158 protein-coding genes, 7 tRNA genes and 2 pseudogenes are annotated in these 178,903 nt (G+C 70.5%); 115 read left to right on the forward strand and 52 right to left on the reverse strand.

Annotated features, from left to right (window positions below; genetic code table 11):
• The 4 genes from ACZ7L6_RS36105 to ACZ7L6_RS36120 form a co-directional block, all read left to right on the forward strand.
• The coding region (locus ACZ7L6_RS36105; protein WP_471931460.1) for a vitamin B12 dependent-methionine synthase activation domain-containing protein at window positions 1-1,425 on the forward strand (1,425 nt) is incomplete at its 5' end.
• 148 nt (window positions 1,426-1,573) lie between these two features.
• On the forward strand, window positions 1,574-2,269 hold the full coding sequence (locus ACZ7L6_RS36110) for an HAD family hydrolase (RefSeq protein ID WP_471931462.1): 696 nt from the start codon (window positions 1,574-1,576) through the stop codon (window positions 2,267-2,269).
• Window positions 2,270-2,693: 424 nt separating this feature from the next.
• The gene (locus ACZ7L6_RS36115; protein ID WP_471931464.1) at window positions 2,694-4,298 is read left to right on the forward strand and encodes an ABC transporter substrate-binding protein; all 1,605 of its coding nucleotides are present in this window, start codon (window positions 2,694-2,696) and stop codon (window positions 4,296-4,298) included.
• A 100-nt stretch (window positions 4,299-4,398) separates the two neighbouring features.
• Window positions 4,399-5,979, forward strand: coding sequence for an ABC transporter substrate-binding protein (locus tag ACZ7L6_RS36120; protein WP_471931466.1), 1,581 nt, complete (start codon window positions 4,399-4,401; stop codon window positions 5,977-5,979).
• Window positions 5,980-6,066: 87 nt separating this feature from the next.
• Here the strand turns inward: ACZ7L6_RS36120 and ACZ7L6_RS36125 are convergent, their stop codons facing one another.
• Both ACZ7L6_RS36125 and ACZ7L6_RS36130 read right to left on the reverse strand, forming a co-directional pair.
• A complete protein-coding gene (locus ACZ7L6_RS36125) occupies window positions 6,067-6,738 on the reverse strand; it encodes a response regulator (protein WP_030179609.1) in 672 nt (223 codons plus the stop codon).
• Between the two features lie 14 nt (window positions 6,739-6,752).
• Window positions 6,753-7,766, reverse strand: coding sequence for a RecB family exonuclease (locus tag ACZ7L6_RS36130; protein ID WP_471931468.1), 1,014 nt, complete (start codon window positions 7,764-7,766; stop codon window positions 6,753-6,755).
• Window positions 7,767-7,941: 175 nt separating this feature from the next.
• Between ACZ7L6_RS36130 and ACZ7L6_RS36135 the strand changes: the two genes are divergently transcribed.
• From ACZ7L6_RS36135 to ACZ7L6_RS36145, 3 genes are all read left to right on the forward strand, one after another.
• Window positions 7,942-9,711, forward strand: coding sequence for a site-2 protease family protein (locus ACZ7L6_RS36135; RefSeq protein WP_471931470.1), 1,770 nt, complete (start codon window positions 7,942-7,944; stop codon window positions 9,709-9,711).
• 59 nt (window positions 9,712-9,770) lie between these two features.
• Window positions 9,771-10,673, forward strand: a complete 903-nt coding sequence (locus ACZ7L6_RS36140; RefSeq protein WP_471931472.1) for a tRNA (adenine-N1)-methyltransferase — start codon at window positions 9,771-9,773, stop codon at window positions 10,671-10,673.
• Window positions 10,674-10,928: 255 nt separating this feature from the next.
• Window positions 10,929-11,507, forward strand: a complete 579-nt coding sequence (locus ACZ7L6_RS36145) for a hypothetical protein (RefSeq protein WP_471931474.1) — start codon at window positions 10,929-10,931, stop codon at window positions 11,505-11,507.
• Window positions 11,508-11,565: 58 nt separating this feature from the next.
• On the opposite strand, the gene ACZ7L6_RS36150 is transcribed toward ACZ7L6_RS36145, so the two are convergent.
• A complete protein-coding gene (locus tag ACZ7L6_RS36150; protein ID WP_471931476.1) occupies window positions 11,566-11,871 on the reverse strand; it encodes a ferredoxin in 306 nt (101 codons plus the stop codon).
• Between the two features lie 245 nt (window positions 11,872-12,116).
• On the opposite strand from ACZ7L6_RS36150, the gene arc reads away from it, so the two are divergent.
• From arc to prcA, 6 genes are all read left to right on the forward strand, one after another.
• Entirely contained in the window at window positions 12,117-13,883 is a 1,767-nt protein-coding gene (arc, locus tag ACZ7L6_RS36155; protein WP_471931478.1) for a proteasome ATPase, read from the forward strand.
• 245 nt (window positions 13,884-14,128) lie between these two features.
• Window positions 14,129-15,640 (forward strand): depupylase/deamidase Dop, encoded by a 1,512-nt coding sequence (gene dop, locus ACZ7L6_RS36160; RefSeq protein ID WP_471931480.1) that lies wholly within the window; start codon window positions 14,129-14,131, stop codon window positions 15,638-15,640.
• Window positions 15,641-15,838: 198 nt separating this feature from the next.
• Window positions 15,839-16,057, forward strand: coding sequence for a ubiquitin-like protein Pup (locus ACZ7L6_RS36165; RefSeq protein WP_355726707.1), 219 nt, complete (start codon window positions 15,839-15,841; stop codon window positions 16,055-16,057).
• A 123-nt stretch (window positions 16,058-16,180) separates the two neighbouring features.
• Window positions 16,181-16,693 carry an endonuclease VII domain-containing protein gene (locus ACZ7L6_RS36170; RefSeq protein WP_471931482.1) on the forward strand — a complete coding sequence of 171 codons (513 nt, stop codon included), beginning with the start codon at window positions 16,181-16,183 and terminating at the stop codon, window positions 16,691-16,693.
• Window positions 16,645-17,490, forward strand: coding sequence for a proteasome subunit beta (prcB, locus tag ACZ7L6_RS36175; RefSeq protein ID WP_398827201.1), 846 nt, complete (start codon window positions 16,645-16,647; stop codon window positions 17,488-17,490). The genes ACZ7L6_RS36170 and prcB overlap by 49 nt, the downstream gene beginning before the upstream one ends.
• Window positions 17,491-17,549: 59 nt before the next feature.
• On the forward strand, window positions 17,550-18,320 hold the full coding sequence (gene prcA / locus ACZ7L6_RS36180; protein ID WP_471931488.1) for a proteasome subunit alpha: 771 nt from the start codon (window positions 17,550-17,552) through the stop codon (window positions 18,318-18,320).
• Between the two features lie 76 nt (window positions 18,321-18,396).
• On the opposite strand, the gene ACZ7L6_RS36185 is transcribed toward prcA, so the two are convergent.
• Complete coding sequence (locus tag ACZ7L6_RS36185) at window positions 18,397-19,413, reverse strand: LacI family DNA-binding transcriptional regulator (protein WP_471931490.1); 1,017 nt, start codon at window positions 19,411-19,413, stop codon at window positions 18,397-18,399.
• 160 nt (window positions 19,414-19,573) lie between these two features.
• Between ACZ7L6_RS36185 and ACZ7L6_RS36190 the strand changes: the two genes are divergently transcribed.
• From ACZ7L6_RS36190 to ACZ7L6_RS36240, 11 genes are all read left to right on the forward strand, one after another.
• A complete protein-coding gene (locus ACZ7L6_RS36190) occupies window positions 19,574-20,833 on the forward strand; it encodes an MFS transporter (protein WP_471931492.1) in 1,260 nt (419 codons plus the stop codon).
• A 9-nt stretch (window positions 20,834-20,842) separates the two neighbouring features.
• Window positions 20,843-22,204 (forward strand): Pup--protein ligase, encoded by a 1,362-nt coding sequence (gene pafA / locus ACZ7L6_RS36195; protein ID WP_009297738.1) that lies wholly within the window; start codon window positions 20,843-20,845, stop codon window positions 22,202-22,204.
• 110 nt (window positions 22,205-22,314) lie between these two features.
• Entirely contained in the window at window positions 22,315-23,259 is a 945-nt protein-coding gene (locus tag ACZ7L6_RS36200; RefSeq protein WP_471931495.1) for an FKBP-type peptidyl-prolyl cis-trans isomerase, read from the forward strand.
• A 61-nt stretch (window positions 23,260-23,320) separates the two neighbouring features.
• Window positions 23,321-23,692, forward strand: coding sequence for an FKBP-type peptidyl-prolyl cis-trans isomerase (locus ACZ7L6_RS36205; RefSeq protein ID WP_031486671.1), 372 nt, complete (start codon window positions 23,321-23,323; stop codon window positions 23,690-23,692).
• Between the two features lie 166 nt (window positions 23,693-23,858).
• Window positions 23,859-24,812, forward strand: a complete 954-nt coding sequence (locus tag ACZ7L6_RS36210; RefSeq protein WP_471931497.1) for a helix-turn-helix transcriptional regulator — start codon at window positions 23,859-23,861, stop codon at window positions 24,810-24,812.
• A 19-nt stretch (window positions 24,813-24,831) separates the two neighbouring features.
• A complete protein-coding gene (locus ACZ7L6_RS36215; RefSeq protein WP_471931499.1) occupies window positions 24,832-25,860 on the forward strand; it encodes a helix-turn-helix transcriptional regulator in 1,029 nt (342 codons plus the stop codon).
• Window positions 25,861-25,942: 82 nt separating this feature from the next.
• On the forward strand, window positions 25,943-26,236 hold the full coding sequence (locus tag ACZ7L6_RS36220; protein WP_471931501.1) for a hypothetical protein: 294 nt from the start codon (window positions 25,943-25,945) through the stop codon (window positions 26,234-26,236).
• Window positions 26,237-26,255: 19 nt separating this feature from the next.
• Window positions 26,256-26,450 carry a hypothetical protein gene (locus ACZ7L6_RS36225; protein ID WP_433037990.1) on the forward strand — a complete coding sequence of 65 codons (195 nt, stop codon included), beginning with the start codon at window positions 26,256-26,258 and terminating at the stop codon, window positions 26,448-26,450.
• Between the two features lie 257 nt (window positions 26,451-26,707).
• Window positions 26,708-26,992, forward strand: coding sequence for a Sec-independent protein translocase subunit TatA (gene tatA / locus ACZ7L6_RS36230; protein WP_471931503.1), 285 nt, complete (start codon window positions 26,708-26,710; stop codon window positions 26,990-26,992).
• A 47-nt stretch (window positions 26,993-27,039) separates the two neighbouring features.
• Entirely contained in the window at window positions 27,040-27,969 is a 930-nt protein-coding gene (gene tatC / locus ACZ7L6_RS36235; protein ID WP_471931505.1) for a twin-arginine translocase subunit TatC, read from the forward strand.
• A gap of 115 nt (window positions 27,970-28,084) precedes the next feature.
• Window positions 28,085-30,937: a DEAD/DEAH box helicase gene (locus ACZ7L6_RS36240; RefSeq protein WP_471931507.1), complete on the forward strand. Its 2,853-nt coding sequence runs from the start codon at window positions 28,085-28,087 to the stop codon at window positions 30,935-30,937.
• Between the two features lie 105 nt (window positions 30,938-31,042).
• On the opposite strand, the gene helR is transcribed toward ACZ7L6_RS36240, so the two are convergent.
• The 6 genes from helR to ACZ7L6_RS36270 all read right to left on the reverse strand — a co-directional run bounded on the left by helR (window position 31,043) and on the right by ACZ7L6_RS36270 (window position 41,513).
• Entirely contained in the window at window positions 31,043-33,241 is a 2,199-nt protein-coding gene (gene helR, locus ACZ7L6_RS36245; RefSeq protein WP_471931738.1) for an RNA polymerase recycling motor ATPase HelR, read from the reverse strand.
• Window positions 33,242-33,425: 184 nt separating this feature from the next.
• Window positions 33,426-34,604, reverse strand: coding sequence for a glycosyltransferase (locus ACZ7L6_RS36250; protein WP_471931740.1), 1,179 nt, complete (start codon window positions 34,602-34,604; stop codon window positions 33,426-33,428).
• Between the two features lie 223 nt (window positions 34,605-34,827).
• Window positions 34,828-36,498: an allophanate hydrolase gene (gene atzF / locus ACZ7L6_RS36255; RefSeq protein ID WP_471931509.1), complete on the reverse strand. Its 1,671-nt coding sequence runs from the start codon at window positions 36,496-36,498 to the stop codon at window positions 34,828-34,830.
• 19 nt (window positions 36,499-36,517) lie between these two features.
• Window positions 36,518-40,042: a 5-oxoprolinase/urea amidolyase family protein gene (locus tag ACZ7L6_RS36260; RefSeq protein WP_471931511.1), complete on the reverse strand. Its 3,525-nt coding sequence runs from the start codon at window positions 40,040-40,042 to the stop codon at window positions 36,518-36,520.
• Window positions 40,039-40,692 (reverse strand): urea amidolyase associated protein UAAP2, encoded by a 654-nt coding sequence (locus tag ACZ7L6_RS36265; RefSeq protein WP_471931513.1) that lies wholly within the window; start codon window positions 40,690-40,692, stop codon window positions 40,039-40,041. Before ACZ7L6_RS36265 ends, ACZ7L6_RS36260 begins: the two co-directional genes overlap by 4 nt.
• The gene (locus ACZ7L6_RS36270) at window positions 40,689-41,513 is read right to left on the reverse strand and encodes an urea amidolyase associated protein UAAP1 (RefSeq protein ID WP_471931515.1); all 825 of its coding nucleotides are present in this window, start codon (window positions 41,511-41,513) and stop codon (window positions 40,689-40,691) included. Before ACZ7L6_RS36270 ends, ACZ7L6_RS36265 begins: the two co-directional genes overlap by 4 nt.
• Window positions 41,514-41,941: 428 nt before the next feature.
• Here ACZ7L6_RS36270 and ACZ7L6_RS36275 point away from each other — a divergent pair, with 428 nt between their 5' ends.
• The 6 genes from ACZ7L6_RS36275 to ACZ7L6_RS36300 all read left to right on the forward strand — a co-directional run bounded on the left by ACZ7L6_RS36275 (window position 41,942) and on the right by ACZ7L6_RS36300 (window position 47,654).
• Entirely contained in the window at window positions 41,942-42,577 is a 636-nt protein-coding gene (locus ACZ7L6_RS36275) for a TetR/AcrR family transcriptional regulator (protein ID WP_471931517.1), read from the forward strand.
• Window positions 42,578-42,924: 347 nt separating this feature from the next.
• Window positions 42,925-44,517, forward strand: a complete 1,593-nt coding sequence (locus ACZ7L6_RS36280; protein ID WP_471931519.1) for a sensor histidine kinase — start codon at window positions 42,925-42,927, stop codon at window positions 44,515-44,517.
• Complete coding sequence (locus tag ACZ7L6_RS36285; RefSeq protein WP_398827159.1) at window positions 44,514-44,921, forward strand: roadblock/LC7 domain-containing protein; 408 nt, start codon at window positions 44,514-44,516, stop codon at window positions 44,919-44,921. Before ACZ7L6_RS36280 ends, ACZ7L6_RS36285 begins: the two co-directional genes overlap by 4 nt.
• Complete coding sequence (locus ACZ7L6_RS36290) at window positions 44,918-45,322, forward strand: DUF742 domain-containing protein (RefSeq protein WP_471931521.1); 405 nt, start codon at window positions 44,918-44,920, stop codon at window positions 45,320-45,322. The genes ACZ7L6_RS36285 and ACZ7L6_RS36290 overlap by 4 nt, the downstream gene beginning before the upstream one ends.
• Window positions 45,303-45,923, forward strand: coding sequence for a GTP-binding protein (locus ACZ7L6_RS36295; protein ID WP_433037964.1), 621 nt, complete (start codon window positions 45,303-45,305; stop codon window positions 45,921-45,923). The genes ACZ7L6_RS36290 and ACZ7L6_RS36295 overlap by 20 nt, the downstream gene beginning before the upstream one ends.
• A gap of 261 nt (window positions 45,924-46,184) precedes the next feature.
• Entirely contained in the window at window positions 46,185-47,654 is a 1,470-nt protein-coding gene (locus ACZ7L6_RS36300) for a cytochrome P450 (RefSeq protein WP_471931524.1), read from the forward strand.
• A gap of 19 nt (window positions 47,655-47,673) precedes the next feature.
• Here the strand turns inward: ACZ7L6_RS36300 and ACZ7L6_RS36305 are convergent, their stop codons facing one another.
• The gene (locus ACZ7L6_RS36305; RefSeq protein WP_471931526.1) at window positions 47,674-48,615 is read right to left on the reverse strand and encodes an RluA family pseudouridine synthase; all 942 of its coding nucleotides are present in this window, start codon (window positions 48,613-48,615) and stop codon (window positions 47,674-47,676) included.
• 348 nt (window positions 48,616-48,963) lie between these two features.
• On the opposite strand from ACZ7L6_RS36305, the pseudogene ACZ7L6_RS36310 reads away from it, so the two are divergent.
• The 3 genes and pseudogenes from ACZ7L6_RS36310 to ACZ7L6_RS36320 form a co-directional block, all read left to right on the forward strand.
• Window positions 48,964-49,185 (forward strand): annotated as a pseudogene (locus ACZ7L6_RS36310) (1-deoxy-D-xylulose-5-phosphate synthase N-terminal domain-containing protein); the annotation flags it as partial.
• A 783-nt stretch (window positions 49,186-49,968) separates the two neighbouring features.
• Entirely contained in the window at window positions 49,969-51,741 is a 1,773-nt protein-coding gene (locus ACZ7L6_RS36315; RefSeq protein WP_471931528.1) for a hypothetical protein, read from the forward strand.
• 57 nt (window positions 51,742-51,798) lie between these two features.
• Entirely contained in the window at window positions 51,799-53,226 is a 1,428-nt protein-coding gene (locus ACZ7L6_RS36320; RefSeq protein ID WP_471931530.1) for a cytochrome P450, read from the forward strand.
• 112 nt (window positions 53,227-53,338) lie between these two features.
• Here the strand turns inward: ACZ7L6_RS36320 and ACZ7L6_RS36325 are convergent, their stop codons facing one another.
• The 3 genes from ACZ7L6_RS36325 to ACZ7L6_RS36335 all read right to left on the reverse strand — a co-directional run bounded on the left by ACZ7L6_RS36325 (window position 53,339) and on the right by ACZ7L6_RS36335 (window position 57,414).
• Window positions 53,339-54,901 carry an amino acid permease gene (locus ACZ7L6_RS36325; protein ID WP_471931532.1) on the reverse strand — a complete coding sequence of 521 codons (1,563 nt, stop codon included), beginning with the start codon at window positions 54,899-54,901 and terminating at the stop codon, window positions 53,339-53,341.
• A 459-nt stretch (window positions 54,902-55,360) separates the two neighbouring features.
• Window positions 55,361-56,206: a siderophore-interacting protein gene (locus ACZ7L6_RS36330; RefSeq protein WP_471931534.1), complete on the reverse strand. Its 846-nt coding sequence runs from the start codon at window positions 56,204-56,206 to the stop codon at window positions 55,361-55,363.
• 278 nt (window positions 56,207-56,484) lie between these two features.
• On the reverse strand, window positions 56,485-57,414 hold the full coding sequence (locus tag ACZ7L6_RS36335; protein ID WP_471931742.1) for a 5'-3' exonuclease: 930 nt from the start codon (window positions 57,412-57,414) through the stop codon (window positions 56,485-56,487).
• 423 nt (window positions 57,415-57,837) lie between these two features.
• Between ACZ7L6_RS36335 and ACZ7L6_RS36340 the strand changes: the two genes are divergently transcribed.
• The 4 genes from ACZ7L6_RS36340 (at window position 57,838) to ACZ7L6_RS36355 (ending at window position 62,538) form a co-directional block, all read left to right on the forward strand.
• A complete protein-coding gene (locus tag ACZ7L6_RS36340) occupies window positions 57,838-58,914 on the forward strand; it encodes a quaternary amine ABC transporter ATP-binding protein (RefSeq protein WP_471931536.1) in 1,077 nt (358 codons plus the stop codon).
• Window positions 58,907-60,733, forward strand: coding sequence for an ABC transporter permease/substrate binding protein (locus ACZ7L6_RS36345; RefSeq protein ID WP_471931538.1), 1,827 nt, complete (start codon window positions 58,907-58,909; stop codon window positions 60,731-60,733). The genes ACZ7L6_RS36340 and ACZ7L6_RS36345 overlap by 8 nt, the downstream gene beginning before the upstream one ends.
• A gap of 516 nt (window positions 60,734-61,249) precedes the next feature.
• Window positions 61,250-61,819, forward strand: coding sequence for a helix-turn-helix domain-containing protein (locus ACZ7L6_RS36350; RefSeq protein ID WP_471931540.1), 570 nt, complete (start codon window positions 61,250-61,252; stop codon window positions 61,817-61,819).
• Window positions 61,819-62,538, forward strand: coding sequence for a helical backbone metal receptor (locus ACZ7L6_RS36355; RefSeq protein WP_471931542.1), 720 nt, complete (start codon window positions 61,819-61,821; stop codon window positions 62,536-62,538). The genes ACZ7L6_RS36350 and ACZ7L6_RS36355 overlap by 1 nt, the downstream gene beginning before the upstream one ends.
• Here ACZ7L6_RS36355 and ACZ7L6_RS36360 read toward each other — a convergent pair.
• A complete protein-coding gene (locus ACZ7L6_RS36360; RefSeq protein ID WP_471931544.1) occupies window positions 62,450-63,604 on the reverse strand; it encodes a TDT family transporter in 1,155 nt (384 codons plus the stop codon). The genes ACZ7L6_RS36355 and ACZ7L6_RS36360 overlap by 89 nt on opposite strands.
• A gap of 70 nt (window positions 63,605-63,674) precedes the next feature.
• On the opposite strand from ACZ7L6_RS36360, the gene ACZ7L6_RS36365 reads away from it, so the two are divergent.
• Window positions 63,675-64,598: a LysR family transcriptional regulator gene (locus ACZ7L6_RS36365; RefSeq protein ID WP_471931546.1), complete on the forward strand. Its 924-nt coding sequence runs from the start codon at window positions 63,675-63,677 to the stop codon at window positions 64,596-64,598.
• A 230-nt stretch (window positions 64,599-64,828) separates the two neighbouring features.
• Here ACZ7L6_RS36365 and ACZ7L6_RS36370 read toward each other — a convergent pair whose 3' ends face one another.
• From ACZ7L6_RS36370 to ACZ7L6_RS36380, 3 genes are all read right to left on the reverse strand, one after another.
• Complete coding sequence (locus tag ACZ7L6_RS36370; RefSeq protein WP_471931548.1) at window positions 64,829-65,515, reverse strand: gamma-glutamyl-gamma-aminobutyrate hydrolase family protein; 687 nt, start codon at window positions 65,513-65,515, stop codon at window positions 64,829-64,831.
• 38 nt (window positions 65,516-65,553) lie between these two features.
• Window positions 65,554-66,999, reverse strand: coding sequence for an ethanolamine permease (gene eat, locus ACZ7L6_RS36375; RefSeq protein ID WP_471931550.1), 1,446 nt, complete (start codon window positions 66,997-66,999; stop codon window positions 65,554-65,556).
• 182 nt (window positions 67,000-67,181) lie between these two features.
• Window positions 67,182-67,928 carry a FadR/GntR family transcriptional regulator gene (locus tag ACZ7L6_RS36380; protein ID WP_471931552.1) on the reverse strand — a complete coding sequence of 249 codons (747 nt, stop codon included), beginning with the start codon at window positions 67,926-67,928 and terminating at the stop codon, window positions 67,182-67,184.
• An 85-nt stretch (window positions 67,929-68,013) separates the two neighbouring features.
• Here ACZ7L6_RS36380 and ACZ7L6_RS36385 point away from each other — a divergent pair, with 85 nt between their 5' ends.
• The 3 genes from ACZ7L6_RS36385 to ACZ7L6_RS36395 are packed head-to-tail and all read left to right on the forward strand — an operon-like array spanning window position 68,014 to window position 71,548.
• Window positions 68,014-69,378 carry a glutamine synthetase family protein gene (locus ACZ7L6_RS36385; RefSeq protein ID WP_471931554.1) on the forward strand — a complete coding sequence of 455 codons (1,365 nt, stop codon included), beginning with the start codon at window positions 68,014-68,016 and terminating at the stop codon, window positions 69,376-69,378.
• Between the two features lie 8 nt (window positions 69,379-69,386).
• A complete protein-coding gene (locus tag ACZ7L6_RS36390) occupies window positions 69,387-70,760 on the forward strand; it encodes an aldehyde dehydrogenase family protein (protein ID WP_471931556.1) in 1,374 nt (457 codons plus the stop codon).
• Entirely contained in the window at window positions 70,757-71,548 is a 792-nt protein-coding gene (locus ACZ7L6_RS36395; protein WP_471931558.1) for a 3-oxoacyl-ACP reductase, read from the forward strand. The genes ACZ7L6_RS36390 and ACZ7L6_RS36395 overlap by 4 nt, the downstream gene beginning before the upstream one ends.
• Window positions 71,549-71,939: 391 nt before the next feature.
• On the opposite strand, the gene ACZ7L6_RS36400 is transcribed toward ACZ7L6_RS36395, so the two are convergent.
• A complete protein-coding gene (locus ACZ7L6_RS36400; protein ID WP_471931560.1) occupies window positions 71,940-73,142 on the reverse strand; it encodes an amino acid deaminase/aldolase in 1,203 nt (400 codons plus the stop codon).
• Between the two features lie 1,679 nt (window positions 73,143-74,821).
• Between ACZ7L6_RS36400 and ACZ7L6_RS36405 the strand changes: the two genes are divergently transcribed.
• Window positions 74,822-75,634, forward strand: coding sequence for a hypothetical protein (locus ACZ7L6_RS36405; protein WP_471931744.1), 813 nt, complete (start codon window positions 74,822-74,824; stop codon window positions 75,632-75,634).
• The gene (mycP, locus tag ACZ7L6_RS36410) at window positions 75,631-76,800 is read left to right on the forward strand and encodes a type VII secretion-associated serine protease mycosin (protein ID WP_471931562.1); all 1,170 of its coding nucleotides are present in this window, start codon (window positions 75,631-75,633) and stop codon (window positions 76,798-76,800) included. The genes ACZ7L6_RS36405 and mycP overlap by 4 nt, the downstream gene beginning before the upstream one ends.
• On the opposite strand, the gene ACZ7L6_RS36415 is transcribed toward mycP, so the two are convergent.
• Together ACZ7L6_RS36415 and ACZ7L6_RS36420 are read right to left on the reverse strand one after the other, a co-directional pair.
• On the reverse strand, window positions 76,797-77,393 hold the full coding sequence (locus ACZ7L6_RS36415) for an HD domain-containing protein (RefSeq protein ID WP_471931564.1): 597 nt from the start codon (window positions 77,391-77,393) through the stop codon (window positions 76,797-76,799). The two genes, mycP and ACZ7L6_RS36415, sit on opposite strands and share 4 nt — an antisense overlap.
• Before the next feature lie 9 nt (window positions 77,394-77,402).
• Window positions 77,403-78,419 carry a serine hydrolase gene (locus tag ACZ7L6_RS36420; RefSeq protein WP_471931566.1) on the reverse strand — a complete coding sequence of 339 codons (1,017 nt, stop codon included), beginning with the start codon at window positions 78,417-78,419 and terminating at the stop codon, window positions 77,403-77,405.
• A gap of 150 nt (window positions 78,420-78,569) precedes the next feature.
• Between ACZ7L6_RS36420 and ACZ7L6_RS36425 the strand changes: the two genes are divergently transcribed.
• Window positions 78,570-79,301: an SseB family protein gene (locus ACZ7L6_RS36425; RefSeq protein WP_471931568.1), complete on the forward strand. Its 732-nt coding sequence runs from the start codon at window positions 78,570-78,572 to the stop codon at window positions 79,299-79,301.
• A 1-nt stretch (window position 79,302) separates the two neighbouring features.
• Here ACZ7L6_RS36425 and ACZ7L6_RS36430 read toward each other — a convergent pair whose 3' ends face one another.
• A complete protein-coding gene (locus ACZ7L6_RS36430) occupies window positions 79,303-79,677 on the reverse strand; it encodes a DUF1844 domain-containing protein (protein WP_471931570.1) in 375 nt (124 codons plus the stop codon).
• Window positions 79,678-80,013: 336 nt separating this feature from the next.
• On the opposite strand from ACZ7L6_RS36430, the pseudogene infC reads away from it, so the two are divergent.
• The 10 genes and pseudogenes from infC to ACZ7L6_RS36480 all read left to right on the forward strand — a co-directional run bounded on the left by infC (window position 80,014) and on the right by ACZ7L6_RS36480 (window position 90,974).
• Window positions 80,014-80,692 (forward strand): annotated as a pseudogene (infC, locus tag ACZ7L6_RS36435) (translation initiation factor IF-3).
• Between the two features lie 111 nt (window positions 80,693-80,803).
• Window positions 80,804-80,998: a 50S ribosomal protein L35 gene (gene rpmI / locus ACZ7L6_RS36440; RefSeq protein WP_004933563.1), complete on the forward strand. Its 195-nt coding sequence runs from the start codon at window positions 80,804-80,806 to the stop codon at window positions 80,996-80,998.
• Between the two features lie 101 nt (window positions 80,999-81,099).
• On the forward strand, window positions 81,100-81,483 hold the full coding sequence (gene rplT / locus ACZ7L6_RS36445) for a 50S ribosomal protein L20 (RefSeq protein ID WP_006141703.1): 384 nt from the start codon (window positions 81,100-81,102) through the stop codon (window positions 81,481-81,483).
• Window positions 81,484-81,585: 102 nt separating this feature from the next.
• Window positions 81,586-82,434 carry a TrmH family RNA methyltransferase gene (locus tag ACZ7L6_RS36450; RefSeq protein ID WP_471931573.1) on the forward strand — a complete coding sequence of 283 codons (849 nt, stop codon included), beginning with the start codon at window positions 81,586-81,588 and terminating at the stop codon, window positions 82,432-82,434.
• Between the two features lie 53 nt (window positions 82,435-82,487).
• Window positions 82,488-83,627, forward strand: a complete 1,140-nt coding sequence (locus ACZ7L6_RS36455) for a sensor histidine kinase (RefSeq protein ID WP_471931575.1) — start codon at window positions 82,488-82,490, stop codon at window positions 83,625-83,627.
• A 146-nt stretch (window positions 83,628-83,773) separates the two neighbouring features.
• Entirely contained in the window at window positions 83,774-84,895 is a 1,122-nt protein-coding gene (pheS, locus tag ACZ7L6_RS36460) for a phenylalanine--tRNA ligase subunit alpha (RefSeq protein WP_471931577.1), read from the forward strand.
• Entirely contained in the window at window positions 84,895-87,408 is a 2,514-nt protein-coding gene (gene pheT / locus ACZ7L6_RS36465) for a phenylalanine--tRNA ligase subunit beta (protein ID WP_471931579.1), read from the forward strand. Before pheS ends, pheT begins: the two co-directional genes overlap by 1 nt.
• Before the next feature lie 247 nt (window positions 87,409-87,655).
• Complete coding sequence (locus ACZ7L6_RS36470; RefSeq protein WP_471931581.1) at window positions 87,656-88,732, forward strand: PP2C family protein-serine/threonine phosphatase; 1,077 nt, start codon at window positions 87,656-87,658, stop codon at window positions 88,730-88,732.
• Window positions 88,733-89,017: 285 nt separating this feature from the next.
• On the forward strand, window positions 89,018-90,358 hold the full coding sequence (locus tag ACZ7L6_RS36475; RefSeq protein ID WP_471931583.1) for a transcriptional regulator: 1,341 nt from the start codon (window positions 89,018-89,020) through the stop codon (window positions 90,356-90,358).
• An 85-nt stretch (window positions 90,359-90,443) separates the two neighbouring features.
• Window positions 90,444-90,974 (forward strand): NUDIX hydrolase, encoded by a 531-nt coding sequence (locus tag ACZ7L6_RS36480; protein ID WP_471931585.1) that lies wholly within the window; start codon window positions 90,444-90,446, stop codon window positions 90,972-90,974.
• On the opposite strand, the gene ACZ7L6_RS36485 is transcribed toward ACZ7L6_RS36480, so the two are convergent.
• Window positions 90,971-91,228, reverse strand: coding sequence for a hypothetical protein (locus ACZ7L6_RS36485; protein WP_471931587.1), 258 nt, complete (start codon window positions 91,226-91,228; stop codon window positions 90,971-90,973). The two genes, ACZ7L6_RS36480 and ACZ7L6_RS36485, sit on opposite strands and share 4 nt — an antisense overlap.
• A gap of 193 nt (window positions 91,229-91,421) precedes the next feature.
• Window positions 91,422-92,294: a 3-hydroxybutyryl-CoA dehydrogenase gene (locus ACZ7L6_RS36490; RefSeq protein ID WP_471931589.1), complete on the reverse strand. Its 873-nt coding sequence runs from the start codon at window positions 92,292-92,294 to the stop codon at window positions 91,422-91,424.
• A 197-nt stretch (window positions 92,295-92,491) separates the two neighbouring features.
• Between ACZ7L6_RS36490 and ACZ7L6_RS36495 the strand changes: the two genes are divergently transcribed.
• Window positions 92,492-93,754: a glycoside hydrolase family 10-like protein gene (locus ACZ7L6_RS36495; protein WP_471931591.1), complete on the forward strand. Its 1,263-nt coding sequence runs from the start codon at window positions 92,492-92,494 to the stop codon at window positions 93,752-93,754.
• 13 nt (window positions 93,755-93,767) lie between these two features.
• Here ACZ7L6_RS36495 and ACZ7L6_RS36500 read toward each other — a convergent pair whose 3' ends face one another.
• A complete protein-coding gene (locus ACZ7L6_RS36500; protein ID WP_471931593.1) occupies window positions 93,768-93,971 on the reverse strand; it encodes a DUF1918 domain-containing protein in 204 nt (67 codons plus the stop codon).
• Between the two features lie 93 nt (window positions 93,972-94,064).
• Window positions 94,065-95,036 carry a DMT family transporter gene (locus tag ACZ7L6_RS36505; protein ID WP_471931595.1) on the reverse strand — a complete coding sequence of 324 codons (972 nt, stop codon included), beginning with the start codon at window positions 95,034-95,036 and terminating at the stop codon, window positions 94,065-94,067.
• Between ACZ7L6_RS36505 and ACZ7L6_RS36510 the strand changes: the two genes are divergently transcribed.
• Window positions 95,035-96,507, forward strand: coding sequence for an aminotransferase-like domain-containing protein (locus ACZ7L6_RS36510; RefSeq protein ID WP_471931597.1), 1,473 nt, complete (start codon window positions 95,035-95,037; stop codon window positions 96,505-96,507). The two genes, ACZ7L6_RS36505 and ACZ7L6_RS36510, sit on opposite strands and share 2 nt — an antisense overlap.
• Here ACZ7L6_RS36510 and ACZ7L6_RS36515 read toward each other — a convergent pair.
• Entirely contained in the window at window positions 96,504-97,121 is a 618-nt protein-coding gene (locus ACZ7L6_RS36515; RefSeq protein ID WP_471931599.1) for a DUF6461 domain-containing protein, read from the reverse strand. The two genes, ACZ7L6_RS36510 and ACZ7L6_RS36515, sit on opposite strands and share 4 nt — an antisense overlap.
• A 91-nt stretch (window positions 97,122-97,212) precedes the next feature.
• Here ACZ7L6_RS36515 and ACZ7L6_RS36520 point away from each other — a divergent pair, with 91 nt between their 5' ends.
• Together ACZ7L6_RS36520 and ACZ7L6_RS36525 are read left to right on the forward strand one after the other, a co-directional pair.
• A complete protein-coding gene (locus ACZ7L6_RS36520; RefSeq protein WP_471931601.1) occupies window positions 97,213-97,647 on the forward strand; it encodes a GNAT family N-acetyltransferase in 435 nt (144 codons plus the stop codon).
• A 106-nt stretch (window positions 97,648-97,753) separates the two neighbouring features.
• Window positions 97,754-98,347 carry a histidine phosphatase family protein gene (locus ACZ7L6_RS36525; RefSeq protein WP_471931603.1) on the forward strand — a complete coding sequence of 198 codons (594 nt, stop codon included), beginning with the start codon at window positions 97,754-97,756 and terminating at the stop codon, window positions 98,345-98,347.
• On the opposite strand, the gene ACZ7L6_RS36530 is transcribed toward ACZ7L6_RS36525, so the two are convergent.
• Window positions 98,329-98,772, reverse strand: coding sequence for a DUF6314 family protein (locus tag ACZ7L6_RS36530; RefSeq protein WP_471931605.1), 444 nt, complete (start codon window positions 98,770-98,772; stop codon window positions 98,329-98,331). The genes ACZ7L6_RS36525 and ACZ7L6_RS36530 overlap by 19 nt on opposite strands.
• A 127-nt stretch (window positions 98,773-98,899) precedes the next feature.
• Between ACZ7L6_RS36530 and ACZ7L6_RS36535 the strand changes: the two genes are divergently transcribed.
• Window positions 98,900-101,383: an alpha-L-arabinofuranosidase C-terminal domain-containing protein gene (locus tag ACZ7L6_RS36535; protein ID WP_471931606.1), complete on the forward strand. Its 2,484-nt coding sequence runs from the start codon at window positions 98,900-98,902 to the stop codon at window positions 101,381-101,383.
• 10 nt (window positions 101,384-101,393) lie between these two features.
• On the opposite strand, the gene ACZ7L6_RS36540 is transcribed toward ACZ7L6_RS36535, so the two are convergent.
• Window positions 101,394-102,077, reverse strand: coding sequence for a DUF6215 domain-containing protein (locus ACZ7L6_RS36540; protein ID WP_471931607.1), 684 nt, complete (start codon window positions 102,075-102,077; stop codon window positions 101,394-101,396).
• Between the two features lie 173 nt (window positions 102,078-102,250).
• Between ACZ7L6_RS36540 and argC the strand changes: the two genes are divergently transcribed.
• The 5 genes from argC to ACZ7L6_RS36565 are packed head-to-tail and all read left to right on the forward strand — an operon-like array spanning window position 102,251 to window position 107,122.
• A complete protein-coding gene (argC, locus tag ACZ7L6_RS36545) occupies window positions 102,251-103,279 on the forward strand; it encodes an N-acetyl-gamma-glutamyl-phosphate reductase (protein WP_471931609.1) in 1,029 nt (342 codons plus the stop codon).
• Window positions 103,276-104,427, forward strand: a complete 1,152-nt coding sequence (argJ, locus tag ACZ7L6_RS36550) for a bifunctional glutamate N-acetyltransferase/amino-acid acetyltransferase ArgJ (RefSeq protein WP_471931611.1) — start codon at window positions 103,276-103,278, stop codon at window positions 104,425-104,427. The genes argC and argJ overlap by 4 nt, the downstream gene beginning before the upstream one ends.
• Window positions 104,424-105,338 carry an acetylglutamate kinase gene (gene argB, locus ACZ7L6_RS36555; RefSeq protein ID WP_471931613.1) on the forward strand — a complete coding sequence of 305 codons (915 nt, stop codon included), beginning with the start codon at window positions 104,424-104,426 and terminating at the stop codon, window positions 105,336-105,338. Before argJ ends, argB begins: the two co-directional genes overlap by 4 nt.
• Window positions 105,335-106,531 carry an acetylornithine transaminase gene (locus ACZ7L6_RS36560; RefSeq protein ID WP_471931615.1) on the forward strand — a complete coding sequence of 399 codons (1,197 nt, stop codon included), beginning with the start codon at window positions 105,335-105,337 and terminating at the stop codon, window positions 106,529-106,531. The genes argB and ACZ7L6_RS36560 overlap by 4 nt, the downstream gene beginning before the upstream one ends.
• A gap of 18 nt (window positions 106,532-106,549) precedes the next feature.
• The gene (locus tag ACZ7L6_RS36565; RefSeq protein WP_471931617.1) at window positions 106,550-107,122 is read left to right on the forward strand and encodes an arginine repressor; all 573 of its coding nucleotides are present in this window, start codon (window positions 106,550-106,552) and stop codon (window positions 107,120-107,122) included.
• A gap of 216 nt (window positions 107,123-107,338) precedes the next feature.
• Here ACZ7L6_RS36565 and ACZ7L6_RS36570 read toward each other — a convergent pair whose 3' ends face one another.
• From ACZ7L6_RS36570 to ACZ7L6_RS36595, 6 genes are all read right to left on the reverse strand, one after another.
• On the reverse strand, window positions 107,339-108,079 hold the full coding sequence (locus tag ACZ7L6_RS36570) for an FAD:protein FMN transferase (protein ID WP_471931619.1): 741 nt from the start codon (window positions 108,077-108,079) through the stop codon (window positions 107,339-107,341).
• Between the two features lie 55 nt (window positions 108,080-108,134).
• Window positions 108,135-108,938 (reverse strand): FMN-binding protein, encoded by an 804-nt coding sequence (locus ACZ7L6_RS36575; protein WP_471931621.1) that lies wholly within the window; start codon window positions 108,936-108,938, stop codon window positions 108,135-108,137.
• Between the two features lie 48 nt (window positions 108,939-108,986).
• Window positions 108,987-110,369 (reverse strand): ferredoxin reductase family protein, encoded by a 1,383-nt coding sequence (locus ACZ7L6_RS36580; protein ID WP_471931623.1) that lies wholly within the window; start codon window positions 110,367-110,369, stop codon window positions 108,987-108,989.
• Between the two features lie 98 nt (window positions 110,370-110,467).
• Window positions 110,468-111,169 carry a L,D-transpeptidase family protein gene (locus tag ACZ7L6_RS36585; RefSeq protein ID WP_471931625.1) on the reverse strand — a complete coding sequence of 234 codons (702 nt, stop codon included), beginning with the start codon at window positions 111,167-111,169 and terminating at the stop codon, window positions 110,468-110,470.
• Window positions 111,170-111,172: 3 nt separating this feature from the next.
• Window positions 111,173-111,760: a pyridoxamine 5'-phosphate oxidase family protein gene (locus ACZ7L6_RS36590; RefSeq protein WP_471931627.1), complete on the reverse strand. Its 588-nt coding sequence runs from the start codon at window positions 111,758-111,760 to the stop codon at window positions 111,173-111,175.
• A gap of 136 nt (window positions 111,761-111,896) precedes the next feature.
• Window positions 111,897-112,748: a hypothetical protein gene (locus ACZ7L6_RS36595; protein WP_471931629.1), complete on the reverse strand. Its 852-nt coding sequence runs from the start codon at window positions 112,746-112,748 to the stop codon at window positions 111,897-111,899.
• Between the two features lie 261 nt (window positions 112,749-113,009).
• Here ACZ7L6_RS36595 and argH point away from each other — a divergent pair, with 261 nt between their 5' ends.
• From argH to ACZ7L6_RS36620, 5 genes are all read left to right on the forward strand, one after another.
• Window positions 113,010-114,440 (forward strand): argininosuccinate lyase, encoded by a 1,431-nt coding sequence (argH, locus tag ACZ7L6_RS36600; protein ID WP_471931631.1) that lies wholly within the window; start codon window positions 113,010-113,012, stop codon window positions 114,438-114,440.
• A gap of 190 nt (window positions 114,441-114,630) precedes the next feature.
• Window positions 114,631-115,482 (forward strand): alpha/beta fold hydrolase, encoded by an 852-nt coding sequence (locus ACZ7L6_RS36605; protein WP_471931633.1) that lies wholly within the window; start codon window positions 114,631-114,633, stop codon window positions 115,480-115,482.
• A gap of 86 nt (window positions 115,483-115,568) precedes the next feature.
• Complete coding sequence (locus tag ACZ7L6_RS36610) at window positions 115,569-116,540, forward strand: aldo/keto reductase (RefSeq protein WP_471931635.1); 972 nt, start codon at window positions 115,569-115,571, stop codon at window positions 116,538-116,540.
• An 88-nt stretch (window positions 116,541-116,628) separates the two neighbouring features.
• Window positions 116,629-117,195 (forward strand): TetR/AcrR family transcriptional regulator, encoded by a 567-nt coding sequence (locus ACZ7L6_RS36615; RefSeq protein WP_471931637.1) that lies wholly within the window; start codon window positions 116,629-116,631, stop codon window positions 117,193-117,195.
• Complete coding sequence (locus ACZ7L6_RS36620) at window positions 117,192-118,715, forward strand: MFS transporter (protein ID WP_471931639.1); 1,524 nt, start codon at window positions 117,192-117,194, stop codon at window positions 118,713-118,715. The genes ACZ7L6_RS36615 and ACZ7L6_RS36620 overlap by 4 nt, the downstream gene beginning before the upstream one ends.
• Window positions 118,716-118,809: 94 nt before the next feature.
• Here the strand turns inward: ACZ7L6_RS36620 and ACZ7L6_RS36625 are convergent, their stop codons facing one another.
• Complete coding sequence (locus ACZ7L6_RS36625; RefSeq protein WP_037890327.1) at window positions 118,810-119,484, reverse strand: lysophospholipid acyltransferase family protein; 675 nt, start codon at window positions 119,482-119,484, stop codon at window positions 118,810-118,812.
• 379 nt (window positions 119,485-119,863) lie between these two features.
• Between ACZ7L6_RS36625 and ACZ7L6_RS36630 the strand changes: the two genes are divergently transcribed.
• The 3 genes from ACZ7L6_RS36630 (at window position 119,864) to ACZ7L6_RS36640 (ending at window position 122,148) form a co-directional block, all read left to right on the forward strand.
• Complete coding sequence (locus ACZ7L6_RS36630; protein WP_471931641.1) at window positions 119,864-121,024, forward strand: glycerophosphodiester phosphodiesterase; 1,161 nt, start codon at window positions 119,864-119,866, stop codon at window positions 121,022-121,024.
• Between the two features lie 74 nt (window positions 121,025-121,098).
• A complete protein-coding gene (locus ACZ7L6_RS36635; protein WP_471931643.1) occupies window positions 121,099-121,605 on the forward strand; it encodes a sigma-70 family RNA polymerase sigma factor in 507 nt (168 codons plus the stop codon).
• Between the two features lie 45 nt (window positions 121,606-121,650).
• Window positions 121,651-122,148 carry a GNAT family N-acetyltransferase gene (locus ACZ7L6_RS36640; protein WP_471931645.1) on the forward strand — a complete coding sequence of 166 codons (498 nt, stop codon included), beginning with the start codon at window positions 121,651-121,653 and terminating at the stop codon, window positions 122,146-122,148.
• On the opposite strand, the gene ACZ7L6_RS36645 is transcribed toward ACZ7L6_RS36640, so the two are convergent.
• Together ACZ7L6_RS36645 and ACZ7L6_RS36650 are read right to left on the reverse strand one after the other, a co-directional pair.
• A complete protein-coding gene (locus ACZ7L6_RS36645) occupies window positions 122,138-122,581 on the reverse strand; it encodes a hypothetical protein (protein ID WP_471931647.1) in 444 nt (147 codons plus the stop codon). The two genes, ACZ7L6_RS36640 and ACZ7L6_RS36645, sit on opposite strands and share 11 nt — an antisense overlap.
• Window positions 122,562-122,921 (reverse strand): hypothetical protein, encoded by a 360-nt coding sequence (locus ACZ7L6_RS36650; RefSeq protein WP_471931649.1) that lies wholly within the window; start codon window positions 122,919-122,921, stop codon window positions 122,562-122,564. Before ACZ7L6_RS36650 ends, ACZ7L6_RS36645 begins: the two co-directional genes overlap by 20 nt.
• Before the next feature lie 69 nt (window positions 122,922-122,990).
• On the opposite strand from ACZ7L6_RS36650, the gene ACZ7L6_RS36655 reads away from it, so the two are divergent.
• The 10 genes from ACZ7L6_RS36655 to ACZ7L6_RS36700 all read left to right on the forward strand — a co-directional run bounded on the left by ACZ7L6_RS36655 (window position 122,991) and on the right by ACZ7L6_RS36700 (window position 136,476).
• Window positions 122,991-123,638, forward strand: coding sequence for an HAD family hydrolase (locus ACZ7L6_RS36655; protein ID WP_471931651.1), 648 nt, complete (start codon window positions 122,991-122,993; stop codon window positions 123,636-123,638).
• Between the two features lie 392 nt (window positions 123,639-124,030).
• Window positions 124,031-125,068, forward strand: a complete 1,038-nt coding sequence (locus ACZ7L6_RS36660; protein WP_471931653.1) for a methionine ABC transporter ATP-binding protein — start codon at window positions 124,031-124,033, stop codon at window positions 125,066-125,068.
• The gene (locus ACZ7L6_RS36665; RefSeq protein ID WP_471931655.1) at window positions 125,065-125,790 is read left to right on the forward strand and encodes a methionine ABC transporter permease; all 726 of its coding nucleotides are present in this window, start codon (window positions 125,065-125,067) and stop codon (window positions 125,788-125,790) included. The genes ACZ7L6_RS36660 and ACZ7L6_RS36665 overlap by 4 nt, the downstream gene beginning before the upstream one ends.
• 76 nt (window positions 125,791-125,866) lie before the next feature.
• On the forward strand, window positions 125,867-126,700 hold the full coding sequence (locus ACZ7L6_RS36670; protein ID WP_471931657.1) for a MetQ/NlpA family ABC transporter substrate-binding protein: 834 nt from the start codon (window positions 125,867-125,869) through the stop codon (window positions 126,698-126,700).
• A 160-nt stretch (window positions 126,701-126,860) separates the two neighbouring features.
• Complete coding sequence (locus ACZ7L6_RS36675) at window positions 126,861-127,496, forward strand: GNAT family N-acetyltransferase (RefSeq protein WP_471931659.1); 636 nt, start codon at window positions 126,861-126,863, stop codon at window positions 127,494-127,496.
• A gap of 115 nt (window positions 127,497-127,611) precedes the next feature.
• Window positions 127,612-128,832, forward strand: a complete 1,221-nt coding sequence (gene cbiE / locus ACZ7L6_RS36680; protein WP_471931661.1) for a precorrin-6y C5,15-methyltransferase (decarboxylating) subunit CbiE — start codon at window positions 127,612-127,614, stop codon at window positions 128,830-128,832.
• Between the two features lie 368 nt (window positions 128,833-129,200).
• A complete protein-coding gene (cobT, locus tag ACZ7L6_RS36685; RefSeq protein ID WP_471931663.1) occupies window positions 129,201-133,706 on the forward strand; it encodes a nicotinate-nucleotide--dimethylbenzimidazole phosphoribosyltransferase in 4,506 nt (1,501 codons plus the stop codon).
• A gap of 251 nt (window positions 133,707-133,957) precedes the next feature.
• Complete coding sequence (gene cobA, locus ACZ7L6_RS36690; protein WP_471931665.1) at window positions 133,958-135,190, forward strand: uroporphyrinogen-III C-methyltransferase; 1,233 nt, start codon at window positions 133,958-133,960, stop codon at window positions 135,188-135,190.
• A gap of 63 nt (window positions 135,191-135,253) precedes the next feature.
• On the forward strand, window positions 135,254-136,072 hold the full coding sequence (locus ACZ7L6_RS36695) for a TrmH family RNA methyltransferase (protein ID WP_471931667.1): 819 nt from the start codon (window positions 135,254-135,256) through the stop codon (window positions 136,070-136,072).
• Between the two features lie 11 nt (window positions 136,073-136,083).
• Window positions 136,084-136,476: an NUDIX domain-containing protein gene (locus ACZ7L6_RS36700; protein WP_471931669.1), complete on the forward strand. Its 393-nt coding sequence runs from the start codon at window positions 136,084-136,086 to the stop codon at window positions 136,474-136,476.
• A gap of 67 nt (window positions 136,477-136,543) precedes the next feature.
• Here the strand turns inward: ACZ7L6_RS36700 and ACZ7L6_RS36705 are convergent, their stop codons facing one another.
• A complete protein-coding gene (locus ACZ7L6_RS36705) occupies window positions 136,544-137,965 on the reverse strand; it encodes a serine/threonine-protein kinase (RefSeq protein WP_471931746.1) in 1,422 nt (473 codons plus the stop codon).
• 196 nt (window positions 137,966-138,161) lie between these two features.
• Here ACZ7L6_RS36705 and ACZ7L6_RS36710 point away from each other — a divergent pair, with 196 nt between their 5' ends.
• The 4 genes from ACZ7L6_RS36710 to ACZ7L6_RS36725 all read left to right on the forward strand — a co-directional run bounded on the left by ACZ7L6_RS36710 (window position 138,162) and on the right by ACZ7L6_RS36725 (window position 140,741).
• Window positions 138,162-138,413, forward strand: a complete 252-nt coding sequence (locus ACZ7L6_RS36710) for a hypothetical protein (protein ID WP_471931671.1) — start codon at window positions 138,162-138,164, stop codon at window positions 138,411-138,413.
• A 235-nt stretch (window positions 138,414-138,648) separates the two neighbouring features.
• Complete coding sequence (locus tag ACZ7L6_RS36715; protein WP_433037802.1) at window positions 138,649-138,846, forward strand: hypothetical protein; 198 nt, start codon at window positions 138,649-138,651, stop codon at window positions 138,844-138,846.
• Window positions 138,847-139,413: 567 nt separating this feature from the next.
• A complete protein-coding gene (locus ACZ7L6_RS36720; RefSeq protein WP_471931673.1) occupies window positions 139,414-140,367 on the forward strand; it encodes a phosphotransferase family protein in 954 nt (317 codons plus the stop codon).
• Between the two features lie 80 nt (window positions 140,368-140,447).
• Window positions 140,448-140,741: a TFIIB-type zinc ribbon-containing protein gene (locus ACZ7L6_RS36725; protein ID WP_471931675.1), complete on the forward strand. Its 294-nt coding sequence runs from the start codon at window positions 140,448-140,450 to the stop codon at window positions 140,739-140,741.
• Window positions 140,742-140,793: 52 nt separating this feature from the next.
• On the opposite strand, the gene ACZ7L6_RS36730 is transcribed toward ACZ7L6_RS36725, so the two are convergent.
• The 5 genes from ACZ7L6_RS36730 to ACZ7L6_RS36750 all read right to left on the reverse strand — a co-directional run bounded on the left by ACZ7L6_RS36730 (window position 140,794) and on the right by ACZ7L6_RS36750 (window position 141,272).
• A tRNA-Val gene (locus ACZ7L6_RS36730) sits at window positions 140,794-140,865 on the reverse strand.
• A gap of 43 nt (window positions 140,866-140,908) precedes the next feature.
• A tRNA-Val gene (locus ACZ7L6_RS36735) sits at window positions 140,909-140,980 on the reverse strand.
• Between the two features lie 34 nt (window positions 140,981-141,014).
• A tRNA-Val gene (locus ACZ7L6_RS36740) sits at window positions 141,015-141,086 on the reverse strand.
• A 1-nt stretch (window position 141,087) separates the two neighbouring features.
• Window positions 141,088-141,161, reverse strand: a tRNA-Cys gene (locus ACZ7L6_RS36745).
• 38 nt (window positions 141,162-141,199) lie between these two features.
• Window positions 141,200-141,272, reverse strand: a tRNA-Gly gene (locus tag ACZ7L6_RS36750).
• A gap of 178 nt (window positions 141,273-141,450) precedes the next feature.
• Between ACZ7L6_RS36750 and ACZ7L6_RS36755 the strand changes: the two genes are divergently transcribed.
• The 3 genes from ACZ7L6_RS36755 to ACZ7L6_RS36765 all read left to right on the forward strand — a co-directional run bounded on the left by ACZ7L6_RS36755 (window position 141,451) and on the right by ACZ7L6_RS36765 (window position 144,268).
• A complete protein-coding gene (locus ACZ7L6_RS36755) occupies window positions 141,451-142,497 on the forward strand; it encodes a chorismate-binding protein (RefSeq protein ID WP_471931677.1) in 1,047 nt (348 codons plus the stop codon).
• A gap of 76 nt (window positions 142,498-142,573) precedes the next feature.
• A complete protein-coding gene (locus ACZ7L6_RS36760; protein WP_471931679.1) occupies window positions 142,574-143,395 on the forward strand; it encodes an aminotransferase class IV in 822 nt (273 codons plus the stop codon).
• A gap of 51 nt (window positions 143,396-143,446) precedes the next feature.
• Window positions 143,447-144,268 carry a GNAT family N-acetyltransferase gene (locus ACZ7L6_RS36765; protein WP_471931681.1) on the forward strand — a complete coding sequence of 274 codons (822 nt, stop codon included), beginning with the start codon at window positions 143,447-143,449 and terminating at the stop codon, window positions 144,266-144,268.
• A gap of 10 nt (window positions 144,269-144,278) precedes the next feature.
• Here ACZ7L6_RS36765 and ACZ7L6_RS36770 read toward each other — a convergent pair whose 3' ends face one another.
• On the reverse strand, window positions 144,279-144,806 hold the full coding sequence (locus ACZ7L6_RS36770; RefSeq protein WP_471931683.1) for a DsbA family protein: 528 nt from the start codon (window positions 144,804-144,806) through the stop codon (window positions 144,279-144,281).
• Window positions 144,807-145,239: 433 nt separating this feature from the next.
• Here ACZ7L6_RS36770 and ACZ7L6_RS36775 point away from each other — a divergent pair, with 433 nt between their 5' ends.
• Together ACZ7L6_RS36775 and ACZ7L6_RS36780 are read left to right on the forward strand one after the other, a co-directional pair.
• A complete protein-coding gene (locus tag ACZ7L6_RS36775) occupies window positions 145,240-145,683 on the forward strand; it encodes a hypothetical protein (RefSeq protein ID WP_471931685.1) in 444 nt (147 codons plus the stop codon).
• Window positions 145,684-145,837: 154 nt separating this feature from the next.
• Complete coding sequence (locus ACZ7L6_RS36780; protein ID WP_004002639.1) at window positions 145,838-145,990, forward strand: hypothetical protein; 153 nt, start codon at window positions 145,838-145,840, stop codon at window positions 145,988-145,990.
• Between the two features lie 80 nt (window positions 145,991-146,070).
• Here ACZ7L6_RS36780 and ACZ7L6_RS36785 read toward each other — a convergent pair whose 3' ends face one another.
• Together ACZ7L6_RS36785 and ACZ7L6_RS36790 are read right to left on the reverse strand one after the other, a co-directional pair.
• Window positions 146,071-146,631: a CGNR zinc finger domain-containing protein gene (locus ACZ7L6_RS36785; RefSeq protein ID WP_471931687.1), complete on the reverse strand. Its 561-nt coding sequence runs from the start codon at window positions 146,629-146,631 to the stop codon at window positions 146,071-146,073.
• 293 nt (window positions 146,632-146,924) lie between these two features.
• On the reverse strand, window positions 146,925-147,338 hold the full coding sequence (locus ACZ7L6_RS36790) for an SsgA family sporulation/cell division regulator (protein WP_004002642.1): 414 nt from the start codon (window positions 147,336-147,338) through the stop codon (window positions 146,925-146,927).
• Between the two features lie 191 nt (window positions 147,339-147,529).
• Here ACZ7L6_RS36790 and ACZ7L6_RS36795 point away from each other — a divergent pair, with 191 nt between their 5' ends.
• The 7 genes from ACZ7L6_RS36795 (at window position 147,530) to ACZ7L6_RS36825 (ending at window position 155,129) form a co-directional block, all read left to right on the forward strand.
• Window positions 147,530-147,988, forward strand: a complete 459-nt coding sequence (locus ACZ7L6_RS36795) for a TIGR02611 family protein (protein ID WP_471931689.1) — start codon at window positions 147,530-147,532, stop codon at window positions 147,986-147,988.
• A gap of 88 nt (window positions 147,989-148,076) precedes the next feature.
• Window positions 148,077-148,148 (forward strand) — tRNA-Val (locus ACZ7L6_RS36800).
• Between the two features lie 412 nt (window positions 148,149-148,560).
• Complete coding sequence (locus tag ACZ7L6_RS36805; RefSeq protein WP_471931691.1) at window positions 148,561-149,850, forward strand: extracellular solute-binding protein; 1,290 nt, start codon at window positions 148,561-148,563, stop codon at window positions 149,848-149,850.
• A 14-nt stretch (window positions 149,851-149,864) separates the two neighbouring features.
• Entirely contained in the window at window positions 149,865-150,821 is a 957-nt protein-coding gene (locus ACZ7L6_RS36810) for a carbohydrate ABC transporter permease (protein ID WP_471931693.1), read from the forward strand.
• Window positions 150,818-151,690 carry a carbohydrate ABC transporter permease gene (locus tag ACZ7L6_RS36815; protein WP_471931695.1) on the forward strand — a complete coding sequence of 291 codons (873 nt, stop codon included), beginning with the start codon at window positions 150,818-150,820 and terminating at the stop codon, window positions 151,688-151,690. Before ACZ7L6_RS36810 ends, ACZ7L6_RS36815 begins: the two co-directional genes overlap by 4 nt.
• Before the next feature lie 10 nt (window positions 151,691-151,700).
• Window positions 151,701-152,294: a hypothetical protein gene (locus tag ACZ7L6_RS36820; RefSeq protein ID WP_471931697.1), complete on the forward strand. Its 594-nt coding sequence runs from the start codon at window positions 151,701-151,703 to the stop codon at window positions 152,292-152,294.
• Window positions 152,295-152,393: 99 nt separating this feature from the next.
• Window positions 152,394-155,129: an exo-rhamnogalacturonan lyase family protein gene (locus ACZ7L6_RS36825; protein ID WP_471931699.1), complete on the forward strand. Its 2,736-nt coding sequence runs from the start codon at window positions 152,394-152,396 to the stop codon at window positions 155,127-155,129.
• A 91-nt stretch (window positions 155,130-155,220) separates the two neighbouring features.
• On the opposite strand, the gene ACZ7L6_RS36830 is transcribed toward ACZ7L6_RS36825, so the two are convergent.
• The gene (locus ACZ7L6_RS36830; protein WP_471931701.1) at window positions 155,221-157,779 is read right to left on the reverse strand and encodes an SCO7613 C-terminal domain-containing membrane protein; all 2,559 of its coding nucleotides are present in this window, start codon (window positions 157,777-157,779) and stop codon (window positions 155,221-155,223) included.
• A 100-nt stretch (window positions 157,780-157,879) separates the two neighbouring features.
• On the opposite strand from ACZ7L6_RS36830, the gene ACZ7L6_RS36835 reads away from it, so the two are divergent.
• Entirely contained in the window at window positions 157,880-158,338 is a 459-nt protein-coding gene (locus ACZ7L6_RS36835; protein ID WP_471931703.1) for an SRPBCC family protein, read from the forward strand.
• 39 nt (window positions 158,339-158,377) lie between these two features.
• Window positions 158,378-158,449, forward strand: a tRNA-Val gene (locus tag ACZ7L6_RS36840).
• 46 nt (window positions 158,450-158,495) lie between these two features.
• On the opposite strand, the gene ACZ7L6_RS36845 is transcribed toward ACZ7L6_RS36840, so the two are convergent.
• The gene (locus ACZ7L6_RS36845) at window positions 158,496-159,221 is read right to left on the reverse strand and encodes an exonuclease domain-containing protein (protein WP_471931705.1); all 726 of its coding nucleotides are present in this window, start codon (window positions 159,219-159,221) and stop codon (window positions 158,496-158,498) included.
• A gap of 167 nt (window positions 159,222-159,388) precedes the next feature.
• On the opposite strand from ACZ7L6_RS36845, the gene ACZ7L6_RS36850 reads away from it, so the two are divergent.
• The 3 genes from ACZ7L6_RS36850 to thrS all read left to right on the forward strand — a co-directional run bounded on the left by ACZ7L6_RS36850 (window position 159,389) and on the right by thrS (window position 163,636).
• Window positions 159,389-159,955 carry a DUF4365 domain-containing protein gene (locus ACZ7L6_RS36850; protein WP_433037766.1) on the forward strand — a complete coding sequence of 189 codons (567 nt, stop codon included), beginning with the start codon at window positions 159,389-159,391 and terminating at the stop codon, window positions 159,953-159,955.
• Window positions 159,952-161,181, forward strand: a complete 1,230-nt coding sequence (locus ACZ7L6_RS36855; protein ID WP_471931707.1) for a hypothetical protein — start codon at window positions 159,952-159,954, stop codon at window positions 161,179-161,181. Before ACZ7L6_RS36850 ends, ACZ7L6_RS36855 begins: the two co-directional genes overlap by 4 nt.
• 478 nt (window positions 161,182-161,659) lie before the next feature.
• Window positions 161,660-163,636 carry a threonine--tRNA ligase gene (gene thrS, locus ACZ7L6_RS36860; RefSeq protein ID WP_471931709.1) on the forward strand — a complete coding sequence of 659 codons (1,977 nt, stop codon included), beginning with the start codon at window positions 161,660-161,662 and terminating at the stop codon, window positions 163,634-163,636.
• A gap of 34 nt (window positions 163,637-163,670) precedes the next feature.
• Here the strand turns inward: thrS and ACZ7L6_RS36865 are convergent, their stop codons facing one another.
• Entirely contained in the window at window positions 163,671-164,342 is a 672-nt protein-coding gene (locus tag ACZ7L6_RS36865; RefSeq protein ID WP_471931711.1) for a potassium channel family protein, read from the reverse strand.
• Window positions 164,343-164,420: 78 nt separating this feature from the next.
• On the opposite strand from ACZ7L6_RS36865, the gene ACZ7L6_RS36870 reads away from it, so the two are divergent.
• Window positions 164,421-164,969, forward strand: coding sequence for an HIT family protein (locus ACZ7L6_RS36870; protein WP_471931713.1), 549 nt, complete (start codon window positions 164,421-164,423; stop codon window positions 164,967-164,969).
• A 163-nt stretch (window positions 164,970-165,132) separates the two neighbouring features.
• On the opposite strand, the gene ACZ7L6_RS36875 is transcribed toward ACZ7L6_RS36870, so the two are convergent.
• Both ACZ7L6_RS36875 and ACZ7L6_RS36880 read right to left on the reverse strand, forming a co-directional pair.
• Window positions 165,133-166,794 (reverse strand): hypothetical protein, encoded by a 1,662-nt coding sequence (locus ACZ7L6_RS36875; RefSeq protein WP_471931715.1) that lies wholly within the window; start codon window positions 166,792-166,794, stop codon window positions 165,133-165,135.
• A 205-nt stretch (window positions 166,795-166,999) separates the two neighbouring features.
• On the reverse strand, window positions 167,000-169,198 hold the full coding sequence (locus ACZ7L6_RS36880; protein ID WP_471931717.1) for an elongation factor G-like protein EF-G2: 2,199 nt from the start codon (window positions 169,196-169,198) through the stop codon (window positions 167,000-167,002).
• Between the two features lie 218 nt (window positions 169,199-169,416).
• Between ACZ7L6_RS36880 and pgsA the strand changes: the two genes are divergently transcribed.
• From pgsA to yajC, 11 genes are all read left to right on the forward strand, one after another.
• Window positions 169,417-170,166 (forward strand): phosphatidylinositol phosphate synthase, encoded by a 750-nt coding sequence (gene pgsA, locus ACZ7L6_RS36885; RefSeq protein ID WP_471931748.1) that lies wholly within the window; start codon window positions 169,417-169,419, stop codon window positions 170,164-170,166.
• Window positions 170,163-171,089 carry a phosphatidylinositol mannoside acyltransferase gene (locus ACZ7L6_RS36890; protein ID WP_471931719.1) on the forward strand — a complete coding sequence of 309 codons (927 nt, stop codon included), beginning with the start codon at window positions 170,163-170,165 and terminating at the stop codon, window positions 171,087-171,089. The genes pgsA and ACZ7L6_RS36890 overlap by 4 nt, the downstream gene beginning before the upstream one ends.
• On the forward strand, window positions 171,086-172,264 hold the full coding sequence (locus ACZ7L6_RS36895) for a glycosyltransferase family 4 protein (protein WP_471931721.1): 1,179 nt from the start codon (window positions 171,086-171,088) through the stop codon (window positions 172,262-172,264). The genes ACZ7L6_RS36890 and ACZ7L6_RS36895 overlap by 4 nt, the downstream gene beginning before the upstream one ends.
• A gap of 320 nt (window positions 172,265-172,584) precedes the next feature.
• Complete coding sequence (locus ACZ7L6_RS36900) at window positions 172,585-173,127, forward strand: LemA family protein (RefSeq protein WP_471931723.1); 543 nt, start codon at window positions 172,585-172,587, stop codon at window positions 173,125-173,127.
• A 126-nt stretch (window positions 173,128-173,253) separates the two neighbouring features.
• Window positions 173,254-174,159, forward strand: coding sequence for a pyridoxal 5'-phosphate synthase lyase subunit PdxS (gene pdxS, locus ACZ7L6_RS36905; RefSeq protein ID WP_062154397.1), 906 nt, complete (start codon window positions 173,254-173,256; stop codon window positions 174,157-174,159).
• 36 nt (window positions 174,160-174,195) lie between these two features.
• Window positions 174,196-174,804 carry a pyridoxal 5'-phosphate synthase glutaminase subunit PdxT gene (gene pdxT / locus ACZ7L6_RS36910; protein WP_471931726.1) on the forward strand — a complete coding sequence of 203 codons (609 nt, stop codon included), beginning with the start codon at window positions 174,196-174,198 and terminating at the stop codon, window positions 174,802-174,804.
• 48 nt (window positions 174,805-174,852) lie between these two features.
• A complete protein-coding gene (locus ACZ7L6_RS36915) occupies window positions 174,853-175,605 on the forward strand; it encodes a YebC/PmpR family DNA-binding transcriptional regulator (protein WP_471931728.1) in 753 nt (250 codons plus the stop codon).
• Between the two features lie 144 nt (window positions 175,606-175,749).
• Window positions 175,750-176,292, forward strand: coding sequence for a crossover junction endodeoxyribonuclease RuvC (ruvC, locus tag ACZ7L6_RS36920; RefSeq protein ID WP_471931730.1), 543 nt, complete (start codon window positions 175,750-175,752; stop codon window positions 176,290-176,292).
• Window positions 176,289-176,894 carry a Holliday junction branch migration protein RuvA gene (ruvA, locus tag ACZ7L6_RS36925; protein WP_471931732.1) on the forward strand — a complete coding sequence of 202 codons (606 nt, stop codon included), beginning with the start codon at window positions 176,289-176,291 and terminating at the stop codon, window positions 176,892-176,894. The genes ruvC and ruvA overlap by 4 nt, the downstream gene beginning before the upstream one ends.
• A gap of 134 nt (window positions 176,895-177,028) precedes the next feature.
• Window positions 177,029-178,099 (forward strand): Holliday junction branch migration DNA helicase RuvB, encoded by a 1,071-nt coding sequence (gene ruvB / locus ACZ7L6_RS36930; protein WP_471931734.1) that lies wholly within the window; start codon window positions 177,029-177,031, stop codon window positions 178,097-178,099.
• Between the two features lie 187 nt (window positions 178,100-178,286).
• On the forward strand, window positions 178,287-178,787 hold the full coding sequence (gene yajC / locus ACZ7L6_RS36935; protein ID WP_471931736.1) for a preprotein translocase subunit YajC: 501 nt from the start codon (window positions 178,287-178,289) through the stop codon (window positions 178,785-178,787).
• Window positions 178,788-178,903 lie beyond the last annotated feature (116 nt).

Consider the following 178,903-nt stretch of genomic DNA (forward strand, 5'->3'; position numbering starts at 1 on the left):
TTCGGCTCCGGGCAGATGCAGCTGCCGTTCGTGCTGCAGTCGGCGGAGGTGATGAAGGCCGCCGTCGCCTACCTCGAGCCGCACATGGAGAAGTCGGACGCCGAGGGCAAGGGCACCATCGTGCTGGCCACCGTGCGTGGTGACGTGCACGACATCGGCAAGAACCTGGTGGACATCATCTTGTCCAACAACGGCTACAACGTGGTCAACCTGGGCATCAAGCAGCCGGTCTCGGCGATCCTGGAGGCCGCCGAGGAACACCGGGCGGACGTCATCGGCATGTCGGGGCTGCTGGTGAAGTCCACGGTGATCATGAAGGAGAACCTGGAGGAGCTCAACCAGCGCGGCCTGGCGGCCGACTTCCCGGTCATCCTGGGCGGCGCCGCCCTCACCCGCGCCTACGTCGAGCAGGACCTGCACGAGATCTACCAGGGCGAAGTCCGCTACGCCCGCGACGCGTTCGAGGGCCTGCGCCTGATGGACGCCCTGATCGGCGTCAAGCGCGGCGTGCCCGGCGCCAAGCTCCCCGAACTCAAGCAGCGCCGGGTCAGGAGCACCACCGCCACGGCCGTACTGGAGGAGCGTCCCGAGGAAGGCCACGTCCGCTCCGACGTCGCCACCGACAACCCGGTGCCCGAGCCGCCGTTCTGGGGCACCCGCGTCGTCAAGGGCATCCAGCTCAAGGAGTACGCCTCCTGGCTCGACGAGGGCGCCCTCTTCAAGGGCCAGTGGGGCCTGAAGGAGGCCCGCACCGGAGACGGCCCGTCGTACCAGGAACTCGTCGAGACCGAGGGCCGCCCGCGCCTGCGCGGTCTGCTCGACAAGCTGCAGACGGAGAACCTCCTCGAAGCGGCCGTGGTCTACGGCTACTTCCCGTGTGTCTCCAAGGACGACGACCTGATCCTGCTGGACGAGCACGGCAACGAACGCACCCGCTTCACCTTCCCGCGTCAGCGCCGCGGCCGCCGCCTGTGCCTCGCGGACTTCTTCCGCCCGCAGGAGTCGGGCGAGACGGACGTCGTGGGCCTCCAAGTGGTCACCGTGGGCTCGCGGATCGGCGAGGAGACGGCCCGGCTGTTCGAGTCGAACTCCTACCGCGACTACCTCGAACTGCACGGCCTGTCGGTGCAGCTGGCCGAGGCGCTCGCCGAGTACTGGCACGCGCGCGTGCGTTCCGAGCTGGGCTTCGCCGGTGAGGACCCGGCCGACATCGAGGACATGTTCGCGCTCAAGTACCGGGGCGCCCGCTTCTCCCTCGGCTACGGCGCCTGCCCGAACCTGGAAGACCGGTCCAAGATCGCCGACCTGCTCCAGCCGGAGCGCATCGGCGTCCACCTGTCCGAGGAGTTCCAGCTGCACCCGGAGCAGTCCACGGACGCGATCGTCATCCACCACCCGGAGGCGAAGTACTTCAACGCACGATGAGGCGACCCCCGGCGTGCAACGGGTGTGCCCCGAGGCACACGCGTTGAACACGGCGATTCCTCGCCGCACGTCGTACACTGGACGGTCCACCGCAGGCCGGTTCCCTCCGTGGGAACCGGCCTGATCGTCCCTTCAAGGAGGTACGTGGATGACCAGCACGGTCCCCGCGCCAGTAACGCGTACGGCCGATGGCTCGGCCCTGCAGGCAGTGCTCCTCGACATGGACGGAACCCTGGTGGACACGGAGGGCTTCTGGTGGGACGTCGAGGTCGAGATCTTCGCCGGCCTCGGTCACACGCTCGACGACACCTGGCGCCATGTCGTGGTCGGCGGCCCCATGAGCCGCAGCGCGGGGTTCCTGATCGAGGCGACCGGCGCCGACATCACGCTCGCCGAGCTCACGGTGCTGCTGAACCAGGGCTTCGAGGACCGCATCGACCGCACCCTGCCGCTGATGCCGGGAGCCGCCCGGCTGCTGGCCGAGCTGGCGGAGTACGAGATCCCGACGGCCCTGGTCTCCGCCTCGCACCGGCGCATCATCGACCGTGTGCTCACCTCGCTCGGCCCGCAGCACTTCGCGTTGACCGTCGCCGGTGACGAGGTGCCGCGCACCAAGCCGTACCCGGACCCGTACCTGTTCGCCGCAGCCGGACTCGGCGCCGACCCCGCCCGCTGCGCGGTCGTCGAGGACACCGCGACCGGTGTCGCCGCGGCCGAGGCCGCCGGCTGCCATGTGGTGGCCGTGCCGTCGGTGGCACCGATCACCCCGGCCGCCCGGCGCACCGTGGTGACCTCGCTGGAAGAGGTCGATCTGGCATTTCTGCGCGGCCTGATGGCGGCGTGACAACGGAAATAAGCCTGCCCTTCACGCAGCGTGCAACATCGTTAAGCACGGAAATTGCACAACGAAATTCGAACGTGGCCACTGGCTGAATTCCAGCGCCCCCGAAGACCGTTCAGTTTGTGACGTTCAACACTCCACGCGAGGTCGACAGTCGCCCCGCGCTGTGCCAGTAGCCCTTCGTAGAGCGCTTTCAGCGTGCCCTTGTGTCCCGATTGATGGAAGGGTGCACGAATCCTTCCGCTGTCAGGTTTTCGTTGTGTCCGCGCCCGGTTCCGCTCCGTGATGGAGCCTCAACTCCAGTGGCCGCCAACCCTCCTGCGCGCGGAGACTAACCTCGTCGCGAGAACATCGCACTTACCCCGTGATCCGCCGCACCACCCCTGCATGCCGGGTACACGGAGTCGACAGCTGGAGAAACCCGAGCATGAACCGCAAGACTTTGGTGCTGCCGGCCGTCATCGGCCTGCTCGCGCCGGTTCTCGCCGCCTGTGGCGGAACCGACAGCGGCAGCGACAACGGCGACGCGATCGTCGTCGGCACCACCGACGTGTTCACTGCCTCGAAGGACGCTCCCGCACCGCTCGACCCGGCCTACGCCTACGACGTCGGCACCTGGAACGTCCTGCGCCAGACCGTGCAGACCCTGATGATCCAGCCGCGCGGCGAGGGCGAGCCGGTGCCCGAGGCGGCCCAGAGCTGCGCCTTCACCGACAGCGGCAACGAACGCTACGCCTGCACCCTGCGCGAGGGCCTGAAGTTCGCGAACGGCGACCCCGTCACCGCGGCCGACGTGAAGTACTCCATCGACCGTGCCCGCGCCCTCAAGGCCGACAGCGGCGTCTTCGCACTGCTGTCCACCATCGACACCGTCGAGACCCAGGGCGACCGCGAGGTCATCTTCCACCTCAAGACCGCCGACGCCACCTTCCCGTTCAAGCTGTCCACCCCGGTCGCCGGCATCGTCGACCCGGACGTCTACGCCAAGGACAAGCTGCGCGACGGCTTCGAGGTCGACGGCTCCGGCCCGTACACCCTCAAGGCCGAGGTGAAGAACGACCAGCTGGTCTCCGCCGTGTTCACCAAGAACCCCGAGTACAAGGGGAGCCTGACGGTGAACAACGACAAGGTCGAACTGCGCAACTTCACGGACGCCGGCGAGATGGGCACCGCCCTCGCCAAGGGCGACATCGACCTGATGACCCGCACCATGTCGCCGCAGCAGATCCAGAAGCTGTCAGCCGACTCCGACGACTCCACCGACCTCGTCGACATGTCCGGCCTGGAAATCCGCTACCTGGCCTTCAACACCGACGCCCCGGCCGTCCGCAGCAAGGCCGTCCGCCAGGCCATGGCCCAGGTCATCGACCGCGGCGAACTCGTCTCCAAGGTCTACGGCTCCCAGGCCGAACCGCTGTACTCGCTGGTCCCCGCCAGCATCACGGGCCATTCCAACGCGTTCTTCAACAAGTACGGCGAACCGAGCACGGCCAAGGCCAAGTCGCTGCTGAACAAGGCGGGCATCACCACCCCGGTGAAGCTGACGCTGCACTACACCACCGACCACTACGGCGCGGCCACCAAGAAGGAGTTCGAGCTGCTGAAGAAGCAGCTCAACGACAGCGGCCTGTTCGACGTCGACATCCAGGGCACCCCCTGGGCCACGTTCCGCCCCGCCGAGCAGAAGGGCGAGTACGAGGTCTACGGCATGGGCTGGTTCCCCGACTTCCCGGACGCCGACAACTACCTCGCGCCGTTCCTCGACAAGGACAACTTCCTCGGCTCGCCGTACGCCAACAGCAGGATCCGCAACACCCTCATCCCGGAGTCCCGCCGCGCCGCCGACCGCCTGTCCGCGGCCGGCAGCCTGACCGACATCCAGGACATCGTCGCCAGTGACGTGCCGGTGCTGCCGCTGTGGCAGGGCAAGCAGTACGTCGCGGCCAACGACGACGTCACGGGTACGGCGTACGCGCTGAACTCCTCCTCGACCCTTCAGCTGTGGGAGCTCGGCCGTGGCGTGAGCGGCTGACGTCTCTCCGTGCCCGGTGCCCACGACCAGGGCGCCGGGCCTGGCCCGGGAACCAGGACGAGGCCCGGGTACCTCACAACCGACGACAAGGCACTCGTAAGTGAATATGCGCAACCAGTGGCCGGTCCTGCCCGTCGTGGCAGGGCTGGCCTCCGGCCTGCTGACCGGCTGTGGAACAGAGACGGGGAACCCCGGGGGGACCGGCACCTCGGTGGTCATGGGGATGTCCGACGACGTCCTGGCCACGGACCCCGCCTCCGGCTACGACCCCGGATCCTGGCTGTTGTTCAACAACGTCTTCCAGTCGCTGCTCAGCTTCCCCAAGGGCGCCACCGAACCCCAGCCCGAGGCCGCCGAGCAGTGCGCCTTCTCCGACACCCAGGCCACGGTCTACAAATGCACCCTCAGAGACGGCCTGAAGTTCAGCAACGGTGACGAGCTGACCTCGTCCGACGTCAAGTTCTCCTTCGACCGCATGCTGAAGATCAACGATCCCGACGGCCCCGCGGTCATGTTCCCCACGCTCGAGAAGGTGGAGACGCCGGACGACAAGACGGTCGTCTTCCGGCTCAACACCCCCGACGCCACCTTCCCGAGCAAGATAGCCTCCGGCGCCGGCTCCATCGTCGACGAGGACCAGTACGACGCGGACGGCCTGCGCAAGGACGGCGAAGCCGTCGGCTCCGGCCCGTACACGCTGGACTCGTTCGGCGACGACGAGGCCGTCTTCTCCGTCAACGACAACTACAAGGGCACCGCGAAGGTGCAGAACGACGGCGTGACGCTGAAGTTCTTCCACGGCGACCAGGACTCCCTGAAGAAGGCCCTGCTCGACAACCAGGTCGACATCGCCTACCGCGGCCTCACCGCGGGCGGCATCGCCGACGTCGAGCAGTCCGGCGACGACTCCGGTGTCGAGGTCGTCGAGGGCAGCAGCGCCGAGGTCCAGCACCTGGTCTTCAACATGGACGACCCGGTCGCAGGAAAGCTCGGCGTCCGCAAGGCCATGGCCTACCTCATCGACCGGGACGCCCTCATCAAGGACGTCTACCAGGGCACGGCGACCCCGCTGTACTCGATCATCCCGGCCGGTATCGGCGGCCACAACACGGCCTTCTTCGACACCTACGGCGCCCGGCCCTCCAAGGCCAAGGCCGCCGCCGCGCTGCGGGCCGAGGGCATCACCGGCAAGGTCAAGCTGACCCTGTGGTCCACCCCCTCGCGCTACGGCCCCGCCACCGACCAGGAGCTCAAGGCGATCGCCGGGCAGCTCAACGACAGCGGCCTGTTCGACGCCGACGTGCAGTCCGTCGCGTTCGACCAGTACGAGAAGGACATCGCCGACGGCAAGTACGGCGTGTACGTGAAGGGCTGGATCCCGGACTACCCGGACGCCGACAACTTCACGGCCCCCTTCTTCGGCAAGGGCAACGTGCTGAGCAACAACTACGACAACAGCGCGATCACCGGCACGCTCATCCCGCGCACCGCCGCCGAGAGCGACCGCTCCGCGACGGACGACGAGTTCGGCCGGCTCCAGGACATCGTGGCCAAGGAGCTCCCCGTCCTCCCGGTCTGGCAGGCCAAGCAGTACGCGGTCGTCCACGAGGACGTCTACGGCCTGGAGTACTGCCTCGACGCCTCCACCGTCTTCCGCTTCTGGGAGCTCAGCAAGGGCTGACGGACGGTCGTAGCCGCCGACGCATACGCGAAGGGCGCCCCTTCTCGGGAAGGGGCGCCCTCTTCGTCGTACCGCAGGCTCCTGCTCCTACTGTGCGCCGGGGCGTACCAGCCCGCTCTCGTACGCGTACACCGCGGCCTGCACCCGGTCCCGCAGCCCCAGCTTGGTCAGCACGTGACCCACGTGCGTCTTCACGGTCGTCTCGCTCACGAACAGATCCGCGGCGATCTCCGCGTTGGACAGACCCCGCGCCACCAGCTTCAGCACCTCCACCTCACGCTCGGTCAGCGTGTGCAGGGTGTCCGGCACCGGCTCGTCACCGGAGGGCAGATGCGTGGCGTACTTGTCGAGCAGCCGGCGCGTGATGCTCGGCGCGAGCATCGCCTCACCGGCGGCCACCACACGGATCGCCTGCACCAGCTCATTGGCCGGGGCGTCCTTCAGCAGGAAGCCGCTGGCGCCCGCCCTCAGCGCCTCCACCACGTACTCGTCGAGATCGAACGTGGTCAGCACCAGCACCTTCGCCGGGCCGTCCCGCCCGGGCCCGGTGATCTGCCGCGTCGCCTCGACCCCGTCCATCCGTGGCATGCGGATGTCCATCAGAACCACGTCGGGCTGCAGGGCCCGCACCTGGTCGAGAGCCTGGAGGCCGTCACCGGCCTCGCCCACGACCGCGATGTCCTGCTCTGCCTCCAGAATCATCCGGAAGCCGGTACGCAGCAGCGGCTGGTCGTCGACCAGTAGGACGCGGATGGCCACGTAAGTCTCCTTCGCTAGTCCGGCCCCATTCTGCCCTGCGCGTCGCCACCGGACTCGGCCACCCTCACCGGCAACGGGTACGGCGGGGGAGTGCCACCGAACTCCGGGCAATGAGCCTGGTGGTCGCACCAGCCGCACAGCTTGGTCGGCCTGGGGCGCCACTCGCCCGTCTCCGTCGCCAGCCGGATCGCGTCCCACAGCGCGTGCAGCTTGCGCTCGACCCGCTGCAGGTCCGCGAGGACGGGGTCGTACGTCAGCACGTCACCGCTGCCGAGGTAGACGAGCTGGAGCCGGCGCGGGATCACCTTCTTCAACCGCCACACGACGAGCGCGTAGAACTTCATCTGGAACAGCGCACCCTCGGCGTACTCGGGCCGGGGCGCCTTGCCGGTCTTGTAGTCGACGATCCGCACCTCACCCGTGGCCGCCACATCGACCCGGTCGATGATCCCGCGCAGCCTGAGCCCCGACTCCAGCTCGGCCTCGACGAACAGCTCGCGCTCGGCAGGCTCCAGCCGGGTCGGATCCTCCAGGCCGAACCACCGCTCGACGAGCTGCTCCGCCTCCGCCAGCCAGGTCGCCAGCCGCTCGCCCTCGGGATCGTCCGCGAACAGCTCCACGACCTCCGGCCTGCTCTCCCGCAGCCGCTCCCACTGGCCGGGGATCAGGGACTTGGCGCGCGGAGGAGTCCGCTCGGCGGCCGGCGAATCGAAGAGCCGCTCCAGCACCGCATGCACCAGCGTGCCCTTCGTCGCCGCCGCACTCGGCTTCTCCGGCAGCCGGTCGATCACCCGGAACCGGTAGAGCAGCGGACACTGCATGAAGTCACTGGCACGCGAGGGCGACAGCGAGGCCGGCGCCATGGCCGCGAGCGCGGCGCCGTCGCCCACCGTGGCCGCACCCGCACCCCCTTCGACCGTCGCCACCGTACTGCCCGCCCCCACCGGGGATTCGTCCGCCGCCGGTCCCGTCACCGGCGCGACTTCACTGCCGCCGTCCGCCGCGGCACCCTCCGTGCTCGTCTCCATGACCACAGACCTTACGGCCCGCCACTGACAGTGACCCAGCCGCGCCCGTCACGGCTGCGACGCCAGGGGAAACAGAGGGGGTGCCGGGGAGAAACGCGTCACCATGGCCGCATACCATCGACCCGAGACCCTTCCGCCCGGCAGGAGCGGAAGACGCTTCGAACGAGGGGACACCGTGGACGAGAGCGGCAGCGGGCAGCCGCGGTCCGGCAACGAGGAATCGGCCGAGCGCCACGCACCACCTGCGACCCCGGCCACGGGCCCCACACGCCCCGGCGCACCCCCGCACACCACGGGCACCGACGATCCCCCGACGCCTCCCATCGACGAACCGACCATGGTCGTACGGCGGTTGGACCTTCCCCACGACGACACCGCCGCCGAGACGCGGCAAGGGCACGGGGGAGAAGGGCACGCGGCGAGCGAGCACCAAGCCAACGGGGGCAAGGCGGAGGGGGACAAAGCGAAGGCGGAGGAAGCGACGGAGGAGCGCACACAGCGGCCCGACGCCGACGGCCCTGACGCCGGCGGCCACGCAACCGGGCACGAGGACGCCCCCCGGCCCGCTGCCGACGGCCGTACGTCGCCGCCCGCCGCACCTGACTCCGACCGCCCCGCCTCGACGGCTCCGCGCCCTTCGCAGCACGCCGACGGACCTGCCGAGCCCCACACGCCGACGCCGGAGGCCGCCCCGCAGCACACCGACGGCCCCGCTCACACCCCCGACCACACCGTCGAGACCCACCGCACCCTCGCGCACGCCGGAGCCAAGGGGCAGCCGCCCCGGCCGCCGGCGCCGCGAGGCGGGCTGCTGATGGGACGCCCCTTCGGCGTCCCCGTCTACGTCGCCCCCAGCTGGTTCCTCGTCGCCGCCCTCATCACGTGGGTGTTCGGCGGGCAGCTCGACCGCGTGCTGCCCGAACTCGGCGCCGCCCGCTACCTCGTCTCCCTCTTCTTCGCCGTCGCCTTCTACGCCTCCGTCCTCGTCCACGAACTCGCCCACACCGTCGCCGCCCTCCGCTTCAAGCTGCCCGTCCGCCGCATCCAGCTGCAGTTCTTCGGCGGCGTCTCCGAAATCGAGAAGGAAGCCGAGACACCCGGCCGCGAGTTCTGGCTCGCCTTCGTGGGCCCGCTGCTCTCCCTCGCCCTCGCCGGCGTCTTCTACGCCGCCATGCAGACCGTCGAACCCGGCACCGTCCCCGGCGTCCTGCTGGCCGGCCTGATGATCTCCAACCTCATCGTCGCCGCCTTCAACCTGCTGCCCGGCCTGCCCCTGGACGGCGGCCGCATGCTCCGCGCCATCGTCTGGAAGGTCACCGGCAAGCCGATGAGCGGCACCATCGCCGCCGCCTGGGTCGGCCGCGCCCTCGCCGTCTCCGTCCTCGTCGGCCTCCCATGGCTCACCCAGTCCGGTGCCCTCGGCTCCGACGCCGTCGACAACGTCGGCATGGACACGGTCATGGACGCCCTGCTCGCCGCCATCCTCGCCGCGATCATCTGGACCGGCGCCGGCAACAGCCTGCGCATGGCCCGCCTGCGCGAACACCTCCCCGAACTGCGCGCCCGCACCCTCACCCGCCGCGCCGTCCCCGTCGAGACCGACACCCCCCTCTCCGAAGCCCTGCGCCGCGCCAACGCCGCCGGCGCCCGCGCCCTGGTCGTCGTCGACGCCGACGGCCACCCCCTCTCCCTCGTCCGCGAAGCCGCCATCGTCGGCGTCCCCGAACACCGCCGCCCCTGGGTGGCCGTCAGCGGCCTCGCCCAGGACCTGACCGACGGTATGCGCGTCTCGGCAGAGCTGGCGGGAGAAGAACTCCTGGACGCCCTGCGGGCCACCCCCGCCACCGAGTACCTCGTCGTCGAGGACACCGGCGAGATCTACGGCGTCCTGTCCGCGGCCGACGTCGAGCGCGCCTTCGTGAAGGCCATGGCACGGCCCAGCTGACCAGCCCCCGCCACGCACGCGTGGTCGGCGGCCCCCCGAAACGCCGGTAGGCTGGTCACATGTCCGAACCGACCGGTGCCGCCCGCAGGCGCGGGCCCTTCAAGGTCGGGGACCAGGTTCAGCTGACCGACCCCAAGGGCCGCCACTACACGTTCACGCTCGAGGCCGGGAAGAACTTCCACACCCACAAGGGTTCCTTCCCGCACGACGAACTGATCGGCGCTCCCGAGGGCAGCGTTGTCCGCACCACCGGGAACGTCGCCTACCTCGCGCTGCGCCCCCTGCTCCCCGACTACGTCCTGTCCATGCCCCGCGGGGCAGCCGTCGTCTACCCGAAGGACGCGGGGCAGATCCTCGCCTTCGCCGACATCTTCCCCGGCGCACGCGTCGTCGAGGCCGGCGTCGGCTCCGGCTCGCTCAGCAGCTTCCTGCTGCGCGCCATCGGCGACCAGGGCATGCTGCACTCCTACGAGCGCCGCGAGGACTTCGCCGACATCGCCAAGCAGAACGTGGAGCGCTACTTCGGCGGCCCCCACCCCGCCTGGCAGCTCACCGTCGGCGACCTCCAGGACAACCTGAGCGACACCGACGTCGACCGCGTCATCCTCGACATGCTCGCCCCCTGGGAATGCCTGGAGGCCGTCTCCAAGGCGCTCGTCCCCGGCGGCATCCTCTGCTGCTACGTCGCCACCACCACCCAGCTCGCCCGGACCGTCGAGTCCATCCGCGAGATCGGCTGCTTCAACGAGCCGACCGCCTGGGAGACGATGATCCGCAACTGGCACATCGAGGGCCTCGCCGTCCGCCCCGACCACCGGATGATCGGCCACACCGGCTTCCTCCTCACCGCCCGCCGACTCGCCGACGGCGTCGAGCCCCCCATGCGCCGCCGCCGCCCCGCCAAGGGCGCCTACGGCGAGGACTACGAAGGCCCCAACGCCGACGGAGGCACCGGCCGCTGACACGGCCCCTGCCGCATCCAACGCACAGGCGCTGTGGTCGAGTTCCCGGAGTCGTTCCGGGAACTCGACCACAGCGCCTTTCTGTTGACGCGAGGCATACAAGCGACACGTCCGAGCCCCCCACGCCCCCCTCCGCACCCCCGACCGCCAGACATCCGGCACCGGAACTCCACACCCCGCCGTTCCCCCGCACTGTGACGTATGGCACGATGCTGGCCACCCCCACCGGCACAGCCCTCGCAGGAGACGCTCCTAGTGCAGCAATCCGCCGTCCCGGAACTGGCACACACCCACACCCGCCCGATCCACTGGCTCGCCACCGCCACAGCGGTCGCCGGAGTCGTGGCCCTCTCCTCGGTCCTGCAGCCCAACTCGGCGACAGCGGCCCAGACAGCCGGACCCGAGGCGAAGAAAGCGCATGCGGCCACCACACCGCCCGACCCCTCGGGCGTCGACTTCCCCCTGGAATGCGGCCCGGTGAAGGCGATCGTGGTCAAGAAGGCCACCGGAGACCTGGACGGCGACGGCAGCCCCGAAACCGTGGCCGTCGTCCACTGCGACTCCCCGATGGGCACCCCGCCCGACGGCGTCTACGTCCTCACCCACGCCACGGAGACCGCCGCGCCCCGCATCGTCGCCACCCTCGTCAACCCCAAGGACAGCATCACCGTCAGTGACATCGCCGTACGTGACGGAGCCGTCGTCGCCGACCTGCTCGGCTACTCGACCGAGGACGTACCGCGCTGCTGCCCCGACGTGAAGAACAGCGCGAAGTGGCAGTGGAAGAACGGCACGTTCGTCCGCTCGACACCCGCCGGTGCCCGCAGCGTCTGACCCACGCCACCGGCACATGTGAGAAATCAGACAGTCGTAACAGCCCGTATCCGCAAGGTCACTCGGCGTCCGGACCGTACATCTCGACCTTGTCCGAAACGCGACGCACATGGATGCACTCGCCCGGACACTCCCTCGCCGAGTCCACCACATCCGTGAGAAGCGGCAACGGCACGGGCGTTGTGGCCCCCTTGGCCTGCAAAAGCTCGTCCTGCGCGCCCTTCACATACGCCAGACCATCGATGTCCAGCTCGAACACCTCAGGCGCGTACTGGGCACAGATCCCGTCACCAGTACAGAGATCCTGGTCGATCCAGACCTCCAGCGCCTCGTCCTCGACCCCGGCCGCCTGCTCCACGCTCATCTCTCCTGCCGTGTACTACGCCGAGCCGTACGGGAATCCGGCCAGCTCTGACGGGTGTTGAACGCTTCGAGCCTACCTGTGGCGGCTTTCCAATCATGTTCGGTGGGTATTCCCCTGGCGTGAGGGAGAGCGCAAGGGTGAAGATCGGACACACCCCGACAGTCTTTGTGATCTAGGGGTTTCAATCGACACCCACCCAGGTAGGGTCTGGAAGCGTCCAGCTCCCCTTGGAGGAGGTGAGGACCGTGGCAGCCCACGACGACGACATGAACCGCGGCATCCGCCCGGGACGGGGGTCCGACGACCCGGCCGGGCAGATCGCCTACCTTGAGCAGGAGATCGCCGTCCTGCGACGCAAGCTCGCCGACTCTCCGCGACACACGAGGATTCTCGAAGAGCGGATCGTCGAGCTGCAGACCAACCTGGCCGGCGTGTCCGCCCAGAACGAGCGACTCGCGAACACGCTCCGTGAGGCCCGAGACCAGATCGTGGCCCTCAAGGAAGAAGTCGACCGGCTCGCACAGCCACCGGCCGGCTTCGGTGTCTTCCTGCAAGCAAACGAGGACGGCACAGCCGACATCTTCACCGGAGGACGAAAACTCCGCGTGAACGTCAGCCCCAGCGTCGAACTCGAAGAGCTCCGGCGCGGCCAGGAACTGATGCTCAACGAAGCGCTCAACGTGGTCGAAGCCATGGAGTTCGAGCGCGTCGGGGACATCGTCACCCTCAAGGAAATCCTCGAGGACGGCGAGCGCGCCCTGGTGCTCGGGCACACCGACGAGGAACGGGTGGTACGGCTCGCCGAGCCGCTGCTGGACGTCACCATCCGCCCCGGCGACGCCCTCCTGCTCGAACCCCGCTCCGGCTACGTCTACGAGGTCGTCCCCAAGAGCGAGGTCGAAGAACTCGTCCTCGAAGAAGTACCGGACATCGGCTACGAACAGATCGGCGGCCTGGGCAACCAGATCGAAATGATCCGCGACGCCGTCGAGCTCCCGTACCTCTACCCCGACCTGTTCAAGGAGCACGAACTGCGGCCGCCCAAGGGCGTCCTGCTCTACGGGCCCCCTGGATGCGGCAAGACCCTCATCGCCAAGGCCGTGGCCAACTCACTGGCCAAGAAGGTCGCCGAAGTGACCGGCCAGGCCGCCGGCAAGAGCTTCTTCCTCAACATCAAGGGCCCCGAGCTCCTCAACAAGTACGTCGGCGAGACCGAGCGGCAGATCCGCCTCGTCTTCCAGCGCGCACGAGAAAAGGCCAGCGAGGGCACACCCGTCATCGTCTTCTTCGACGAGATGGAATCCCTCTTCCGCACCCGCGGCTCCGGCGTCAGCTCGGACGTGGAGAACACCATCGTCCCCCAGCTGCTCGCCGAGATCGACGGCGTGGAAGGCCTGCAGAACGTGGTCGTCATCGGCGCCTCCAACCGCGAGGACATGATCGACCCCGCCATCCTGCGCCCCGGCCGCCTCGACGTGAAGATCAAGATCGAACGCCCGGACGCCGAAGCCGCCAAGGACATCTTCGGCAAGTACCTCACCGAACGCCTCCCGCTCCACCCCGAGGACGTCGGCGAACACAGCGGCGACAAGTCGATGACGGTCCAGAGCATGATCCAGACCGCCGTCGAGCAGATGTACGCCGAATCCGAGGAAAACCGCTTCCTGGAAGTCACCTACGCCAACGGCGACAAGGAAGTCCTCTACTTCAAGGACTTCAACTCCGGCGCCATGATCGAAAACATCGTGGGCCGCGCCAAGAAGATGGCGATCAAGGACTTCCTCGAACACAACCAGAAGGGCCTCCGCGTCTCCCACCTCCTCCAGGCCTGCGTGGACGAGTTCAAGGAGAACGAGGACCTGCCCAACACCACCAACCCGGACGACTGGGCCCGCATCTCCGGAAAGAAGGGCGAACGGATCGTCTACATCCGCACCCTCATCACCGGAAAGCAGGGCGCAGACACCGGACGCTCCATCGACACGGTGGCCAACACCGGTCAGTACCTGTAAAACACAGGGCGGCTGCGGGTGCCCTCAACGGGTACCCGCAGCCCACTGTTTTTCCGGCCACGACCGGACCACAAGGCGTGCAAGGCAATGACGCAAATGATCTCCCCACCAGCGCAAAGGCGTTCTAGGCTCTTCCGTACCGCCGAGTCGCGCAGTGCGGGGACGGGCACCGCACACGCAACCGAGCGCCAGCGGTATCTGTGCGGTACCCATGACCGAGGGTGCCGCCGGGCAAGGAGGGCCGCATGACCGTACGGCGAGTAATGGGCATCGAGACGGAGTACGGGATCTCCGTCCCCGGCCACCCCAATGCCAATGCCATGCTCACCTCATCCCAGATCGTCAACGCCTACGCAGCAGCGATGCACCGGGCCCGCCGGGCCCGCTGGGACTTCGAGGAAGAGAACCCGCTCCGGGACGCGCGAGGCTTCGACCTCGCCCGCGAGGCCGCCGACGCCAGCCAGCTCACCGACGAGGACATCGGCCTGGCCAACGTCATCCTCACCAACGGAGCGCGACTCTACGTCGACCACGCCCACCCCGAATACAGCGCGCCCGAGGTCACCAACCCCCGCGACGCCGTCCTCTGGGACAAGGCCGGCGAACGCATCATGGCCGAAGCCGCCGAACGCGCCGCCCAGCTCCCCGGCGCCCAGCCCATCCACCTCTACAAGAACAACACCGACAACAAGGGCGCCTCCTACGGCACGCACGAGAACTACCTGATGAAGCGGGAAACCCCCTTCTCGGACATCGTGCGCCACCTCACGCCCTTCTTCGTCTCCCGCCAGGTCTTCGCCGGAGCCGGCCGCGTCGGCATCGGCCAGGACGGCCACGAACACGGCTTCCAGCTCAGCCAGCGCGCCGACTACTTCGAGGTCGAGGTCGGCCTGGAGACGACCCTCAAGCGCCCCATCATCAACACCCGAGACGAACCGCACGCGGACGCGGAGAAATACCGCCGCCTGCACGTGATCATCGGCGACGCGAACCTCTCCGAGATCTCGACCTACCTGAAGCTGGGCACCACCGCCCTCGTCCTGTCGATGATCGAGGACAGCTTCATCGCGGTCGACCTCGCCGTCGACCAGCCCGTACGCACCCTCCACCAGGTCTCGCACGACCCGTCACTGAAGCGCCTGATCACACTGCGTAGCGGCCGCACACTGACTGCCGTGCAGCTCCAGATGGAGTACTACGAACTCTCGCGCAAATACGTCGAGGAGCGCTTCGGCGCGGACCCGGACGAGCAGACGAAGGACATCCTGTCCCGCTGGGAAGACACCCTGAACCGCCTCGAACGGGACCCGATGAGCCTCGCCGGCGAACTGGACTGGGTCGCCAAGCGAGAACTCATGGAGGGCTACCGCCGCCGCGACAACCTCGACTGGGACGCCGCGAAACTTCACCTCCTCGACCTCCAGTACGCCGACGTACGCCCCGAGAAGGGGCTCTACAACCGGCTGGCGGCCCGAGGCCGTATGAAGCGCCTACTGGACGAAGAATCGGTGGAACGGGCGAAGGCGAAGCCGCCGGAGGACACGCGCGCGTACTTCCGCGGACGCTGCCTCGAGCAGTACGCCGACGACGTCGCCGCCGCCTCCTGGGACTCGGTCATCTTCGACCTGCCCGGGCGCGACTCGCTCCAGCGCGTTCCAACCCTCGAACCGCTTCGCGGAACGCGAAATCACGTCAAGGAACTCCTGGACCGCTGCCGCACCGCGGAAGACCTGGTCAGGGTCCTGTCAGGCGGCTGAGGGTACCCGGGCGGTGTGGACCGGACGTCGGCTGGGCAGGGTGGAAAACCCGACGTCCGGGAATCATCGAGATGGCCCCCGTACGTTGGAGAAACTGCGGGGCCGATGTCAGACCCGGCTTGTAGGGTCTGATCATCACCGATCGGCAGGAAAGCCGACCTGTCGACCATGTCGGGCGAACTGAGCGGGGTGAGGGATATGGCAACCAAGGACACCGGCGGCGGACAGCAGAAGGCCACGCGTTCCACTGAGGAGGTCGAGGAGCAGGCGGCTGAGTCGCAGGCATCTGAGGACCTCAAGGAGCGGCACGAGAAGCTGAGCGATGACGTGGACTCCGTCCTCGACGAAATCGATGATGTGCTCGAAGAGAATGCTGAGGATTTCGTGAGGTCCTTCGTTCAGAAGGGTGGAGAGTAGGTTTCACCTTAGATTCAAAGGTGTAACCGGGGGAAGCTCGGGGTGAACGAAGAGTCTGAGTCGAGACGCTGTTCGCGGTGCAAGCAGCACTTGCCGCGTACGGCGTTCGCAAGCAACAAGTCCATGCCTGATGGCCTCCAGGCGTACTGCCGGGAGTGCGCCGCCGAGTACTACCGGCAGCGCCAGGAGGCCAAGGGAAAGAAAGTTCGGGTGAGGGTTCCGGTCCCGCCAGGGCACAAGCGGTGTCCGCAGTGCGAAGAGGTAAAGCCGCACTCCGAATGGGAGCGCAACAAGTCCTCGTCGGACGGCTGGGCGAGCTATTGCCGTGCCTGCCGGGCGGAGCGGAACCGGGTCAGCTACTTCAAGCGCAAGTACGGCCTCACTCCACTCGAGTTGGACGCGCTGGTCGCCGCACAACGAGGCATCTGCTGTATATGCCTTGCTGCCCCGGCGGAGCATGTGGATCACTGCCATGAGACGGGTAGGGTCCGTGGCGTACTGTGCTTCAGCTGCAACGCCGCACTGGGGCAATTCAAGGATCGGCCCGACGTCATAAGGCGGGCTGCTGCTTACGTGGAAGGAATCGCGTGGAAGCCAACACTCGTAGCACCGGGCGTCTACCAGCTGCCTTCCTGACGCCTGGGTCGTCCTCCTTCATGGACTTCCTGTCCGAGCACCAGCCGGAGCTGCTGCCCGGCAACCGTCAACTCCCGCCCACGCAGGGTGTGATCGAGGCGCCGCACGGGACCACGATCGTGGCCGTGACGTTCCCCGGTGGCGTCGTGCTCGCCGGTGACCGTCGGGCCACGATGGGTAACGTGATCGCTCAGCGCGACATCGAGAAGGTGTTCCCGGCGGATGAGTACTCGGCCGTCGGTATCGCCGGTACGGCCGGTTTGGCAGTCGAGATGGTCAAGCTCTTCCAGCTGGAGCTGGAGCACTTCGAGAAGGTCGAGGGTGCTCAGCTGTCGCTGGAGGGCAAGGCGAACCGGCTGTCCACCATGATCCGGTCCAACCTGGGCATGGCTATGCAGGGGCTGGCCGTGGTGCCGCTCTTCGCCGGGTACGACGTGGACCGGGAGAAGGGGCGGATCTTCTCCTACGACGTGACCGGTGGCCGGTCGGAGGAGCAGGGGTACGCCGCCACCGGCTCTGGTTCGATCTTCGCGCGTGGCGCCATGAAGAAGCTTTTCCGTAGTGACCTGAGCGAGGCCGAGGCCACGACGCTCGTGGTGCAGGCCCTGTATGACGCGGCTGACGACGACTCGGCGACCGGTGGTCCCGATGTCGCCCGCCGGATCTACCCGATCGTCACCGTGATCACCGAGGACGGTTTCCGCCGGCTCGGCGATGACGAGTCCTCCGAGATCGCGCGTTCCGTGCTGGAGCGGCGGCTGGAGCAGCCCGACGGCCCGCGGGCCGCGCTGCTGTAGCGGCGGTTCGGTCTTATCAAGGTGATCCTGTGACTTCGACAGAAAGGGACGGATAACCGGTGTCGACGCCGTTCTATGTCTCACCTCAGCAGGCCATGGCCGACCGGGCGGAGTACGCACGTAAGGGCATCGCCCGGGGCCGCAGCCTGGTCGTGCTGCAGTATGCCGACGGCATCGTGTTCGTCGGCGAGAACCCGTCCCGTGCGCTGCACAAGTTCAGCGAGATCTATGACCGGATCGGCTTCGCGGCCGCCGGTAAGTACAACGAGTACGAGAACCTGCGGATCGGCGGTGTGCGGTATGCCGATCTTCGTGGTTACACCTATGACCGTGATGATGTGACCGCCCGCGGCCTCGCCAACGTCTATGCCCAGACGCTGGGCACGATCTTCTCTTCCGCGGCCGAGAAGCCGTATGAGGTGGAGCTGGTCGTTGCTGAGGTGGGTGAGACGCCTGAGGGTGACCAGATCTATCGGCTGCCGCATGACGGTTCGATCGTGGACGAGCACGGTTCGGTCGCGGTCGGTGGTAATGCGGAGCTGATCAGTAATTACCTGGACCAGCGTCACCAGGACGGCATGAGTCTGGCCGAGGCTCTCAAGCTGGCGGTGCAGGCTCTGTCCCGTGAGTCGAACGGCACGCAGCGGGATATCCCCGCGGAGCGCCTGGAGGTCGCGGTGCTGGACCGTACGCGTCCGCAGTCGCGCAAGTTCAAGCGCATCGTGGGCCGTCAGCTGGCGCGGCTGCTGGAGGCCGGTGGTGCGGCCACGGAGGCCGAGAGCGCCGACAACGGGGAGGACTCCGAGGAGTCCGGCGGCTCCGAGGAGTAGTTCCGCCGAACCTCACCCGCCCGTACTGTGCCCCGGCCGATTCCCAGGCCGGGGCACAGGGCGTTCCGGGAGCTGGTCACGGGGCGCTGGGCGGCGCTGTGGAGCCTCGTACGACGAGTTCGACGGGGATGTCGCCCTCCTCGGGTTCGCGGCCTTCCAGGACGGCCAGGAGGGCTTGCATGCCGCGTTCTCCGAAGAGCTCGGCGTCGAGGCGGACGGTGGTGAGTTCGGGGTCGATGGCGGTGGCGAGGGCGAGGTCGTCCAGGCCGGTGACGGAGATGTCGTCGGGGATGCGCAGGTCGAGGCGGCGTACGGCTTTGTAGGCGCCGGCGGCGAGTTTGTCGTCGTCGCAGATGATCGCTGTGGGGCGGGGGCCCTTGGCGGAGAGGGCGGTCAGGGTGGCCGCGAGGGCGCCGTCGATGGAGATGGGGGCGCGGACGGTGAGCAGGGAGGTGCCGGGTACCTCGCCGATGCGTGCGTCCAGTTCGCGGGCGCGTACTTCGAAGGTCCAGGACGCCACGTCGGCGGCGAGGTGCAGGAAGCGGCGGTGGCCGAGGCTGAGGAGATGGTCGGCGACTTGCCGGACACCGTCCGTGATGTCCAGGTTGACGGTCGCGGCGCCGAGGCTGCCGTCCGGGTCGCTGTCGAGCATGACGAGGGGGAGCTGGTCGCCGCGGATGGCGGTGAGGGCGTCGGCGGCCATGGAGGAGGCGATGACGCCGTCGAGGGCGGCTTGGGCGGAGGCGAAGGGGTCGCGGGCGGGGCCGATGCCTTCGGGGGAGGGGTAGAGGACGACGCCGAAGCCGTGCTGGGCGGCGATGCGGGCGGCGCCGGTGTAGACGCCGGCGAAGAATTCGGTGGTCAGGGCCGGGACGACGAGGAGGACGGTGCGCGTGCGGCCGAGGCGGAGGTTGCGGGCGGCGAGGTTGGGTCGGTAGCCGAGTTCGCGGGCGGCTTGCCGTACGCGTTCCGCTGTGGCTTCGGAGACGCGGCCGCGCCATTTGTCGCCGAGGACGAGGGAGACCGCGGCCTGGGAGACGCCTGCTGCCTGGGCGACGTCTCGGCTGGTGGGGCGGGTGCTGTGGTGTGCCACTGTCCGCCTGCTCCTCTTCCTCGGGTTGTTCGCCGCCGGGCGCGCTCCGGCCTTCGCGTCTTCCGGGTCACGTCCGCTTGTCTGGACTCGTGAACAGCGCACATGGTACGTATGACGGAGGACGTTATACGTAAAACCTAAGCGGAGGGCGGCGCGGCCGATGACCGGCGCATACGTGGAGATCCTCAGGGCGAGGCATGCCGCCCGGCTGCTCGTCGGCACGCTCGTGGGCCGGCTGCCGAACGCTGTCGCCTCGCTGGCGATCGTGCTGTTCGTGCGCGCGGAGGGCGGCTCCTACAGTCTGGCGGGGGCTCTGGCGGCCGTGTGCGGGGTCGCCAACGCCGTGGGTCAGCCGGTGCTGGGGCGGCTGGTGGACCTGTTCGGTCAGCCGCGGGTGCAGCTGCCCGCCGCGGTCGCGTCGGCTCTCGCGATGGGTGTCTTCGCCTTCGTGGGGACCGGCTCGCTTCCGCTCGCCTATGCGGCCGTGGCGGCTTCCGGCCTGTTCACGCCGCCGCTGGAGGGCGGTCTGCGGGCGCTCTGGTCGTCGGTCCTGCGCAGGGAGGACCAGGTGCACACGGCGTATGCCATGGACGCGGTGGCGCAGGAGGTGATGTTCACCGTCGGACCGCTGCTGCTGACGCTGTGTACGTCGCTGTGGTCGGCGCAGGCGGCGCTGCTGGTCCTGAACGTCGTGGGGGTGCTGGGCGCGCTCTCGGTGGTCGTGTCGCCGCCTTCGCGCGCGTGGCGTTCGGCGCCGCGTGAGGCGCACTGGCTGGGGGCGCTGCGTTCGGCGGGGCTGCTGGCGCTGCTGGGCTCGTTCCTGTTCGTCGGTGTGGCGATGGGGTCCATCGCGGTCGCGGCGGTGTCTTACGCGGACGACAACGGCGGCGACGCGGTGTACGGCTGGCTGATGGCGGGCCTGGGGCTCGGTGCGCTGGTGGGTGGTGCGGTGTACGGGGCGCGGCAGTGGGGCGGGGAGCCGGCGCGGCGACTGCGTGTGCTGGTGGCGCTTCTGGCGGTGTGTTACCTGCCGCTGATGCTGATGCCGGGTGTGGTCGCCATGACGTTGCTGAGTGTGCTCGCGGGTGTGTTCCTCGCGCCGTGCATCGCCTGCGCGTTCGTGTTGGTCGACCGGCATGCGCCGCGCGGGACGGTCACCGAGGCGTTCTCGTGGCTTGTAACGACGTTCACTGTGGGTGCGTCGGTCGGAACGGGTCTGGCGGGGCCGGTCGTCGAGGCGGGTGGGGCCGTGTGGGGGTTCGCCGTGCCGGGGGCCGCGGGAGCCGTGTCGTTGCTGGTCCTGGTGGGCACGGGGCGGGTCCTCGCAGCTCCCGCCAGGGGTGCGGTCGTTGCGGCTTCACCGGAAAATGATCCAAACCGTGCTGTCGAACCCCGTTTCAGCTCAGGGGATCGGGCGTAATGTTCAGTCATGGACCGCCGCATTTTCGGGCTGGAGAACGAGTACGGCGTCACGTGCACGTTCAGGGGACAGCGCCGCCTGTCGCCTGACGAGGTGGCGCGGTACCTCTTCCGCCGTGTCGTGTCATGGGGCCGCAGCAGCAATGTCTTTCTGCGAAACGGGGCCCGCCTCTATCTCGACGTGGGGTCACATCCGGAATACGCGACACCCGAATGTGACAACGTGATCGAACTGGTCACCCACGACAAGGCCGGCGAACGCATTCTGGAAGGACTCCTGGTAGACGCGGAACGACGCCTGCACGAGGAGGGAATCGCGGGCGACGTCTACCTCTTCAAGAACAACACCGACTCGGCGGGCAACTCCTATGGTTGCCACGAGAACTATCTGGTGGCGCGGCACGGGGAGTTCTCCCGGCTCGCGGACATCCTCATCCCGTTCCTTGTCACGCGCCAGCTGCTGTGCGGTGCGGGCAAGGTCCTGCAGACGCCGCGCGGTGCCGTGTACTGCGTCAGTCAGCGGGCGGAGCACATCTGGGAGGGCGTCTCCTCGGCGACGACGCGTTCCCGGCCGATCATCAACACGCGTGACGAGCCGCACGCGGATGCCGAGCGCTACCGGCGTCTGCATGTCATCGTGGGCGACTCGAACATGTCCGAGACGACCATGCTGCTCAAGGTCGGCGCCACCGACCTGGTGCTGCGCATGATCGAGGCGGGCACGGTGATGCGGGACCTGACCCTGGAGAACCCGATCCGGGCGATCCGCGAGGTCAGCCACGACATCACGGGCCGGCGCAAGGTGCGCCTGGCCAGCGGCCGGGAGGCCTCGGCGCTGGAGGTGCAGCGCGAGTACTACGAGAAGGCCGTGGACTTCTGCGAGCGCCGCGGTATTCGCACGGGTACGGTCGAGCAGGTCCTGGAGCTGTGGGGCCGCACGCTGGACGCGATCGAGGCCGAGGATCTCGACCGGATCGGCACCGAGATCGACTGGGTGATGAAGTACAAGCTCATCGAGCGGTACCGGGCCAAGCACAACATGACCATGTCGCATCCGCGGGTCGCGCAGATAGACCTCGCGTATCACGACATTCACCGCCGTCGTGGTCTGTACTACCTGCTGGAGAAGAAGGGTCAAGCCGCGCGTATCTGCAACGACTTGAAGATCTTCGAGGGCAAGTCCGTTCCGCCGCAGACCACTCGGGCCCGGCTGCGCGGCGACTTCATTCGCAGGGCCCAGGAACAGCGCCGGGACTTCACCGTCGACTGGGTCCATCTCAAGCTCAACGACCAGGCTCAGCGCACGGTGTTGTGCAAGGATCCGTTCCGTTCGGTGGACGACCGCGTGGAGAAGCTGATCGCGGGAATGTGACCCCGGCATTGAGGAAAACGGGCCACGGGCCCCGTACGTTCTCGTACGGGGCCCGTCGCACGCCCTAGAGTGGCGGGCGACCACAGTGCCGTCTGAGATCTGAGGAACACGTGCGCCGAATTGCCGGCCTTCTCGTCGTGCCGCTGCTGCTGCTCTCCGCGGCGGCCTGCGGCAGCGACGACGACAATGGCTCCGACTCCAGCTCCACCAAGAACGGAGTGCCCGCGATCACCAAGGGTGCCGAGTTCGGGCAGAAGCCGACTTTGGCCGAGGGGGAGGGTGATCCGCCGAAGGAGCTGAAGGTCGAGGTCATCAAGGAGGGGGACGGCGCGAAGCTCAAGAAGGGCGATGCCGCCGAGGTGAACTACCTCGGTCAGGAGTACGACGAGTCGAAGCCGTTCGACAACAGCTTCGACCGCGGCCAGCCGTTCTCGCTCACCATCGGTGCGGGCGGCGTCATCAAGGGCTGGGATCAGGGCCTCGAGGGCCAGAAGGTCGGCAGCCGGGTGGAGCTGGTGATCCCCCCGGACCTGGGGTACGGGGCGCAGGGTCAGGGTGACATCAAGGCCAACGCCACGCTGGTGTTCGTCGTGGACATTGTGAAGGGCACGACCATTCCTGCGTCGGCGAAGGGCAAGGAGGTCGCGCAGGACGACATCGACCTGCCGAAGGTCGGCACGAACACCGACGGCAAGGCGCCGAAGGTGACGATGCCGAAGGACAGTGACCCGCCGAAGAAGCTCGTCTCCAACTACGTGTTGGAGAGCGACGGCGCCGCCGTCAAGGGCACGGACACGGTGGTCGTGAACTATGTCGCCCTGCTGTGGGAGGGCGGCAAGCAGTTCGACAGCACGTACGACGCGGGGAAGACCGCGACGTTTCCGCTGGACCAGTTGGCGATCAAGGGGCTGAAGAACGGTCTCGTGGGCAAGAAGGCCGGCAGCCGGGTGCTGCTCGTCCTGCCGCCCGACCAGGCCTTCGGTGACCAGGAGCAGCAGGGTGTCCCGAAGAACTCCACGCTGGTCTTCGCCGTCGACATCCTGGCCGTGATGTAAGACTGGGCAGGTTGCCCATCAGTCATCGCGCATGACACACGTACCAATAGGAGTCACTGCAGTGAGCATCGACAAGCCCGAGATCGACTTCCCGGGCGGCGAGCCCCCGGCGGACCTCGAGATCAAGGACATCTGGGAGGGCGACGGCGCGGTGGCGCAGGCGGGCCAGACCGTCACCGTCCACTACGTGGGTGTCGCTTTCAGCACGGGTGAGGAGTTCGACGCCAGCTGGAACCGCGGTACGCCGTTCCGCTTCCCGCTGGGTGCCGGTCGTGTCATCAAGGGCTGGGACCAGGGCGTGCAGGGCATGAAGGTCGGTGGCCGCCGCCAGCTGACCATCCCGGCCCACCTCGCCTACGGCAACCAGAGCCCGACCCCGGCGATCAAGCCCGGCGAGACGCTGATCTTCGTGGTCGACCTGCTCGGCGTCTGACCGTCGCGTCGGATCGGTTCAGGACGTCGCGACTGATCGGCGTACGACCGGACCCGACTACCTGGGGCCCATGCCTGCCCGGGCATGGGCCCTCGGCTTTTGCCACGCCACTTCGGGGCGGTACGGTCATCGTCCGTAAGCACCATAGGGAAGGCGAAGGGCGTCGATGGCCATTGCCAAGGCCGAGCGGCTCATGAACCTGGCGCTGTGTCTGCTCGGGACGCGGCGGCCGCTGAGCAAGCGCGAGCTGCGTGAGTCCATCGAGGCCTACCTGGAAGCGGGCTCGGACGACTCCTTCAACCGGATGTTCGAGCGGGACAAGGACGATCTGCGCGAGCTCGGCCTGGTCATCGAGACCGTCGAGAACCTCGACGGGGAGGTCGGCTATCTCGCCCGCCGCGACAGCAACCGCCTGCCGCCCATCACCCTGGACGCCGAGGAGGCCGCCGCCCTGGGCCTGGCCGCCAAGGTGTGGCAGCAGGCCCGGCTCGCGGGCGCGGCCAGCGGCGCCCTGCAGAAGCTGCGCGCGGCCGGGCTGCCGGAGGATGTCGACCCGTACGAGGCGCACGGCGCCCTGGAGCCGCGTATCCCCGTGCACGAGGCCGCGTTCGAGCCGCTGATGCTGGCCTGCCGCGACCGCCGCCCCGTCGTCTTCGACTACCGCAAGGCCACCGCCGCCCGCCCCGAAACCCGGCATGTCGAGCCGTGGGCGCTGGAGTGCTGGCGCGGCCACTGGTATCTGGCGGGCTGGGACCGGGACCGTGGCGCCGAGCGGGTCTTCCGGCTCTCCCGGATCACCGGGAAGGTGCGCTCGCGCGGCACCCGCTTCACGGCCCCGGTCCCCGATGTGGTCACGGTCCGGGAGACCGTGGCGAGTTGGGCGGGGGAGACGGCCGACCGTTCGGCGCTGATCCGGCTGCGTACGGGCGCCGGGTACCCCCTTCGGGCGAAGGCCACGTCGGTGCGGGAACTCGGGGACGGCTGGGACGAGTTGGAGATTCCGTACGGCCACGGGCTGGACGCCTGGCTGGTGGAGTTCGGGCCGGACGTGGTGGTCCTGGAGCCCGCGGAGCTGCGGGCCGACGTGGTGGACCGGCTGCGTGCCGTGGCCAAGGGCTGAAGGGGAGCGGAGCGAGACAGTGGCAGGCAAACCGGTCAGGCCCGTCAACGCCATCGACCAGACCCGGCGGATGCTCTCCCTGGTGACGTATCTCAGGGAGCGCCCTGGTGCGCGGATCGAGGACGTGGCGCGCGCGTTCGGCATCTCCGAGGACGAGCTGGTCTCCGACCTGGATGTGCTGCCCATGTGCGGCACCAGCTTCCGCGGCGGCGACCTGCTCGACATCGACACCGACGGCGAGCGCATCTGGTGGCACAACCCCGCCGCACTCGGGGCGGAAGCAGCCGAACCGCTACGGCTCGCCGCCGACGAGGCGACCGCGCTGCTGGTGGCCGCCCGGGCCGTGGCCACGCTGCCCGGGCTGCGCGAGGGCGACCGGCAGGCGCTGCTGCGGGCGACCGCCAAGGTGGAGACCGCGGCGGGGGAGGCGGCCGGCGCCAGTTCCCGGCTGTCGGTGACCTTCGAGTCGGAGGGCGGCGTCTTCGCGGACGTCGACCGTGCGATCTCCGAGCGGCGCCGCCTGTGGATCCGCTACTACTCGCCGGCCCGCGACGAGGTCACCGAGCGCGAGATCGACCCCATCCGCCTGGTCAGCGTCGGCCACACCTACGTCGAGGCCTGGTGCCGCCGCTCCGAGGCGCGCCGCACGTTCCGGCTGGACCGGGTCGCCGAGATCAAGATCCTGGACGAGCCGTCGGCGCCGCCCGAGATCGAACTTCGGGACCTGTCGGAGGGGCTGGTGCAGCCCGCCGCTGAGGATCCGGAGGTCGTCGTCGAGGTCGGTCCGGGCGGGCGCTGGGTCGCCGAGTACTACCCGCACGACAGCGCGGATGAGCTTCCGGACGGCGGGCTGCGTATCACTCTTCGCACCCCCGACCCGGCGTCGCTGCGCCGCCTGGCCCTGCGGCTCGGCCCCGACGGCCGCATCGTGTCCCCGCCCGAGCTGGCGGCGAGCGCCCGGCAGGCGGCCCGCGAGGCGCTGGCGGCGTACGACGGGATAGAGGCGCAGGGCGCCCACAGGGCGCATCCGGTTCACGACGGACAGTAGGACAGGCAGTTCGGCAGGCCAGTAGGGCAGACAGTTCGGCAGGCCAGTTGGCCGACCAGGGCGACAGGCGGGAGCAGGGGCTTTGAGCGAGTCGGTGACGTCCGGTGCGGTGGGAATGACGGTGGCGTCCGCGTTCGCCGGGATGAGAAGCGTGGCCCCGGTGATATTCAAGGCCGGCTGCCCGGACTGCCGGGCCCGGTTCGAACTCACCGCGAGCGCCCTGCGCCTCGCCATCGGCGCGACCAGCCGGACCACCTTCTACTCCTTCACCTGCCCCGAGTGCGGCGCCTCCGTGCGCAAGCCGGCAGGGGAGCGGATCGTCGAACTGCTGACGGGCGGCGGAGTCAGCACCCTGCGGCTGCACTCCGCGCTCTAGGACGGTCTAGGCTCACGTCATGTTCTGGCCGATGTTCGCGGTAGCTGTGGGTTTCGTGGGTCTCGCCGTCCTCGGCGTACTCGCCGTGCGGGTCTTCCTGGAGGCACAGCGCCTCGGCCGGCAGGTCTCGGACTCCGCGCGGCGCATCAGCAGAGCGGCCGAGGACCTGGAGCGGGCTACCGTGAGCGCGGCCCGGGCTGTGGACTCGCTTTAGGGCGCTCAAGGATTCGGTGTGAGTCCTGCGTCGCGTACGTTTTGGGCCACTTCGCCCTGTCAACTTGCCGCTCCTGCCAGGTACGCTGCGAACTGCGGCCCCGAGAGCGAGGCGCGGGCCCGCGGACTGGGAGTATGCACAGGGATTGTCCTGCGTTCACCCCTGAGCGTTACGATCCCTGGCAGCACGGTGGTCGGACGAATGTCCGACCTGCCGGGTATTCGGACCATGTCGCCTCGGTGAAGAAGGTAAAAGCTATGGGTAGGCTCGGCCCCACCGAGATCATCCTGATCCTCGTCGTCATCATCCTGCTGTTCGGTGCCAAGAAGCTCCCGGACATGGCCCGCTCCCTCGGCAAGTCGGCGCGCATCCTCAAGAGCGAGGCCAAGGCGATGAAGGAGGACGACAAGTCCGCCGCTCCGGCCGACCCGCCGAACAACAGCGACCAGCAGCCCCCGGCTCAGCGCATCATCCAGGCCGCCCCGGGCGACGTGACCAGCTCGCGCCCGGTCAACGAGCCGACGGACACGAGCAAGCGCTGACGCAGGGCCGGTGACCTCCGGCCCGCCGCACGAGATGGGAACGTGGGTTGCTGAAGTCTGCCCGCAAGAAGGAGAAGGATCCCGAGGGGCGGATGCCTCTCGGGGAGCACCTCCGTGAGCTCCGCAACCGGCTCGCGAAGGGCATGCTGGCGATCACGGTCGTCACCATCGTGGCCGCCTTCTACAACCAGGAACTCATGGAGTTCCTCTCCGATCCCGTGCCTCGCTGCACGAAGGGGCTGGGCGAGACCACGGGAGGTGCCTGCGCGGTCGTCGCGTACACCGACCTCCTTTCTCCCTTCACGACCACCGTGAAGGTCAGCCTCATGGCGGGCATCGTCCTGTCGAGCCCGATCTGGCTGTACCAGCTGTGGGCGTTCGTGGCGCCGGGACTGCACAAGCACGAGCGCAAGTACACGTACGCCTTCGTCGCGGCCGCCGTTCCGCTGTTCCTGGGCGGCGCCTGGCTCGCCTACACGATCATGCCGATCAGCATGAAGGTCCTGCTGGGCATCACGCCCGACGGGTCGGCGAACATCCTGCCGATGGACAAGATCCTCGACTTCAGCGTCCGGATGGTCCTGGTCTTCGGCGCCGCCTTCGAGCTCCCCCTGCTGCTGGTCATGCTGAACATGACCGGCGTGGTGACGGGGCGCCGGATGCTCGGCTGGTGGCGAGCCGTCGTGATGGGCGTCTTCATCTTCGGTGCCGTGGCGACTCCGACCACCGACCCCGTCGGCATGATGGCCCTGGCCGGGCCGATCGTGGTCCTGTACTTCATCGCGGTCGGCATCTCCCTGCTGAACGACCGACGGCGCCGCCGCAACAACCCCGACGCGGACCTGGACGACGACGAGGCCTCCGACCTCGACCTGACCCCCGAGGACATCGGCGAGGTCGAGACCGTCTCCGCGAACCGGGCACTGCCCGAGCAGGCGAGCCGCGAGCGGGTCAACGGCTACGACGACGTGACCTGACAGCGGCGGTTGTCGCAACTGTGCGGCCGGGGCGCCTACGGGGCGTACCCGGCCGCTTCCGCTTCGCGGCCGTGAGCTGCGGGGATCGCGGGTTTGCGGAGCCCGGATCCGGATAATGATCGTCCTGTTGTCAGTGGGGCCCGGTACGCTCGAAAGCACGATGACAGAGGACCTCTCTCCGGCCGAGCGGTATGCGGCAGCGCGCAAGCGCGCTGTCGAGCAGGCCACCGCGCTCGCCTCCTTCCGCGAGATGTACGACTTCGGCCTCGACCCCTTCCAGATCGAGGCCTGCCAGGCGCTCGAGGCGGGGAAGGGCGTGCTGGTGGCCGCGCCCACCGGCTCCGGCAAGACGATCGTCGGCGAGTTCGCCGTCCACCTCGCCCTGATGCAGGGCAGGAAGTGCTTCTACACGACACCCATCAAGGCGCTGTCGAACCAGAAGTACTCCGACCTTTGCCGCCGTTACGGGGACGGCATGGTCGGACTCCTCACCGGCGACAACAGCATCAACCCCGACGCCGCCGTGGTCGTGATGACCACCGAGGTGCTGCGGAACATGCTGTACGCGGGGTCGCAGACCCTCCTCGGCCTGGGCTACGTGGTCATGGACGAGGTGCACTACCTCTCCGACCGCTTCCGCGGGGCCGTTTGGGAAGAGGTGATCATTCACCTTCCCGAGTCGGTGACGCTGGTGTCACTGTCGGCGACCGTGTCGAACGCCGAGGAGTTCGGCGACTGGCTCGACACCGTCCGCGGCGACACCGAGGTGATCGTCTCCGAGCACCGGCCCGTACCGCTGTTCCAGCATGTGCTCGCCGGGCGCCGGATGTACGACCTGTTCGAGGAGGGCGAGGGCCACAAGAAGGCCGTCAACCCCGACCTCACGCGGCTGGCCCGCATGGAGGCGACCCGGCCGTCGTACCAGGACCGCAGACGCGGACGCGCCATGCGCGAGGCCGACCGGGAGCGCGAGCGCAGACAGCGCTCCCGCGTGTGGACGCCCGGGCGTCCCGAAGTCATCGAACGGCTCGACGCCGAAGGGCTGCTGCCCGCCATCACCTTCATCTTCAGCCGCGCCGCCTGTGAGGCCGCCGTCCAGCAGTGCCTGTACGCGGGTCTGCGGCTGAACGACGAGGAGGCGCGGGAACAGGTACGCGCCCTCGTCGAGGAGCGCACCGCCTCCATCCCGACCGAGGACCTCCATGTCCTCGGCTACTACGAGTGGTTGGAAGGCCTGGAGCGCGGCATAGCCGCCCACCACGCGGGCATGCTGCCGACCTTCAAGGAGGTCGTCGAGGAGCTGTTCGTCCGCGGCCTGGTGAAGGCCGTGTTCGCCACGGAGACCCTGGCGCTGGGCATCAACATGCCCGCCCGATCGGTGGTGTTGGAGAAGCTCGTCAAGTGGAACGGCGAGCAGCACGCCGACATCACGCCCGGCGAGTACACCCAGCTGACCGGTCGTGCGGGGCGGCGCGGCATCGACGTCGAGGGCCACGCGGTGGTGCTGTGGCAGCGCGGGATGAGCCCCGAGCACCTGGCCGGGCTCGCGGGCACACGCACCTATCCGCTGCGCTCCAGCTTCAAGCCGTCGTACAACATGGCGGTCAACCTCGTCGAACAGTTCGGCCGGCACCGCTCGCGCGAACTCCTTGAGACGTCCTTCGCGCAGTTCCAGGCCGACAAGTCGGTCGTCGGGATCTCGCGTCAGGTGCAGCGCAACGAGGAGGGGCTGGCCGGTTACAAGGAGTCCATGACCTGCCACCTCGGGGACTTCGAGGAGTACGCGCGCCTGCGCCGCGAACTCAAGGACCGCGAGAACGAGTTGGCCCGGCAGGGGGCGGCACAGCGGCGCGCGGAGGCCGCCGTCGCGCTCGAGAGGCTCAAGCCGGGTGACGTCATCCATGTGCCGACGGGCAAGTACGCCGGTCTCGCACTGGTCCTTGACCCGGGGCTGCCTGCCGGGCGGTCCAACGGCCATCGCGGCTTCGAGCACCACGACGGCCCGCGTCCGCTGGTCCTGACCGCCGAGCGGCAGGTCAAGCGGCTGGCGTCCATCGACTTCCCGGTGCCCGTCGAGGCGTTGGAGCGGATGCGGATCCCGAAGTCCTTCAACCCCCGCTCCCCGCAGTCCCGTCGGGACCTCGCCTCCGCGCTGCGCACCAAGGCCGGGCACATTCCGCCCGAGCGGCAGCGCAAGCGGCGCTCCCAGGCGGCCGACGACCGGGAGATCGAACGGCTGCGCAAGGCCCTGCGCGCACACCCCTGCCATGGGTGCAACGACCGTGAGGACCACGCCCGCTGGGCCGAGCGCTACCACCGGCTGCTGCGGGACACCTCGCAGCTGGAGCGCCGTATCGAAGGGCGTACGAACACGATCGCCCGTACGTTTGACCGCATTGTGGCGCTGTTGACCGAGCTGGACTATCTGCGCGGCGACGAGGTGACCGAGCACGGCAAGCGGCTCGCCCGGTTGTACGGTGAGCTGGATCTGCTGGCGAGCGAATGCCTGCGGGAGCGGGTCTGGGAAGGGCTCGCGCCTGCCGAACTGGCCGCGTGTGTCTCGGCGTTGGTGTACGAGGCGCGGGTCGGGGACGATGCGATGGCGCCGAAGCTGCCGTCGGGCAAGGCCAAGGCCGCGCTGGGTGAGATGGTGCGGATCTGGGGGCGGCTGGATGCCCTTGAGGAGGAGTTCCGGATCACGCAGACCGAGGGGGTCGGGCAGCGTGAGCCGGATCTCGGGTTTGCCTGGGCCGCCTATATGTGGGCCAGCGGTAAGGGGCTCGACGAGGTGTTGCGTGAGGCGGAGATGCCGGCGGGGGACTTCGTGCGGTGGTGCAAGCAGGTGATTGACGTGCTCGGGCAGATTTCGGCGGCTTCTCCTGTGGAGGGGTCGACTGTGGCCAAGAATGCGCGGAAGGCTGTTGACGGGCTGCTGCGGGGGGTTGTCGCCTACTCGTCGGTGGGGTGATTGTTTGAGGGCGGGTGCGGGGTTCGTCGTGGCTGGTCGCGCCCACGCGGCGGAGCCGCAAATCGATACAGCCCCGCGCCCCTAGGGACGTGCCCCCGACCCCGATCAAGAAGCGCTGGTGAGAATCAGTAGCTGCTGGGTCGCTCGCGTCATCGCCACGTAGCGGTCGACCGCTCCTTCGATGCCCTCGCCGAGCTGCTCCGGGTCGATGAGGACGACCAAGTCGAACTCCAGGCCCTTCGACAGCTCCGGGGTCAGTGACCGGACGCGGGGCGTCGTCGGACGGTACGTGGGGTCGCCGATGACGCAGGCGATCCCCTCGGCGTGCGCGGCCAGCCACGTGTCGAGGATCGACTCCAGGTCCGCAACCGATCCGTGGACCACGGGGAGCCCGCCGCTGCGGATCGACGTCGGCACGTTGGCGTCGGGAAGCGCGGCCCGGATGACCGGCTCCGCCTCCGTCATGATCTCTTCCGGCGTGCGGTAGTTGATGGTCAGGGAGGCCAGGCTGATCCGGTCGAGGCCGATCCGCTTCAGGCGTTCCTGCCAGGACTCCGTGAAGCCGTGCCTGGCCTGGGCGCGGTCGCCGACGATGGTGAAGCTCCGGGACGGGCAGCGCAGCAGCAGCATCTGCCACTCGGCGTCGGTGAGTTCCTGGGCCTCGTCCACGACGATGTGAGCGAACGGGCCGGCGAGGAGGTCCGGGTCGGCGGTGGTCAGTTCGGACTCGTCGGTCAGGCTGACCTGGGCGTCCTGGCCCCGCAGCATCCTCACCAGGCCTTCGCCGTCGTCACCGTCGGCGCCCGAGTCGGATGCGGCCTCGATCAGGTTGTCGACGACCTGCGCCATGCGCTCGCGCTGCGCGGCGAGGACGGCCTCCTGCCGGCGCTTTCGCCTGGCCACCTCCGGGTCGCCGAGCCGCTGCCGTGCCGCGTCCAGGAGCGGCAGGTCGGACACCGTCCAGGCCTGGGGCTCCGCCCGCTGGAGCCTGTGAACGTCGTCGCGGTCCAGCCAGGGCGCGCACATCCGCAGATACGCCGGTACCGACCACAGGTCACCGACGAGGTCGGCCGCCTCGAGCAGTGGCCAGGCGCGGTTGAAGGCCGTGAGCAGTTCCCTGTTCTGCCTCAGCGACCTGCGGAGCACGTCGGCCGAGACGTCGCCGTCGTCCTGCGCCGAGGCCTCGGAGTCGTGCTTGTCCACCAGGATCGTCAGCAGCTCCTCCCAGACCTGGTCGCGGGCCTCGTTGTGCGGCGTTCCGGGTTCCGCCGCCTCGAACGCCGTGGCCCAGTCGTCGGCGCTCAGCCGGATGTCGGACCAGGGGGTCGTGACCGTCATCCCCTTGGCGGGCGGCTCCTCGTAGAACCTGACGGCCGTCTCGATCGCCTTCACCAGGTCCGCGGACGACTTCAGGCGGGCCACCTCCGGGTCGGCCTCGATCCCCGCCGCGGCTCCCTCGGCGACGAGGTCCCGCAGGATGCAGGTCTGCACGCCCTCCTCCCCGAGGCTGGGCAGGACGTCGGAGACGTAGGCCAGGTAGGGCCGGTGCGGGCCGACGAACAGCATGCCGCCCCGACGGTGGCCGAGGCGCGGGTCGGAATGGAGCAGATACGCGGAGCGGTGCAGGGCGACGACCGTCTTGCCCGTGCCAGGGCCGCCGTCGACGACGAGCGCGCCGCGGGAGCCCGCGCGGATGATGGCGTCCTGGTCGGCCTGGATGGTGCCGAGCACGTCCCGCATGCGGGACGAACGGTCGCTGCCCAGGCCGGCGATGAAGGCGGACTGGTCGTCGAGCGCGGCGTGCCGTTCGAGCCCGTCCGGGGTGAACACCTCGTCCCAGTAGTCGCTGATCCGACCGCCCGTCCAGCGGTACCTGCGGCGGCTCGCCAGCCCCATCGGGTTGGCGTGGGTGGCTCCGAAGAACGGCTCGGCCGCAGGGGAGCGCCAGTCGACCAGCAGCCGACGGCCCTCGCTGTCGGTGAGGCCGAGTCGTCCGACGTACACGGGCTCGGGGCCGTCCGTGCTCACCATGCGGCCGAGGCACAGGTCCAGGCCGAAGCGGCGCAGAGTGCGCAGGCGAGCGGTGAGCCGGTGGATCTCCGCGTCCCGGTCCATGGCGTGCCGGCCCAGGCCGCCGGGCGCTTTGCGGGCGGCGTCGAGACTGGCGGAGACCTCGGCGATCGAGTGCTCCAGGCACTGCGCGAGGGCCGTGAAGTGCCGCTCGTCGGCGGCGATCAGCGCCGGGTCGGCCTTGGCGGAGAGGCGGTCGGGAAGCTCGAACGCGCTGGTGGTCACGGGGTGGATTACGGGGTTGGTCAAGGGGTTGGTCAGGGGGGTCACTGCATCAGCTCCGATGAGAGGTCGCTTGCGACCGTTGCGCGTGGCAAGGCGTCTGGGCAGGTGTGACGAACCTTGTGGGTTCTCCTGTGTCCTGTGTCCTGGGTTCCGGCTCGACGGTCCCGCCTGGTTCGCGCGGGAGCGGGTGGCCTTATCGGCCGAACTCTTCGATCAGCAGCTTCGCGGCCACCGCCGCCCCGTCCGTGCGGATCCGGTCGGCCACGGCGGCCGCCCGAGCGCGGGTCTCGGCAGTCAGGGCCGTCTTGAGCGCGGCCGACAAGGACTCGAAGGTCGGGGTCGGGCCGTCGTGTGCCGCGCCGATGCCCAGCTCGGCCACGCGGCCGGCCCAGTACGGCTGGTCCGCCAGCTGGGGCACCACCACCTGGGGCGCACCGGCCCGGGCCGCCGTCGTCGTCGTGCCCGCCCCGCCGTGGTGCACTACGGCGGCCACCCGGCCGAACAGCGCCTGCTGGTTGACCTCGCCGACGGCGAAGCAGTCGTCCTGGTCGTCGATCAGGGTCAGGTCGGCCCAGCCACGCCCGACGAGCACGCGACGGCCCTGCGCCCGGACCGCCTCGATGGCAGCCCGGGAGACGTCCTCCGCGTCGCGCACGGGGATGCTGCCGAAGCCCACGTACACCGGTGGTGCGCCCGCCTCCAGGAACGCCTCCAGGTCCGCCGGGAGCGGCCGTTCGTCCGGCCGGATCCAGGCGCCGGTCTGCACCACGTCGAGATCCGCCGGCTCCAGCCACGGGGCCAGGGTCGGGTCCGCCGCAAGCAACGGCCGGTCGGTCAGGACATGGTCGCGGACGTTGTCCACCGGAGGCAGGCCGATCGAGGCCCGGTGGTTGTTGACCGCGTCGCCGAACAGTGCGTTCAGGCTCTCGGTGTTCAGGTCCCACAGCACCCGGTTGTCGGTCACGCCGGGCGGGAGCGGCCGTCCGGGCCACTCGAGCGGCGGGTGGTGCGGCGACGGCAGGAAGGACGGGAAGTAGGACACGAACACATACGGGATGCCCGCCTTCTCGGCCACCGCCCGCCCGGCGGCCGCGGCCGCCGGCAAGCCCGTCGCCACCAGCACATCACAGCCCTCGGCCGCCGGGGCGACCGCGTCGTACGTCGACGCGGCCAATTGGGCCGCGCGCTCGGGCAGGGTCTTCGCCGGCATCGGCGCCGTCCCGGTCACCGCGCCCTTCGTCAGCGCGCGCACCTGCCAGCCGATCGGCACCAGTGGCACGCCGAAACCTTCCAGCAGCTCCGCGAAGTCCGGCGGCGCGCACATCAGCACGTCCGCGCCGAGCGCGCGCAACTGCACCGCGAGTCCCAGCATCGGCTCGACGTCCCCGCGTGACCCATACGTCAACAACAGCACACGCACTTTGTGAATCCCCCATTTTTCCGCAGGTCCTGGCCCAGGCCGACGATTCTGCGGTACGACGGGGGCCTTGCCGCAAGCCCCCCGGTGCGCTATAAGTTGAGAGTGGCAAGGAGCGCGTGACCTCCTTGCCTTTGCTGTTTTCTGGGGATCTGATGCCGTTTCTCGGGGTGCGACCTCAGGAGCGGCCGCCCCCGCGGTACGCCCGCCAACCCCCGTACGTCGTGATGTCCTCGGCGTCCGTGAGGGCCGCAGGCTCGCACAGGAATCCCGGGACGTGGCTGCCGTCCGCGAGCTCCACGCGCCCCAGGGCCATCGGGCGGGGCAGTTCCGCGAGCAGCCGACCGAGCCCCTCCGCCTGGAGCCGCCACACCTCGGCCTCGATCGAGGCTCCACCCTCGCCGACGTGGACCAGGCCCGGCTTGGGCGGGGTGGTGGACAGCGCGTGCAGTCGGTATACGGGAGCCGTGGCGGTCGTACGGTCGAACCGGGCGCCCAGAGCCAGGAGTTGAGGGTTCAGGGGCTGGCCGGTGAGGTGGGCGCCGACCACGGCGAGGCTGACCTCCGGGCGGAGCAGAGCGGCGATCCGGGCCAGCCGTTCGTCCGTGAAGGCGGGACCGATCAGCATCACGCCGAACGGCAGGCCGTCCACCTCACCGGCCGGGACGGCGACCGCGGCCAGGTCGAAGAGGTTCGTCGAGTTGGTGAAGCGGCCCAGGCGGGCGTTGGCCCCCAGCGGGTCGGCGGCCACCTCGGCGAGGGTCGGGTGGCCGGGCGCGGTGGGCAGCAACAGGGCGTCGGCGTCCGCCAGTTCGGCTTCGGCGCGGGCACGCAGGGCGGCGAGCCGTTCCTGGTCGGCGAAGAGCCGGTGGGCGGGGATGTCGCGGGCACGGGTGATGATGTCGGCGACCGTGGGGTCGAGGGTGTCGTCGCCCGCTGCCCTCGCCTTGTCGACAAAGCTCCCCACGGCCGTGTAGCGCTCGGCGACGAAGGCCCCCTCGTACAGCATGGCGGCCGCTTCGGTGAAGGGGGTGAGGTCGAGCGTACGGATCTCGGCGCCCGCGGCGCTGAGCTGCCGTACGGCAGCCTCGTACGCCTCCGCCCAGCCGTCGTCCAGCTCGCCGAGCTGCTGCAGGGGCGGGACCGCGACGCGCCACGGTCCCGGTGCGCGCTGGGGGAGCGGGGGCAGGGCGCGGCCGGGCGGGGAGGCCATGAAGGAGAGTGCCTGTTCGGCCTCCGGCAGTGTCCGCGCGAAGACCGTCACGCAGTCGATCGACGCGCAGGCCGGGACGACGCCCGCCGTCGGGACGAGACCCCGGGTGGGCTTGAGGCCGACGATGCCGTTGAAGGCGGCCGGGACCCGGCCCGAGCCCGCGGTGTCCGTGCCGAGCGCGAAGTCGACGATGCCGAGCGCCACCGCGACGGCCGAGCCGGAGCTGGAGCCGCCGCTGATTCGTGCGGGGTCGTGGGCATGGCGGACGACGCCGTAGGGGGAGCGGGTGCCGACGAGACCGGTAGCGAACTGATCGAGGTTCGTGGTGCCGAGGACGATCGCGCCGGCCGCCCGTAGGCGGGCGACCACGGGTGCGTCGGCTTCGGGGTCGTAGGCGTACGACGGGCATCCCGCGGTCGTGGGAAGGCCCTCGACGTCGATGTTGCCCTTGGCGGCGAACAGGCGGCCCGCGAGCGGGAGCCGTTCTCCGTCGGCCACGCGTTCGTCGACGATCCCGGCCTCGGCCTCGACCGCCGTCCGCGGGCGCAGATCGATCCAGATCTCGGGGCGGTCCACGGCCTCGATCCGGGCGTACGCGGCGCGGACCCGGGACAGAGCGCTCGGCGTGCTCGGCATGTCTTGTTCTCCTCGCGATTCAGCTCGCGGCGGGCGCGAGGACGACCAGCGCCGTCCCCGCCTCCACCTGATCCCCGGGCCCGGCCAGCACCTCCACGACCACGCCGGCCATCGGCGCGGACACCCTGGACTCCATCTTCATCGCCTCCAGGGCGAGCAGCGGCTGTCCGGCCGTCACCTCGTCACCCGGCCGGACGTTCACCTGCCAGACGGACGCCGCGAACTCGGCCTCGACCAGCCGCCCCCCGGCCGGGACGGTCACCTCGACCGCGGGCGCGGCCGGCGCCACCGCCTCGTCCGCCCGCGCGAACTCGCCGGCCGCCTCCCACGCGTCCCGCTCCGCCGCGAAGGCGGCCCGCTGCCGGGCCCGGAACTCCGCGATCGACTCGGCGTTGTCGTCGAGGAAGGCCCGGTACTCGGCGAGCGAGAAGGTGCCCTCCTCGATGCGCGGCACGAACCGCCCGGACGTGATGTCCGCCCGCAGCTCCAGCAGTTCCCCGGAGCCCACCGGATACCACCGGATCCGGTCGAAGAACCGCAGCAGCCAGGGCGACCCCGGCTCGAACGCCCCACGCTGCTGCCACGCCGACCACACCTGCGTCGTACGGCCAACGAACTGGTAGCCGCCGGGCCCCTCCATGCCGTAGATGCACAGGTAGGCCCCGCCGATGCCGACCGAGTTCTCCGCGGTCCAGGTGCGCGCCGGGTTGTACTTGGTGGTCACCAGGCGGTGCCGCGGATCCAGCGGGGTCGCCACCGGGGCGCCGAGGTACACGTCACCCAGCCCCAGGACCAGGTACTCCGCGTCGAACACGGTGCGGTACACGTCCTCGACCGACTCCAGGCCGTTGACGCGGCGGATGAACTCGATGTTCCACGGACACCAGGGCGCGTCGTCGCGCACGCCCGCCATATAGCGGGCGATGGCCTCTCGGGTCGCCGGGTCGTCCCAGGACAGGGGGAGGTGGACGGTGCGGGACGGGACGACGAGCTCGTCGGTGGGCGGCAGGGAGGCGATCATCTCCCGTACGGCGGCCAGGAGTTCGGCCTGCGTCAGTCGGTTGGGGTCCGTCTGGATCTGGAGGGAGCGGATGCCGGGCGTCAGGTCGGTGATCCCGTCCGGGCCGCCCTCGGCCACCGCCTCCATCAGCGCGTGGACGCGCATGCGCAGGGCCAGGTCGAGCTGCATGGGACCGAACTCGACCAGCAGGTTGTCGTCGCCACTGCGGCGGTACGTCACATCGCCGTCCCGGGCCAGTACGCCGCCGTCGACGATCTCGGGGCGTTCCCGACCCGTCACGTCCACCGGCACGAACCGCACCCTGTCGCCCGGTCGCAGCTGCCCCAGCTTCCAGCGCTCGCCGCTGATCACGGTCGCCGGGCACACGAACCCGCCCAGCGACGGGCCGTCCGGGCCGAGCAGCACCGGCATGTCGCCGGTGTAGTCGACGGCGCCCACGGAGTACGGCGTGTCGTGGATGTTGGACGGGTGCAGGCCCGCCTCACCGCCGTCGGCGCGCGCCCAGCGCGGCCTGGGACCGACGAGCCGTACGCCGGTCCGCGCGGAGTTGAAGTGGACCTTCCAGTCGGCGGCGTAGAAGTCGCGGATGTCGTCCGCGGTGAAGAACTCCGGCGCGGCGTGCGGCCCTTCGACCGCCTTGATGTGCCATACGGCACCGAAGGACGGGCGGTCCGGCAGGGGGACCGGCGTTCCCTCGGCGACCGTGCCGCCGTGCAGGACGTCGCCCGGCCGCAGCGTACGTCCGCCGTGCCCGCCGAACCGGCCGAGCGTGAAGGTGCTCGCGCTGCCCAGGAAAGGCGGGACGTCGAGACCGCCGCCCGCGACGAGGACGTAGGTCCGCAGACCGTGCCCGGCCGGCGCACCGACGTTCAGTACGGCACCCGCAGGCATCGTCACCGGCTCCCACTGCGCCACAGGCGTGCCGTCGACGGTCACGGGGGCCTGGGCGCCCGTCACACACACGGTCGTGGCGTGCGTGAACCTCAACGTCGGCCCCTGGAGCGTGCATTCGAGACCCGGTGCACCCTCGTGGTTGCCCAGCGCCCGGTTGCCGAGCCGGAAGGACAGGTCGTCCATCGGGCCACTGGGCGGCACGCCGACCTGCCAGTAGCCGGTGCGGCCCGGCCAGTCCTGCACGGTGGTGAGGGTGCCGCCGGAGACGACCTCGATGCGGGGCGTCGGGTCGGTCACGGCCGCGAGGGCCGCCGTCGAGTGGGCGGCTTCGAGGAAGGCCCGGTCCGCCAGCGCCGCCCGCACCAGGCCGAGGTTGGTCTCGATACCGTCGACGCGGGTGCGGGCGAGCGCCTCGTCCAGCCGCTGCAGGGCGTGCGAGCGATCGGGGCCGTACGCGATGATCTTCGCCAGCATCGGGTCGTACGACGTCGTCACCTCGGTGCCCGTCTCGACCCAGCCGTCGACCCGCACCCCGCTCGGGAACTCCACCCTCGTCAGCAGGCCCGCGCTGGGCCGGTGGTCGCGGGACGGGTCCTCGGCGTACAGGCGGGCCTCGACGGCGTGGCCGCGCGGAGGGCCGGGGTCGCGCACGACGTCCCGCTCGCCGCGCGCCAGGCGCAGCATCCAGGCGACGAGGTCGACGCCGTAGAGCTCCTCGGTGACCGGGTGCTCGACCTGGAGGCGCGTGTTGACCTCCAGGAAGTACGCCTCCTCGCGGGCGGCGTCGTACACGAACTCGACGGTTCCGGCGGAGCGGTAGCCGACGGAAGCGCACAAGTCGCGGGCGCAGGTGGCCAGTTGCTCGCGCACGCGCGCGGGGAGTCCTGGTGCCGGGGCCTCCTCCACGACCTTCTGGTGGCGTCGCTGGAGCGTGCAGTCCCGGTCGCCGAAGGTGACGACCTTGCCCCCACCGTCGCCGAAGACCTGTACCTCGACATGGCGGGCCCGCTCGACCAGCCGCTCCAGGAAGACACCTGACGAGGACGCTGCGGAGAAGGACGCGGCGGCGACACGCTGTACCCGCTCCCAGGCCTCGGTCACCTCGCCGGCGGATCGACATGCCGACATACCGATACCGCCCCCGCCGCCGGTCGCCTTGAGCATGACGGGGTAGCCGATGACCTGGGCCTCTTCGAGCGCCTCCGCGAGCGAACCCAACAGCCCGGTCCCCGGCGCCAGCGGCACGCCCGCCGCCTCGGCCGCCGCCCGGGCGGTGTGCTTGGCGCCGAACAGCTCCAGCTGCCCGGGCGTGGGGCCCACGAACACGATCCCGGCGTCCTCACAGCGACGGGCGAACGCCGCGTCCTCGGACAGGAAGCCGTAGCCGGGGTGGATCGCCCCCGCCCCCGTGTCCTTCGCGGCCTTCAGCACGAGGTCGGTATCGAGATACGACTCCTTCGCGGGCGCCGGGCCGAGCCGCACCGCCCGGTCGGCGAGGCGGACGTGCGGGGCGGCGCGGTCGGCGTCGGAGTACACCGCGACCGTCCGCAGGCCGAGTTCGCGGGCCGTACGGATGATCCGGACCGCTATCTCGCCCCGGTTGGCGACCAGCAGCGTGTCGAAGGTCATTCGGCGGCCCCGATCGTCATCCGGACCGCCGTCGGATCGAAGCCGTTGCAGGGGTTGTTGATCTGGGGGCAGTTGGAGACGAGGACGAGGACGTCGCGCTCGGCACGCAGGGTCAGGGACAGCCCCGGTGCCGAGATGCCGTCGACGATGCCGAGGGTGCCGTCCTTCTCGACCGGCACGTTCATGTACCAGTTGATGTTGGAGACGAGGTCGCGCTTGCCGAGGCCGTACTTGGCGCCCTCGGCGAGGAAGTTGTCCACGCAGGCGTGCTGGGACCAGGTGTGGTGGCCGTACCGGAGGGTGTTGGACTCCTTGGAGCAGGCGCCGCCGACGGTGTCGTGCCGGCCCACGTCGTCGGCGACGACGGTCATCAGGGGGGTGTGCTCGTTGGACATCAGCACACTTCCCGTGGTGAGGAAGATGCCGCCCTGCGCGTGGATCGTGTCGGGCGCGCTGTAGCGGACCGAGGTGTCGTGGGCGTCGTACACGAGGAAGTCGACGGCCTGGTTGCCGTTCAGGTCGGTGATGGTCAGTGTCTCGCCGGAGCGGATGACGGACGACCAGGGGGCGCGGGCGGGGACGACGGTCGTGGTCTTGGTCGTAGTCGTGCTCTCGCGCGTGCTTGTGCCAGTACTCGTGCTCGCGCTCATGTGGTCCCCCTCGCGGCAAGGAATTCGGCGGTGTTGAGGAAGGCGCGGCGGCCCTCGAGCGTGGCGTCCCAGAGGGGGTCGCCGGGGCCGGTCGGTGCCGTGCGCCAGGCGAGCACCTCCAGCGGGGTGCTGACGTACTCGGGGCGGGGGTCGGCCGGATGCGGCACGTTGGCGATCAGCACGGTCACGTCCTGCTCGGCGCGCAGGGTCACACTGGCGCCGGGTCCGGCCGAGCCGGTGAAGTCGAGGGTGCCGTCCTCGCGTACCTCGACGCCCTGGAAGAAGGACAGCGACGGGGGTAGGTCCCTGGGCTCCAGGCCGTTCTTCGCGGCCGCCAGTTTGAACAGCTCGCGGCCCGCGGGGGAGGGGGACTGGGGGGTGCCGTCGCCGTAGCGCTCGGTGTTCCGTACGAGGGTGGAGGTGCCGCACAGCGCGTCGTGCCGGCCGGAGGTGTCGGCGACGACGGAGGCGAGGACGCGGCCCTGGTCGGACAGGAGCAGGCGGCCCTCGCCGAGGTAGGCGTTCCACTGCACCTTCACCGTGTCGGCGACGTTCAGCCGCTCCCAGGGGCGGTCGGCCACGTACAGCAGCAGATGCGCGCAGGCGTCGCCGCGCAGGTCGGTCAGCCGCAGCTCCGTGCCGCGGGCCAGCACCCTGTGCGTGTAGTTGCCGCCCGCCACCGTCTCGGCCCACACCAGATGCCCCGCCTCACAGGGGGGCGCCGGCCAGTCCCGGGCCGGTACGACGGGCATGGCCTCGGCCTGGGTTCCCTCCTGGGCGCGGGCGTGGTCACGGGCTCCGTAGGTGGTCTCTGTCGCCATGCGCTGACCTCCGGTCGGGTGTGGGCCTCCGGGTTTATTTCTGTCGCTCGACAGAAATTAGGGGTGGGGTGGGTCGGGGGGATTGCCGGGCTGTTGCCGGGTGGTTACTGCGGGTCGTGGGGGAGGGGGGTGCGGATGCCAGTGCGAGGGGGAGGGTCGTGAGGGTGCGAGGGAGGAGGGGGCGCGGGTGTGATCGCTCGTGGGTGGCGCTGCTCGGCGGCGTGAGTTCCCGCGTGGCGGTGCCATTCCGCGGCTCGGGCTCCGCATCACTGTGCCGCTCCGCAAAGCCCGCACCCCGCCGACGCCCCCACTCCCCGGCCGCCCCCGCCACCATCACGCAAGCCGCAGCGCCCGGCAAGGCGTCCGGCTCTGGTTGTCGAAGCACTCGGCGAGATCGTCATGCGCCCCGATGTGCGAGGATCGAACCCATGGGTACGTCAGGTGAGCAGGGAAGCCGGCGGGTCGGCAGGCCGCGGGTCGCCCAGCGGCCGGACAGCGGTCTGGAGCCGCGTGCCGAACTCCTCGCGGCCGCCGCCGAGTTGTTCACCACCCGGGGCTACGCCGCCACCACGACCCGTGCGGTCGCCGAGCGCGCGGGGATGCGGCAGGCGTCGATGTACCACTACGTCTCCGGCAAGGAGGAACTCCTCGCCGAACTCCTGGAATCCACGGTCACGCCCTCGCTCGCGTACGCCCGTGAACTCCTGTCCGACGACGCCACCCCGGCCGAGGGCCGGCTGTGGGAGCTGTGCCGCGCGGACGTGGACCTGCTGTGCGGCGGCCCGCACAACCTCGGCGGGCTGTACCTGCTGCCCGAGGTGCGCGCCGAACGCTTCGCCGGCTTCCATGCCGTGCGCGCCGAACTCAAGAACGCCTACCGCCAGTTGATCGCCGCCACGGCCGCGGGCGGCACACTCACCAAGAGCGAGCTGGACCTGCGTACGGATCTGGTGTTCGGCCTGATCGAGGGCGTCATCCTCGTCCACCGCTCCGATCCGGAGCGTCCGGTGTCGGTGTTCGCCGAGGCCACGGCGGACGCGGCGCTGCGGATCGCGGGGATCTGAACAACCGGCCCAACGGGCTCTGGGCTCCTGGCGGGACCCCCCGGAATCCGATCTTTCACCCGTCACGGTGAGTAGCTTTCGCACGCCCGTACGCCGTGACCCACCGTGTGCGATTGCAAGCTGAGCGTATAAATGGAGCCGAGCGTACTCCTGTTACAGACCCCATTTCAGGTGCTTGCTGAATATGACACGGCGATGATCCGGTCGGACTAAGCTCGCCCGCAGCGCACCGAGTTGAGGCGTATTCGTGCGCTTGTTCCCAAACGTGCAGAAGATTCCGACATACCCATGACGTACCCCGCTGCAAGCTCCCCCTACACCCACCCGATTCGTTTCAGAGGGCCCACATGGTGAGCGTTCAATCCCCGCCCCGACGCCGTGAACTCCCGTACGCGCGCGTGCTGTTGCTGCCCGCCATAGTGATGGCCGCGGCAACCGGAGCCGCCGTCGCCGTGGTGGCGGAACCGGCCCGGACGGCCGTCGGCGTGTGCGGTGCCGTGGCCCTGCTGCTGGTGCTGGCATCAGCGGCCGAAGCGGCGCGCCGCGGCCGCGCCCTGCGGGACGTGCGGGCCGAGCACGCCCGTCACACCGCGTATCTGGAACGGCGTATCGCCGCCCACGACGAGGAGATGGCCCGCCTCGCCACGGAGATCACGCCCGCCGCGATCCACCGGCTGCGCTGTGGCGCTTCACCCTATGAGGTGATGCGCGACCTCGCCGAGATCGACCCGACCTACGCCCATCTCCCCCCGGCGCAGCTCGCGTTGGTGCAGCAGATGCTCGACATCGTCGACCACGAGGAAGCCCTGCGCGACTCCGCCCAGCGCTCGTTCGTCGACATCGCCCGCCGCGTCCAGGCGATCGTCCACCAACAGGCCGTGGAACTCCGGGAGATGGAGGAGGACCACGGCCGCAACCCCGAGGTCTTCGACGACCTGCTGCGCATCGACCACGGCACCATGCTGATCGGCCGCCTCGCCGACTCCATCTCCGTGCTCGGCGGCGGCCGCCCCGGACGCCAGTGGCCCGAACCCGTCCCGCTGTACAGCGTGCTGCGCGGCGCCATGTCCCGGATCCTGGAGTACCGGCGCATCAGCCTGGACTCCATCGCCAAGGTCAACATCGCCGGCATCTCCGTCGAGCCGATCATCCACGCCGCCGCCGAACTCCTCGACAACGCCACGCGCTACTCGCCGCCGCAGACCAAGGTGCACGTCACCGCCACCGAGGTGCAGACCGGTGTCGCGATCGAGATCGAGGACGCCGGAGTCAGCCTCAGCGAGGAGGCCCGCGCCCGGGTCGAGGGCATGCTCGAACGCGCCAAGCAGGGCACCGACCTCCAGGACCTCGGCGAATCCCCGCGCCTCGGCCTGGCCGTCGTCGGCCGCCTCTGCACGGCCTACAACATGCAGGTCTCGCTGCGGTCCTCCGCGTACGGCGGCGTCCGCGCCGTCCTCGTGGTGCCGCGCGACATGATGACCACCGACCCCGCACCGGGACTCGCCCACGGCATCGGCGCCGGGTCGGCGCCCAAGGCCGACCACCCCGATGTGCTCGAAGGCCCCAAGCGCGCCCCCAAGAAGCGGCGCCCCACCAGCCCGAAGATCGCCGCCGCGGCCTCCCTGGAGGACGACGTCCCCGTCGTCACGGAATGGACCGCCAACGGCCTGCCCCAGCGCCGCAGCCGGGTCAAGACCCCGCTCAGCAAGCGGATCGCCGAGCAGGCGGCCATCGAGCAGGCCGAACGGGAAGGCCGGCCGACCATCTGGTCGACGCGCAAGTCCGAGCCCGAGCCGGAGCCGGCGGAGGACGACTCCGTCCCCGGAGCCTGGGTCGAGGCGTTCTGGAACGGACTCAAGGACAAGCCAGACCCGCTCACACTCAAACCGCGAACCCAACCGGCCCGCCCCGAGGCCGAGGACGAGGGGGACCTCAAGTGATCCAGCAGCGCGCCAACTTCGACTGGATGCTCAAGGAGCTCCACGACGGCGTACCGGGCATCCAGATGATCGTGGTGCTCTCCGCCGACGGACTGCGCATCGCGCGCTACGGCGGTGAACCGGACACCGCCGACCGCGTCGCCGCGGCCTGCGCCGGCCTGCAGAGCCTGGCGAGCGCCGTCGCCTCGGAGATCCCGAAGAGCGACGGCAAGATGAAGATGGTCCTCATCGAGATCAACGGCGGCTACTTCTACCTGATGGCCGCCGGCGCCAACGCCTACCTCGCCGTCCTCTCCGACACGTTCGCCGAGCCGGGCCGGATGAGCAACCGCATGTCCGACCTCGTCGCCCGGATCGGTGCCCATCTCACCAGTCCGCCCCGGCGCAACGGGCAGACCGTATGACTCCTCCGCAACGCCAGCGGCGACATCCCAAGGAACAACCGCCTCCACCGCTACCCAAGCCCGGCAACGAGAAGAAGAACCCGGAACGGCTCTTCGTGGTGGCCGGCCCGGACGGCGGCGAGCGCGACGCGGACCTCGACCTCGTCACCTTAATCGTGGCGCGCGCCGACCCCCCGCCCTCCGCCACGCCGGAACAGTCGGCGCTGCTCCGGCTCTGTACCGCCCCTCTGTCCGTGGCCGAACTCTCGGCCTATCTCAACCTGCCGTTCAGCATGATGACGGTCCTGCTCACCGACATGCTGACGGCCGGGCTGGTGACGGCGCGCGCCCCGATCGTGCGTCAGGCCGTCGCAGACCGTTCAATTCTCGAAGCGGTGATGCATGGACTTCAAAGGCTCTGACATGCTCCCCGGTCCACGGACCGAGGACCAGCTGCCGCACACGGCTGAGGCCGCTGTCAAGATCGTGATCGTGGGCGGCTTCGGCGTCGGCAAGACGACCATGGTCGGCTCGGTCAGCGAGATCAGGCCGCTGACCACCGAAGAGACCATGACGCAGGCCGGCATCGGCGTCGACGACAACTACGGCTCGGACACCAAGACGGCCACCACGGTCGCGATGGACTTCGGCCGCATCAGCATCACGGAACAGCTCGTGCTGTACCTCTTCGGCACCCCCGGCCAGGAACGCTTCTGGTTCCTGTGGAACGGGCTGTTCGAGGGCGCGCTGGGCGCGGTCGTGCTGGTCGACACCCGCCGACTCGAGGTCAGCTTCGACGTCATAGGGCGACTGGAGGAGTGCGGCGTGCCCTTCGTGGTGGCCGTCAACACCTTCCCGGACGCGCCCCGTTACGCCGTTTCCGAACTCCGCACGGCACTCGACCTGCCCGAGGAGATCCCGATCATGGAGTGCGACGTGCGGCGGCGGGCTTCCAGCCGGGATGTCCTGATGACTCTGATGCACTTCTTGCATCGCCTGGCTACGGCTAAGGCGCCCGCGTGAGCCAGGTACCGGTCGAGGGGTACGGCCGTCCCAACCGGTCTTTGAGCCGTACGGCGGCCTCCGTCCCCGAGCCGTGGGCCGTCCCACTCCGTCCCCGAGTCGTACGCCTGCTCACGTCCCATGAGCTGCATACGCGTTACCTGAGCCGCACGGTCCCGCGCACGACCTCCCCGGTTCCCGGTTTCCCCGAACCGCCCGAACCGGGGACCCAACCCATCACCTCTTGTACACCGGAATCACTTCAGCTTCGGAGCGACCATCGTGACGCCTGAACCTCTCTCCCCGACCGGTACGGACGAGCCCGTGGCCACCCCGCCCCCCGGCTGCCCCGCACACGGCATCGGCCCCGGCGGGCTGCGCCGGCTCTACGGCCCCGACGCGGAGGACCTGGGAGCCGTGTACGAGAAGCTGCGGGCCGAGTACGGCCCTGTGGCTCCCGCTCTATTGCACGATGATGTGCCGATCTGGGTGGTGCTCGGCCACAGCGAGAACATGCACATGGTGCGCACGCCTTCGCAGTACTCCCGTGACACCCGGTTGTGGACCTCGATGCAGGACGGCACCGTCAAGCCCGATCACCCGCTCATGCCGCACGTCGCCTGGCAGCCCATCTGCTGCCACGCCGAAGGCGACGAGCACCTGCGGCTGCGAGGCGCGGTCACCGGCGCCATGTCGACCATCGACCACCGGGGCATCCGCCGCTACATCAACCGCGCGACCCAGGACCTCGTCAACAAGTTCTGTGAGGAGGGCAGGGCCGACCTGGTCAGCCAGTTCGCCGAGCGCCTGCCGGCGATGGTGATGTGCGAGATCCTCGGCATGCCCGAGGAGTACAACGACCGGATGGTGCAGGCCGCCCGTGACCTGCCCAAGGGCACCGAGACTGCCATCGCCAGCAACGCGTACATCATGGACGTCCTGATGCGTCTTACCGCCCGCCGCCGGGCCGAACCCAAGGACGACTTCACCAGCCACCTGATCAACCACCCGGCTCGCCTCAGTGACGAGGAGGTCGGCCAGCACCTGCGCGTCGTCCTGATCGTCTCGTACGAGAGCACCGCCAACCTCCTCGCCAACGTGCTGCGGGTGGTGCTCACCGACCCGCGGTTCCGCGCCCAGCTCAGCGGCGGTGAGATGACGGTGCCCCAGGCGGTTGAGCAGTCCCTGTGGGACGAGCCGCCGTTCAGCACCATCCTTGGCTACTTCGCCAAACAGGAGACCGAGCTGGGCGGCCAGCGCATCCGCAAGGGCGACGGCCTCATTTTGGGCATGGCGCCGGGCAACGTCGACCCGCGCGTCCGTCCCGACCTCAAGGCCAACATGCAGGGCAACCGCTCCCACCTCGCCTTCAGCGGTGGTCCCCACGAGTGCCCGGGCCAGGACATCGGCCGTGCCATCGCCGATGTCGGCGTCGACGCGCTGCTGACCCGTCTTCCCGACGTCGAGCTCGCCTGCGAGGAGCACGAGTTGCGCTGGCGGGGGTCCATCTCGAACCGGCACCTGGTGGAACTGCCGGTGAAGTTCGCGCCCAAGCCCCAGCAGGACGTTATGGCGCGACCCGCGCACCCGGTGGCGGCACAACGTCCCAGCAACGCTCCGTTCAGCACACCAGAGCTGCAGACGGCGGTTCCGGAGCCGGCCGCTGCGGCCACCGCTCCGACGCCGCCGCGCGAACCGGCGGGCCGGCTTGGCGTGTTCCGGCGCCTCCTGCGCTGGTGGCGCGGCGACTGAGCCCACCGGGCGCTGTTGGCTACCCGGCCCACTCGTCGTACGACGACCAGGCCCGCAGATCACGCGGGCTGACGAAGCGGTGCTCGCACCCCGTGACCGGATCGGTGAACTCCAGCACGCGCGCCAGTAGTTGGAGCGGACGCCGGAAGTCACCGGCCGCCACGGGGTCGCTCACCACTGGGTAGAGGGGGTCGCCGAGGATCGGCAGCCCCAAGGCGCTCATGTGCACCCGTAGCTGGTGCGTCTGCCCGGTACGCGGTGACAGCCGGTACCGGGCACGCCCGGCCCGGTGTTCCAGCAGCTCGATGCGGGTGACGGCGTTGGGCTCGCCCTCGATCTCGCGGGCCGCCACCACTCCGCGCTCCTTGACGATCCGGCTGCGCACGGTGCGCGGCAGCCCGACTGCGGGGTCGTACGGGGCCACCGCCTCGTACTCCTTCGCAATCCGTCTGTCGCGGAACAGCGTCTGGTACGCGCCGCGCTCCTCCGGTCGCACCGTGAACAGCACCAGCCCGGCCGTCAGCCGGTCCAGCCTGTGCGCCGCGCTCAGCGTCGGGACGCCCAGCTCCCGCCGCAGGCGTGCCAGGGCCGTCTCGGCGACATGGCTGCCTCGCGGGGTGGTGGCCAGGAAATGCGGCTTGTCGGCAATCACCACGTGCTCGTCCCGGTAGAGGACGTCGACCGTGAACGGCACCTGCTCCTCGTCGGGCAGCTCTCGGTGGAACCACACGAACATCCCCGGCACGTACGCCATGTCCCGGGGCACCGGACGCCCGGCGGCGTTCACGATCCGTCCCGCGTCCAGCATCTGGTCGATCACCCCGGCCCCGGCCGCGAGCCGGGCCACGAGATGGTCCCGCACGGTCGCCCAAGCGTCCCCGGCGGGCAACCGCACTCGCACCGGGTCCACCCCGTCGCGTTGCGGCAGAGGAGAGGGCGGGGGTGGAGTACGGCGTCTCATCACAGTCAAGTTTACGAGGGAGGAACTGACAGCGAGGAGACGAGGCAGTACTCCCGGAGTGGTGCGGTCAGGAAGTCAGCCCGGAAGAAACTGGATCTTGGCGTTGAGAAGGGCATGGGCGCAGTGTCGCTTCGGCGAGGCGTTCAGGGGCGCGAGGTGCTGAGGTGCGCGCGTCCCGCGGGAGTATGTTGTGCGGTCTTCTTCGGGGGCGCACTTCGTAAATCAGTGCGCAGATGCGCGCGCCTCCCTCCATGCGCTTGTGGCTGGCACAGTCGTAGAGCTCGTCCGGGTCGTACAAGCGGCCTTGGAGTGGCGTGTTCGTCCTGATGGGCCGGGCGCGTGGGGGTGATGTCTGTGTACCAGAGGCCGGCTGTGGGACAGGCGTTGTCGGCGTTGTGCGCTCAAGCGGCGGTGAAGACGCTGTCTGCGGAGCGGCCTGTCGAACTGGCAGTCGAGATCAGCGAGTTTCTGATGGCCAATGGGCGTGCCGTGCGCGGTCATCTGGCCCGGACCCTGCGCGTGGTCGATCAGACTTTCGCCCTGCACCGGTGCTTCGACGGGCCCAAGGATGCTCGGATCTTCAACTGGCGCCGGTGCCCGACCTGCTGGTCGCGGTCAGCCCCCTTGAGTGCAGGCGGGCCTTCCCGACCCGCGCGCCTACGTGGGCCCACACGGGCTTGCCGGAGAGCTGATGGCCATGAGCGGCGGCTACCGCGGCCCATCCCTGTGCCAACCTGTTGCGTGACTGCAGGTGGCGTGGGATGCGCGCTCCCGTCCTCGCGGTCAGCGAGGAGGTGCTGGGCTTCTGGAAGGCCACGTCTTCCCCGAAACCCGGCATCAAAGGTGCCGGGTTCGTGACCACGCACTGAAGGCCATCCTGGTCTTCGAGAAGACGTACGGCGCGAAGTGACTCAAAGCCGGCAAGAGGACTTACCCGCCGAGCGCTGGATCCACCTGCGTACTACGAGCCCCATAGGGGCGAATCTCGCCACGGCACAGCCTGTACACGAAGGTGATCAAAGCGCTGGCAGTAGCCGCCGTGCACGTATCCCATCTCGGTGAACCCCCGAGACTCACGCAGACTGAACTCGCCCATGACCAAGGAGACTTCGGCGGCTGGACCATCAACTGGCCCGCCACTTTGGCCGAGACCCACCCCTACACATCGGAGCGACGTCGCGCTTACCGTCAACACAGGTACACAGTCAAGCCCTTGACCGGCAAGGGGTAATCCGGCTTTCGGAACCCGCTCTGAGGGTTCTCTGGGAGATGATGGTGAATACCGCACATGACCTGTGGGATGCGAGGGGCGCAGGCCTTGTAACCCGTGAGACTGATGCTCTGCTGTCCAGCGTGCACACGGTCGTCAACGATGACCGACCGGCTCGGGACGGAACAGCAACCTATCTGGTTCGTAAGCCCGAGTACCGGCCGTACATCGACACGAAAGTGCCGTCTGACGACGACGGGCTCCGAATGGCTGCATGTGGCCTGCAGATAGCCCGCTCACCGCAGATGCAGGCTGCCCTTCAAGCCAGCCCGGCGGGCGTCACACTACGCCGGGTCACCGCGCGGCAGGCCACCCTCTGGGCCCCGGACGCGACACACGCCGCGCGGCAGATGGCGCGGCTGGGCGAAGCGTCTCCCCGCAAGGGCAATGAAGCGAAACGGCTGTGGGCGGAGTACCTCAGGCGCAACCCGGACTCGGCCGATCTCGTCATGACCATGCGAGAGTACCTTGGCGCTGTCTTCTCCTGGACATTCCAACGAGGTACTGGCATCCAGCTCCGGGACTTGTTCGGATCGATGCTCACCTTCACGCTGGCCGCGGACTTCGTGGGCGCGGCCGACGGGTCCGGCGTGGACAAGGAGCGTCCCTATCTCGTGGCGGCCAGCGAAGGGTATGCCTGTCTCTCGGGGAAGGCTGCCAATCGCATGGCGCGGGAGATGGCTCTGGGGGCCGGTCTCACGTTCGTGAAAAACACATTTCGATCCGCCGCCGAAGAAGCAACAAGCACCAGCGATGACCAAGCCCCGGTCACGCCGGCTCAGTTTGCCGTGGCCCGCTGGTGGGAGGGATTCTTCCCTCCACTGTTGCGCGTGACCTTCGGGACCAGCCCCTACCGGCACCTCACCGACGACGCTGGCACGTATGTCCCCGCCCTGGAATGCCAGGCCATCGCTCGCGTACTGGGCAACGTCCTGCGCTACAACGATGTCATCGACGCCATACCGGACTACGTCAACCACGAGACCGTCAACGAGTTCCTGCTTGCCCTCGCCCACGGCTCCACCGGGAGCACACTCGGGTTCGCCGACGCCCTCGCCGAGGCGACTGACGCTGCCCTCGCCTGTGACTGCGGACAGCCCGGTCACGAGGAAGCAGCCGAGCACACCATGGGCTTCACCTTGTTCTACCTCCTCGTCCCCCGCTACAACGCCCGCAGGCAACTCGTAGCGCTGACCGGTGCCGGGGGCGACATACGCCGCGCATTCACCCCGCCTCGCCCTGGCGAACGGCTGCGCTCCACCCAGTACAAGCTCGACTCCGGCATCGCTCTGCACACCCCTGACTGGCAGCCCCAATGGCAGCCCGGGACACGCACCATCGAGGAAACAGCCTTCAGGATCGCCCGGCGCGCCCTCATCGGATCGACGAGCATCTCATGCATCAAGGCAGCCACCGATGTTCTTTCCCGCTGTGACCGCGCCGACAGCACCGACTCGCTCAACTGCCTTGCTGAAGGCTGGCAACGCCTGTTCGACACCGCACTCGCCACCAACGGCATCGGCAACCTCACGTATGCGGCACCGCTGCGTGATCTCATTGGCCGCATTTGGCGACACACCATTCTCGATGCCCGAACAGACCAGGACGCGGCGCTGTTCATCGACACCGACATCGCCATCCGCAACACCTTCCGCCTCCCCGCCGATCACGGACTGCGGCTGCGCCGCGCCTTCTTCGGCGTCACCACCAGCGCCGTCGAGCACTCCGGCTTCAACCCCTACCAGCGTCTGGCCAACGGCATCAGCGTTCTTTGCGGATCAGGATCAAACGGAACAGGACATGCGGCTGACCTGGCCCTCGACACGCCATGCTCCATGGCGGCGACCCACTCCTGACGCCATGCCACTCAGCGGCCTCGCTCAACACCGTTTCGCAACCGCCCACTCAGCTGAATGCGTGACTCCAGCGACCTGCCTCATTTCACCAGCCTCGGAGTGATCATGAAGGACTTGCGCTCGATCCCCGCAGCCTCCAACGCACTTCCTCTGGCAGGTCATCTGGTGCAACTGCTACGTGACCCGCTGGCGCTCCTCAACTCACTACACGTCTACGGAAAGCTGGTCCGCATGCGCGTGGGCCCCCTCACCGTGGTCGTTATCTGTGATCCGGAGCTCACCCGTCAAGCCTTGATCGACGACCGCGTCTTCGACAAGGGCGGCCCGTTTTTCGATCGAGTACGCGAAGTGGTAGGGGACGATCTCGCCAGCTGCCCGCACAGCTCGCACCGCCGACTGCGACGACTGGCCCAGCCGGCGTTTCATCCCGCTCGGCTCCCTGGCTACGCACACGCCATGACTTCCTGCATCGACGGCGTGACCGGTTCCTGGCGTGAGGGGCAGGCCATCGATGTGCGCGCCGAGATGATGACGATCACCTCGAAGGTGACGACCGCCACGCTGTTCTCCGACATGCTGCCCCCAGCCCGGCTCGGCCAACTCCTCGACGACGTCACAGCCATCTTCGACGGCGTCTACCGGCGTATGCTCCTCATCCCCCCGCTGGACCGGCTCCCCACCCCAGGTAACCGCGCCTACTTGCGGGCCCGCACCCGCCTGCACGACACCTGCGACCAGATCATCGCGCAGCGTCGCGCCGACGGCACCGACCACGGCGACCTGCTCTCGGCTCTGATCGCGGCCCGCGACCCCGAAGACGTCGGCCGTGGCATGACCGACGCAGAAATCAGCGACACGATCCTTACCTTCTTCCTGGCCGGGACGGAAACCACAGCCAGCGTCCTGGCCTGGGCGCTGGACCTGCTCGCCCGACACCCCGAGATCGAGCAGCGGCTCCACGCCGAGGTCGACACCGTCCTGGGCGGCGCCCCTGCCACTCACGCCGACCTGCCCCACCTTGAACTGACCGGGCGCATCATCACCGAAACCCTTCGGCTGCGCCCACCGCTCTGGTTGCTCACCCGCATGGTCACCGCCGACACCCACCTGGGCGGGTACCGACTGCCGGCCGGCACCACCGTCGCCTACAGCCCCTACCTCATCCACCACAGGCCCGACCTCTACGACCAGCCCGAAGCCTTCGACCCCGACCGCTGGGACCCAAAACGCCCCCAACCGCCACGCCACGCCCTCATCTCGTTTGCCGCCGGCCCCCGCAAGTGCATGGGCGACACCTTCGCCATGATCGAAGCCACCCTCGCCCTCGCCACCATCACTGCACGATGGCGCCTGGAACACCTGCCCGGCCAGCAGGTCCGACCCGTTATGGGCGCGGTATTGAGGCCCAGTGAACTACGGATGCGGGCGACGCCTCGCACCGCGACGCACACACCCGCCGCACACTCCTCCCAGCACACCCCTTAGAACCCCGAGCAAGCGCACGGGCCAATGGCTCACCACCGGGGACACCACGGCGGTCGCCACCGAGGCCGCACTGGGCAGGCCGACACCGCCGAGGAGGTGACCGCAGGGGGCATCAGGTGGATTTTGCGGGCGCTGTCACCGGTGACTCTTCCGAAGCAATGTCATCCCGGTGCGCCCTCACCACACGATACAGAAGGCCGAACAGCAGCGTGGCAAGCAAAAACAGGGCGGTGAACCACTGGAACCACCAATGCCCACCCGCCGGGTCATACACCGCCGCCCGCGGCCACGCGAGGTTCACGGTCATAGCCAGCCCATACAACAGGGCGAGCGCGTTGACCAGAACCCCCCAGCGACCCAGAGAGAACAGGCGGGCGCCCGTCTCGTCCGTGCCGTCGGCGGGGAAGTGGCCGCGCAGGCGGGCCACCAGCAGGGGGCCGGTCACCATCGCGTACGCCAGGTACAGCATCACGATGCAGGTCGTGCCGATGGCGAGGAACGCCTCAGGTGAGGCGAAGTTGAGCAGCAGCAGGGCTGCCGCCAGAGCGCCGACGACCACTGCGGGTGCGCCGGGCATGCCCGTGCGCGGGTTGACCTGGGCGAGGCGGTGGGAGAACGGCAGTTGGCCGTCGCGGGCCATCGAGAACAGCATCCGGCAGGCCGCCGTCTGGATGGCGAGGGTGGCCACGACGATGGCCACGACCACGTCCGCCAGCAGGGCCCGGCCCACGCCGTCGCCCAGGCTGCTCGTCAGGACGTAGCTCAGGCCGTCCACCGCCAGCCGGCCGTCCGTGAGGCTGGGTGCGGCGAGCAGGCCGCCGAGGACCAGCAGGCCGCCGAGCAGGCCCGCGGTGCCCAGCGCGGTGAGGATCGTGCGGGGTGCGGTGCGGCGCGGGTGGTGGGTCTCCTCGCTCATCTCGCCCGCGCTGTCGAAGCCGATCATCACGTACGCCGCCGTGAACGAGCCGATCAGCAGCGCGCCCAACAGGCCGGATTCGGCGGCGCCTTCGGTGTGGAAGGTGATGCCGGGGGAGCGTTCGGAGTGGGTCAGCAGCAGGGCGATGATCAGGATCGCGCCGATGATCTCGGCGGTGACGCCGACGCGGTTGACCAGCGACAGCACCCGGTTGTCCAGGAGGTTCACGACCGTGGTGAGGGCGAGCAGGATCACGCCGAGCAGGGCCGCGTTGGCCGCGCCGTCCGCCGAGGTCGGTGCGGGGTCGGTGCCGATCAGCTGGAAGCCGGACCACAGCGCCGGCAGCACCATCTGCAGCGCCAGCGCGGCCGCCGCGACCACCACGATCTGCCCGATCACCATGATCCAGCCGGCGAACCAGCCGAAGGTGATGTTCGACAGGCGTGACGACCATTGGTAGATCGCGCCCGAGATCGGGTAGCGCGCGGCCAGTTCCGCGAAGCACGCCGCCACCAGCAGCTGACCGACGAGCACCGCGGGCCAGGCCCAGAAGAAGACGGGGCCGCCGAACGCGTACCCGAAGGCGAAGAACTGGAAGACAGTTGTCAGGACGGAGATGAAGGAGAAACCCGCCGCGAACGAGGCGTACCGGCCGAGGCTGCGGTGCAGTTCCTGGCGGTAGCCGAACGCGGCGAGGGCGCGTGCGTCGGGGTCGTGCGGCGGGTCGGGACGGGTGTCGGCGGGGGCGGTGCTCGTCATGGCGGCAACCTGCTTTCGCACAGCGGCGCGAGAGTTCCTGTCGGGCGACAGAAATTAGGGAGGGGCTGTTTCGTTCGCATGACGTGCTCATGTCTGAGGCGGGCCCAAGTTCTCACGGTGGATGCCGCGGACCTCTTGTGGCAACCCTCAAGACGCGATACATCGTGTCCATTCCTCGGCTCCATGGCGCCGCCTCAGAAGCCCGGCTGCGTGCGGCGCATCACTGACTTCAACCCGCTCAACTGGGCTGTGGTCGCAGGCCGTTCCTCGGCGTTGTCAGAGCACCCTGAATGGGGTGACCTCAATCCTCCGGGGGCGGGCTGCCGGTATTGGCGGCCGCGGCTGTGTGGCTGTCGATCCGGACGCTCCGGTCCTACCGGCGGTCGGTGTGAGCGTCCGGGCACGCCGAAGGGCGGCGCCTTCGAAAAGGTGCCGCCCCCTGGATGTTCATGTGAAGAGCTATGCGGCCGAAGCCGCCCCCTCCTGCTCCGCCTCGATCCGCGCGTTCCAGTCACGCTTGGAGGCCTGCCAGCCGTCCTCGTTGTGGCCGAGCCGCCAGTAGCCGGAGATCGACAGGTCCTCGCGGGGCACACCGCGCTCGACCCGCAGCAGCTGGCGCAGCTCCTTCACGAAGTGCGCCTCGCCGTGCACGAACGCGTGCACCCGGCCCTCGGGGAACTCCAGCGCGCGCACGGCCTCGACGAGCGCCTCGCCGACGGGACGGGAGCCGCGGTGCAGCCAGACGACCTCCACATCGGAGTCGATCTTCTGCTCCTCCTCGGGGCCGGAGACCTCCACGAAGGCGTACGCCGTGGCGCCGTCGGGCAGCGACTCCAGGGAGCGGGCGATGGCGGGCAGCGCGCTCTCGTCACCGGCGAGCAGATGCCAGTCGGCGTCGGGGGCGGGGGCGTAGGCGCCGCCGGGGCCCATGAAGCGCACGCTCTCGCCGGGCCGGGTGCGCATCGCCCAGGGGCCGGCCAGGCCCTCGTCGCCGTGGAGCACGAAGTCCAACGTCAGCTCACGGTGCTCGGGGTCCCAGGCCCGCACCGTGTAGGTCCGCGTCACCGGCCACTGCTCGCGCGGCAGCTCCTCGCGGATGCGCTCCAGGTCGAAGGGCTCGGGGTAGCTCACGCCCTCGGGGGAGAACAGGATCTTCACATAGTGGTCCGTGCAGGTGTCCGCCGTGAAGTCGGCGAGCCCCTCACCGCCCAGCACCACCCGCTGCATGTGCGGGGTCAGCCGTTCGGTACGGATGACCTGCGCGGAGTGGGGCTTCCGCGGCTTGCGGGCAGGGCGTAGTGCCATCACTGGCCTCCCTCGTTCCAAGCTTAGGTTTACCTAAGTTAGCACCTCCGCCCGGCGAATGCCGTAATGACTCGTTCATGAAGGGGCGCATGTCGCACACACAAGGAACGAATGCCCCGCGCGAAGAACGCCATTCACCCGGCTCCGACGCCCTTCACGCCCCTACCGTCCCTCTGCCTCGTCCCGCCCGCCGTTCCTCCGCCCTCGTCCTCGTCCCCCCCCCGCCGTCCCCCTGCCCCGCCCTCGTCCGCGCCCGCTGTCCCTCCGCCCCACCCCCGTCACGACCCCAGCGTCACCAGCAGCCGCTGCAGCGAGCCGCCCAGCCCCCACCGCATCGCCAGCTCGTCCAGCCGCGCCGAGTCCCGGGGTGCACGCGGCAGCGCCGTGTCCACGTCCGGCAGCGGTACGTCGTCCGCGACCCGCACCACGGTCGGCGCGACGGCGACGTAGGGCCGCGCCTCGTCCAGCCGCTTGCGCTGCGACGGCGTGAGCTTCGCCTTGGGGTCGTCGACCGCCGCCATGACCCCGGCCAGGTCCCCGAACTCGGCCAGCAGCTTCGCGGCCGTCTTCTCCCCGATCCCGGGCACGCCGGGCAGCCCGTCGCTCGGGTCGCCGCGCAGCAGCGCCAGATCCGCGTAACCGCGGCCGTCGACACCGTACTTCTCGCGCAGCCACGCCTCGTCGGTGAGCTGGAGCGTGCCGACGCCCTTGAGCGGGTACAGCACCCGAACCCCGCGCGCGTCGTCCACCAGCTGGTACAGGTCCCGGTCGCCGGTGACGATGTCGACCGGGCCCTTCGCCCGCGCGGTGAACGTGCCGATCACGTCGTCCGCCTCGTACCCCTCGACCCCCACGCGCGCGATGCCGAGCGCGTCGAGGACGGCCTCGATGACCGGCACCTGCGGCGACAGGGTGTCGGGCACCTCCTCCTCGTCCGGCCCGGTCTCGTGCTCCTCGGCGACCCGGTGCGCCTTGTAGGAGGGGATCAGCTCGACCCGCCACTGCGGCCGCCAGTCGGCGTCCATGCAGGCCACCAGCTGGTCCGGGTGGTGGTCCTTGACCAGGCGGTCGATGAAGTCGAGGAGCCCGCGCACGGCGTTCACCGGCGTGCCGTCCGGGGCCTTCACGGAGTCCGGGACGCCGAAGTAGGCGCGGAAGTAGAGCGAGGCGGTGTCGAGGAGCATCAGTCGTCCGGTCACGCCACGCATCATGCCGTACGGCACTGACAGCGGCCGTGCGCTGCGGCCGCGAACAGCTGCCCTGCCGTGCGCTCCACCGAGCCCGTCGTGCCCGAGCCTCGTCGTGCGCTCGACCCGAGCCCCGCCGTGCGCTCGACCCGAGCCCTGTCGTGCCCTCGACCCGAGCCCCGTCGTGCGCTCCAGCGGAGCCCCGCCGTGCCCGAGCCTCGTCATGCGCTCCACCCAAGCCCCGCCGTGCCCCATCGTGCACTCCACCCGCGCAACGGGTTGCGCCCTGCGCCATTTATGTGGCCTGGACCACTTGTGCGTTTGTGCCCGGAGAACCCGGGCAGGCGCGGCCTCGGAGTGACGCTGCTTGCGCATTCAACTGCCTTGGCCGACTGCCCTGGCCGTCGTCGCTCCGTTCATCTGCCGTCGAGACAAGAGGTACCCGTGTCATCCAGGCTTGAGGCCGAACATCTCTACAAGGTGTTCGGCAGACGACCGGACGAGGCCGTCGCGCGGCTCCGCCAGGGAGCCGACCGTGAGGAGCTGCGCGCCGACGGCACCACCGCCGCCGTGATCGACGCCTCCTTCACCGTGGACCCGGGCCAGATCTTCGTCGTCATGGGCCTGTCCGGATCCGGCAAGTCCACCCTGCTGCGCATGCTCAACGGGCTCCTGGAGCCGACCGCGGGCCACGTCCGCTTCGACGGCCAGGACCTGACCGCGATCGGCGACCGTGAGCTGCGCGAGGTCCGCGCCAAGAAGATCAGCATGGTGTTCCAGCACTTCGCGCTCTTCCCGCACCGCAGCGTCCTGGAGAACGCCGCCTACGGCCTCGCCGTCCAGGGCGTGCCCCGCGCCGAGCGCGAGAGGCGCGCTGCCGAGGCGCTGGAGCTTTGCGGTCTGGCCGGCTGGGAGAAGTCCTGGCCCGACGAGCTGTCCGGCGGCATGCAGCAGCGCGTGGGCCTCGCCCGCGCCCTCGCCACCGATGCCGACCTGCTCCTCATGGACGAGTCCTTCAGCGCGCTCGACCCGCTGATCCGCCGCGACATGCAGGACCAGCTGCTCGAACTGCAGCGCACCTTGAAGAAGACGATCGTCTTCATCACCCATGACCTGAACGAGGCCATGCGTCTCGGCGACCGCATCGCGGTCATGCGCGACGGCCGTATCGTCCAGACGGGCACGGCGGAGGACATCCTGCTGCGCCCGGCGAACGACTACGTCGCCTCCTTCATCCAGGACGTCGACCGCTCCCGCGTGCTGACCGCGGGCGCGCTCATGGACACCTCGGTCACCGCCGACGCCCCGCTGTGCGCCTGCGAGACCGCGAGCCCCGAGACGCCGTTCACGGAGCTGTGCGCGATCAGCGCCCGGCTGTCCCACCGCGTCTCGGTCGTCGACGAGGGCAACCGGGTCGTCGGCGTGGTGCCGCGGCAGCGGCTCGTCGGCTTCCTCGGCGACGAGACGGCCGATCCCGCGCCCTGCGACAACCCGGACGGGAAGGTGATCGCCCATGCCTAGGCTGCCTCTCGGTGACTGGGTCGACTCCGGTGTGGACTGGCTCGTCGACCACATGGGCTGGCTCTTCGACGCGATCAAGGCGGTCGTGGAGGGCATGTACGACGGCGTCAACGCCGTCCTCACCGCCCCCGAACCGCTGCTCCTCGCGGGCATCCTCGCCGTGCTGGCCTGGTGGCTGCGCGGCCTGGTCGGCGGCGTCCTCGCCTTCGCCGGGTTCGCGCTGATCGACTCGCTGGACCTGTGGGAACAGGCCATGTCGACGCTGGCCCTGGTACTCGTCGCGACCGTCATCGCGCTGGTGATCTCGGTCCCGCTGGGCATCTGGGCGGCCCGCTCAAAGACGGTCTCCGCGGCCCTGCGGCCCGTCCTGGACCTGCTGCAGACGATGCCGTCGATGGTCCTGCTCATCCCGGCCATGCTCTTCTTCGGCCTGGGCACCGCCGCCGGCGTCGTCGCCACCCTGATCTTCGCGCTCGCCCCGGGCGTCCGCATGACCGAGCTCGGCATCCGCCAGGTCGACGCGGAGCTGGTCGAGGCCGCCGAGGCCTTCGGCACCAGGCCCCGGGACACCCTGCTGCGCGTCCAGCTGCCGCTCGCCCTGCCGACGATCATGGCGGGCATCAACCAGGTCATCATGCTGAGCCTGTCGATGGTCGTCATCGCAGGCATGGTCGGCACCGGCGGCCTCGGCGGCGCGGTCAACCAGGCCATCGGCCAGCTCGACATCGGCTTCGGCTTCGAGGCGGGCGTCGGCATCGTTGTCCTCGCCATCTACCTGGACCGCATCACCGGCGCGCTCGGCGCGCAGATCTCCCCGCTCGGCCGCCGGGCCGCCGCCAAGGCCCGCGCCGCGGGCGGCATCAAGGTCTGGCACTACCGGCCGCGCCCTGTCGTCGCGATCGCCGGCGTGGCCGTCCTGGCCCTCGTCGCGGGCGGCCTGAGCACCTTCGGCCCCTCCTCCGGCACCGCCGAGGCCTCCGCCTCGAACGTCGGCAAGGGCAAGGAGATCAAGATCGGCTACATCCCGTGGGACGAGGGCATCGCGTCCACGTACCTGTGGAAGGAGCTGCTGGAGCGCCGCGGCTTCAAGGTCACGACCACCCAGTACGCCGCGGGCCCCCTGTACACCGGTGTCGCCACCGGCCAGCTCGACTTCCAGACGGACGCCTGGCTGCCCACCACGCACGCCGAGTACTGGAAGAAGTACGGAAAGCAGCTCGACGACCTCGGCTCCTGGTACGGCCCCACCTCCCTGGAGCTCACCGTCCCGTCGTACATGAAGGACGTGAACTCCCTGGAGGACCTCAAGAGCAAGGCCTCCGAGTTCAAGGGCAGGATCATCGGCATCGAGCCGAGCGCCGGAATGATGGGGCTGCTCAAGGACAAGGTCCTCAAGGAGTACGGCCTTCAGGGCACGTACGACGTCGTGGACGGCTCGACGCCCGCGATGCTGGCCGAGCTCAAGCGGGCGTACGCCAAGAAGGAGCCGGTCGTCGTCACGCTCTGGTCGCCGCACTGGGCGTACAGCGACTACGACCTGAAGAAGCTCAAGGATCCGAAGGGCGCCTGGGGCAAGGGCGACGGCGTGCACACCCTCGCCCGCAAGGGCTTCGCCGCCGACAACCCCCAGGTCGGCGAGTGGCTGAAGAACTTCTCGATGACCGAGAAGCAGCTCACCGGCCTGGAGTCGAAGATCACGAAGGCAGGCAAGGGCAAGGAGCAGGACGCCGTCCGCACCTGGCTGGGGCAGAACCCGGGCCTGCTGGACAAGTGGGCTCCGGTCGCCGGATCGGAGCAGAAGGACCAGGCGGCCGGGTGACCTGACGGACCCGGACGCCGCCCGAGGGGTGGGTCGCGCCGTACGTTTTCCCCTCACGTACGGCCGGCCCACCCCTAGTGGTATCCCCGCACGGCCGCCTACGAAAAGGATCCGGCCAACCACGTAGCGCTACCCCACCACCCGAGCCCGGCCGGGCCAACTCCCCGCCCACAGCAGGGATTTGACGCCCGGGCGCGCGGCTGTCGTCGTCTTCTGGCCAGGCCGGCAGCCCGAGGGGGCAGAGGAACACGGACGACCGCCGGAGCATTGAACGGAACAACAGCTCTCTTGTGCTGAGCGGGAGTCAGGGGTGGTATAGGGGTGCCCGGCGCTTCGGGCGCGCCCACCCGCTGGCGCGAACCCATGGGTCGTACTCCCCCCGATGTGTCGTCGATGTGACGGGCGCATGAAACGGTTTGCCGAACATGCGTAGGGTGCAAGGAACCCGACAGAAGGTGTGCGCCCGGCAGGGGCGCAAGGACAGCGGACCGACGAGCGAAGGAGGGAGCCGGAGCGATGGGTGACCACAAGGATCAGCCCCTTCGAGTGGGCGCGGCCGTGCGGCGGCGGCGTCGTGCTCTGGACCTCACCCTCGCCGTGGTGGCCGAGCGCAGCGGCCTGTCGGTGCCCTTCCTCAGCCAGGTCGAGAACGACCGGGCACGCCCCAGCAGGAGCTCCCTCGAAAAGGTCGCCGACGCCTTGCGTACCACCGCCGTCGAGCTCCTCGCCGCCGCCGACCCGGCGTGCAGCGTCGACGTCGTACGGGCCGACACCACCGAACTGGCGCCGGAGCCACGGGCCCGGTCCCTGGTGCGCGGTCACCACCAGATGCACGCCTCGGAGTTCACCGGCGACCATGACGCGGGCCGTGAATTCCAGTACCGCAACGACCAGTTGATGTATGTCGCGGACGGCGCCGTCGAGATCGAGGCGGAGGGCCGCGCCTACCGGCTGGGCCGCGGCGACACCCTGTACCTCACCGGCGGGGTGCGCCACCGCTGGCGGGCGACCGTGCCGGACACGCGCGTGATCGTCGTCGCGGTGGCGGAGCACATCGAGGCGGTCCGGGACCGGCCGGGGCGCTGATGCGCGTCGTCTCCCTGGTGCCGTCCCTCACGGAGGCCGTGGCCGTCTCGGCCCCCGGTGTTCTCGTGGGCGCCACGGACTGGTGCAGCCACCCCGCCGGCCTCGGCGTCACCCGTGTCGGCGGCACGAAGAACCCGAAGGTCGAGAAGATCCTCGCCCTTGCCCCCGACCTGGTGGTCGCCAACGAGGAGGAGAACCGCGCCCCCGACCTCGCCGCCCTCCGCGCGGCCGGCATCGAGGTCCTGGTGACCGAGGTGCGGAGCGTCCCGCAGGCCTTCCGCGAGCTGGCCCGTGTGCTGGACGCCTGCGGGGCCACGGCACGCCCGCGGTGGCTGGACGAGGCGGAGCAGGCATGGTCGTCCCTTGCGCCCCCCGAGCGCCGTACGACAGCCGTGGTCCCGATCTGGCGGCGCCCCTGGATGGTGCTGGGCCGCGACACCTTCGCGGGCGACGTCCTGGCCCGCCTCGGCGTGGACCACCTGTACGCGACGCACCCGGACCGCTATCCCCGCATCCCCCTGGACGACCTGCGGGCAGCGGCCCCCGACGTCGTCGTCCTCCCCGACGAGCCGTACCGCTTCACGGCCGACGACGGCCCGGAGGCGTTCCCCGGACTGCCCTGCGCCCTGGTCAGCGGACGGCACCTGACGTGGTACGGCCCGTCACTGGCCGAGGCGCCACGGGTGCTGACCGAGGCGCTGCGAGCAGCGCACCGCTGACGACGCCACGCGCCGTGCACGCGGCGGCGACGGCCCACGCCGCGACGAGGACGACGTACAGCCCGACCGCCAGCCCGTCGAACACGACGAGCCCGGTGTGCCGGGCCAGTGCCTCGGCGCCGGTGACACAGGTGCCGACCGGGAAGGTGAACGCCCACCACGTCATCGCGAATCCCATGCCGTGCCGCCGGGCCCGCAGGACGTGGGCGGTGGCGAGCGCGAACCACAGCAGCGCGAAGCCCATGACCGGTACGCCGTACAGGACGGCGAGGATGCCGAAACCCTCGCTGTACGGGCCCGGGACCACGCCCGGAGCGACGTCCGCGAAGATGCCGACGGCGGTGGTGGACTGCCCGAGCGGACCCAGCACCAGGAACAGGCTCGGGGTGAGGGCGAGTGGCAGCGGCCCGCCGGTGACGATCCGGGCGAAGACCAGCGGCAGCATCAGCAGGGTGGCGAGCAGGCTGAGCCCGAACAGGGCGACGCAGGCGAGGAGCAGCGTCTCCCGGGCCTGCCCGGCCGGCAGATGAGGCACCAGCAGCGGCCCGAGCGCTGCGGACACCATGGGCGCGACCAGCGGCAGCAGCCACACGGGCGTGGCCTGCGACGGCTCGATCCGATGGCGTACGGCCATGAGGTACGGGACGGCGACGGCGGCCGCCAGCCCGACGACCGAACCGGCGGTGAACAGCACGGCGTCGAGCGCGACCGCCGCCCCGGTCCCGATCCAGTCCCGGCCGACCGTCAGGGCACCGCCGCCGACGGCCGACAGAGCCATGGCCAGGCAGCCGTAGAAGGGCGCCGTGGCCGGGTCGAGGAGGTGGGCGCGGGCCTGGTCGCGATGGTGGGTCCAGTGCAGGGCCCGGGCGGCGAGCAGGGCGACGAGGAGAACGAGGGAGAGCGCCCAGACGGCCGTGCAGGCGGTACGCAGGCCGGGGAGCCGGACCGGCAGTGCTGCCCCGGCGGTGGCGACGGCGACGGTGCCCATGACGGTGGCGTACCAGTTGGGTCCGAGGTGACGGACGGCGAACCAGTGGGGCCCGGGGTGACGGACGGCGGTGACCATGCGCTCAGGGTTGCCGCGGCTGTCGTCCCCCACCAGGGACTTTGCCTCTATGGGCACATAAACTGGGCTTATGGCAGAGGCGGTGGAGGGGCAGTTTCGCGCGGGATCGCTGGCACATCGCGTGCCCGATCTCGGCGCGCTGGAGCTGTTGCTGGCGGTGGCGCGGCTCGGCAGTCTCGGTGGGGCGGCGCGGGAACTCGGCATCACGCAGCCGGCGGCGAGCAGCCGGATCCGCTCGATGGAACGCCAGTTGGGTGTCGCGCTGGTGGACCGGTCACCGAGGGGCTCCCGGCTCACGGACGCCGGGGCGCTGGTGACGGACTGGGCGCGGCGCATCGTGGAGGCCGCGGAGGCGTTCGACGCGGGGGCGCAGGCGCTCAGGGACCGGCGTGACTCGCGGTTGCGGGTGGCGGCGAGCATGACCATCGCGGAATATCTGCTGCCGGGGTGGCTGCTCGCCCTGCGGGCCCAGCGGCCCGACACCGCGGTGTCGCTGCTCGCAGGGAACTCCGCGGCCGTCGCGGAACGGCTGCTGGCGGACGAGGCGGACCTCGGGTTCGTGGAGGGGCTGACCGTCCCGACGGGGCTGGACTCTGTGGTCATCGCCCACGACAACCTGATCGTGGTGACCGCGCCGGGTCACGCCTGGGCGCGCCGTCGGCGCTCGCTGGAGGCGTCGGAGCTCGCCGCGACGCCGCTGATCCTGCGCGAGAAGGGCTCCGGCACGCGGCAGGTCCTCGACGCGGCCCTGGGCGGCCTGGCCCGCCCCCTCATCGAGCTGTCCTCGACGACGGCGGTGAAGGCGGCCGTGGTGAGCGGGGCGGGGCCGGCGGTGCTGAGCGAGCTGGCCGTCGGCGAGGAACTGTCGATGCGTCGCCTGGTGAGCGTGCCGGTGGCGGACGTGTCCCTGGCGCGGGACCTGCGGGCGGTGTGGCCGACGGGCCACCGCCCGGTGGGACCGGCACGGGATCTGCTGTCGCTGACGCGGGGGTAACTCCTCGCCCCCGCCGTCCCTACCCGTCCCGTCCCTGGGGGCTGCCGCCCCCAGACCCCCGCTTCGGCCCTCAAGGGGCCTCGTCCTCAAACGCCGGACGGGCTGGGTAAGTCAGCCCCTCCGGCGTTTGAGGAGCGGGGGTCCAGGGGGCAGAGCCCCCTGGCGGGGTCGAAGGGGCGGAGCCCCTGGAGGATGGGACGGGTAGGGGGCGGCGGGGGCGAAATCCCCTGTCAGCCACCGGCCGCACGGACCAAGGCCCGCATGACCCGCAGATCCTCCCCCATCTCCGGATGCCACTGCACGCCCAACACCCAGGGCGCAGACGGAAGTTCGACCGCCTCCACCGTCCCGTCCTCCGCGTACGCCGACGCCACCAGCCCCGTACCCAGACGATCGACCGCCTGGTGGTGATACGTCGGCACCGACGTCTCCTCCGGCACCACACCGGCGTACAGACTGCCCGGCACCGGCTTGACGGTGTGGCTGCCGAAGACGCCCACGGCCTCCACGTGCCCGTCGATGTGCTGGACGAGCGTGCCGCCGAGGACGACGTTCAGCAGCTGCATGCCCCGGCAGATGCCCAGCACGGGGACGCCCGCGGCCATCGCCGCGTCGATCAGGGCCAGCTCCCAGGCGTCCCGCTCCCGCGCCGGCGGCCCCGTGCGCGGCTCGCGCTCCGCGCCGTACCGGACCGGCTCGACGTCCGGACCGCCCGCGATGACCAGCCCGTCCAGCCGGGCCACGGCCGCGGCCGCGTGCGCCGGGTCGTCCGGCGGAAGCATCGCGGCCAGGCCGCCCGCCCGCTGCACCAGCCGCGGATAGCCGACCGGCAGCAGCGCCGCGTCCAGCTCCCACACGCCCCAGCGCGCACCGGACTCCAGATAGGTGCTGACACCGATCAACGGCCTGGCCACCACAGAGACTCCTTCACGCTCGATACGTCGGTCTCGATACCTCAGTCCCGTGTCAACTCTGCCTCGGCCGCCGCCAGCGCCGCGAACTCCTCCTCCGGCGCCCTCGCCACCAGACGCTTACGGCTGTACAGGCCGAAGTACCCGATGGCGACGACGTACACCGCGAGCGCGATCAACGCCGCCGTCACGTCCACCAGGAACGTCGCCACCAGCGCCGCGCAGGCCAGCACCAGGGCGATCGAGGAGGTCAGCACCCCGCCCGGCGTACGGTACGGCCGCGGCAGCTCCGGCTCCCGGCGGCGCAGCACGATGTGCGAGAGGGACATCAGGGCGTAGGAGATCGTGGCGCCGAAGACGGCGATGTTCAGCATCCGGGCGCCGTCGCCCGAGACAGCCGCCAGCAGGAAGCCGATCGTGCCGGGCACCAGCAGGCCCAGGTACGGCGCCTTGCGGCGGCTGGTGAGGGACAGGAAGCGGGGCAGGTACCCGGCCCGAGACAGGGCGAACAACTGGCGTGAGCCCGCGTAGATCAGCGAGAAGAACGACGCCACCAGGCCCGCCAGGCCCGCGTAGTTCACGATCCGGCTCAGCGTCGTCGCCTTCCCGTCCGGCTGGAGTGCCTCCACCAGAGGGTTGCCCGCCTCCTGGACCGCGGCCGAACCGCGCGCTCCGGCCGCCGCGAAGAAGGTGACCACCGCCAGCACCACCAGGATGCCCATCGACCAGCGGATCGCCTTCGGCAGCGTGCGGGCCGGCTCCTTGGTCTCCTCGGCGGCCAGCGGCACGCCCTCGACGCCCAGGAAGAACCACATGCCGAACGGGAACGCCGCCCAGATGCCGAGCAGACCGAACGGCAGCCAGGAGCTCGACCCCGCGGCCGACGAGTCGACCGGGATGTCGTCCAGCGAGGAGAAGGAGAAGTCGGGCAGCGCAGCCAGCGCGAACACGATCAGAGCCGCAACCGCGATCCCGGTGACGACGAAGCTGAAGCGCAGCGCCTCGCCCACGCCCCAGAGGTGGATGCCGAGGAAGATCGCGAAGCAGACCAGGTACATCGGCCAGCCGGACTCCAGGCCGAACAGGCCCAGCGACTCGACGTAGTCGCCGATGAAGATGACGATGGCGGCGGGCGCGAGGACGTACTCGATGAGGATCGCCGTGCCGGTCAGGAAGCCGCCCCATGGGCCGAGCGCCCTGCGGGCGAAGCCGTAGCCGCCGCCCGCCGTCGGCAGGATCGAGGACAGCTCGGCGAGGGCGAAGACCATGCAGGCGTACATCGCGCCCATGAGCACCATGGCGATCGCGAGGCCGCCGAAGCCGCCCTCTGCGAGGCCGAAGTTCCAGCCGGAGTAGTCGCCGGAGACGACGTACGCGACGCCGAGACCGGTCAGCAGCACCCAGCCGGCGCTGCCGCGGCGCAGTGTCCTGCGCTCCAGATAGTCGTCCGCCTCCTCGGCGGCGGGTGTGCTGGTGGATTCCAGGGACATGGGCAGACTCCCCACGGAGCGGCGGGCACGGATGTGTTCCGGGCACGGTGGGGTCGACCGGGCTCCGGTTCAATGGAACGGATCCATACCTTTGCGGTGTCGGTCAAGGGATGGCAATACCCGTGCGTTAATCCGCCGTAAATCCTCGAATCCGATCCTCGGCCGCCGGGGGGCGGCGCGGCTCAGCCCAGGAAGCCCCGCAGCAGCGCCGCCGTGCCCCCGCAGTGCTCGCGCATGATCTCCCGCGCGCACTCGGCGTTGCCCTCGATCACCGCCTCCACCAGGGCGGTGTGCTGGCGCTGGGAGTGCTCCAGATTGCGGACGAGGAGCGGGATGCAGTCGAGCAGGTCGTTGACGGTCGCACGGACGGCCGCGTACTGGGCGGTGAGCGTGGGGGAGCCGGACAGCTCGGCGAGCGTCAGATGCAGCAGCGTGTCCAGGCGGCGGTACTCGGCGAGCGGGGCGTCGTGCGTGCGGGCCAGGGCCTCGCGGAGCCGGTCGGCCTGTTCGTCGTCCAGTCCGTGCGCCGCGCACAGTCCGGCCGCGCCCACCTCCAGCACCTCGCGGAAGCGCAGCGTGTCCTCGACGTCGACGTCCTTCAGGCGGCGGCGCAGTTCCTCCTCGCCCGGGGTCACCGGGCGCGGCAGCACGAAGGTGCCGCCGTAGCGGCCGCGCCGCGACTCCACCAGGCCCTGGTCCTGGAGGACCTTCAGCACCTCGCGCAGCGTCACCCGGCTGATCCCCAACCGGTCCGCCAGCTCGCGCTCCGCCGGCAGCCGCTCGCCGCCCGGCACCAGGCCCAGCCGGACCACCTGGAGGATCTGCTCCAGCGCCTCCTCGAAGCCGTTGCCGGCCCGCACCGGACGCAGCACCGACGTCAGCCGGTCGTCGGCCCCGGGCGTCCCGTGCTCCGTGCCCGCCTGCGACATGTGGTCGGACCCCCTTCCCAATCAATGGTCCTGGGCAATACCTTATGGCTCCCGGCTGACCGAAGTGGCCCAAGGAGGCTCTCCCGTGGCAGACCGCACACCCCCGCTGAGCGTCGAGGAGCTGCATGCCCTCGTCGCCGGCGGTGAGATCGACACTGTCGTCCTGGCCTTCCCCGATATGCAAGGGCGACTCCAGGGCAAGCGGTTCGCCGCCCGCTTCTTCCTCGACGAGGTCCTCCACCACGGCACCGAGGGCTGCAACTACCTCCTTGCCGTGGACACCGAGATGAACACCGTCGACGGCTACGCCATGTCCTCCTGGGACCGCGGCTACGGCGACTTCGCCATGCACCCCGACCTGGCCACGCTCCGCCGCGTCCCCTGGAACGCCGGTACGGCCATGCTGATCGCCGACCTCGCCTGGAACGACGGCTCGCCCGTGGTCGCCGCGCCCCGCCAGATCCTGCGCCGCCAGCTGGAGCGCCTCGCCGAGCTCGGGTACACGGCCAACGTCGGCACCGAGCTGGAGTTCATCGTCTTCAAGGACACCTACGAGCAGGCCTGGGACGCGAACTACCGGGGCCTCACCCCGGCCAACCAGTACAACATCGACTACTCGGTGCTGGGGACCGGCCGTATCGAGCCCCTGCTGCGCCGCATCCGCAACGAAATGGCGGGCGCCGGGCTCACCGTCGAGTCCGCCAAGGGCGAGTGCAACCCCGGCCAGCACGAGATCGCCTTCAAGTACGACGACGCCCTGGTCACCTGCGACCAGCACGCCATCTACAAGACCGGCGCCAAGGAGATCGCCGCCCAGGAGGGCGTCTCGATCACCTTCATGGCCAAGTACAACGAACGCGAGGGCAACTCCTGCCACATCCATCTCTCGCTCGCGGACGCCGCCGGCAACAACGCGATGGCCGGGGACGGCGAGGGCGGGATGTCCGACGTCATGCGGCACTTCCTCGCCGGCCAGCTCGCCGCCCTGCGTGACTTCTCCCTCCTCTACGCCCCCAACATCAACTCCTACAAGCGGTTCCAGCCGGGCTCCTTCGCCCCGACCGCCGTCGCCTGGGGCTACGACAACCGCACCTGCGCCCTGCGCGTCGTCGGCCACGGCCGCTCCCTGCGCTTCGAGAACCGGCTCCCCGGCGGCGACGTCAACCCGCACCTCGCCGTCGCCGGTCTGGTCGCGGCCGGCCTCTACGGCATCGAGCAGAAGCTGGAGCTGCCCGAGCCCTGCCCCGGCAACGCCTACGCCGCCGACTTCGAACACGTCCCCACGACCCTGCGCGAGGCCGCCGAACTCTGGGAGAACAGCCCGATCGCCAAGGCCGCCTTCGGCGACGAGGTCGTCGCCCACTACCGCAACATGGCGCGCGTCGAGCTGGACGCCTTCGACGCCGCGGTGACCGACTGGGAGCTGCGCCGCTCCTTCGAACGCATGTGAGGCCCTTCTTGTCCGACCAGCTCCAGGTACTCAATCCGGCCACCGAAGAGGTCGTCGCCACCGTCCCGGCCGCCAGCGCGGCCGACGTGGACGCGGCGGTCGTACGGGCGACGCGGGCCCAGGCCCGGTGGGCCGCCCTCGCACCCGGCGAACGCGCCCGGCTGCTGCGCCGATTCGCGGTCACGGTGGACGAACACCTCGAAGAACTCGCCCGGTTGGAGGTCCGCGAGGCCGGGCACACCGTCGGCAACGCCCGCTGGGAAGCGGGCAACGTCCGCGACCTGCTCGACTACGCGGCCGGGGGAGTGGAGCGGCTGACCGGCCGTCAGATCCCGGTCCCCGGCGGCCTGAACGTCACCATCCTCGAACCGCTCGGCGTCGTCGGCGTCATCGCCCCGTGGAACTTCCCGATGCCGATCGCCGCCTGGGGGACGGCCCCGGCGCTCGCGGCAGGCAACGCGGTCATCCTCAAGCCCGCGGAGACGACCCCGCTGACGGCTCTGCGGCTGGCGGAGCTGGCGTTGGAGGCGGGCCTTCCGGAGGGCCTGTTCCAGGTGCTCCCCGGTCATGGCCCCGTCACCGGCGACGCCCTCGTCGAGCACCCCGGCGTGGCGAAGATCGTCTTCACCGGGTCAACGGCCGTGGGCAAACAGGTGTTGGCGAAGGGATCGACGCTCCTCAAGCGCGTCACCCTCGAACTCGGCGGCAAGAGCCCCAACATCGTCTTCGCCGACGCCGACCTCGAGGCCGCCGCGGCCGCCGCCCCCATGTCCTTCCTCGACAACTCCGGCCAGGACTGCTGCGCCCGCACCCGGATCCTCGTCCAGCGCTCCGCCTACGACCGCTTCCTGGACCTCCTCGCCCCCGCGATCGAGGCGGTGACGGTCGGCGACCCGGCCGACGAGAACACCGACATGGGCCCACTGATCTCCAAGGTCCAGCTGGACCGGGTCCGTTCGTACGTCACCGACGACCTCGACGGCATCCGCGGCAAGGCCCCCGAGGGCCCCGGCTTCTGGTTCCCGCCCACCGTCCTCACCGGCGTCGACCCGCACGCGCGCGTGGCCGTCGAGGAGGTCTTCGGCCCCGTCGCCGTAGTCCTCCCCTTCGAGGACGAGACGGAGGCGATCCAGCTCGCCAACGCCACCGACTACGGCCTCTCCGGCTCCATCTGGACCCGGGACGTCGGCCGCGCCCTGCGCGTCTCGCAGGCCGTCCGCGCGGGCAACCTGTCCGTCAACTCCCACTCCAGCGTCCGCTACTGGACCCCCTTCGGCGGCTTCAAGCAGTCCGGCATCGGCCGTGAGCTGGGCCCGGACGCCCTGACCGCCTTCACCGAAACCAAGAACGTCTTCATCAGCACGGAAGGCCCCGCACAGTGACCTCTTCCACCGAGGAAAACATCTGCCGCCGACTGGTCGGCCGCACCGCCGTCGTCACCGGCGCCGGCAGCGGCATCGGCCTCGCCACCGCCCGCCGCCTCGCCTCCGAGGGCGCCCGCGTCGTCTGCGGCGACGTCGACGAGCAGCGCGGCAAGGCCGCCGCCGAGGAGGTCGGCGGGATCTTCGTCAAGGTCGACGTCACCGACCCCGAGCAGGTCGAGGCGCTGTTCAAGACGGCGTACGACACCTACGGCAGCGTCGACATCGCCTTCAACAACGCCGGCATCTCACCGCCCGACGACGACTCCATCCTGGAGACCGGCCTGGATGCCTGGAAGCGCGTCCAGGAGGTCAACCTGACCTCCGTCTACCTGTGCTGCAAGGCGGCCATCCCCTACATGCGGCAGCAGGGCAAGGGCTCCATCATCAACACGGCGTCCTTCGTGGCGAGGATGGGCGCCGCGACGTCCCAGATCTCGTACACGGCCTCCAAGGGAGGTGTCCTCGCCATGTCCCGCGAACTGGGTGTGCAGTTCGCCCGCGACGGCATCCGGGTCAACGCCCTGTGCCCCGGACCGGTCAACACCCCGCTCCTCCAGGAGCTGTTCGCCAAGGACCCCGAGCGTGCCGCGCGCCGCCTGGTCCACATTCCGGTCGGCCGCTTCGCCGAGGCCGAGGAGATCGCCGCCGCCGTCGCCTTCCTGGCCAGCGACGACTCCTCCTTCGTGAACGCCACCGACTTCCTGGTCGACGGCGGAATCTCGGGGGCGTACGTCACGCCGCTGTAGGCGGCCCTGGGCTGACAGACGGATCTCGCCCCCGCCGCCCCTGCCCGTCCCATCCTCCAGGGGCGCTGCCCCTTCGACCCCGGTCCCTGGGGGCTGCGCCCCCAGACCCCCGCTTCGGCCCTGAAGGGGCCTCGTCCTCAAACGCCGGAGGGGCTGAGATTGCCGGGACCGGCGTCGAGAGGGGGCCCGCCCTGTGGGCCTTTCGAGTCCAGCCTCTTGAGAGACCGAGTCGGGTGGTGGGTGGGCAAAGGCCCGGGGGTCCAGGGGGCGGAGCCCCCTGGCGGGGTGGAAGGGGCAGCGCCCCTTCAAGGATGGGACGGGTAGGGGCGGCGGGGGCGAGGAAACCAGCCCGGCACCAAGGGCATCCGGCCCCTCGACGACCCGGACCGAGTCACAGGAACGTGTGGCCCTCGCCCCGATACGTCGGCACCGTCGCCGTCACCGAGTCCCCCTCCACAAGCTGCAACGCATCGAACCGCTCGCACAGCTCACCGGCCTTGGCATGCCGGAACCACACCTTGTCGCCGATCAGCAGATCGTCCGCGGGCGAGCCGAGCAGCGGCGTCTGCACCTCGCCGGGCCCCTCCTGAGGGTCGTACCGCAACCCCTCCGGCAGATACGGCACCGGCAGCCGGTCCCGCCCCGCCGCCCCCGAGGCCGGATACCCGCCCCCGAGGACGGTCACCACCCCGACCCCCGGCCGGCGCACGACCGGCTGGGCGAACAGCGCGGCCGGACGCCCGTTGAAGGACGTGTAGTTGTCGAACAGCCGCGGGACGTACAGCCCCGACCCGGCCCCGATCTCGGTGACACAGTCCTCCGCGGCGGTGTACTGCACACTGCCGGTCCCGCCGCCGTTGACGAACTCGAGCCCCGGTGCGACGGCCCGCACGGCCCGCACCACCTCGGCCCGCCGCTCGGCGAGTTCCCGGCGCGCGGCGGCCTGCATCAGCCGCACGGCACGCGACCGCAGCGGCCGCCCCGCCACCGCGTCCCCGACACCGGCGATGTGCCCCTCGTACGCCATGATCCCGACGACCTCGAACCCCGGCCGCCGGGCGACGGCACGGGCCATGTCGGCGACCTGCGCGGGGGAGTGCAGCGGCGAACGCCTGGCGCCGACGCGCACGCGCCCGCCGAGCAGCTTCAGCGAGGTGTCCAACTCCAGGCAGACCCGCACCACTTCCCGGCCCCCGCCCCTGGACTCGTCGATGAACCGGAGCTGCGCCGGGTCGTCGACCATCACGGTGACGGCGGAGGCGAGCTTCGGATCACCGGTCAGCTCGGCGAACCGGGCGCGGTCGGCGGACGGATAGGCGAGCAGGATGTCGTCGAACCCGGAGCGCGCCAGCCACAGGGACTCGGCCAGCGTGAAGGACATGATCCCCGCGAACCCCTCCTTCGCGAGCACCCGCTCCAGCAGGGCACGGCAGCGTACGGACTTGCTGGCGACGCGGATCGGCTTCCCGCCGGCGCGGCGGACCAGGTCGTCCGCGTTGGCGTCGAAGGCGTCCAGGTCCACGATCGCGAGAGGGGCGTCGAGATGGGCGGTGGCCCGGTCGTAACGGGCCCGGTCGGCGGCGCGCGCAGTCATGAACGAAGCCTGCCATGCAGGATTACCGCAGGGTAGGGGGATGTTCCGGGCAGATGCACACGGGGTCGTGGACTGGTTCCCGTTCGCCCAGGAGCAACCCGTAGAGTGACGCGCACGCATGTGTGGAACGCCCACGGCCGGTCGGCCGTCCGGGATGACGCGCCACCCGTGCGGGTATGCGTGCCTGGTCGGACGAGTCCGCGCCGGGCAGGCAGACGGCACACGGAGCGACGGCCCGCGCAGGAGATCGGGCCCGGACATGAGGAAACGGGGGGTGCATGAGCACGGAAGCGCGCCGCGCCCCCATTCCCCCGCGTCCCACCACACCCCCGCCGCCTGCCGTCCCGCCCCGCCCGACGACCCCGCCGAGACCCGCGGAGCCGCCGACGGCCGGCGACATGCAAGGTGAGCAGACGGACGGCCCGGGTGCGCAGCCCCGGCGGGTGACCGGCGAGGGTTCGCGAACGGAGGGATCGGTGCCTGGCGGTGTCGGCGGTGCGCAGGGCTCGGTGCCGGAAGGGTCGGGACGTCGTGGGCCGGGTGCGATGCCGGAAGGCTCGGAGCGTCGTGGGCCGGGTATCACGCCCGACGGATCCGCACGCGGCGGGCCGGCCCCGATGCCGGAAGCGTCGGTGCGCGGCGGTGTCGGCGTGAGGCCGGACTCGGCCGGTGCCGCGACCGGGCGCGGCGCAGCCGGCGCGACGCCGGAAGCCGCGGGCTCCGATCGCCCCATGTCCGGCGCCTCTGTGAGCAGGCCCGGAGCCTCTGATACGTCCGGTACGTCGCCCCGCGTCCCCGACCGGCGAGTTCCGGCCCCCGGAGACGCCGCGTCCATGTCCCCGCCCCCGCCCCGGGCCTCGGCGCGTTTCCCGGACGCACCGCCGTCGGCCGGGCGTACGGAACCCGGCGGATCGTTGCGCCAGGAGGGCGCCGGGCAGGCCGCTCCGGGCGGCATACCGCCCCGCCCGGCCGAGCGGCCCTCACCGTCACGTCGTACGGGCGCCCCCGCCGAGACGGCCGCTGAGACCACCTTCCGGCTCCGGCCGATCGCCGCGGACCGGTCACCCGAGGCCGACAACCGCCAGTCCTCCGCGCGAGCTGCCGCCGGTGTGCCCCCTCAGCAGGGCAGCGGGCCTGCGCGAGGTTCCAGGGGCGCGTCCCCTCAGCATGGCGGTGGGCCCGGGCGGGCTTCCACTGGCGCGCATGTTCAGCATGGCGGTGGGCCTGCGCAAGGCTCCACCGGCGCACCTCCGCAGCCGGGCAGTGGGCACGCCGGTTCCGTCGGCGCACCTCCGCAGTCGGGTACTAGGCACGCAGGTTCCGCCGGCGTACCTCCGCAGTCGGGCAGCGGGACCGCAGGTTCCGGCGCCATGCCTCCGAAGCCGGCCCCCCACCCGGGCTCCGCCCCCGCCGCACCCGCCGAGTCCGCTCGCCGCGCCGCCTCCGTACCGCCGCCCGCGCGGCCCGGCGTATCGATGCCGCTCCCTCCCGCGCGGGAGTCGTCGGCCGGGCACGGGTCGGCAGGCAGCGGCTATGCGGCCCCTGCCCCCGCAGGACCCGCCCACGCCACGGGGCAGTCCCCGAACGGCCACGGCTCCGCCTCGTTCGCCCCGGACCCGTCCCTGTCCTGGAGCGCCCCCATGGCGCCGGGCGCGGCGCCGGGCGCCGGGCGGCCCGTCGTGTCGTTCGGTGAGCCCGAGGGGTACGACGAGCAGGCGCGCCCGCGTCCCCTCGGGGTGCGGATCCGGCCCCGGGTCGCGGTGGCCGCCGCCTGTGTCGTGCTCGGACTCGGCCTCATCGGTGGTGCCGTGACCGGGAGTTGGCTGGTCGGGGAGCCCGGCGACGGCGGTGCGCGGGACACCTTCGCCGCAGCCGGCACACTGTGGCACAGCGTCCCTGTCGACCGGCTGTTCCCACCCACGGTGATCGGAAGGGGCGCGGGACCCGGCGGGGCCGACCGCACCTGGACGCGGGTCGCCGTCGCCCCGGACAGCGGCTGCGCAAACGCCTTCGACCCGCTCCTGCGCAAGGCCCTCGCACCCGTCGGCTGTGAGCGCCTGCTGCGTGCCACCTACATCGACGCCACCCAGAGCTACGTCACCACCGTCGGCCTCCTCTTCACCAAGGCCGACGCGGCCGCCATGCGCGCGCTCGACAGCCGGTTCGCCAAGGAGGGCCTGGACCGCCGCACCGACCTGATGCCCCGCCCCTACGCCGCCAAGGGCACCCTGGCTACCGGGTTCGGCGACGAACAGCGGGCCTCCTGGACCGTCTCCGTCCTCACCGACGCCCCCGTCGTCGTCTACGCCGTCTCCGGCTGGGCCGACGACCGCACCGTCGACGAGCCCGAGCCCGCCGAGGAGGCCATGCAGTCCGGCACCACCACGGACATCGCCCAGGCCGGCCTCGGCCACGAGGCCCAGGGCCTCGCCGACCGCGTCGAACGCGCCCTGCGCAAGAACGTCGGCCCGTCCACGGAGCAGTCGTCATGATCGTGACCCGACGCACCGGCCCCCTCGCCGTCCTCCTCGGCGCGAGCCTCGCCCTCCTGCCGCCCACCGTCGCGCACGCCGACTCGATACGTGCCCGCCAGTGGGCCCTGGACGCCATGCACACCCAGGAGGCCTGGCAGACGACCAAGGGCAAGGGCGTCACCGTCGCCGTCCTCGACACCGGTGTCGAGGACGACCACCCCGACCTGGCCGGCAACGTCCTCGAGGGCAAGGACATGGTCGGCTTCGGCGCCGAGCGCGGCGACCGTGCCTGGGCCCGGCACGGCACCGCGATGGCCGGCATCATCGCCGGCCACGGGCACGGCGCCGGCAACGGCGACGGTGTCATGGGCATCGCCCCCGAGGCCAAGATCCTCCCCGTCCGCGTCATCCTCGAGGACGGCGACCCGGCCCGCGCCAAGGCCCGCAGCACCCGCGGCAACGCCCTCGCCGAAGGCATCCGCTGGGCCGCCGACCACGGCGCCGACGTCATCAACCTCTCCCTCGGCGACGACTCCAAGTCCGCCCACCCCGAGGCCGGCGAGGACGAGGCCGTCCAGTACGCCCTGAAGAAGGGCGCCGTCGTCGTCGCCTCCGCAGGCAACGGCGGCGAGAAGGGCGACCACATCTCCTACCCGGCCGCCTACCCGGGCGTCATCGCCGCGACCGCCGTCGACCGCTACGGCACCCGCGCCTCCTTCTCCACCCGCCGCTGGTACGCCACGGTCAGCGCCCCCGGCGTCGACGTCGTCATCGCCGATCCCGACCACAAGTACTACGAGGGCTGGGGCACGAGCGCCGCGGCCGCCTTCGTCTCCGGAGCGGTGGCCCTGATCAAGGCCGCCCACCCCGGCCTGACCCCGGCCCAGATCAAGAAGCTACTGGAGGACACGGCCCGCGACGCCCCCTCCGACGGCCGCGACGACTCCCGCGGCTACGGCTTCATCGACCCGGCCGCCGCCATCAAGAAGGCCGCGACCATCAAGCCGAAGGACCTGCAGGCGGCGGCGTACGGCGGGAAGTACTTCGGCGCGGGCCCCGACGCGGCCGAGTCCGAGGACGACGCGACGAGCTGGACGGCCTGGCTCGCGGGCGGCGCCGGCGGCGTCCTGCTGGTCTCGGCGGTCGTGGTGTTGCGCGGCCGCCGCGCACGCCACGACTTCTAGGCGTACACGGGGAAGGACGCCTGGAAGGCCAGTCGGTGGTCGGCTCCGTCGCCGATGCGGCCGAGGAACTCGTCGAGGGCCAGGTACTCCTCCCAGCGCTGTCTGCCCGTGTCCTGCACCAGCCGCGCGATGACGAGGTCTTCGAGTTCCGGGACGCGCTTGTTCTTCCAGACCTTGTCAGCCGTGCTCACCAGCAGGTCCTCGAGTGCCACCGCGGGATCCGCCCATGCGCCGTGCGTGCCGGCGAAGCGGGCCAGCTCCGGCCCGAACCCGTGAGCCAGCAGCAGTTCCCTCCCCGCCTCTTCGTGAGCGGAGCCGGGCCCGGACAACTCGGGGATGTGCACCGTCTTGCCGATGTCATGAGTCGCCGCTCCGAACAGGACGGCCTGGCGGTCGACACCGAGACCGGGGCAGCGACGCTCCACCCAGTCGACCAGTTGGACCGCCACATCGTGGACGGCACGCAAATGGGCCGCCAGCCGCGGCGGGGCGTCGAGGGAGCGAAGAAGATCGGCCACCGGCGGTGGGAGCGGCCGCAGGGGCGGATCGACCGGGTCGAACAGGGCTCGCGACAGGAGATCTGACGGTGGCATCGGGTCAGGTTACGACGATGCCGTGGCGGACACCGGCGCGGAGGCGGACGCAGTGGCGCCCTCTGCGGCGAACACCGAAACCGCCGCCACCGCCGCCGCCTCGACCAGCGAAATCCCCTTCGTCTGCGTCGCGTTGCCGTTCGACAGGGCGGCCACCAGGTAGTCGTGGCCGTCGACCGTCACCCGGCCGATGCTGTTGACGTCCCACAACCCGGTCGCCGTACGCGGCAGCCAGCCGTTCTTCAGCGCCCACGCGGACCCGTCGGCCGCCGCCGACACCCCCCACTGCTGACCCACGGCGATCTGCCCCATCAGCCCGCGCAGATACGTCCGCGAGGCCTCGCTCAGCTCCGAGTCCTCCCCGAACACCTGCCCCAGCAGCCTGAGTTGATCGGCGGCCGTGGTCTGCGTCAGCCCCCACAGCATCCCGTCGCCGCCCTCGGTCCGCGTCAGCCCGAAGCGCTCGTTCGCGGCATCGAGGCCCTCCGCCTTTCCGATCACCCGCCACAGCTCCGACGCGGAGGCGTTGTCGCTGTTCTCGATCATCGCGGTAGCGTACGACTTCTCCGCCGCCGTCAGCCGCCGCCCCTCGTCCTGCGCCTGCAGCAGCAGCGCCGCCAGGATGTCGACCTTCACGATGCTCGCCGTGTCGAAGCTGCCGTCCCCGTACGAGGCGCTCTCTTTGGAGCCCAGGTCCAGCACCGCCACCGACACCTCGACACCGTCCGGGACGTCCACCGACTCCATGGCCGCCGCCAGCAGCTCGTCACGGTCCACCACCGGCTGCGCCACAGCGTCCACCGAAACCTCCTCACTCGCCGAGGCCGAGGACGAGGGTGAAGATGAGGCCGTCGGCGACGCCGCCGACGATACGGCCCTTCCCCCGGAGTGCGCCTGCGCCTTCACGTACACGGTCCCCGCCGCCGTACCGCCGAGGACGGCGACGGTGGCGAGGGCGCCGTACAACAGAGGGCGGCGTCTGGAGGGACGAGCGCGGCGACTGCGACGGGCTCTGGAAGACTCCATGCCCGCGATCGTGGGGCCGGCGACTGTGCGTGCCGTTAGACGGGCGTTAGATGTGCGTCAGGGAAATCTGAGATTCCTGTGAACCGCGTCACGGGCAGGTTTCCGGGCCCGCACAAGCGCAGCAGCATCCCCCCGATAGGGTCGGTGACCGTGGCGAACAAGAACATTCCCGACTCTCCCTTCTCCGACGACGACGGCTCCGCCGACCCCCGGCTGAGCACCGCGCTCGCCGCCTGGGCCGAGGACCGCACCGCCGAGGCGCCCGTCCTGGAGGCGCTCAGGGACGCCCGGCTGCTCGTCCCCGTCGTGGCCGTGCTCGGTGAGGTCGAGGAGGACGAGAACGGGCTGCGCCGCGAGAAGACCAGCGACATGGCCGTACCGACCCTGAAGGCCGGCGACCGCACCGCCCTGCCCGCCTTCACCTCCACCGAGTCCCTGACCCGCTGGGACCCGGCGGCCCGCCCCGTCGCCGTACCCCTGCACCAGGCCCTGCAGGCCGCGGCGCACGAGAAGGCGGACACGATCGTGCTGGACATGGCCGGTCCGGTGCCGTACGAGCTGACGGGGCGCGCCCTGCTCGCGCTCGCCGAGGGCCGTACGACGACCGACCCGCTCGCCGACCCGGCCGTCGTGGCGGCCGTACGCGATGCCGTCGCCGCCGAGCCCGCCGTCCTGCGCGCCCACCTCGGGCCCGGGCAGGCCGACGGCACCCTCGCCCTCGTACTGGACGAGTCCGCCGTACCCGGGCAGGCCGCCCGTGCGGTCGCCGAGCGGCTCGCGGCCGACGAAACACTGAGGGCCCGCCTGGTGCGCGGCCTCGACCTGGCACTGCTGCCGGCCGGGGTGACGCCACCGGGCGAGCCCCTGTACGTACGAGGGTGATCTAGCCGTAGATCGGGCCGGTGTACTTCTCGCCCGGCCCCTGACCCGGCTCGTCCGGGACGATCGACGCCTCGCGGAAGGCCAGCTGCAGCGACTTCAGGCCGTCGCGCAGCGGCGCCGCGTGGAACGAGCTGATCTCGGTCGCGCTCGCGTCCAGCAGACCGGCGAGGGCGTGCACCAGCTTGCGGGCCTCGTCCAGGTCCTTGTACTTGTCGCCCTCCTCGGTCAGACCGAGCTTCACGGCGGCGGCGCTCATCAGGTTGACGGCGACCGTCACGATCACCTCGACGGCGGGGACCTCGGCGATGTCGCGGGTCATCTCGTCGAAGTCGGGGGCCGTGGGGGACTCAGCAGACTCAGCAGGGGTGTCACTCATGCTCCACACGATAGGCCCAGGTGTACGAGGATTCGCACCACCCCCGGGTTGCTGCTAACCTTGTGTAATGACCGGCTGGACACGCATGTGTCGAGCCCACAAGTGGAGGCTCCGATCTCCCACCTGACCGTCCTCCGGGACGGCGGGTCACCCGGTCAGGCGCCCCCATCGTTCCGTACGGACGATGGAGTCGCCCGAAATCGCGCCCCGCGGTCATCGCGGCGGTGCTCCGGTAGTGTTTTGGAGCCCCGCCTGTGATCGTCCGGGGCATTTTTTGTGCTTCGGCGCGGTTAGGTCTTACGAAAGAAGACATACGCGGCTGTCCGCCAGACCGCCGTGTGGTGCTAACCGAGGAGGATCCATCAGCGCCGAGCCCCGCATCAACGACCGGATTCGCGTTCCCGAGGTGCGACTTGTCGGTCCCAGTGGCGAGCAGGTGGGCATCGTCCCGCTGGCCAAGGCACTGGAGCTTGCGCAGGAGTACGACCTGGACCTGGTCGAGGTCGCGGCGAACGCCCGTCCGCCCGTGTGCAAGCTCATGGACTACGGGAAGTTCAAGTACGAGTCGGCCATGAAGGCCCGTGAGGCGCGCAAGAACCAGGCGCACACGGTCATCAAGGAGATGAAGCTCCGGCCGAAGATCGACCCGCACGACTATGACACCAAGAAGGGTCACGTCGTCCGGTTCCTCAAGCAGGGCGACAAGGTCAAGATCACGATCATGTTCCGTGGTCGCGAGCAGTCCCGTCCCGAACTGGGCTACCGACTGCTGCAGCGTCTCGCGGAGGACGTCCAGGACCTCGGTTTCGTCGAGTCGAACCCGAAGCAGGACGGCCGGAACATGATCATGGTTCTCGGGCCGCACAAGAAGAAGACCGAGGCGATGGCCGAGGCCCGCCAGGCGCAGGAGGCCCGCAAGGCCGAAGCGAAGGCCAACCCCGGCAAGTCGCAGAACGCCGCGGACGCGGACGCTGTGAACGCCGAGGCCCCTGCCGAGGCTTCCGTCGAGGCGTGATCCCGGGGGACGCAAGTCCCCAGGACGTAACCGATACAAGAGCGACGCTCCATCGTGCCCGGTTTTCCCGACCGGGCACCGGAGCGCCATCTACGAGGAGAGAACGGCGCTATGCCGAAGAACAAGTCGCACAGCGGTGCCAGCAAGCGCTTCAAGGTCACCGGCTCCGGCAAGGTGCTCCGTGAGCGCGCCGGCAAGCGCCACCTGCTCGAGCACAAGTCGTCCCGCGTGACGCGTCGCCTGACCGGCAACGCCGAAATGGCCCCGGGCGACGCCGCGAAGATCAAGAAGCTTCTCGGCAAGTGACGTACGCGGCGCTTTGCCTGAGCGCCGTACGTCTGGACCGGGACCCAATCGATTCCGGGCCGTGTGAGTCCAACCGCGGCCCCGCTACAAGGAGTTAAAAAGTGGCACGCGTCAAGCGGGCAGTGAACGCCCACAAGAAGCGCCGGGCGATCCTCGAGCAGGCCTCCGGCTACCGCGGTCAGCGTTCGCGCCTGTACCGCAAGGCCAAGGAGCAGGTCACCCACTCGCTGGTCTACAACTACAACGACCGCAAGAAGCGCAAGGGTGACTTCCGCCAGCTGTGGATCCAGCGCATCAACGCCGCTGCCCGCGCCAACGGCATCACGTACAACCGCTTCATCCAGGGTCTGAAGGCCGCGAACGTCGAGGTCGACCGCAAGATCCTGGCCGAGCTGGCCGTCAACGACGCCAACGCGTTCGCCGCGCTGGTCGAGGTCGCCCAGAAGGCGCTGCCGAGCGACGTCAACGCGCCGAAGGCCGCGTGACGCTGCGCTCGGCCTGAGCCGACGTGACGGAACGGACCCGTGGGTTTTGCCTGCGGGTCCGTTGTTGTTGGTAGTGGAAAGTGGCTATCGAAAGTGAAGAGCATGCCCCCGGCCAGCCCTGAGCTGATCTCCCCCCGTTCCCCTCGCGTCTCCGCCGCCCGGCGGCTCGCCAAGCGGAACTTCCGGGGCAAGGAGCGGCTGTTTCTCGCGGAGGGGCCGCAGGCCGTGCGGGAGGCGGCGGCGTACGGGGACACGCTGGTCGAGCTGTTCGCCACGGTCGAGGCCGCGGAGCGGTACGCCGACATCATCGGTGAGGCCCGGGACGCCGGAGCCCGGCTCCACCTGGCCTCCGAGCAGGTCATCGCCGATATCTCGACCACCGTCACCCCGCAGGGGCTCGTCGGTGTCTGCCGGTTCGTCGACACCCCCTTCGAGGAGATCCTCGCCGCCCGGCCCAAGCTCGTCGCCGTCCTCGCGCATGTGCGGGACCCAGGGAACGCCGGGACCGTGCTGCGGTGCGCCGATGCCGCCGGGGCCGAGGCCGTCGTACTGACCGACGCGTCCGTGGATCTCTACAACCCCAAGGCCGTACGGGCCTCCGTGGGCTCCCTGTTCCACCTCCCCGTCGCTGTGGGAGTTCCCGTCGAGCGCGCCGTGGCGGGGCTGAAGGACGTCGGGGTGCGGATCCTGGCCGCCGACGGGGCGGGGACGGACGATCTCGACGACGAGCTCGACAAGGGCACCATGGGCGGGCCGACCGCCTGGGTGTTCGGGAACGAGGCCTGGGGGCTTCCGGAGGAGACGCGCGCGCTGGCCGATGCCGTCGTGCGCGTGCCGATCCACGGCAAGGCCGAGAGCCTGAACCTCGCCACCGCCGCCGCCGTATGTCTCTACGCGTCCGCCCGTGCACAGCGCGCCCCCAGTGGGTGCCGCTCCGTCACCGAGAGCTAGTAGGGTGACCAGCTCGGGGGCCCCTCAGCCGTCGTGAGAGGTGGGGTACGGGGATGAGTGTCGGCACGAGCAGCGCACCGGGGGCACGGGAGGTGCGGCGGCCGTCCGCGTCCCGGCCGCCAGGTGAGTCCGCGGAGCTCGGAATCGATCCCGACGACCTGCCCGACGGCCTCGTCGTCGCCGATGAGCACGGGCACGTCATCTGCTTCAACGCCGCCGCCGAGCGCATCACCGCCGTCGCCGCCGACGACGCCCTCGGGCAGCGGCTGGAGAAGGCCCTGCCGTTAGAGGACCTGGAGGGGCGGCGCTGGTGGCAGCTGACCGATCCCTACGGGGGGCTGGCCATCAGGCGCAGGCAGCCCGAGCGCAATCTCCTCCTGCCCGGCGGGCGTGAGGTGCTCGTCTCCGTGCGGTACGTCCGTACCGAGCCCACCGGGCCGGTGAGCCGCGTCGTCGTCTCCCTGCGCGACACCGAGGCCCGCCGCCGCACCGAGCGCTCGCACGCCGAGCTGATCGCGACCGTGGCCCATGAGCTGCGGTCGCCGCTCACCTCCGTCAAGGGCTTCACCGCCACCCTCCTCGCCAAGTGGGCGAGGTTCACCGACGACCAGAAGCGGCTGATGCTGGAGACCGTCGACGCCGACGCCGACCGCGTCACCCGCCTCATCGCCGAGCTGCTCGACATCTCGCGGATCGACAGCGGGAGGCTGGAGGTGCGGCGCCAGCCCGTCGACATCGGCGCGGCCGTGGGGCGGCACATCCAGGCGTACGTCGCCGCGGGGCAGCCCGCCGACCGGTTCCTGCTGCGCATCGAGCAGCCGCTGCCCGCCCTGTGGGCCGACCCCGACAAGATCGACCAGGTGCTCAGCAACCTCATCGAAAATGCCGTGCGGCACGGCGACGGAACGGTCACCATTGACATCACGGCCACGGCGTCCCCGCGCGAAGACGAGGACACCGGCACGTCGGTCACCGTGAGCGACGAGGGGCCCGGCATCCCGGAGGAGTCCATGAACCGCGTCTTCACCCGCTTCTGGCGGGGCAGCAAGCGCGGCGGCACGGGCCTCGGGCTCTACATCGTCAAGGGCATCGTCGAGGCACACGGCGGCGCCATCGAGGTCGGCCGCGCCCCCGGCGGCGGCGCGCAGTTCCGATTTACGTTGCCCGTGGCGGCACCCGCGTATCTCACCTGAGATCCGGACCGAGCCCCACGGGCGCATTCGCTTACCTCAACCCCGTTAGACTCGGCCTTTGGCACCTTTGTGTCCCAATAACCGTGACGAGATGTCCACGAGTCGGTACGGGGCCATCCGCCAGCCAATCGGAAGCACGGGAAGAGATGTCGGCACCGAATAAGTCGTACGACCCTGTCGAGGTCGAGGCACTGAAACCAGAAGAGATCGAGCGCATGCGGGACGAGGCGCTCGCCGCCTTCGCCGCCGCGGACTCCCTCGACGCGCTCCAGGAGGCCAAGGTCGCCCACACCGGCGGCACCTCCCCGCTGGCCCTCGCCAACCGCGAGATCGGCGCCCTGCCCCCGCACGCCAAGGCCGAGGCCGGCAAGCGCGTCGGCCAGGCCCGCGGCGCCGTCAACAAGGCACTCGCCGCCCGCCAGGCCGAGCTGGAGGCCGAGCGCGACCAGCGGGTGCTGGTCGAGGAGTCCGTGGACGTCACCCTGCCGTACGACCGCGTACCGGCCGGCGCCCGCCACCCGCTCACCACCCTGTCCGAGCGCATCGAGGACGTCTTCGTGGCCATGGGCTACGAGGTCGCCGAGGGCCCGCAGGTCGAGGCCGAGTGGTTCAACTTCGACGCCCTCAACATCGGCCCGGACCACCCGGCCCGCGGTGAGGCGGACACCTTCTTCGTCGAGGGCCCGGACGGCTCCGGTGACTCCGGCGTCGTGCTGCGCACCCACACCTCGCCCGTGCAGATCCGCTCCCTGCTCGACCGCGAGCTGCCGGTGTACGTGATCTGTCCCGGCCGCGTGTACCGCACCGACGAGCTGGACGCCACGCACACCCCGGTCTTCCACCAGGTCGAGCTGCTCGCGGTCGACGAGGGCCTGACCATGGCCGACCTCAAGGGCACCCTGGACCACATGGTCCAGTCCCTGTTCGGCGAGGGCATGAAGACCCGGCTGCGGCCGAACTTCTTCCCGTTCACCGAGCCGTCCGCCGAGATGGACATGGTGTGCTACGTCTGCCGCGGCGAGTCCGTCGGCAACCCCGACCGGCCCTGCCGTACCTGCTCCTCCGAAGGCTGGATCGAGCTCGGCGGCTGCGGCATGGTCAACCCGCGGGTGCTCACCGCCTGCGGCGTCGACCCGGAGAAGTACAGCGGCTTCGCCTTCGGGTTCGGCATCGAGCGGATGCTGATGTTCCGCCACAACGTCGAGGACATGCGAGACATGGTCGAGGGTGACGTCCGGTTCACCCGGCCGTTCGGGATGGAGATCTGATGCGGGTCCCGCTTTCTTGGCTGCGGGAGTACGTCGACCTGCCGGCGACGGAGACCGGCCGCGACGTCCAGGCCAAGCTCATTTCCGCAGGTCTGGAGGTCGAGACCGTCGAGCAGCTCGGCGCCGACCTCAAGGGCCCGCTCGTGGTCGGCCAGGTGCTGACCATTGAGGAGCTGACGGAGTTCAAGAAGCCGATCCGCTTCTGCACCGTCGACGTCGGCACCGCCAACGGCACCGGCGAGCCCCAGGAGCTCATCTGCGGCGCCCGCAACTTCCAGGTCGGCGACAAGGTCGTCGTGGTCCTCCCGGGCGCCGTGCTGCCCGGCGGCTTCGAGATCGCCGCGCGCAAGACCTACGGCCGTGTCTCGCACGGCATGATCTGCTCCACCAGCGAGCTGGGCATGGGCGACGACGGCACCCACGGCATCATCGTGCTGCCGCCGGAGACCGAGGTCGGCAAGGACGCCATCGAGCTGCTGGAGCTGGTCGACGAGGTCCTGGACATCGCCGTCACCGCCAACCGCGGTGACTGCCTGTCCATCCGCGGCGTCGCCCGCGAGACCGCCATCGCCTACGGCATCCCGCTGCGCGACCCGGCGCTCCTCGACGTGCCCGCCCCGAACGCCTTCGGCTACCCGGTGCAGGTCTCGGACCCGATCGGTTGCGACCGCTTCACCGCGCGCACCGTCACCGGTCTGAGCCCCGAGGCCCGCTCGCCAATCTGGCTGCAGCGCCGGCTGCAGAAGGTCGGCATGCGCCCGATCTCGCTCGCCGTGGACGTCACGAACTACGTGATGATGGAGCTGGGCCAGCCGCTGCACGCCTACGACCGCTCCCTGGTCCAGGGCACGATCGGGGTCCGCCGGGCCGCCGAGGGCGAGAAGATCGTCACCCTCGACGGCGTCGAGCGCAAGCTGCACGCCGAGGACCTGGTCATCACCGACGAGCGCGGCCCGATCGGCCTCGCGGGCGTCATGGGCGGCGCCAACACGGAGATCGCCGACCACGACGACCTCGAGAACGCGACGACCGACGTCGTGATCGAGGCCGCCCACTTCGACCAGGTCGCGATCGCCCGTACGGCCCGCCGCCACAAGCTCTCGTCGGAGGCGTCCCGCCGCTTCGAGCGCGGCGTCGACCCGGCGGCGGCAGCCGCGGCGGCCCAGCGCACGGTCGACCTGCTCGTACTGCTCGCGGGCGGCACGGCGGAGGGCGGTGTCACCGAGGTCGTCACGCCCTCCGGACCGCACACCATCACCACCCCCGCCGACCACCCGGACAAGGTCGCGGGCGTCGTGTACGGCCGCGAGACCGTCGTACGGCGTCTGCAGGAGATCGGCTGCGACGTGTACGGGCAGGACGAGCTGATCGTCACCGTGCCGTCCTGGCGGCCCGACCTGCTGGAGCCGAACGACCTGGCCGAAGAGGTCATCCGCCTGGAGGGCTACGAGAACCTGCCCTCCACGCTGCCCAAGCCGCCGTCCGGCCGTGGTCTGACCCACCGCCAGCGACTGCACCGCCGGGTCGGCCGCGCGCTCGCCGGAGCGGGCTATGTCGAGGCGCCGAACTACCCCTTCGTCAGCGAGCAGGTCTTCGACCAGCTCGGCCTGGCCGCCGACGACCCGGCCCGCCGCGTCGTCAAGCTGGTCAACCCGCTCAACGACGAGGAGCCCGCGCTGCGTACGTCGCTGCTGCCGGGTCTGCTCGGTGCGCTGCGGCGCAATGACGGCCGCGGTTCGCACGATCTGGCGCTGTTCGAGACGGGCCTGGTCTTCCAGCCGCGTGACGAGCGGCGCGTCGCCGGGCACCTGCCCGTCGACCGGCGTCCCACCGACGAGGAGATCGCGGGCCTGAACGCCGTGCTCCCCGAGCAGCCGCGGCACGTCGCCGTCGTTCTCGCCGGTGCCCGTGAGCAGGCCGGCTGGTGGGGCAAGGGTCGTCCGGCCGACTACGCCGACGCGATCGAGGCCGCGCGGCTCGTGGCCCGCGAGGCCGGGGCCGAGCTGAGCGTGCGGGCCGGGCAGTACGGGCCGTGGCACCCGGGTCGGTGCGCCGAGCTGGCGATCACCGTCAACGGCGCCGAGCGGGTCATCGGGCACGCCGGTGAGCTGCACCCGAGGGTGCTCAAGGCGCTGGGGCTGCCCGGGCGCACCTGTGCGATGGAGCTGGACCTGGACGCGCTGGAGCAGGTCGGCGACGGTACGCCGCAGGCGCCGAGCATCTCTACGTTCCCCGTTGCCACGCAGGATGTCGCCCTCGTGGTGGACAAGCCGGTGCCGGCCGCGGAGGTCGAGGCCGCGCTGCGTGAGGGGGCGGGTGAACTCCTTGAGGCGATCCGGCTGTTCGACGTGTACGTCAATGACGAGCAGCTGGGTGACGGGAAGAAGTCGCTGGCGTATGCGTTGCGCTTCCGCGCGGGTGACCGGACGCTGACCGTGGATGAGGCTTCGGCGGCTCGGGATGCGGCGGTTGCCCTCGCGGGCGAGCGGACGGGAGCGGTTCTCCGGGGTTAGTGCGCCTAAGGAGTGGGGGACTGCGGTTGTCCGGCGGGTGCGGCTGAGCCGTGGCTGGTCGCGCAGTTCCCCGCGCCCCTTGTGGGGGGCAACCCCCACACCCCCATCGGGCGTTGTGGTCACCTCACTCAATAGGGTGACTTCTCTGGGTGATCTGGTACTTCCGGGTCATCTCTCGACAGAATCGGACCGGCCTTTCGAGGTCGGTCCGATCTGCGTTGTCAGGGCCTATTGGGGGGCCAACGGCATGTTCCGCATCAAGGCCCGGGTTCCCCGGAAGGCGCTGGGGATGGGGCTGCCCACCGCCTGGGGTGCGATGGCGATCACGTACAAGTTGACCTGCCCGCTGGCTCAGCAGGACAGCCTCGGCGCGCGGCTCGTCACCGGCGCCGTGTTCTTCGCCGTGGGGACCGGTCTGATTCTGCACGTCCGGCACGCCCTGCTGCGTGAGCTCCGGCAGGTCCGCAAGGTCGCCGGCGCCGCGCAGAGTGCACTGCTGCGGCCGCTCCCCGCGCGCATCGACGGGCTGAACGTCGCCGCCGCCCAGCTCTCCGCGGATCGCAGCGCCTGTGTCGGCGGTGACCTGTACGAGGTCATCGCCACCGAGCACGGCGTACGGGCGGTGATGGGCGACGTCCGCGGCCATGGCATCGCCGCCCTCGGCACCGTCGCCGCGGTCCTCGGCAGCTTCCGCGAGGCCGTCCACGACGAACCCGACCTCGGCCGGGTGCTGCGCAGACTGGACCGCGCCCTGGCCCGGCACCTGCGCGAACGGGCCCGCGACGAGCACCCGTCCGCGGGCCGGGAGCCGGACACCCCGGTCGCCGAGGAGTTCGTCACCGTCCTGCTGCTGGAGATCGGCAGGGACGGCGAGATCATCGCCCTCAACTGCGGCCATCCCTGGCCGTACTTGCTGAGCGGCACCGGCGTCGAACCCCTGGCCCGAGCCGATCCCCTCCCACCCCTCGGCCCGTTCCCCCTCCCGACCGACCTGACTCCGTTGCCCTGCGGCTCCCTGCTGCCCGGCGACTCCCTGGTCCTGTACACGGACGGTGTCGAGGACGCGAGGGACACGAGAGGCCGGTTCTTTCCCCTGCAGGCGGCGCTCATCGGCGCCGTACGAAACGACCCGATCACCCCTCAGACGATCCTGCGCACCCTCTTCACGGCACTCATCCGCCACACAAGGGGAAGGCAGGCGGACGACATAGCGCTACTGGTCCTACGGAACGATCGAACCAGGCTCCAGTGCAGCCAACCTTCAGGGGCGCGGGGAACTGCGCGACCAGCCACGATCAACCCGCAGCCGACAAACCACCTTTAGCGCAACGGCGATCAGTCGCCCGGCCAAGCCAGCGCGGCGAGGCGTCGCCATCCGCCCAGCCACGGAGTGTCGGGCAGGCAGCTGGGCGGACGGCGCGGATGCGGGCCGCCGCACTGTACGAGGGGGAGCCGGCGGCCCGGCCGGCCTCTTGCGAGGCATTTCAGTCAACCGGCTGGAAACTCTCCGCAACAGCGCGCGCACACTGCGGATTCGAGCACTCCGTTCACACCCCGTGTGAAGCGGTTCGCACTAGTCTGTCGGCACCGAGCCACCCGGGGGGCATATATGCAGCCCAACACTCTGCTCGACGCGATCCTGGACGAGGCCGGGATCTCGCACGCGGGGCTGGCAGCGCACGTGAACCAGGCGGGGCGGGCGCGCGGGCTCGCGCTGAGATACGAACACACCGCTGTCGCCCGGTGGTTGAAGGGCCAGCGGCCGCGCGGCCAGGTGCCCGATCTGATCTGCGAGGTGCTCGCCGCCCGGCTGCACCGTACCGTCACGCTCGACGACATCGGCCTCGGCGTGCCCGGCGAGCCGTCCACCGCGCACACCACCTCGCTGTCCGGCTTCGTGGAGCGGGCCACCGCGCTGTGGCGCTCCGACGAGCAGCAGCGGCCGCACATCCTGGGCGCCCCCGCGGTCACGGGCACACCCGCCGTCATGCCCGTATGGGAGTGGGAGAACCCACCCGAGGACGTGGACGTCTCGCGCGGGGGCCGGCACCGGGTCACCCCCGCCGACATCGAGATGCTGCGGGCCGCGCGCACCCACTACGAGCAGATGTACCGGAAGGCGGGCGGCATAGCGACCCGCACCCGGATCGTCGGGTTCCTGAACGCCGAGGCCGCCCCGCTGCTGCGCGGCAGCTACACCGACGCCACCGGTCGCCAACTGCACCGCGCCACCGGTGGGTTGGTGGCCGTCGCCGGAATCTGCGCGTACGACTCCGACGCGCACGGGCTCGCCCAGCGCTACTTCCACCAGGCCCTGCGGCTCGCGAAGGCCAGCGGAGACCGGGGGCTCGGCGCCTATGTGATCGCGCTGCTGGTCAACCAGTCGCTGTTCATGCGGGAGTTCCGGCAGGCCGTCGCCTTCGCGGAGGCCGCGCTGCGGGCCGCTGGCAAGCACATCACCCCGGCGCTCGCCTCCGACCTGTACGCGATGCAGGCGAAGGCGTACGCCCACCTCGGCGACGGCACGAGCGCCCTGTCCTGCATCCGGCGTGCCGAGCAGGCCGCCGAACGTATCCATCGCGGATACGAACCCGACGAAACGGGCTATGTCCAGCCCGGACTCGTCAACGTCCAGGTGGCGGAGGCACTGCTGAGTCTCGGGGAGCTGGCAGCCGCGGGGGAGCACGCCGCGGCCGCCGTCGGCAATCCGGCCCACGACCGGGGCCGGGTGCACCGGCTGGCCATGCTCAGCACGATCGAGCTGCGCCAGGGCAACGCCGACAAGGCGGTGGCCACGGCGGTGCAGATGGCCGAGCAGGCGCGGGGCATGGAGTCCCGGCGCCTGCGCGACAGACTCCGGGCGGTCCGCGAGCACCTGGTGCGCAATGGGTGCGCGGGCACGTCCGAGGCCGCCGAACTCATCGACGGAGCGCTGCGCGTACCGCTATAGGCCGGTGCAGGCCGGTACTCGTCCACCGACACCTCATAGTCCCTGCTGCGATATTGCCACTCACTCGACGGAAGGTGGCAGAACCGTGCAGTGGACGAAACAGAACGAACAAACTGTGTATGAAAACCGCTGGTTCACCGTCAACCTGGCAGACGTGGAGCTGCCCGACGGACGGCACCTGGACCACTTCCTCATACGGCTGCGGCCGGTCGCCGTGGCCACGGTGGTCAACGAGGCCAATGAGGTCCTCCTCCTGTGGCGCCACCGTTTCATCACCGACAGCTGGGGGTGGGAACTCGCGGCGGGCGTCGTCGAGGACGGCGAGGACATCGCCCGCGCGGCCGCCAGGGAGCTGGAGGAGGAGACCGGCTGGCGGCCGGGACACCTGCACCACCTCATGACCGTGGAGCCCTCCAACGGGCTCACCGACGCCCGGCACCACATCTACTGGGCCGACGAGGGCGAGTACGTCGGACATCCCGTGGACGACTTCGAGTCGGACCGCCGGGAATGGGTCCCCCTCAAGCTCGTTCCCGACATGGTCGCCCGTGGGGAGGTCCCGGCCGCCAACATGGCGGCCGCGTTACTGATGCTGCACCATCTCAGGCTCGGCTAACGTCCCATCGCCTGCCAGATCGCCACGACGAGAGCACCCACGGCGGTGAGGGCGGCGACCGCGGGCAGCGGCCAGCGCGTGTGTTCCAGTGTGTGGATCCGGGTCGTCAGCTCGTCGAGTTCCTTGGCGGTCTCCTCGCTGCGGTGCGTGAGCAGAGCCAGCCCGCCCTCCACGCGGGCGTAGGCGACGTCGAGACGACGTCGTAACTCTGCGAGTTCTCCCTGAACGACTGGATGCTCGGGATCGGCGGTCACGTGTCCGCTCCTTTCCGTAGTCATCTCTCATCCCTTGCATGCGCAGGGAAAGTGAACTCGCCTGGTGGGCGCCTGGGGAGAGTGTGCGAGGGGCATATGCGAGCCCGGCGTGCACACGGTGTGTGAATGACGCGGGCCCGGCACCTTCGCGGTGCCGGGCCCGTGCAGTTGGCCGGAATCTGACCGTCTGTAATCAGCCGTACGTGTAGAAGCCCGAGCCGGTCTTACGGCCCAGCCGGCCCGCGTCGACCATGCGCTGCAGCAGCGGGGGAGCGGCGTACAGCGGCTCCTTGTACTCCTCGTACATGCTCTGCGCCACGGAGGCGACCGTGTCCAGTCCGATCAGGTCGGACAGCTTCAGCGGGCCCATCGGGTGGGCGCAGCCCATCTCCATGCCGTTGTCGATGTCCTCACGGCTGGCGATGCCGGTCTCGAACATCCGGATCGCGGAGAGGAGATACGGGATCAGCAGCGCGTTGACCACGAACCCGGAGCGGTCCTGGGCGCGGATGGCGTGCTTGCCGAGCAGCTTCTCGGTGAAGACCTGGGCCCGGCTGAGGGTGCCCTCGGAGGTGGTGAGCGCCGGGATCAGCTCGACGAGCTTCTGCACCGGGGCCGGGTTGAAGAAGTGGATGCCGACGACCTGGTCGGGACGCGAGGTGGCGACCGCCAGCTTCACCAGCGGGATCGAGGAGGTGTTGGAGGCCAGGATCGCGTCCGGGCGGGTCACCACCTGGTCGAGCACCTGGAAGATCTCGGTCTTCACCTGCTCGTTCTCCACGACGGCCTCGATCACCAGGTCGCGGTCGGCGAACTCGCCCAGGTCGGTGGTGAAGGACAGCCGCGCCTGCGTGGCGTCCAGCTCCTCCTCGCTGATCTTGCCGCGCTCGGCGGCCTTGGCCAGGGAGTTGAACAGCCGGGTACGGCCGATCTCCAGGGCCTCGCCGGTGGTCTCGGCGACCTTCACGTCCAGGCCGGCGCGGGCGCACACCTCGGCGATGCCCGCTCCCATCTGGCCGCAGCCCACCACACCGACGCGTGCAATATCTCCGGAGATGCCGGTCACATCGTCCCCTTCGCTGATCCACGACTGCGGCAGGTCCGCCGTTGTTCGACGCCTGCTCCAAACCTGCACGTTACCTTCGGCGAAGTTTGATCGATCGTTCGGGTGCCTCATGAAAAGCTGGCGCGGGGTGTGATCCCGGCCATACGGATCTGCCCCCGGGGGTGGGCCCTGACCACGGCACACGGAGGTACGAAGAGATGCTGCACCGGAAGTCACGGCTGTCACGACGGGCCTTCGCGGTGACCGCCCTGTCGGCACTCGTGGCGGGAGGCGGCGCGTTGGCGGCGGGTGCCGCCATGGCGGACGGGTCGGAGCGGGACCGGCGACGGTTGACCCGGGAGACGCGCGGCGTGTGGATCGCGACCGTGGCGAACCGGGACTGGCCCTCCAAGCAGGGGCTGACCGCGAAGGAGCAGTGCGACGAGCTGATCACCCACCTGGACACGGCGGTGGAGCGCCGCCTGAACACGGTGATCCTCCAGGTACGGCCCACGGCCGACGCCCTGTGGCCCTCGCCCTACGAGCCGTGGTCCCAGGTCCTCACCGGCACCCAGGGCAAGGACCCCGGCTGGGACCCGCTCGGCAAAGCCGTGGCGGAGGCCCACTCCCGTGGGCTGCAGCTGCACGGCTGGTTCAACCCGTACCGCATCGCCAACCACACGGACCCCGCCAAGCTGGCCGCGTCCCACCCCGCCCGCAAGCACCCGGAGTGGGTGGTGCCGTACGGCGGCAAGCTCTACTACAACCCGGGGCTGCCCGAGGTCCGCGCCTTCGTGCAGAAGGCGATGCTCGACGCGGTGGAGAGGTACCCGCTCGACGGGGTCCACTTCGACGACTACTTCTACCCCTACCCGGTGGCGGACCAGGCCTTCGACGACACCGAGGCCTACGAGCGCTACGGCAGCGACTTCGCGAGCCGGGCCGACTGGCGGCGGGACAACATCGACAAGCTGGTCGACGAGATGGCGTCCGGCATCCGGCGGATCCGGCCCGCCACCCAGTTCGGCATCAGCCCGTTCGGGGTGTGGCGCAACGCCGCCACCGACCCGCTCGGCTCCGAGTCACGGGCGGGCGTGCAGACGTACGACGACCTGTACGCGGACACCCGGAAGTGGGTCCGCGAGGGCTGGATCGACTACATCTGCCCGCAGCTCTACTGGAACATCGGCTTCGCCGCCGCCGACTACGCCAAGCTCCTGCCCTGGTGGGCGGAGGTGGCACGGGGCAGCAGGACGCAGCTGTACCTCGGCGAGGCGCTGTACAAGGCCGGTGACCCGGCGCAGCCCGAAGCCTGGCAGGACCCGGGCGAGCTGTCGCGGCACCTCACCCTGGCGAAGCGGTACCCGGAGACACGCGGGCACGTCTTCTTCGCCGCGAAGGACTCGGCCGCGGACCGCATCGGGGCCATGGCGCAGGTCGTCGCCGACCACTACGGCCGGCCTGCCATGACCCCACGCTGATCGGCCTGCCGGGTTACGGCCCGGTCCGGTGGGTCTCCTTGTGACGGATCTCGGTGTCGGGGCCCGGGGAGCAGATGCCCTCGTGCCCGTCCTCGAAGCGCACGCGGAACGGAGGGTTGCCCTCCTGGCCCAGGACTTCGACGATCTCGCCGACCTTGTCGTGTTGTCCGACCACCCTGCCGTGCTGGACAAGCTGGTCGCCCACGGTTGCACGCATCTGTCGGTCCTCCTCACCAGGTGCGGGAGCAGCGGTCGTGGCCTTGAGTCTACGGCGTGGAGCGGTGGTTGGAAGTGGGTCGTTCGGGCCCGCTCAGCCACGTGCCCGCTGGGTCACGGCGATGCACACGAGGACCGCCGTGGCCGTGAGCGGGGCGGCCACTGTCAGGTGCTCGCCCAGCAGCAGCACCGACCACACCAGTGTGAGCAGGGGCTGGGCCAACTGCAACTGGCTGGCCTTCGGGATGCCGATGGCCGCCATGCCCCGGTACCAGACGACCAGGCCGAGGAACTGCGAGCCCGTCGCGAGCCACAGCAGTCCGGTCACGCCGTGCCAGGTCAGGTGGACGGGTTCGTACGACAGCGCGACCGCGGCGGCCGGGAGGGTGAGCGGCAGGCACAGCACCAGCGCCCAGCCGATCACTTGCCAGCCCGGCATGACCCGGGCCAGCCGGCCGCCCTCGGTGTATCCGGCGGCGCACACCAGCAGCGCCCCGAAGAGATACAGGTCGGCGGTGGTCAGGGCGCCGCCGCTCTGCTGGACGGTGAAGGCGACCACCGCCGCCGCGCCCACGAGCGCCGCCGTCCAGAACGTGCGCGACGGGCGGGCGCCGACGCGCAGGGCGGAGAACAGGGCGGTGGTCAGCGGCAGCAGGCCGACCACGACGGCGGCGTGCGCGGTGGTGGACGTCTGGAGCGCGAGGGTGGTGAGCAGGGAGAAGCCGAGGACCACTCCCGCGGCGACCACCGCGAGGCCCGCCCAGTGCCGGCGCGCGGGGAACGGCACGCGCAGCGCGAGCAGACAGCCGCCCGCGATCAGCGCGGCCAGCATGCTGCGCAAGGCGATCAGGGACCAGGGGGTGAAGCCCTCCAGGCCCCAGGCGGTGGCGGGGAAGGTGAGGGAGAAGACCGCGACACCGAGGGCGGCCTGGAGCGTGCCGCGCAGGGTCGACCCGGTGGGCGCCGCCGGACCGGACGAGGCGGGCGCGGTGGCCGGGGCTGTCGGTGCGGCCGCAGTGGTGACTGCTATCGAGGTCGATGCGGTAGCGCTATTCTCTGCTCTCATGCAAGAGCGTAGCAGTGTCGGTGAACTGGCGAGTCAACTGCGGCGCGAGCTGGACCGCTACTCTCCAGGTGGAAAGCTGCCGTCCAGCCGGGCCCTGATCGAGCGCTTCCGGGTGAGCCCGGTGACCGTCTCCCGCGCCCTCGCGCAGCTGGCCGCGGAGGGGCTGGTGGTCACCCGCCCCGGCGCGGGAGCGTTCCGTGCCGAGCCGCGCACCCAGGCCGCTGCCGTCGGGGACACCTCCTGGCAGGAGGTGGCGCTCAGTGCGGACGCCGCCGCGGAGCTCGTACCGCGCTCGGTGGACGCCTCGGGAGTCCTCGTCTCGCTTCCGGCCCCACCGCCCGGCGTGATCGAGTTCAGCGGCGGCTATCTGCACCAGTCGTTGCAGCCGGAGCGGGCGATGGCCGCCGCCCTGTCCCGGGCCGGCCGCCGGCCCGGGGCGTGGGGGAGGCCGCCCATGGAGGGGCTGCCGGAGCTGCGGGAGTGGTTCGCGCGCAGCATCGACGGGCCGGGCGGCGCCCTCACGGCAGCCGAGGTGCTGATCGCCGCGGGCGGCCAGTCGGCGCTGACGACCGCGCTGCGGGCGCTCGCACCGCCGGGGGCGCCGGTGCTGGTCGAGTCGCCCACCTATCCGGGCATGCTGGCCATCGCCCGAGCGGCCGGCCTGCGCCCGGTACCGGTCCCGGTCGACGCGGACGGTGTACGGCCGTCCCTGCTCGCCGACGCCTTCAGGGTGACCGGCGCCCGCGTGTTCGTCTGCCAGCCGCTGTTCCAGAACCCGACCGGCGCGACGCTCGCCCCCGGGCGGCGCGGCGAGGTGCTGCGCATCGCGCGCGAGGCCGGTGCCTTCCTGATCGAGGACGACTTCGTACGACGGCTGGTGCACGAGGACGCCGGCCCCCTGCCGCGTCCGCTGGCCGCCGACGACCCCGACGGCGTCGTCGTCCACGTCAGCTCGCTGACCAAGGCGACCTCGCCGAGCTTCCGGCTGAGCGCGCTCGCCGCTCGGGGGCCCGTGCTGGAGCGGTTGCGCGCCATCCAGGTCGTCGACAGCTTCTTCGTGCCGCGGCCGTTGCAGGAGGCGGCGCTGGAACTGGTCGGCTCGCCCGCCTGGCCGCGCCATCTGCGGTCGATCTCCGCCGAGTTGAAGACCCGCCGCGACACGATGACGGCCGCCCTGCGCCTCGACCTCCCCGAACTCGCCCTCCCGCACATCCCGTCCGGCGGCTACCACCTGTGGCTCCGCCTCCCGGACGGCACTGGGGGCACCTCCCAGGCTTTCGGCCCTGGGGGAGAGTCGGCCCTGACCTCCGCGGCTCTGCGCGCGGGTGTCGCGATCACGCCCGGCCGCCCGTACTTCAGCGCGGAACCTCCGGCGGGGCATGTGCGGCTGAGCTTCGCGGCGGTGGCGGGGGTGGGCGAGATCGGGGAGGGGGTACGGCGGCTGCGGGCCGCCTGTGACGAGGTGTTCTAGCCGCGGGGGACCGGGGCGATACCGCAGGTGAACTCGGCGGACTCGAACAGCTCCGGGGTCAGGTGTATGCCGGTGATGCGGTGGGCGAGGGCGAAGGAGGCGCCGGTGAGGCCCTCGTAGTCCCGCTCGTCGTCCTCGTCGTGCTCGATCAGGTCGAACCCCGACTCCCGCATGTCCTCCAGGAGTTCGTCGGGACGGGCGCCATGACGCTCGTAGGCGAAGAGCGGCTGGAAGTGCAGGCGCAGCTCGCCGTCCTCGTACCAGCAGAAGTCGTCCACCGCGTTGACGTTGAGGAAGTGGGAGACCACCGTGCGGCCCCGCGACAAGGGGATCATGGCCGCGTTCGTGACGCCCAGGTAGCCGTTGAACTCGACCATCAGAGACCACTCGCCGACCGCGGTCACCCCGACGAACCGCCGGTACGCCGCGTCCACTTCGTACGACGGCTCGCACAGCCCGTCCACGCCGGTGATCCGTGGCCCTGGCTCGGCCTTCAGCTCCCGGAGCAGTTCCTCGGGGGCCAGCCCGCTGACCAGTGTGATGCAGTACGCCTGCATCAGGTTCTCGTACCGCTCCTCGAACCACCCGTAGTCCGCCGCAGTCGTCCCCGTCATGCCCGAAGCATCGCACCCGTCACTTGACAACGCCCCGCCCACCGGCGAAAACCGTTCGACGCCGACGTCGTCCCCCTGCGAATCTCGCCGCATGACCGACACCCCGCCCCTCGCCGAGGGCTACGAGATCTCGACCGACCCCCACCGCATCGACGCCGAGCGCGTGCACCGGTGGCTGTCCACCGACGCGTACTGGGCGATCGGGCGCGCGCGGGAGAAGCAGGACCGGGGGATCGAGGGCTCGCTGAACTTCGGGGTGTACGAGTCGGTTTCGGGGGAGCAGGTGGCGTATGCCCGGATCATCACCGACCGGGCGACCTTCGCGTGGCTGTGCGACGTGTACGTCGACCCGTCGGTGCGCGGCAAGGGCATCGGGACGGCTCTGGTGGGCGCCGTACGCGAGCACCTGCGGCCGTACGGGATGAAGCGGATTCTGCTGGCGACGCACGACGCGCACGGGGTCTACGAGAAGCTCGGCTTCGCGCCGCTGGAGAAGCCGGACCAATGGATGGCGCTCTATTTCTAGCGACTTGTCCGCCTGGTCCTGACCTCGAAGTAAGGTTTCGTCCACCCTCGGTAACTCCTGCACAACACCCCTTGACCTGGGCACTTTCGCGGCACACCATCCACGCATGCCACTTCGGGTCACGTTCGTCGCCGCCGCGCGAAGCTCCCCGCTGCTCGCGGAGCGCTTCGAGGACGACCGGCCGCTGGACCAGGCCGGCTGGGACGAGGTGCAGCGCGTCGCGCGCGACCTGCTGCCGCTGGCGGCCGCCGAGCTGCGCTACTGCTCACCGACCCCGCGCAGCCGCGCCACCGGCGACGCCCTCGGCTATGCCCCGCTGGTGCAACTCGCCCTGCGCGACTGCGACATGGGCCGCTGGCGTGGGCTGACCCTCGGCGAGGCGATGGCCCGGGAGCCGGAGGCGGTGGACGCCTGGCTGGCGGACCCGCGCAGCACGCCGCACGGCGGCGAGTCGCTGCTGGCGTTCATCGGCCGGGTCGGCGGCTGGCTCGACACGCGGCCCGTGGAGGACGGCGGCCGTATCGTCGCCGTGGCCGAACCGTCCGTGATCCGCGCCGCCCTGGTGTACGCGCTGAAGGCGCCGCCCGCCACGTACTGGAACATCGACGTACGCCCCCTGTCGACGACCACCGTGACCGGCCGGGCCGGCCGCTGGAACCTCCGCTTCGACGGGGCGGCGGCTCAGCCCTCGCGCGCGTAGTCGGTGGTCAGGGCGAGGTCCTTGGCGGGGCCGCGCACCCGCCACACCGTCCGCCAGTGGTCCGCGTCCCGGACGGTGAACTCGCCCCGGTAGAGGTCGGCCGAGCAGGGATGGTCGGCGATGTGCCGCCCGGAGCGCAGGTCCAGGTCGTGGAAGGGCCGTCCGTCGGCGAAGCGCACGTCCGCCGTGCCCGGCGTCGAGCCTGGCAGGAAGCGCAGCGTCCGCTCGGCGGGCCGGGCGACGCCCTGCCAGACGAAGGTGCCGGACTCCTGGTGCAGCAGTCCGCCCTCGTCGATCCGGCCGAAAACCGTCGTACCGGAGAACTCCCCGGCCTCCCCGCTCGCCAGATCCCGCACGGACCGCTCGACCCGCCAGCTCCCGGCCAGATACGTCAGTACGTCCGGTACTGGCCAGAACTCGCCCATCCGTCCTTCGCTCCCGACACTTTCGATTCCGCGCGACCCGTTGACGCTCTCAATTCCCCCTCCCTATCTTGCCGTTCGAAGTGCTGATCATTGTCTGATATTTCGAACAACGAGCCGCGGAGTATCCATGTCACGCACCACCCGCATCCGCTGGAGACTCGGTCTGACGGCCACCGCCCTCCTGACGGCGACCGCCCTCTTCCCGGCGCCCGCACACGCCGAGGACGTCACCGACTACGCGATCACCGTCGACCCCGCCGCCAAGGGCGCGAAGATCGACGACACGATGTACGGCGTCTTCTTCGAGGACATCAACCGGGCCGCGGACGGCGGTCTGTACGCCGAGCTCGTGCAGAACCGGTCCTTCGAGTACTCGACGGACGACAACCGGTCGTACACGCCCCTCACCTCCTGGACGGCCGACGGCACCGCACAGGTGGTGAACGACGCCGGCCGGCTCAACGAGCGCAACCGCAACTACCTCTCCCTGGCCGCCGGTTCGGCCGTCACGAACGCCGGTTACAACACCGGCATCCGGGTCGAGGAGGGCAAGCGGTACGACTTCTCGGTGTGGGCCCGCGCCGCGGCCGGCACCACCCTCACCGTCGGCCTCAAGGACGCCGCGGGCACCCTGGCGACCGCACGCCAGGTGGCCGTCAAGGGCGGCTGGGCCAAGTACAAGGCCACCTTCACCGCGACCCGCACCAGCAACCGCGGCCGCCTGACCGTCGCCTCCTCGGGCGCGGCGGCCCTCGACATGGTGTCGCTGTTCCCGCGCGAGACGTACAAGAACCAGCCGAACGGCCTGCGCAAGGACCTCGCCGAGAAGATCGCCGCCCTGAAGCCGGGCTTCGTGCGCTTCCCCGGCGGCTGCCTGGTCAACACCGGCTCCATGGAGGACTACAGCGAGGCCAGCGGCTGGCAGCGCAAGCGCAGCTTCCAGTGGAAGGACACCATCGGTCCCGTCGAGCAGCGCGCGACGAATGCCAACTTCTGGGGTTACAACCAGAGTTACGGCCTCGGCTACTACGAGTACTTCCGTTTCTCCGAGGACATCGGCGCCATGCCGCTGCCCGTGGTCCCGGCCCTGGTGACCGGCTGCGGCCAGAACAGGGCCACCGACGACGAGGCGCTGCTCCAGCGGCACATCCAGGACACCCTCGACCTCATCGAGTTCGCAGGCGGCCCGGCCACCTCCAAGTGGGGCAAGGTGCGCGCCGAGATGGGCCACCCCAAGCCTTTCCACCTCACCCACCTCGAGGTCGGCAACGAGGAGAACCTCCCGAACGAGTTCTTCGCCCGCTTCCAGAAGTTCCGGGCCGCCATCGAGGCCAAGTACCCGGACATCACCGTCATCTCCAACTCCGGCCCGGACGACGCCGGCACGACCTTCGACACCGCCTGGAAGCTCAACCGCGAGGCGAACGTCGACATGGTCGACGAGCACTACTACAACAGCCCGAACTGGTTCCTGCAGAACAACGACCGCTACGACTCCTACGACCGCAGCGGCCCGAAGGTCTTCCTCGGCGAGTACGCCTCCCAGGGCAACGCCTGGAAGAACGGCCTGGCCGAAGCGGCGTTCATGACCGGCCTGGAGCGCAACGCGGACGTCGTCAAGCTCGCCTCGTACGCCCCGCTGCTCGCCAACGAGGACTACGTCCAGTGGCGGCCGGACATGATCTGGTTCAACAACCGGGCCTCCTGGAACTCGGCCAACTACGAGGTCCAGAAGCTGTTCATGAACAACGTCGGCAACCGGGTCGTTCCGTCGAAGGCGACCACCACGCCGAACGTCAGCGGCCCGATCGCCGGCGCCGTCGGCCTGTCGACCTGGGCGACCAGCGCGGCGTACGACGACGTGAAGGTCACCGCGGCGGACGGCTCGACGCTGCTCAGCGACGACTTCTCCGGTGACGCGTCGAAGTGGACGCACACGGGCGGCGGCAGCTGGAGCGTCCAGGACGGGCAGTACGTCCAGACGGACGCCGCCGCCGAGAACACCATGGTCACGGCCGGCGACCCGGCCTGGCACGACTACGACCTGCACGTGAAGGCCACCAAGAAGTCCGGCAAGGAGGGCTTCCTCGTCGCCTTCGGCGTCAAGGACACCGGCAACTACTACTGGTGGAACCTCGGCGGCTGGAACAACACCCAGTCCGCGATCGAGCAGGCCGTGGACGGCGGCAAGGGCACGCTGCTGACGAAGCCCGGCTCGATCGAGACGGGACGCGCCTACGACATCGACATCAAGGTGCGCGGCCGCCAGGTCACCCTCTACCTCGACGGCCAGGAGTGGGGCAGCTTCACCGACGACAAGCCGGCCGAGCCGTTCCGCCAGGTCGTCACCAAGGACGCGACGACCGGTGACCTGATCGTCAAGGTCGTCAACGCCCAGTCCGCCCAGGCCCGCACGGCCATTGACCTGGGCGGCGCCAAGGTCGACTCCAGGGCCAGGGTCACCACCCTGGCCGCCGACCAGGACGCGGTGAACACCGAGACGGACGCCCCGGTCGCACCGGCGACGTCGACCTTCTCGGGGGTCGCCGGCAAGTTCACGTACACCTTCCCGGCGAACTCCGTGACGTTCCTCAGGATCAAGCAGAGGTGAGAGGAGCGCGTCAGCTGCCGGCGGTCCATCCCGGGACCGTCGGCAGCACCTTCTCGGCGACCCGGAGCAGCACGGCGTCGTCCGGCACCATGCCGTCCGAACGCCACAGGGTCACGTCGAAGGACCCGCCGCCGTCCTTCGCGTCCTGGGCCACCATGAGTGAGCGGAGCGGGACACCAGGGCCGCTGTCGGCGTCGCTCCCGTCGAGGCGGAAGTTGATCCTGATGGTGCGGTCCGAGTACAGGACCGCCGGGCGGCCCAGGACCTTGCGCTGCTCCGCGCCCCCCAGCAGCTCATGGGACCCGGCCACGGGGAGATCGTCGTACGTCGCCGAGAGCGTCACCGTGTAGGTGTCGAACTCGACCTCGGCGGAGGGCATCGGGATGTCCTTGCCGCCGGAGAGGCCGACGGAGCCGTCGCTGCCGCCGGCGGTCTTCGCGGTCTCCGTCGGCGTACCCAGCAGCTCGGCGAGGTCGGGGCGGTGCAGGGCCTCGCACAGCTGCCTGCCGGTGACCCGTCCGGTCGCCTTCCCGGGTTCCTCGTCGGAACAGGTGGCGGGCGGCGGACCGCTGTTCCCGGTCGTCTCCCCGAACGCCCACGCACCGCCACCCAGCGCCGCCACCAGCACCACGGCCGCGATGCCCTGAACCCACTCGTTCGGGCCCTTCGCGCGCGTGCCCGCTTCTTCGGTCATGTCCCCCACCTGCCGTGATCCCCCTGATCCGTGCCCGGGGACACTAGCTCATGGGCATGACCCCGACAAAGCCGGTTTCCTGGGGTCTGCGGCGCGCTCACGGGCCCGTGCATACCAGATTGCATAAACGTGCATCGAAACGTATAGTCATGCTCTCGGAGGAGGAGGATTCCATGACGGTACGTGCGGCAGTGGCCGGAGCGAGCGGATACGCGGGCGGGGAACTGCTGCGTCTGCTCCTGGCACACCCCGAGGTCGAGATCGGGGCCCTGACCGGCAACTCGAACGCTGGTCAGCGGCTCGGTGCGCTGCAGCCGCACCTGCTGCCCCTCGCCGACCGCGTGCTCCAGGAGACGACCCCCGAGGTCCTCGCCGGACACGACGTCGTGTTCCTCGCACTGCCCCACGGGCAGTCCGCCGCCGTCGCCGAGCAGCTCGGCCCGGACGTGCTGGTCGTCGACATGGGCGCCGACTTCCGGTTGAAGGACGCGGGCGACTGGGAGAAGTTCTACGGCTCCCCGCACGCCGGCACCTGGCCCTACGGCCTTCCCGAACTTCCGGGTGCCCGCGCCGCGCTGGAGGGGTCCAAGCGCATCGCGGTACCCGGTTGCTACCCGACCGCCGTCTCGCTCGCCCTGTTCCCGGCCTACGCCGCCGGCCTCGCCGAGCCCGAGGCCGTGATCGTCGCCGCCTCCGGCACCTCCGGCGCGGGCAAGGCGCCCAAGCCGCATCTGCTGGGCAGCGAGGTCATGGGCTCCATGTCGCCGTACGGCGTCGGCGGCGGCCACCGGCACACGCCCGAGATGATCCAGAACCTCGGCGCGGCGGCCGGCGAAACCGTGAGTGTCTCCTTCACGCCGACCCTCGCCCCGATGCCCCGCGGGATCCTCGCCACGTGCAGCGCTTCCGCGAAGCCCGGCGTCACCGCCGAGTCCGTCCGCGCCGCCTACGAGAAGGCTCTCGCCGACGAGCCCTTCGTCCACCTCCTCCCCGAGGGACAGTGGCCCGCCACGGCGTCCGTCTACGGTTCCAACGCCGTTCAGGTGCAGGTCGCGTACGACGAGGCCGCGGGCCGCATCATCGCGATCAGCGCCATCGACAACCTGACCAAGGGCACCGCGGGCGGTGCCGTCCAGAGCATGAACATCGCCCTGGGCCTCGACGAGGCCACCGGCCTTTCCACGATCGGAGTCGCACCGTGAGCGTCACGGCAGCCAAGGGATTCACGGCGGCGGGTATCGCCGCCGGAATCAAGGAGAACGGCAACCCGGACCTGGCCCTCGTGGTCAACAACGGGCCCCGCCGCGCCGCCGCCGGCGTCTTCACCTCCAACCGCGTCAAGGCAGCCCCCGTGCTGTGGTCCGAGCAGGTCCTCAAGAGCGGCCAGGTGTCCGCCGTCGTCCTCAACTCAGGCGGCGCCAACGCCTGTACGGGGCCGAAGGGCTTCCAGGACACCCACGCCACGGCCGAGAAGGTGGCCGAGGTCCTCGGCCGGGGCGCGATCGAGGTCGCGGTCTGCTCGACCGGCCTCATCGGCGTGCTGCTCCCCATGGACAAGCTGCTCCCCGGCGTCGAGACCGCCGCCGCCCAGCTCTCCGAGCACGGCGGCGAGAAGGCCGCCATCGCCATCAAGACCACCGACACCGTCCACAAGACGTCCGTCGTCACGAAGGACGGCTGGACCGTCGGCGGCATGGCGAAGGGCGCCGGCATGCTCGCCCCCGGCCTCGCCACCATGCTCGTCGTCCTCACCACCGACGCCGCCCTCGACAACGACGTCCTGGACAAGGCCCTGCGCGCCGCCACCAAGGTCACCTTCGACCGCGTCGACTCCGACGGCTGCATGTCCACCAACGACACGGTGCTGCTGCTCGCCTCCGGCGCCTCCGGGATCACCCCGGAGCACGAGGAGTTCGCCGAGGCCGTACGGGCCGTCTGCGACGACCTCGGCCAGCAGCTGATCCGGGACGCCGAGGGCGCCAGCAAGGACATCAAGGTCGAGGTGATCAACGCCGCGACCGAGGACGACGCCGTCGAGGTGGGCCGCTCCATCGCCCGCAACAACCTCCTCAAGTGCGCCATCCACGGCGAGGACCCCAACTGGGGCCGTGTCCTGTCCGCGATCGGCACCACCAGGGCCGCCTTCGAGCCGGACCAGCTGAACGTCGCCATCAACGGCGTCTGGGTCTGCAAGAACGGCGGCGTCGGCGAGGACCGCGAGAAGGTCGACATGCGCTACCGCGAGGTGCACATCGTCGCCGACCTCGCCGCGGGCTCCGAGACCGCCACCATCTGGACCAACGACCTCACCGCCGACTACGTCCACGAGAACAGCGCGTACTCCTCATGAGCAACACACCCGCGCGGAAGCACACCGCCCTCCCCAAGGCCCAGATCCTCATCGAGGCGCTGCCCTGGCTGGTCCGGCACAACGGCAAGACCGTCGTCATCAAGTTCGGCGGCAACGCCATGATCGACGAGGAGCTGAAGGCCGCCTTCGCCCAGGACGTCGTCTTCCTGCACCACGCCGGTCTCAAGCCGGTCGTCGTGCACGGCGGGGGCCCGCAGATCAGCGCCGCGCTTGACAAGCACGGCATCGTCAGCGAGTTCAAGGCCGGCCTGCGCGTCACCACCGAGGACGCCATGGACGTCGTACGGATGGTGCTGGCCGGGCAGGTGCAGCGCGAGCTGGTCAACCTGCTCAACGAACACGGCCCGCTGGCCGTCGGTCTGACCGGCGAGGACGCGCACACCATCACCGCCACCAAGCACCAGCCCGAGATCGACGGCGAGTTGGTCGACATCGGGCGGGTGGGCGAGATCACCGACATCGACACGGGCGCGATCGAGGCCCTGCTCGCCGACGGCCGGATCCCGGTTGTCTCGTCGATCGCCCGTAGCCAGGACGACGGACATGTCTACAACGTCAATGCTGATACGGCGGCTGCGGCACTCGCTGCTGCTCTGGGCGCCGAAACCCTCATGGTCCTCACGGACGTCGAGGGCCTCTACGAGGACTGGCCCCACTCCGACGAGGTGATCAGCCGCCTCACCGCTTCCCAACTGGAGAAGCTGCTGCCGGAGTTGAGCTCCGGCATGGTGCCGAAGATGGAGGGCTGTCTGCACGCCGTGCGAGGCGGTGTGAACACCGCCCGGGTCATCGACGGCCGGGTCCAGCACTCGATCCTGCTGGAGATCTTCACCGACGAAGGCATCGGCACGATGGTCGTGCCGGACGCGCAAGAGGGGGACGCCGGATGACCGAGACGCCGACGAACGCAGGGCTCACCCAGCGGTGGCAGGGCTCGCTCATGAACAACTACGGCACCCCGCGGCTCCCCCTCGTGCGCGGTGAGGGGCTCAAGGTCTGGGACGCCGACGGCAAGCAGTACCTCGACTTCGTCGGCGGCATCGCGACCAACGCGCTGGGCCATGCCCACCCCGCGATCGTCGAGGCCGTGAGCAAGCAGATCGCGTCCCTCGGGCACATCTCCAACTTCTTCATGGCCGAGCCGACCGTCGCCCTCGCCGAGCGGCTGCTGCAGCTCTTCGGCCGGGAGGGCAGGGTCTTCTTCTGCAACTCCGGCGCGGAGGCCAACGAGGCCGCGTTCAAGATCGGCCGGCTGACCGGGCGGACGCATGTGGTGGCCACCGAGGGCGGCTTCCACGGCCGCACGATGGGCGCCCTCGCGATGACCGGCCAGCCGGGCAAGCGGGAGCCGTTCCTGCCGTTGCCCGGAGACGTCACCCACGTGCCGTTCGGTGACGCGCAGGCGCTGGCCGCCGCGGTGACCGAGGAGACGGCTCTGGTGATCATCGAGCCGATCCAGGGGGAGCTCGGTGTCGTGGTGCCGCCCGCCGGCTATCTGAAGGCGGCGCGGGCGATCACGGCCTCGACGGGGTCGCTGCTGGTCCTGGACGAGGTGCAGACCGGCATCGGCCGTACCGGGCACTGGTTCGAGTACCAGGCCCACGAAGGCGTGCTGCCCGACGTCGTCACCCTCGCCAAGCAGCTGGGCGGCGGGCTGCCGCTGGGCGCGACGGTCGCCTTCGGGCGGGCCGCGGAGCTGCTGCAGCCCGGTCACCACGGGACCACCTTCGGCGGGAACCCGGTCGCGTGTGCCGCCGGACTCGCCGTGCTGGACACCATCGCGAACGAGGGGTTGCTGGAGAACGTCAAGCGGCAGAGCGAGGCGTTGCGGGACGGGATCGAGGCCCTGGGGCACGGCTTGATCTCCCATGTCCGGGGCGCGGGCCTGCTCCTGGGTATCGTGCTCACCGAGCCGCTCGCCGCCAAGGTGCAGCAGGCGGCTCAGGACGCCGGTTTCCTGGTGAACGCGCCCGCCCCCGATGTCGTACGGCTCATGCCGCCGCTGAACCTCGGTGACGACGAAGTGGAGGCGCTTCTTCAGGCCCTTCCCGGCATCCTTGACGAGGCCAACGGGGACGGATGATCCGGAAATGAGACGACGATGAGTCAGGCGCAGGACCACGGGCACAACGGGGCGGACGGGGGCAACGGGGCGAATGGCGCCGCCGGGCCTGCCGTGCCGCAGACCCGCACCGCGCGTCACCGCCGGATCGTGGACATTCTGAACCGGCAACCGGTGCGGAGTCAGAGCCAGTTGGCCAAGCTTCTTGCGGATGACGGGCTGAGCGTCACTCAGGCGACGCTGTCCCGGGATCTGGACGAGCTGAACGCGGTGAAGATCCGGAACACCGACGGTGACCTGATCTACGCGGTGCCGAGTGAGGGGGGTTTCCGTACTCCTCGTGCGCCGCTGGGGGAGTCGGCGAAGGAGGAGCGGATGCGGCGGTTGTCGCAGGAGCTGCTCATCTCCGCGGAGGCTTCTGCCAACCTCGTGGTCCTGCGGACCCCTCCGGGGGCCGCGCAGTTCTTGGCGTCGGCGATTGATCAGGCCGAGCTGCACGACATTCTGGGGACCATCGCCGGTGACGACACGTTGCTGTTGATCAGCCGGAACCCTACGGGTGGGCAGGCTTTGGCCGATCACTTGTTGAGGTTGGCTCAGAACGGCCACTGAGTGGGGTGGTGGCGGTTGTTCGCCGACTGCGGGTGGTTCGTGGCTGGTCGCGCAGTTCCCCGCGCCCCTTGGGTTGGTCCACTCGCGCCAGCTGCGTAGTCCAGCCCTTGCCGCGGGCAGTCGTGCCGCTGGGGCGGCTCCCGACCCAAAGAAGCGGCACCCCGTTAGCGCCGGGCTGCGCGAACCCCCGCCCCAGCCCCCAGGCACGGTCACCGCTCAGCCGAGCCGCGCCGCCAGTCCCCCCGTGCACCGCACCTCGTCGCCCGCCGTGATCAGCAGTGCCTCCACGTCGGGCAGGGACTCCAGCCACCGCAAGCCCTGCCGCGAGCCCATCGCGAACGCTGCCGTCGCCCAGCAGTCCGCCCAGGTCACCGATGGGGCCACGACGGTCACCGCCACCAGATCCGTCACCGCCGAGCGGCCGGTCCGCGGGTCCACGATGTGGGTGCCCCGCTCGGCCGTACCGGACGTGGCCACCGCCAACTCGTCCATGCCCGCCGCGGAGATGACCGCCGCGAGCCCGCCCGGGCGCAGCGGGTCGGACACCCCCACCCGCCACGGACGCTCCGGGCCCGGGACGCCCAGCAACTGCACGTCACCGCCACCGTTGACGCTGACCCCAAGCACGCCGGGGACCGCCGCCAGCGCGCGTGCCGCGCGTTCCACCGACCAGCCCTTCACGATGCCCGTCGGGTCAAGGCGGCCCTCGTAGGACGTGCTGAACCAGCCGTCGCTGGTCCGCTCCGCCTCGGCGCCCAGGTCGAGCACGTCGGCGACCTCCGGATCGCACTCCTCGACGGTCAGCTCGCCGCGCGCCAGCCGGGAGACCTGGCTGTCGTCGCGGTACGTGCTGAACACCTCGTCGACCCGGTGCAGCCCGGCGACCGCCTCCACCAGCGCCGGCTGCACGGCACCGGGATCCCCGCCGCGGACGTCGAAGGAGAAGACCGTCCCCATGACCTCCTCCGCATGACGCACCGCGGCGGGAGCTTGTGTCGGTTCCACCACCGTGTCAGCCACCGGCCTGGTCCAGGGCCGACTGGAGGGACTCCTTGTAGCCGGCGCTGGTGTACGTCGCCCCGGACACCGCGTCGATGTCGGCGCTGCCCGCCGCCACGGCCGCCTGGTTGAGCTTCGGTACCGCGTTGCCGGTGATGTTGGTGCTCTGGCCGCCGCTGGGCGCCTGGACCGCCTCGGCCTTGGTGATCTTGCCGCCGCTGACGGTGATCCGGACCTGGACCGGCCCGTACTGGGTCTGGGCGACGCTGCCGGTGACGGTACGGGCCTGGGCGGCATCCGACCCTTGCGAACCGGAGCCCTGCGACCCCGAACCATCCTGCGAGCCCGAGCCCTGCGACGAGCCCGCGCTCGCCTTCGCCTTGTCGATCGCCGACTGGAGCGACTCCTTGTAGCCGGCGCTCGTGTACGTCGCCCCCGAGACCGCGTCGATGTCGGCGCTCTGCGCGGCGACCGCCGCCTGGTTGAGCTTGGGCACGGCGTCCGCGGTGATCCGGTCGCTCTGGCCGCCCTTGGGGGCCTGGACCGCCTCCGCCTTGGTGATCTTGCCGCCGCTGACGGTCAGCCGCACCTGCACGGCCCCGTACTGGGTCTGCGAGGCGTCACCGGTGACCGTGCCGGAGCCGGCCGCCTGGGTGCCGCCCTGCGGGGACTGCGCCGCCACGGGGGGTGCCGCGCCGCCCGCGGCCTGCGCGGACGCCGGGTCGGTCGCCGGCTTCAGCGACAGCAGCAGCACGATCCCGGACACGGTGGCGGCGCCGGCCAGCACGACACGCCGGATGGGGTGACTCTTCCTCATCGCTCCTACAGCTCCTGAAGTCCGAAGTCTTGTGTGACGTCCCGTCGCTCACATCTCGAACGACTCGTGATGGATGCGGCGGGCGGGCACCCCCGCGCCGCGCAGGGCTTCGTACACGGATTGCGCGAAGCCGGCCGGCCCGCACATGAACACGTCGTGCTTGTCGATGTCGGGCAGCTTCTGCTTCAGCCGCTCCGCCGAGATGTCCGGCCGCTCGCCGTCCGGGCTGTTGACCGCGTACATCAGCCGGGCGCCGCGCTCGTCGGCGATGGCCGCGAGCTCGTCCCACAGCGCCAGGTCCTGGGTGCTGTTGGCCCGGTAGAGCAGGGTGATGTCGCCGGCCGCGCCGGGCAGCGTCTCGAACAGGGCCCGCATCGGCGTGATGCCGACCCCGCCGGCCACCAGCAGCACCTTGCCCCGGCTGCGGCGCTGGGCGGTCATGGCGCCGTACGGCCCCTCGGCCCACACCTTGGTGCCGGGCTGCAGGTCGCGAAGCCGGGACGTGTGGTCGCCGATCGCCTTGACGGTGATGCGCAGCATGTCCGGGCGGGGCGCCGCCGACAGCGAGTACGGGTGCGAACTGAACCGCATGCCCGGCGCCTTGAACCGCCAGCGGAAGAAGTGCCCCGCCTCCGCGCCCATACGGTGCAGCTTGCGCCCGCCGATCAGCACCGACACCACGCCCGGGGTCTCCTCGATGACCGCCTCGACGTACATCCGGTGGCGCAGGTTGAGGCGGATCGGGGTGAGGATCCGGTACCAGACCACCAGCGCGGTCACGGCCCCGTACAGCCCGTACCAGAAGGTCTTCGCGGACGGCTCGACGGCGAACTCGTTGCCGGTGGTGATCTGGTGCCAGAACGTCAGGAACACGGCGGCGTACGTCAGCAGGTGCACGTGGTACCAGGTGTCGTACGGGATCCGTCGGCGGATGCCTCCGATGGAGATGAACGCGATGAAGAACAGCAGACCGGTGCCGATGGCCGCCTTGCCCATGTCCGGCAGCGTGTTGACCGAGTCGATCGTCTGCTGGACGACGTCACCGAGCGTCTTGCCCGCCTGGAGCGCGTACGCCCACATGGTGAGGAAGACGTGCGCGATGACCAGGCAGACCGTGTAACGGCCGCTCATCGCGTGCCAGCGCGCCACCCGGTCCGAGCCCACCCGCCGCTCCAGCGCCGGCACCCGGGCCATCTGGAGCACCACGAGCGCCATGAGGTAGCCGGCCAGCAGACCGGTGATCCGGCCCGCGGCGAGGATCTTCGCGGTGTTGTCCGCGAGGGACGGCGTGTTGTCCCACCACAGCCACAGCACCGCCGCCGCGCCCGCCCATAGGGCGACGACCAGCGGGACGGCCGGGGAGCGGCGCGGTCGGATGCGGCGCATCGTCTGGCGGCGGGCGGCACGGCCGCCTGCGAGCGTGGTGGTCACGGTTCCTCCGGGGACGGGAGCAAGGGGAGTGCGTGATGGGCGTGGTCCCTTGGCCCAGAGATACGTGCGGGGAGGTCCGTGTGTTCAGTGCTGTTCGTTCAGTACCGGGTGATCGCCGTGGGTCCGCTCGCCGTCCCGATCGCGATGTGCGGTTTCCGGCGCGGATCGGCCCACTTGAGGATCCGCCGCATCGCCTCCGCGGGCACCGACACACAACCGGCCGTCGCCCCACGCCCCTTCACATGGAGGAAGATTCCGGCGCCCCGCCCCTTCACCGGACGCTCGTAGTTGAAGTCGATGACGAGCGCGTACGCGTACAGCGCCCCGTACGAGATCAGGTGCTCGGACTCGGCGGCCCGGCAGTCACGCGCCAGCGGTTCGGTCCAGCGGTTGTAGGCGCGGGAGTCGTTGTCCTGGCACCACCAGGAGTTCTGGTGAACGCGGCGGTACTCGTACGTCGTGCCGCGCGGCGCCGCCTCGATGCCGAAGGCGTACGGCAGCCCGTACAGCCCCGTCGGCGTGGTGTTCGTGCCCTGCTTGCGCGAGGTGCCCTCGACGAGCCCCTTCGCGCCGAAGCGGGCCGGCGCCGAACCGGCCTTCACCCACTGCCCGTCCACCCGGTCCCACCAGGTGACCGTCCCCGACGTCGAGCCGGACCTCGGTGCCATCGCGGTGATCAGCTGGGTACCGCCCCCGGTGTCGGCCATGCGCGCGGGCAGGGGAGGTGGCGTCCCGTCTCCCGGCGCCACGCCGAGGACGAGGAGGGACGCGGACGCGAGGGCGACGACACCGGGGCGCATGGCTCAGACGCTAGACGGAGGCAGCGGCAACGGCAGCCCGGGTAGGCCATCCAGGCTGGTCGCGATGTAGTCCTTCTTGGCGAAGTACGCGCTGAGCGAGTCGTCGTCCTCGCGCGCGAACCGCTTGCCGTGCAGGTCGCGGTCCTCGTCGTACGTCATGAGGGGCACCGCGTAGCCACAGGAGTCCCGGACGAGTTCGGCCCGTACCACGATGATCGCGCGCAGGCCGTGCAGGGACGGGTCGATGTCGGGGAAGTGGCCGAGCAGCTCCGTGAACCGTGGGTCGTCGCGGAAGACGGCCTCACCGCGGCCGTGCACGCGGACTATGTTGGGCGGGCCCTGGAAGGCGCACCACATGAGGGTGATCCGGCCGTTCTCCCGCAGATGGGCGATGGTCTCGGCGTTGGAACCGGCGAAGTCGAGGTAGGCCAGGGTGAGTTCGTCGAGGATCGCGAAGGAGCCCTTCAGACCCTTGGGGGAGAGGTTGACCGTGCCCTCGGCGGACAGGGGAGCCGTCGCGGTGAAGAAGACGGGCTGCTCCTCGATGAATGTGCGGAGCCTGCCGTCTATGCGCTCATAAGTTTTTCCCACGTCATCGAGTATGGGCCTGGGTCGTTCGGCTGTCTAAGGAATTGCTAGGTCCGCTTGCAGCCACCGAGGTGCGTCTGCAGCCACCACGGCCGCCCCGGCCGGCGTGCCAACGGGGCGGCCATGGCTGCCTGTCACGTCACTTGTCGAGCGTGCAAGCGGCCAGGGAGTTCAGTCCCTGCGGCTTCGCGGCGGTGCGGCCGATCGAGATGGCGATGCGGTCGATGGCGGCCGTGCGCTTGTCCTTCAGCGGGCCGAGGATCGCGTTCTGGACGAAGTTGGGTCCGCCCTGGCCGACGGTGTTGACCAGGCGCGTGTTGGCCTCCTGGATCTGGGTGTTGAGCAGCGCGAGGTTGCGGTCGACCTCGGCCTTGGCGGAGGCCGGGACCGAGGGCAGCTTCGACCGCACGTCGGGGCAGCTGATCGTGCCGACACCGGCTGCGTTGCCGCCGCTTCCGGTGTTGCCCGTGTTTCCGCCGGCCTGCTGCCCGGCGGTCGCCTTCGCGGTGGGCGTGGCCTTGGCGCCGCCACCCGCGTTGGTCCCGGTGGCGTTCAGGGTGCACGGCGCCAGCGCGTCCAGCCCCTGCGGCTTGGCCGCGGTGCGTCCGATTGCCGTCGCGATGCGGTTGACCGTGGCCACGCGCTTGTCCTTGAGCGGGCCGAGGATGGCGTTGTTGACGAAGTTGGGGCCGCCCTGGCCCACCGTGTCGACGAGGCGCTTGTTGGCCTCCTGGATCTGGGTGTTCAGGAGCGCGAGGTTGCGGTCGACCTCGGCCTTGGCGGAGGCCGGGACCGCGGGCAGCTTGGACCGGACGTCCGGGCAGGTGATCGTGCCCGGGCCCGCCAGGGTGCGGGCGCCGGTCGCGCTGCTCTTGGAGGTCTCCCCCGCGAGGGCGAAGCCGGCGATCACCGTGCCGGACAGTGCCACCGCGGCAGCGCCGCCGATGAACGCGACGCGACGCTTGTTGTACTTCGGAAGAGCCCTGGACATGCGGATGCCTCACTCGGGTCAGGTGGTCGTGGTCGACAAACGCGGCGCCTGCGTTCGGCGAGAGATACGGGTAAGCGGTTTCCCGCGTTCAAAGGCGGCTCGGATTTCCCAGCGCCGCGGGCCCGAATTGACGAATCATGCATAGCTCTGCATACTCATGCACGTCACTGTGTGGCAGGTTCGCACTAGCCTGACGACCGCCTCCCCGTTCACGCCACGGGGAGGCGGTGCCACACCCAGACCCTCCCGAGGAGCACGCAAGTGAGCAGCAACAGCGGTGACGTACGGCTCTGGGGCGGCCGTTTCGCCGACGGTCCCGCCGAGGCCCTGGCCAAGCTGTCCGCGTCCGTCCACTTCGACTGGCGGCTGGCGCCGTACGACATCGCCGGTTCGCGCGCCCACGCGCGTGTGCTGCACAAGGCGGGGCTCCTCACCGAGGACGAGCTGCAGCGCATGATCGCCGGGCTCGACCGGCTCGAAGCCGACGTGGCCTCGGGGGAGTTCGTCGGCACTATCGCCGACGAGGACGTCCACACGGCGCTGGAGCGCGGTCTGCTGGAGCGCCTCGGCCCCGACCTCGGCGGCAAGCTGCGTGCGGGCCGCTCCCGCAACGACCAGGTCGCGACCCTCTTCCGCATGTACCTGCGCGACCACGCCCGGATCATCGGCGGCCTGATCGCCGACCTCCAGGACGCGCTGATCGGCCTGGCCGAGGCCCACCCGGACGTGGCGATGCCCGGCCGCACCCACCTCCAGCACGCCCAGCCGGTCCTTTTCGCCCACCACGTCCTGGCGCACGTCCAGTCGCTGTCCCGGGATGCCGAACGCCTGCGCCAGTGGGACGAGCGGACAGCGGTTTCCCCCTACGGCTCCGGTGCCCTGGCGGGTTCCTCCCTCGGCCTGGACCCGGAGGCGGTGGCGAAGGACCTCGGCTTCGAGCACGGGTCCGCCGCCAACTCGATCGACGGCACGGCCTCGCGCGACTTCGTCGCCGAGTTCGCCTTCATCACCGCGATGATCGGCGTGAACCTCTCCCGGATCGCCGAGGAGGTCATCATCTGGAACACGAAGGAGTTCTCCTTCGTGACCCTGCACGACGCGTTCTCCACGGGCTCGTCGATCATGCCGCAGAAGAAGAACCCGGACATCGCGGAGCTGGCGCGCGGCAAGAGCGGCCGCCTGATCGGCAACCTGACCGGCCTCATGGCGACGCTCAAGGCCCTGCCCCTCGCCTACAACCGCGACCTCCAGGAGGACAAGGAGCCGGTCTTCGACTCCATCGACCAGCTCGAGGTCCTGCTCCCCGCCTTCACCGGCATGATGGCGACCCTCACCGTCCACCGCGAGCGCATGGAGGAACTGGCCCCCGCAGGCTTCTCCCTCGCCACCGACATCGCCGAGTGGCTGGTCAAGCAGGGCGTCCCGTTCCGGGTCGCGCACGAGGTCGCCGGCGAGTGCGTCAAGGTCGCCGAGGCCGAGGGCAAGGAGCTGGACGACCTGACGGACGAGCAGTTCGCGAAGATCTCCACCCACCTCACCCCCGAGGTCCGCTCCGTCCTCAACGTCCCCGGTGCCCTGGCCTCCCGCAACGGCCGTGGCGGTACGGCGCCCAGCGCGGTCGCGGTCCAGCTGGCCGAGGTGAAGACGGACGTGGCGGCGCAGCACGAGTGGGCGACGGCCAAGGGCGCCTAGCGTCCCGCAGTCGGAAGAAGGGCCCGGACATCGTGTCCGGGCCCTTCTTGCTGTCCGCCCCTGCCTCTTCGTGCTGTCCCAGCCCGCCCGGTAACGGTAAGGAATCGGCCACTGGCCGAAACCTTGACTTCCTTCTACTCGGAAGTAACTATTCCGGTTCCCGGTCGACATTGCCGAACACTGGTCGATCATGGACGAGCATGAAAGGGACATCATGCGCCGGAGACGCACAAGACGAACCGCCCGCCTCCTCGCCGCCGCCGCGACCGCCGCCCTGTGCGCCCTCGGTCTCACGGCCCCCGCGAGCGCCGCCGACACTCCGCCGCCCGGCGCCAACCACTGGTCCTGCAAGCCGGATTCGGCCCACCCTCAGCCCGTGGTCCTGGTGAACGGCACCTTCAAGACCTCGTACGAGAACTGGCTGACCCTCTCGCCCGCCCTCGCGGACGCCGGTTACTGCGTCTTCTCCTTCGAGTACGGCGGCCTGGAGACGGCCCCGATCCCGGACTCGGCGGCCGAACTGCGCGACTTCGTGAACGCCGTACTCGGCGCGACCGGCGCCAAGAGGGTCGACATCGTCGGGCACAGCCAGGGCGGCATGATGCCCCGCTACTACGTCAAGTTCCTGGGCGGCGCGACCAAGGTCGACGACCTCGTCGGCATCGTGCCCTCCAACCACGGCACCACCAACCCGCTCGCCCTCGTCGCCGGCGCCACCCTCTGCCCCTCCTGCGTCGACCAGACCGCCGGTTCGGACTTCCTGCAGAAGCTCAACGCCGACCCGGAGACCCCGGTCGGCCCCGACTACACGGCGATCGCCACGAAGTACGACGAGGTCGTGCTGCCGTACACCAGCTCCTTCCTCAGCGGGCCCGCCTCCTACGTCACCAACGTCCTGCTCCAGGACCGCTGCCCGCTCGACCTCACCGAGCACGACCAGGCGCCCAAGTCCGCGCTGGTGCGGCAGTGGGTGCTCGACGCCCTCAAGCGGAACGGGCCTGCAGACCCGTCCTTCGGGCCGCGTTGCGTCAGCGCGGGCTGAGCCGTCGCGTCCGCCCGGGCCGAGGCGGACGGGCGTCGGTAGATTGGTGCGGGTTACCCGTCCGCCGATCGTGCCCGGAGACCGCCATGCCGTTCAGCCGTCTGGCCGCCGCCACCACGCCCACCGCACATCTGGGACTCGGCCTGGCCGCCGTGGGCCGCCCGGGGTACATCAACCTCGGCCGGGAGGACGACCTCCCGGCCGAGCGCACCGTCGACGCCCTGCGCGAGCGCACCCACGAACTCCTCGACGCCGCCTACGCCCAGGGCGTCCGCTACTTCGACGTCGCCCGCTCCTACGGCCGTTCGGAGGAGTTCCTCGCCGACTGGCTGAACGCCCGCCCCGACATCGACGACATCGTCGTCGGCAGCAAGTGGGGCTACACCTACACCGCCGGCTGGACGACCGACGCCGAGAAGCACGAGGTCAAGGACCACAGCCTCCAGACGTACGAGCGTCAGCGCGCCGAGACCGACGCCCTGCTCGGCGACCGGCTCGACCTCTACCAGATCCACTCGGTGACGCCGGACAGCCCCGCCCTCACCGACAAGGACCTCCACGCGAGGCTCGCCGAAGCCGCGGCCCAGGGCCTCACCATCGGCTTCTCCACCAGCGGCCCCGCCCAGGCCGACGCGATCCGCGCCGCCCTCGCCGTGACCGTCGAGGGCGAGCCCCTCTTCCGTACCGTCCAGTCGACGTACAACGCCCTGGAGACCTCGGCCGGCCCCGCCCTCGCCGAGGCCCACGACGCGGGGCTCACGGTGATCGTCAAGGAAGGCATGGCCAACGGACGGCTCGCGGGCCCGTACGCCCCGGACGCGCTGAAGGCCGTAGCCGAAGAGACGTCTCTGGGATGCGACGCCGTCGCCCTCGCGCTGATCCTCCGCCAGTCCTGGGTCGGTGTGGTCCTCTCCGGCGCCGCGACGACCGTACAGCTCGCGTCCAACCTGCACGCGGCGGTCGTCGACCTCGACGAGGACCAGCTGGAGCGGCTCGCCACGCTGGTGGAGGAGCCGGGCGCGTACTGGGAGCGGCGCGGGCAGCTGCCCTGGCACTGACGTACGCCTCTTGATCACCCGACGGGGAGTGTGAGTCGCGCACGCCCAGAATGAGACATCAATGTCTCACATGCGCTATGGTTGTCTCATGGCTGTCGACCGTGACCACGTACTCCGCAGTGCCGCAGCCCTGCTGACCCGCAAATCCACCGCGACCATGGACGAGGTCGCCAAGGCCGCCGGGATCAGCAGGGCCACGCTGCACCGCCACTTCGCCGGGCGCGACGCCCTCGTGCGGGCACTGGAGGCGCTCGGTATCGAGGAGTGCGAGACCGCGTTGGACGCGGCCGAACTGGACGCCGGCACCGCGACCGACGCCGTACGCCGTCTCGTCCGCGAGGTCGAGCCCGCCGCCGGGCTGCTCGCCTTCCTCTACACCGAGAACCAGCTGTTCGAGGGCGAGGAGCAGAACGCGGGCTGGACCCGGATCGACGACCGCATCGGCGCCCTGTTCCGGCGCGGCCAGCGGAGCGGCGAGTTCCGCATCGACCTCACACCGGCGTGGCTCACCGAGGCGCTGTACGGCCTGCTGGCCTCCGGCGCCTGGCTGGTGCAGAGCGGCAAGGGCGCGCCCAAGGACTTCCAGCACATGATCGTCGAGCTGCTGCTCGGCGGCGCACTACGACATCACGCACCACAGAGAGAGGAATCATGACCAGCACCCTGCAGCCGGCGACCACGACCGAGGCGGTGAAGCGCCCGGGCCGCTGGCTCGCGCTGTCCGTCCTGGTGCTCGCCGTGCTGCTGGTGGCCGTCGACGCGACCGTCCTCGGCCTGGCAACCCCCTACATCAGCGAGGACCTGAAGCCGTCGGGCACCCAGTTGCTCTGGATGGGCGACGTCTACTCGTTCGTCATCGCAGGTCTGCTGGTGTCGATGGGCAGCCTCGGCGACCGCATCGGCCGCAAGCGGATCCTGCTCGTCGGCGCCACCGCGTTCGGGGCGATATCCGTCCTCAACGCCTACGCGACGACCCCTGAACTGATGATCCTGGCCCGGGCGTTGCTCGGCGTCGCGGGCGCCACCCTGATGCCGGCGACCCTCGCCCTGATCCGCAACATCTTCCACGACCCGCGCGAACGCAGCCTCGCCGTCGGTATCTGGGGCGCGACCGCCTCCGCCGGTACGGCCGTCGGCCCGATCGCCGGCGGCTTCCTGCTCGAACACTTCTGGTGGGGATCGGTCTTCCTGATCAACCTGCCGGTGATGGCGGTCCTCGTCCTCGTCGGCATCAGGCTGCTGCCCGAATCGCGGAACCCGAATCCCGGCCCCTGGGACCTGGTCAGCGTCGTCCTGTCGCTCGTCGGCATGGTCGGCATCGTGTACGCCGTCAAGGAGGCCGCCGCGCACGGCTTCACGTGGGAGGCGACGGCGGTGGGCCTGCTGGGCATGGCCGCGCTGTACGGCTTCGTACGCCGCCAGCTGACCCTGCCGACCCCGCTGCTGGACATGCGGCTGTTCCGCAACCGCGGCTTCAGCGGCGCGGTCCTGGCCGACCTGCTGACCATCCTCGGCCTGTCCGGCCTGGTGTTCTTCCTCTCCCAGTTCCTGCAACTCGTGCAGGGCAGGGGCCCCTTGGAGGCGGGCCTGGCCGAACTGCCCGCCGCGATCGGCGCGGTGGTGGCCGGCCTGATCGCCGGCCGAGCGGCTCGCCGCTTCTCGGTGCGGGCCGTCGTCTCGGGCGGCCTCGCGGCCATCGGCCTCGCCCTGGCCGTGCTCACGGTGATCGACCGCTCGACGGGCTACCCCCTGCTCGGGGCCGCCCTGCTGGTCGTCGGCGTGGGCGCGGGCTTCTCCTTCACGGTGACGTCCGACGTGATCCTCGGCTCCGTACCGAAGGAGCAGGCGGGCGCGGCGTCGGCGGTCTCGGAGACGGCGTACGAACTGGGCGCGGCCCTGGGAATCGCCGTACTGGGTTCGATCGTGACAGGTGTGTACCGGGGTTTCGCGGGCCCGGCGGGCACTCCGGCGGAGGCGCACGAGTCGCTGGGCGGTGCGGTGGAGGCAGCTGCGGGATTGCCCGCCGCGACCTCCGAGGCTTTGCTGGACGCGGCCCGGCAGTCCTTCGTGGACGGCTTGGCGCTGGCAGCGGGGGTAGGCGCGGCGGTCCTGCTCACTGCGGCAGTGGCAGCGTGGTTCCTCCTCCGCGGCCAACGGCTGGACAGCGCCGCTTAAGGGGCGCGGGGCTGTATCGAGATGCGGCTCCGCCGCGTGGGCGCGACAAGCCACGTACGACCCGCAGCAGCCGTACCTGAGAGCCCGAACGGCGTTACGCGGCTTCCTTGGCCTTGCTCGCGTACATGTCCACGTACTCCTGCCCCGACAGCCGCATGACCTCAGCCATCACGGAGTCGGTCACGGCACGCAGGACGTACCGATCCCGGTCCATCCCCTCATACCGGGAGAACTCCATGGCCTCGCCGAACCGCACCGTCACCTTCCGAGGCCGAGGCATCCCTGCCCCACCCGGCTGAATCTTGTCGGTGCCGATCATGGCGAAGGGAACTACGGGCGCACCGGTCATCAGCGTCAACCGCGCGATACCGGTGCGCCCCCGGTACAGCCGCCCGTCGGGCGACCGCGTGCCCTCGGGGTAGATGCCGAAGACCTTGCCCTCCTCCAGCACCCGACGCCCGGTCATCAGCGCGGCGACCCCGCCCCGGCCGCCGTCCCGGTCGACGGGGATCATGCCGACGCCTGTGAAGAACCAGGCCATCAGCCGGCCCTTGAGGCCCTTGCCGGTGACGTACTCGTCCTTGCCGATGAAGAAGACCTGACGGTCGCAGACCAGCGGCAGGATCATCGAGTCGATGAACGTGAGGTGGTTGCCGGCCAGGATGACCGGACCGTCGCCCGGGATGTGCTCCGCGCCCTCCACCTGTGGGCGGAACATCAGGCGCATGATCGGTCCGAGCACTGCCTTGATGAGCGCGAAGCGGGACAACGGGCCCTCCGGGGTCAAGGGGATGGCGAGGGAACTGTATGAGTCTGTGCAGGTGAGGACGATACTCGCGGTTCCCGGGGTCCCGCACATCGGGTGGGCCGACTTCACCGACGCCTTACGCACTGTTGACGCAGGTTTACCTGCGGTGGCGTGCCGTGGGCGGTGTGTAACGCGCCCGCCATGATGTGACGGACATCGCCCGGAGGCCGTAGCGGACGAGTTCCCCCCACCGCGCAACCCATACCGACGGACCGTCACCTCACCTTTCCCGTACGACATTCAGCGTCACCCGCGAGTTCTGCCGTAAGTCTCCCGTCCGTCATATGGACGCACCTACGATCAGCGCGCACTGACGAACGAACGGGCAGAGAGGGTGCTCATGGGAACGCAGGAGAACGAGCAGACGGGCGTCACCGGACGGCGCATGCTTCTCGGCGCGGCCGTGCTCGGCGCGGGCGGAGCGGTCCTCGGGCTGTCCGGTACTGCGAAGGCCGCCGAGGCCCGGCAGGGTGGCGGTGTGAAGAGCCTGCCCAAGCCGACCATCATCGGCCACCGCGGGGCCAGCGGCTACCGGCCCGAGCACACCCTCGGCTCCTACCAGCTGGCCCTCGACATGGGCGCCGACATCGTCGAGGCGGGCGACCTGGTGCCCACCAGGGACGGCCACCTCGTCTGCCGGCACGAGCCGGAGATCGGCGGCACGACCGATGTCGCGGACCATCCCGAGTTCGCCGACCGCAAGAAGACGAAGGTCCTCGACGGCGTCTCCACCACCGGCTGGTTCACCGAGGACTTCACGCTCGCCGAGCTGAAGACCCTGCGCGCCATCGAGCGCATCCCGGCCAACCGCCCGCACAACACCCTTTACAACGGCCGCTGGGAGATCCCGACCTTCGAAGAGGTCCTGAAGTGGCAGGACGAGCAGACCCGCAAGCGGGGCAAGCAGGTATGGATCTACCCCGAGCTCAAGCACCCCACCTACTTCCGCAAGCAGGGCCTCGCCCTGGAGGAGCGGGTCGCCAAGGTGCTGCACAAGTACGGCAGGGACCGGCGGAACTCGCCGGTCATCATCCAGTCCTTCGAGCCGACCAGCATCCAGCGCCTGAACAAGCTCGTCGACAACCCGCTCGTGGTCCTGCTCTCCGGGCCGGCCACCCGCCCCTGGGACTTCGTCGAGACGGGCGACCCGCGCACCGTCGCCGACCTGGTCAAGCCGGCCGGCCTGCGCGAGATCGCCTCCTACGCCCAGGGCATCGGCCCCACCCTGGACCTGATCATCCCGAAGGACGCGAACGGCAACCTCACCACGCCCACCACGCTCGTGAGCGACGCGCACAAGGTCGGCCTGATCCTGCACCCCTGGACCATGCGCAACGAGAACCCCTTCCTCCCCGCGAACTTCCGCAAGGGCACCGACGCGGACGCCTACGGCGATGTGTTCGGCGCCTACAAGACGTACTTCGCGACCGGCATCGACGGTGTCTTCACCGACAACCCCGACACGGGAGTGCTGGCCCGCGAGGACTTCGTCAACAGCTGAGACCCGCACCCCGTTCGGGGTGACTGTCGGCCGCCCGGGCAACCCTGTGCCCGGGCGGCCGCGTCGTGCCGCATATGACGGACGACCTGGTTGCCGCCCTGCGCCCCCTGCTCACCGCCGAGGCCTCCGCCGAAGCGCACGCCTGCGGAGCGGAGGCGGGCGACCTGGAACAGGCGGTCTGGCTCCGCCTCCTGGAACGCCTAGACTCGGACGGCCCACCCGTCGACCCGCCGGGCTGGCTGCGCAGGGCGGTCCGCTCCGAGGCACGCCGCAGCCGCCGTACGACGCGGCGCGAACGGCCGTACGAGAACGAGCCGGCGGACGACAGCACCGACGACCCCGAACACCTCGTCCTCGAGGCCGCCCGCCGCCGAGCCCTGCGGGAGGCGGTACGCCGCCTGCCGGGCCGCTGCCCTCGCCTCGTGGAGGCGCTGCTCTCCCCTGAGGACCTGACATACCGGGAAATCGCGGGGGAGTTGGGTATCTCACAGGGCAGTCTCGGCCCGGAACGTTCCAGATGCCTGGGATGTCTGCGTCGAATGCTGACACCGGAGGTTGCGGCCCGCAGCACGCGGGGATAGGAGTGAGGAACGACAGCTGATCAGGTGAGCGGGAGGCGTGCGCACATGGGCATGAGCGTGACCATCTCGGCGGCGACCGAGCAGGACGCGGAGCAGATCTTCAGGCTGCAGTACCTGTGCTTCCAGAGCGAGGCGGCGCTGTACGGCAACTACCGCATCGACCCGCTCGTCCAGACCCTGGACTCGGTCCGCGCGGAGGTCGCCGCGGACTGCGTCTTCGTGGCGCGGCTCGGCGACGAGGTCGTCGGCTCGGTCCGCGGCAGCGTCACCGCGGACGGCGCCGCCGCCATCGGCAAGCTCTGCGTCCACCCCCGCCTCCAGGGCCACGGCATCGGGGCGAGGCTGCTGCGCGCGGCCGAAGCCGCCCTGGTGGAAGAGCGGGGCGCCACGAAGTTCCGCCTCTTCACGGGCCACCGCAGCGAGGGCAACCTGCGCCTGTACCGCAAGGTGGGCTACGAGGCGGTGGGCACGTCGAAGGGCGCGGACGGCGTACCGATGATCGTGCTGGAGAAGCAGGCGGGGGCTTACGCCGCTACTGCTTGACGGCCCCTGCCTTGCGGAGCCAGTACAGGGCCGACAGGGGTAGCACTACGGGGATGAAGAGGTACCCCATGCCGTAGTCGGACCAGACCGTGGCGTCAGGGAACGCCGAGGGCTCCACCAAGGTCCAGGTGCCGACAATCAGAACGCCCGCGAGTTCGGCGGCACAGCACACCAGTGCCGCCTTGCGGGCCTTCTCGCCGCCCCTGACGAGCGTGTACGTGATGAAGCCGTACACCAAGCCCGCCACCGCCGACAGCGAGTACGCCAGCGGCGCCCGGTCGAACTCCGTCGCGATCTGGTACACCGAGCGGGACACGGCCCCGACCACCATCACGCCGTACAGCCACACCAGCAGCATCCCGGGCCCGCTGATCAGCCGTGTCCTGGTCGGCTTCTCCTCGGTCACGGCCACCTCAGCCTCCCCAGATGTCATAGAGCCGCACCTCCAGCACGGCCAGCACCACACCGCCCGCGGCGACCGTCACCGAACCCCACTTGGAGCGCTCGGCGAGCGACATGAACCCGGCGGCCGGAACACACGCGAACGCGCCCAGCAGATACGCCACGAAGATCGTCGTGCCCTGATCCGGCTTCTCGCCCCGTGTCAGCAGCACGATCCCGACCACCAGCTGCACCAGGGCCAGCACCGTCACCACGGCCATCCCGATGAAGTGCCAGTCCTTCGTCGGCTGGTCACGGTAGGCCGCCCAGCCGCACCACGCGGCGAGCAGCAGCGCGGCGACACCGGTCACCAGCGTCAGGGCATCAAACATGCGGCGAGCCTATTACGGGCCAAAAGGGCTGGTGCGGCCACCCCCGACGGGCACCTTAGGGTCGAGGGCATGAAGATCCGCGCACAAGCCCTCCTGTTCGACAACGACGGCACCCTCGTCTCCTCCCTCGCCTCCGTGGACCGCTGCTGGGCGCGGTGGGCCGAGGAGTACGGCATCACGGAGGAGTTCGGACGGGTCGAGCTGCACGGGCGCCCGGCGGTCGAGATAGTCGCCGAGCTGCTGCCCGCCGATGTCGTGCCGGAGGCCCTCGCGCGGATCGAGACGCTGGAGGTGGAGGACGTACCGAACGGGGGCGTGCACCTGCTCCCCGGCACGAAGGCGTTCCTCGACGCGCTGCCTGCCGACCGCTGGGCCGTCGTCACCTCCGCCACCCGCCGGCTGGCCGAGGCCCGGCTCGACGCCGTCGGCATCCTCCCCAAGACGATGGTCACCGCCGACGACATCACGCGCGGCAAGCCGGACCCCGAGCCCTACCTCCTCGCCGCCCGCGAACTGGGCGTCGACCCGGCCCACTGCGTCGTCTTCGAGGACGCCCCGGCGGGTCTGGCGGCCGGTCGCGCGGCCGGGATGACCACCGTGGCGTTGACCACAACCCACCAGGCCCACGAGCTCGACGCCGACCTCGTCGTGCAGGACCTGTCGGCCCTGTCCGCGCTGGTCAGCGACGGGTCCGTGGAGATCTCCGTCCGCGGCTGAGGAGTGTCCGCCGGCTGTCCACCGCTGTCCAGTATGCGGACAGCGGCGGCCGGTAAGGACCGTACGTCTGGTTTACTGATCGCATGACCACGACGAGCTGCCGCACTGCTGCGACCGAGGCGACCATGACGCCCGGTGCTCGTTGTATGTGTCGAATGTGCGCCTTCTAGAGGGCCCCTGCACCACCTGAGCCTCGCGCCCCGAAGCGAGAGCCCGCTCGTCCGCGCGTACGCCATGCGTACGGGACCGAGCCACGCCCCGCGCACACGATTCTCCTCTCCGGTTCTACCGCGCCTGCGAGAGCCGTGCTGCGTCCTGGCTGCCTTTCGACCATGAACGCCACGTGCCCGGCGCCCACGACGTGCCGCGCACTCGACAGTGACGGAAACCCAGTGATCACCACATCGGGCCTGACCAAGGTCTACCGCTCGCGCGGCCGCGAGGTCACCGCCCTCGACGGCGTCGATCTGCACGTCCGCGAGGGCGAGGTGTACGGCGTCATCGGCCAGTCCGGCGCCGGCAAGTCCTCGCTCATCCGCTGCGTCAACCTGCTGGAGCGCCCCACCTCCGGGACGGTGACCGTCGCCGGCCAGGACCTCACCGCCCTCGCCGGCCGCGGACCCCGGGCCGGCAAGGAGCTCCGGCGGGCGCGCAGCCGTATCGGCATGGTCTTCCAGCACTTCAACCTGCTGTCCTCGCGGACGGTCCAGGACAACGTCGAGCTGCCGCTGGAGATCCTCGGCAAGTCCGGCAAGGAGCGCTCGCGCAAGGCGCTGGAGCTGCTCGACCTCGTCGGACTCGCCGACAAGGCCAAGGCCTACCCGGCCCAGCTCTCCGGCGGGCAGAAGCAGCGCGTCGGCATCGCCCGCGCCCTGGCCGGCGACCCCAAGGTGCTGCTCTCCGACGAGGCCACCAGCGCCCTCGACCCGGAGACCACCCGCTCCATCCTCCAGCTGCTGCGCGACCTCAACCGGCAGCTGGGCCTGACCGTCCTGCTCATCACCCACGAGATGGACGTCGTGAAGTCGATCTGCGACTCGGCCGCGCTCATGGAGCGGGGCCGCATCGTCGAGTCCGGCACGGTCAGCGAGCTGCTCGCGACCCCCGGCTCCGAACTGGCCTCCGCGCTCTTCCCGGTGGGCGGCGAGGCCTCCGCCGACGACCGCACCGTCGTCGACGTGACCTTCCAGGGCGAGGCCGCCACCCAGCCGGTCATCTCCCAGCTCTCGCGCACCTACAACATCGACATCTCGATCCTCGGCGCCGCCATCGACACCGTCGGCGGCCTCCAGGTCGGCCGGATGCGCATCGAACTGCCCGGCCGCTACGAGGACAACGTCGTGCCGATCGGCTTCCTGCGCGAACAGGGCCTGCAGATCGACGTACTGGGCCAGGAGCCCGTTCTGCTGAAGGAAGGGGCCCAGCTGTGACCTGGTCCGAGATGCAGCCCCTGCTGTCCCAGGCGTGTTGGGACACCCTCTACATGGTCGGCTGGTCCACCCTCATCGCCGTCGTCGGCGGTCTCCCGCTCGGCATCCTCCTCGTCCTCACCGACAAGGGCGGCCTGCTCCAGAACGTCCTCGCCAACAAGGTCATCGGGCAGATCGTGAACGTCGCCCGGTCGATGCCGTTCATCATCCTGATGGTCGCGCTGATGAGCTTCACACGCTGGGTCACCGGGACGACGATCGGCCGGGAGGCGGCGATCGTGCCGCTCGCGATCGGTGCCATCCCGTTCTTCGCGCGTCTCGTCGAGACGGCTGTCCGCGAAGTGGACGGCGGGCTCGTGGAGGCCGTGCAGTCGATGGGCGGCAACACCTGGACGGTCGTACGCAAGGCCCTCGTGCCCGAGTCCCTGCCGTCCCTCATCGCCAGCACCACGACCACGATCGTCGCCCTCATCGGCTACTCGGCCATGGCCGGCACGGTCGGCGCGGGCGGCCTCGGCGACATCGCCATCCGCTACGGCTACCAGCGCTTCGAGACCGAGCTGATGTGGCTCACCGTCGCGATCCTCGCCGTCGTCATCTCCCTCATCCAGTTCGCCGGCGACTACGCGGCGCGCTCCCTGTACCGGCGGGGCGGACGCTCCGGTCCGGCGCCGAAGCTGCGCCTGCTGAAGGCCTCCACCGCCACCAGCAAGACCGTCTGAACCGTCCCGAACGGACCCCCGGAACTCCCCGCACACCCATGTCGGGGTCGCACCACCCATAGGAAAGGCACTTTTCGTGCGTAACACCGCCAAGATCACCACTGCCGTCCTCGCCGCCGGAGCCCTCACCCTCGGGCTCTCCGCCTGCGGCTCGGACAAGGACTCCGGTTCCGACGCCAGCGCCCCGCTGAAGGTCGCCGCCACGCCCACCCCGCAGGGCGAGATCCTCGCCTACGTCAAGGACAACCTCGCGAAGAAGGCCGGCCTCGAGCTCGAGGTCAAGGAGTTCACCGACTACGTGACGCCGAACACGGCCGTCCAGCAGGGTGAGGTCGACGCCAACTACTTCCAGCACCAGCCGTACCTGGACGACTTCAACAAGAAGAACGGCACCGACATCGTCGCCGTGCCGAACGCCACCGTGCACCTGGAGCCGCTCGGCGTGTACTCCCAGGGCGTAAAGAAGCTGTCGGACCTCAAGAAGGGCGCCACGGTCGCCCTGCCGAACGACACCACCAACGAGGCCCGCGCGCTGAAGCTGCTGGAAGCCAACGGAGTCATCAGGCTGAAGGCGGGCGTCGGCTACGAAGCGACCCCCAAGGACATCGCCTCCAACCCCAAGGACCTCCAGTTCAAGGAGCTCGAGGCGGCCCAGCTGCCGCGCTCCCTCGGCGACGTCGACGCAGCGGTCATCAACGGCAACTACGCCCTGGAGGCCGACCTCAGCCCGGCGAAGGACGCCATCGCCGCCGAGTCGCCCGAGGACAACCCGTACGGCAACTTCCTCGCCGTGAAGAAGGGCAACGAGGACGACCCGCGCGTGCAGAAGCTGGCGAAGCTGCTCACCTCGCCCGAGGTGAAGAAGTTCATCGAGGACAAGTACGACGGCGCCGTCGTCGCGGCGTTCTGACGGGTCAGCTTCATCTGACGGGGCGTATACCGCGTATCGCCACGCACGGGGTCCACTCGCTCACTTGGAGTGGACCCCGTGGTGCAGTTCAGTGCTTTCATGCTGCATGCTGGGCAGTTCAGCAGGCCCTGAAGGTTTTCCGAAGGTTACGGAGCGGCGCATGACTAGCACCTTCCCCAACATCTCCATCAGCACGGAGCGGTTGGTGCTGCGTCCCTTCGAGGAACCGGACACCGAGGCATTCGCCGAGATGATGAACGACGAGCTCGTCACCGCCTGGACCTCCGTGCCGCAGCCGTACACGCAGGCCGACGCCCGCGCCTGGATCACCGAACTCGCCCCCGCCGAACGCGCCGAGGGACGCGGCATCGTCTTCGCCGTCGACGAGTTCCTCACCCAGCGCCTCGTCGGCATCGTGCACCTGCAGAACACCGACTGGCGCATCCGCTCCAGCGAGATCTCCTACGTCATCGCGCCCTGGGCCCGCGGCGAGGGCTACGCGTCCGAGGCGGCCCTCGCCACCGCGCAGTGGCTCTTCCACGACCAGAAGTTCGAACGGCTGGAGCTGCGCACCGCCGCCGACAACACCGCCTCCCAGCAGGTGGCACAGAAGATCGGGTGTATCAGCGAGGGCGTGCTGCGCGGGGCCTGGATAGCCCGGACGAGGACGGACAGCGGCGCGTGGACCGACGTACGCACCGACCTCATCGTCTGGAGCCTGCTGCCCGAGGACCTGGAAGGCGTCGGCGACCAGGCGGCCGGCGACGGTTTCACCTCGTTCGGCGAGTGGAACTGACGGGAATCGAACCATCGGGCACCGGTGGTGCCGTCACGGCAACCAGGTACCCTCACGAAGCCCGCCCCTCGGGCTGCCCCACGACGACCTGCGTAATCCCTGGAGACTGACGACGATGGCCGACCGCGTCACGGTGATCGGCTGGGACGGCTCGCCGCTGACCGCCGCGGCACGCTCCGCCCTCGGTGCCGCCACGCTGGTCGCCGGCGCCGCCCACCACCTGGCGCTCCCCGAGGTGCCGCCCGCCGCCGAGCGCATCCGCCTCGGCAGCGTCGCCCTCGCCGCCCGCCGGATCGCCGGCCACCGAGGCACCGCCGTGGTGCTCGCCGACGGCGATCCCGGCTTCTTCGGAGTCGTACGGACCCTGCGCGGACCCGAGTTCGGCCTGGAGGTCGAGGTCGTCCCCGCCGTCTCCTCGGTCGCCGCCGCCTTCGCCCGGGCCGGCATGCCCTGGGACGACGCACAGGTGGTCGTCGCACACCGCCGCACCCTGCGACGCGCGGTCAATGTGTGCCGCGCCCACACCAAGGTCGCCGTCCTCACCTCACCGGGCGCCGGACCCGCCGAACTCGGCCTGCTCCTCGAAGGCGTCCACCGCACCTTCGTCATCTGCGAGGCACTGGGCACCGAACACGAGCAAGTCACCGTCGTCACCTCCGACAAGGCCGCCGACCACACCTGGCGCGACCCGAACGTCGTCATCGTCATCGGCGGACACCCCGGAACAGGCGCCCCGGCGGACGGCGGCGGATGGATCGCCGGCCGTGACTCGGGCGCCGGGCCGCGTGGCTGGACGCTGCCCGCCGAGTCGTACGGCGGTCTCATGGGCGAGGGCGAGCTGGAACCCCTGCGCGCGGCCCAACTCACGCGGCTCGGCCCGCGCGTCGGCGACCTCGTGTGGGACATCGGCTGCGGCAGCGGCGCCTTCGCCACCGAGGCCGCCCGGGCCGGCGCCGCTGTCATCGCCGTCGACCGCGACCCGCGGGCCTGCGAGCGCACCGGGGCCAACGCGCGCGCATTCGGAGTCCAGCTGCAGATCGTCCACGGCACCGCCCCGCACGTCCTGGAGAACCTTCCCGAACCCGACGTCGTCCGCGTCGGCGGCGGGGGAGCGGCCGTCGTCTCCGCCGTCGCCGACCGGCGCCCGCAGCGCATCGTCACGCACGCCGCGACCCGCGACGCCGCCGAACTCATCGGCCGCGACCTCACCGAGCACGGGTACGACGTGGAGTGCGCCCTGATGCAGTCCGTCCAACTCGACACGCGGGCCTGGACGGAGCGAGAGCGGACTGTTTCGTTCCTGCTCAGCGGGGTGTTGCCCGACCGCGCGGTATGACCGCGTGCCCGTCCCCGTGATCCTGTTGTCGTACCGCGCGCGGTAGGCTGGCCGATCGTTGTACCGCACTCGGTCGCCCGGCACTTCGTCGGTCAATGTCCGGAAAAACACGCCCCGTTTGGGGTGGGTGTGGTACGGCAGAACCGGAGGACGCGCAACGTGGCGCAGTCCACAGCGGCCTGTCGCGGATCAACCTGTCGCGACGGTCGAACGGCCACGACAATGCCACTCAATGGCTTTGTCGCCTTTTTGGGCGGGTCGTTCGTGCCGCTGGGCACGCACGCTCGTTCTTCACTGCGGGGGCGGTCGGTGCGCCGTTCCCGGGTGAGCTGGTCGTAGAAGCACTAACCGATGGGCGAGGGGTACGCATGACCGACACCGGCCAGGTCCCGGGCGAGGGACTGCCGGAGAGCGCAGGCATGGTGGAGCAGCCGGGCGCCCCCGCGGCGCACGGTGCGTACACCTACCTCTCCGAGACCACCGCCGAGGACGAAGACCTGCTGCTGCCCGGCACCCAGGGCGCCTGGGGCAACGAGGTCGCCCCGCCCGCGCCGGAGCCGGTCGTCGAGGCCCTGCACGAGCCGGGCCCGCACGAGCTCTCCGGCCGCGACAGCGGCTCGGTCGACCTCAGCGCCGTCCGTGTGCCGGGCCCCACGGCCCCCACGACGCCGATTCCGCCGATCACTCCGCGGCGCCCCCTGCATCTCGGCCCGCCCATCCCCGACGCCTCCGCCAGCCCGGTCCGCTCCCTCGCCGACCGCGGCGCCGTCGGCGCACCCGCGGGCCGGCCCGGTGCGGCCGGCCCCGAGTACCTCGATGTCCCGCAGCACCGCGACGCGTCGGTTCCACAGGCGGCGGCGCCCTGGGGTGCCCCCGCACAGGCCGCCCAGGCTCCGGCCCCGCCGCCGGTGAGCTCCGAGGTGGAGGCTGCCGAAACGGTTGTTCCGGCCGGGCAGCCGGTGGGCGCGGCGCAGGCGGTGGTGGCTCGGGTGGCCACGGAAGCCGGGGCCGCGAGTGGCGCTCCGCAGGGCGCGCCGGATGCCGCACACGCCGCTTCGGACGTTCCGCAGGGTGCCGTACCGGGTGCGCCCGTACCGCACGAGGGCGTCCCCGGCGGCCCGGTGCCGACGGCCGCTGACGGCCCGCCCGCGCCGGTCGCCGATGTCGGCCAGGGTGCGGAGGCCGGTCATGCTCCGGGCACGGGGCATGCGGCTGGTCCCGGGGAGATGCCGGGCGCCCATCAGGTTGGGGAGGCCGAGCAGGTGCCGGGTGGCGAGCAGGTCCCGGCCACTGAGGCAGCGCAGGGCCAGGAAGCCGGTCAGCTGCCGGGCGCCGCGCATGACCCGGCCGCCGGGGAGGCAGCGGGAGCTGCAGCCGTGGCAGGCGCTGAGGGCGACGTGGCCGGTACGGCCGACTCCGGAGCCGGAGCGGTCGAGGAGGAGGGCCCCTCCGGTGCTGACGGCGGGGAGGTTCCCGCGAGCGGGGCCGAAAACGCCGGGCAGGTGCCTGGCGCGGCCGGTGTCCCGGATGCCGTACAGGGCCCGGGAGTTGGCGACGCGCCCGAGAACGGGCAGGGCATCGAGCCCGAGCAGGCTCCGGCCGGCGTGGCGGGTGCTGAGGGTCTCCCGGTCGCCGCGGATGCCACGGCCGACGGCGCGCAGGCTGCCGAGGTCGCTGCCGGTGCTGAGGCCCAGGCCTCCGCCGTCCCCGTGGCCGAGGCCGCCGAGATTTCCGACGGGGCCGTGCCGGAGGCCGCGCAGGACGGCGAGGTCGCTGCGGCTGAGACTGCGGACGTCTCCGAAGCGCCTGCCCCCGAGGACGGGCCGGCCGTCGCAACGGCCGCTCCTGATGCGGTCCAGGCTGCGGCAGCGCCGGCTCCTGATGCGGTTCAGGGCGCTGCAACATCCGCCCCGGATGCGGTCCAGGCCGTCGCAGCGCCCGCTCCTGATGCCGGGCAGATGCCCGAGGCACCCGCTGCCGATGCCGAGCAGGCCCTAGAGGTTCCGTCCTCCGAGGCCGCTGAGGCCGCCGACGCTGCCGCGCCCGAGGCCCTCGCCCAGGGCACCGCAGCTCAGGCCACCGAAGACCCCGTGTCCGAGGTTGCCCCGACCCCCGAGACGGCCCCCGCCGCCGAGGTTGCCCAGACTGTGGTCGAGGGCGTCGACCCGGCTGACGTCCAGCCGACCACTGAGGCCGTCGCCGACCCGACGGCACCCGAAGCGGCGCCGGCTCCCCAGTCCGTGGACGCCGAGCAGGTCGGCCAGGCCCCACAGCCCGCCCAGGACGCCGCCGCCGTCGTAGCGCACGAATCGGCCCCGCACCCCTCGGACGCCGAGCAGGCCGCCCAGCAGCAGACCGAGCCCTCCGCCCCGGCCGCGCAGCCCGCCCACGACTCGCAGCAGGGCCCCGACGCCGTAGGGGATCCGAGCCTCGCCCAGGCCCAGCAGTCGGTGCAGGACGGCGTCCCCGTGGCCGCCGACGCAGCCGTCGCGGCACAGGCCGTGGCCGCCGGCGAGACGACCCCCGAGGCGGAAGCCCACATCGCGGACCCCGCGTCCCGGATGCCGGCCGCCCAGCAGACCGGGGACGTGACTCCCGAGTCGGCCGAGGCCCCCCAACCGCTCGCCGCGGCTGCCGCCTCCGCCTCCGGCCCCGGCGCCGCCGACCCGTCTTCCCCGGACGCGGTCACCCCGCAGCCCGTCCCGACGGATGCCGCACCGGCCGAGGCGCCCGAGCCGTTCGTCGCCGAACCCGCCGGACCGCAGCTCCAGCCCGCGGCCCAGTCCGCGCAGCAGGGACCGGCCCAACAGCCCGTCGCACCCGCCGAGTCCGGCCCGGGCGAGGCCGCGCCCGTCCTCCCGTCCGGCGCCCCGCTGGAGCCCACGCCCGGCCAGCCCGTCGGCCAGTTCGTCCCGGTCGAGGGCTCGGTGCCGACCGCCCCGCACCTCGCGCCGACCCCGCCGCAGCCGACCGTCCTGCCCACGGAGGAGGCCTCGGCTTCCCTCGCCACGGTGCCCGCACCCCGGGAGGGCGACCCCGACGTCGTCCAGCACGCGGAGGACCTGGACACCCGGGCCGCCGACCAGGAAGACCTCCAGGAAGAGAGCACGGGCCCAGTGGAAGAAGCACGTCAGTCCACCGGTCCCGCCGCACCCGCCTACGACGACGCCGAACGCGAGGCCGTCCTCAAGGTCATGCGCGAGCGCCGCGACATCCGCAACGGCTTCCGCAGCGACCCGATCCCGCACGAGGTGCTGCTCCGCGTCCTGGAGGCCGCGCACACCGCGCCCTCCGTGGGCCACTCGCAGCCCTGGGACTTCGTCGTCATCCGCTCGGCCGAGACCCGGCGCACCATGCACGAACTGGCCCAACGCCAGCGCGAGGCATACGCCAAGTCCCTCCCCAAGGGCCGGGCCAAGCAGTTCAAGGAACTGAAGATCGAGGCCATCCTCGACACCCCGGTGAACATCGTCGTCACCGCCGACCCGACCCGCGGCGGCCGCCACACCCTCGGCCGGCACACCCAGCCGCAGATGGCGCCGTACTCCGCCGCGCTGGCCGTCGAGAACCTCTGGCTCGCCGCCCGCGCCGAGGGCCTCGGCGTCGGCTGGGTCAGCTTCTTCGACGAGCGCGAGATGGTCCGCGCCCTCGGCCTGCCCGAGCACCTGGAGGTCATCGCCTACCTGTGCGTCGGGTACGTCGACGAGTTCCCGGACGAGCCCGAGCTGATGCAGGCCGGCTGGTCCAAGCGCCGCCCGCTGTCGTGGGTCGTGCACGAGGAGACGTACGGCCGTCGCGCCCTGCCCGGCGAGGAGCCGCACGACCTGCTCGCCGAGACCGTCGCCCAGATCCGCCCGCTGGACGCGAAGGCCCTCGGCGAGGCCTGGGAGCGGCAGAAGCGCATGACCAAGCCGGCCGGCGCGCTCGGCATGCTGGAGATCATCTCCGCCCAGCTGTCCGGTCTGTCCCGCCAGTGCCCGCCGCCGATCCCGGAGCCCGCGGCCGTCGCGATCTTCGCCGGCGACCACGGCGTGCACGCCCAGGGCGTCACCCCCTGGCCGCAGGAGGTGACGGCCCAGATGGTCGCCAACTTCCTCGGCGGCGGCGCGGTCTGCAACGCCTTCGCGGGCCAGGTGGGCGCCGAGGTCTGCGTCGTCGACGTGGGCGTGGCGGCCGACCTCCCGGCCACCCCCGGCCTCCTGCCCCGCAAGGTCCGCGCGGGCACCTCCGACATGACGACCGGCCCCGCGATGAGCCGCGAGGAGGCCAAGCAGGCCATCGAGGTCGGCATCGAAACCGCCCGCGACCTGGTGGCGGCCGGCAACAAGGCCCTGCTGACGGGTGAGATGGGCATCGCCAACACGACCGCGTCGGCGGCCCTGATCTCTGTCTTCACCGACACCGACCCGGCCGAGGTGACGGGCCGTGGCACCGGCATCAACGACGAGACCCTCGCCCGCAAGACGGAGGTCGTCCGCCGCGCCATCGAAGTCCACCAGCCCGACCCCGCCGACCCCATCGGCGTCCTCGCCGCGATCGGCGGCTTCGAACACGCCGCGATGGTCGGCCTCCTGCTGGGCGGCGCCTCCCTGCGCACCCCGGTGATCCTGGACGGCGTCAGCGCCGGCGCCGCCGCCCTGGTCGCCCGCGCGATCGCCCCCGAGGTCCTGGCCGCCTGCATCGCGGGCCACCGCAGCGCCGAGCCCGGCCACGTGGCCGCCCTCAACAAGCTGGGGTTGCGCCCCTTGGTCGACCTGGACCTGAGACTGGGCGAGGGCACGGGCGCACTGCTCGCGCTGCCGCTGGTCCAGAGCACGGCCAGGGCGATGCACGAGGTGGCGACGTTCGATTCGGCGGGGGTAACTGAGAAGTAGCGGATGCCGTGGTGCGGCGAGGGACTTCGGTACGACAGCGCCGGGTCCCTCGCAGAAGTGCCGCATGGCAGCAGTTCGTCCGTTGGTCTGTGGGCAGTCGTTCCGCAGGGCGGAACGGGTGGGCACAGACCAAAGCACCCGCACCCGCCGACCAAGCTCAGCCACCGGACACCCAAGCCGCTCTCCCCACCCGCCCCGTAAAATCCGCACGTCAGGGCCACTGCACCGCCGTACAGAGGAGCCGCACCCTCATGGCCGAAAACCCCGCCTACCCCGTAGGCCTCCGCCTCACCGGCCGCAAAGTGGTCGTCCTCGGCGGCGGCCAGGTCGCCCAGCGCCGCCTCCCGGCACTGATCGCAGCGGGCGCGGACATCCTCCTCGTTTCCCCGGAAGCCACTCCCTCGGTCGAGGCCATGGCCGACGCAGGCGAGATCACGTGGCAGAAACGCCCGTACGAGGACGGCGACCTCGCCGACGCCTGGTACGCCCTGATCGCCACCGGCGACAAGGAAGCGAACACCCGGGCCTCCGCCGAAGCGGAGCGCAACCGCGTCTGGTGCGTCCGCTCCGACGACGCCGACGCCGCCACCGCCTGGACCCCCGCCACCGGCCACAGCGAGGGCGTCACGGTCGCCGTCCTGACCACCAGCGCCCGTGGCCGCGACCCCCGCCACACGGCGGCCATCCGCGACGCCGTCGTCGAGGGCCTGCGCGACGGCACCCTCGTCGCCCCCCACCACCGCACCCGCACCCCGGGCGTCGCCCTGGTCGGCGGCGGTCCGGGCGACCCGGACCTGATCACCGTCCGAGGCCGCCGCCTCCTCGCCGAGGCCGACGTCGTCATCGCCGACCGCCTCGGCCCCCGCGACCTGCTCGCCGAACTCCCGCCGCACGTCGAGGTGATCGACGCGGCGAAGATCCCGTACGGCCGCTTCATGGCCCAGGAGGCCATCAACAACGCCCTGATCGAGCACGCGAAGCAGGGCAAGTCGGTCGTACGGCTGAAGGGCGGCGACCCGTACGTCTTCGGCCGCGGCATGGAGGAGCTGCACGCCCTCGCCGAAGCCGGCATCCCCTGCACGGTGGTCCCCGGCATCTCCAGCTCGATCTCGGTGCCGGGCGCGGCCGGCATCCCGGTCACCCACCGTGGCGTGGCCCACGAGTTCACGGTGGTCAGCGGCCACGTGGCCCCCGACGACGAGCGTTCCCTCGTCGACTGGCCGTCGCTGGCCAAGCTGACCGGGACGCTCGTGATCCTCATGGGCGTCGACAAGATCGGCAAGATCGCCGAGACCCTCGTCGCGCACGGCAAGTCCGCCGACACGCCCGTCGCCCTGATCCAGGAGGGCACGACCGCCGCCCAGCGCCGAGTCGACGCGACCCTGGCGACGGTCGCGGAGACGGTGCGGACCGAGGACGTGAAGCCCCCGGCGGTCATCGTCATCGGGGAGGTCGTGAACGTAGGACCGAACCCCTCCGCGTAACCGCGGGTAACCCACCCGTCCCAAGCCGTTGGCACCGCACCCAGGACAAGGCAGTATCACCCTGTGGCCGATCTCATCACCGTCGATGACCCCGACGACCCGCGCCTGCGCGACTACACGGGCCTGACCGACGTCGAACTGCGCCGCAAGCGAGAACCGGCCGAGGGCCTGTTCATCGCCGAGGGCGAGAAGGTGATCAGACGGGCCAAGGAAGCCGGCTACGAGATGCGGTCGATGCTGCTCTCGGCCAAGTGGGTCGACGTCATGCGCGACGTCATCGACGAACTCCCGGCCCCGGTGTACGCGGTCAGCCCGGACCTCGCCGAGCAGGTCACCGGCTACCACGTGCACCGCGGCGCGCTCGCCTCCATGCAGCGCAAGCCGCTGCCGACCGCCATCGAACTCCTCCAGTCCGCCCGCCGGGTGGTGGTCATGGAGTCGGTCAACGACCACACCAACATCGGCGCCATATTCCGCTCGGCGGCGGCCCTCGGCATGGACGCGGTGTTGCTGTCGCCCGACTGCGCCGACCCGCTCTACCGCCGCAGCGTGAAGGTCTCTATGGGCGCCGTCTTCTCCGTCCCCTACGCCCGCCTGGAGACCTGGCCCAAGGGCCTGGAGTCGGTCCGCGAAGCCGGCTTCACCCTGCTCGCCCTCACCCCCGACGAGAAGGCCAAGACCCTCGACGAGGCCGCCCCGCACAGGATGGAGCGGGTGGCCCTCATGCTCGGCGCCGAGGGCGACGGCCTCTCCACCCAGGCCCTGGTCGCCGCCGACGAATGGGTACGCATCCCGATGGCCCACGGCGTCGACTCCCTCAACGTCGGCGCGGCGGCCGCGGTCGCCTTCTACGCGGTGGCCACGGGCCGCCCCCAGGTCTAAGGCCTACGGCGATGGAGCAGCGCGAGGCGATCGTCGCGGTCCTGCTCCGTGCCGACCGGGTCCTCGCCATCCGCCGCGGCCCCGCCGTCGCACGCCCCGGCTACTGGCAGCCGCTCAGCGGGAAGATCGAGCCGGGAGAGACCCAGCGGGAGGCCGTCGTCCGGGAGGTCCGGGAGGAGGTGGGCCTCACCGTCGTACCTCTGGCGAAGGTCTGGGAGTCGGAGACCGACGACGGCAGCTTCCGCCTCCACTGGTGGACGGCACGGGCCGACACCGGAGAAGTGGTGCCCGATCCGGACGAGGTCGGCGAAGCGCGCTGGGTCACGCCGGAGGAGTTCCTGTCCCTGGACCCCGTCTTCGACGGTGACCGGGAGTTCTTCGAACGGATCCTGCCCGGTCTGTGAGCCCGGTCGTTCCGCAGACCGGCGGCACGAGCTGCTCGGAGAGAAGTAGCTACTCGCAGATGACGAGCTACTCGGAGATGTCGAACGTCGTCTCGTACTGATCGGACATCGAGTCCCCGTCGAGCGGCGAGTGGCCCGGCTCCACCTGCTCCTGGCGCTCCCGTACGACGTCCCCGTCGTTGCCGAGCCCGCGGTCCGGGCCCTGGCAGCCCTGCGCCGCGGCGATGCCGAGCGCCACCAGCAGGGTCACCACGACGAACACGAACAGCCGCTGCCGCAGCAGCTGCGGGTTGGCGGGCCGCCGGCCCGTCCCCGTGTTCCGCGGCGCCGGACGGCTCGTACCACTGCGCGGGGCGGGAGGCCGGTTGCCGTTGCCCGAACGCGGGGTGTTCCGGGAGGACGGCGTCGGCCGGGTCCCGGACCGGGACGACGCCGTACCGCTGTGCGGGGCGCTGCCGCCCCTCGGCGCGCCCCCGTCGCGCGCGGGGCCGGGTCCGCGCGAGGCGCTGCTGCCCCGGGGCATGCCGATGCCGCGCGGCGGGGGAGTGCCCTGCGGGCGGCGCTGGGCGCGCTGCTGGTCGGCGTAGGTGTCGACGAGCCGTCCGGTCGGGCGGTCCGCCTCGGCGGAGCGCGGCGCGGGCGGGCGTACGTCGGACAGGCCCTGCGCCTCCCGGGCCGCGATCTCCTTGAGACGCAGCGACAGCTGCAGCGTGCTGGGCCGCTCCTCCGGGTCCTTGGCCAGACACGCCCGTACGAGCGGGGCGAGGGCGTCCGGTACGCCGTGCAGCTGCGGCTCCTCGTGCACGACGCGGTACAGCATCACCTCCGAACTGCCGTGCCCGAAGGGTGAGTCGGCCATCGACGCGTATGCGAGCGTGGCGCCGAGGGAGAAGACGTCCGTGGCCGGGGTGACGGCGGCGCCGCGCACCTGCTCCGGAGCGAGGAAGCCGGGGGAGCCGACCGCCGTGCCGACGTGGGTGAGGGTCGAGGCGCCCGTCGCCCAGGCGATGCCGAAGTCGATGATCCGCGGGCCCTTGGGGGACAGCAGGATGTTGGACGGCTTCAGATCCCGGTGCACGACCCCGGCCTCGTGGACGGCGACCAGTCCCTCGGACAGCGCGGCACCGATGACGGCGACCTCCGCCGCGCCGAGCGGGCCCTCGTCGGCGACCTTGTCGTGCAGGGAGGGGCCGGGTACGTACTGGGTGGCGAACCAGGGGCGGTCCGCCTCGAGGTCGGCGGCCACGAGCCGTGCCGTACAGCCGCCGCGAATCCGCCGTGCCGCCGAGACCTCACGCGCGAACCGCGAGCGGAACTCCTGGTCCTCCGCCAGGTCGGGCCGGATCACCTTCAGCGCGACCCGCTGCCCCTTCTTGTCGGAGCCCAGGTAGACGACGCCCATGCCGCCCGCGCCAAGCCGTCTGTGAAGCCTGAACGAGCCGACGACGCGCGGGTCCTCGCGCCTCAGGCGCATCATCGCCATGTTCATCCCCGCTGCCCGGTCCGTCTGACGAGCCACAGCTTACGTTTCCACGGGCCGCCGTGCGCAGAGGCCGCGCCCTCTCGGGGCGATGGATTGTCAGTGGGGGGTGGGAGACTTGAAGGGTGGTCAGGGGGCGGGTGAGCAGGGCGACTTCGGCCTCGCCCCGCCCCCAACCATCCGTCGCAGAAGGGGGATTGAGCCCGTGAAGGGTGATCGCGTGGAGATAGTCGTGGACGCAGGGGACACGACGCGCACGTACGAGGTGGTGGCGAGCAGGGCGGGCCGCCGGGTGGAGACGGCGGTGCGCCGGGGTGTCGTGGAAGTGAGCGAAGTCACCCGGAACGGGTCGGTGGTGCGTACGGCCCGCTTCATGGCGAACCGGGTCCTGGCGCTGGTCGAGCAGCCGGTGCCGAGGGAGGACGGCTCGGAGAAGAGTGCGGACAAACCGGGGTAGACCTGGCGTCCCCTCGGGGAAGACCCCGAGACCTAGGTCCGCGTCTCCACCCAGGGGAGTACTCCGCAGGTGATGGCTCATCCTCCGGGAGGCCCGGCAATCGGTACGAGGGCATGACGCCCGGGGTGGCCCGGCCGCCTAGATTTGAAGTCAAGCGGCGGGTGGCAGCACTCGTCCCCCGAGGTCAGACACCCGCCGCTGCCAACGACAACCGACACAGGTCAGGAGAGGGACCATGGCCCAGACGGCACCGCGGACGCTGATCCGCATGCAGGAGCGCACGGTGCTGCGCCCCCGCCGTCAGGGCCGCCGCCACCCCTTGGTGGCGACGCTCATGGCCCTTCCCCTGGCGGCCCTTCTCCTCCTCGTCTTCGACGGCTGGGAGACAGTGGCCACACAGGCGTCGTCCGTGGGCGTGATGCTGGGGCGCTGAGCGGCGACCCCAGGCCCGGAAGAGCGGTCCGGGCGGGGACATCCACCCATGAAACCCCGTGGGGACGGGGGTGCGGCGGACGGCACAAATGCCGGCGCAGCTGGGGAGCTGCGCCGGCATTGCTGTGTTTTGCGCCTAAACCGGCGCCGCTTTCGCGGACGTGGTTGCTCGCCGTGGGCGTTGCTCGATTATTGGTTGCGGTGGTCACAGGTGGGGTGTGGCGCGTGTGATCGCGCGGGTGCGGCCTGTGCGCTGGATGCGCGCGATCCGGTACACCGCAGCAGCCCGCCAGCCCGCCAGCCCGCCAGCCCGCCAGTCCGCCAGTCCGCCAGTCCGCCAGGCCAGCCCGCCAGCCCGGCCTGCATAGCCTGCGGGCAGTCGTGCCGCTGGGGCGGCACGGGTGGGCGCAGGCGGCGCCCCGCAAGCGCCGGGCTGCGCGACCCACCCCCGCCCAGCCCAACGCCGGGCGCCCGGCAAACCCGCCGTACCCGGGCCGCCCGTACGGCCAAGCCGCCGCCCTCACCCCCGTACCCTCGGCCCCAACGCATCCGCACCCAAGGGACCCCAGTGACCGCGAACCCCCTCCTGCCCCACCTCACCGCCCGAGCCGAAGCCGCGGCTCACTCGCGCACATCCGGCTGTCCCTGCGGAGCAACCGTCACGCTCGCCGACCGCCCCGACGCCACCGTCGTCCGGCATGCCGACACGGTCGCCAAAGCCCACGCCCAGGACCTCACCACTGCCGACCTCACCCCCCGCCTCACCGCCGCCACGCACCTCCCCGGCGTCCTCCTGCCCCCGCTCAGCCCCAAGCCCGCAGACTTGCACGGCCGGCTGGTGACCTTCTGGCCCTACGGCACCCCGGTGGACCCGGAAGATCCCGACGCCGCCCCCTGGGAAGCAGCCGCAACCCTCCTCGCCCGCCTGCACCGAACCCCCGCACCCACCCCGCTGCCACCGATGCGCGGCCCGGTCAAGGCCGCCCTCGCCGTGTCCCGCCTCCGCGCCGTCGCCGACGCGGACGCAGAAATGACCCCCGGCGCCACGGCGGTCCTGCGCGCCTGGGGCACCCTTCCCGCCTGGGCCCGCGCCGAGGCCGCTCAGCCCGACACCGCCACCCTCTGCCACGGTGACCTCCACCTCGGCCAACTCGTCCGTCACCCGGCCCCGGACGGCCCTTGGCTCCTCATCGACGTCGACGACCTCGGCGTGGGCGTGCCCGCCTGGGATCTCGGGCGGCCGGCCGCGTGGTACGCCTGCGGGCTGCTGCCGCCCGAGGAGTGGACCCGCTTCCTGGCTGCCTACCGCGCTGCCCGCGGCCCGGCCGTCCCCGCCGACGGCGACCCCTGGCCCGCGCTGGACGTCCCGGCCCGCGCCCTCACCGTGCAGACCGCCGCCCGTGCGATCACCAAGGCGGTGGCCGAGGGGCGTCTCCTGGACGAGGTCGAGCAGTGTCTGGTCGACGCCTGTGACCGAATGGCGTCCGTCCCCCCTGAGTTGACCCACGGATACGCAAAGTAGGGTGCAACCGACCGCAGCCGGACAGAGTCTGTCCTGGCGATACGCGAAGCAGGACCGACCGGCGAGGAGTTGAGCCGACCATGCAGTGTCCGAAGTGCCATGCGCCGATGCACACGTACAACCGCAACGGCGTTCAGATCGAGCAGTGCAGCGGCTGCCGTGGGATCTTTCTCGACTACGGCGAGCTGGAGGCGCTGACCCGCCTGGAGTCCCAGTGGTCCCAGCCGGCGCCGCCGCCTCCGGCCGCCCCCCAGGCCTACCCGGCCGCCGCCCCTCAGGCGCCCGCCTGGGGCGCCCCGCACGGTGGTCACCATGGCGGTCACTACGGCCACAAGCGGCACAAGAGCTTCGGCCACATGCTGTTCTCCAGCTGAGCAGGACCGAGCTGCAAGAAGCCCCCGGTCGACGACCGGGGGCTTCGGCATGTGGACGATACTGGGATTGAACCAGTGACCTCTTCCGTGTCAGGGAAGCGCTCTCCCGCTGAGCTAATCGTCCTCGGGACCACGATCACTCCATGGAGCCGATCATGGGCACTGCGTGCGCGATACTGGGATTGAACCAGTGACCTCTTCCGTGTCAGGGAAGCGCTCTCCCGCTGAGCTAATCGCGCGGGTCAGACCCTCGATGATCAGTCGAAGATCCAGTGGACGATACTGGGATTGAACCAGTGACCTCTTCCGTGTCAGGGAAGCGCTCTCCCGCTGAGCTAATCGTCCTTGGAGGTGGAGACGGGATTTGAACCCGTGTAGACGGCTTTGCAGGCCGTTGCCTCGCCTCTCGGCCACTCCACCAGGAGTGTAGGGGTTCGGGAAGATCCCCTGTTCCTTCGAGCGGACGACGAGGCTCGAACTCGCGACCTCAACCTTGGCAAGGTTGCGCTCTACCAACTGAGCTACGTCCGCTTGTCGTTTCGTTCCGCTCCCGCGGCCCGGCGACGTGTTGAACTCTAGCGGATTCCGGGGCCAGTACAAAAACGCGTTTGTGCAGCGTGCTGCGCTGCACCTGCTCAGGGACCCGGGGAAGCTCCCCGAAGGGACATGGCCAGGTCACCCGCGGGACACCGGCCATAGACTCGACTGCGTGCTCGACCTCCCTCCTCTCGCCCGCTTCGGCGCCCGCGTCGCCACCGGCCTCCTCGATGTCACCAGCGACCCCGCGGCCCTGGACTCCAGCGGTTTCTGGGCCGTCTGCGCCGACTTCGAGGGCGGTCTGACCTGCGCCCGCTTCCGCGACGTACGCGAGGAGCCCGTGCCCGCGCCGGTGCCGGGGGAGTGGACCGGCCCGGCGACCGGTGACTGGACGTCCTCCCTCGACCGCGCCGCGTACATGGCGGGCGTACGGCGCATCCGCGAGCACATCGCGGCCGGAGAGGTCTACCAGGCCAACCTCTGCCGTGTCCTGAGCGCGCCGATCGGTCCGGACGCCGACGTGGACGCCCTGACCGCGCTGCTGGCCCGCGGCAACCCGGCGCCGTACGCAGGAACGATCCGGCTGCCGGGGCACGGCGTGGAGACAGCCACCGCGTCTCCCGAGCTCTTCCTGCGGCGCGACGGGCGCGTCGTCGAGTCCGGGCCTATCAAGGGCACCGGGCGTACCGAGGCGGACCTGTTGGAGAAGGACTACGCCGAGAACGTGATGATCGTGGACCTCGTGCGGAACGACATCGGCCGCGTGTGTGCCACCGGGACCGTGACCGTCCCCGACCTGTGTGCCGTCGAGAAGCACCCGGGGCTCGTCCATCTCGTGTCGACCGTACGAGGTGAGTTGCGTGCGGGCGCCGGCTGGCCCGAGCTGCTCGACGCCGCCTTCCCGCCCGGCTCGGTCACCGGCGCTCCGAAGTCCAGCGCCCTGAGGATCATCGACGCGCTGGAGACGTCGCCGCGCGGGCCGTACTGCGGCGGCATCGGCTGGGTCGACGCCGACCGGGGCGTCGGTGAGCTGGCCGTCGGGATACGTACCTTCTGGATCGACCGGGGCGAGGGCGTGCTGCGTTTCGGTACCGGCGCGGGGATCACCTGGGGGTCGGACCCCGAGGGAGAGTGGCGGGAGACCGAGCTGAAGGCGGCCCGGCTGCTCGCGGTAGCGTCGGGGGCGTATGCGGTGAGTGGAGAGGGGCTGACGACGTGAAGTGCCGACCGGGGGGCGACTCCCGGAACCCCGGCCGATCCGAATCACCCGGCGCGGACTTGCGAGGTAGGAACCAGTGAAGATCTGGCTCGACGGCGGGCTGCAGGACATCCAGTCCGCCCGTGTCTCCGTCTTCGACCACGGGCTGACCGTGGGCGACGGCATCTTCGAGACGGTGAAGGCGGTGGACGGCCGCCCGTTCGCGCTGACCCGGCATCTCGACCGGCTGACGCGCTCGGCCCGGGGCCTCGGCCTTCCCGATCCCGACCACGACGAGATCCGCCGCGCCTGTGCCGCGGTCATCGAGGCCAACCCGATGCCGCTCGGCCGGCTGCGCATCACCTACACCGGCGGCCACGGCCCCCTCGGTTCCGACCGCGGCGAGCACGGCCCGACCCTCGTCGTCGCGCTCGGCGAGACCACTCGGCACGCCGACTCCACGGCCGTGATCACCGTTCCGTGGACCCGCAACGAACGCGGCGCGGTCACCGGCCTGAAGACGACCTCGTACGCCGAGAACGTCGTCGCCCTCGCCCGCGCCCACCAACACGGCGCCACCGAGGCCCTGTTCGCCAACACGGTCGGGCAACTCTGCGAGGGCACCGGGTCGAACGTCTTCGTCGTCGTGGACGGCGAGATCCACACGCCGCCGCTCGCCTCGGGCTGTCTCGCGGGCATCACACGCGCGTTGACGATCGAGTGGACCGGCGCGAAGGAGACCGACCTTCCGCTGGACGTGCTGGAGCGGGCCGAGGAGGTCTTCCTCACCTCCACCCTGCGGGACGTCCAGGCCGTGCACCGCATCGACGACCGCGAACTGCCGGGCGTACCGGGCCCGGTGACCGCCAAGGCCATGCGGATCTTCGACGAGCGGTCCGGGGAGGACCTGGACCCGTAGAGCGGGGAAAATGGGCTGCCGTTGGCCGGAAGGGTGGGTAGAACACCCCTGATGACCACGACCCTGCGGCCGACCGAGCCGCTTCAGCGCAATGAGGACGGGACACGTTCGCGCCGCTATCAGGTGTGCGTGAACGGCCGTCCCGTAGGCGACCTTCACCTGGGGACGCATCCCGTTTTCGGCGACACGGTGGCCCGGATATCGGAGCTGCGGATCGAGGAACCGGACCGGCGGCGCGGCCGGGGCACCGTGGCCGCTCTCGCCGCGGAGGAGGTGGCGCGCGGCTGGGGCTGCCGGCGCATCGAGGCGACGGTCCCCGGTGACGCCGCACCGGCGCTGCGTCTCGCCACGGCGCTCGGTTACGTAGTACGCAACCGGGGCATGGAGAAGGACCTAGGCGACACCCCGCCCGATCTTCGCCCGGGGAGCCGGGCCCGGCCCATGACGGAGGCCGAGTACGGATCGTGGCTGGCCGAGAGCCACGAGGGATACATCCGCAGCTGGGTCGAGCGCGGGGTCCCGGAAGCCGAGGCCCGGGCGAAGTCCGAGCGGGACCACGCGGCGCTTCTGCCGGAGGGTCTTCGTACGCCGGACACGTTCCTGAGCGTCCTCGAGCACGAGGGAACGCCGGTGGGCACCCTGTGGGTCGGCGCACGCGACGGCCAGGCCTTCGTCTACGACGTCGAGACCGACGCCGCCCACCGGGGCAAGGGACACGGCCGAACGCTGATGCTGGTGGCCGAGGTCCAGGCGATCGTCGCCGGGCACCGGGGCATCGGCCTCAACGTCTTCGCGGGCAACACGCCCGCCGAGCGGCTCTACGAGTCGCTCGGCTACAGGACGACGCTGTACGCCCTCTACAAGGCGTTGTAGTAGCGGCCGGTCAGGTGCCCGCCTGCTCGGCCAGCAGCCGGTCCGCGATCTCCTCGATGCGCTCGCGCAGGCCCTCCTGGCTCTTGCCGCCGTCGAGGCGCTCGCCGCCGATCACGTACGTCGGGGTGCCGGTCACGCCGATCGCCTTGCCCTCGGCCTGGTCGGCGTCGACGATCAGGGTGTGCCGGCCGTCGATCAGCGCGGTGTCGAACTCCTCGGCGTCCAGGCCGAGCTCCCGGGCCACCTCGACCAGGAAGGGTTCTCCCTTACGGTCCAGCTCCTCGACCCGGCCCAGCACCGCCTCGACATACGCCCAGCCCTGCCCCTGCTCCAGCGCCTCCTCCGCGGCCTGCGCGGCGGCGAAGGCGTGCTTGTGCTTCTCCAGCGGGAAGTGCCGCAGCCGCAGTTCCAGCCGGTCGCCGTAACGGGCGCGCAGGGCACGGAGATCGTCCAGGGCGCTGCGGCAGTCGGAGCACTGCAGCTCGCACCAGACGTCGAGGACGGGGGCGGCGGGGCGGTCGGGGGAGGAGTCGCTCATGGCCCCAGTCTCCCAGCCCGCTCACGGACACCCCAATCCGACCTGGCACTCCGCCCGGCGGTCCCCGGCTTCGGCGCCGATAGGGCCTGGCTTCGGGGCCTCTCGTGCCTGGCTTCGGCTCCCGTCGTCCCAGGCTTCGGCGTACGTCGGTCCCGCTTCGGTGCCTGTAGGCCCGGTTTCGGCTCCGGTAGGGCCCGTCTCGGCGTCCGTCGGCCCCGGTCTCGGCGTCCGTCGGTCCCGCTTCGGTGCCTGTAGGTCCCGGCTTCGGGCCCGTCGCTCTGGTCGTACGCCCCCACCGGCACCTTCGGAGGAGACGACCCGGAGATGTCCCTGATGTCCGGCCCAGGCATGGCCGGGCGGGGTTGCCGCGGTGCAGGATGGGAGGAGGGGAACGAGGTGCCCTGACCTCGACCCAGCCTGCCTGGAGGACCGGATGATTGCCGAGACCGTCTGTTCCGCCGTCGCCGCGGCCGGCCTGGGCATCGCGGCGGTCACGGCGTACCGCAAGCGGTTCCTCGCGGCCGCGCGGATGGCTGCGTACTCGCTGGTGCCCCTCGGCCTGGTGATGACCGGTGTCGTCGACTGGCTGGCGGACACTGCGTTCAGCCCGACCGCCTGGGCGGGCTTCGGGGTCCTCGGCGTGTCCTGGCTGCTGTTCGCGAGCACGCGCGCGGTGGAGCGCCGCCGCGGCGGCACCCGCAAGGAGCGCAAGGAAGCCCGCGCCGCCACACAGCGCGAGGCGGTGGCGCCGGAGGCCTCCGCGCCCTCACTGGGCCCGGGCAGGCGTCAGGCGACCCGGCCCGCGACCGCACCCCGGGCCGATGCCGGCGACGACTTCAGCGACATCGAGGCCATCCTGAAGAAGCACGGCATATGACGCCCGCGGCCAGGACTGAAACGACACAGTGGGTCGCGGCCCGTCCGTAAGTGATCACGACTCGAACCGGACATCGCGGAATTCGGCGAACTCCCGCTCACTCCGGGCGTGTTGATCGCGCGGCGCGGGGCAACTGCGCCATCATCGCCGCGAGATGCTGGACACGACTCAAAGCGAGGCCGCGCCACCTCAGGACGAGCCTCGCGGGTGCCTCTTCGCCCTTTCCCAGCCACCGCTGATGATCTTCCTTGCGGTGATCGGGTGTCTGCTGCTCATGGCTGCGCTGCACGACCTGCTGCTGCTGTGAGCCGTACCCGCGGTCCCCGGCGCCACCCGCCGGGGGCCGCGTCGACGCACCTGTCGTGCCGGCGCGTCGACGATCGCCGGTCAGCCGGCCGCTTCCTTGCGGCGCGCCCGGTAGGCGGCCACATGCAGACGGTTTCCGCAGGTACGGCTGTCGCAGTACCGCCGCGAACGGTTCCGGGAGAGATCCACGAAGGCATGCCGGCAGTCCGGCGCCTCACAGCGCCGCAGCCGCTCCTGCTCTCCGGCCACCACGAAGAACGCCAGCGCCATGCCGCAGTCGGCGGCCAGGTGGTCGGCGACGGAGGCGCCGGGGGCGAAGTAGTGCACATGCCAGTCGTAGCCGTCGTGGTCGGTGAGGCGGGGGGTGGTGCCCGCGGCGGCGACCAGCTCGTTGATGAGCGCGGCCGCACGCCGCGCGTCCGGCTCCGCGAAGATCGCGGCGAACCGCCCGCGTACCTTGCGCACCGCCGACAGGTCGAAGTCGGAGAGCACCCCGACATCGCTGATCTCGTGCTTTCGTACGAAATCCTCGAGAGCCGCGACGTCGGGCAGCCCGTCCGGTGTCCCGTCGTCCTCCGGTGCGGTGTTCACCAGATCCACCACGGCATCGAGCGCACACCGGGTGTCGTGGGTGATCAGCACGTTTCGCTCCCTGGCCTGGGGGGTCGGGCGGGCGCCCGTCGATGCTGGCCGATGGTAGTGGCATCCGCCGGTGCTGCACCGGCCCTGCCCCCGCTGGTGACGTCGATTACAACGCCGTAGCGGCGCCGACGGTTCCCGATGCGGGCCACCGGCCTGCTCCCCGGTCCCCGAACGCATACCAACGCCGCCCCCGGCGGTGCGGAGACGGCGCGGCTGTATGCCGTATGCGGTTGTCTTGGCCCGAGCCGTCTCCCCGAGTCGACGGCGCCGGGCGGCTTGCGGGGGCCTCGCCCCTAGCTTTCCGCCAGGATGTGCGAGAGCTCCTGATCGAGATCGAAATGCCGATGCTCCGTGCCGGGAGGCACAGCGGCATCCGTTCGCTTCAAGAAGGACTCCAGAGCCCGTGCCGGGGCCTCGAGCAGCGCCTCGCCCTCCGGAGAGCTCAGGGCGATGCAGACGACGCCCTGGCCGTGACTGCGCGACGGCCAGACACGGACGTCGCCGGTTCCGGTGGGCCGGTGGAGGCCCTCCGCGAGGAGGTCGCGGGCGAACACCCACTCGACGGTCTCCTCGGCTCCGGTGTGGAAGGTGGCGTGCACGGCGTAGGGGTCGGCCGTGTCGTACCGCAGGCCTGCGGGGACAGGCAGGGAGGACTCGCTCGACACAACGAGGCGCAGGTGCAGCTCGCAGCTGACCGTGGTGTTCATAAGCGCCAGGGCCTTTCGCTCAGTGTGCGCTCGGGGATTCGCACGTCGGCGAAATCGACATGCCACCTACGGTGCCGTTGTAAACCCCTCTGAGTGTTTTGCGTGCGTTTACGTAACTCTTCCGGCCGAGAACCCGTTCGCGAGGTACGACCATTCCGGTGACTGGTTTCCGTCCGGTAGGGTTTGGCCGTATGAATACGGGGAGTAACGAGCCGGGCGGGGTTGCCATGGCGACGGACGAGACCGAAGTGGACGGTGTGAAAGGCGACAGCGAGCAGGGGCTCGGCTCGAGAGCGCCGGAGTTCATCAAGGCCCGGCGCCTGCTGCACATGAGCTGGCAGGTGGGCATCTTCATCATCGGCCTCGCGATAGTGGTCCTCGGCATCATCATGCTGCCGCTCCCGGGTCCCGGCTGGGTCGTGATCTTCGGTGGCATGGCCGTCTGGGCGACCGAGTTCGTCTGGGCCCAGCTCGTGCTGCGCTGGACCAAGCGCAAGGTCACCGAGGCGGCCCAGCGGGCCCTCGACCCGAAGGTGCGCCGCCGCAACATCATCCTGACGTCGATCGGCCTCGTGATCGTGGGTGTGCTCGTCGGGATATACCTGTGGAAGTTCGGCATCGTCATGCCCTGGAAGATCAAGGACCAGTGATCCGCAACGGGGGTGCGGTCGTCGGCCGGTGCGGGTTCGCGCTGGTCACGCGCACCCCCTGACATGGGGTAATGTTCTTCCTGCGCCCGGGCGATTAGCTCAGTGGGAGAGCGCTTCGTTCACACCGAAGAGGTCACTGGTTCGAACCCAGTATCGCCCACCCGGATCCGGCGGCCCGTCTGCGACAGTGCAGGCGGGCCGCCGTCGTTCGTGCCCGGAGCGGCGTGAGAGGGCATGCCGTGAGTGACGGTTAAGGTCTCGTCGGCGCGCCGCATCGCGTGAGGTGTCGCTCCGTCAACTTCCGGATTGCAGAGCAGTTTCAGCCGACCGGTTCACGTCCGCGACGGCCGGCTTCTTGTTCGAGTTGTCGATCACACGTCTCTCACCTGCGACGACGCTCCGCACGCCCGGCCCTCCCGGCCTCACGCCCCGTCAAACCGCCGAAGCGGCCGACAAGAAATTCCTGTCCGAATCATTGACGCACCCACGGGCCCTCCGTAACTTGTGCCAGCAAGCGCTTACTTGAAACGATTCATGCAGGCGGCAACGCAGCGTTGCGGGGAGGCTCGACGGTGAGAACCAGCAGGAATGTTGAGAGGCGTACGATCCTGAAGGCGGCCGGCGCCACGGCGGCCACACTCGGGCTGGCCGCGACCACGGCATGCGGTGGCGGCGATGGCGCCTCCGCCGACGGGACGGTGACGCTCCGTTACGCGTGGTGGGGTGGCGAGCCGCGCACCATCGCCATCAAGAAGACGATCGCGCTCTTCGAGAAGAAGTACCCGAAGATCAAGATCAAGCCTGAATTCACCGACTACGAGGCCTTCTGGGAGAAGTTCCAGACGCAGGCCTCCGGCGGAAATCCCCCGGACGTTTTCCAGAACGCGGTCGCTTTCATGCGCAAGTACGACAAGCGCGGTGTTCTGATGGACCTCAAGTCGCAGGCGGACGCCGGGAATCTGAGCCTGGAGAACTTCCGCAACGGTGTTCTGGCGAACGGTCAGGTCGACGGCAAGCAGATCGGCATACCCGTCGGCGCCAACACCATGGCGCTCGTCATCGACCTCAAGGCCTTCAAGAAGGCCGGCGTCGAGACGAAGATGGGCTGGACCTGGGACGAGTACTTCGATGCGCTGCAGACGATCCAGGACAAGCTCAAGATCGCCGGCGACACCGGCTACTTCAGCATCATGTACCTCTACGACCTGTATCTGCGGCAGAACGGAAAGGCCTTCTTCACCGACTCCGATCTCGGCTTCACCGAGGACGACCTGACGCAGTGGTGGGAGGACGGCTACAAGCGCGTGAAGTCCGGGCTCGTCGCCGACCCGAAGAAGATCGAGCAGGTCAAGCCCAAGTCAGGTCTGTCGGCGGGCCTCGCCGCGTCCGAGTTCACCTGGGACAACTTCTCCATCCGCTACGAGGGCGAGGGCGAGTCGGACTACGGGCTCGCGCCGATCCCGACGATGGACGGCAAGGACACCGGCCAGTACCTGGGTTCGCTGATGCTCAGCGCCTTCTCCGGGACCAAGCACCCCAAGGAAGCCGCACAGTTCATCGACTTCATGGTCCACGACCCCGAGGTCGGCAAGATCATGGGCTACGACCGCGGCATCCTCGCCACGACCGAGCAGTACGACGCGTTCACGCCCACCGACGCCAACAACAAGGGCGTCAAGGCGTACGAGGAGGAGGTCGCCAGGGCGGGCGTCCTCGGGAAGATCACCCCGCACCCGTCCGGTGCCGACGTCATCGAGGCGGCGTTCCTCCGCATCGGCGGCGAGGTCGCCCAGGGCAAGACCAAGCCGGCCGACGCCGCCAAGGCGCTGTTCAGCGAGGCCAAGGCCGCGTTCGCGGGCTGAGGGGACGTACCACCATGACGCTCGTCAAGGAAGCGCCCGTGCGCCCGGCCGGGAAGCGGTCCGCCGCTCCCGCCGCCGGGCGGCGCGGGCGGCGCCGCGAGAACCTCGCCGGCTACCTCTTCATGTCGCCGTGGATCGCGGGCTTCCTGCTGCTCACGGCGGGGCCGATGATCGCGTCGCTGTACTACGCGTTCACCAGCTACAACCTGTTCACGCCGCCCCAGTGGGTGGGGCTCGACAACTTCACGACGATGTTCCAGGACCCGCGCTGGCAGAAGTCGGTCGAGGTCACCCTGAAGTACGTCGTCGTGGCCACCCCGCTGAAGCTGCTGCTCGCGCTCGGCGTCGCGCTGCTGCTCGCCCAGAAGCGGCGCGGGCAGGGCCTGTACCGGGCCGCGTTCTACATGCCCTCGCTCATCGGTGCCAGCGTCTCCGTGGGCTTCGTATGGCGGGCGCTGTTCTCGGACGACGCGATCGTGGACCGCACGCAGAAGATCTTCGGCATCGACGTGGGGGGCTGGATCGGCAACCCGGACTACGTCATCTACGCCCTGGTCGCCCTGAGTATCTGGCAGTTCGGCGCGCCGATGGTCATCTTCCTGGCCGGCCTCAAGCAGGTCCCGCAGGAGCTGTACGAGGCCGCCGAGGTGGACGGCGCCGGTCCGCTGCGCAGGTTCTGGAACATCACGCTGCCGATGATCTCCCCGGTGCTGTTCTTCAACGTGCTGCTGGAGTCCATCCACGCGTTCCAGGTGTTCGGCTCCGCGTACGTCGTCTCCGACACCCGGTGCGGGCCCGCCGACGCCACGCTCGTCTACACCTGTTACCTCTACCAGAAGGGCTTCAAGGAGGCCCAGATGGGCTTCGCCTCCGCGATGGCCTGGACGCTGGTGGTCGCGGTCGCGCTCGTCACGGCGGTCCTGTTCTGGTCGCAGAAGAAGTGGGTGCACTACGAGGAGGCCGCCAAGTGACCAGTGCCACCACCCCCGTCGTCCGCACCGCCGACGAGCGGCGGCGCACCGGATCGATCGCCTGGCACGTGGGCGCGCTCGCCATCCTCGCGGTCGTCCTCTACCCCGTGATCTGGGTGGTCGGTGCCTCGTTCAAGCCGAGCAAGGACATCATCGCCAGCCTCGACCTGCTGCCCGCCAAGCCGGTCTGGGCGAACTTCTCCGGCCTCGCAGACGGTATCTCCGGCATCTCCATCAGCAGTTTCTTCTGGAACTCGCTGATGTACGCGGTCCTCGCCGTGGTCGGCGTCGTGCTGTCGAGCTCGCTGACCGCCTACGCCTTCGCCAAGATCAGGTTCGCCGGGCGGAACCTGCTGTTCACGCTGATGATCGGCACGCTGCTGCTGCCGTACCACGTGCTGCTCATCCCGCAGTACGTGCTGTTCCGCAACCTCGAGCTCACCGACACCCTGGTGCCGCTCGTCGCGGGCAAGTTCCTGGCCACGGAGGCGTTCTTCGTCTTCCTGATGGTGCAGTTCATGCGCGGGTTGCCGCGCGAGCTGGACGAGGCGGCCAAGCTCGACGGCTGCGGGCACCTGCGGACCTACTGGTCCATCGTGCTGCCGTTGAGCCGCCCCGCCCTCATCACCAGCGCCATCTTCACTTTCATCAACGCGTGGAACGACTTCATGGGGCCGTTGATCTACCTCAACACCCCCGACAAGTACACCGTCTCCCTCGGCCTGATGATGTTCCGCGACCAGGAGGGCATCTCCAACTACGGCAGCATGATCGCGATGTCGCTGGTGGCGCTGATCCCGGTCATCGCCTTCTTCATGGCCTTCCAGCGCTACCTCATCGACGGTATGGCGACGTCCGGACTGAAGTGAGGTGATTCCCATGGCCCAAGCGCGTGTGAAGGCCCGCAGGCTGTCCTTCCTCGGGGGCGAGCGGTTCGCCGTGTTCGCCGAGTGTCTGCTCACCGGGGTGTGGATCGCCGTCGCCTCGCTCGGGATCATCACCTACCCCGCGGCCTTCGCCGCCGGCGCACGGCACCTCCGACGTCACACCGGTCATGAGGGCGGCGGCCTGCGGGAGTTCGTCGAGGACTTCCGTACGGCCCTGCGCGGCGGGTGGGTCGTAGGGCTCGCCGGGTGGGCGGTGGCCGCCGCGGTCTGGGTGGACGTCCTGGCCGCGCGGGCCGGGATCCCTGGCGGACCGTTCGTCGGGGCCGTGGGCATCTTGGCGCTGATCGGGCTGGTCGTGGCCCTGCTGCGGGCGGCGGCCGTCTGGACGCCCGATGTGTCCTGGCGGGCGCTGCTCGCGGACGCCGGGCGGCGGACCGTGCTCGATCCCGCGGGGTCCTTTCTGATCGTCGGCGGGCTGGGCGTCGTAGCCCTGTCCGCCGCGTTCATCGCGCCGCTGGCGGTTCCCGTCCTGGGAGCCGTCGCGGCGGCGGCCGTCGCCGTGGAGGAGCGGTACCGGCACCGCTGACGGGCGGCCCCCCCGCACAAGTGTCGGCGCCCTGGGCGTCGTACCTCTATCTGTCATGCCCCTGACCAGCTGTTCGCATCCCGCACGGAAGGAAAGAGCATGTCTCCCATCCCTCGCAGGTCCCTCCTCAAAGCGGCGGCCGTCGCCGGTGCTGCCGCGCAGTTCAGCTGGGCGCTAGGGGCCAAGGACGCACAGGCCGCGCCGAGAGCCGCCGAGGCCGACGGTGATCCCGTGACCCTGGACTGGCTGGAGGACGGCGGGCTGGGGGCCGCGCCCGGCTCCACGCTCGGTGTCCCCTGGCCGAAGGGCGTCTACCAGGAGGACCAGACCTTCGCGATCACGGACGCGGACGGCAAGTCCGTGCCCGTGCAGTCCTGGCCGATCGCCTACTGGCCGGACGGCTCGCTCAAGTGGACCGCCCACGCGGTCAGTTCGGGCAACGGCAAGCTCACCCTCGCCGCGGGCGAGGCCGCCGTACCGGACAAGGAGGTCAGCGTCGACAAGAGCGGCGGCACGATCACCGTGTCCACCGGTGTCATCACCGCGAAGATCGGCAAGTCCGGTGCCACCCTCATCAAGTCCGTCACCCGCGGCTCCACCGAGGTCGCCAAGAACGGCAAGCTGGTGCTGATCCGTCAGCCCGAGATCGAGGACGAGGACCAGGGCTCGGTGAAGACCGAGCGCTTCGACGGGGCCATCTCCGAGGTGAAGGTCGAGCAGGAGGGCCCGGTCCGCGCGGTCGTCCGCATCGACGGCAAGCACCGCAAGGGCGACCGCAGCTGGCTGCCGTTCTCGATCCGGCTGTACTTCTACGCGGGCGCCGACTCCTTCCGCATGGTGCACACCATCACCTTCGACGGCACCCAGGAGCCGGGTAAGGCGAGCGGCGACTTCGTCCGCGGCATCGGCGTGCGCTTCACCGTGCCGATGCGGGACCAGTCGTACGACCGCCACATCCGCATCGGCGGCGAGGGCACCGGTCTGCTGCGTGAGGCGGTCAAGGGCATCACCGGGCTGCGCCGGGACCCGGGCGCGGCGGTGCAGGCGGCCCAGTACGAGGGCAAGAAGCTCCCCGACCCGTCGACCTGGGACCAGCGGGTCACCACCCGCCTCCAGTACATCCCCGAGTGGGGCGACTACACCCTCTCCCAGCTCTCCGCCGACGGCTTCACCGTGCGCAAGCGCACCAAGAAGGGCCACGGCTGGATCGGCGCCGGCGGTGGCCGCCGTGCCTCCGGCTTCGGTTACGTCGGTGGCGTGAGCGGCGGGTTCTCCTTCGGCCTGAGGGACTTCTGGGAGAAGTTCCCGGCCCAGCTCGACATCCGCGACGCCCAGACCGACGAGGCCACCGTCACCCTCTGGCCCTGGTCGCCGGAGGCGCAGCCCATGGACCTGCGCTTCTACCACGACGGCATGGGCCAGGACACCTTCGCCGAGCAGCTCGAGGGCCTCAACATCACCTACGAGGACTACGAGCCGGAGTTCGGCACGCCGTACGGCATCGCCCGTACGTCGGAGCTGTTGTTCTGGGCCAACGAGTCCACGCCCTCACCGGAAGCCCTGGCCCACCAGGTCGAGGCCGTACGCGTGCTGCCGCAGCTCGCCGCGCCGCCGAAGCAGCTCATCAAGGCCAAGGTCTTCGGACCGGGTCTGTACTCCGAGCCCGACCGTTCCACCCCGGCCAAGGCCAAGATCGAGGACCACCTCGACTTCCTCTTCACCTACTACAAGGACCAGGTGGAGCAGCGCCGTTGGTACGGCTTCTGGGATTACGGCGACATCATGCACACCTACGACACCGTCAGGCACCAGTGGCGGTACGACATCGGCGGCTACGCCTGGGACAACTCCGAGCTCTCGCCGGACCTGTGGCTGTGGTTCGCGTATCTGCGCTCCGGGCGCGCGGACATCTTCCGGTTCGCCGAGGCGATGACCCGGCACACCGGTGAGGTCGACGTCTACCACCTCGGGAAGTGGGCCGGCCTCGGCACGCGGCACGGTGTGCAGCACTACGCCGACAGCGCCAAGCAGCAGCGCATCGCCAACACGACCTACCGCCGCTACTACTACTTCCTCACCGCGGACGAACGCGTCGGCGACCTCATGCACGCCAACGTCGACTCCGACGAGACGTTCCTCGTCCTCGACCCGCTGCGCAAGGTCCGCACCGAGCCCTACACGCCCGACCGGCACGCCCTGTCGATCGGCTTCGGCACGGACTGGAGTGGTCTGGTGTCGGCCTGGCTGACGGAGTGGGAACGCAAGGGTCCCAAGTGGGAGAAGGCCAAGGCGCGCGTGCTGTCGACGATGGAGGGCATCGCCGCCCAGCCCAACGGCTTCGTCCAGGGCAGCGGGCTGTACGACCTCGACACGGGCAGGTTCGCCGTCGCCGACAAGCCGGTGGTCGGCGTCTCGCACCTCTCCGCCGTCTTCGGCCTCAACGAGCTGTGCGCCGAGCTCATCGACCTCGTCGACATGCCCAAGTTCAACGAGGCGTACTTCGACTACTGCCGCTACTTCAACGCGACGAAGGCCGAGCAGGCGGCACGCTACGGCTCCAACTTCGGCACCCTGCTGCTCTTCCAGGGGCACTCGCGCCTCGACGCGTACGCCGCCGTGAAGACGGGGGACGAGAAGCTGGCCAAGCGGGCGTGGGAGAAGTTCTACAACTCCGACGGGTACAAGGAGTCGGCGCCCTGGAGGACGGAGAAGCTGAGCGGGCCGGATGCGTTGGTGCCGGGTAGCGAGGCTTCGTGGATATCTACCAACGACACCGCGTTGTATGGTCTCGCAGCCATCGAGAACCTGGCCCTGCTCGGGGACAGAATGCCGTAACGGTTTGTGGGGACTGCGGGGCTGTTGTGGCTGGTCGCGCCCACGCGGCGGAGCCGCAGATCGATACAGCCCCGCGCCCTGTCGGGGCGCTTCAGCGCATGTTCCCCAAGAAATCCCGCATCCTTCGGGCATCCCTGAGGCGCTGTTCGTACGTCGCCCCCAGTGCGAGCAGCAGCAGTCCGGCCAGGGCGGGCGGCACCCAGCGGGGAAGTGCGTCGGTCACCTGGGCGATGTATGGGGCGAGTTCGTGCAGCGCGTCCAGGGCGAGGACCGTGCCGCCGAGCAGCAGGGGTGTCTTGAGGTGGTGCCCGGCGCCCAGCAGGGTGACCGACAGGGCCCCGAGGCCGAGCAGCAGAGGGCGCGTCCAGTCCGGGTCGCCCCAGGCCGTGACCAGGCTCGGCACGAGGGTGGCGGCGAGTCCGGGGCCGTACGCCGTCCAGGACGAGACCTGTGGGTCGCGGCGCCTGCGCAGGGCACCGACCAGCAGGGCCGGGACGGTGACCGGCAGTGTGTACGCCTCGGGCATCCCGACGTCCCACGCCGCCAGGCGCACCCATGTGGCCGGCACGAAGAGGGCGGCGGAGGCGTAGGCGACGGGGCGGCGGTCGGGCCGGATCGCCGTACCGGCCGTGATCACACCGCAGAGGGCCAGGATCAGGGCGAGTATCGGCAGGTCCGTCGAGGCCGCGGCCAGCGCGACGGCGAGCAGGCCGGCCGCCGCGCCCGCCACCTCGACCGGGACCGTGGCACGTGAGCCACCGAGCCGTGCGGCGAGCAGGGCCGCCGCCACCGGGACCGCCAGCACCAGCAGGGCGGTGTACTGCGGCTGCCAGCCGGCTGCGGCGCCCGTCGCACAGGCGAGGCCGGTGGCGTACCCGAGCGCGGCCGGGGCCGTGACGGGGGCGAGGTGCGGCTTCAAGGAGGCCGCCGCGAAGAGTGCCGTCAGGGCGGACAGCACGGTGAGGGTCGCGGGCTCGGTGGTCAGCGAGAGGAAGGCCAGGGTGACGGAGGTGAGGAGGGCGAGGACCGTGGCGGTCGGGCCGAGGGTGAGGAGATCGAGAGCGGCAACGGCAGTGGTGGTGGTCGGTCGAGGGGGCGAGGAGATGGTCGATGCAGGGGGCGGTGTCGGATCAGGCTGCTCCGGGGAGGCCGCAGAGGGCTCTTCCGTGGACGCCGCCGACGGCTCCTCCGTGACCGTTTCCGCCTCCGGGCGCCCGGCCGGCCGTATCCACGCCGCTACCGCAAGGGCTCCGGCCGTAGTGATCCCGAACGCCACCAGGCCCAAGGCATAAGGGACTTCGAGCACCGCGGGAAGGACCAGCGCCGTCGCCCAGGCCAGCACCAGCACCCCGGTCAGGACCCGAGGCCGCCAGAGCGCGTCACGCACCGCAAGAAGCAGTACGGCGGCGACGACAGCCAGGACGACGGGCACCGCTTCCGCGTGCGGCGGCCACGGCGCGTCGACCAGCACCGCCTGTCGTACGTCTCCCGGCGCCCCGGACCACACCTGCTCCGCCCAGGTGACCGGACCCAGCAGGGTGATCCCCACCAGGGGCAGCGTCCACAGCAGGGCAAGCCCCTGTACGGCAGCGGAGGCGTGGACGAGCCCGCGGCGTACCGTCTCCGGCAGCCGGTCCACCCGTACCGCCGCCAACAGGGCGACCCCGAACGCGAGATACGCCGGAACCGTCCACCCGTCCGGCACCACGGAACGGGCCGTGCCACCGAGCGCGGCGACCGTGACGAGGCCGGCGGCGACCGCGAGGCCGCCTGCCTGCCTCTCGGCGACCTGCTGCCACGCCGCCGTCAGCACGACGCCCGCCGCAAAGAGGAGGAGCGCCGCCGCACGGGCGGCGGCGCTCGGGCCGGTGGCCGTCCAGGACAGCCAACCGGCGGCCAGAACACCCCAGGCGCCCATGCCGTACGCACCGATCACCGCGGTGATCCGTACGGAACCGGCGGGCACCCGGAGCGCCACACCCGTGTCGAACCCGGCCGTCACGAGCACTGCGCACGTGACCGCGAACAGGTCCGCGTCGGCCGCCACCGCCCAGAGCGTCAGCGGAAGCTGGGCCGCGACCAGCGCGGCGGGCAGAGGCAGACGCAACTCGCGGGTGCGCGGCAGCAGTCCGTACGCCGTCCACAGGGCCGCCAGTACCGCCGACGCGGCCGCGATGTAGCCCGTGGCGTCCACGTCGGCCAACGTGACCTGGTGCAGCGCATACGCGTCCAGCACGGTCAGCGCGAGCCCGAGGCCCGCCACCGACTCGGCCGTCGACCGCAGCCCGCGCTTGAGCAGCGGCACCGGCGCGGCGAGCACCGCCACCGTGACCCCGCCGAGCACCGCAGCCCGCCCGGTGATCCCCATATGCCCCCAGCTGACCAGCGTGAACGCCACCGCGGCGATGGTGAGCAGGACCCCGCCGAGCAGGAGCAGGACGTTCTGGACCCGGGGTGCCGAGGTCTCGGGACGTGCCGAGGTCTCGGGGCGCGGCGGCGCGAACAGGGCCGGGGAGGGCGTGGCCGCCGCTTGGAGCGCGGTGACCAGCCAGGCGCGGCGATGCAGCAACTGGGCGCGGCGGGCGTCCAGTTGGCGCAGCTCGGCGTCGAGGAGCCGCAACTCCTCGGCCGGGGGCGGAAAGTGCGTCATGCCTGGAGTGTGGTCCGCGTCACGTCGTAAGGCATGAGTGTGCGTACTCAGAACGTACTCAGATGCAGCGGAAACCTCCTGCCGGGTGCAGACTCGGCCCATGGACTGGAGCCACTACCGCTTCCGCAGCCGGTGGGCCCTGCCCGCCCCTCCCGCCGCCGTCTACGACCTGCTGGAACAGGCCGAGGACTATCCCCGCTGGTGGCCCCAGGTGCGCGAGGTGGACCGGATCGACGACACCACCGGCGTGATCACGATCCGCTCCGCCCTCCCGTACGACATGACCTTCACCGCGCGCGAGGTGCGGCGGGACCGGGAGGCGGGAGTGCTGGAGATCGCGATGCGCGGCGACATCGACGGCTGGGCGCGCTGGACCCTCACCGCGCACGACCGCGGGACCGTCGCCCGTTACGACCAGGTCGTCGACGTGAACAAGCCGCTGCTGAGGCGTCTCGCCGTGCCCGGGCGGCCCGTCTTCCGCGCCAACCACTGGCTGATGATGCGGGCCGGCCGGCGCGGACTGATCGCGTACTTGGCCGGCGGCCATCAAGCGGTTTGAAGGAAACGCGCCGGGACCTGTATTGTTCAGTGCGTTCCCGGGCGATTAGCTCAGTGGGAGAGCGCTTCGTTCACACCGAAGAGGTCACTGGTTCGAACCCAGTATCGCCCACCGGGAGAAAGCCGGTCCGTCTGATACGGACCGGCTTTTCCGCTGTTCACGCCGCCGCCGGCAGATCCGGTCGCAGCGGCCACGCCGGGTCCACCGCCTCCTCGCTGCCGCTGCGCGCGAACCACGCCTGCAACCCACGTGCCTGTGCCGCGTGCCACACCGCCTGCAGCGTGTGCAGCTCGGCGGGGGACAGGCGCTCCAGGCGGGCGGCGAAACGGCGCCCCACCGCCCGTACGACCTCCAGCGACGCCAGTGCGTCCGCCGCCGCGTCATGCGCACCGTCCAGCGTGACGTCGTAGTGCGCGCACAGGTCGGTCAGGGTGCGGCGGCCCTTGCGATAGCGGTCCAGATGCTTGTCCAGGACCCGTGGATCGAGCACCAGCAGAGGCGTCGCCTCGAACCAGTGGTCCAGGGACGAGGCGCGATGCCGGCGCAACTCGCGGTCCAGCAAGGTCAGATCGAACGGCGCGTTCATCACGACGAGCGGCCGCGCCGCCGCCGCTTGCGCGGCCAGTTCCTCGGCTATCTCATGCATCACCGGCGCCGGCCAGCGGCCGTTGCGCTGCAGGTGTTCCTCCGTCAGTCCGTGCACCGCCGTCGCCGCCTCCGGCACCGGAACACCCGGGTTCACCAGCCACCGGGTCACCCGCGGCCGGGTGCCCGGGGCGTCCTGGACGACGACGGCCGCCGACACGATCCGGTCGGTCTCGACGTCCACGCCTGTCGTCTCCGTGTCGAATGCCGCCAGCGGGCCCTCATACCAGCACGCCATACCTACACAACCCCTCGTTCACCCACGGCAGCTGACGCACCGTCTTCTGCCCGTTTGGTGATACCCGGACCGTTTGCGCCGTACGCCGGAAGGACACAACAGGAGTGCGGGTCTTTGCAGTTCAGCGGCCCGGACGGGGACTCACTTGGCGTGGAAGGCTGTTCGTCATGGCGATAGCGCAGCCCGAGCGGGGCGGGCTGCTGCCCGAACGCACGGGCCCCCATCGCGGTTCACTCGCCACCACCGCCTGCATGGAGACACTGCAGGTGGGCTATCTGCACGCCGTCGCGGCGGCGGCCGGGTGCTCGCTGTCCCAGCCGTTTCCGGACAACGGCATCGACTGGCACGTCAGCCACAGCGCGCCCGGCCACACGGTCGACGACGAGGTCACCATCAAGGTCCAGCTCAAGGCGACCTACCAGCTCCCGCCGAACCCGCCCGGCCGCTTCTTCTCCTTCACGCTCGACAACGACCACCTGGCGAAGCTCGCCCGCACGCCGGTCTCGGTGCACAAGATCCTGGTCGTGATGATCGTGCCGCGCTCCCAGGAGCAGTGGCTGCGGGCCGGCCACGACCGGCTCGATCTGCGGCACTGCTGCTACTGGGTCAACCTGGCCGGCCACCCGATCACCGGGCGGCGGCGGACCAGCGTGCGGATACCGACCTCACGCATCTTCGACGACCGGGCGCTCTGCGAGATCATGACGCGGGTCGGGACGGGAGGCAGACCATGACGCACCGCCCCCTGGAGGAACCACTACGACCGGTACGGCCGCACCCGGTCGACGCGTCCTGGGACCGTCCTCCCGAGCCCGGCGACGTCGACCCCGCCGTGCTCAGTGCCCTGCTGCAGCGGCACGGCTGGCAGCGCCGCGGGGGAGCGGCGGGGCGCTACGGCCGCTGGACCCCACCCGGGCCGGGCGGCACCGGCACGAGCCTGCTCGTCCCCGAGTCCCGCGCCTTCCCCGACAGCGACGACCTGCTCGGCGAGGCTCTCGTCGCCCTGTCCCGCAGCGGCATGCCCTCCGCGCGCGAAGTGCTGGTCGGGCTGGCCGTGCCCAGCGACGAGATCCGCTGGTGGCGGGACGCGCCCAGTGGGCCGGTCGGGGCCGCGCCCTGGACGGTCGAGGAGGAACTGCGCACCGCCGCCCGCCAGATGCTCCTCGCCGCGGCGCTCGCCACACGCGCGCGTGCCGGCTACTACGGCGCCCGGCACCGCCGCTCCGCCGCCGCGATGCTGGAGAGCGTCCTCGTCGGCCCCGCGGCGGGCGGCCGCGGCCTCACCGCCTTCGTGCCCGTCGCCACCGGGCGCCCGCTCGCCGTACGCCTCCACCAGGCCCTGTACGCCGCCCGCGAGGCCATCGACTACCAGCGGGCCACCGGCGGCATGGACGCCTTCGACGGCGCCGTCGAGGCGGGCGTCAGCCGCGAGCTCACCGAAGCGCTGGTGGCGTTGGTGCGCGGGACCGAGGGTGCGCGCATCGCCGTCGAGTGGGCGCCCGCCGCCGGAGTGCCCGAGGACTGCGTGGCCGGTGTCGAGCCCGTCGAGTTCTCACCGGGCGACCTGCCGGCACTGCGCGAGGCCGGGGCCCGCTATCTGCGCGAGGAGCCGTCCGTGCCGGTCAGGCTCACGGGTGCGGTCGTACGGATGCGCAGGTCGGGGCCGCGCGGTGAGGGCACCGTACGGCTACGGGTCCTCGCGGGCGCCGAGGTGCCGCACGTCCGGCTGACCCTGGACGAGGAGGCGTACCGCATCGCCGGGCACGCGCACCTCGTCGGACTGCCGGTGCGGGTGCACGGGCGGCTGGAGAGCCGGGGTGGGTTCCGCAAGGTGACGGGGGCCTCCGGGGTTGTGCCGGTGCAGGTGGATGAGGCGGAGCGGGACCGGCTGATGAAGTCGTTGCAGGAGGATCTGGACTTTTTTGGGGAGGCTTGCGGCGGGGATGACGGTGAGGACTGAGGAGGGGCGGGTGCAGGGCTAGGCCTTGCAGCGGGGTGCTGAATTTCTGGCTCGGTCGCCTACGGGGCGCCACATGCCGGTGTCGAGAGCACGACCGTGCTCAGCCCTTCGGGCCTCCGCGCGCTCGTGCTCTCGACACCGGCGCGCCCCTTCGGCTCCCTCGCGGCCGGTGTCGTCGGGACAGTGGCTGTTGGTGGGCCGTTGCTCGGTGTTGGTGTGGGCTGGTTGGCCCGGGCGCCCTGTGTCGGCCGCGGTTCGGCAGCGCCCTGAAGGGGCGCGGGGCTGTATCAATGTGCGGCTCCGCCGCGTGGGCGCGGCCAGCCACGACGAAGCCGCAGACGACCACCGACCCGTCACGGCCCTCCCAGCGGAGCGCTCAGGTGACCGTTTCGCGGTCGACCGTCCAGGGTCGGTACGATCGCGTAATGCGCGCGCTCCTGGTATGGCGCCGCACCCCACCTTCAGTCAGGAGAGACCGGTGTCAGACGTCCGTGTGATCATCCAACGCGATTCCGAGCGGGAAGAGCGCGTGGTGACGACGGGCACTACGGCCGCCGACCTCTTCGCCGGCGAGCGCTCGATCATCGCCGCGCGCGTGGGCGGCGAGCTCAAGGACCTGTCGTACGTGCTCTCCGGCGGCGAGGAGGTCGAGGGCGTCGAGATCTCCTCCGAGGACGGTCTCAACATCCTGCGCCACTCCACCGCGCATGTGATGGCGCAGGCCGTGCAGGAGCTCTTCCCCGAGGCCAAGCTGGGCATCGGCCCGCCCGTCAAGGACGGCTTCTACTACGACTTCGACGTCGAGAAGCCGTTCACGCCCGAGGATCTCAAGGCCATCGAGAAGAAGATGCAGGAGATCCAGAAGCGGGGGCAGAAGTTCGCCCGCCGTGTCGTGACGGACGAGGCCGCCCGCGAGGAGCTCGCCGAAGAGCCGTACAAGCTGGAGCTGATCGGCCTCAAGGGTGCCGCCTCCAGCGACGACGGTGCGGACGTCGAGGTCGGCGCCGGTGAGCTGACGATCTACGACAACCTGGACGCCAAGACCGGCGAGCTGTGCTGGAAGGACCTCTGCCGCGGTCCCCACCTGCCCTCGACCCGCCTCATCCCGGCGTTCAAGCTGATGCGCAACGCGGCCGCCTACTGGCGCGGCAGCGAGAAGAACCCGATGCTCCAGCGCATCTACGGCACCGCCTGGCCGTCCAAGGACGAGCTCAAGGGCTACCTGGACTTCCTCGCCGAGGCCGAGAAGCGCGACCACCGCAAGCTGGGCAACGAGCTCGACCTGTTCTCCATCCCGGAGCAGATCGGCTCCGGTCTTGCCGTGTTCCACCCCAAGGGCGGCATCGTCCGCCGGGTCATGGAGGACTACTCGCGGCGCCGCCACGAGGAAGAGGGCTACGAGTTCGTCTACACCCCGCACGCCACGAAGGGGAAGCTCTTCGAGACGTCCGGGCACCTGGACTGGTACGCCGAGGGCATGTACCCGCCCATGCAGCTCGACGAGGGCGTGGACTACTACCTCAAGCCCATGAACTGCCCGATGCACAACCTGATCTTCGACGCGCGCGGGCGTTCCTACCGTGAACTGCCGCTGCGCCTCTTCGAGTTCGGGACCGTGTACCGGTACGAGAAGTCGGGCGTCGTGCACGGCCTGACGCGCGCGCGTGGCTTCACGCAGGACGACGCGCACATCTACTGCACGCGCGAGCAGATGTCGGAGGAGCTCGACAAGACGCTCACCTTCGTCCTCGGCCTGCTGCGTGACTACGGCCTGACCGACTTCTACCTCGAGCTGTCGACGAAGGACCCGGAGAAGTTCGTCGGCTCGGACGAGGTCTGGGAGGAGGCCACCGAGACGCTGCGCCAGGTCGCCGAGAAGCAGGGTCTGCCGCTGGTTCCGGACCCGGGTGGCGCCGCCTTCTACGGCCCGAAGATCTCCGTGCAGGCCAAGGACGCCATCGGCCGCACCTGGCAGATGTCGACCATCCAGCTCGACTTCAACCTGCCGGAGCGCTTCGACCTGGAGTACACCTCCGCGGACGGCTCCAAGCAGCGTCCGGTCATGATCCACCGGGCTCTCTTCGGCTCGATCGAGCGGTTCTTCGCCGTCCTGCTCGAGCACTACGCGGGCGCCTTCCCGGCCTGGCTGGCCCCGGTCCAGGCGATCGGCATCCCGATCGGCGACGCGCACGTGGACTACCTGGAGAAGTTCGCCGCGGCGGCCAAGAAGAAGGGGCTGCGTGTCGAGGTCGACTCGTCCTCCGATCGCATGCAGAAGAAGATCCGCAACGCCCAGAAGCAGAAGGTGCCCTTCATGGTCATCGCGGGCGACGAGGACATGGCCAACAACGCCGTCTCCTTCCGCTACCGCGACGGCTCGCAGGAGAACGGCATCCCCTTCGACGAGGCCATCGCGAAGATCGCGCAGGTCGTCGAGGAGCGGACGCAGGTCTGATCCGGCACACGCACATCGAGGGCCCTCGGGGAGTTCAGCTCTCCGGGGGCCTTTCGTCGTCCCGGTGGGAAAAGGCCTGAAGGAGCCATGAGGCGAACGTGCCGGTCACGGCACCCAGCAGCGCCAGCCCGATGGCCATGATCCCCACCGCGATCAGCCGTCCGACCGGTGTGACGGGGACGATGTCCCCGTAGCCGACGGTGGCGAGGGTCGCGCAGGTCCACCACACGGCGTCGCCGAAGGTCTGGATGGTCGCGTCCGGGGCGTCGCGCTCGTGGTGGAAGACGGCGAGAGCCCCGCTGAAGCCGAGCAGCAGCGTGGACAACCCGGTGTAGACGATCACGCGCGCGTGCAGGCCGAGCAAGGGCCGCCCGTGCCGGCGCTGCACGGTCTCGTAGAGCCTGACCATCCGCAGCGGGCGCAGCAGCGGCAGGATCACGACGACGGTGTCCAGCCAGTGCGTGCGCACGAACCGCAGCCGCTGCCCACTGAGTCGCCAGCGCACTGCGTAGTCGAGGGCGAACACCGCCCAGGCGGTGAGCAGCACGGCGAGGCAGATGTCCTTCCAGACGGCGGGCAGCAGCCGGTCCGCGAGGACACGGACCGCGTACGCGGCCAGGAAGAGCAGCGATGCGATGGCGAGAGGGCCCCCACTGCGGCGCTCCCACTCCTGCGCGCGACGGTCGGGCGTACGGCTGTCGTCCATCGGCCCAGCTTGGCTCGGAGCGGTCGGCAGAACGCCCCGGCGACACGCCGACCACAGGTGAAGCCATATGCTGCACGCATGACGAGTGAGCCGGAGCAGCAGTGGGGAGTGGGGATCCAGGACGCGTTCCAGCGTCTGTGGACGCCCCATCGGATGGCCTACATCCAGGGTGAGAACAAGCCGACCGGCCCCGGAGCGGACGACGGCTGCCCCTTCTGCTCGCTCCCGGCCAAGTCCGACGAGGACGGACTGATCGTCAAGCGCGGAGAGCAGGTGTACGCGGTCCTCAACCTGTACCCGTACAACGGCGGCCACCTCATGGTCGTGCCCTACCGTCACGTCGCCGACTACACCGACCTCACCGAGCCGGAGACCGTCGAGCTCGCCGCCCTGACCAAGCAGGCGATGACGGCCCTGCGCACCGCCTCCGGCGCCCATGGCTTCAACATCGGCATGAACCAGGGCACGGTCGCCGGCGCCGGCATCGCGGCCCACCTCCACCAGCACATCGTCCCGCGCTGGGGCGGCGACACGAACTTCATGCCGGTGGTGGGGCATACGCGGGTGCTGCCGCAGCTGCTCGCCGATACGCGGAAGATGCTGGCGGAGGCCTGGCCGGCCATTTGATCTGGCGCAGCCTGCGGGCAGTCGTGCCGCTGGGGCGATGGGGGTCCCCCCGCTCGAGCGAAGCCGAGAGTGGGGGGAGGGTGGGCGCATGCGTCACCCCGCTCGCGCCGGGTTGCGCGCCCACCCCCGCTCAGCTGCAGCGCAGGGCAACCGAAAACGAGCCCTACGCGTCGTACAGGTCCGCTTTCCGAGGCGTCGGATCCTGCACAGCCGTACTGAGGAACGCCGAGCGCGTACCGAACTTCTCGGTGTCCACCCCGTTCTCCTCCAGCACCTTGATCGCCGCCGCATGCACCACCCGCAGCACCGGCGTAGCCGCCCGCAGCGCATCGTCGGCCATGAACCGGTGCCGCCACGGCTGATCCGCCCACGCATGCCGGAGCCCGAACGGCTCCGGCAGCCCTATCGTCCCGCCGAGCCAGTTCAGCAGCGGCGGATACCAGGAGATCGGGGCCCGGACCGCCAGCCGTACCACCTCGTCGCTGTTCACCAGCGGAAGCTTGATCTTGCGGGTCTCCCACGGCTTCAGTGACTTGGCGACCTCCTTGGTCGGCGCCTCGGGCTTCTCCTGGAACAGCCCGTTCACCGGGCCGAGGGCATGTCCGGTGACCTCGATGCGCAGCGTCTCGTGCAGCACGGTCACCGTGATCAGCATGGTGATGATCAACTGCCCGTCCCAGAGCGTCCACTGGACGCCCAGGTAGTGCCGGTCCCCGCTGCCGAACTGCTGCTTGTTGCAGATGTCCTGTATCGCATGCGACTTGACCTGGTACGCCTCGACGTCCGTGCCCTCCGGCCGGGACACCGCCTTGGCGCCCTCGGCGATCGGCGTGACGACCCAGTGCCGTATCGAAGGCTTGGGGAAACCGCCGGTGTTCAGCGGACCGCGCTCCAGCATGCGCAGCTGGTCGTGGATCGAGCGGATGACGTCCCAGCTGCGGAACGGGTGGATCTCCCGGGTGGGGTCGGCCGGCACCAGGTCCTCGGCCAGCTGCCAACTGCCCCAGCGCGTGCCCATGCCGAGTATCCCCTTGGGCCCGGCGTAGAACACGGAGTTGGACTGCTGCTCGGCGCTGAGCTTGGCGAGGGACTGGCGGAGCTGTTCGGCCTGGGTCTCGGTGGGGCTGGTCGGGACCGCCTCCGGAACCTTGGCGCCGACGCTGCTGCCCGCCAGCAGGCTGTCCCAGCGCTCCCGCAGGTCCTTCGCGGTGCGCTCGCAGACCTGCTTGGCCCAGAACCAGCCGACCACCGGCATGACGACCGAGGCCCGCGCATACCAGGCCCAGAAGCCGGAGAACGGCATACGGATCAGGAAGAGCACGGCGAGCGCGCCCGCCGCGACGAGCAGTGCGGAGGCGAGCGCGCCGCCCCGCTTCTCGTCCCGCCTGGTGATGGTGGTCCGCAGCTGGAAGATCAGGAGCCACACCAGCAGCCCGGGCAGGAACAGCACGCCGCAGATCACCATGATGGCGCTCAGCATCCGGTCGCGGGCCTTGCGGATGTTGTTGGCGGCCAGACAGTGCTCGACGACGACCTGCGGCTCGGTGCCGAAGGACTGGATCAGGGGCTTGCGGCCGCTGCCGAGCATGCGGTCGACGACGGCCCGGGAGTAGGCCTCACCCAGGTTGGGCCGGAAGATCCTCGCCCACTTGCGGCCTGCCTTGACATCGGTCTGATGCCATTCGTTGTCGGCCTTCTTGATGTCCTCGTAGGGGTTGTCCCGATAGGCCGCCGAGGCCAGCGCGAACGTCGCCGTCTGTCCCTCGCCGGCCGTGCGAGGCACCTGCGGACCGAAGATGTCCGCGTAACCGCCCTCAACGGTCATTCCCGCCCCCGATCGCCGCACTCTCGCTTCTGCGGCCTTCCCGACTTCCGCCCTGTGCACACCTGTTGATCAATCATCAGCGTATCCGGCCCCCCTGACAATCGTCGGCGGACGGCCGAAGCCGCCCGCCGACGCGGAGGGGAGCGTTCCGCAAACGCTGTTCCATGGCATCGGGACATGCCACGTTGGTGGCGCCGGGCGCCAACTACGAGGCGGCGCGCTCCTCTTCACGAATCCTTTCTGCGATCTGCGACGGCATCGGTTCGTGCCGCGCGTAGGAGCGGTTGAAGCGTGCGGTGCCGTGGGACAGCGACCGCAGGTCGACGGCGTACCGGCCGATCTCGATCTCGGGCACCTCGGCCTTGATGACCGTGCGGCCACCGCTGGTCTGCTCGGTGCCGAGGACGCGGCCGCGCCGCCCGGACAGATCGCTCATCACGGCGCCGACGTAGTCGTCGCCGACCAGGACGGACACCTCGGCCACCGGCTCCAGCAGATGGATCTTCACGTCCGCCGCCGCCTCCCGCAGCGCGAGCGCGCCGGCCGTCTGGAACGCGGCGTCGGAGGAGTCCACGGAGTGCGCCTTGCCGTCGAGCAGCGTGACCCGGATGTCGACGAGTGGGTAGCCGGCCGCAACTCCCTTGGCCGCCTGGGCCCTTACGCCCTTCTCCACCGACGGGATGAACTGCCGCGGGACCGCGCCGCCGACCACCTTGTCGACGAACTCGATGCCCGAGCCGCCCGGCAGCGGCTCCACCTCGATCTCGCAGATGGCGTACTGCCCGTGCCCGCCGGACTGCTTGACGTGCCGGCCGCGGCCCGCCGACCTGCTCGCGAACGTCTCCCGCAGGGAGACCTTGTGCGGGACGACGTCGACCTGCACGCCGTAGCGGCTGCGCAGCCGTTCGAGGGCCACGTCCGCGTGCGCCTCGCCCAGGCACCACAGCACCACCTGGTGGGTGTCCTGGTTCTGCTCGAGCCGCATGGTCGGGTCCTCGGCGACCAGCCGTGACAGCCCCTGCGACAGCTTGTCCTCGTCCGCCTTGCTGTGCGCCTGGATGGCGAGCGGCAGCAGCGGGTCGGGCATCTGCCAGGGCTCCATCAGCAGCGGGTCGTCCTTGGCCGACAGCGTGTCGCCGGTCTCCGCGCGGCTCAACTTCGCCACACAGGCCAGATCGCCCGCGATGGCATGACTGAGGGTGCGCTGCTGTTTGCCGAAGGGCGCGGACAGGGCGCCGATCCGCTCGTCGACGTCGTGGTCCTCGTGTCCCCGGTCGGCCAGCCCGTGCCCGGAGACGTGCACGGTCGCGTCGGGGCGCAGGGTGCCGGAGAAGACGCGCACCATCGACACCCGGCCGACGTACGGGTCGGACGCCGTCTTCACGACCTCCGCGACCAGCGGCCCGTTCGGATCGCACAGCTTCAGCTCGCGCGGCTTGCCGTCCACCGTGGTGACCCGGGGTGCCTCGCGCTCCAGCGGGGTCGGGAAGCCCCGCGTGATCAGCTCGAGCACCTCGACCGTGCCGAGTCCCTGCCGGGCCCCGTCGGCGGCCGGGGCGGCGGCCAGGACGGGGAAGAACGTGCCGCGCGCGACGGCTCGCTCCAGGTCCTCGATCAGCGTCTTGACGTCGACCTGCTCGCCGCCGAGATACCGGTCCATGAGGGTCTCGTCCTCGCTCTCCGCGATGATCCCCTCGATCAGCCGGTTACGGGCCTCCTCGATCTCCGGCAGCTGGTCCTCGACCGGTTCGGCCTCCTTGCGCTCTCCGGACGAGTAGTCGAACAGTTTCTGCGACAGCAGCCCGATCAGACCGGTCACGGGCGCGTGCCCGTCCGGGCCCTGCGGGCCGTGCAGCGGCAGATACAGCGGGAGCACGGCGTCGGGGTCGTCCCCGCCGAAGGCCTCCGCGCAGATCCGCGTCATCTCCTCGTAGTCGGCCCGCGCGGCCTCCAGGTGCGTGACGACGATCGCGCGCGGCATGCCGACGGCCGCACACTCCTCCCACACCATGCGGGTCGAGCCGTCCACGCCGTCCGACGCGGAGACGACGAAAAGGGCCGCGTCCGCCGCGCGCAGACCGGCCCTCAGCTCCCCGACGAAGTCGGCGTATCCGGGGGTGTCCAGAAGGTTGACCTTGATGCCGTCCCATTCGACCGGCACCAGGGACAGCTGCACCGAGCGTTGCTGCCGGTGCTCGATCTCGTCATAGTCGGAGACGGTGCCGCCGTCCTCCACACGGCCCGCCCGGTTCACTGCCCCCGCGGTCAGCGCGAGAGCCTCCACCAGAGTCGTCTTGCCGGATCCGCTGTGGCCGACCAGCACCACATTCCGTACGGACGCGGGGTGGTCGGCCGCTGTAGCCCTGCCGGCGGCTCCGGGGTGTGCGTTCGCCTTGTCGCCCATGATCCTGCCTCCCGTGCACGGTGAGGTCACTGTGGGCGCGGACATGCGGATCCGCGTGCGATGGCGGCTCCGGTGACGCCCGCGGTTCTTCGAGCTTTCCACTCCCGTCACGGTGCGTCCATACGAAGGACGTGATCGCGCCGTCCGGCATCCGTGGACCGGGCCGCCCGGCCCGGGTACGAGTGCCCGGCGGTCGCACTCACGCGCGCGTGGCTACGATGGGCCAGCCGGTGGCCAGCAGGGGCCGCACGGCGCCCGTACCGACCCTCGGGAAGGCCATGCTGAACAAGTACGCGCGTGCATTCTTCACGCGTGTCCTCACACCGTTCGCCGCGTTTCTGATCCGGCGGGGCGTCAGCCCCGACACCGTCACGCTCATCGGCACCGCCGGTGTGGTCGCGGGCGCGCTGGTCTTCTACCCCATGGGCGAGTTCTTCTGGGGCACGGTCGTGATCACGCTGTTCGTGTTCTCCGACCTCGTCGACGGCAACATGGCCCGCCAGCTCGGCCGCTCCAGCCGCTGGGGCGCCTTCCTGGACTCCACCCTCGACCGGGTCGCCGACGGCGCGATCTTCGGCGGTTTCATCCTCTGGTACGCCGGTGGCGGCGACGACCTCGTCCTGTGCGCCGTGTCGATCTTCTGCCTGGCCAGCGGCCAGGTGGTGTCGTACACCAAGGCCCGTGGCGAGTCGATCGGCCTGCCGGTCGCGGTCAACGGCCTCGTCGAGCGGGCCGAGCGCCTGGTGATCTCGCTGGTCGCGGCCGGTTTCGCGGGCCTGCACAAGTTCGGGGTACCCGGCATCCAGTACCTGCTGCCCGTCGCCCTGTGGATCGTCGCCGTCGGCAGCCTCGTCACGCTGATCCAGCGGGTCGTCACGGTCCGCCGGGAGTCGGCGGAGGCGGAGGAGGCGGCCGCCGCGCAGGAGAAGCCGCAGAACGCCTCTCAAGGGAGCGAGGCAGCCAAGTGAGTGCCCAGGAGCGCCTCACGGACGCGCTGTACGGCCTCGGCTGGGGCACGGTCAAGAAGCTCCCCGAGCCGGTCGCCGTCCGGCTCGGCCGCACCATCGCCGACCTCGCCTGGAAGCAGCGGGGCAAGGGCGTGCAGCGGCTGGAGAGCAACTACGCGCGCGTGGTGCCCGACGCGAGCCCGGAGCGCCTTGCCGAGCTCTCACGCGCGGGCATGCGGTCGTACCTGCGCTACTGGATGGAGTCCTTCCGGCTCCCCGCCTGGAGCGCCGAGCGCGTCAAGGGCGGCTTCGACCCCAAGGACGTCCACTACCTGACCGACGGCCTCGCCGCCGGCAACGGCGTCATACTCGCCCTGCCGCACCTGGCCAACTGGGACCTGGCGGGCGCCTGGGTCACCACCAAGCTGGAGACGCCGTTCACGACGGTCGCCGAACGCCTCAAGCCCGAGACGCTGTACGACCGCTTCGTCGCCTACCGCGAGGGCCTCGGCATGGAGGTCCTGCCGCACAGCGGCGGCAGCGCCTTCGGCACGCTGGCCCGCAGGCTGCGCGACGGCGGTCTGGTCTGCCTGGTCGCCGACCGCGACCTGTCCGCCTCGGGCGTCGAGGTGGACTTCTTCGGCGCCACGGCCCGCATGCCCGCGGGCCCGGCGCTCCTCGCCCAGCAGACGGGGGCGCTCCTGCTCCCCGTCACGCTCTGGTACGACGACTCGCCCGTCATGCAGGGCCGGGTGCATCCCCCGATCGAGGTACCCGAGACAGGCACCCGGGCCGAGAAGACGTCTGTCATGACACAGGCGCTGGCCGATGCCTACGCCTCGGGGATCGCCGAACATCCGGAGGACTGGCACATGCTCCAGCGCTTGTGGCTCGCTGACCTCGAACCACGACCAGTTGACGGCCCGGCCGGGGAGCGCCCGTGAAGATCGGCATCGTCTGCCCGTACTCCTGGGACGTGCCGGGCGGCGTGCAGTTCCACATCCGCGACCTCGCCGAGTACTTCATCCGGCTCGGCCACGAGGTGTCCGTCCTGGCCCCCGCCGACGACGACACCCCGCTCCCGCCGTACGTGGTCTCGGCGGGCCGCGCCGTTCCGGTCCCGTACAACGGCTCGGTGGCCCGCCTGAACTTCGGCTTCCTGTCGGCGGCACGCGTGCGCCGCTGGCTGCACGACGGCGAGTTCGACGTCGTCCACATCCACGAGCCGACCTCGCCGTCGCTGGGCCTGCTGACCTGCTGGGCGGCACAGGGGCCGATCGTCGCCACGTTCCACACCTCCAACCCCCGGTCCAAGGCGATGATCGCCGCGTACTCGATCCTCCAGGCGGCCCTGGAGAAGATCAGCGCCCGGATCGCGGTGAGCGAGTACGCCCGCCGCACGCTGGTGGAACACCTGGGCGGCGACGCGGTGGTCATCCCCAACGGCGTCGACGTCGACTTCTTCGCCAAGGCCGAGCCCAACCCCGAGTGGCAGGGCGACACCATCGGCTTCATCGGCCGCATCGACGAGCCCCGCAAGGGTCTGCCGGTCCTGATGAAGGCCCTCCCGAAGATCCTCGCCGCCCGACCGCAGACCCGGCTCCTGGTCGCGGGCCGCGGCGACGAGGAGGAGGCGGTGGAGTCCCTGCCCCGCGAACTGCGTTCCCGCGTGGAGTTCCTCGGCATGATCAGCGACGAGGACAAGGCCCGCCTCCTGCGCAGCATCGACCTGTACGTCGCCCCCAACACCGGCGGAGAGAGCTTCGGCATCATCCTGGTCGAGGCAATGTCCGCCGGGGCACCGGTCCTGGCCTCCGACCTCGACGCCTTCGCCCAGGTCCTCGACCGGGGCGCGGCGGGCGAACTGTTCACCAACGAGGACGCCGACGCGCTGGCCGAGGCGGCCGTACGGCTCCTGGAGGACCCCGCGCGGCGGGCGGAGTTGCGGGAGCACGGCAGCGCGCACGTACGGCGCTTCGACTGGTCGACGGTCGGCGCGGACATCCTGTCGGTGTACGAGACGGTGACGGCGGGCGCCGCGGCGGTGGCGGCGGACGAGAGGGCCGCGGGCGGCCCAGGAAGCGGCTTGCGGGCGCGGCTGGGCTTGGCCAGGGACTGAGGGCCGATGGGCGCCGGTTCAACTCCCTGAGCGTCACCAACGCCCTATTCCGGCACGGCCTCCGCCTCTCGACGCCGATCCCCGTCTCTTCAGCCCGTCCGGCGTTTGAGGGCAAGGCCCTTAAAGGGCCGACGGGGGTCCAGGGGGCGGAGCCCCCTGGCGGGGTCGAAGGGGCGGAGCCCCTTCAGGATGGGACGGGTAGGGGCGGCGGGGGCGAAAACCACCCGACGGCCACCACGGCAGGCCGGACACAAAGGCAGCCCACCCCACCCCAGCCCCGCACGAAACTCGGCTGACCCCGCGCAGCTAGTCTGCCGCCCGTGACCGCAACCCTCATCTGGATCCTCGTCGCCCTCGTCGCAATCGGCCTCTACCTCAGCTGGACCGCAGGCCGCCTCGACCGGCTCCACGCCAGGATCGACGCGGCCCGCGCCGCCCTCGACGCACAGCTGCTGCGCCGCGCCTCAGTGGCTCAAGAGGTGGCCACCTCCGGCGTCCTGGATCCGGCCGCCTCGATCGTCCTGTACGAGGCGGCCCACGCCGCCCGCCAGGCCGAGGAGGAGCAGCGGGAGGTCGCCGAGAGCGAGCTGAGCCAGGCACTGCGGGCGGTATTCGCCGAGACCCCGCAGGTGGAGGCCGTACGGGAGGCACCCGGAGGCGAGGAGGCGGCCCGCGAGCTGACCGAGGCGGTGCGCCGGGTACCGATGGCCCGCCGCTTCCACAACGACGCCGTGGGAGCCGCCCGCAGGCTCCGCGAGCACCGCAAGGTCCGCTGGTTCCGGCTGGCCGGCCACGCGCCCTTCCCCCTGGCCTTCGAGATGGACGACGAGCCGCCCGCGGCCCTGGCCGACAGAGCCGCCTGACCAGCGCGTTCATCACGCAAGCCGGGAAAAGGATCCACCGGCTTCGCATTGGCCCTTGCTGTGGACTGGTCCACTCCCGTTTCCTCGGTGCTTGCAGTAACCCTCTTTCACCCAGTGAGGTCACCCGTGTCCATCTCCGAAAACCAGGCTCCCGAGACCGGCACCGCGCGCGTGAAGCGCGGAATGGCCGAGCAGCTCAAGGGCGGCGTGATCATGGACGTCGTCACGCCGGAGCAGGCGAAGATCGCCGAGGACGCGGGCGCGGTCGCCGTCATGGCCCTGGAGCGGGTCCCCGCCGACATCCGCAAGGACGGCGGCGTGGCCCGTATGTCCGACCCGGACATGATCGAGGGCATCATCGACGCCGTCTCGATCCCGGTCATGGCCAAGTCCCGCATCGGCCACTTCGTCGAGGCCCAGGTCCTGCAGTCCCTCGGCGTGGACTACATCGACGAGTCCGAGGTCCTCACCCCGGCCGACGAGGTCAACCACTCCGACAAGTGGGCCTTCACCACCCCCTTCGTCTGTGGCGCCACCAACCTCGGCGAGGCCCTGCGCCGTATCGCCGAGGGCGCCGCGATGATCCGCTCCAAGGGCGAGGCCGGCACCGGCAACGTCGTCGAGGCCGTCCGCCACCTGCGCCAGATCAAGAACGAGATCGCCAAGCTGCGCGGCTTCGACAACAACGAGCTGTACGCCGCCGCCAAGGAGCTGCGCGCCCCGTACGAGCTGGTCAAGGAAGTCTCCGAGCTCGGCAAGCTCCCGGTGGTGCTGTTCTCCGCCGGTGGCGTGGCCACCCCCGCCGACGCCGCGCTGATGCGCCAGCTCGGCGCCGAGGGCGTCTTCGTCGGCTCCGGCATCTTCAAGTCCGGCGACCCGGCCAAGCGTGCCGCGGCCATCGTCAAGGCGACCACCTTCTACGACGACCCGAAGATCATCGCGGACGCGTCCCGCAACCTCGGCGAGGCCATGGTCGGCATCAACTGCGACACCCTCCCCGAGGCCGAGCGCTACGCCAACCGCGGCTGGTAAGCACCCTCCAGCACCCCCTCCAAGGACTGCACGTACATGACTGACGCACCCGTCATAGGCGTCCTGGCCCTCCAGGGCGACGTACGGGAGCACCTCATCGCCCTGGCCGCGGCCGACGCCGTGGCCAGGCCGGTGCGGCGCCCCGAAGAGCTCGCCGAGGTCGACGGCCTCGTCATCCCCGGCGGCGAGTCCACGACCATCTCCAAGCTGGCCGTCCTCTTCGGCGTGATGGAGCCGCTCCGCGCGCGCGTGCGCGGCGGCATGCCCGTCTACGGCACCTGCGCCGGCATGATCATGCTCGCCGACAAGATCCTCGACCCGCGCTCGGGCCAGGAGACCGTCGGCGGCATCGACATGATCGTGCGCCGCAACGCCTTCGGACGGCAGAACGAGTCCTTCGAGGCGGCGGTCGACATCAAGGGCGTGGACGGCGATCCTGTGGAGGGCGTCTTCATCCGCGCCCCCTGGGTCGAGTCCGTCGGCGCCGAGACCGAGGTCCTCGCCGAGCACGACGGTCACATCGTCGCGGTCCGCCAGGGCAACGCGCTGGCCACGTCGTTCCACCCGGAACTGACCGGCGACCACCGCGTGCACGGCCTGTTCGTCGACATGGTGCGCGCGAACCGGACAGTCGAGTCCTTGTAGGATCTCTGGCGTTCGTTCATAGATGGGTTACGCGAAGGAGACAGGCAGATGTCCGGCCACTCTAAATGGGCCACGACGAAGCACAAGAAGGCCGTGATCGACGCCAAGCGCGGCAAGCTCTTCGCGAAGCTGATCAAGAACATCGAGGTCGCGGCGCGCATGGGCGGCGTCGACCTCGACGGCAACCCGACGCTCTATGACGCCGTCCAGAAGGCCAAGAAGCAGTCCGTTCCGAACAAGAACATCGACTCCGCGATCAAGCGCGGTGGCGGTCTCGAGGCCGGTGGCGCCGACTACGAGACGATCATGTACGAGGGCTACGGCCCGAACGGCGTCGCGGTGCTCATCGAGTGCCTCACCGACAACCGCAACCGCGCCGCCTCGGACGTCCGTGTCGCCATGACCCGCAACGGCGGCTCGATGGCCGACCCGGGCTCCGTGTCGTACCTCTTCAACCGCAAGGGCGTCGTCATCGTCCCCAAGGGCGAGCTGACCGAGGACGACGTTCTCGCCGCCGTGCTGGACGCGGGCGCCGAGGAGGTCAACGACCTCGGCGAGAACTTCGAGGTCATCAGCGAGGCCACCGACCTGGTCGCCGTCCGCACGGCCCTCCAGGACGCCGGCATCGACTACGAGTCCGCCGACGCCAACTTCGTCCCGACCATGCAGGTCGAGCTCGACGAAGAGGGCGCCAAGAAGATCTTCAAGCTGATCGACGCGCTCGAGGACAGCGACGACGTGCAGAACGTCTTCGCCAACTTCGACGTCAGCGACGAGATCATGGAGAAGGTCGACGCGTAACGCTGCCGCGACGCGGCGGAGTTCACGGGCTCAGCGGGCCGACGGGACATCCCCGTCGGCCCGTCGCTTTGCCGGGAGTTGCTGACCGGCGTTGTCGGTGGCACCCGATAGCCTGCACAAACAGGCGATCGATGGGAGGGGCGCGTGCGCGTACTGGGGGTGGACCCGGGGCTGACGCGATGCGGTGTCGGCGTGATCGAGGGAGTCGCCGGACGCCCGCTCACCATGCTCGGCGTCGGCGTCGTCCGTACGCCCGTGGACGCCGAGTTGGGCCACCGCCTCGTCGCCATCGAGCAGGGCATCGAGCAGTGGCTCGACGAACACCGGCCGGAATTCGTCGCTGTGGAGCGGGTGTTCAGCCAGCACAACGTCCGTACGGTCATGGGCACCGCCCAGGCGAGCGCCGTCGCCATGCTCTGCGCCGCCCGCCGTGGCATTCCCGTCGCGCTGCACACGCCCAGCGAGGTCAAGGCCGCCGTCACGGGCAGCGGCCGCGCCGACAAGGCCCAGGTCGGCGCCATGGTCACCCGCCTGCTGCGGCTCAGTGCCCCGCCCAAACCGGCCGACGCCGCCGACGCCCTGGCGCTCGCCATCTGCCACATCTGGCGTGCTCCCGCGCAGAACCGACTCCAGCAGGCCGTGGCCCTGCACACCGCCAAGGCTTCATCGAAAGGCCGTCTCGCATGATCGCGTTCGTCAGCGGCCCGGTCGCCGCCCTCGCCCCCGACTCCGCGGTGGTGGAGGTGGGCGGGATCGGCATCGCCGTCCAGTGCACGCCGAACACCCTCTCGGGCCTGCGGATGGGCCAGCAGACCAAGCTGGCCACCTCCCTCGTCGTCCGCGAGGACTCGCTCACCCTGTACGGCTTCGCGGACGACGACGAGCGCCAGATCTTCGAGCTGCTCCAGACCGCGAGCGGCGTCGGCCCGCGCCTGGCCCAGGCGATGCTGGCCGTCCACTCGCCGGACGCCCTGCGCAGGGCGGTGTCGACCGGCGACGAGAAGGCACTCACCGCCGTCCCCGGCATCGGCAAGAAGGGCGCCCAGAAGCTGCTGCTCGAACTGAAGGACCGATTGGGCGAGCCGATCGGCGCGCCCGCGGTCGGCAGGCCGGTCACCAGCGGCTGGCGCGACCAGCTGCACGCCGCCCTGATCGGCCTCGGCTACGCCACCCGCGAGGCCGACGAGGCCGTGGCCGCCGTAGCACCGCAGGCCGAGGCGACCGAGGGCACACCCCAGGTCGGCCAGTTGCTGAAGGCCGCCCTGCAGACGCTCAACAGAGCTCGCTGAGCGCGTGACCACCGGGCCCGCCCGAAGCCACCACGAGACCCGAGGCACACGTCATGCTGTGCCTGTCCGGGGGACGACCCCCGGACCACCGGCCGACCGACCCTCCCCGGCATACCCCAGCTAGGAGAATCGCAGTGAACTGGGACGACACCACCGACAGCCCCGCCGCCGAGCGGCTGGTCGGTGCGTCCGCCGACCGTGAGGACCAGGCCGTCGAGGCCGCGCTGCGCCCGAAGGACCTGGGCGAGTTCATCGGCCAGGAGAAGGTCCGCGAACAGCTCGACCTCGTCCTGCGTGCCGCACGCGCGCGTGGCGCCACCGCCGACCATGTGCTGCTCTCCGGTGCCCCCGGCCTCGGCAAGACGACCCTCTCGATGATCATCGCGGCCGAGATGGGCGCCCCCATCCGCATCACGTCCGGCCCCGCCATCCAGCACGCCGGCGACCTCGCCGCGATCCTCTCCTCCCTCCAGGAGGGCGAGGTCCTCTTCCTCGACGAGATCCACCGCATGTCCCGGCCCGCCGAGGAGATGCTGTACATGGCGATGGAGGACTTCCGCGTCGACGTGATCGTCGGCAAGGGGCCGGGCGCCACCGCCATCCCACTGGAGCTGCCCCCGTTCACCCTGGTCGGCGCCACCACGCGGGCGGGCCTGCTGCCGCCCCCGCTGCGCGACCGCTTCGGCTTCACCGCACACATGGAGTTCTACGAGCCCGCCGAGCTGGAGCGCGTCATCCACCGATCGGCCAACCTCCTCGACGTCGAGATCGAGGCCGACGGCGCCGCCGAGATCGCCGGCCGCTCCCGCGGCACCCCCCGTATCGCCAACCGTCTGCTGCGCCGCGTCCGCGACTACGCCCAGGTCAAGGCCGACGGGATCATCACGAAGGACATCGCCGCGGCCGCCCTGGCCGTCTACGAGGTCGACGCCCGCGGCCTCGATCGCCTCGACCGCGCCGTCCTGGAGGCCCTGCTCAAGCTGTTCGGCGGCGGCCCGGTCGGCCTGTCCACGCTCGCGGTCGCGGTGGGGGAGGAGCGCGAGACCGTCGAGGAGGTCGCCGAACCCTTCCTCGTACGGGAGGGCCTGCTCGCCCGTACCCCGCGCGGCAGGGTCGCCACGCCCGCCGCCTGGGCGCATCTCGGCCTCACCCCGCCCCGCTCGTCAGCTGCGGGAAACGGACAACAGGACTTGTTCGGGGCGTGACGGCACCGTGATGCCGCCATGACGGCGAGCTCAGTGGCCGGAGCAGGAACCCCGGTGCCATGCTGAGCGTTGTTCCCTGCGCGGAGACTCGCTTAGACTCCGCCGATGCCGCCTTTGTCGGCGGCACACAATCCCCCAACCATCAAGGCCGCTCACCATCGCGGTCGTGTGAAGGAAGTTCCGACCCGTGAGTCTCGTGACCCTCCTCCCGTTCATCGTGCTCATCGGGGCCATGTTCCTGATGACCCGGTCGGCCAAGAAGAAGCAGCAGCAGGCCGCCGACATGCGGAACCAGATGCAGCCCGGATCCGGTGTCCGCACCATCGGGGGCATGTACGCCACCGTCAAGGAGGTCAGCGACGACACCGTCCTCCTTGACGCCGGCCCGGGCGTGGAGCTCCTCTTCGCCAAGAACGCGATCGGTGCCGTCCTCTCCGACGACGAGTACAACCGCATCGTGCACGGCATCGAGCACGACCTGAAGTCCGACGTCGTCCCCGACGACGCCTCCTCCCTCACCGAGGCCGACGAGCCCGCCGCTGCCGCCGCCTCCGACGACAAGCCCGTCGACTTCGGCAAGAAGGACGAGAAGGACGAGGCCGAGGAGCCGTCCGAGGACGCCGTGGCCGCCGACGCGAAGGCGGACGACGAGCCGAAGAAGACCGACGGCGACTCCGACGCGAAGTAGCCATGTGCCGGGGCGGGGAGGGGACGCCTGCGCGCCCCCGGGCATGCCGATCTCTCACGGGGATCCCGACACCACGTCATGGGCACCCCTCCACTGATCCGGCGTGAGAAGGCACG

This window comes from Streptomyces sp. NPDC107522 (assembly GCF_055657525.1).

Bases quoted from the DNA above. Each gene is read 5' to 3' on its own strand.
- ACZ7L6_RS36110 (WP_471931462.1), top strand. From the start codon at position 1,574: ATGACCAGCACGGTCCCCGCGCCAGTAACGCGTACGGCCGATGGCTCG.
- ACZ7L6_RS36115 (WP_471931464.1), top strand. From the start codon at position 2,694: ATGAACCGCAAGACTTTGGTGCTGCCGGCCGTCATCGGCCTGCTCGCG.
- ACZ7L6_RS36130 (WP_471931468.1), bottom strand. From the start codon at position 7,766: ATGGAGACGAGCACGGAGGGTGCCGCGGCGGACGGCGGCAGTGAAGTC.
- ACZ7L6_RS36140 (WP_471931472.1), top strand. From the start codon at position 9,771: ATGTCCGAACCGACCGGTGCCGCCCGCAGGCGCGGGCCCTTCAAGGTC.
- ACZ7L6_RS36150 (WP_471931476.1), bottom strand. From the start codon at position 11,871: ATGAGCGTGGAGCAGGCGGCCGGGGTCGAGGACGAGGCGCTGGAGGTC.
- dop (WP_471931480.1), top strand. From the start codon at position 14,129: ATGACCGTACGGCGAGTAATGGGCATCGAGACGGAGTACGGGATCTCC.
- ACZ7L6_RS36165 (WP_355726707.1), top strand. From the start codon at position 15,839: ATGGCAACCAAGGACACCGGCGGCGGACAGCAGAAGGCCACGCGTTCC.
- ACZ7L6_RS36170 (WP_471931482.1), top strand. From the start codon at position 16,181: ATGCCTGATGGCCTCCAGGCGTACTGCCGGGAGTGCGCCGCCGAGTAC.
- ACZ7L6_RS36190 (WP_471931492.1), top strand. From the start codon at position 19,574: ATGACCGGCGCATACGTGGAGATCCTCAGGGCGAGGCATGCCGCCCGG.
- pafA (WP_009297738.1), top strand. From the start codon at position 20,843: ATGGACCGCCGCATTTTCGGGCTGGAGAACGAGTACGGCGTCACGTGC.
- ACZ7L6_RS36210 (WP_471931497.1), top strand. From the start codon at position 23,859: ATGGCCATTGCCAAGGCCGAGCGGCTCATGAACCTGGCGCTGTGTCTG.
- ACZ7L6_RS36225 (WP_433037990.1), top strand. From the start codon at position 26,256: ATGTTCTGGCCGATGTTCGCGGTAGCTGTGGGTTTCGTGGGTCTCGCC.
- tatA (WP_471931503.1), top strand. From the start codon at position 26,708: ATGGGTAGGCTCGGCCCCACCGAGATCATCCTGATCCTCGTCGTCATC.
- ACZ7L6_RS36240 (WP_471931507.1), top strand. From the start codon at position 28,085: ATGATCGTCCTGTTGTCAGTGGGGCCCGGTACGCTCGAAAGCACGATG.
- ACZ7L6_RS36250 (WP_471931740.1), bottom strand. From the start codon at position 34,604: ATGCTGGGACTCGCGGTGCAGTTGCGCGCGCTCGGCGCGGACGTGCTG.
- atzF (WP_471931509.1), bottom strand. From the start codon at position 36,498: ATGCCGAGCACGCCGAGCGCTCTGTCCCGGGTCCGCGCCGCGTACGCC.
- ACZ7L6_RS36260 (WP_471931511.1), bottom strand. From the start codon at position 40,042: ATGACCTTCGACACGCTGCTGGTCGCCAACCGGGGCGAGATAGCGGTC.
- ACZ7L6_RS36265 (WP_471931513.1), bottom strand. From the start codon at position 40,692: ATGAGCGCGAGCACGAGTACTGGCACAAGCACGCGCGAGAGCACGACT.
- ACZ7L6_RS36270 (WP_471931515.1), bottom strand. From the start codon at position 41,513: ATGGCGACAGAGACCACCTACGGAGCCCGTGACCACGCCCGCGCCCAG.
- ACZ7L6_RS36275 (WP_471931517.1), top strand. From the start codon at position 41,942: ATGGGTACGTCAGGTGAGCAGGGAAGCCGGCGGGTCGGCAGGCCGCGG.
- ACZ7L6_RS36280 (WP_471931519.1), top strand. From the start codon at position 42,925: ATGGTGAGCGTTCAATCCCCGCCCCGACGCCGTGAACTCCCGTACGCG.
- ACZ7L6_RS36290 (WP_471931521.1), top strand. From the start codon at position 44,918: ATGACTCCTCCGCAACGCCAGCGGCGACATCCCAAGGAACAACCGCCT.
- ACZ7L6_RS36295 (WP_433037964.1), top strand. From the start codon at position 45,303: ATGGACTTCAAAGGCTCTGACATGCTCCCCGGTCCACGGACCGAGGAC.
- ACZ7L6_RS36305 (WP_471931526.1), bottom strand. From the start codon at position 48,615: ATGAGACGCCGTACTCCACCCCCGCCCTCTCCTCTGCCGCAACGCGAC.
- ACZ7L6_RS36320 (WP_471931530.1), top strand. From the start codon at position 51,799: ATGCGTGACTCCAGCGACCTGCCTCATTTCACCAGCCTCGGAGTGATC.
- ACZ7L6_RS36325 (WP_471931532.1), bottom strand. From the start codon at position 54,901: ATGACGAGCACCGCCCCCGCCGACACCCGTCCCGACCCGCCGCACGAC.
- ACZ7L6_RS36330 (WP_471931534.1), bottom strand. From the start codon at position 56,206: ATGGCACTACGCCCTGCCCGCAAGCCGCGGAAGCCCCACTCCGCGCAG.
- ACZ7L6_RS36335 (WP_471931742.1), bottom strand. From the start codon at position 57,414: ATGCGTGGCGTGACCGGACGACTGATGCTCCTCGACACCGCCTCGCTC.
- ACZ7L6_RS36345 (WP_471931538.1), top strand. From the start codon at position 58,907: ATGCCTAGGCTGCCTCTCGGTGACTGGGTCGACTCCGGTGTGGACTGG.
- ACZ7L6_RS36350 (WP_471931540.1), top strand. From the start codon at position 61,250: ATGGGTGACCACAAGGATCAGCCCCTTCGAGTGGGCGCGGCCGTGCGG.
- ACZ7L6_RS36355 (WP_471931542.1), top strand. From the start codon at position 61,819: ATGCGCGTCGTCTCCCTGGTGCCGTCCCTCACGGAGGCCGTGGCCGTC.
- ACZ7L6_RS36360 (WP_471931544.1), bottom strand. From the start codon at position 63,604: ATGGTCACCGCCGTCCGTCACCCCGGGCCCCACTGGTTCGCCGTCCGT.
- ACZ7L6_RS36365 (WP_471931546.1), top strand. From the start codon at position 63,675: ATGGCAGAGGCGGTGGAGGGGCAGTTTCGCGCGGGATCGCTGGCACAT.
- eat (WP_471931550.1), bottom strand. From the start codon at position 66,999: ATGTCCCTGGAATCCACCAGCACACCCGCCGCCGAGGAGGCGGACGAC.
- ACZ7L6_RS36380 (WP_471931552.1), bottom strand. From the start codon at position 67,928: ATGTCGCAGGCGGGCACGGAGCACGGGACGCCCGGGGCCGACGACCGG.
- ACZ7L6_RS36400 (WP_471931560.1), bottom strand. From the start codon at position 73,142: ATGACTGCGCGCGCCGCCGACCGGGCCCGTTACGACCGGGCCACCGCC.
- mycP (WP_471931562.1), top strand. From the start codon at position 75,631: ATGATCGTGACCCGACGCACCGGCCCCCTCGCCGTCCTCCTCGGCGCG.
- ACZ7L6_RS36415 (WP_471931564.1), bottom strand. From the start codon at position 77,393: ATGCCACCGTCAGATCTCCTGTCGCGAGCCCTGTTCGACCCGGTCGAT.
- ACZ7L6_RS36420 (WP_471931566.1), bottom strand. From the start codon at position 78,419: ATGGAGTCTTCCAGAGCCCGTCGCAGTCGCCGCGCTCGTCCCTCCAGA.
- ACZ7L6_RS36430 (WP_471931570.1), bottom strand. From the start codon at position 79,677: ATGAGTGACACCCCTGCTGAGTCTGCTGAGTCCCCCACGGCCCCCGAC.
- rpmI (WP_004933563.1), top strand. From the start codon at position 80,804: ATGCCGAAGAACAAGTCGCACAGCGGTGCCAGCAAGCGCTTCAAGGTC.
- ACZ7L6_RS36450 (WP_471931573.1), top strand. From the start codon at position 81,586: ATGCCCCCGGCCAGCCCTGAGCTGATCTCCCCCCGTTCCCCTCGCGTC.
- ACZ7L6_RS36455 (WP_471931575.1), top strand. From the start codon at position 82,488: ATGAGTGTCGGCACGAGCAGCGCACCGGGGGCACGGGAGGTGCGGCGG.
- pheS (WP_471931577.1), top strand. From the start codon at position 83,774: ATGTCGGCACCGAATAAGTCGTACGACCCTGTCGAGGTCGAGGCACTG.
- pheT (WP_471931579.1), top strand. From the start codon at position 84,895: ATGCGGGTCCCGCTTTCTTGGCTGCGGGAGTACGTCGACCTGCCGGCG.
- ACZ7L6_RS36470 (WP_471931581.1), top strand. From the start codon at position 87,656: ATGTTCCGCATCAAGGCCCGGGTTCCCCGGAAGGCGCTGGGGATGGGG.
- ACZ7L6_RS36475 (WP_471931583.1), top strand. From the start codon at position 89,018: ATGCAGCCCAACACTCTGCTCGACGCGATCCTGGACGAGGCCGGGATC.
- ACZ7L6_RS36495 (WP_471931591.1), top strand. From the start codon at position 92,492: ATGCTGCACCGGAAGTCACGGCTGTCACGACGGGCCTTCGCGGTGACC.
- ACZ7L6_RS36500 (WP_471931593.1), bottom strand. From the start codon at position 93,971: ATGCGTGCAACCGTGGGCGACCAGCTTGTCCAGCACGGCAGGGTGGTC.
- ACZ7L6_RS36510 (WP_471931597.1), top strand. From the start codon at position 95,035: ATGCAAGAGCGTAGCAGTGTCGGTGAACTGGCGAGTCAACTGCGGCGC.
- ACZ7L6_RS36505 (WP_471931595.1), bottom strand. From the start codon at position 95,036: ATGAGAGCAGAGAATAGCGCTACCGCATCGACCTCGATAGCAGTCACC.
- ACZ7L6_RS36515 (WP_471931599.1), bottom strand. From the start codon at position 97,121: ATGACGGGGACGACTGCGGCGGACTACGGGTGGTTCGAGGAGCGGTAC.
- ACZ7L6_RS36520 (WP_471931601.1), top strand. From the start codon at position 97,213: ATGACCGACACCCCGCCCCTCGCCGAGGGCTACGAGATCTCGACCGAC.
- ACZ7L6_RS36525 (WP_471931603.1), top strand. From the start codon at position 97,754: ATGCCACTTCGGGTCACGTTCGTCGCCGCCGCGCGAAGCTCCCCGCTG.
- ACZ7L6_RS36530 (WP_471931605.1), bottom strand. From the start codon at position 98,772: ATGGGCGAGTTCTGGCCAGTACCGGACGTACTGACGTATCTGGCCGGG.
- ACZ7L6_RS36535 (WP_471931606.1), top strand. From the start codon at position 98,900: ATGTCACGCACCACCCGCATCCGCTGGAGACTCGGTCTGACGGCCACC.
- ACZ7L6_RS36540 (WP_471931607.1), bottom strand. From the start codon at position 102,077: ATGACCGAAGAAGCGGGCACGCGCGCGAAGGGCCCGAACGAGTGGGTT.
- argC (WP_471931609.1), top strand. From the start codon at position 102,251: ATGACGGTACGTGCGGCAGTGGCCGGAGCGAGCGGATACGCGGGCGGG.
- argB (WP_471931613.1), top strand. From the start codon at position 104,424: ATGAGCAACACACCCGCGCGGAAGCACACCGCCCTCCCCAAGGCCCAG.
- ACZ7L6_RS36560 (WP_471931615.1), top strand. From the start codon at position 105,335: ATGACCGAGACGCCGACGAACGCAGGGCTCACCCAGCGGTGGCAGGGC.
- ACZ7L6_RS36565 (WP_471931617.1), top strand. From the start codon at position 106,550: ATGAGTCAGGCGCAGGACCACGGGCACAACGGGGCGGACGGGGGCAAC.
- ACZ7L6_RS36570 (WP_471931619.1), bottom strand. From the start codon at position 108,079: ATGGGGACGGTCTTCTCCTTCGACGTCCGCGGCGGGGATCCCGGTGCC.
- ACZ7L6_RS36575 (WP_471931621.1), bottom strand. From the start codon at position 108,938: ATGAGGAAGAGTCACCCCATCCGGCGTGTCGTGCTGGCCGGCGCCGCC.
- ACZ7L6_RS36585 (WP_471931625.1), bottom strand. From the start codon at position 111,169: ATGCGCCCCGGTGTCGTCGCCCTCGCGTCCGCGTCCCTCCTCGTCCTC.
- ACZ7L6_RS36595 (WP_471931629.1), bottom strand. From the start codon at position 112,748: ATGTCCAGGGCTCTTCCGAAGTACAACAAGCGTCGCGTCGCGTTCATC.
- ACZ7L6_RS36605 (WP_471931633.1), top strand. From the start codon at position 114,631: ATGGACGAGCATGAAAGGGACATCATGCGCCGGAGACGCACAAGACGA.
- ACZ7L6_RS36610 (WP_471931635.1), top strand. From the start codon at position 115,569: ATGCCGTTCAGCCGTCTGGCCGCCGCCACCACGCCCACCGCACATCTG.
- ACZ7L6_RS36615 (WP_471931637.1), top strand. From the start codon at position 116,629: ATGGCTGTCGACCGTGACCACGTACTCCGCAGTGCCGCAGCCCTGCTG.
- ACZ7L6_RS36620 (WP_471931639.1), top strand. From the start codon at position 117,192: ATGACCAGCACCCTGCAGCCGGCGACCACGACCGAGGCGGTGAAGCGC.
- ACZ7L6_RS36630 (WP_471931641.1), top strand. From the start codon at position 119,864: ATGGGAACGCAGGAGAACGAGCAGACGGGCGTCACCGGACGGCGCATG.
- ACZ7L6_RS36635 (WP_471931643.1), top strand. From the start codon at position 121,099: ATGACGGACGACCTGGTTGCCGCCCTGCGCCCCCTGCTCACCGCCGAG.
- ACZ7L6_RS36640 (WP_471931645.1), top strand. From the start codon at position 121,651: ATGGGCATGAGCGTGACCATCTCGGCGGCGACCGAGCAGGACGCGGAG.
- ACZ7L6_RS36645 (WP_471931647.1), bottom strand. From the start codon at position 122,581: ATGACATCTGGGGAGGCTGAGGTGGCCGTGACCGAGGAGAAGCCGACC.
- ACZ7L6_RS36650 (WP_471931649.1), bottom strand. From the start codon at position 122,921: ATGTTTGATGCCCTGACGCTGGTGACCGGTGTCGCCGCGCTGCTGCTC.
- ACZ7L6_RS36655 (WP_471931651.1), top strand. From the start codon at position 122,991: ATGAAGATCCGCGCACAAGCCCTCCTGTTCGACAACGACGGCACCCTC.
- ACZ7L6_RS36675 (WP_471931659.1), top strand. From the start codon at position 126,861: ATGACTAGCACCTTCCCCAACATCTCCATCAGCACGGAGCGGTTGGTG.
- cbiE (WP_471931661.1), top strand. From the start codon at position 127,612: ATGGCCGACCGCGTCACGGTGATCGGCTGGGACGGCTCGCCGCTGACC.
- cobT (WP_471931663.1), top strand. From the start codon at position 129,201: ATGACCGACACCGGCCAGGTCCCGGGCGAGGGACTGCCGGAGAGCGCA.
- cobA (WP_471931665.1), top strand. From the start codon at position 133,958: ATGGCCGAAAACCCCGCCTACCCCGTAGGCCTCCGCCTCACCGGCCGC.
- ACZ7L6_RS36700 (WP_471931669.1), top strand. From the start codon at position 136,084: ATGGAGCAGCGCGAGGCGATCGTCGCGGTCCTGCTCCGTGCCGACCGG.
- ACZ7L6_RS36705 (WP_471931746.1), bottom strand. From the start codon at position 137,965: ATGAACATGGCGATGATGCGCCTGAGGCGCGAGGACCCGCGCGTCGTC.
- ACZ7L6_RS36715 (WP_433037802.1), top strand. From the start codon at position 138,649: ATGGCCCAGACGGCACCGCGGACGCTGATCCGCATGCAGGAGCGCACG.
- ACZ7L6_RS36725 (WP_471931675.1), top strand. From the start codon at position 140,448: ATGCAGTGTCCGAAGTGCCATGCGCCGATGCACACGTACAACCGCAAC.
- ACZ7L6_RS36765 (WP_471931681.1), top strand. From the start codon at position 143,447: ATGACCACGACCCTGCGGCCGACCGAGCCGCTTCAGCGCAATGAGGAC.
- ACZ7L6_RS36770 (WP_471931683.1), bottom strand. From the start codon at position 144,806: ATGAGCGACTCCTCCCCCGACCGCCCCGCCGCCCCCGTCCTCGACGTC.
- ACZ7L6_RS36775 (WP_471931685.1), top strand. From the start codon at position 145,240: ATGATTGCCGAGACCGTCTGTTCCGCCGTCGCCGCGGCCGGCCTGGGC.
- ACZ7L6_RS36780 (WP_004002639.1), top strand. From the start codon at position 145,838: ATGCTGGACACGACTCAAAGCGAGGCCGCGCCACCTCAGGACGAGCCT.
- ACZ7L6_RS36790 (WP_004002642.1), bottom strand. From the start codon at position 147,338: ATGAACACCACGGTCAGCTGCGAGCTGCACCTGCGCCTCGTTGTGTCG.
- ACZ7L6_RS36795 (WP_471931689.1), top strand. From the start codon at position 147,530: ATGAATACGGGGAGTAACGAGCCGGGCGGGGTTGCCATGGCGACGGAC.
- ACZ7L6_RS36810 (WP_471931693.1), top strand. From the start codon at position 149,865: ATGACGCTCGTCAAGGAAGCGCCCGTGCGCCCGGCCGGGAAGCGGTCC.
- ACZ7L6_RS36820 (WP_471931697.1), top strand. From the start codon at position 151,701: ATGGCCCAAGCGCGTGTGAAGGCCCGCAGGCTGTCCTTCCTCGGGGGC.
- ACZ7L6_RS36825 (WP_471931699.1), top strand. From the start codon at position 152,394: ATGTCTCCCATCCCTCGCAGGTCCCTCCTCAAAGCGGCGGCCGTCGCC.
- ACZ7L6_RS36830 (WP_471931701.1), bottom strand. From the start codon at position 157,779: ATGACGCACTTTCCGCCCCCGGCCGAGGAGTTGCGGCTCCTCGACGCC.
- ACZ7L6_RS36835 (WP_471931703.1), top strand. From the start codon at position 157,880: ATGGACTGGAGCCACTACCGCTTCCGCAGCCGGTGGGCCCTGCCCGCC.
- ACZ7L6_RS36845 (WP_471931705.1), bottom strand. From the start codon at position 159,221: ATGGCGTGCTGGTATGAGGGCCCGCTGGCGGCATTCGACACGGAGACG.
- ACZ7L6_RS36850 (WP_433037766.1), top strand. From the start codon at position 159,389: ATGGCGATAGCGCAGCCCGAGCGGGGCGGGCTGCTGCCCGAACGCACG.
- ACZ7L6_RS36855 (WP_471931707.1), top strand. From the start codon at position 159,952: ATGACGCACCGCCCCCTGGAGGAACCACTACGACCGGTACGGCCGCAC.
- ACZ7L6_RS36865 (WP_471931711.1), bottom strand. From the start codon at position 164,342: ATGGACGACAGCCGTACGCCCGACCGTCGCGCGCAGGAGTGGGAGCGC.
- ACZ7L6_RS36870 (WP_471931713.1), top strand. From the start codon at position 164,421: ATGACGAGTGAGCCGGAGCAGCAGTGGGGAGTGGGGATCCAGGACGCG.
- ACZ7L6_RS36875 (WP_471931715.1), bottom strand. From the start codon at position 166,794: ATGACCGTTGAGGGCGGTTACGCGGACATCTTCGGTCCGCAGGTGCCT.
- ACZ7L6_RS36880 (WP_471931717.1), bottom strand. From the start codon at position 169,198: ATGGGCGACAAGGCGAACGCACACCCCGGAGCCGCCGGCAGGGCTACA.
- pgsA (WP_471931748.1), top strand. From the start codon at position 169,417: ATGGGCCAGCCGGTGGCCAGCAGGGGCCGCACGGCGCCCGTACCGACC.
- pdxT (WP_471931726.1), top strand. From the start codon at position 174,196: ATGACTGACGCACCCGTCATAGGCGTCCTGGCCCTCCAGGGCGACGTA.
- ACZ7L6_RS36915 (WP_471931728.1), top strand. From the start codon at position 174,853: ATGTCCGGCCACTCTAAATGGGCCACGACGAAGCACAAGAAGGCCGTG.
- ruvA (WP_471931732.1), top strand. From the start codon at position 176,289: ATGATCGCGTTCGTCAGCGGCCCGGTCGCCGCCCTCGCCCCCGACTCC.